The 229,226-nt window shown below is 63.5% G+C and carries 205 protein-coding genes, 2 tRNA genes, 2 pseudogenes and 1 riboswitch (2 of these 210 cut by a window edge); of the genes and pseudogenes, 96 read left to right on the forward strand and 113 right to left on the reverse strand.

What is annotated here, in order from left to right; genetic code table 11:
- From AB4Z38_RS03955 to AB4Z38_RS03990, 8 genes are all read right to left on the reverse strand, one after another.
- Positions 1-2,147, reverse strand: the 5' portion of a protein-coding gene (locus AB4Z38_RS03955) for a LuxR C-terminal-related transcriptional regulator (RefSeq protein ID WP_441428505.1). Its footprint begins 649 nt before the window's first position; only the first 2,147 of its 2,796 coding nucleotides appear in the window; its start codon is at positions 2,145-2,147; the stop codon falls past the left edge of the window.
- Positions 2,148-2,359: 212 nt separating this feature from the next.
- Complete coding sequence (locus AB4Z38_RS03960) at positions 2,360-5,119, reverse strand: LuxR C-terminal-related transcriptional regulator (protein WP_441428506.1); 2,760 nt, start codon at positions 5,117-5,119, stop codon at positions 2,360-2,362.
- Complete coding sequence (locus tag AB4Z38_RS03965; RefSeq protein ID WP_441428507.1) at positions 5,097-7,817, reverse strand: LuxR C-terminal-related transcriptional regulator; 2,721 nt, start codon at positions 7,815-7,817, stop codon at positions 5,097-5,099. The genes AB4Z38_RS03960 and AB4Z38_RS03965 overlap by 23 nt, the downstream gene beginning before the upstream one ends.
- A gap of 289 nt (positions 7,818-8,106) precedes the next feature.
- A complete protein-coding gene (gene pth, locus AB4Z38_RS03970; protein WP_441428508.1) occupies positions 8,107-8,691 on the reverse strand; it encodes an aminoacyl-tRNA hydrolase in 585 nt (194 codons plus the stop codon).
- Positions 8,692-8,827: 136 nt separating this feature from the next.
- The gene (locus AB4Z38_RS03975) at positions 8,828-9,400 is read right to left on the reverse strand and encodes a 50S ribosomal protein L25/general stress protein Ctc (RefSeq protein WP_441428509.1); all 573 of its coding nucleotides are present in this window, start codon (positions 9,398-9,400) and stop codon (positions 8,828-8,830) included.
- A 448-nt stretch (positions 9,401-9,848) separates the two neighbouring features.
- Positions 9,849-10,829 carry a ribose-phosphate diphosphokinase gene (locus AB4Z38_RS03980; RefSeq protein ID WP_028266439.1) on the reverse strand — a complete coding sequence of 327 codons (981 nt, stop codon included), beginning with the start codon at positions 10,827-10,829 and terminating at the stop codon, positions 9,849-9,851.
- Positions 10,826-12,334, reverse strand: coding sequence for a bifunctional UDP-N-acetylglucosamine diphosphorylase/glucosamine-1-phosphate N-acetyltransferase GlmU (gene glmU / locus AB4Z38_RS03985; RefSeq protein ID WP_441428510.1), 1,509 nt, complete (start codon positions 12,332-12,334; stop codon positions 10,826-10,828). Before glmU ends, AB4Z38_RS03980 begins: the two co-directional genes overlap by 4 nt.
- Before the next feature lie 154 nt (positions 12,335-12,488).
- A tRNA-Gln gene (locus tag AB4Z38_RS03990) sits at positions 12,489-12,560 on the reverse strand.
- A gap of 276 nt (positions 12,561-12,836) precedes the next feature.
- Between AB4Z38_RS03990 and AB4Z38_RS03995 the strand changes: the two genes are divergently transcribed.
- Positions 12,837-13,436 carry a TetR/AcrR family transcriptional regulator gene (locus tag AB4Z38_RS03995; RefSeq protein ID WP_441428703.1) on the forward strand — a complete coding sequence of 200 codons (600 nt, stop codon included), beginning with the start codon at positions 12,837-12,839 and terminating at the stop codon, positions 13,434-13,436.
- Between the two features lie 910 nt (positions 13,437-14,346).
- Here AB4Z38_RS03995 and AB4Z38_RS04000 read toward each other — a convergent pair.
- The 5 genes from AB4Z38_RS04000 to AB4Z38_RS04020 all read right to left on the reverse strand — a co-directional run bounded on the left by AB4Z38_RS04000 (position 14,347) and on the right by AB4Z38_RS04020 (position 20,495).
- Entirely contained in the window at positions 14,347-16,182 is a 1,836-nt protein-coding gene (locus AB4Z38_RS04000) for an ABC-F family ATP-binding cassette domain-containing protein (protein WP_441428511.1), read from the reverse strand.
- 52 nt (positions 16,183-16,234) lie between these two features.
- Positions 16,235-17,212 (reverse strand): 4-(cytidine 5'-diphospho)-2-C-methyl-D-erythritol kinase, encoded by a 978-nt coding sequence (locus AB4Z38_RS04005; protein WP_441428512.1) that lies wholly within the window; start codon positions 17,210-17,212, stop codon positions 16,235-16,237.
- Positions 17,209-18,090 carry a 16S rRNA (adenine(1518)-N(6)/adenine(1519)-N(6))-dimethyltransferase RsmA gene (gene rsmA / locus AB4Z38_RS04010; RefSeq protein ID WP_441428513.1) on the reverse strand — a complete coding sequence of 294 codons (882 nt, stop codon included), beginning with the start codon at positions 18,088-18,090 and terminating at the stop codon, positions 17,209-17,211. Before rsmA ends, AB4Z38_RS04005 begins: the two co-directional genes overlap by 4 nt.
- Positions 18,091-18,195: 105 nt before the next feature.
- The gene (locus AB4Z38_RS04015) at positions 18,196-19,344 is read right to left on the reverse strand and encodes a transglycosylase family protein (protein ID WP_441428514.1); all 1,149 of its coding nucleotides are present in this window, start codon (positions 19,342-19,344) and stop codon (positions 18,196-18,198) included.
- A 266-nt stretch (positions 19,345-19,610) separates the two neighbouring features.
- Positions 19,611-20,495, reverse strand: coding sequence for a TatD family hydrolase (locus AB4Z38_RS04020; protein WP_441428515.1), 885 nt, complete (start codon positions 20,493-20,495; stop codon positions 19,611-19,613).
- Positions 20,496-20,681: 186 nt separating this feature from the next.
- On the opposite strand from AB4Z38_RS04020, the gene AB4Z38_RS04025 reads away from it, so the two are divergent.
- The 3 genes from AB4Z38_RS04025 (at position 20,682) to AB4Z38_RS04035 (ending at position 25,799) form a co-directional block, all read left to right on the forward strand.
- Positions 20,682-21,758, forward strand: a complete 1,077-nt coding sequence (locus tag AB4Z38_RS04025; RefSeq protein ID WP_441428516.1) for an AAA family ATPase — start codon at positions 20,682-20,684, stop codon at positions 21,756-21,758.
- Between the two features lie 22 nt (positions 21,759-21,780).
- Positions 21,781-23,199 (forward strand): DUF58 domain-containing protein, encoded by a 1,419-nt coding sequence (locus AB4Z38_RS04030; RefSeq protein ID WP_441428517.1) that lies wholly within the window; start codon positions 21,781-21,783, stop codon positions 23,197-23,199.
- Between the two features lie 170 nt (positions 23,200-23,369).
- Positions 23,370-25,799: a transglutaminase TgpA family protein gene (locus AB4Z38_RS04035; RefSeq protein WP_441428518.1), complete on the forward strand. Its 2,430-nt coding sequence runs from the start codon at positions 23,370-23,372 to the stop codon at positions 25,797-25,799.
- 278 nt (positions 25,800-26,077) lie between these two features.
- Here AB4Z38_RS04035 and AB4Z38_RS04040 read toward each other — a convergent pair whose 3' ends face one another.
- Positions 26,078-27,559, reverse strand: coding sequence for an NAD-dependent succinate-semialdehyde dehydrogenase (locus tag AB4Z38_RS04040; protein WP_441428519.1), 1,482 nt, complete (start codon positions 27,557-27,559; stop codon positions 26,078-26,080).
- 210 nt (positions 27,560-27,769) lie between these two features.
- Positions 27,770-28,612, reverse strand: coding sequence for a 16S rRNA (cytidine(1402)-2'-O)-methyltransferase (rsmI, locus tag AB4Z38_RS04045; RefSeq protein ID WP_441428704.1), 843 nt, complete (start codon positions 28,610-28,612; stop codon positions 27,770-27,772).
- Between the two features lie 170 nt (positions 28,613-28,782).
- Here rsmI and AB4Z38_RS04050 point away from each other — a divergent pair, with 170 nt between their 5' ends.
- Positions 28,783-30,444, forward strand: a complete 1,662-nt coding sequence (locus AB4Z38_RS04050) for a dolichyl-phosphate-mannose--protein mannosyltransferase (protein WP_441428520.1) — start codon at positions 28,783-28,785, stop codon at positions 30,442-30,444.
- A gap of 99 nt (positions 30,445-30,543) precedes the next feature.
- Here AB4Z38_RS04050 and AB4Z38_RS04055 read toward each other — a convergent pair whose 3' ends face one another.
- A complete protein-coding gene (locus tag AB4Z38_RS04055) occupies positions 30,544-31,728 on the reverse strand; it encodes a TIGR01906 family membrane protein (protein ID WP_441428521.1) in 1,185 nt (394 codons plus the stop codon).
- A gap of 146 nt (positions 31,729-31,874) precedes the next feature.
- A complete protein-coding gene (locus AB4Z38_RS04060) occupies positions 31,875-32,867 on the reverse strand; it encodes a stage II sporulation protein M (RefSeq protein WP_441428522.1) in 993 nt (330 codons plus the stop codon).
- Between the two features lie 140 nt (positions 32,868-33,007).
- Here AB4Z38_RS04060 and AB4Z38_RS04065 point away from each other — a divergent pair, with 140 nt between their 5' ends.
- On the forward strand, positions 33,008-33,808 hold the full coding sequence (locus AB4Z38_RS04065) for an RDD family protein (RefSeq protein ID WP_441428523.1): 801 nt from the start codon (positions 33,008-33,010) through the stop codon (positions 33,806-33,808).
- 64 nt (positions 33,809-33,872) lie between these two features.
- On the opposite strand, the gene AB4Z38_RS04070 is transcribed toward AB4Z38_RS04065, so the two are convergent.
- The 5 genes from AB4Z38_RS04070 to AB4Z38_RS04090 form a co-directional block, all read right to left on the reverse strand.
- Positions 33,873-35,105 (reverse strand): Ig-like domain-containing protein, encoded by a 1,233-nt coding sequence (locus AB4Z38_RS04070; RefSeq protein ID WP_441428524.1) that lies wholly within the window; start codon positions 35,103-35,105, stop codon positions 33,873-33,875.
- Between the two features lie 105 nt (positions 35,106-35,210).
- A complete protein-coding gene (locus tag AB4Z38_RS04075) occupies positions 35,211-36,434 on the reverse strand; it encodes a L,D-transpeptidase (protein ID WP_441428705.1) in 1,224 nt (407 codons plus the stop codon).
- A 187-nt stretch (positions 36,435-36,621) separates the two neighbouring features.
- Positions 36,622-38,103 carry an adenosylhomocysteinase gene (ahcY, locus tag AB4Z38_RS04080; RefSeq protein WP_441428525.1) on the reverse strand — a complete coding sequence of 494 codons (1,482 nt, stop codon included), beginning with the start codon at positions 38,101-38,103 and terminating at the stop codon, positions 36,622-36,624.
- A 40-nt stretch (positions 38,104-38,143) separates the two neighbouring features.
- The gene (locus AB4Z38_RS04085; protein WP_441428526.1) at positions 38,144-38,368 is read right to left on the reverse strand and encodes a Trm112 family protein; all 225 of its coding nucleotides are present in this window, start codon (positions 38,366-38,368) and stop codon (positions 38,144-38,146) included.
- A 164-nt stretch (positions 38,369-38,532) separates the two neighbouring features.
- Positions 38,533-38,928 (reverse strand): DUF3499 domain-containing protein, encoded by a 396-nt coding sequence (locus AB4Z38_RS04090; protein WP_441428527.1) that lies wholly within the window; start codon positions 38,926-38,928, stop codon positions 38,533-38,535.
- A 76-nt stretch (positions 38,929-39,004) separates the two neighbouring features.
- Between AB4Z38_RS04090 and AB4Z38_RS04095 the strand changes: the two genes are divergently transcribed.
- Positions 39,005-39,523: a metallopeptidase family protein gene (locus AB4Z38_RS04095; protein ID WP_441428528.1), complete on the forward strand. Its 519-nt coding sequence runs from the start codon at positions 39,005-39,007 to the stop codon at positions 39,521-39,523.
- On the opposite strand, the gene AB4Z38_RS04100 is transcribed toward AB4Z38_RS04095, so the two are convergent.
- Genes AB4Z38_RS04100 through AB4Z38_RS04110 form a run of 3 tightly spaced genes read right to left on the reverse strand, consistent with a single transcriptional unit; the run spans position 39,517 to position 45,045 of the window.
- Complete coding sequence (locus AB4Z38_RS04100; RefSeq protein WP_441428529.1) at positions 39,517-41,160, reverse strand: DUF5719 family protein; 1,644 nt, start codon at positions 41,158-41,160, stop codon at positions 39,517-39,519. The two genes, AB4Z38_RS04095 and AB4Z38_RS04100, sit on opposite strands and share 7 nt — an antisense overlap.
- Positions 41,153-44,500 carry a glycosyltransferase gene (locus AB4Z38_RS04105; protein ID WP_441428706.1) on the reverse strand — a complete coding sequence of 1,116 codons (3,348 nt, stop codon included), beginning with the start codon at positions 44,498-44,500 and terminating at the stop codon, positions 41,153-41,155. The genes AB4Z38_RS04100 and AB4Z38_RS04105 overlap by 8 nt, the downstream gene beginning before the upstream one ends.
- On the reverse strand, positions 44,500-45,045 hold the full coding sequence (locus tag AB4Z38_RS04110; protein WP_441428707.1) for a WhiB family transcriptional regulator: 546 nt from the start codon (positions 45,043-45,045) through the stop codon (positions 44,500-44,502). Before AB4Z38_RS04110 ends, AB4Z38_RS04105 begins: the two co-directional genes overlap by 1 nt.
- A 365-nt stretch (positions 45,046-45,410) precedes the next feature.
- Here AB4Z38_RS04110 and AB4Z38_RS04115 point away from each other — a divergent pair, with 365 nt between their 5' ends.
- Entirely contained in the window at positions 45,411-46,109 is a 699-nt protein-coding gene (locus AB4Z38_RS04115) for a TIGR03089 family protein (protein WP_441428530.1), read from the forward strand.
- On the opposite strand, the gene AB4Z38_RS04120 is transcribed toward AB4Z38_RS04115, so the two are convergent.
- Positions 46,096-46,668, reverse strand: a complete 573-nt coding sequence (locus AB4Z38_RS04120) for a GtrA family protein (RefSeq protein ID WP_441428531.1) — start codon at positions 46,666-46,668, stop codon at positions 46,096-46,098. The two genes, AB4Z38_RS04115 and AB4Z38_RS04120, sit on opposite strands and share 14 nt — an antisense overlap.
- Positions 46,669-46,841: 173 nt before the next feature.
- Between AB4Z38_RS04120 and AB4Z38_RS04125 the strand changes: the two genes are divergently transcribed.
- The 4 genes from AB4Z38_RS04125 to AB4Z38_RS04140 all read left to right on the forward strand — a co-directional run bounded on the left by AB4Z38_RS04125 (position 46,842) and on the right by AB4Z38_RS04140 (position 50,876).
- Positions 46,842-48,029, forward strand: a complete 1,188-nt coding sequence (locus tag AB4Z38_RS04125; protein WP_441428532.1) for a 5-(carboxyamino)imidazole ribonucleotide synthase — start codon at positions 46,842-46,844, stop codon at positions 48,027-48,029.
- Positions 48,026-48,619 carry a 5-(carboxyamino)imidazole ribonucleotide mutase gene (gene purE / locus AB4Z38_RS04130; protein WP_441428533.1) on the forward strand — a complete coding sequence of 198 codons (594 nt, stop codon included), beginning with the start codon at positions 48,026-48,028 and terminating at the stop codon, positions 48,617-48,619. The genes AB4Z38_RS04125 and purE overlap by 4 nt, the downstream gene beginning before the upstream one ends.
- Before the next feature lie 67 nt (positions 48,620-48,686).
- The gene (manA, locus tag AB4Z38_RS04135; protein WP_441428534.1) at positions 48,687-49,937 is read left to right on the forward strand and encodes a mannose-6-phosphate isomerase, class I; all 1,251 of its coding nucleotides are present in this window, start codon (positions 48,687-48,689) and stop codon (positions 49,935-49,937) included.
- Between the two features lie 3 nt (positions 49,938-49,940).
- Positions 49,941-50,876: a lipid II:glycine glycyltransferase FemX gene (locus tag AB4Z38_RS04140; protein WP_441428535.1), complete on the forward strand. Its 936-nt coding sequence runs from the start codon at positions 49,941-49,943 to the stop codon at positions 50,874-50,876.
- Between the two features lie 24 nt (positions 50,877-50,900).
- Here AB4Z38_RS04140 and AB4Z38_RS04145 read toward each other — a convergent pair whose 3' ends face one another.
- Together AB4Z38_RS04145 and glpX are read right to left on the reverse strand one after the other, a co-directional pair.
- Positions 50,901-51,854: an endonuclease domain-containing protein gene (locus AB4Z38_RS04145; RefSeq protein ID WP_441428536.1), complete on the reverse strand. Its 954-nt coding sequence runs from the start codon at positions 51,852-51,854 to the stop codon at positions 50,901-50,903.
- Between the two features lie 140 nt (positions 51,855-51,994).
- Complete coding sequence (glpX, locus tag AB4Z38_RS04150) at positions 51,995-53,014, reverse strand: class II fructose-bisphosphatase (protein WP_171983398.1); 1,020 nt, start codon at positions 53,012-53,014, stop codon at positions 51,995-51,997.
- Between the two features lie 204 nt (positions 53,015-53,218).
- Here glpX and AB4Z38_RS04155 point away from each other — a divergent pair, with 204 nt between their 5' ends.
- The 6 genes from AB4Z38_RS04155 (at position 53,219) to AB4Z38_RS04180 (ending at position 58,907) form a co-directional block, all read left to right on the forward strand.
- Positions 53,219-53,938 (forward strand): DUF4245 domain-containing protein, encoded by a 720-nt coding sequence (locus tag AB4Z38_RS04155; protein WP_441428537.1) that lies wholly within the window; start codon positions 53,219-53,221, stop codon positions 53,936-53,938.
- Between the two features lie 9 nt (positions 53,939-53,947).
- Entirely contained in the window at positions 53,948-54,562 is a 615-nt protein-coding gene (locus AB4Z38_RS04160; protein ID WP_441428538.1) for a carbonic anhydrase, read from the forward strand.
- Positions 54,563-54,661: 99 nt separating this feature from the next.
- Entirely contained in the window at positions 54,662-56,098 is a 1,437-nt protein-coding gene (locus AB4Z38_RS04165; RefSeq protein WP_236816259.1) for a class II fumarate hydratase, read from the forward strand.
- A 131-nt stretch (positions 56,099-56,229) separates the two neighbouring features.
- Complete coding sequence (locus tag AB4Z38_RS04170; RefSeq protein WP_441428539.1) at positions 56,230-56,898, forward strand: TetR/AcrR family transcriptional regulator; 669 nt, start codon at positions 56,230-56,232, stop codon at positions 56,896-56,898.
- Positions 56,895-58,607 carry an MDR family MFS transporter gene (locus AB4Z38_RS04175; protein ID WP_441428540.1) on the forward strand — a complete coding sequence of 571 codons (1,713 nt, stop codon included), beginning with the start codon at positions 56,895-56,897 and terminating at the stop codon, positions 58,605-58,607. Before AB4Z38_RS04170 ends, AB4Z38_RS04175 begins: the two co-directional genes overlap by 4 nt.
- Before the next feature lie 99 nt (positions 58,608-58,706).
- Positions 58,707-58,907 (forward strand): hypothetical protein, encoded by a 201-nt coding sequence (locus tag AB4Z38_RS04180; protein ID WP_441428541.1) that lies wholly within the window; start codon positions 58,707-58,709, stop codon positions 58,905-58,907.
- Here AB4Z38_RS04180 and AB4Z38_RS04185 read toward each other — a convergent pair.
- The gene (locus AB4Z38_RS04185) at positions 58,895-59,368 is read right to left on the reverse strand and encodes an NUDIX hydrolase (RefSeq protein ID WP_441428542.1); all 474 of its coding nucleotides are present in this window, start codon (positions 59,366-59,368) and stop codon (positions 58,895-58,897) included. The genes AB4Z38_RS04180 and AB4Z38_RS04185 overlap by 13 nt on opposite strands.
- A 149-nt stretch (positions 59,369-59,517) precedes the next feature.
- On the reverse strand, positions 59,518-60,099 hold the full coding sequence (locus AB4Z38_RS04190; protein ID WP_441428543.1) for a prepilin peptidase: 582 nt from the start codon (positions 60,097-60,099) through the stop codon (positions 59,518-59,520).
- A gap of 59 nt (positions 60,100-60,158) precedes the next feature.
- Between AB4Z38_RS04190 and AB4Z38_RS04195 the strand changes: the two genes are divergently transcribed.
- Positions 60,159-60,929, forward strand: coding sequence for a hypothetical protein (locus AB4Z38_RS04195; protein WP_441428544.1), 771 nt, complete (start codon positions 60,159-60,161; stop codon positions 60,927-60,929).
- A 256-nt stretch (positions 60,930-61,185) separates the two neighbouring features.
- A pseudogene (locus AB4Z38_RS04200) lies at positions 61,186-61,365 on the forward strand (GNAT family N-acetyltransferase); the annotation flags it as partial.
- Positions 61,366-61,514: 149 nt separating this feature from the next.
- Here the strand turns inward: AB4Z38_RS04200 and AB4Z38_RS04205 are convergent.
- The gene (locus AB4Z38_RS04205) at positions 61,515-62,789 is read right to left on the reverse strand and encodes a PhoH family protein (RefSeq protein ID WP_269993222.1); all 1,275 of its coding nucleotides are present in this window, start codon (positions 62,787-62,789) and stop codon (positions 61,515-61,517) included.
- 372 nt (positions 62,790-63,161) lie between these two features.
- Entirely contained in the window at positions 63,162-63,923 is a 762-nt protein-coding gene (locus AB4Z38_RS04210; RefSeq protein WP_234751350.1) for an isoprenyl transferase, read from the reverse strand.
- Between the two features lie 244 nt (positions 63,924-64,167).
- Between AB4Z38_RS04210 and trhA the strand changes: the two genes are divergently transcribed.
- Entirely contained in the window at positions 64,168-64,809 is a 642-nt protein-coding gene (trhA, locus tag AB4Z38_RS04215; RefSeq protein WP_284981059.1) for a PAQR family membrane homeostasis protein TrhA, read from the forward strand.
- On the opposite strand, the gene AB4Z38_RS04220 is transcribed toward trhA, so the two are convergent.
- From AB4Z38_RS04220 to mca, 3 genes are all read right to left on the reverse strand, one after another.
- Positions 64,806-67,085, reverse strand: coding sequence for a thioredoxin domain-containing protein (locus AB4Z38_RS04220; protein WP_441428545.1), 2,280 nt, complete (start codon positions 67,083-67,085; stop codon positions 64,806-64,808). The genes trhA and AB4Z38_RS04220 overlap by 4 nt on opposite strands.
- Positions 67,063-67,383 (reverse strand): hypothetical protein, encoded by a 321-nt coding sequence (locus tag AB4Z38_RS04225; protein ID WP_441428546.1) that lies wholly within the window; start codon positions 67,381-67,383, stop codon positions 67,063-67,065. Before AB4Z38_RS04225 ends, AB4Z38_RS04220 begins: the two co-directional genes overlap by 23 nt.
- Positions 67,384-67,452: 69 nt before the next feature.
- Entirely contained in the window at positions 67,453-68,358 is a 906-nt protein-coding gene (gene mca, locus AB4Z38_RS04230; RefSeq protein WP_441428547.1) for a mycothiol conjugate amidase Mca, read from the reverse strand.
- Between the two features lie 129 nt (positions 68,359-68,487).
- Here mca and AB4Z38_RS04235 point away from each other — a divergent pair, with 129 nt between their 5' ends.
- Together AB4Z38_RS04235 and greA are read left to right on the forward strand one after the other, a co-directional pair.
- Positions 68,488-68,946, forward strand: coding sequence for a DUF4307 domain-containing protein (locus tag AB4Z38_RS04235; protein WP_441428548.1), 459 nt, complete (start codon positions 68,488-68,490; stop codon positions 68,944-68,946).
- 153 nt (positions 68,947-69,099) lie between these two features.
- The gene (gene greA / locus AB4Z38_RS04240) at positions 69,100-69,594 is read left to right on the forward strand and encodes a transcription elongation factor GreA (protein ID WP_441428549.1); all 495 of its coding nucleotides are present in this window, start codon (positions 69,100-69,102) and stop codon (positions 69,592-69,594) included.
- A 107-nt stretch (positions 69,595-69,701) separates the two neighbouring features.
- Here greA and ilvA read toward each other — a convergent pair.
- The 3 genes and pseudogenes from ilvA to AB4Z38_RS04255 all read right to left on the reverse strand — a co-directional run.
- A pseudogene (ilvA, locus tag AB4Z38_RS04245) lies at positions 69,702-70,865 on the reverse strand (threonine ammonia-lyase); the annotation flags it as partial.
- 3 nt (positions 70,866-70,868) lie between these two features.
- Positions 70,869-72,194 carry an AI-2E family transporter gene (locus AB4Z38_RS04250; protein WP_441428550.1) on the reverse strand — a complete coding sequence of 442 codons (1,326 nt, stop codon included), beginning with the start codon at positions 72,192-72,194 and terminating at the stop codon, positions 70,869-70,871.
- A gap of 41 nt (positions 72,195-72,235) precedes the next feature.
- Positions 72,236-73,186 carry an aldose 1-epimerase family protein gene (locus AB4Z38_RS04255; protein ID WP_441428551.1) on the reverse strand — a complete coding sequence of 317 codons (951 nt, stop codon included), beginning with the start codon at positions 73,184-73,186 and terminating at the stop codon, positions 72,236-72,238.
- Between the two features lie 104 nt (positions 73,187-73,290).
- Here AB4Z38_RS04255 and galT point away from each other — a divergent pair, with 104 nt between their 5' ends.
- The 3 genes from galT to AB4Z38_RS04270 are packed head-to-tail and all read left to right on the forward strand — an operon-like array spanning position 73,291 to position 76,881.
- Complete coding sequence (gene galT / locus AB4Z38_RS04260; RefSeq protein ID WP_441428552.1) at positions 73,291-74,424, forward strand: galactose-1-phosphate uridylyltransferase; 1,134 nt, start codon at positions 73,291-73,293, stop codon at positions 74,422-74,424.
- A complete protein-coding gene (gene galK / locus AB4Z38_RS04265) occupies positions 74,421-75,590 on the forward strand; it encodes a galactokinase (protein ID WP_441428553.1) in 1,170 nt (389 codons plus the stop codon). The genes galT and galK overlap by 4 nt, the downstream gene beginning before the upstream one ends.
- 52 nt (positions 75,591-75,642) lie before the next feature.
- Complete coding sequence (locus AB4Z38_RS04270; RefSeq protein WP_441428554.1) at positions 75,643-76,881, forward strand: acetyl-CoA C-acetyltransferase; 1,239 nt, start codon at positions 75,643-75,645, stop codon at positions 76,879-76,881.
- A 21-nt stretch (positions 76,882-76,902) separates the two neighbouring features.
- Here the strand turns inward: AB4Z38_RS04270 and AB4Z38_RS04275 are convergent, their stop codons facing one another.
- From AB4Z38_RS04275 to AB4Z38_RS04415, 29 genes are all read right to left on the reverse strand, one after another.
- Positions 76,903-77,775 (reverse strand): Bax inhibitor-1/YccA family protein, encoded by an 873-nt coding sequence (locus AB4Z38_RS04275; protein WP_441428555.1) that lies wholly within the window; start codon positions 77,773-77,775, stop codon positions 76,903-76,905.
- 132 nt (positions 77,776-77,907) lie between these two features.
- Complete coding sequence (locus AB4Z38_RS04280) at positions 77,908-78,621, reverse strand: ABC transporter ATP-binding protein (protein WP_441428556.1); 714 nt, start codon at positions 78,619-78,621, stop codon at positions 77,908-77,910.
- On the reverse strand, positions 78,608-79,495 hold the full coding sequence (locus tag AB4Z38_RS04285; protein WP_441428557.1) for an ABC transporter ATP-binding protein: 888 nt from the start codon (positions 79,493-79,495) through the stop codon (positions 78,608-78,610). The genes AB4Z38_RS04280 and AB4Z38_RS04285 overlap by 14 nt, the downstream gene beginning before the upstream one ends.
- A complete protein-coding gene (locus AB4Z38_RS04290) occupies positions 79,488-80,690 on the reverse strand; it encodes a branched-chain amino acid ABC transporter permease (protein WP_441412187.1) in 1,203 nt (400 codons plus the stop codon). Before AB4Z38_RS04290 ends, AB4Z38_RS04285 begins: the two co-directional genes overlap by 8 nt.
- Complete coding sequence (locus AB4Z38_RS04295; protein ID WP_234751305.1) at positions 80,687-81,706, reverse strand: branched-chain amino acid ABC transporter permease; 1,020 nt, start codon at positions 81,704-81,706, stop codon at positions 80,687-80,689. The genes AB4Z38_RS04290 and AB4Z38_RS04295 overlap by 4 nt, the downstream gene beginning before the upstream one ends.
- A 78-nt stretch (positions 81,707-81,784) precedes the next feature.
- Positions 81,785-83,014, reverse strand: a complete 1,230-nt coding sequence (locus AB4Z38_RS04300) for a branched-chain amino acid ABC transporter substrate-binding protein (protein WP_441428558.1) — start codon at positions 83,012-83,014, stop codon at positions 81,785-81,787.
- A 241-nt stretch (positions 83,015-83,255) separates the two neighbouring features.
- Positions 83,256-83,329 (reverse strand) — tRNA-Leu (locus tag AB4Z38_RS04305).
- A gap of 42 nt (positions 83,330-83,371) precedes the next feature.
- Positions 83,372-84,292, reverse strand: a complete 921-nt coding sequence (locus AB4Z38_RS04310; RefSeq protein ID WP_441428559.1) for an N-acetyltransferase — start codon at positions 84,290-84,292, stop codon at positions 83,372-83,374.
- 142 nt (positions 84,293-84,434) lie between these two features.
- Positions 84,435-85,874, reverse strand: coding sequence for an NAD(P)/FAD-dependent oxidoreductase (locus AB4Z38_RS04315; RefSeq protein ID WP_441428560.1), 1,440 nt, complete (start codon positions 85,872-85,874; stop codon positions 84,435-84,437).
- Positions 85,875-85,945: 71 nt separating this feature from the next.
- Positions 85,946-87,334 (reverse strand): S8 family serine peptidase, encoded by a 1,389-nt coding sequence (locus AB4Z38_RS04320; RefSeq protein ID WP_441428561.1) that lies wholly within the window; start codon positions 87,332-87,334, stop codon positions 85,946-85,948.
- Positions 87,335-87,350: 16 nt separating this feature from the next.
- Positions 87,351-88,316 (reverse strand): Ppx/GppA phosphatase family protein, encoded by a 966-nt coding sequence (locus tag AB4Z38_RS04325; RefSeq protein ID WP_441428562.1) that lies wholly within the window; start codon positions 88,314-88,316, stop codon positions 87,351-87,353.
- Positions 88,313-89,029, reverse strand: coding sequence for a DUF501 domain-containing protein (locus AB4Z38_RS04330; RefSeq protein ID WP_441428563.1), 717 nt, complete (start codon positions 89,027-89,029; stop codon positions 88,313-88,315). The genes AB4Z38_RS04325 and AB4Z38_RS04330 overlap by 4 nt, the downstream gene beginning before the upstream one ends.
- A 56-nt stretch (positions 89,030-89,085) precedes the next feature.
- Complete coding sequence (locus AB4Z38_RS04335; RefSeq protein ID WP_441428564.1) at positions 89,086-89,823, reverse strand: FtsB family cell division protein; 738 nt, start codon at positions 89,821-89,823, stop codon at positions 89,086-89,088.
- Positions 89,824-89,980: 157 nt separating this feature from the next.
- Entirely contained in the window at positions 89,981-91,261 is a 1,281-nt protein-coding gene (gene eno, locus AB4Z38_RS04340; protein ID WP_441412180.1) for a phosphopyruvate hydratase, read from the reverse strand.
- Between the two features lie 93 nt (positions 91,262-91,354).
- Entirely contained in the window at positions 91,355-91,993 is a 639-nt protein-coding gene (locus tag AB4Z38_RS04345) for a MazG nucleotide pyrophosphohydrolase domain-containing protein (protein ID WP_441428708.1), read from the reverse strand.
- 196 nt (positions 91,994-92,189) lie between these two features.
- Positions 92,190-93,344, reverse strand: a complete 1,155-nt coding sequence (locus AB4Z38_RS04350; protein WP_441428565.1) for an adenosine deaminase — start codon at positions 93,342-93,344, stop codon at positions 92,190-92,192.
- A 28-nt stretch (positions 93,345-93,372) separates the two neighbouring features.
- Complete coding sequence (locus AB4Z38_RS04355; RefSeq protein WP_441428709.1) at positions 93,373-94,077, reverse strand: DedA family protein; 705 nt, start codon at positions 94,075-94,077, stop codon at positions 93,373-93,375.
- A 235-nt stretch (positions 94,078-94,312) separates the two neighbouring features.
- Positions 94,313-94,963 carry a DedA family protein gene (locus tag AB4Z38_RS04360; protein ID WP_441428566.1) on the reverse strand — a complete coding sequence of 217 codons (651 nt, stop codon included), beginning with the start codon at positions 94,961-94,963 and terminating at the stop codon, positions 94,313-94,315.
- A 65-nt stretch (positions 94,964-95,028) separates the two neighbouring features.
- Complete coding sequence (locus AB4Z38_RS04365; protein WP_441428567.1) at positions 95,029-96,339, reverse strand: thymidine phosphorylase; 1,311 nt, start codon at positions 96,337-96,339, stop codon at positions 95,029-95,031.
- Positions 96,336-96,755, reverse strand: coding sequence for a cytidine deaminase (locus tag AB4Z38_RS04370; protein WP_441428568.1), 420 nt, complete (start codon positions 96,753-96,755; stop codon positions 96,336-96,338). Before AB4Z38_RS04370 ends, AB4Z38_RS04365 begins: the two co-directional genes overlap by 4 nt.
- A gap of 2 nt (positions 96,756-96,757) precedes the next feature.
- A complete protein-coding gene (locus AB4Z38_RS04375; protein ID WP_441428569.1) occupies positions 96,758-98,287 on the reverse strand; it encodes an ABC transporter permease in 1,530 nt (509 codons plus the stop codon).
- Entirely contained in the window at positions 98,284-99,657 is a 1,374-nt protein-coding gene (locus AB4Z38_RS04380; RefSeq protein WP_441428570.1) for an ABC transporter permease, read from the reverse strand. The genes AB4Z38_RS04375 and AB4Z38_RS04380 overlap by 4 nt, the downstream gene beginning before the upstream one ends.
- Positions 99,650-101,200 carry an ABC transporter ATP-binding protein gene (locus AB4Z38_RS04385; protein ID WP_441428571.1) on the reverse strand — a complete coding sequence of 517 codons (1,551 nt, stop codon included), beginning with the start codon at positions 101,198-101,200 and terminating at the stop codon, positions 99,650-99,652. Before AB4Z38_RS04385 ends, AB4Z38_RS04380 begins: the two co-directional genes overlap by 8 nt.
- Before the next feature lie 163 nt (positions 101,201-101,363).
- Positions 101,364-102,470: a BMP family lipoprotein gene (locus tag AB4Z38_RS04390; protein ID WP_236816176.1), complete on the reverse strand. Its 1,107-nt coding sequence runs from the start codon at positions 102,468-102,470 to the stop codon at positions 101,364-101,366.
- Between the two features lie 329 nt (positions 102,471-102,799).
- Positions 102,800-103,819: an NADP-dependent oxidoreductase gene (locus AB4Z38_RS04395; RefSeq protein ID WP_441428572.1), complete on the reverse strand. Its 1,020-nt coding sequence runs from the start codon at positions 103,817-103,819 to the stop codon at positions 102,800-102,802.
- Entirely contained in the window at positions 103,816-104,247 is a 432-nt protein-coding gene (locus AB4Z38_RS04400; protein ID WP_441428573.1) for an organic hydroperoxide resistance protein, read from the reverse strand. Before AB4Z38_RS04400 ends, AB4Z38_RS04395 begins: the two co-directional genes overlap by 4 nt.
- Positions 104,248-104,307: 60 nt before the next feature.
- Positions 104,308-104,742 carry a MarR family winged helix-turn-helix transcriptional regulator gene (locus tag AB4Z38_RS04405; RefSeq protein WP_441428574.1) on the reverse strand — a complete coding sequence of 145 codons (435 nt, stop codon included), beginning with the start codon at positions 104,740-104,742 and terminating at the stop codon, positions 104,308-104,310.
- Positions 104,743-104,869: 127 nt separating this feature from the next.
- The gene (locus tag AB4Z38_RS04410; RefSeq protein WP_441428575.1) at positions 104,870-106,069 is read right to left on the reverse strand and encodes an amidohydrolase; all 1,200 of its coding nucleotides are present in this window, start codon (positions 106,067-106,069) and stop codon (positions 104,870-104,872) included.
- Positions 106,070-106,145: 76 nt separating this feature from the next.
- Positions 106,146-107,279, reverse strand: coding sequence for a mannose-1-phosphate guanylyltransferase (locus tag AB4Z38_RS04415; RefSeq protein ID WP_234751275.1), 1,134 nt, complete (start codon positions 107,277-107,279; stop codon positions 106,146-106,148).
- A gap of 238 nt (positions 107,280-107,517) precedes the next feature.
- Between AB4Z38_RS04415 and sdhC the strand changes: the two genes are divergently transcribed.
- The 5 genes from sdhC to AB4Z38_RS04440 all read left to right on the forward strand — a co-directional run bounded on the left by sdhC (position 107,518) and on the right by AB4Z38_RS04440 (position 111,934).
- Positions 107,518-107,898, forward strand: a complete 381-nt coding sequence (sdhC, locus tag AB4Z38_RS04420; protein WP_084784381.1) for a succinate dehydrogenase, cytochrome b556 subunit — start codon at positions 107,518-107,520, stop codon at positions 107,896-107,898.
- A 3-nt stretch (positions 107,899-107,901) separates the two neighbouring features.
- On the forward strand, positions 107,902-108,381 hold the full coding sequence (locus AB4Z38_RS04425; RefSeq protein ID WP_441428576.1) for a succinate dehydrogenase hydrophobic membrane anchor subunit: 480 nt from the start codon (positions 107,902-107,904) through the stop codon (positions 108,379-108,381).
- A 91-nt stretch (positions 108,382-108,472) separates the two neighbouring features.
- Entirely contained in the window at positions 108,473-110,272 is a 1,800-nt protein-coding gene (sdhA, locus tag AB4Z38_RS04430) for a succinate dehydrogenase flavoprotein subunit (RefSeq protein WP_441428577.1), read from the forward strand.
- A 1-nt stretch (position 110,273) separates the two neighbouring features.
- Positions 110,274-111,056 (forward strand): succinate dehydrogenase iron-sulfur subunit, encoded by a 783-nt coding sequence (locus AB4Z38_RS04435; RefSeq protein ID WP_078105990.1) that lies wholly within the window; start codon positions 110,274-110,276, stop codon positions 111,054-111,056.
- A 113-nt stretch (positions 111,057-111,169) separates the two neighbouring features.
- Positions 111,170-111,934, forward strand: coding sequence for an alpha/beta hydrolase family protein (locus AB4Z38_RS04440; RefSeq protein ID WP_441428578.1), 765 nt, complete (start codon positions 111,170-111,172; stop codon positions 111,932-111,934).
- A gap of 3 nt (positions 111,935-111,937) precedes the next feature.
- On the opposite strand, the gene AB4Z38_RS04445 is transcribed toward AB4Z38_RS04440, so the two are convergent.
- The 13 genes from AB4Z38_RS04445 to glyA form a co-directional block, all read right to left on the reverse strand.
- Positions 111,938-112,843: a YihY/virulence factor BrkB family protein gene (locus AB4Z38_RS04445; RefSeq protein WP_441428579.1), complete on the reverse strand. Its 906-nt coding sequence runs from the start codon at positions 112,841-112,843 to the stop codon at positions 111,938-111,940.
- Between the two features lie 133 nt (positions 112,844-112,976).
- On the reverse strand, positions 112,977-113,669 hold the full coding sequence (locus tag AB4Z38_RS04450) for a 2'-5' RNA ligase family protein (protein ID WP_441428580.1): 693 nt from the start codon (positions 113,667-113,669) through the stop codon (positions 112,977-112,979).
- Positions 113,670-113,673: 4 nt separating this feature from the next.
- The gene (gene trpS / locus AB4Z38_RS04455) at positions 113,674-114,765 is read right to left on the reverse strand and encodes a tryptophan--tRNA ligase (protein WP_441428581.1); all 1,092 of its coding nucleotides are present in this window, start codon (positions 114,763-114,765) and stop codon (positions 113,674-113,676) included.
- 19 nt (positions 114,766-114,784) lie between these two features.
- A complete protein-coding gene (locus AB4Z38_RS04460) occupies positions 114,785-115,618 on the reverse strand; it encodes an exodeoxyribonuclease III (protein WP_441428582.1) in 834 nt (277 codons plus the stop codon).
- A 10-nt stretch (positions 115,619-115,628) separates the two neighbouring features.
- Positions 115,629-116,198, reverse strand: a complete 570-nt coding sequence (locus AB4Z38_RS04465) for a hypothetical protein (RefSeq protein WP_441428583.1) — start codon at positions 116,196-116,198, stop codon at positions 115,629-115,631.
- 67 nt (positions 116,199-116,265) lie between these two features.
- On the reverse strand, positions 116,266-117,111 hold the full coding sequence (locus AB4Z38_RS04470) for an ABC transporter permease (RefSeq protein ID WP_441428584.1): 846 nt from the start codon (positions 117,109-117,111) through the stop codon (positions 116,266-116,268).
- Positions 117,108-117,929: an ABC transporter permease gene (locus AB4Z38_RS04475; RefSeq protein WP_441428585.1), complete on the reverse strand. Its 822-nt coding sequence runs from the start codon at positions 117,927-117,929 to the stop codon at positions 117,108-117,110. Before AB4Z38_RS04475 ends, AB4Z38_RS04470 begins: the two co-directional genes overlap by 4 nt.
- On the reverse strand, positions 117,922-118,851 hold the full coding sequence (locus AB4Z38_RS04480) for an ABC transporter ATP-binding protein (RefSeq protein WP_441428586.1): 930 nt from the start codon (positions 118,849-118,851) through the stop codon (positions 117,922-117,924). The genes AB4Z38_RS04475 and AB4Z38_RS04480 overlap by 8 nt, the downstream gene beginning before the upstream one ends.
- Positions 118,852-119,080: 229 nt before the next feature.
- Positions 119,081-119,380: an SHOCT domain-containing protein gene (locus AB4Z38_RS04485; protein WP_441428587.1), complete on the reverse strand. Its 300-nt coding sequence runs from the start codon at positions 119,378-119,380 to the stop codon at positions 119,081-119,083.
- Positions 119,381-119,513: 133 nt separating this feature from the next.
- On the reverse strand, positions 119,514-120,179 hold the full coding sequence (locus AB4Z38_RS04490) for a response regulator transcription factor (protein ID WP_236816152.1): 666 nt from the start codon (positions 120,177-120,179) through the stop codon (positions 119,514-119,516).
- A 2-nt stretch (positions 120,180-120,181) separates the two neighbouring features.
- Positions 120,182-121,306: a sensor histidine kinase gene (locus tag AB4Z38_RS04495; RefSeq protein ID WP_441428588.1), complete on the reverse strand. Its 1,125-nt coding sequence runs from the start codon at positions 121,304-121,306 to the stop codon at positions 120,182-120,184.
- 102 nt (positions 121,307-121,408) lie between these two features.
- Complete coding sequence (locus AB4Z38_RS04500) at positions 121,409-122,320, reverse strand: bifunctional methylenetetrahydrofolate dehydrogenase/methenyltetrahydrofolate cyclohydrolase (RefSeq protein WP_441428710.1); 912 nt, start codon at positions 122,318-122,320, stop codon at positions 121,409-121,411.
- An 8-nt stretch (positions 122,321-122,328) separates the two neighbouring features.
- A complete protein-coding gene (glyA, locus tag AB4Z38_RS04505) occupies positions 122,329-123,627 on the reverse strand; it encodes a serine hydroxymethyltransferase (RefSeq protein ID WP_441428589.1) in 1,299 nt (432 codons plus the stop codon).
- A gap of 105 nt (positions 123,628-123,732) precedes the next feature.
- Positions 123,733-123,817: riboswitch (ZMP/ZTP riboswitch) on the reverse strand.
- A 35-nt stretch (positions 123,818-123,852) separates the two neighbouring features.
- Here glyA and purU point away from each other — a divergent pair.
- The 3 genes from purU (at position 123,853) to AB4Z38_RS04520 (ending at position 126,101) form a co-directional block, all read left to right on the forward strand.
- Positions 123,853-124,713, forward strand: a complete 861-nt coding sequence (gene purU, locus AB4Z38_RS04510; protein ID WP_441428590.1) for a formyltetrahydrofolate deformylase — start codon at positions 123,853-123,855, stop codon at positions 124,711-124,713.
- Positions 124,714-124,804: 91 nt separating this feature from the next.
- Positions 124,805-125,494, forward strand: coding sequence for a class I SAM-dependent methyltransferase (locus tag AB4Z38_RS04515; RefSeq protein WP_441428591.1), 690 nt, complete (start codon positions 124,805-124,807; stop codon positions 125,492-125,494).
- 82 nt (positions 125,495-125,576) lie between these two features.
- Positions 125,577-126,101 carry a gamma carbonic anhydrase family protein gene (locus AB4Z38_RS04520; RefSeq protein ID WP_441428592.1) on the forward strand — a complete coding sequence of 175 codons (525 nt, stop codon included), beginning with the start codon at positions 125,577-125,579 and terminating at the stop codon, positions 126,099-126,101.
- An 815-nt stretch (positions 126,102-126,916) separates the two neighbouring features.
- Here AB4Z38_RS04520 and AB4Z38_RS04525 read toward each other — a convergent pair.
- The 3 genes from AB4Z38_RS04525 to AB4Z38_RS04535 all read right to left on the reverse strand — a co-directional run bounded on the left by AB4Z38_RS04525 (position 126,917) and on the right by AB4Z38_RS04535 (position 131,420).
- Positions 126,917-127,285 carry a hypothetical protein gene (locus AB4Z38_RS04525; RefSeq protein ID WP_441428593.1) on the reverse strand — a complete coding sequence of 123 codons (369 nt, stop codon included), beginning with the start codon at positions 127,283-127,285 and terminating at the stop codon, positions 126,917-126,919.
- A 983-nt stretch (positions 127,286-128,268) separates the two neighbouring features.
- Positions 128,269-129,993: a flavin monoamine oxidase family protein gene (locus tag AB4Z38_RS04530; RefSeq protein WP_441428594.1), complete on the reverse strand. Its 1,725-nt coding sequence runs from the start codon at positions 129,991-129,993 to the stop codon at positions 128,269-128,271.
- The gene (locus AB4Z38_RS04535; protein WP_441428711.1) at positions 129,990-131,420 is read right to left on the reverse strand and encodes an amino acid permease; all 1,431 of its coding nucleotides are present in this window, start codon (positions 131,418-131,420) and stop codon (positions 129,990-129,992) included. The genes AB4Z38_RS04530 and AB4Z38_RS04535 overlap by 4 nt, the downstream gene beginning before the upstream one ends.
- A gap of 219 nt (positions 131,421-131,639) precedes the next feature.
- Between AB4Z38_RS04535 and alr the strand changes: the two genes are divergently transcribed.
- From alr to AB4Z38_RS04565, 6 genes are all read left to right on the forward strand, one after another.
- Entirely contained in the window at positions 131,640-132,860 is a 1,221-nt protein-coding gene (gene alr, locus AB4Z38_RS04540) for an alanine racemase (protein ID WP_441428595.1), read from the forward strand.
- On the forward strand, positions 132,850-134,457 hold the full coding sequence (locus tag AB4Z38_RS04545) for a PucR family transcriptional regulator (RefSeq protein WP_441428596.1): 1,608 nt from the start codon (positions 132,850-132,852) through the stop codon (positions 134,455-134,457). Before alr ends, AB4Z38_RS04545 begins: the two co-directional genes overlap by 11 nt.
- 424 nt (positions 134,458-134,881) lie before the next feature.
- On the forward strand, positions 134,882-135,598 hold the full coding sequence (locus AB4Z38_RS04550) for an ATP-binding cassette domain-containing protein (RefSeq protein WP_441428597.1): 717 nt from the start codon (positions 134,882-134,884) through the stop codon (positions 135,596-135,598).
- Positions 135,599-137,026, forward strand: coding sequence for a hypothetical protein (locus AB4Z38_RS04555; protein WP_441428598.1), 1,428 nt, complete (start codon positions 135,599-135,601; stop codon positions 137,024-137,026).
- Entirely contained in the window at positions 137,010-137,327 is a 318-nt protein-coding gene (locus tag AB4Z38_RS04560) for a hypothetical protein (RefSeq protein WP_441428599.1), read from the forward strand. Before AB4Z38_RS04555 ends, AB4Z38_RS04560 begins: the two co-directional genes overlap by 17 nt.
- Complete coding sequence (locus AB4Z38_RS04565) at positions 137,324-137,860, forward strand: hypothetical protein (RefSeq protein ID WP_441428600.1); 537 nt, start codon at positions 137,324-137,326, stop codon at positions 137,858-137,860. The genes AB4Z38_RS04560 and AB4Z38_RS04565 overlap by 4 nt, the downstream gene beginning before the upstream one ends.
- Before the next feature lie 32 nt (positions 137,861-137,892).
- Here the strand turns inward: AB4Z38_RS04565 and AB4Z38_RS04570 are convergent, their stop codons facing one another.
- Complete coding sequence (locus AB4Z38_RS04570) at positions 137,893-138,702, reverse strand: carbon-nitrogen hydrolase family protein (protein ID WP_441428601.1); 810 nt, start codon at positions 138,700-138,702, stop codon at positions 137,893-137,895.
- A gap of 241 nt (positions 138,703-138,943) precedes the next feature.
- Between AB4Z38_RS04570 and AB4Z38_RS04575 the strand changes: the two genes are divergently transcribed.
- From AB4Z38_RS04575 to AB4Z38_RS04600, 6 genes are all read left to right on the forward strand, one after another.
- On the forward strand, positions 138,944-140,134 hold the full coding sequence (locus AB4Z38_RS04575) for an ROK family transcriptional regulator (protein ID WP_441428602.1): 1,191 nt from the start codon (positions 138,944-138,946) through the stop codon (positions 140,132-140,134).
- A 138-nt stretch (positions 140,135-140,272) separates the two neighbouring features.
- Positions 140,273-141,829, forward strand: a complete 1,557-nt coding sequence (mmsA, locus tag AB4Z38_RS04580; protein ID WP_441428603.1) for a multiple monosaccharide ABC transporter ATP-binding protein — start codon at positions 140,273-140,275, stop codon at positions 141,827-141,829.
- A 44-nt stretch (positions 141,830-141,873) separates the two neighbouring features.
- Positions 141,874-143,142, forward strand: a complete 1,269-nt coding sequence (mmsB, locus tag AB4Z38_RS04585; RefSeq protein ID WP_441428604.1) for a multiple monosaccharide ABC transporter permease — start codon at positions 141,874-141,876, stop codon at positions 143,140-143,142.
- A 51-nt stretch (positions 143,143-143,193) separates the two neighbouring features.
- Positions 143,194-144,294, forward strand: coding sequence for a substrate-binding domain-containing protein (locus tag AB4Z38_RS04590; protein ID WP_441428605.1), 1,101 nt, complete (start codon positions 143,194-143,196; stop codon positions 144,292-144,294).
- Between the two features lie 199 nt (positions 144,295-144,493).
- Positions 144,494-145,930 (forward strand): ABC transporter permease, encoded by a 1,437-nt coding sequence (locus AB4Z38_RS04595; RefSeq protein ID WP_441428606.1) that lies wholly within the window; start codon positions 144,494-144,496, stop codon positions 145,928-145,930.
- A 2-nt stretch (positions 145,931-145,932) separates the two neighbouring features.
- The gene (locus tag AB4Z38_RS04600) at positions 145,933-146,634 is read left to right on the forward strand and encodes an ABC transporter ATP-binding protein (protein WP_269993131.1); all 702 of its coding nucleotides are present in this window, start codon (positions 145,933-145,935) and stop codon (positions 146,632-146,634) included.
- Between the two features lie 91 nt (positions 146,635-146,725).
- Here AB4Z38_RS04600 and AB4Z38_RS04605 read toward each other — a convergent pair whose 3' ends face one another.
- From AB4Z38_RS04605 to AB4Z38_RS04615, 3 genes are read right to left on the reverse strand one after another with little or no spacing between them, the layout of a single operon-like run.
- Positions 146,726-147,907: an ABC transporter permease gene (locus AB4Z38_RS04605; RefSeq protein WP_441428607.1), complete on the reverse strand. Its 1,182-nt coding sequence runs from the start codon at positions 147,905-147,907 to the stop codon at positions 146,726-146,728.
- Complete coding sequence (locus tag AB4Z38_RS04610; RefSeq protein ID WP_441428608.1) at positions 147,904-148,692, reverse strand: ABC transporter ATP-binding protein; 789 nt, start codon at positions 148,690-148,692, stop codon at positions 147,904-147,906. The genes AB4Z38_RS04605 and AB4Z38_RS04610 overlap by 4 nt, the downstream gene beginning before the upstream one ends.
- Positions 148,693-148,694: 2 nt before the next feature.
- Positions 148,695-149,795, reverse strand: coding sequence for a hypothetical protein (locus tag AB4Z38_RS04615; RefSeq protein ID WP_441428609.1), 1,101 nt, complete (start codon positions 149,793-149,795; stop codon positions 148,695-148,697).
- Positions 149,796-149,942: 147 nt separating this feature from the next.
- On the opposite strand from AB4Z38_RS04615, the gene AB4Z38_RS04620 reads away from it, so the two are divergent.
- The 3 genes from AB4Z38_RS04620 (at position 149,943) to AB4Z38_RS04630 (ending at position 153,369) form a co-directional block, all read left to right on the forward strand.
- On the forward strand, positions 149,943-151,013 hold the full coding sequence (locus AB4Z38_RS04620; protein WP_441428610.1) for a Gfo/Idh/MocA family protein: 1,071 nt from the start codon (positions 149,943-149,945) through the stop codon (positions 151,011-151,013).
- Positions 151,014-151,194: 181 nt separating this feature from the next.
- Complete coding sequence (locus AB4Z38_RS04625; protein WP_441428611.1) at positions 151,195-151,968, forward strand: hypothetical protein; 774 nt, start codon at positions 151,195-151,197, stop codon at positions 151,966-151,968.
- Between the two features lie 117 nt (positions 151,969-152,085).
- On the forward strand, positions 152,086-153,369 hold the full coding sequence (locus tag AB4Z38_RS04630; RefSeq protein WP_441428612.1) for a DUF320 domain-containing protein: 1,284 nt from the start codon (positions 152,086-152,088) through the stop codon (positions 153,367-153,369).
- A gap of 137 nt (positions 153,370-153,506) precedes the next feature.
- Here AB4Z38_RS04630 and AB4Z38_RS04635 read toward each other — a convergent pair whose 3' ends face one another.
- On the reverse strand, positions 153,507-154,982 hold the full coding sequence (locus AB4Z38_RS04635) for a chlorohydrolase family protein (protein WP_441428613.1): 1,476 nt from the start codon (positions 154,980-154,982) through the stop codon (positions 153,507-153,509).
- Positions 154,983-155,191: 209 nt separating this feature from the next.
- On the opposite strand from AB4Z38_RS04635, the gene AB4Z38_RS04640 reads away from it, so the two are divergent.
- Positions 155,192-156,601 (forward strand): DUF3100 domain-containing protein, encoded by a 1,410-nt coding sequence (locus AB4Z38_RS04640; protein WP_441428614.1) that lies wholly within the window; start codon positions 155,192-155,194, stop codon positions 156,599-156,601.
- 789 nt (positions 156,602-157,390) lie between these two features.
- Complete coding sequence (locus AB4Z38_RS04645) at positions 157,391-158,005, forward strand: uracil-DNA glycosylase (protein WP_441428712.1); 615 nt, start codon at positions 157,391-157,393, stop codon at positions 158,003-158,005.
- A 6-nt stretch (positions 158,006-158,011) separates the two neighbouring features.
- Here AB4Z38_RS04645 and AB4Z38_RS04650 read toward each other — a convergent pair whose 3' ends face one another.
- Complete coding sequence (locus tag AB4Z38_RS04650) at positions 158,012-158,458, reverse strand: DoxX family protein (RefSeq protein WP_441428615.1); 447 nt, start codon at positions 158,456-158,458, stop codon at positions 158,012-158,014.
- Positions 158,459-158,489: 31 nt separating this feature from the next.
- Positions 158,490-158,735, reverse strand: coding sequence for a hypothetical protein (locus AB4Z38_RS04655; RefSeq protein ID WP_441428616.1), 246 nt, complete (start codon positions 158,733-158,735; stop codon positions 158,490-158,492).
- A gap of 138 nt (positions 158,736-158,873) precedes the next feature.
- Here AB4Z38_RS04655 and AB4Z38_RS04660 point away from each other — a divergent pair, with 138 nt between their 5' ends.
- Positions 158,874-159,983 carry an FAD-dependent oxidoreductase gene (locus tag AB4Z38_RS04660; protein ID WP_441428713.1) on the forward strand — a complete coding sequence of 370 codons (1,110 nt, stop codon included), beginning with the start codon at positions 158,874-158,876 and terminating at the stop codon, positions 159,981-159,983.
- 72 nt (positions 159,984-160,055) lie between these two features.
- On the opposite strand, the gene AB4Z38_RS04665 is transcribed toward AB4Z38_RS04660, so the two are convergent.
- Positions 160,056-162,275 carry an NADP-dependent isocitrate dehydrogenase gene (locus tag AB4Z38_RS04665; protein ID WP_441428617.1) on the reverse strand — a complete coding sequence of 740 codons (2,220 nt, stop codon included), beginning with the start codon at positions 162,273-162,275 and terminating at the stop codon, positions 160,056-160,058.
- A 210-nt stretch (positions 162,276-162,485) separates the two neighbouring features.
- On the opposite strand from AB4Z38_RS04665, the gene AB4Z38_RS04670 reads away from it, so the two are divergent.
- Positions 162,486-163,478, forward strand: coding sequence for a trypsin-like serine peptidase (locus tag AB4Z38_RS04670; protein WP_441428618.1), 993 nt, complete (start codon positions 162,486-162,488; stop codon positions 163,476-163,478).
- 172 nt (positions 163,479-163,650) lie between these two features.
- A complete protein-coding gene (locus AB4Z38_RS04675; protein ID WP_441428619.1) occupies positions 163,651-164,679 on the forward strand; it encodes a trypsin-like serine peptidase in 1,029 nt (342 codons plus the stop codon).
- A 176-nt stretch (positions 164,680-164,855) separates the two neighbouring features.
- On the opposite strand, the gene purH is transcribed toward AB4Z38_RS04675, so the two are convergent.
- Complete coding sequence (gene purH, locus AB4Z38_RS04680; protein WP_441428620.1) at positions 164,856-166,538, reverse strand: bifunctional phosphoribosylaminoimidazolecarboxamide formyltransferase/IMP cyclohydrolase; 1,683 nt, start codon at positions 166,536-166,538, stop codon at positions 164,856-164,858.
- A 120-nt stretch (positions 166,539-166,658) separates the two neighbouring features.
- On the opposite strand from purH, the gene AB4Z38_RS04685 reads away from it, so the two are divergent.
- Genes AB4Z38_RS04685 through AB4Z38_RS04695 form a run of 3 tightly spaced genes read left to right on the forward strand, consistent with a single transcriptional unit; the run spans position 166,659 to position 169,922 of the window.
- Positions 166,659-167,597 (forward strand): N-acetylglucosamine kinase, encoded by a 939-nt coding sequence (locus AB4Z38_RS04685; RefSeq protein ID WP_441428621.1) that lies wholly within the window; start codon positions 166,659-166,661, stop codon positions 167,595-167,597.
- Positions 167,581-168,549 carry an N-acetylmuramic acid 6-phosphate etherase gene (murQ, locus tag AB4Z38_RS04690; protein WP_441428622.1) on the forward strand — a complete coding sequence of 323 codons (969 nt, stop codon included), beginning with the start codon at positions 167,581-167,583 and terminating at the stop codon, positions 168,547-168,549. Before AB4Z38_RS04685 ends, murQ begins: the two co-directional genes overlap by 17 nt.
- Before the next feature lie 20 nt (positions 168,550-168,569).
- Positions 168,570-169,922: an MFS transporter gene (locus tag AB4Z38_RS04695; RefSeq protein ID WP_441428623.1), complete on the forward strand. Its 1,353-nt coding sequence runs from the start codon at positions 168,570-168,572 to the stop codon at positions 169,920-169,922.
- 105 nt (positions 169,923-170,027) lie between these two features.
- On the opposite strand, the gene purN is transcribed toward AB4Z38_RS04695, so the two are convergent.
- The gene (gene purN / locus AB4Z38_RS04700) at positions 170,028-170,600 is read right to left on the reverse strand and encodes a phosphoribosylglycinamide formyltransferase (protein ID WP_441428624.1); all 573 of its coding nucleotides are present in this window, start codon (positions 170,598-170,600) and stop codon (positions 170,028-170,030) included.
- A gap of 38 nt (positions 170,601-170,638) precedes the next feature.
- Here purN and AB4Z38_RS04705 point away from each other — a divergent pair, with 38 nt between their 5' ends.
- On the forward strand, positions 170,639-171,061 hold the full coding sequence (locus AB4Z38_RS04705) for a hypothetical protein (RefSeq protein ID WP_441428625.1): 423 nt from the start codon (positions 170,639-170,641) through the stop codon (positions 171,059-171,061).
- A 30-nt stretch (positions 171,062-171,091) separates the two neighbouring features.
- Here the strand turns inward: AB4Z38_RS04705 and AB4Z38_RS04710 are convergent, their stop codons facing one another.
- Positions 171,092-172,423, reverse strand: coding sequence for a cell division protein PerM (locus AB4Z38_RS04710; RefSeq protein ID WP_441428626.1), 1,332 nt, complete (start codon positions 172,421-172,423; stop codon positions 171,092-171,094).
- 322 nt (positions 172,424-172,745) lie between these two features.
- On the opposite strand from AB4Z38_RS04710, the gene AB4Z38_RS04715 reads away from it, so the two are divergent.
- Positions 172,746-173,210 carry a DUF4383 domain-containing protein gene (locus tag AB4Z38_RS04715; RefSeq protein WP_441428627.1) on the forward strand — a complete coding sequence of 155 codons (465 nt, stop codon included), beginning with the start codon at positions 172,746-172,748 and terminating at the stop codon, positions 173,208-173,210.
- Between the two features lie 152 nt (positions 173,211-173,362).
- On the opposite strand, the gene AB4Z38_RS04720 is transcribed toward AB4Z38_RS04715, so the two are convergent.
- From AB4Z38_RS04720 to AB4Z38_RS04735, 4 genes are all read right to left on the reverse strand, one after another.
- Positions 173,363-174,115, reverse strand: a complete 753-nt coding sequence (locus AB4Z38_RS04720) for a maleylpyruvate isomerase family mycothiol-dependent enzyme (RefSeq protein WP_441428628.1) — start codon at positions 174,113-174,115, stop codon at positions 173,363-173,365.
- Positions 174,115-174,939, reverse strand: a complete 825-nt coding sequence (locus AB4Z38_RS04725; RefSeq protein ID WP_441428629.1) for a fumarylacetoacetate hydrolase family protein — start codon at positions 174,937-174,939, stop codon at positions 174,115-174,117. Before AB4Z38_RS04725 ends, AB4Z38_RS04720 begins: the two co-directional genes overlap by 1 nt.
- Positions 174,936-176,084: a cupin domain-containing protein gene (locus AB4Z38_RS04730; RefSeq protein WP_441428630.1), complete on the reverse strand. Its 1,149-nt coding sequence runs from the start codon at positions 176,082-176,084 to the stop codon at positions 174,936-174,938. Before AB4Z38_RS04730 ends, AB4Z38_RS04725 begins: the two co-directional genes overlap by 4 nt.
- Positions 176,085-176,309: 225 nt before the next feature.
- A complete protein-coding gene (locus tag AB4Z38_RS04735) occupies positions 176,310-177,110 on the reverse strand; it encodes an IclR family transcriptional regulator (RefSeq protein ID WP_441428631.1) in 801 nt (266 codons plus the stop codon).
- 47 nt (positions 177,111-177,157) lie between these two features.
- Here AB4Z38_RS04735 and AB4Z38_RS04740 point away from each other — a divergent pair, with 47 nt between their 5' ends.
- The 6 genes from AB4Z38_RS04740 (at position 177,158) to AB4Z38_RS04765 (ending at position 183,706) form a co-directional block, all read left to right on the forward strand.
- Positions 177,158-178,483 carry an MFS transporter gene (locus tag AB4Z38_RS04740; RefSeq protein WP_441428632.1) on the forward strand — a complete coding sequence of 442 codons (1,326 nt, stop codon included), beginning with the start codon at positions 177,158-177,160 and terminating at the stop codon, positions 178,481-178,483.
- Complete coding sequence (locus AB4Z38_RS04745; RefSeq protein WP_441428633.1) at positions 178,476-179,741, forward strand: FAD-dependent oxidoreductase; 1,266 nt, start codon at positions 178,476-178,478, stop codon at positions 179,739-179,741. Before AB4Z38_RS04740 ends, AB4Z38_RS04745 begins: the two co-directional genes overlap by 8 nt.
- Before the next feature lie 109 nt (positions 179,742-179,850).
- Entirely contained in the window at positions 179,851-181,287 is a 1,437-nt protein-coding gene (locus AB4Z38_RS04750; RefSeq protein WP_441428634.1) for a flotillin family protein, read from the forward strand.
- A gap of 8 nt (positions 181,288-181,295) precedes the next feature.
- Entirely contained in the window at positions 181,296-181,532 is a 237-nt protein-coding gene (locus tag AB4Z38_RS04755) for a hypothetical protein (RefSeq protein WP_441428635.1), read from the forward strand.
- Between the two features lie 123 nt (positions 181,533-181,655).
- Entirely contained in the window at positions 181,656-182,993 is a 1,338-nt protein-coding gene (locus tag AB4Z38_RS04760; protein ID WP_441428636.1) for an AAA family ATPase, read from the forward strand.
- A complete protein-coding gene (locus AB4Z38_RS04765; protein ID WP_441428637.1) occupies positions 182,990-183,706 on the forward strand; it encodes a retron system putative HNH endonuclease in 717 nt (238 codons plus the stop codon). The genes AB4Z38_RS04760 and AB4Z38_RS04765 overlap by 4 nt, the downstream gene beginning before the upstream one ends.
- Before the next feature lie 170 nt (positions 183,707-183,876).
- Here the strand turns inward: AB4Z38_RS04765 and AB4Z38_RS04770 are convergent, their stop codons facing one another.
- Positions 183,877-185,769: a polysaccharide deacetylase family protein gene (locus AB4Z38_RS04770; RefSeq protein ID WP_441428638.1), complete on the reverse strand. Its 1,893-nt coding sequence runs from the start codon at positions 185,767-185,769 to the stop codon at positions 183,877-183,879.
- Positions 185,770-186,112: 343 nt separating this feature from the next.
- Between AB4Z38_RS04770 and AB4Z38_RS04775 the strand changes: the two genes are divergently transcribed.
- The 8 genes from AB4Z38_RS04775 (at position 186,113) to AB4Z38_RS04810 (ending at position 193,106) form a co-directional block, all read left to right on the forward strand.
- Positions 186,113-187,366 carry a glycosyltransferase family 4 protein gene (locus AB4Z38_RS04775; protein WP_441428639.1) on the forward strand — a complete coding sequence of 418 codons (1,254 nt, stop codon included), beginning with the start codon at positions 186,113-186,115 and terminating at the stop codon, positions 187,364-187,366.
- The gene (locus AB4Z38_RS04780; RefSeq protein WP_441428640.1) at positions 187,363-188,802 is read left to right on the forward strand and encodes a UDP-glucose dehydrogenase family protein; all 1,440 of its coding nucleotides are present in this window, start codon (positions 187,363-187,365) and stop codon (positions 188,800-188,802) included. The genes AB4Z38_RS04775 and AB4Z38_RS04780 overlap by 4 nt, the downstream gene beginning before the upstream one ends.
- A 280-nt stretch (positions 188,803-189,082) precedes the next feature.
- On the forward strand, positions 189,083-189,349 hold the full coding sequence (locus tag AB4Z38_RS04785) for an uberolysin/carnocyclin family circular bacteriocin (RefSeq protein WP_236816065.1): 267 nt from the start codon (positions 189,083-189,085) through the stop codon (positions 189,347-189,349).
- 25 nt (positions 189,350-189,374) lie between these two features.
- Positions 189,375-189,914, forward strand: coding sequence for a hypothetical protein (locus tag AB4Z38_RS04790; RefSeq protein WP_441428641.1), 540 nt, complete (start codon positions 189,375-189,377; stop codon positions 189,912-189,914).
- Positions 189,915-189,924: 10 nt separating this feature from the next.
- On the forward strand, positions 189,925-190,533 hold the full coding sequence (locus AB4Z38_RS04795) for a hypothetical protein (protein WP_441428642.1): 609 nt from the start codon (positions 189,925-189,927) through the stop codon (positions 190,531-190,533).
- Between the two features lie 36 nt (positions 190,534-190,569).
- On the forward strand, positions 190,570-190,977 hold the full coding sequence (locus AB4Z38_RS04800; protein ID WP_441428643.1) for a hypothetical protein: 408 nt from the start codon (positions 190,570-190,572) through the stop codon (positions 190,975-190,977).
- Between the two features lie 6 nt (positions 190,978-190,983).
- Positions 190,984-192,513, forward strand: coding sequence for a hypothetical protein (locus AB4Z38_RS04805; RefSeq protein WP_441428644.1), 1,530 nt, complete (start codon positions 190,984-190,986; stop codon positions 192,511-192,513).
- Complete coding sequence (locus tag AB4Z38_RS04810; RefSeq protein WP_441428645.1) at positions 192,465-193,106, forward strand: ABC transporter ATP-binding protein; 642 nt, start codon at positions 192,465-192,467, stop codon at positions 193,104-193,106. The genes AB4Z38_RS04805 and AB4Z38_RS04810 overlap by 49 nt, the downstream gene beginning before the upstream one ends.
- A 22-nt stretch (positions 193,107-193,128) precedes the next feature.
- Here the strand turns inward: AB4Z38_RS04810 and AB4Z38_RS04815 are convergent, their stop codons facing one another.
- Entirely contained in the window at positions 193,129-195,471 is a 2,343-nt protein-coding gene (locus AB4Z38_RS04815; RefSeq protein ID WP_441428646.1) for a LuxR C-terminal-related transcriptional regulator, read from the reverse strand.
- Between the two features lie 847 nt (positions 195,472-196,318).
- On the opposite strand from AB4Z38_RS04815, the gene AB4Z38_RS04820 reads away from it, so the two are divergent.
- Positions 196,319-197,020 (forward strand): excalibur calcium-binding domain-containing protein, encoded by a 702-nt coding sequence (locus AB4Z38_RS04820; protein WP_441428647.1) that lies wholly within the window; start codon positions 196,319-196,321, stop codon positions 197,018-197,020.
- Between the two features lie 226 nt (positions 197,021-197,246).
- Here AB4Z38_RS04820 and cspE read toward each other — a convergent pair whose 3' ends face one another.
- Positions 197,247-197,450 (reverse strand): transcription antiterminator/RNA stability regulator CspE, encoded by a 204-nt coding sequence (gene cspE / locus AB4Z38_RS04825; RefSeq protein WP_028266315.1) that lies wholly within the window; start codon positions 197,448-197,450, stop codon positions 197,247-197,249.
- 340 nt (positions 197,451-197,790) lie between these two features.
- On the opposite strand from cspE, the gene AB4Z38_RS04830 reads away from it, so the two are divergent.
- The 7 genes from AB4Z38_RS04830 to AB4Z38_RS04860 are packed head-to-tail and all read left to right on the forward strand — an operon-like array spanning position 197,791 to position 206,065.
- Positions 197,791-199,233: a DUF3375 domain-containing protein gene (locus tag AB4Z38_RS04830; RefSeq protein ID WP_441428648.1), complete on the forward strand. Its 1,443-nt coding sequence runs from the start codon at positions 197,791-197,793 to the stop codon at positions 199,231-199,233.
- Positions 199,230-199,856, forward strand: coding sequence for a DUF4194 domain-containing protein (locus tag AB4Z38_RS04835; RefSeq protein WP_441428649.1), 627 nt, complete (start codon positions 199,230-199,232; stop codon positions 199,854-199,856). The genes AB4Z38_RS04830 and AB4Z38_RS04835 overlap by 4 nt, the downstream gene beginning before the upstream one ends.
- Positions 199,853-203,260, forward strand: a complete 3,408-nt coding sequence (locus AB4Z38_RS04840; RefSeq protein WP_441428650.1) for an ATP-binding protein — start codon at positions 199,853-199,855, stop codon at positions 203,258-203,260. The genes AB4Z38_RS04835 and AB4Z38_RS04840 overlap by 4 nt, the downstream gene beginning before the upstream one ends.
- Positions 203,250-204,527 carry a Wadjet anti-phage system protein JetD domain-containing protein gene (locus AB4Z38_RS04845; protein WP_441428651.1) on the forward strand — a complete coding sequence of 426 codons (1,278 nt, stop codon included), beginning with the start codon at positions 203,250-203,252 and terminating at the stop codon, positions 204,525-204,527. The genes AB4Z38_RS04840 and AB4Z38_RS04845 overlap by 11 nt, the downstream gene beginning before the upstream one ends.
- 52 nt (positions 204,528-204,579) lie before the next feature.
- Positions 204,580-204,849, forward strand: coding sequence for a type II toxin-antitoxin system Phd/YefM family antitoxin (locus AB4Z38_RS04850; protein ID WP_441428652.1), 270 nt, complete (start codon positions 204,580-204,582; stop codon positions 204,847-204,849).
- Positions 204,846-205,259 (forward strand): type II toxin-antitoxin system VapC family toxin, encoded by a 414-nt coding sequence (locus tag AB4Z38_RS04855; RefSeq protein WP_441428653.1) that lies wholly within the window; start codon positions 204,846-204,848, stop codon positions 205,257-205,259. The genes AB4Z38_RS04850 and AB4Z38_RS04855 overlap by 4 nt, the downstream gene beginning before the upstream one ends.
- 26 nt (positions 205,260-205,285) lie before the next feature.
- Positions 205,286-206,065, forward strand: coding sequence for an alpha/beta fold hydrolase (locus tag AB4Z38_RS04860; protein WP_441428654.1), 780 nt, complete (start codon positions 205,286-205,288; stop codon positions 206,063-206,065).
- A 29-nt stretch (positions 206,066-206,094) separates the two neighbouring features.
- Here the strand turns inward: AB4Z38_RS04860 and AB4Z38_RS04865 are convergent, their stop codons facing one another.
- Together AB4Z38_RS04865 and AB4Z38_RS04870 are read right to left on the reverse strand one after the other, a co-directional pair.
- On the reverse strand, positions 206,095-207,234 hold the full coding sequence (locus AB4Z38_RS04865; protein WP_441428655.1) for an adenosine deaminase: 1,140 nt from the start codon (positions 207,232-207,234) through the stop codon (positions 206,095-206,097).
- Between the two features lie 79 nt (positions 207,235-207,313).
- The gene (locus AB4Z38_RS04870) at positions 207,314-208,294 is read right to left on the reverse strand and encodes a LacI family DNA-binding transcriptional regulator (RefSeq protein WP_441428656.1); all 981 of its coding nucleotides are present in this window, start codon (positions 208,292-208,294) and stop codon (positions 207,314-207,316) included.
- Positions 208,295-208,464: 170 nt separating this feature from the next.
- Between AB4Z38_RS04870 and AB4Z38_RS04875 the strand changes: the two genes are divergently transcribed.
- The 7 genes from AB4Z38_RS04875 (at position 208,465) to AB4Z38_RS04905 (ending at position 215,270) form a co-directional block, all read left to right on the forward strand.
- Positions 208,465-209,766 carry a sugar ABC transporter substrate-binding protein gene (locus AB4Z38_RS04875; protein WP_441428657.1) on the forward strand — a complete coding sequence of 434 codons (1,302 nt, stop codon included), beginning with the start codon at positions 208,465-208,467 and terminating at the stop codon, positions 209,764-209,766.
- Positions 209,767-209,870: 104 nt separating this feature from the next.
- Positions 209,871-210,716 (forward strand): carbohydrate ABC transporter permease, encoded by an 846-nt coding sequence (locus AB4Z38_RS04880; RefSeq protein ID WP_441428658.1) that lies wholly within the window; start codon positions 209,871-209,873, stop codon positions 210,714-210,716.
- Positions 210,713-211,576, forward strand: a complete 864-nt coding sequence (locus AB4Z38_RS04885; RefSeq protein WP_441428659.1) for a carbohydrate ABC transporter permease — start codon at positions 210,713-210,715, stop codon at positions 211,574-211,576. The genes AB4Z38_RS04880 and AB4Z38_RS04885 overlap by 4 nt, the downstream gene beginning before the upstream one ends.
- Before the next feature lie 73 nt (positions 211,577-211,649).
- Positions 211,650-212,555 carry a nucleoside hydrolase gene (locus AB4Z38_RS04890; RefSeq protein ID WP_441428660.1) on the forward strand — a complete coding sequence of 302 codons (906 nt, stop codon included), beginning with the start codon at positions 211,650-211,652 and terminating at the stop codon, positions 212,553-212,555.
- An 18-nt stretch (positions 212,556-212,573) separates the two neighbouring features.
- A complete protein-coding gene (locus tag AB4Z38_RS04895; RefSeq protein WP_441428661.1) occupies positions 212,574-213,560 on the forward strand; it encodes a ribokinase in 987 nt (328 codons plus the stop codon).
- A gap of 155 nt (positions 213,561-213,715) precedes the next feature.
- Positions 213,716-214,504, forward strand: coding sequence for an ABC transporter ATP-binding protein (locus AB4Z38_RS04900; protein ID WP_441428662.1), 789 nt, complete (start codon positions 213,716-213,718; stop codon positions 214,502-214,504).
- On the forward strand, positions 214,497-215,270 hold the full coding sequence (locus AB4Z38_RS04905; protein WP_441428663.1) for an ABC transporter permease: 774 nt from the start codon (positions 214,497-214,499) through the stop codon (positions 215,268-215,270). The genes AB4Z38_RS04900 and AB4Z38_RS04905 overlap by 8 nt, the downstream gene beginning before the upstream one ends.
- A gap of 45 nt (positions 215,271-215,315) precedes the next feature.
- Here AB4Z38_RS04905 and AB4Z38_RS04910 read toward each other — a convergent pair whose 3' ends face one another.
- The 4 genes from AB4Z38_RS04910 to AB4Z38_RS04925 form a co-directional block, all read right to left on the reverse strand.
- Positions 215,316-215,564, reverse strand: a complete 249-nt coding sequence (locus tag AB4Z38_RS04910; protein WP_441428664.1) for a hypothetical protein — start codon at positions 215,562-215,564, stop codon at positions 215,316-215,318.
- 102 nt (positions 215,565-215,666) lie between these two features.
- Positions 215,667-216,278, reverse strand: coding sequence for a glyoxalase (locus tag AB4Z38_RS04915; RefSeq protein WP_441428665.1), 612 nt, complete (start codon positions 216,276-216,278; stop codon positions 215,667-215,669).
- A 90-nt stretch (positions 216,279-216,368) separates the two neighbouring features.
- Positions 216,369-216,728 (reverse strand): VOC family protein, encoded by a 360-nt coding sequence (locus AB4Z38_RS04920; protein WP_441428666.1) that lies wholly within the window; start codon positions 216,726-216,728, stop codon positions 216,369-216,371.
- A gap of 54 nt (positions 216,729-216,782) precedes the next feature.
- A complete protein-coding gene (locus tag AB4Z38_RS04925) occupies positions 216,783-217,556 on the reverse strand; it encodes an SDR family NAD(P)-dependent oxidoreductase (RefSeq protein ID WP_441428667.1) in 774 nt (257 codons plus the stop codon).
- 149 nt (positions 217,557-217,705) lie between these two features.
- Between AB4Z38_RS04925 and AB4Z38_RS04930 the strand changes: the two genes are divergently transcribed.
- Positions 217,706-218,998, forward strand: a complete 1,293-nt coding sequence (locus AB4Z38_RS04930) for a flavin-containing monooxygenase (protein WP_441428668.1) — start codon at positions 217,706-217,708, stop codon at positions 218,996-218,998.
- 284 nt (positions 218,999-219,282) lie between these two features.
- Here the strand turns inward: AB4Z38_RS04930 and AB4Z38_RS04935 are convergent, their stop codons facing one another.
- Entirely contained in the window at positions 219,283-219,882 is a 600-nt protein-coding gene (locus tag AB4Z38_RS04935; RefSeq protein ID WP_441428669.1) for a TetR/AcrR family transcriptional regulator, read from the reverse strand.
- Positions 219,883-220,007: 125 nt separating this feature from the next.
- Here AB4Z38_RS04935 and AB4Z38_RS04940 point away from each other — a divergent pair, with 125 nt between their 5' ends.
- Entirely contained in the window at positions 220,008-220,742 is a 735-nt protein-coding gene (locus tag AB4Z38_RS04940) for an SDR family NAD(P)-dependent oxidoreductase (protein ID WP_441428670.1), read from the forward strand.
- 121 nt (positions 220,743-220,863) lie between these two features.
- The gene (locus tag AB4Z38_RS04945) at positions 220,864-221,487 is read left to right on the forward strand and encodes an NADPH-dependent F420 reductase (protein WP_441428671.1); all 624 of its coding nucleotides are present in this window, start codon (positions 220,864-220,866) and stop codon (positions 221,485-221,487) included.
- Between the two features lie 275 nt (positions 221,488-221,762).
- On the opposite strand, the gene AB4Z38_RS04950 is transcribed toward AB4Z38_RS04945, so the two are convergent.
- From AB4Z38_RS04950 to AB4Z38_RS04960, 3 genes are all read right to left on the reverse strand, one after another.
- Positions 221,763-222,314 (reverse strand): TetR/AcrR family transcriptional regulator, encoded by a 552-nt coding sequence (locus tag AB4Z38_RS04950; RefSeq protein ID WP_441428672.1) that lies wholly within the window; start codon positions 222,312-222,314, stop codon positions 221,763-221,765.
- Positions 222,315-222,539: 225 nt separating this feature from the next.
- On the reverse strand, positions 222,540-223,481 hold the full coding sequence (locus tag AB4Z38_RS04955) for an SDR family oxidoreductase (protein ID WP_441428673.1): 942 nt from the start codon (positions 223,479-223,481) through the stop codon (positions 222,540-222,542).
- Positions 223,482-223,532: 51 nt separating this feature from the next.
- Entirely contained in the window at positions 223,533-224,228 is a 696-nt protein-coding gene (locus tag AB4Z38_RS04960) for an NADPH-dependent F420 reductase (RefSeq protein WP_441428674.1), read from the reverse strand.
- Between the two features lie 185 nt (positions 224,229-224,413).
- On the opposite strand from AB4Z38_RS04960, the gene AB4Z38_RS04965 reads away from it, so the two are divergent.
- The 3 genes from AB4Z38_RS04965 to AB4Z38_RS04975 all read left to right on the forward strand — a co-directional run bounded on the left by AB4Z38_RS04965 (position 224,414) and on the right by AB4Z38_RS04975 (position 226,452).
- The gene (locus AB4Z38_RS04965) at positions 224,414-225,550 is read left to right on the forward strand and encodes an FAD-dependent oxidoreductase (protein ID WP_441428675.1); all 1,137 of its coding nucleotides are present in this window, start codon (positions 224,414-224,416) and stop codon (positions 225,548-225,550) included.
- An 82-nt stretch (positions 225,551-225,632) separates the two neighbouring features.
- Positions 225,633-225,923, forward strand: coding sequence for an antibiotic biosynthesis monooxygenase family protein (locus AB4Z38_RS04970; RefSeq protein ID WP_441428676.1), 291 nt, complete (start codon positions 225,633-225,635; stop codon positions 225,921-225,923).
- Between the two features lie 46 nt (positions 225,924-225,969).
- The gene (locus tag AB4Z38_RS04975) at positions 225,970-226,452 is read left to right on the forward strand and encodes a MepB family protein (RefSeq protein ID WP_441428677.1); all 483 of its coding nucleotides are present in this window, start codon (positions 225,970-225,972) and stop codon (positions 226,450-226,452) included.
- A 344-nt stretch (positions 226,453-226,796) separates the two neighbouring features.
- Here AB4Z38_RS04975 and AB4Z38_RS04980 read toward each other — a convergent pair whose 3' ends face one another.
- Positions 226,797-227,069, reverse strand: coding sequence for a DNA gyrase subunit A (locus AB4Z38_RS04980; protein WP_441428678.1), 273 nt, complete (start codon positions 227,067-227,069; stop codon positions 226,797-226,799).
- A 143-nt stretch (positions 227,070-227,212) separates the two neighbouring features.
- Between AB4Z38_RS04980 and AB4Z38_RS04985 the strand changes: the two genes are divergently transcribed.
- The gene (locus tag AB4Z38_RS04985; protein WP_441428679.1) at positions 227,213-227,665 is read left to right on the forward strand and encodes an RNA polymerase sigma factor; all 453 of its coding nucleotides are present in this window, start codon (positions 227,213-227,215) and stop codon (positions 227,663-227,665) included.
- A gap of 92 nt (positions 227,666-227,757) precedes the next feature.
- Complete coding sequence (locus tag AB4Z38_RS04990; RefSeq protein WP_441428680.1) at positions 227,758-228,600, forward strand: LysM peptidoglycan-binding domain-containing protein; 843 nt, start codon at positions 227,758-227,760, stop codon at positions 228,598-228,600.
- A 44-nt stretch (positions 228,601-228,644) separates the two neighbouring features.
- On the opposite strand, the gene AB4Z38_RS04995 is transcribed toward AB4Z38_RS04990, so the two are convergent.
- A protein-coding gene (locus AB4Z38_RS04995; RefSeq protein ID WP_441428681.1) for a GAF and ANTAR domain-containing protein crosses the window boundary here: on the reverse strand, positions 228,645-229,226 show its 3' portion. Its footprint extends 171 nt past the window's final position; only the last 582 of its 753 coding nucleotides appear in the window; its start codon lies beyond the right edge, outside the window; the stop codon is at positions 228,645-228,647.

Here is a 229,226-nt window from a genome sequence, read left to right on the forward strand (position 1 = left end):
TTCCGCCACGTCGGCCGGCGCAGCTGGGTGGAAGCTTCCTTCAGGTAGCGCAAGGCCTGCTCATGGTCGCCTTGCAAGGCCGAGGCGTAGGCCGCTGCCGTGCAGGCGACATCCAGCATGCCTTCGTTGTCCTGGACCCGCAACTGGCTTATCACCGGAATGAGCGCTTCCAAACCGTCCTGGCCCCGTCCCTGGAGGCACCGGAAGATCGCTTTGGGAAGATCGATCGCTGTGGGCAGTGCCTCGGCCGCTGAGACCAAGAGGTCATCGCCGGGTTGGACCATCTCCCCCTCTTTGTCCCACCGCCCGGCAAGTACGAAGGCGAACCGCAGCCGCGATGTGGCGCGTCGGGCTGCGGCGACCGAAACAGCGGGATCATGGCAGTCAGCCGTCAGCTGTTCCGCCATGTCCGCCGCCTCGGATTGCCGTCCCGTCAGGGCCCATGCCTCGCACAGCCAGCTTCCGGCAAGGAGGCGGAACTCGGTGCCGTGCGATTCAAAGTCTTGAAGGACCTCTTCCAGTCTTGCTGCCATTTCAGCGTAGGAACCCGAATAGCTGGCTGCCTGCGATTCGGCCAGGACAAGCTCCTCCCGTAGGGTGGCCATGTCCTGCCCTTCGGCGGCCGTGGTCGTTTCGTCTTCGAGCCGCCGACGGACGTGTGCCAGCGTCTCGCAAGCTTGGGCCGTGGTTTCGGGAAGGGCCAGAAGGACCACGGCCTCGGCCAGCTTGAGCCGGACCCATTCCGCAAGTTCTGCAAGGGTGGCGCCATTCCCGGGTTCATCCAGCTGAAGACTCAGCAGGTCCCGGGCCCCGGCGACGTCACCGAGTGTCATCATCGCACGGGCCTCCTCGGCTACTGCTCCCGGCACCGTCGAGTGGCCCGGGATGGACCGGACCAAGCGCAGGGCGAGCCGCGCATCAAGTTGCCGGTTCGCCATCGCGGCAGCTTCAAGCGCTTCTTCCCTGCCGAGCTTGGCTCCGCAGTCCAATGCCCAGGCGGCCATGGATAGCAACATCGAGCGTTGGCCCAGGGCCGGATCCATCGACTTAAGGAGCAGGCCCCGGAGTTCGTTGCTGCGGCCGGGGGGAACGTTCGCCCGGACTACGTCACCCACAAGCTGGCTTTGGAGCCGAGCCATCCTGGGCAGCGAATCGTCGACCACGAGGACGCTCCTCTTCTCAAGGGAATCCACGTCGTCCGCCGATGCGAGTGCCAGCAGGGATTCCAGGGGCACGGCCCTGGCCAGTGAAAGGACCTCCAGGACTTTGCGCTCACCGTCGCCCATTCGCCCAAGCCGCGTGGTGATGAGGTCGGTGATTGCCCTGCCGTGCTGTTCGCTCCGGGATGTCAGGACCCAGACGCCGTCGCTTTTCAGGAGCGAACCCGATTCGGCGAGCTCCGCCGCGAGCATCTTGAGGTAGTGGGGGTTGCCCCCGCTGGCTGTCCACAGGGCATGGGCGCCGGACGGAGAGACCTGTGCTCCCAGCCCGGCCTCGAGCCAGGCGTGCGATTCGTGGAAAGTCAGTGGTTTGAGGTCTATCCGGCGCAAGAACCCATCGCCGCAAAGCCGCGTGATCTCGCCGCCGAGCCGCTGCGGGTCGGTGCAGGTGAGGACAAGCTGCGCTGTGCCGTTCCTCGCGAGCTGGGCCACTGTCATCGCCGCCAACTCATCAAGCTCGACCGCGTTTTCAATGACCAGGTACACCGGCTTTCCCTCGGAGCGCTCACGGAGCAAATTGGTGAGCGCCGACAACACCAGGACGGGATGGGCCAGGTATCCCGGGTCAAGATCGCTCAAAAGGATATTGAGGGCGCCGTACGGTGATCTCGCCAATGCTGCGCTTCCGCGGATGACGACGACGAACGAGCGCCCGCGTAGTTCGTTCACGGCACGAGTAGTCAAATAGCTCTTGCCGCTCCCCGACGGCCCCGTAACAAGGACGCCACCCTTGGAAGCTGCTAGCGCAAGCGCAATGTCCTCAACAGCGGCTCTAGGTCCAATCGGCGGCCAGGCCGTCGAAATTACCGATTTGCCTTCGGTTCCTTCAGGCGAGGACGGAGCCGAAGATGCGTCGAATGCGTGGTACCGGGACCCGGTCCCGGACCGAACGGCATGGACCGTAGATGCACTGCCTGCTGTCAACATGAGCGAGACCCCCAGTGATCGAGTGGTGACACCCCCCAATTAACCAGCTGGCCGTCAGGCCCACACCAGTAGTGAGTACTCGACTTTCTTACTGCCGCATACTCGTATGCGGGTGTGAGTACCTTTGCCCCGGGTGGCGGGTACTCGTCGCTGGCAGTGGCCCCCGTTCGAATCGAGAGTGCACTACTACTGCCCTGAGGCCATTCCGGACTTCAGCTTGTACTCGACGTTTCCTGAGCGACGGCAGCGGCCCCTGCAAGTTCGTCCCTGCCGGTGATCCCCAATTTCGAATAGCACCGGTACAGATGCCCTTCGACGGTCCGGACCGAGATAAGCAGCGTGTCCGCAATCTGCCGGTCGCTGAGGCCCTGGACCGCAAGATTGACAATGTCCCATTCCCTCTTGGTCAGCTTTGGAACCACGGACTCGTTCTGGGTTTCCTCGCTGCCCTGGCCCAGTTCTTCGTTGCAGCGCGCCAGGCCCGCGCGCGCAACGGCACTGAGCTCTTTGGTGCTGCCGCGATCCGGTGCTGCCAGCGCGAGACCATAGGCCTTCGCGGCTAAATGGTAGACGGTGGCCGCCTGTAGCTTTTCTCCTGCGGATAGATACCGGGCAGCACCCCCGGACTTAAGTGCCCGCCCGTATTCGGCGAGCGCTTGCGCCCATTCGCCCTCCGTTGCAGCCGCGGTTTCACAGAACCGGTCCAGCCTGCTGAGGTCTCCCAGGCCAAGTGCAAGCTCCAGGGCATGAAGTTCAAGGTATGTGGCGTTTTCCTTCGCCGCGTTGTCGGCGTTGCGGTGCAACGCCTCCAGGCCGGAGCCGTCAGCGTTGAGGAGTTCCAGTGCGGCGTCGAAAAAACCGTTTGCCTGTGACGCGAGAAGGTGGGTGCTGTGTTGTTCCCAGGCCTTGTAGTCCGCCCGGAACCGTTCGGCTTCAGTCAACCCGGCGCCGGCTGCGGCATAGAAAGCCATGGCAGCACACAGTCCGAAGAGATTCTGCGGATCGCTGTCCCTCAAGGCTTCGAGTCCCGCAGTCAGCAACGGCAAGGCGTCGCCGGATTTTCCCTGCCTGATGGCAATGTACCCGGCCACCACGTAGGCCGCCCCGCCGAAGGATGCCATCGAGACACCCGACGATTCGTAGTACCTGTCGAGGAGCTTTTGTGCGTCGGCCCAGTCACCTACAGCCAATGCGCAAATGACGAGGCGGGCGGAGATGAACTCGGGGATGAAGAAGACATCGTTCTCCTGCGGCTGCACAAGGGCGGCAGCCTCGAGAACCAACAGCCTTGCCTGACGCCCGCGGCCGAGGGCGCATAGCATTTCTGACTTCAGGGCCAGCGCCAGGGCCCTGAATAGTGGGGCCAAGGAGCCTTCCACTGTTCCCGACTGAAGAAGCACGCGCTCCAGTTCCGGGCCGATCCCCTCGTAGTCGCCGTCCACGGAGCCGGCAAGCAACCCGATCATGGTGACGGCGAGCGGCACCGCGGCTTTCGCGTCCGGCGTCCGCTGGCCCTCGAGGCCAGGCTGCTGTTTGCCCCATTCGCGGAGCCCCTCGGCCTCTGCCCGGATCAAGGAAGCGGACTGCCCGACGGCGGCACGCGTGACCGCGCGCAGGAGGCTGGCGGATACTACGTGGGAGGGCCCGGCGTCGCCATCCACTGTTTCGGGGGCCAAGACTGCCGCGGCCTCGTCCCGGCGGCCGAGATTGAAGTATGACCGGGCCATAACCGCCTGAGCAACCGATTGCCATTGCGTGTCCCGCACCGCAGCCGCCATGCGCAATGCCGTCTCGCTCTGCAGTAGCCTCGCCGAAAGGACCGCGGCCCGGATCAAAAGACGATCCGGTACGTCCGCCCCGCAGTCAAGTGACCACGTCACCATCCGCAACAAGGAATCCGGGTTGTCCTCCAATACATCCATCCGGGAGATCAGCTGCCGATGCAGTTGGAGGCTCTGCGCGGCCGGGACGATGCTCCTGAGCACCTCTCCGTAGACCGGATTGACGAGCCGGAGGGTTGGCAACCCATTGCCTGCCGGCTTGATCAAATGCTGGTCCACCAGTTCCTGGACGGCCGCTTCTCCGGCGACGACGTTAATCAACGTCTCGTCCGCCGGTTCTGCCAATGCAATCAAGCTCAAGGCTTCCCTGCCCGCGGCCGAAATGCGCATCAGCTGAAGTTTGACAACGGCCTCCAGCTTCACCGTGTGGACCGGTGTTGCGGCCGTCTTGAGCCAAACGCCGTGTCTCTGGACGAGGGTACCCGAGCTCTCGGCTTCGCGGACAAGGGTCTTCAGAAGAAGCGTGTTGCCCCCTGCCTCGGTCCAGAACCCATGGCTCGTGCTGTTCAGGACGATTCCCCCGAGCAATGCCTCGCACAGTTCGTGGCCTTGCTCAGCAGTCAATGGCTCCAGGTCAAACCACTCGGCAGTTCCCTCGTGCCACAAGCGCAAGAGCGGCCCTGGAACTCCCGGCCGTGGAACGCAAGCGGCCACGATTTTGGCCCATCCTGCCTGGACAAGCTCCGTCAGCATCGCGCACGTGGCATCGTCCAAGTAATGCGCGTCATCGACGAGCAGCAAGGCTGGTCCGGTACCCACGCGGATGGCCTCGAGGTGATCCCAGAGTGAGCGAAGCACAGCGACCCGGGAGGATATGTCAGCAAGTGAAAGATGGGAAAGAAAAGGCGCCAGCACCCCATACGGGACAGCGGTCAGTGACGGACTTCCGTGAATCGGAACGACCGCAAGTTCGCCACCAAAGACGCTGCCCAGCCGGGCCAGGAGAGATGACGCGCCGAGTCCGGAATCGCCCACGATGAAGACGGCCGAACAATCATCGGTCCGGATGGCGGCTGTAATTCCAGGAAGCAAATGCCCATAGTCGAGCCACGGTTCAGGCGGCCTTGTACCGCTTTCTCCGACATGACCGTGCACCACCGCAGCGTTGTCATGACTGCGCGGTTCCTTCAAGCTCGCTCCTCGATGAGATTCCCATTTTCGTGAAGATTTGGTAGAGGTGGCCTTCGACCGTGCGCACGGAAACTTGCAACTGGTTGGCTACCTCTTTGTTACTCAACCCTTGACTGGCCATCTTTGCAACTTGACGCTCCCTTTCCGTCAGTTCGGGTCCAAAAGTGTGCGGCGTCAAGGGCAGCACCGGCACGGTACCGACCAGGCGGTCCAGCCGTTGCTGGGCCAGCCGGGCAGACCCGGAATCGCCGGCTTCCCGGGCGATGTCCAAGGCCAGGACGGCACAGCGCGACTCCACCGCATCCAACTTGAGTTCCTGGGCGACCGAAGCGGCAAGAAGCAGCGTCTTCGGGTCCTTCTTTCGGGTTCCCTCCGCCACCATCCGGTTCACTGCCGCCATCTTGCCCTGGCGACGGGATGAGACCTGCTCCAAGAGCAACAGCTCCTCCTCGGTGCCGTGGACGGTCGCGCCGAATAGGCTGATGGATGCCGTAGTGATCCGTCCCTTCGCCAAATCCCGGTTGGCAGACTCGATGAGGCTCTGCTTCGCCCCGGGATCCTTCAGCCAACGCCTTGCCATCTTGACGCAGAATTCGGCCATCCAGGCGGGAAACCACGCTGTTTCCCCTTGTCCCTTCTCAGCCAATTCGAGAAAAGTCCGGGATTCCTTCACGTCGCCGGCCTGGGCGTAGGCAAAAGCGAGCGCGGAGTAGGCCAATGCTGGTCCGTAGTAGTTGCGTCTGATCTCCAGCTGCGCCTGGGCCCCCAGCAGGGTGTCGATCGCGACTGAAGCCCGTCCGGCATAGGTGTAGGAAACACCCAGGGCAAGTTCGGCGGCACCGCCAAGGTAGTGGATGTTCTTTGGTTGCTGATCGAGGGTCGCCGTCAGCATCCGGGCCAGTTCTTCCCACTGTCCGCTGCAAAGGAGTGCGGCAAACAAGCCTTCGGACAACCAGTTGTGCAACCGCGGCCGCGCCTTTGCCCGCTGTATCTTGTGCTTCAACTCGCGCGCGAGCTCGATGGCTTCCATTTCCCTGCCAAGTACTGCCCAGGCCATGGTCAGCAGGCTCCCGCAGCTCAACCTTTGTTGAAGATCATTGCCATCCCGGTACTCCTGCTCCAAGGTCTCTGCAACTTCGGCATACTCGCCCTGATGGACCTGGAGCTCGAAACTCGCGAGCCTGAGCATCCCGCATGCCCGGCCAATCTCCGTGGCATCCGCTCCGACTTCTTGCGACCGGCGGGAAAGATCCTCCCCGGCCTCAGCGATCAGGCCGGGTACCTGGAGGTGCCCACCCGGAATCCACAACAGCGCACTGCAGAGCTCCTGGACATAGTCCGCATAGTCATACGCCGGGAGGCGCCGAAGCTGCCCGGGCGTCACATCCTTCAAAGCTGCCACCGCAGCCGGGTGCTCGGCCAGAATGACGTGGGAAACGCAGCGTTGCTGGGCGGCAGCCACCCATTCCTTGTCCTCGCGCCCGATCTGCCGGGCGCATTCCAGGGCGAACCACGGATCGAATTGCCTGTTCGCTGCCGTCGCGGCCGCCAGGGCCACTCCGGGTTCAAGGGTTTCGCGGACATTCAGCGTCGAAGAGGCAAAGCCCAGGAGTGCCTCGGCATCCAGGTCCCAGGTAATGCTGCCGATCACCCCGGCGGCGAGCCGCCGCAGTTCATTCCGCCGTGGCAGGTCCATCCAGCCCCGAATGACCTCACCCATGTACTCGTCGCGCAGCGCCACCCGGCGGGCACCTGACGGTTCGATGCGGAGGTAACCGGACCACTCCATCTCCGCAACCACTTCGGGTTCCAGGACGTCCAACAACACGGCGAGTGGGGCCGTTCGAATGAGCGCAAGTAGCTCCAGCGCTTCCTGGACCGCAGGGCTCTCCCGGGCCAGGCGCGAGCGGACCAGGTCGGTCAGGACTTCCGCGGAAGAAAGGTGGATTTCGCCCTTCATTGCCCAGACCTGTCCGGCCAGATGCAGGTTGCCTGAGCGGAGCTGTTCAGTGACGATGGCCTGGAGTACCAGGGGATTTCCACCGCTGGACGCGTGCAAAGCGCTTGCAGCCGTAGCGGTCACTCGTTTTCCAAGGACGCCGCTGAGCAATTTGGCAACTTCCGCGCGGGAAAAAACCTGAAGTTGAACCTCGTCCAGGAGGCCGTCTTTCAATAGCCTGACCAGGTCTTCCGGCATGTCGGTGGCTTGGCGGACAGTGACAAGAACTTTTGCTGTCCCGCTGATTAACAAGTGCACCAAAAGGGCCGTGCTCATGCTGTCCAAAGCGGGAAGTTCCGAAAGGACCAAGAGCACTTCGCGTCCCGCGGCGTCCGAACTTATCAAATGCGAGATGCCATAGATGATTGCGCCAGGGGAATCTGCGGTATCGACGGGCAACCTGGCGAGCAGATGGGCCAGCGCCCCAAACGGAGTAGTGACGTCTGTGGAGCCGTGGAGGTGCAGTACATGGGTCCTTGGAGTGAGCCGGGCCTCTACCGAACGGGCAAAAGTCGCTTTGCCGACGCCCGGCGCGCCAACCACTACGACGCCGTACAACGACGGGTCCCCGAGCGCTTCAATAACCGTGTTCTGGAGATCCTGCCGGACCAGCGACGACCATTTTCGACGTTCTGCAGCGCCCAGGGCTTGCCGCTCCGTTGCGGGTCGCTCTGTTTCAGACTCCGGTGTTGCTCGCAATTCAGATCACGCTACCTTCGCAGCTCTGGCGGACGTGACGTTCAGCGGGTCGTTGGCTTTTGAATTTCCTCTTCACCCCAGCAGTGATTTGCAAAGTATCATAGCGATCGGCGCGAATCAATTAGTCAGCGGACGAACCATCAGGGCACTTGTTAACCACTGAAATGAGTGCACGAGTCAACTGCTTGGGCCCACGCTAGCGAGGGGCCCCAAACGAGCGAGCGAGTTTGGGGAGGTAGCGGGGAGGTTCCCTGGTCGAGCGAAGCGAGGCCGAGGGAGGAGACACACCCTAGGCCTTGACGGGGTGGAACTTCTGCTGGGCGGCAAGCAAACCTTCAGTCATCAATACCTCTACGGCATCCGCCGCTTCATCCAGGAGGAATGGAAGCTCTTTCTTCTCGGAGACTCCAAAATCCCTGAGGACATAATCCGCGGTGTCCATCCTCCCGGGTGGCCTGCCGACCCCCACGCGAACCCGCAAGTAGTCCTTTGTAGCCAAAGCCTTGGAAATATCCCGCAGGCCGTTGTGCCCGCCTTCCCCGCCGCCGATCTTTAATTTAACGGTGTTGAAGGGAATATCAATTTCGTCGTGGACGGCAATCACGTGATCCGGAGCGATGTCGAAGAACCTGGCGAGGCCGGAAACGGGTCCCCCGGAAACATTCATGTAGCTCATCGGTTTCGCTAGCACTACGCGTGGCCCCCCGATGCCGAGCCTGCCCTCGACCACCTGGGCCCGGGCCTTGTGGGCTTTGAAGCTTCCGCCCATGCGCGAGGCAAGTTCGTCCAGGACCATTTGGCCGACGTTGTGGCGGTTGTGGCTGTATTCGGCGCCGGGATTGCCAAGGCCTACGATCAGCCAAGTGTCTGTCATGGAGTCATCCTAGGGAATCAAGAGAGTGTAATGAAAAAGAAGTGGCCGGGCCCTTCCGGGACCCGGCCACTCGCAAAGGCAAATGCCTCGATTAGTCGGAACGGCTAACCAACCGAACGACTAATGAAGAGAAAGACTACTCAGCGGCAGGAGCTGCCTCTTCTTCGGCCTCCGAAGTGGCCTCCGAGATGTGGATGACGAGCGTCTCCGGATCGGTAAGCAGTTCCGAGCCGCTCGGCAGGACGATATCCGAAGCGTGGACGTGCTCGCCCGCCTTGCGGCCTTCGATGCTGATTTCGACGAAGGTCGGCAGGTGGGTGGCCTCGGCTTCGAGGGAAACCGTGGTGGCTTCCTGGTTGGCGACTGCACCAATTGCAGCTTCACCGATAATGTGGACGGCCACGTCAACGGTCACCTTTTCGCCCTTGCGGACGGTCAGGAGGTCGATGTGCTCGATGATCTGCTTGATCGGGTCGCGCTGGATGTCCTTCACCAAGGCCAGGTGCTCTTCGCCGTTGACGTCAAGGGCCAGCAGTGCGTTGGAGACGCGGACGGCCAGGGTGGTGGCACGGCCCGGCAAGTTGACGTGGAGGGGCTCCGCGCCGTGACCGTAGATGACGGCCGGAATCTGGCCGGCTGCACGGGCGCGGCGGGCGAAACCCTTGCCGAATTCGGTGCGCAGTTCTGCTGCGAGCTTCTGCTCAGACATGTGTACTCCTTGATTACTGTGGCGCCGGTAAATTGCCGGCAAGTCGATCAGCAAGGGCGGAGGTCTGTAGTGACCTTCCACGCCCGACGGAATGGGAGCCGCTGAGCAGCAGCTTCAGTCCGCCTTCGTTGAAGGAGATTCAGACCCAGTCGATAACGGAGACCCGCAATCCGGTTTTAACGCGGATGTGCTCTCCCTCGCCAAGGTATCCCCAAGAGTTTAGCAGCCGCGTCCCGCCAAAGGGAAAACGGCCCCGGCTCGACCCAAGTGATCCCCACCGCCACCCTCGCCTCGCAAGTCCCCACCGGCTCCCAGCCTTCGCAAGCTCAGGCAGGGACCCTCGCCGGTGGGGCCCCTCGGCCAGGGAACCCTGGCGGCGTGGGCCCACGCAGTTGATGCCGTTTTGAGGGCCGAAAACGACAACTACTGCCAGTCAGTTGGGTGGGGATCAGGCGTTGCCGTCGAAGAGGCTGGTGACGGAGCCGTCGTCGAACACTTCGCGGATGGCGCGCGCAATCAAGGGTGCGATCGACAGCACCGTGAGCTGCGGGAAGCGCTTGTCGGCCGGAATCGGCAGGGTGTTGGTGACGACGACCTCGCGGGCACCGGAATCGGCCAGGCGCTGTGCCGCCGGCTCGGAGAACACGGCATGGGTGCACGCGATGATGACGTCCTTGGCGCCGGCGTTCTTGAGGACCTGGACAGCGCCGGAGATCGTTCCACCGGTGTCGATCATGTCGTCGATCAGGACGCAGGTGCGGCCTTCGATCTGCCCGACGACGGTCTTGGAGACAGCCTGGTTCGGTACCGTGAGGTCGCGGCTCTTGTGGACGAACGCCAACGGCGCGCCGCCCAGGCGCTCGGCCCACTGTTCCGCAACGCGGACACGGCCGGTGTCCGGCGAGACAACAGTGATGTTGTCCGCTTCGACCCTGGTGCGGATGTAGTCGGCAAGCAACGGAATGGCCATCAGGTGATCCACGGGGCCGTCAAAGAACCCTTGGATCTGGGAAGTGTGCAGGTCCACGGACATGATGCGGTCCGCGCCGGCAGTCTTGTAGAGGTCAGCCACCAAACGGGCGGAGATCGGCTCGCGGCCGCGGCCCTTCTTGTCCTGCCGGGCGTACGGGTAGAACGGCGAAACAACCGTGATCCGCTTCGCAGAAGCGCGCTTCAGGGAATCGATCATGATCAACTGCTCCATGAGCCAGTTGTTCAGCGGGGCCGGGTGCGCCTGGATGACGAAGGCATCAGTGCCTCGGACGCTCTCCGCTGAGCGCACATAGATCTCGCCGTTCGCGAAGTCGTAAGCGTCGATAGGCAGGAGTTCGGTTTCCAACTCCTTGGCGATTTCCTGCGCCAGCTCGGGGTGCGCCCGTCCGGCGGCGAGAACTAGTTTCTTCTCGCCGTGTGCGGTAATTTCGCTCATGCCTGTGTGCCCTCTTCTGTGGTTGCCGGAGTACTTGAGGAATCGGGGGTGGCAGCGGAGCCATGCGCGGTTTGCGCAGCCTGCGCCAGCCGGGCCGAGTTGCTGCCCTGCCGGTTGGCGATGACCCAGCCCTCGGCGTTTCGCTGGGGAGCAACACTCAGGGTGAGGGCTCCGGCGGGGACGTCTTTGCGGATGATGGCGCCGGCGCCGCTATACGCGCCGTCGCCCATCGTCACGGGGGCCACGAAGACGGTGTTGGAACCGGTCCGCACGCCGGAGCCGATCACCGTGCGGTGCTTCTTCTCCCCGTCGTAGTTGGCCGTGATGTTGCCGCAGCCGATGTTGGTGTCTTCGCCGATCTCGGCGTCGCCGGCATAGCCGAGATGGGACAGCTTCGAACCGCGGCCGATCGTTACGTTCTTTGTTTCGTAGAAGGCGCCGATCTTGCCGGTCTCCCCAAGGACAGTGCCGGGGCGAAGGTAGGTGAACGGACCCACGCTGGCTCCGGCACCGATAGTGGATCCTGAGCCGTGGGTGCGGGTCACCTTCGCGCCTTCGCCCACCGAAACGTCGGTGAGGGTCGTGTCGGGGCCGACGACGGCGTCGCGCGCCACGGTGGTGGTGCCGTGGAGTTGTGTGTTGGGCAGGAGGCTGACGTCTTCGTCCAAGGTGACGGTGGAATCGATCCACGTGGTGGCCGGGTCAACGACCGTGACGCCGGCGCGCATCCAGGCCTCGATGATGCGGCGGTTGTGCTCGGCGCCGAGTGCGGCCAGTTGGACCCGGTCGTTTGCACCTTCTACTTGCCAACGGTCCTCGGTGACGACGGCGGAAACCCTGCCTCCGGCGTCGCGCGCCAATCCGAGCACGTCGGTGAGGTACTTTTCGCGCTGGATGTTTTCAGTTGTCACTTTGTGCAGCTGCTCGCGAAGCACTTTTGCGTCAAAAGCGTAGATGCCGGAGTTGACCTCGCGGATGGAGCGCTCAGCGTCGCTGGCGTCCTTGTGTTCGCGGATGCCCAGCACGGTGCCGTCCTCGGCACGAAGGATGCGGCCGTAACCATTGGCGTCATCGAGGACCGCGGTCAGGACCGTCACCGCGTTGCCCTCGGATTCATGCGTGGCGACAAGCTCGGAGAGAAGGGAACCGGTCAGCAAGGGCACATCGCCATATGTGACTACCACCGTGCCGTTGAGTTCGGCCTTCGCGTCCAAGGCGTCAAGCGCTACTTCCACTGCGCGTCCGGTTCCCGGAACATCGTCCTGGTCCACGATGACCGCGTCGGAATCGATCAGTCCGATGTGCGCGGCGACGAGGTCCCGTTCGTGGCGGACCACCAAGGCCAGCTGCTGGGGATCGATGGAGCGCGCCGCGAGGATGGCGTGCGCCACCATGGAGCGTCCGCCGATTTCGTGAAGGATTTTGGGAGTCCTCGACTTCATCCGCGTACCGGCTCCGGCAGCTAGGACAATGACAGCGGCGGGGCCAGTAGTATCGGGGCTCACGAAGTCGCTCTCCTTGCTCGGTTACGTCCGGGCGAACCCGGCTGCGGCATCTGCTCTATCCTACTCTTGCGGATTCACAGCCTTCCGCGCAGCCAGTGGACAGCTTCGGGAGAGACGGTGCCTTCAGAGGCGGTGCCGGCAGACCACCGACAAGTTCCGCCCATAGGATTCGAACCTATACTCCACGGCTCCAAAGGCCGGGGTGCTGCCATTACACCAGAGCGGACCGTGTGCACGTGGCCCTTGCGGACGCAGGGTCCAAGGGGTTCCCGATTGACCGGGTCGCACACACAAGAATCTAGTTTGCCATGACCATTGCGGTGTTCGCGACTTGGTGCATTCCTGAGTCCTTTTCAGCGGTACTGACAGGCCCTCCCGAGCCCGCTTCATGCTTGACATGAGGCATGATGGATGCGTGAGCAACAGCACAGGAATTCCCCGGCACTCGACGGGTTCCAGGGTGATCAACCACGCACCCGCAGGCCAGGTTGCCCGTGCCCGGATGACGGGCTCCCAGCGCCGGTCCCAGCTCATCGAAATTGGCCGGGGCCTCTTCGCCGCCCGCGGCCTGGACGCCACGACCATTGACGAAATCGCAGCCGCCGCTGGTGTGTCCAAGCCGGTGATTTACGAGCACTTCGGCTCGAAGGAAGGCCTCTACACGCAGGTTGTGGAGTTCGAATTCCGGATCCTGCTCGACGCAATCAACGAGTCCCTCGCCGCCGAAGCCAAACCACGCGTCCTCGTTGAACAGGCGGCCCTTGCCTTGCTTGGCTACATTGAAGAGCGGAGCGATGGCTTTCGGATCCTCATGCGGGACGCCCCGCCCTCCCAACCCGAAGGCGCCTTCTCCACCCTGCTCTCCCACGTGGCGGATCGCGTGGAAAACCTGCTCGCCGACGAATTCTCCCGGCGCGGATTCAGCGCAGCCGACGGAGCCGTGTACGCCCAGATGCTTGTAGGCATGGTGGCCATGACCGGCCAATGGTGGTTGGACCACCGCGAGCCCGACAAACGCGCAGTAGCGGCCCACTTGGTCAACTTGGCCTGGAACGGCCTGACGGGCCTGCAAAAAGAGCCGGAACTGCGGAGCGAGGGCTAGGGCGCCTGGTTGCCTTTTGCATCGGGTTCGTGGACACCTTTTCGCACTTGTCCGTGCTCGCTTCCGCGGCGCAACGGCCCTTTCGTACGCGTCCGCGCTCGCTTCCGCGGCGCAACGGCCCTTCGCCGTTTCCGTGCTCGCTTCCGCGGCGCAACGGCCCTTCGCCGTCGCTTAGCGCGGAGGTTCCTTCCCAAAGCTCGCAAGCTCGCTTCAGGGCCCTCGGAACGCCGCTTCAGCGCATGAGGGGTCTTCCGGTCGCTGAGCGACCTCCAGTGCCCGATGACTCGCGATGCGCTCCTACCCGAAGGCCCGCAACGCCGCTCTTGCCATTCTTCCGTTCGGATTCGCCCCACCGCACCCGGACTTCCGACGCCGATGTGTCTCGCCGACACGCAAAATCCCTCTCGACACCGGAATCCGCGCATCGAATTCCTCGATCCGCGTCATGGGCAAATTTGAGTGTCGAAACCCGTCCGCGATTCACCGAGCAACCGCCTCCGACCTGTGCCCCGATTTCCGACGCCGATGTGTCTCGCCGACACACAAAATCCCTATCGACACCGGAATCCGCGCATCGGTTTCCTCGATCTGTGTCGCTGGCAAATTGGGTGTCGGTTCGCCCCCCCTATCCATCCCACCTCTGGCGCACGACGCCGGAAGTCCGCCGCCTCGCGAGGTGACTTTCCCCGCCGGAGGCGGTTCTTCCGAAAGGAGCGCATCGCGACGCAACGGGCCGGGGAGCTCGCTCAGCGAGCGAGTAGCCCCTTTGCGCCGAAGCGGCGTTCCGAGGGCCCCGAAGCGAGCTTGCGAGCTTTGGGAAGGAACCTCCGCGCTAAGCGACGCGGAAGGGCCGGCTCCGGCACCCAAGGTGACCACGCAAAGGATGCGGGAATCCGGGTGTCCCAGCCCCTCACTCCCCCAGGATCTCGGCCGCCTCGAGCCATTCGAGCTCCAGGCCTTCCTTTTCTTCGAGGAGTTCCTGGAGTTTGGTGTTCAGTTCGCCGAGGTCGTCGAAGTCGCCGGATTGGGACTTGGCCGCCATTTGGACGTGGAGTTTCTCTTCTTGTTGTGCGATCTTGCCCAGCTGCCTGTCGATCCTGTTCAGGTCCTTGCGGGCTTCACGTTTCTCTGCTTCGCTCGGCCCGGAAGCGGCGGCACTCGAGCCGCTTGCCGCCGTCGGCCTGGCGCTACCGCTCGACGCGCCGCCGGTCACCGCGCCGCTCGCCAACGCGGCCTCGCGCAATTCCAGGTACTGATCCACGCCACCCGGAAGTCCACGCAGCTTGCCATCGCCCAGGAGTGCCATTTGGGAATCCGTGACGCGCTCCAGCAGGTAGCGGTCGTGGCTGACGACGACGAGCGTGCCCGGCCAGCCGTCGAGGACGTCTTCGACGGCGGCCAGGGTGTCGGTATCGAGGTCGTTGGTGGGTTCGTCGAGCATCAGGACGTTCGGTTCGCCCACCAACAAGCGCAAAAGTTGCAGGCGGCGCCGTTCGCCACCGGAAAGGTCGGTGACGGGCGTCCACTGCTTTTCCTTCGTGAACCCGAGCTGCTCCACGAGTTGGCCGGCCGTGAATTCCTTGCCTCCCACGCTGAAGGAGCGTTTCTCGCGTTCGATGACCTCGATCACGCGAAGGTCGGACACATCGTCGAGTTCCTTGACGTCCTGGCTGAGCACCGCCGTGACAACGGTCTTGCCGCGCTTGACCTTTCCGGAACTCGGCGTGATCTCGCCGTTGAGAAGCCTCAGCAGCGTGGACTTCCCGGCGCCGTTGACGCCCACCAGTCCGAGCCGCTGCCCTGGCGCCAAGCGCAAGGTGACGTCGTCGAAGAGCTTCCGGCCGGCGTCGTCGCCCTTGAAGTCGAGGGAGACGCCTTCAAGGTCCAGCACGTCCTTGCCGAGCCGTGCGGTTGCCATCTTGCTGAGGGCCACAGAGTCGCGCGGATCAGGAACATCGGCGATGAGCTCGTTGGCGGCTTCGATGCGGAACTTGGGCTTCGACGTGCGCGCCGGGGCGCCCCGGCGCAGCCACGCCAGTTCCTTCTTGACCAGCTGTTGCCGCTTGCTCTCGACGACGGATGCGCTCCGATCGCGCTCGGCGCGGGCCAACACGTAGGCCGCGTAGCCGCCGTCGAACGGGTCAACCATGGCGTCGTGCACTTCCCACGTCCGGTTGCAGACTTCGTCCAGGAACCAACGGTCGTGGGTTACCACAAGGAACGCGCCCTGGTTGGCCCTCCAGCGGGTCTTCAAGTGTCGGGAGAGCCAGGCGACCCCTTCCACATCGAGGTGGTTGGTGGGCTCGTCGAGCATGATCACGTCGTGGTCCTCGATGAGGAGCTTGGCCAGGGCGACCCTGCGCTTTTGGCCACCGGAAAGGGCATGCACGTTGGCGTGCCAATCGACGTCGGCCACGAGGCCGCCCATGATCTCCCGGATTTTGGGGTTCGCGGCCCATTCGTGGTCGGCTTGGTCGCCGACGATCGCGGCCCCCACCGTGAGGTCGCCGTCGAGCACGTCGGACTGGTCGAGGTAGCCGACATTGACGTCGCCGCGTTTGGTCACGCGGCCGGAGTCCGGCGTCGAACGCAATGCCAGCAAGCGCATCAGCGTGGATTTACCGTCACCGTTGCGCCCGACCATGCCGATCCTGTCGCCGTCCTCCAAACCAAGGGTTACGCCGTCGAGGATGGTGCGGGTTGCGAACGAAACGGTGAGGTTTTCACCGCCGAGCAGGTGGGCCACTGGGTACTACTTTCTGGTGGGAATAGTCAGGAAAGTCGCTACTGGCGACTTGTCATAGGAGGGTATCGGAGATGATCCGGGCACCGGGAACCGGGCCGTGCACAGCAAGGGCGTTATGACCCAGGTGCCGGAGGTCCTCAGCGAGCCCCTCGGCCGCCCGGGGGTTGTGGGCGAGCAAAGCCACGGTGGGGCCGGAACCGGAAACAATCCCGGCGAGGGCGCCGTTCGACTCCCCTATCCCGATGGTGTCCCGCAACTGTGGAGCCAGCTCGATCGAGGCGCGCTGGAGGTCGTTGATAAGGACCTTGCTCAGGGCGTCGGGATTCCCGTCGCGCAGCGCCTGCAGGATCTTGGCGTCCACCTCGAGCGGTTCAGGGATGTCGACTCCCTCGGTGTTCCGAAGCCTGTCCAAGGTGTGGAAAACCTCGGGCGTGGAGAGTCCGTAGTCGGCGCAGACCAGGACCCAGTCCATCTGCGCTTTCGCCAGGGCGGGTGAAAGTTCGTCGCCGACGCCAAGCCCGACGGCGGTGCCTCCGAGGAGCGAGAAAGGCACGTCCGCGCCCAACTCGGCTGCAAGGTGGGCCAGTTCCTCGCGCGACAAACCGCTGTTCCAGAGCGCATCACAGGCCAGGAGCGTCGCCGCGGCATCGGCCGAGCCGCCGCCCATGCCTCCGGCAACGGGGACGCGCTTGGTGATCTCCAAGTGCACGCCCGTGGCGTTCTCCGAGACATCCCTCATGATGGCGGCGGCCTTGTAGGCCAGGTTCCGCTCGTCCAGCGGGATGTCCACGCCGTCGAGGTCCAACGTGCTTGAGGGACCGACGCTGACCGTAATCCCGGGCCCCTCAGTGCTTGTGGCGGCTACTTCCTCGTACAGGGACACCGCGAGATACACGCTGGCCACTGAGTGGTAGCCGTCGGGCCGCAAGGGGCCGACGTTGAGGGACACGTTCACCTTGCCGGGTGCCCGGACGCGTACGGTCCGTGCGACGAAGCGCCCGCGGTTCACACCGCTGATTGCCGGATTCATGCGTCCAGGGGGTGGCGTGCCTCGGCGATCCGGACAAACGCGTTGATATCGAGCACTTCTCCGCGGGCCGTCGGATCAACGCCGGCAGCCACGATGAAACGTTCGGCCTCCGCCGCGCTCCCGGCCCACGTTGCCAGGGCCGCGCGGAGCGTCTTGCGGCGCTGGGCAAATGCGGCGTCGATGACCGCGAAGACCTGTTCGCGCGTGGCGTGCGTTGCCGGCGGTGCGCCGCGCGTGAAGGACACGAGCCCGGAGTGGATTTTCGGCGCCGGCCAGAAGACGTTCATGCCGATTACGCCGGCCTTGCGCATGTGGCCGTACCAGGCGGCCTTGACCGAGGGGACTCCGTAGATCTTGGAGCCCGGACCCGCGGCCAGCCGGTCCGCCACCTCGTCCTGGACCATGACCAGCCCGTGTTGCAGGCTCGGGAAATGTTGGAGCAGGTGCAGGACCACCGGGACCGCCACGTTGTACGGGAGGTTGGCCACGAGGGCGGTGGGCTGCACTGGAAGTTCGGTGACCTTCATGGCATCGGAGAGGACGAGATGGAAATCGTCCACGGCTCCGGGGCGCCAGGTGCGCACGGTGTCCGGCAACTTGCCGGCCAGTACGGGATCGATTTCTACGGCGACAACTGTTTTGGCGGCGTCGAGCAGGCCGAGCGTCAACGAACCCAGCCCCGGCCCGACCTCCAGTACGGTTTCCTCGGGATCGATACCGGCGGCAGAGACGATCCTGCGGATCGTGTTGCCGTCGATGACGAAGTTCTGGCCCAGGGTCTTTGTCGGGCGGACACCGATTTCCTCGGCGAGCCGTCGGATGTCCGCAGCTCCCAGAAGGGGTGCGACGGCGGCGGGTTCGGAATTCGGTTCAGTCACCTAGGTATCGTATCGTCTGAGCGACCGGCGGGGCCCCGCCCTCCATCGTCAGCACGCGAAAAGGCCGGGCCCGGAAGATTCCAGACCCGGCCAAATTCATTTCGCTTAGCTGGAAGCTGCCCATCCGCAGCCCCACGGCGACAGGCCGCGCTGCGCGTAGACGCGGTTGGCAATGTCGATTTGCTGGGCCTTGCTGGCGGCGGCGGCGTTGGGAGCGTAGGCGCCACCGCCGGAACCGATCCAAGTCTGGATGTCGAACTGCAGGCCACCGTAGTACCCGTTGCCGGTGTTGATGGCCCAGTTCCCGCCGGACTCACACTGTGCGACCTTGTCCCACATTGCCTCGTTCGGCGCGCCGGTGGGTCCGGAAGCAACAGCCGCGGGGGCAGGCTTGGGGCGTTCCTTGGTTCCGACCGTCACCTTCGCGGAGACCGGTTTGACGGTGACGTCAGAGGAGACAAAAGTCCGGGAAGCTTCACGACCATCCACCAGGACGAGCTTGAACGTCTTGCTCAGCAATCCGAGGACCCCTTCCTGGGTTACCGTCTTCTGGTCGCTGAACTGGGTGGCGTCTTCCGTGGTGACCGTGTCGAAGGGGACGTTCTCCGTCTCAGTGGCGGTCTTGCTGGTGTCCACCCGCGAAACCTTGATCACCATGTTCTGGACAACGGGAGCCGAGTTGGGCTGCGAAACCCGGTCGTTCGCGCCGAGCGAGACGCCGGCATCGCTGAGGACGGTTCCTACGTCGGCCGCCGTCGTGGTTTTTGAAGAGCTTTGCCCGTCCACGATCAGGCTGATCGTCTTGGGGGTGAGGATCGAGACGTAGGATCCGGAGACGGCCAGCTGCGTGTCTTTGGGCTGGGAGACAGCCGATGCGCTCGCGACTCCGAGTTCGGAGACGAGGCCTTCGACGTTCGGGGCCGTGGTGTTGACCGTCCGCTGGGCGCCGTCAAGGCTGACGGTGACGGCCTTGGCCAGGTTGACGTTGATGATGGAGCCGTTCTGCACCGAGGCGTCCAAGGCCGGGGAGACCCGGTCTTCAGCCTTCAGATCAACCTTGGCTGCCTTGACCACTTGGTCAACGGTGTTGCCGAAGGTCTGGACGGAACTCACTTTGCCGTCGACGTTGAGGGTGACTGATTTGTTGTTGCCGGTAAAAGCAACGACTCCCAGTACCAGTGCCAAAAGCACCAGCAGCTGCGCACCTACCTTGACGAAACTGAACTTGCCGCCCGTGGTGAAGAACTTGACCATGTTTGCCCGTAACTTTTGGACCATCCGGGCACGGGGAAAAGCGCACAGGGGCCTCCTGCCGCGGTCCCTGATACAGGCCGAAGCATGCATGAGGACTGCAGCGGAGTTGTGCGCCGCCACACTCAATTCAACTGAAAACACCAATTGCGAACGGAGTTAGTTGTCCGAAGGCCTTCCCCGACCCCGGCTACTGGTTACCCACTGTAACCGAAGCGTTATAAAGTGACCAAGATTTTTACATACTGGGTATGTAATGGGGATTCTGCTCAATCCCAGGATCCGTAGGTCGCGACGGTGTTTTGAGCCAATTGCGAACACAGCGTGGAAAGCTCTGTTCCGGTCACTTCAGCCATGGAACGAACGGTGTACGGCACCATGTAGCTCGCGTTCGGACGGCCCCTGTAGGGGTGCGGTGTGAGGAACGGGGAATCGGTTTCGACGAGCACCAGTTCCGGATCCGCGATGGCCAGCGCGTCCCTCAGGTTTGCGGCGTTCTTGAACGTCATGGTGCCCGCAAAGGACATGTACCAGCCGTTCGTATTACAGATCCGCGCCAGTTCTTCATCGCCCGAGAAGCAATGGAATACCACCCGCTCCGGGGCCCCCTCCTCCCGGAGAACCTGGACGACGTCGTCATGGGCGTCACGGTCATGGATTTGGAGGGTGAGGTCCAGCCTCTTCGCTATATCGATGTGGCGGCGGAACGATTGGCGCTGGTGCGCCAGGCCGTCGCCATGGGTGCGGAAGAAATCAAGTCCGGTTTCGCCGATCGCACGCACCCTCGGGTGGGCCGCCAGCTCTTCGATTTCCGCGAGCGCAGATTCCAGCTCTCCGCGGCCCGCGTAAACGGGGGCATCGTTGGGGTGGATGGCGACAGCTCCGAGGAGCCGCCGGTCCGCGTCAAGCGCCTGGACCGTGAACCGCGATGACTCAAGGTCGCAACCTACCTGCACCGCGCCCTGGACACCTACGGCCTCGGCCGCGTCCAGAGCATCCGCCACTGCGACTTCGAGCAGGCCGTGCCGGAAGTCCAGGTGCGTGTGGTTGTCCATCACGGGGACCGGCAGGGGCTCGGGAGCAGGCGGGTATTCCTTGCGGGAATCGCCGGTTTCGGGCGCGCGATAGGAAGCCGGTGGGAGGGAATTGCACATGAATCCACCCTATCTTTCTCTGCTGATGCCTTCCTGATCACTCCTGTATCCCTTCGCCGCCCCTCCTCCGGAAGCTGCCTCTGTCTGCGGCGGGCCCAGGCTGGGTAGTCTGGTACAAAAGGCGGTATATCCCGGCCAGGGCACCGCGGCCCGGCTGGGGTTCTGTCATGGCTGAGGGGATTGTCCATGGACTCAAAGCGACACGGCACAGTTGATGAACAGTTGCTGCCGGATGAGGCCGTGGTTGCCTTGCCACCTGAGCGCGAGTCCCTCAACGGGCACAAGCCGACGGTCTTGGATCCTGAGCAATTCCACGCTGCCAGCGAGAAGATCCTGACGGCCATCAACAAGGTCATCGACGGCAAAGCCGAGGCCGCCAAGCTTGCCCTCACCGTGCTCCTCGCCCAAGGCCACCTGCTGGTGGAGGATGTGCCGGGTGTCGGCAAGACCTTGCTCGCCAAGACCCTCGCCCGCACCATCGATTGCAAGGTCAGCCGTATCCAGTTCACCCCGGACCTGCTTCCTTCGGATGTCACCGGCGTCTCCATCTACAACCAGTCCTCGAGGCAATTCGAGTTCCGGATGGGTGCGGTGTTCGCCAACATCGTGATCGGAGACGAAATCAATCGCGCCTCCGCCAAGACGCAGTCCGCCCTCCTCGAATGCATGGAGGAACACCAGGTGACGGTGGACGGCCACTCATACCAGCTGGGCGAGCCGTTCATGGTTGTCGCGACGCAGAATCCCATCGAGATGGAAGGAACGTATCCGCTGCCGGAGGCGCAGCGGGACCGATTCATGGCCCGCATCTCGATGGGCTACCCGGACAAGCTCTCCGAGATCGAGATGCTCGAGACGCATCAGGCGGTCTCACCCCTCGCCAAAGTCACCCCGGTGGTCACTTCCGCGGACGTCGCCGCGATGATCGCCACGGTGCAGCAGGTCTACGTTTCCCAATCGGTCAAGGAATATACGGTTGCCTTGGGCCGGGCCACCCGGGACAGCGCCCGGCTGCGCCTCGGGGCCAGCCCGCGCTCCCTGCTGCAACTACTGCGCGCGGCCAAAGCGACCGCCGCCCTTGACGCAAGGGATTTCGTCCTTCCCGACGACGTCATTTCCGTAGCCGAGTCCGTCCTTGCGCACCGCATCATCCTTGACCGCAAGGCCGCGAGTTCCGGTGATACTCCGCAGAGCATCATCCGGGCCATCCTGGCCTCCCTCCCGGTAAGCCAAGACGCTGGCGCGGAACGCCGCGGCAGCTAGGAGAGCGAAAGAGGGGGCAGGCATGGCGCTGATCGATCTACTTCCGAAGCATCTGTTCACTACCCGTGGTTGGGGCTTGCTGGCCAGCGGTGTGGGTTCCTTGCTGCTTGCCCAGATCATGGGCAGGCGGGATCTGCTGGCCCTCGGGATCCTGCTGCTGGTGCTCCCGCTGGTATCGCTTGCGGGCGTCCGCATCCTCAAACCGCGCTTCCAGGTGTTCCGCGAATTCCACCCCTCTTCCGTGGAGACGTCCTCCACGGCCACGGTGCGCCTGGCGGTGGCACGGACCGGCGCGGCCGCCGGGCCGGTGATCATGGAGGAGCAGTTGCCGCCGCGCTTCGGCGAACCTCCGGCTTTTCGCTTTCCTGCCCGCGCCGCATCCGGCGGCACCAGCCGCTATGAATACCATTTGCGGTCCGGCAAGCGCGGCCAGTTCAGGATCGGTCCGGTCACGGCCGAGTTCTGCGATCCCTTCGGCTTGTCGCTGCACCGGCACCAGATCGACGACGGCGACATCCTCACCGTGACGCCTGCCGCCGTCGAACTCCCCGCCACAGGCCTCGCCGGCGCACGCGGAAACGACGGCGTGACGGCCACCCGGATCCGCGCCAATCCCAGCGACGACGACGTGATGACCCGCGAATACCGGCATGGCGACCCCATGCGACGCGTCCACTGGGCCGCGACGGCGCGGCACGGCGAACTCATGGTGCGGCAGGAGGAATCCGTCACCACGCCGGAGGCGACCATCATCATGGACCAGCGCTATTCCGCTTTCGTATCGGGCTCGGCCGCGGTCTTCGGCCCGGCCCACGAGGACGCTTTTGAGCTGGTGAGCAGCGAGAACTTCGAATGGGTCGTGACGGCAGCGATGTCGATCAGTGCCCACCTTGCCGATCGCAACTATTCGCTGCGTTTCCTCGACACTGCCGGACACCCCGCATTTCTCGGATCCCGCTCCGCGCCGTATCCCGAAACCGAGGAATTCAGCGGTTTGGGAGGCCTGCAATCCATTTCCGAAAGCCTCGCCGCCATCCAGCTCAGCGGCCCGCGGCACGTCCACGGCGAGCGCGGCCGTAAAGAAGCCGCCGTCGTCGAGGGCGCCGTGGCGCCCTTCGACGACCATCTGATGGACAAGCTGGCGGCACACCGCCTGCGCGGCCCCGTTCTCGCACTGCTCGGCAACATGCCGCTCTCCGAGGCGCGCGCGTTGGCGCCGGCCGCCGGCTACGGGGCCAACGCTTTTGCCCTCGTGGTCACCGACCACCCGCACCATGTCCAACCCGTCATTGAAGCTCTGAAGCTGGGCGGCTGGCGTGCCGTTGCCGTGAGTTCGAGAACGGACCTTCCCGCTGCATGGGCCGGTTTCGACCAAGGAGAGATCCTCGCAGCTGCTGCCGCAGCGATGGACGTCCGCCGTGGCGCGGCGGTGCCACGATGACCACTACCTCCAGGAACGCCCCTCCGGGACGGCCCCCTGGCCCGGAGCCGGCAGGGACAGGTGACCCCTCGGCCCGTGGTCCGGGGAGAGACCGCGGTCCAGGCGGCGCCCCTGGCCCGGGAAGGGCGCCCCGTCCGCGAACGCCAGGACCCGGAGCCTACCCTTGGGCAATGTCGGCGGCCATCGCTTTCGCCGTACTCGGAGCCTCGCTTTCGCTCAACGGGGTTTTCAGGGGCTGGGCTTGGCTGGTTCCCGCCATCACCACGGTGTTTGTCGTCGGATTGACCCTGGCTGTGCTTCGTGCCTTGAGGGTCCATCCGGTTCTCACCACTTTGGGCGGATTGCTCGCATTGGTGTTCATCCTCGGCTTCACGTTCTTCCGGCCGGAAAGCATCGCCGGCTTCATTCCTTCCGGCGCGACCGTTGACACGCTGGGCCAATTTCTCAAACGGGCCGGCGAGACGGTGGTATCGGAGACTGCACCCGTCTCTCCGAATGCCGGAATAGTGTTCGTCGCCTGCGCGGCCCTGGGCTTGGTGGCTGTCCTCATCGATGCGCTGGCGGTCCCGCTCGGCATGCCTGCGACGAGTGGCTTGGGCCTGCTGGTTGTCCTTGTGTTCCCGGCGACCATCAAGCCGCAAGGCGGTGGGCTGCCGGGATTCCTCGCCGCCGCCGTCGGCTTCGTCCTGATCCTGGGTTGCAGCCAGTGGTTCGCACCGGACTCGCGGCTGCAGACCGACAACGCCCATGGCACGGGGCAGCTCAAACGGTCCATGGTGATCGGTGGCGTCGCCTTGGCGCTGGGGCTCGTGTTGCCGTTGGCGGTTCCGGGCTTCGAACGCGGGACGTTTCCGGTCGGTTCGCGGCTGAATCCCTGGGGAGTCTCAAACGGCCTGAACCCCATGATCACGCTCGGCAACAGCCTGCGGAATCCAAGCGGCGACGGCAGCATCACCTATGCCACGAGTTCCACGGCCCCGGTGTACTTGCGCTCTGTCACCATCGACAAGTTCGACGGCGATACCTGGGCACCGGACGACCGCGAAGCCGCCCGGCGCATTGGACCGGGCCGCATGGCGCCGGACTACCCCCTCCCCTCCGAACTGGTGCGCCAAGTGACTGTGGTCGACACCGGACAATTCACCAGTCCGTATCTGCCGGTCCCCTATGCCCCGACAGCCGTCAACGGTCTGAGCGGCCGCTGGTCGTGGGATCCGGCAACGCTCAGCATCCGAGGCGAGGACGGCACGACGAGGAACCAGCAGTACACGGTGTATTCGGCGCTGCCGGCCCTGACGTCAGCAACGTTGAACCAGGACAACGCCAAGCCCACCTCCATCTCGCAGGATTTCATCCAGCTTCCGAGCAATGTCCCGGACATTGTGAAGAACACAGCCAAGACAGTGACGGCCGGCGCCAACGGCAACTATGCCAAGGCGATGGCGATCCAGGACTATCTGCGCTCGTCCCAGTTCAGCTACTCCCTGCAGGCTCCGGTCCAGGGCGGTTATGACGGTAACGGCATGTCCGTGCTGGCTGATTTCCTGCAGCAGAAGAGCGGCTATTGCGTGCACTTCGCCTCGGCGATGGCCGTCATGGCAAGGCTGGAAGGAATCCCGAGCCGCATCGCCGTGGGCTACGCGCCGGGCCACGCTACAGGGGCCACAGTTGCCGTGGCGGGACAGGAACCCCTGCCGGAGTACCAGGTGGATGCCCGTGATGCCCACGCCTGGCCCGAGCTCTATTTCGAGGGCGTCGGTTGGGTCGCCTTCGAGCCAACTCCTTCCCGCGGCGTCGTCCCGCCCTACGCGAGCGAGCCTGTGGCACCGGGCGGCCCGAGCACCAACCTTCACGACGAGAACCTGCCCCCGGGTTCCCCGACTCCCCCGCCGAGCACAGCTGCCGTACCGCCGCTTGCGGGTCCGGGGGGTGGATCGGGCACAGCCTCCGGCTCCGCGACCGTTCTTTATGTCACCGCCGCCGCGCTCCTTTTGGCGGCGTTGGCGGCGTCTCCGCGGCTGGTCCGCTCCGGCATCCGGGCTCGGCGCCTCAGGCCGGCACCGGCCAAGCAGCTCGGTTCGGGAGGCGCGGGCGGCCCGGCCCCGCCCCGGGATGGTCCGGTCCTGGCATGGGCTGAGCTCCAGGACCTCGCCACGGACTACGGTGTACCGCCCGTGCCCAGCGAAACGCCACGGCACTTCGCGGCCCGATTGAGCAACTCGGCCGCACTCGGAGCGCCGACGGCGGCAGCGTCGCCGTCGGGAACCGCCGAAGTCGCCGGGCAGCATGCGGTCGCATCGCTCACCGGCGACTTCGAACGGCAGCGTTACGGTCCCCCGGCGGCCCCGGCGAATACCGCAGCAGCGGAACAAGCGAACGCGGCCGCGGTCCGGATCGCGGCAGTCCGTGCCGCATTCCGGCGCAATGCCTCCTGGTTCGCGGTCTTCCGCGCGGACTGGTTCCCGCCGTCCTTGACGTCCAGGTGGTTCCAGCTCCTGTCGTCGCCCTTCGGCTGGCTGGGTGGCATTTCCGCGGCGGCAGCACGGCGGGCCGCAGCATCCTGGCAAAGCCTGTTCGAAGCCATCCGCTGGCGGCGCTGACCCAACTGACTGGCAGTAGGTGTCGTTCTGGGCCCCGAAAACGACAACAACTGTGTGGGCCCACGCCGCCAGGGTTCCCTGGTCGTGGGGCCCCACCGGCGAGGGTCCCTGCCTGAGCTTGCGAAGGCTGGGAGCCGGTGGGGACTTGCGAGGCGAGGGTGGCGGTGGGGATCAGTTGGGTTTGGAACGGCAAAGGCAGGGCACCGGAACCCAATGGTTCAGTGCCCTGCCTTCACTCAACGGCAGTTCCCCGTTGCGAGAGGTCCGCCGAAGTCCTACTAGTCGGCGTAAGGATCCGCGATGCCGACGTACTGCGTGGTGAGGTATTCCTCGATGCCTTCGAAGCCGCCTTCACGGCCCAGGCCGGACTGCTTCACGCCTCCGAACGGTGCTGCGGCGTTGGAGATGACGCCGGCGTTGAGGCCGAGCATGCCGGTCTCGATCTTTTCGCTGACGCGCAGGCCCCGGTTGAGGTCCCTCGTGTAGACGTAGGCGACCAGGCCGTATTCGGTGTTGTTGGCCAGCTTGATGGCTTCGTCTTCGCTCTTGAAGGTGATGATCGGGGCCACCGGTCCGAAGATTTCTTCCTTCAGGATGCGGGCGTCCGCGGACACGTTCTTGAGCACGGTGGGCTGGTAGAAGTAACCCGGGCCGTCCACCGGGGCACCGCCGGTGACGGCGATCGCGCCGTTGGCAACGGCGTCGGACACGAGGGCATGCACGCCGTTACGGGCCTTGCCGTCGATCAACGGGCCGACCGTGGAATCCGGTTCGGTACCGCGAGCAGTGTTAAGTGCCGAGATCTTGGCAGCGAACTTGTCGGCGAAGGCGTCAGCGATGGAGTCGTGCACAATGAAGCGGTTGGCTGCGGTGCAGGCCTCGCCCATGTTGCGCATCTTGGCCGCGACGGCGCCTTCGACGGCCTTGTCCAGGTCGGCGTCCTCGAAGACCACGAAGGGTGCGTTGCCGCCGAGTTCCATGGAGCTGCGCAGGACCTTGTCCGCGGCTTCGCGCATGAGGGACTGCCCGACGGCGGTGGAACCTGTGAAGGAGATCTTGCGCAGGCGGTCGTCCTTGATGAGGGGCCCTGTGACTGCGCCTGCCGTGGAGGTCTGGATGACGTTGAGCACGCCTGCGGGGAGGCCGGCTTCCTGCATGACCTGGGCGAAGAGCAGGCTGGTCAGCGGGGTCAGGTTGGCGGGCTTGAGCACCATGGTGCAGCCCGCGGCAACCGCGGGGGCAATCTTGCGGGTAGCCATGGCCAGCGGGAAGTTCCACGGGGTGATCAGCAGGCACGGACCGACCGGCTTCTTCTGGACCAGGATGCGGTTCTTGCCGTCCGGGGCCGCGGAGTAGCGGCCGCTGACGCGGACGGCCTCCTCGGAGAACCAACGCAGGAACTCGGCTCCATAAGCTACTTCGCCGCGGGCTTCGGCCAACGGCTTGCCCATTTCCAGGGTCATGAGCAGGGCGAAGTCTTCGGCGCGTGCCGTGACCAGCTCGAATGCCCGGCGCAGGATTTCGCCACGCTCGCGGGGAGCAGTACGGGCCCAGGAGGCTTGGGCGGCGGCGGCAGCGTCCAGCGCCGCAGCGCCGTCCTCTGCTCCGGCGTCGGAGATGCTCACGAGCACCTTGCCCGTGGCGGGATCCTCGACGTCGAACGTCTTGCCGGATGCCGCAGGCAGCCACTGGCCGTTGATGAGCAGCCCCGTGGGAACGGAGGCGAGAAGTTCGCTTTCGCGATCGGCGGTAACAGTCACAGTGACTCCTTCGTCAGTCAGTACAGCTTGTAGGGATGCACCAACACTTGATTTTTGTGGAATTACTGTCACGGTACTGCCCGCCGCGAAGCAGTGTCTACGCCTTCGCGCACTGCCGCAGGAGCAAGAGTTTGTGCAGTTGCACAGCCCCAGGTTGAGCCAGAAGCTAACGCGCCGCGAGCACGGCACTACCGCGCGGAGAGCACGGCCCTAACGCGCCGCGAGCACAGCAGAGTACAGCTCGCGCTTGCTGATGCGGGCGTCCTCGGCCACCGCAGCCACCGCCTCCTTGAGCCGGACGCCCTTGGCAATGAGTTCGTTGACCGCGGCAACGTGGTCCTCAGGCTTGCCCGGCGCTTGTTCGGGGGCGCCGGCCACGACGACGGCAATCTCGCCGCGAACGTCGTTGTTTTCAGCCCACTCGAGCAGTTCCCGGACGGTTCCCCGGATGACTTCCTCGTAGGTCTTCGTCAATTCGCGGCACACCGCGATGCGGCGGTCCGAACCGAACCGCTCGTGAAGGGCACGGAGCATTGGCTCGAGCCTGTGCGGTGCCTCGAAGAACACCATCGTCCGGCGTTCGTTGACGAGGTCCGCAAGCCGGGAGCTGCGTTCGCCGGCCTTGCGGGGCAGGAATCCCTCGAAGCAGAACCGGTCCGTGGGCAGCCCTGATAGCGCCAGGGCCGTCAACACTGCGGACGGGCCGGGGAAGGCGGTGACGAAGAGCCCTGCTGCCACGGCTCCCTCCACGAGGCGGAAGCCGGGGTCGGACACTGCGGGCATGCCGGCGTCGCTCACCATAATGATGGTTTTGCCCGCCCGGACGTGGTCCAGCAGTTCCTCGGTCTTGGCGGCCTCGTTGTGCTCGTGGTAGCTGATGACCCGGCCGGACACAGTGATGCCGAGCGACTGGACCAAGCGATGCAGGCGCCGGGTGTCCTCTGCGGCGACGATGTCGGCCGTCTGCAACAACTCGATGAGCCGGCTGGAGGCATCGCCGACGTTGCCGATGGGAGTGGCAGCCAGCACGATCCGGCCTACCCCGTCGGGCAGGGCGGGAAGCGCCTGTGCTTCAAGAGGCTCCCCCTCCGCCTCGAGGGACTCCGCCGAGTCAGGAACGGTGGTTTCATCCGGGGAGCTCAGCTGTTCAGTCACCCAACAAGCCTAATGCCCCGGCTGCCGCTTTCAGGGAGCTATCGGAGGCAAAAGGTAGCATGGGCTGAGTGACCGATACCTCCGTGCGCCCCGCCCCGCAAACCTGGTTGATACGGCGCTGGTTGACCCGGCCAGAGGACGCCTTCACAGCCGAGGCCCTGCGGACGCGGCTCATTGGCAGTATCCAAAGCTGGCGGGATTATCCGCCGTCCTTGAGGCTGTGGTTCTGGCTGATCCCCACCATCACTGCCGTGATCGGCGGGATCCTGCGTTTTGTCCGCCTGGATGCCCCGCATAGCCTAGTGTTCGACGAGACCTACTATGTCAAGGACGCCTACTCGCTCCTGGTCAGCGGATACGAGCGGGCCTGGCCGGATAAGGCCAATGATGCCTTCAACGCGGGCAACCCCAACGTCCTGCTCAACTCCCCCGAGTACGTGGTGCATCCCCCCGTAGGGAAATGGATGATCGCCTTCGGGATGTGGCTCTTTGGTTCGGACAATTCCTTCGGCTGGAGGTTTTCCGCGGCCCTGACGGGCACCCTCTCCATCGCCTTGATTGCCCTGATCGCCCTGAAGCTGTTCCGTTCCCACATCCTGGGCGCGGCCGCCGGGCTGCTGCTCGCCGTCGACGGCCACCACCTGGTCATGTCGCGGACGTCCCTGCTGGACATCTTCCTGATGTTTTGGCTGCTCGCCGCCTTTGGCGCCCTGCTGATGGATCGCGACGACGGACGGCGCCGGCTGGCGGCACGGCTTGCCGCGCTGGCAGCCGCTTCCAAGGACGGCCGGCCGACGGCGTTGCACCTCGCCTCAGGGCCGTGGCTCGGATTCCGGTGGTGGCGGGTGGCAGCCGGTGTCTGCCTCGGCCTGGCGGTCGGCACCAAGTGGTCGGCACTGTTCTTCGTCGTTGCTTTCGGCCTGTTGACCGTGTTCTGGGACATGAGCGCGCGGCGCATTGCAGGCATCCGGAGCTGGCCCAGCGCCGGGATCATCAAGGACGGCATTCCGGCGTTTTTCACCATGATCCCCCTGGCCGGAGCCGTGTACCTGTCGACGTGGACCGGCTGGTTCCTTTCCAAGGACGCCTACTACCGGCACTGGGCGGACACGAATCCCTCCGACACCTGGGGATGGATTCCCGGGCCGCTGCGCTCCCTGGCGTACTACCACATGGAGGCTTACAACTTCCATCAGGGGCTCAGCGCACCGCATCCGTATTCGGCGAGTCCGTGGACCTGGCTCGTCATGGGGCGGCCCACGTCGTTCTACTATGAGTCTCCCAAGCAGGGAACCCCTGGCTGCGATCTGCCCAACTGCACTTCGGCGATCCTGTCCGTCGGCAACCCGGTGATCTGGTGGGGTGCCACGATTGCCCTCTTCGTCGTGCTGTTCTGGTGGGCGGGTCGGCGCGACTGGAGGGCGGGGGCCATCCTGGCCAGCGTCGCCGCAGGGTATTTGCCGTGGTTCATGTATCCGGAACGCACCATGTTCTATTTCTACGCGCTTTCCTTCGAGCCCTTCCTTGTGCTGGCTCTCGTCTATGGATTGGGACTGGTGCTAGGCAGGAGCGGGGCACCTCCGTGGCGTCGCCGCTCCGGCCTGTACGTGGTTGGCCTTGTGGTGGTCCTTGCCGTGCTTTTGTCGGCGTTCTTCTATCCGGTGTGGACGGCAGAAGTGATCAGCTACCAGGACTGGCGCATGCGTATGTGGATGCCGTCCTGGATCTAAGGGCCTGTCCGGAAGGTCGGGACAGCACGCATACAAAGAAGCGGCCCGCTCGGGACTGGATGTTCCGAGGCGGGCCGCTTTTTCGTTGTTGCGGTGGCGCTACTTCTCCGGCGCTCCGGCCTCCGTGAGGGCCTCCGGGTCGGTATGTACGCTGTCTCCCGCAGCGGCTTCGTTCTTGGGAGGCAGTCCGCGACGACGGCGGGTAGGCCAGGTGAAGATGAGGGTCAGCAGGGCCGTGATGAAGACCAGGGCACCGATCGCGATTCCGGAGTCCATCCAGTACTGGCCCGGGAACAGGCGGATCAATGTGTCGTCGAGCGCAAATGTCCAGGTGCCATTGGCGAAGAAGATGTGGTGGAAGTCCGTGAAGAACTGCTGCCAGCCGAGTGCGGCAAGCGTGCCCAGTCCCAGGATGAGCACCAAGGTGACGATCGAACCGGCAAACAGTCCGCGGCGGATTCCGCCCCTGCTTCGCTTGCGCAGATAAATCATAGCGATGATGCCAATGATGATCATGAGGGCGCCGGCACCGAATGCGGAGAGCATCACGGTCTTGACGTCGGCCATGTGGGCAACTTCGCCCTCCTTGAACAGCTTCTCGCCGTTCTGGTTGACAAGTTCGCCCAAGTAGCGTGGTCCGGACCAGTTGCTGAGATAGTCCAGGGCATAGGAACCATAGGTCATCCGGTCATCGGCGTTGAAGCCATAGCCGTCACCGGGGAATCCCGGCCGGTAGTACTCCACCCACAAGAACAGCGGACTTGCCACCGCGCGGATTGCCAGCACCAGGAGGACCACCGGGTAGAAGACGGCCAGCAGGACCTGGAAGATGCGCGGCGCCAGCGGCTTGGCGTTGGCAGCCTGCTCCCGCTGGTGGTTGCGACGTTCCACCTCCGCCTCCGGCGGGCGGACCTGAAGGGCCGACGTCGGCAGAGGCTCTGCGAAGAGGGCCGGTTCCGGCCCGGCCTCCGCAGCCTCGGCGGCTTTGCGGTCTGCCCGGCTCTCCGGCTGTTGTCCTGCCACCGCTTGTCCAGCCACGGGCCGTTCGGCGAGAGGCAGGGCAACTTCGCCTGCAGCTGCCCCTGCCGCGGACCCGGCTCCCGGTTTGCCCTCTTCAGGCACCCGCTTCGTCGAAGAGTCCCGGGCTCCGTCAGCGGCCCTTGCCGGGCGTGCGTCAGCGGCCGCGGACTTGGGGGCGGGCTTCATCCATTCGAAGGCCGGCTCATCGCCGTCGTCGTGGATATCCGCGTCCGGGTCTTTGGGGATCGGGCTCTTCTCGGTCACTTCGATTTCACTTCCGTAGGATTCACATGCCGGAGCAGGAACGGTCTGCCGGCAATCTTCTCTGCCTTCGAGCCTACCGTCAGCCTTCGCGGAGAGACGATGAGCCACCCCGGCGAACGTCGGATTGCGGCCGGACCCGCTGGCCGTCAGGCGGCTATCTCCCGGTAACCGGCATCGTTTGCGTCCAGGTCGCCCGTGGCGCCGGCACGGAATGCCCGCCCGCCCAGCACCAAGGCATAGACCCAGTATGCCGCGAGAACGAGCGAACCGATAAGGATCTTGGCCCACACGGGAAGCGGACTGGGCGTCACAAACGCCTCGACGAGTCCGGAAACGAACAAGACAAAAACGAGGCCCAGGGCCACCGTGATCAGGGAACGCCCCTCTTCCGCCACTGCCTGCATCCTGCGCCGCGGGCCCGGGGAAACCATGGCCCAGAAAATGCGGAGACCGCCCGCGGAGGCGATAAACACGGCCGTCATCTCCATGAGGCCGTGCGGGAGGATATAGCTGAAAAACACGTCCATCCTGCCGGTGGCTGCAAACACGCCCGCGGCAACTCCCAGGCCCTGTGCATTCGAGAACAGCATGTAGGGCACCCAGAAACCGGTAATGCCCAAGGCCACCGCCTGTGCCCCGATCCAGGCATTGTTGGTCCAGACGGCGCCGGCGAAGGATGCCGCAGGGTTCTCGGAGTAGTAGTCAACGAAGTCATGGTCGACGTATTGCTTCACGGCATTGCTGCTTCCGAGGGCCCTCAAGGCGTCCGGAGACGTTCCGATCCAGAGCGTGTAGGCCGCAGCCACAAGGCAGAAGAACACCCCGCAACAAACCGTGAGCCACCGCAAGCGGTAGAACGCGGCGGGCAGGGACACCACGAAAAAGCGGGCGAGGTCTTCCATGAAATTCGATCGCGCCCCGGTGAAGCGGGTACGGGCCTGGGCGAGGGCCGCCGACAAGGAGGCGGAGAGTGCGCTCTCCGGGGCCACGGAGCGGATGAGGGAAAGGTGCGATGACACCACTTGGTACAAACGCAGAAGTTCATCGGCTTCACCGCCGTCGAGGCGTCGTTTGTGCGCGAGCTCGTGCAAGCGGGACCATTTTGTCCCGTTCACGACGGAGAAGGCATCCATGTCCACGGCTCTACCCTAATCCCAACCCTCCCCAAACAGTCCCACATCCAAGCAAACCCCTCCTCCGCATCTATGGCCGCGGTTAGACTCGATCCAGCGGGATCCGTCCGGTCCTGCAGACATCGTGGCAATGCTTGGGGGCGGGCTTGAGTTCGATCATTACCGGCGAGGCCGTAGTCCTTGAACTGCGGCCGGCATCGTTCGGGGCGAGAGCCCTGGGGCTCATGCTCGACGTCGTGGCTCACGTTGTGTTGCTGTTGGGTCTTTTGTTCCTGCTCAGTATGGCTGCACCGGATGTGGACGCGGCCGCGGGCCGCGCGATGGCCTTGTCCAGCGTGGTGCTGTGCCTCGTGGTCGTCCCCGTGGCGGTGGAAACGCTGAGCCGCGGCCGCTCGCTGGGCAAGCTGGCTACCGGGCTCAGGATTGTGCGCGACGACGGCGGATCCATCCGCTTCCGGCACGCGGTGATCCGCGGGTTGATTGGCTTCCTGGAGATCTACGCTACATTCGGCGGATTGGCCATTGCCGTGGCACTGTTCAACGACAAATCGAAGAGGCTCGGAGACGTCGTGGCCGGAACTTATTCGCTCAGGCAGCGCGTTCCCGCTGAACCCAAAATCCTCCCCTATGCCCCTCCGTACCTGCAGGCTTGGGTAGGACTCGCGGACATCGGCAGGGTTCCGGACGGCACGGCGCGGCGGGCATCACAGTTCATCCAGCAGGCCTCGCGGATGGCGCCGGATTCACGCGCCCGCCTGGCCGCGGCCCTCGCAAGCGAACTGGCGGCTTACGTCGCTCCACCGCCGCCGCCCGGAACGACGCCGGAAGGCTACCTGCACGCCGTGTTGGGCGAGCGGCGGAACCGGGACCTGGAACGGCTGCGCCGCGCCGAACAACGCAATGCCGTTGTCGGGGATCGACTCAACAGGCTGCCTTTCGCGCGCTAGCCAAGCGCGGCACGCAAGGCGCGCCCCCGCCGTCGGGCATTACTGCGGCAAGTCCCGGCAACGCTCAGCGCTTCGCGTAGGCGGCCCAGGCGATGTTCCAGTCGCCGAAGCCTTCAAGCGGTTCCACGGCGGGGGCGCCGGTGTTCAGGACCTGCACCACGTCCCCCGTCCGCATGTTGTTGAAGAACCACGCTGCGTCGGCCGGGAGCAGGCCAACGCAGCCGTGCGAGACGTTGTAGGCGCCAACGGCCCCGTAGGCCGACGGGAGCGCTTGGTGCACATAGACCCCGGAGTTCGTGAGCCGGTTGGCGTGCTCGACGACGAGCGGTGCGTAGTAGCCCTTGTCACCGGGTTTGAGGCCGATGCTGCCGGCGTTGAACTTGGAGTGGCGTTCCTGCTCCATGATCACGGCGTAACCGGTGGGCGAGAGCCAGTCCGGGCTGCCGAGGGTGACGGGAGCTGTCTTGACGAGTGCGCCGTCGAAATATACCTTCATGGTCTTGGTGACGTCGTCCACGACCGCTGTCCGCTGCGGACCGGTCTTGAACGTGGCCTTGACGTTGGAGTTGCCGATCATTCCGTTACCGAAATCCCTGCCGAACAAGGGCATGTCCATTGTGACGCTCGTGTTGGCTGCCCAGAATGTCTCCGGGCGGATCCGCACTTTCCGGTCCGAGTACCAGCGCCATGCCACTTCCTGGCCGGAGGAAACACTGATCTTCACGGCCTGTTCCATGGCGGCTTTATCCGCCACGGGCTCGCTGAAGTTGATTTCGATGGGCTGTCCCGAACCCATGACGGAACCGTCGTTGGGGAACACCACTGCATTGGCCTCGTTGGGCGTGGATACCGTGGTGAAGGATTGCGTCTTCCGGGTTTCCCGGCCCGCGCCGTCAACAACGGTAAAGCCATAGCGGTACTCGGTGTTGAACGCCAAGGGATCCAGCGTGGACCAGGTGCTGCCGTCAGCGCTGATGGTTCCCTTGGCGGCCTTGCCGCCCGTGGCCGGGACGAGCGCTACGTCCTTCAGCGTGCCGTGCACGGCCTTGACGGAAGGCCCGACGGCGGGATTCACTTCGCGGGCACCGTCAAGGGGCGTGATTCCCAGTTCCACTGCCTTGACGACGGCGGACCCCAGCCCGGCAACCGTACGTTGCGGCGATCCCGCTTCCGACTCAACCGCCGTTTGCAGCCAATTCGGGGCGGTTGCAACTCCGATTCCTCCGGCCGCAACGCCGGCACACATCCCCATGGTTCCGAGAATCTTCCCGGTCTTGCGTTTCCTTTGCGACGCCACAGTGCAACTCCACATCCCCCGGCAGAAAGCCAGCCCCCAAGACTGACCCGCCAAGTCTACCGGGGGTGCCGATGCGTCCCGGACAGTGCCGCTAGGCGCGCCCTGTCAATTGGCGTATTGCGCCCAGGGGATGTTCCAGTCGCCGAAACCGTCATCGTAGTTGGCGTAGTCACCCTGGGTATTGACCACCTGGACGACGTCTCCGGTTGTCATGTTGTCGTACACCCATTTCGCCCCGTCCGGTCCCAATCCGATGCAACCGTGGGAGAGGTTCGTGACGCCGATGTACGGCAAGGCCGAGTCCGTGGCTTGGTGGATGAACTCGCCGCTGGGTGTCAGGCGCGTGGCGTAGTTGACGTCAAGCTGTCCGTAGTATGCCGGATCCCCCGGCTTGAGGCCGATGGTAGAGGCGTCCATGTGTTCTACCCGGTACTTTTCCATGAGCACCAAGTACCCGCGCGCGGACGGGAATCTTGTGTCGCCCATGGTGTCCGGCCATTGGCCCACCTGCTGGTCGTTGACACTGACAGTGAACGTGTGGGCTACCGCGTCGGCAACGGCCACCTTCTTATCGCCGATCTTGAAGGTATTCGTCTTGTTGAAGTTGCCGATCTGGCCGTTGCCGAAGTCCACCCCGAACAGCTTGAGGTCCACCGTGACGGTGCTGTTCGCTGCCCAGAAGTTCTCCGGACGGTAGCGCACCATGGTGTCGCTGAACCAGTGGAAGGCCCCGACCTGGCCCGACGTGGAGGTGACCTTGATGGCCTTCTCGACGGCGGCTTTGTTGACCACGGGTTCACTGAACGTGAGCTGGAGAGGCTGCGCCACGCCTACCTTCGCGCCGTCCAGGGGGTACATGGCGGCGTCTGCCTCGTTCTGCGTGGAAACCGTCGTGAAGGATCCGGTTTTCGACGTTGCGCGGCCGGCAGCATCCGCAACGGTGTAGTTGAAAGTGTAGGAGGAGTTGAATTCGAGGGGCGTGGATGCGATCCAGCTCAGTCCATCCGGGGTCAACGCACCGTCAACGGTCTTTCCCTGGGAACTCGTCAAGGAGACCCTGTCCAGGGTTCCGTCCTTGACGCTGATCGTGACGGGCGCAGCCGGGTTCACTTGCTTTGCGCCGCTCGCAGGCGAGGCAACCACCGTGGCAGGCTTCACGACGGGCAGCACTGCCGCCGCCTCGCTGCGTTCACCTGAAGATCCCTCCGACTCGATTGCCGCACTGGCCGCATGCGGGGCCACTGCGGCAAAAGTGCCACTGAGCGCGGCAATGAGGCAGACAACCACGATCCAGGCCACCTTGCGGAACCTGCTTCGCTTCGTCGGCATAGTGTCCGCCTGCTCGAAAGTGTCCGCTTGCTCGCCGTCGGGATTAAGACCCATTCCTGTTTTCTCCAAAACTCACGCCCCCAAAAAACTCACGCCCCACATCCGCATCCTAAAGGGCGCGGCTTGATATTGGCTGGGAGCGCGCCTGTCGGCGTGCTCCCAGCCGGTGTTCTCAGTACCGGTGTTCTTAGTACCGGTAGTGTTCCGGCTTGTATGGCCCGGCAACGTCAAGGTCCAGGTACTCCGCCTGCTCCTTGCTGAGCTCGGTCAATTCCACGCCCAAAGCATCCAGGTGCAGGCGGGCGACCTTCTCATCGAGGATCTTGGGCAGCACGTAGACCTGGTTCGAGTATTCGCGCTCGGACTCGGGCTGGTCCTTCTTGGTCCACAGCTCGATCTGGGCGATCGTCTGGTTTGCGAAGGAGTTGCTCATGACGAACGAGGGGTGGCCGGTGGCGTTGCCCAGGTTCAGGAGGCGGCCTTCTGAAAGCACGATGATCGATCGCTCTTCGCGGCCGTCGGCTACGGGGAACACCCACTCGTGCACCTGCGGCTTGATTTCCACCTTCTGGACGCCGGGGACCTTTGCCAGTCCGGCCATGTCGATCTCGTTGTCGAAGTGACCAATGTTGCCTACGATCGCCTTGTTCTTCATGCGGAGCATGTCGGAGGCCATGATGACGTCCTTGTTGCCGGTAGTCGTGATGAAGATGTCGCCCTGTTCCAACACCGAATCCAGCTTGGCCACCTGGTAGCCGTCCATGGCTGCCTGGAGCGCGCAGATGGGGTCGATCTCCGTCACGATCACGCGCGAACCCTGGCCGCGAAGAGCCTCCGCGGCACCCTTGCCGACGTCGCCATAGCCGCAGACGACGGCGACCTTGCCGCCCATGAGGACATCCGTGGCGCGGTTGAGGCCGTCCGGCAGGGAGTGGCGGATGCCATATTTGTTGTCGAATTTGCTCTTTGTCACCGAGTCGTTGACGTTGATGGCCGGGAAAAGAAGCTTGCCCTGTTCGGCGAGCTGGTAGAGACGGTGCACCCCCGTGGTGGTTTCCTCGCTCACTCCGCGGATCCCGGCAGCGATGCGGGTCCACTTCTTCGGGTCGGCGGCAAGGCTCTTCCGCAGCACATCAAGGACGAGTGCATACTCTTCGGGATCGCTTTCCATGGGAGTCGGCACCGCACCCGCGGCTTCGAATTCGACGCCCTTGTGGACCAGCAACGTGGCGTCGCCGCCGTCGTCGAGGATCATATTGGGGCCCAACGCCGGGTTGGCGTCCGCGCCCGGCCAGCTGAGGATCTGCTCCGCGGTCCACCAGTATTCGTCGAGGGTCTCGCCCTTCCAGGCGAACACGGGAACACCCTGGGGATCCTCGACGGTTCCCTTGCCGACCACGACGGCGGCAGCGGCCTCGTCCTGCGTGGAGAAGATGTTGCACGAGGCCCATCTGACCTCGGCGCCGAGGGCCGTCAGCGTCTCGATGAGCACCGCGGTCTGCACGGTCATGTGCAGGGATCCCGCAATGCGTGCGCCCTTGAGCGGCTGGCTCGGACCGAATTCGGCGCGCAGCGACATGAGGCCCGGCATTTCGTGCTCGGCCAGGCGGATCTGGTGGCGGCCGGCTTCAGCCAGGGAGATGTCTGCAACCTTGTAGTCGAAAGTCATGGAAGTCCTTTGGAAGTACCGAATGGTCAAGTCAGGGGGCTCAGGCGTCGCGGGGACCGTCGTGCTGGTCCGAGGCCGCGGCATTGGCGGCGGCCAGCAGCTCCGGGGGCAGCAGCAAGGGGATTCCGTCCTGGATGGCATAGCGGAGCTTCTCACCCGAGGCGGCCGCCGTCGTCGAGACAAGTTCCTCGCCGTCCTGCTCCAGCGGGGACCCGGTGACTGGGCACCGCAGGATGGACAACAAATCAGGACTGACCTTTGGCATGGTTGAAGCTCCCTGGATGGCATCTCGCGGACGCCGCTTTGGACAGATATGGCAGCTTCCAGAGTACAACCCGGGGCGCAGCGCACGGTGTCACAAAGCTTGTCACACAGGGAGCGGCGACACATAGGGCCACACGAGGTGCGGTTCCTGTTGCCCGGGGTGTTTCAGGAAGGATCGCGCAGGATGCGCAGGTGGCGCCTGGTTCCCTCTGCAGGGACCGGTCCGTCAAAGGGGGCGCGGATTGTGCGCTGTTCCGACGCGGCCGGCGCCGATGCGGCTTCGCGCACGGCGTTCGCCAAGGCAAGGAGATCGTCCGGCCCTGGCTGGGGCGGGGAGGACGGCATCGCGAGCCGCATGACTTCCCAACCCCTCGGCACGGTCAGTGACTCGGCATGCTGCGCGCACAGATCGTAGGAATGCGGCTCGGCATACGTGGCCAACGGACCCAGCACCGCCGTGGACTCGGCGTAGACGTACGTCAAAGTAGCCACCGCGGATTGGCGGCAGGCTGATCTGGAACACTGACGAATTGCACCCGCAACATCCCAGATTAGCCGCACTTCGCCGCGGCGCGGTGCATTGCCTCTTTGCGGGCATTATGTCGCGTTGGCGGAATCACGGGTCTAGAGTCGATATATGCAGTCACAGCACCACGTTCCGGGCTTCACAGTCCATTTGTCCGACACCGGGGACAGCCAGGAAACGACGACGGCGGGCACGTCCGCACGCGGCTTCAGGGAGCGCCGAAGGAACCGCCACGGGCGGGGATTGCGGGGGGAAATCATCCTTCCCAACCTTCCCGGCTACCGGACGCGTGCCGAAAGGTTCGACGACCTCGTGCTCGATTCCGCCGAGCGACTGCAGGACATGTGGGGCAAACGGCTCGACGGCGTCGCGTTCGCCGTCGACGAGATCCCGCCGAACCTTGAGCAACTGGTGGCCGAGGGAACCGCGGCACCGCTGGGTTCATACTCCCCGGCAGCCCACGGCGCAGGACCCGTCATCACTATCTATCGCCGCGTCGTCGAGCACACCACCGGCGGCCGCGAGGACCTCCAGGACCTGGTGCACGACGTCGTCGTCGAGTACACCGCCGAGATGCTCGGAGTGCCGCCGGAGACCCTGGACCCCGTTTACCGCCGTCGTTATCAGTAACCCAGCGTGACCTGTACTTTTTCGTGGCCCGCAGCGCCATCCTGGATGGTCAGGACCGAAACGCCGGGTTGCTCGCCCTGGCCAAGCACGAGTGCGCCGTAGGCCGCGTCACCTGCTGCCGACACGATGTAGCCCGAAACCGCGGCGCCGTCGGACTTATCCGGAATGCCGATGACCGCGGTGGTCCCTCCGGCGATATCGACCGTTTGCGCCTTGTGTACCTTGCCGTCCGAGGTGACCGGCGTGTAGCTGACCGTGGCCCTGCCCGTCGGCACGCCGAAACTTAGGAAGCGGGTTCCGCCTTGGGGCACCGCCATCACATGCTGGCTACCCAAACGGACCGCGGCCGGAGACCAGGCGAAATCAACGGGATCCTCGGCCTTGAGCCCCCGCGTTACGCGGGAGGACGCTGCGAAGGAAACATCCGAAGCAGCACTCACGGTATACATGCCGGCCGGAACACCCGTGAGCGGCACTTCGGTGACCGAACCTGCTTTGGCGGTCACCGCTCCCCCGCCGGACAAAGCGCGCTGGCCGTTCGGCCCGAACAAACGCACGTCCACCACGGCGTCCACCGGGCCGGGGACCGCGATCTGCAAGGCGGGAACGACGTCGGCAAAGCCCGGCTTGTCCGCGAGTGACTTCACGGCGGCCGGGTCCTGGATGTCCACCCCGGTCATGACCTGGGAATCGGCAGCGGCGGCACCGGGAGTAATGAGCTCGACACCACCGGCGGTAAGGCCCCGGAGAACGCTCTGCTGGATGGTTGCCGCGACCGGACCGCCACTGCTGCGCAGATGCACCGAGAGCTGGCCCTCGTTCGGTGCCAGTCCGGCCAAGTTGATGGACCGGGTAGCTCCCGGCGAAACCAGCAAGCCTCGGCTGTCCGGGGCTTGGATCTGTCCATGGGCACCGAACAGCTCGAGATTGACGGTAGCCGGCGTGCCCGAGGCATTGCTGATGTTCAAAACCGCCGTTCGTCCCAGGGCGGTGTTTGCTCCCAGGAGCCATGAATCGTTGACCGGCTGCTGGCAGGGTGCCGCAGCCAGTCCGCGGAGGTCGCCGTCGCTCGCGGTGTAGCTCATCAAGCCCGCTACGGCGGCCTTCTGGCCGCTGATGGGATCGGCGCCCACCACGGTGACGTCGCCCGCGGGCCTCTGGGCCACGACGCCGGCGTTCAGCACGGGAGGCCCCGACGCCGGGGGTTGGGCGGCGGCGGGGGGCTTGGCAATGTCGGCGATTGCTGAGCCACCGAGCGAGGCGACGTTGCTCCCGGGAACGGATCCGGAGGCGTCACTGAGCACCACCGCATCCAGGAAGCTCTTTGCCGAACGCGAAACAGGGCTGAACTGGCTGTCGGTGCCGCTGGCGGTTCCCTCGGGGAGACGGGGAGGCGCCGGACATACTGCGGTTGTGCCGCCCGCCGGGACATCCGCGAGGGACATGTCCAGCGTTTTGCTTCCCGACGGGGAGGGCAGGATGGATGCTGCCGACACCATCCCGCTCCCTGCGGCAAGGAGCAACGTCGCGGAAAGCGCTCCCAACACAACGGCGTTGTTCTTCTTCCCGGCTTTGCGCTGGCCGCGCTTTCCCGACCCCGCTCTGAGCTCGGGTGCCGGGCCTTGGTTGTCAGACACTGCTGTACTCCTTACGGAGGGAGTTTTGTTCCTTCAGGAGGCCGGCCTTCGGCCTGCGGGCAGGCATGGGGATGGCCAGCAGGACGGTCAATCCAATCACTACGGCCTGAAGAATGCTGAGCCAAGGCTCCCAAACGGTGGTGTAGCGGATCTCGATCTGGCCGCCTGTAGACGGCAAGGTAAATGCTTGGGCCCATCCGGACGTCGTCGGGCTTAGTTGGCGGCCATCCAACCAAGCGCTCCAACCGGCGTCTGCCCGCTCAGCGAGCACTAGCAGGCGTCCGTCCCCGCCTGCCGGGATATTGCCGGCGGCAGAGGTTCCGAAGGAGGGCAAGAGCGCAACAACGGCACCCTTGGCATCCACCACCCTGACGCGGTGCGCCGTCTCGGCGTCGGCTGCGGCGGCTTGGTTGAGCGGCGTGACCCGCCACAGCCACCCCGAATCGGTTTTGCCCACAGCCACCAGGCCCGGAACGGAATCGATCCGGTTGGCCGTCAGCTGGGCAGCGGTGTCGGCTGACTTCAGAACCACGAATCCGGCACCGAGCTGCTCAAGGCCGGGCCGGGGGTCTACGCCTGTTCCCGCGACAATCGTGGCAACGGCGTTCCGGATGGACGCGGTAGCGTCGTCGTCGGCCACGAGGCGTTCCTGTCCGGGTGATCCCGCAATGGAACGTCCCGCAGCAATAGTCGAGAGCGAGTCCAATGTGGTGCCGGCTCCGCGCATGAGGGATGACGTGTAGCCACCGTTCTCACCGGCGGTGATGACCAGCGTACGGGTCTGTTCCGGCCCTTGGCCGTGGTCGACGGCGGTGGCCGGCAAGGTGCCCTGCCCTGAGGGCTGGACCAGGCGCGGCGTGCCAAGCGCCCCGCTGGCCGAAGCCGAGGTGTCTGAGCCGGCCAGGACATTCTGGGTTGCCCACAGGCCCATGCTGGCCAGGGGGCCGGCAATAAGGAGAAGCGTTGCTACAGCCGAGACGATTCGCACTGCCGCGCGCTGGACCGGGCGGCCCTGCTCTGCCTTGGCTTTCAGCTGGAGGAGGTTATCGGCGCCGATCAGCGCCGCTCCCAGGAACGCGAACCCGGCGGCGGAAACGGCCGGCCCCGTGAAGGGTGCGACGAGCAGGTTGCCGTCGACACCAGTTGCCACGTGTCCGGCGAGCCATGCCCAGGCGAGGAACAAAAGGGCCCCGGCCCAGAGGAAACGCGTGACGCGCGACCGCCGCCCGGGCACAAAGAGAGCGGCAATTGACAGGAGCAGGAGCGGAGCACCAAGCAGCAGGGCAAGCGCCAGCGCCCACGGAATACCCGACGGGCCGAATAATCCCAGGCCGGCCAAACCGCCGTTGACGTCGAATTTCAACGGTTGGCCAAGCAATTGCTGCCATAACGGTGCGGCTTCGAACCCCAGCGGGAGGCCTGGATCGGCCAGCATGGTGCGGGGTCGTTCAAGGACCGAGAGGACGTACGGTGCAAAGAGCGCGGCGCTCGGAAGGAGTGACCACCAAATGGTCCGCCCGCGGCGTCCCAAGGCGATGCCGCAAAAAACAACGAGGACGGCAAAGGGAGGCAGCAGGGACGGCGCAGAGGCCGTCACCACGGCCAGCGCCAGGCCGGCCGCGGCGGCAGCCGTCCACGACGGAGTGCCGTTGACGCCCGGCTTGCCCGTCAACGGCTTGGCTGCGGCGTTGCCGGATGGCTGGATCCGATGGTGATTCTGTTGCTGGTCCAATGTAGTGCCCCGCCCCAGGGCCGATCCGGTGGCCCGGAGGAGGGCGAGCACCAGCAGGGGCATCGCGACGTGGGCCACGAGGGCGCCGGCCCTTCCCTGGTTCAATGCGACTTGGAGGGCCGGCGCTCCGGCCCAGATCAGCGCCGCAATGAAACGGTAGCGGCGCAGCGTGGTCATCGCGCCCGCGGCGAACCAGGCGCCCAGGCCTGACAGCGGCATGGCCAGCAACAACAGCCACACGATGGCTGTGCTGGAGTCGCCTCCCCCGAGCAATGACGCAAGCCACAGGATGTAGGCGAAAGGATCCCCATGTCCGGCCAAGCCGGCACCCAGGCTGATCCACCAAGTGGACGCGGACCGCCAGATGTCGCCAGCGGTGGACAACGGCAAGAGGCCTCCGCCTGTCACCCCGTTTGCCCCCACCAGCCCCAGCAGCCCCACGATGGAAGCGGCCAGCGCAACAAATCCGGCGGTCACTGCGCCCGTTCCGATCCAACCTCGCTCATTCGTCGCGAGGGCTACGAAATCGTCACCGGCGTCGCCGCTCGGTTCCGGAGCCAGGGAATCCGTCTCCTGGAATTCGTCTGCGCCTATCGCCTCGACGAGGGAGCGGCGGTGGGCCCAGACCTCGCGTCGCGGAGTCTGCAGGCCCTTGACCATTGACCGTGGCACGCGTCGCGTCCGGGCCGCGTTCCGCCTTGAACGCCAAACCGCCCCGGGACGGCCGAGCGCAGCAACGGTCGCGCCAAGCTGGGAAATTCCGTGACCGGGCTCTTTGACCAGGATGCTCACGACGAGCCTGACCATGCTCCCGAGCAACGCACCGAGCGCGTGCAGCGGAACTTTCCACGGCGAAGCGTGGGTGAGCCTCAAATGGACTTCGCTCTTTCGTGCGGCCGCGGGTGTCGCCAGGCTGTGCGGACGGTGCTCCACATGGAACATGCGCGCCGCCGGAACCACCACAACCCTGTTGCCGCCAAGCCAGTTGCGCCAGCAGAAATCAATGTCGTCTCCTATGCCCGGAAGCGCGGGGTCGAAGCCGCCCAGCTGCTCCCAGGCATCGCGACGGATCAGCATGCCTGCGGAATTCACCGCGAAAGTGTCCGTGCGCCCGTCGTACTGGCCCTGGTCGAGTTCGTCGGCTTCAATGAGCGTCAGCCGTTCGGCCCAACGGCTCGTGGACAGGCCGGCGTCGATAAGCCTGCGTTCCGCGTTCCAGGCCAACTGCTTGCAGCCGGCCACGGTGACCGAAGGAGCGCGTTCGACTGCCTGAAGCAGCTCGGCGAGCGCGTCCGGGGCGGGAGCGGCGTCGTCGTGCAACAACCAGATCCACTCCACGGTGCCCTGCTCCTGCGAAGGAGCGGAACGGGCCAGGCCGGCCATGACGGCCGCACCGAAACCTACTCTGTGCTCGCCAGTGCTGGTGACATGGGCCTTGCCGAGGGCCCGCTGCAGCAACGCGGCGGACTTGTCGCGGGAGCCCGTATCAATGCCAATGGCGGCATCTGCCGGACGCGTCTGGTCCAGCAGAGCCGCCAGGGTTCTGGGGAGATAGTTACCGCCGTCATGCGAGACGACGACGGCGGTAACGTGTACTGCTTTGAGAATCAGACCGCTCGCTTCCTCAGCCTGCGGCGTTCACGCTCGGAGAGCCCGCCCCAGATTCCAAAACGTTCATCGTTGGCGAGTGCGTATTCAAGGCACTGCGAACGGACATTGCACGCACCGCAAACCTTTTTGGCATCCCGCGTGGAGCCGCCCTTCTCGGGGAAGAACGCCTCCGGGTCCGTCTGGGCGCACAAGGCGTCCGTCTGCCAGCCGAGTTCGCCTTCATCGTCGAAGTCCCTCTGGCCCGGAAGCCCGATCCACGCCGGCTGGGCCGGGTTGTCGAGCGGACGGCGCAGCTCCATGGGAGGATCGTCGAGATCGTCCTCCGGATCTGCCGGCGCCCCTCCCACAAGAGCCTCGTGGGCAGCCAGAAGAGCTGTTGCTTCGTCTTCCAACGACTCCCGAGTGCTCTCGATATAGCGGTCCGCCGCCTGCGGATCTGCCGGATCAACATACCAATCCCCCGGAACTTCGCGCGACCGGTACTTCACCGACGCATATTCCGCGACGACTGCATCTTCCTGGATACGCAACGCTTGCCCCATGGCGTCCCTCCTGATGTGTGCAGCTGCTGCCGTGCTCATTCGGTACTCGGTTATGTACCCGATACTCCCGCAGCGGCGTTCGATATCTAATTACACGCGTGTAACTACCGTGCCGTCAAGCCGCGCCGGGATAATAATCAACTTTCCGTACTAACTACCGCCACGCCACGCCCGCGACTTTTTCACCCCATCCGCGCGCCCCCGGCGAAAAACGGAAGCTTCACATCACTTAAGATGCATTTTCATTGAATTTCAGGGAAATCACCCGACCCCTCGAGCGCCGCGCTGTCACCGCCCCCTGGCCCCATGTGTTGCAATTCACACGTCCCGGCGCCGGGCCTGGCGCCCCGTGGCAAGATGTAGCCATGAGCACCCCCGCGATGAACCTGATGGCAGCCCTGCGTTCCGGACACGCCACATCCCCACGCCTGACCTGGTACGGACCGGACGCCGAACGCGTGGAGCTCTCAGGGCGCGTCTTGGACAATTGGGTGGCCAAGACCAGCAACCTGCTCCAGGACGAGTTCGACGCCGAACCAGGCATGAGCCTTCGCCTGGACCTGCCGGCCCATTGGAAGTCCCTCGTGTGGGCGCTTGCCGGGTGGCAGCTGGGGATGGAGCTGGTGCTCGACGGCGGCAGCGCCGACCTGCTTGTGACGGACACCCCCGACGTCGGTGCCGGAGCCGGCTTTGACGCCGTCGTCGCCGTGCCGCTCGCGGCACTCGCGATGCGCTGGCCCGGAGAGCTGCCGGTCGGCGTCGTGGACTACGCGGCTGAAGTCCGCTCCCACGGCGACGTGTTCATGGCGCACGCCGAACCGGACGCGGCAATGCCTGCCCTGCGCCGCCCTGAAACCGGACACTCGCACAGTGAATTGCTGGACGGCTTCGCCAAGGAACATGACGCCGGCGTTCGCCTGCTGGTCCGCGCGGCCGACGGTTTGGAGTCGGCCCTCGCGGACGCACTGGGTGCGTGGAACAAAGATGGTTCAGTAGTCCTGGTGCACCCCGACGTTGACGTCACCCAGCACCTGCTGGACAACGAGCGCGTCAGCGGCGCTTGACCGCGTCTTCGCCTTCATCGGAACCGGCCGCGGCGCCAGCGGCATGGATGGCCTTGGCCTTGGCCCTGTGGTGGGCTTCGATGATCTCGTGGTCATGCGAGAAGGCCGGCTCTTCGTCGAGCTCCTTGTTGAACACCAGGAAGCGGTAGGCGAAGAAGCGCACAACGGTCGCCACGAGGATGCCGACGACTCCGGCAGCGAACAGGACATTCTTGTCCTGGATGTTCATGCCGTATTTGGCAATGGCGGTCAGGCCGGTGGAGATACCGATGCCAATGCCGTTGATGATGATGAACATCACGAACTCGCGCACCACGTTCGCCTGGCGGCGGTGGCGGAAGGTCCAGAAGCGGTTGGCGATCCAGGAGAACACCGTGGCCACGGTGGCACCGACGAAACGGGCCTTCGCCTCACTGTCCGACATCGGGCCGTGCATGAGATAGTAGGTCAAGCCGTTATCTATGACGAACGCAACACCGCCGACAGCGCCGAACTTCGCTACTTCGCGCCAAAAGAGCGAGGCGAGCCCGCGCATGCGATCTGCAAGTGTGTTGATCATGACCCTCCGTGGCCGTTGTTCTAGGGGGCCGATGGGCCGAAGGTCCCATTTTAGCTCCGATTCCTTGGAGCTTGCCGAATTATTCGGCGCCACCAGCCTCGCACCGACCCTGCACGGGACCCGGCGGCGGGCAGAATCAAGGAACCAGCCGCTGGTTCGGTAGGCTGAACCTTGTGACTTTTCCTGTAATTGGCGTGGTGGGCGGCGGCCAGCTCGCACGAATGATGGCCCCGGCCGCAACCGCCCTTGGCTTTGAACTCCGGGTCCTTGCCGAAGGTGAGGACGTTTCCGCGGTCCAGGCCGTGGCAACGGCTCCTATTGGCGACTACAAGGACCTCGCTGCCCTCCTTGAGTTCTCGGAGGGCTTGGACGTCATGACGTTCGACCACGAGCACGTCCCCACCGAGCACCTGAGGGCGCTGATCGAGGCCGGAGTCAACGTCCAGCCCGGCCCCGATGCCCTCGTGCACGCGCAGGACAAACTCGTGATGCGCGCCGCGATCGACCGCTTGGGACTCCCCAATCCGGCGTGGGCTGCCGTCCACGGCGTCGAAGACCTCGTGGCTTTCGGCGAGCAGACCGGCTGGCCAATCGTCTTGAAGACCCCCCGCGGGGGCTATGACGGCAAGGGCGTGCGCATCGTCCATTCCGCCGACGACGCCCGGACTACCACGGACTGGTTCGAAGCCATGAGCCCGCTATTGGCCGAAGAGAAGGTCGACTTCAGCCGCGAGCTGTCCGCGCTCGTTGCGAGGACCCCCGACGGCGAATCCCGCGCCTGGCCGGTAGTCCACACCGTCCAGGTCGACGGCGTCTGCGACGAAGTGATTGCACCGGCCCAGGACATTCCCGTGGAGGTCGCTGCGGCAGCCGAAGAAGCAGCGCTGCGAATCGCCAATGAACTCGGAGTCACGGGCGTCATGGCGGCGGAACTCTTCGAAACGCCCGGCGTCGGAGTCGGGTTCCTGGTCAACGAACTCGCCATGCGGCCGCACAACACCGGCCACTGGACGCAGGACGGCTCGGTCACCAGCCAGTTTGAACAGCATTTGCGCGCAGTGCTCAACCTCCCGCTCGGTGCCACCGACGCCTTGGGCGCCTTGGTTGTCATGAAGAACTTCCTGGGCGGCGACAATCAGGATCTCTACAGCGCCTACCCCAAGGCCCTCGCCTACGAACCGGCGGCAAAGGTCCACTGCTACGGCAAGTCCGTGCGCGCAGGCCGAAAGATCGGGCACGTGAACCTCGTCGGCAACTCAACGGCAGACGTCGACTCCATCCGACACCGCGCCACCGTAGTGGCCGACATCATCCGCAACGGCCGCATGCCGGCCGAGACCACCTCCGGAGAAACCGCATGAGCGCAGAAAACATGGATGCCGAAAACGCGGGTGCCGCGAACGCAACCCCTATCGTAGGACTCGTCATGGGCTCCGACTCCGACTGGCCCGTCATGGAAGCTGCGGCGGACGCCCTGGCCGAATTCGGCATCCCCTTCGAGGCCGACGTCGTCTCCGCCCACCGCATGCCCACGGAGATGATCCGCTACGGCCAGACCGCCCATGAGCGCGGCATCCGCGTCATCATCGCCGGAGCGGGCGGCGCAGCCCACCTGCCGGGCATGCTCGCTTCCGTCACCCCGCTGCCCGTCATCGGCGTCCCGGTCCCGCTCAAGACCCTGGATGGCATGGATTCCCTGCTGTCCATCGTTCAGATGCCCGCCGGCGTTCCCGTGGCCACCGTCTCCATCGGCGGCGCCCGCAACGCCGGCCTCCTGGCAGTGCGCATGCTGGCGTCCGGAACCGATGAGCTGGCCGTCCGGCTTCGCGGCAAGCTGCTCGAATTCGCCCAGGAGCTCAACAACACCGCCACCGAAAAAGGGGCCCGGCTCCGCGACAAGGTCGCCGAAGTCTTCTCCACCGCGAACGTCTCCGCCCGGAGCAACCGCTAAGCGACCGGGCAGCCGCTAAGAGGTCATCCCCGAAAGAACCCTCCCGCAATGACAAGGATCCCCTGCCGTGTACAAGCTTGAGAATGTTCTCCGCCCCTACGCATGGGGATCGACGACGGCGATCGCCGCTCTGCTGGGAAGGCCTGCCTCGGGCGGTCCGGAGGCGGAGTTGTGGATCGGAGCGCACCCCGGCTCGCCCTCGGTGGCAAGCCGTCCGGACGGGTCTTCGGTCGCCTTGGACGCCCTGATCAGCGTGGATCCCGTGCACTTCCTTGGTGAAACGAGCGTGGCCGAATTCGGTCCCCGCTTGCCGTTCCTCACCAAGCTCCTTGCGGCGGACAAGCCCCTGTCCTTGCAGGTCCACCCCCGCCTGCAGCAGGCCAGGGACGGCTTTGCGAAGGAAAATGCCGCAGGCATGGCGGCGGACGCACCCGGGCGCAACTACCGCGACGACAACCACAAGCCGGAGATGATCTTCGCGCTGACCCCGTTTCACGCCCTTTGCGGTTTCCGTCCGGCCGCCGACTCCCAGCGCGTCTTCGAGCACCTCGCGACCCTCCTGGACCTTGCCGCCGTCGACGTTCCCGACGTCATCACGGGAGTCATCGCGGACCTCTCCGGGTCTGATGAGGCCTCGGCACTGAAAGCTGCGTTCACCCGGCTGATTACCGGCGGGGATGCCGTCTCCGCGGCCACCGATCAGGTGGTTTCCATCCTGAACTCGGGCGCGCCGATGGGTCAGCACGCCGGGGAACTCTCCACATTGGTGGAGATCAACAGTGAGTTCCCGGGCGATCCTGGTGTCCTGATTTCCTTGCTCTTGAATCTTGTTTTCCTGTCCCCGGGCGAATCGGTGTACCTTCCGGGCGGAAATGTCCACGCCTACCTGAAAGGCCTCGGCGTGGAGGTGATGGCGGCTTCGGACAACGTGCTCCGTGGCGGCCTCACCCCCAAGCACATCGATGTTCCCGAACTCCTGAAGACCATCGAATTCGCTTCCCTCGGCGTACCGCGCATCGAGCCCAGGACCTCGGGATTCGGCCAGGATCTGTATGTGCCGCCTTTCCGGGAATTCCAGCTCCAGCGCATCGAGTTGGCTCCCGGAGCGGAACCGGTGCCGATGGCGCAGTCCGGTCCCGCCGTCGTCGTCGTGGTTTCCGGTTCCGTCGTGCTCGACTCCCCCAAGAGCGAGCTCGCGGTGGAGCGCGGCGGGAGTGCGTTCATCCCGGCATCCGAAGAGCCTGTCATGGTGCACCCGGTTGCCGGCGCAACGGGAACCAGCGTCGCCTTTGCCGTCACAACAGGCCTCGGGAACTAAACGGTGGAGTACTTCCTGCAGACGCCCGCATGGGCGTCCTTCCAGCGTTCCCTCGGCCGCACCGTGCACGAGGAGTCCGGCCCGGGTTGGCGTTTCCTCGCTGTGGAGGAAAAGAACCCCGCAGGCAAGGTTATCTACACGCCTTACGGACCCGTGGCCGATTCGTTGGAGGCCTTTGACGAAGCCGTAGCCGCACTTGTGGAGATCGCGCGCCGTAGCCGGGCGGTGTTTGTCCGGATGGAACCCGTCACCGCCGGGTTCGGAGCCGACGACGCCGGTGCGGTACTGCGGGAACGCGGCCTGCAGCCGGCGCCGTCCAACCAGCAGCCGGAATTGAGCTGGATTGTGGATCTGGACGGCGATTTCAAGGACGTCCTCGCGGGCATGAAACCCACCAACAGGAACCTGTACCGCAACATCCACAAGAAGGGTGTCACCTTCCGGTCCTCGCAGGATCCTGAAGAGATCTCGGTGCTTCTCGACTTCCTGCACATGACTGCTGCACGCAACGGTTTCAAACCCCAGAGCGACGACTATCTGAGCTCGGTGGCCCGCTCCCTCATGCCAGCCGGTGCCGGCACCCTGTTCATCGCCGAACTCGAGGGCGAGCCCATTGCGGCCGCCCTGGCGTACGACTCCGCCGACACGCGCACCTACGCCCACGCCGCGCTCGATGACACCCACCGCAAGCTGAGCGCGGGCATTCCGTTGCTCGTGACGCTCATGGCGGATGCCAAGGACAAGGGACTCAAGCACGTGGACCTGTGGGGCGTGGCCCCGGAGGACGAGCCCGACCACAAGTGGGCCGGATTCACTGCCTTCAAGAAGTCCTTCGGCGGCCGCGAAATCGCCTACCCGGGCACGTGGGACCTTCCCGTCAACAAGTTCCGCTACGGGGCCTACCAAGTGGCCCGGAAGCTGCGCGAAAAGCTCCGCTGACGCGCGAACTGGCAGCAGATGCCCTCAAAATCCGATTTTGCGGGCATCTGCTGCCAACTCGCGGCCAGCCCACAGCGCCCGGCGGACTTTCTCCACCACTTCCGGCCGGGGCCCGAGCAAATCCTCATGGTGGACCCGGACTTCGCGCCAACCGAGTCGTTCGGTCAGCGCCTGGCGCCTGATGTCCCTCTGGTACTGCTCAGCTTCCCCGTGATGCCGCCCGTCGTACTGGAGGGAGACCCGCTCCTTGAGGTAAGCGGCATCGGGCCACACAGCGGGAGCGCCCCACTCGTTGAAGATGACGTGGTTCAGCGTGGGTTCAGGCAACCCTGCATGCAGCAACATGAGGCGCATTTGCGTTTCCTGCGGCGAATCCGCACCGACTCGAACCAGATCCAGGGCCAGCCGGGCCTTGCGGACGCCTCGCATACCGGGATGGGCTGAGACCATCGCCTTTAAATCCCCAATGGTCGCCAAGGCCTCGCGCGGCCTGGGATGTTTTTCCCCGTGCTCGACGACGATCGAGTCGCCCGCCGCGACAATGTCGTCGATCCTCATCACTTGGGCCAAGTCGAGCCACGTCCGGGCAGGCGAAGTGAGCCGGACGCCGTCGAGCACTATCACTTCACCCGGTTTGAACGTGAGTTGATGCCCAACAACATTCCGCCTCCGTGGTTTCCACCTCTCGCCCGGGCGAGCCAAGTGGATCCGCCAGTCCTCTTCAAGCGCTTTGGACAAACTGATGCCATGGATCCGAGCCGCGGATCCATGGCTCAGGCAACATTCGGGGTCGAGCTCGATATAACCCCGCAAGTGCTCCGCGACCGTTCCCGTGCAGTGCAACGGCAGGCGCAGTCCCCGGGACAACGTGACAATGCCGTCGCGCCGCAATTGCTTCTGGCTCAATCCGAGGGCCTCAGCTGCCGACGCCGGAAAGGAACCGTTTGGAAGCTGCGGGGGCATCGGAGTCCGGGACATACTCAATTCTTGCCCGGCTTCGAGCCCTAAATTGAGTTATCCACAGGAGGAATTCCACGGCTTAACGCGAACTGGCAGCAGATGCCTCCAAAATTCGATTCAGAGGGCATTTGCTGCCAGTTCGCGCGGGACGGTAGATCCTACTTGCGGGCGTAGCCTTCCCACTTGCTGGCCTGGTGCTCGCCATCTACAAAGCGGATGGTGCCGGACTTGGAGCGCATGACGATGGACTGGGTCAGGACCTTGTCCTTGGAGTAGCGCACACCCTTGAGGAGGTCGCCGTCGGTGATGCCGGTCGCTGCGAAGTAGCAGTTATCGCTCGTGACGAGGTCGTTCGTGGAGAGGACGCGCTCGAGGTCGTGTCCGGCGTCGATGGCCTTCTGCTTCTCGTCGTCGCTCGTGGGCCACAGACGGCCCTGGATGACACCGCCGAGGGACTTGATGGCACATGCTGCAACGATGCCTTCGGGGGTGCCGCCGATGCCCATCAGGGCGTCGACGCCGGTGCCGGAACGTGCGGCGGCGATGGCGCCTGCAACGTCGCCGTCCATGATGAACTTGGTGCGGGCGCCGGCCTCGCGGATTTCCTCCACCAACGGGCGGTGGCGGTCGCGGTCGAGGATCATGACGTTGAGCTGGTTGACCTTGACGCCCTTGGCCTTGGCGATCAGGTGCAGGTTCTGCTTCACCGGCAGGCGAAGGTCCACCATGTCAGCGGCTTCGGGGCCCGTGACGAGCTTCTCCATGTAGAACACGGCTGAGGGATCGAACATGGTGCCGCGTTCGGCAACTGCCAGTACGGCGAGGGCGTTGTTGATGCCCAGGGCAGTCAGGCGCGTTCCATCGATGGGGTCGACGGCGACGTCGCACTCCGGTCCGGTGCCGTCACCGACGTGCTCGCCATTGAAGAGCATGGGGGCTTCGTCCTTTTCACCCTCGCCAATGACAACGACGCCGTTGAAATGGACGGTGTGGAGGAAGGAGCGCATGGCGTCAACGGCGGCGCCGTCTGCCTTGTTCTTGTCGCCGAATCCAACCCAGTGGCCGCCGGCAATGGCGGCAGCTTCGGTAACCCGGACAAGTTCGAGGGCCAGGTTGCGGTCCGGCTCATCGGTCCCGACGGCGAGCGCCGGCGAAATCGTGGAATACTTCTGGGACATTGGCGCTGGAGACACGTGAACCTCTTCTTCGATGACGCGATTCGTGGGACCAGGAATGGCTGCGCTTGGCGGCCTGAATGATTCCTCTACAAGAGATCATAGTCGGGGCGGGGCGCCACGGTCATGGGATGACCAACTCCCGGAACGCCCCTTGCGCGGACCGGCCGATGTGTATTAGCCGCTTGGATAGGAGACTATTGGAGCGTGAGTGAAACGCAAGACAAAGCAATTGCCGCCGCCCCGTCCAACAACGGAGGCACCGGGGCAGCTGGCACCGACGACGCCGGTCAGCCTGCCGTTAAGCCCGTTATCGCGGCGAAAGCAGCCAAAAGGGCCAACGCGTCGGTCATTGGCATGCTCATCGCGTTGCTCCTCTGCGTTTTGGCGTTCCTGCCGATCGTGCTCATGAATCCGGCGCCGAAGAGCAACGGTTACAAGCCCGACGTGGATGTGGCCGCAACCGCTGCCAACGCGAAAGATGTGGCGGGTTTCACACCCGTGGCGCCTAATACCGGCGACACATTTAGTCCGAACTACGCCCGCTGGGTATCCGGGACCGGCGACGGCGTACCCACGTGGGAGGTCGGATACGTCACTCCCAAGCAGGCGTTCATCGGAATCGTCCAGACCCGGAAGGCCAATCCAACGTGGATTTTCCAGCAGGCCGGCAGCGCTCCGGTGACCGGCACGCGCAGCGCCGGCGGCCACGACTGGGAGCTCCATGACACGGCCAAGGGCAACCGCAGCATGGTCCTCAACTACCGCGGCACCACCATCATCCTGAGCGGCAGCGCAGGACTGGACGAGTTCTCCACCTTGGCCGCAGCCGTGGTCAAGGCAATGGACGCAGCTCCTTTCGCTTCCGCCGACGCGAGCACGAAGCCGGGCGACACAGTTTCGCAGCCTGCCACCGCAAAGCCGTAAAGTAGCGCCGTGGCTACCTATCTGACTCCTGCCCTTGCCTGGCGCCGTCTGCGCGAAGGAAACGAACGCTTTGTCGCCGGGGAATCCTTGCACCCCAACCAGGACGCCTCCCGCCGGAACTCCCTTGTTGAGGACCAGCATCCATTTGCCGTGATCTTCGGCTGCTCGGATTCCCGCCTGGCTGCCGAGATCATCTTCGACCTCGGCCTGGGCGATGCCTTCGTGGTCCGCACGGCCGGGCAAGTGATCGACGACGCCGTCCTTGGTTCGCTGGAATACAGCATCTCCCAGCTGCATGTTCCGCTCATCGTGATTCTTGGCCACGACAGCTGCGGCGCCGTGACCGCGACCAAGACTGCCGTCGAGACCGGTGAGATGCCCGCAGGTTTCATCCGTTCCCTCGTGGAGCGCATCACGCCTTCCGTCCTCACCGCAATGCGCAACGAGCAGACGGACGTCAACGAGATGGTGGTGGAGCACGTCAAGCAGACAGCCCGCCGCCTGGCCGACAGTTCCCGTGTGATTTCCGACGCGATCGACGACGGCCGGGCCGCCGTCGTCGGGCTTTCCTACAAACTGGACGAAGGCCGCGCTGCGCTTGTTTCCGGGATCGGCAAGCTCTAAGCGGGATGCCGGGCCGCCCCCCGAAGGGGCGGCAAGCGGCGGCCGTAGCTTTGCTCCACCGGTTTTCGGTCAAGCGGCTGCTCGCCATAAGCTAGCCCCATGACTTCCACTCAAGAATCCAACACGGCCGAGTTCCGTATTGAACATGACACGATGGGCGAAGTTCGCGTTCCCGTGAACGCCCTGTACCGCGCCCAGACGCAGCGCGCCGTGGAGAACTTCCCGATCTCCGGCAAAACGCTCGAGCGCGCACACATCGAGGCCCTGGCCCGCGTCAAGAAGGCCGCGGCCCTGGCGAACGCTGAACTGGGAGTGCTCGACGGCGAGCTCGCCGAGGCGATTGCCGGCGCTGCCGACGAGGTCGCCGCCGGAAAGTACGACGGCGATTTCCCCATTGACGTCTTCCAGACCGGCTCTGGTACGTCGTCCAACATGAACACGAACGAGGTCATTGCCGAGCTGGCGACGCGTGCCCTCGCGGCCGCCGGGAGCGACAAAGTTGTCCACCCGAACGACCACGTCAACGCTTCCCAGTCCTCCAACGATGTCTTCCCGACGTCCGTCCACGTCGCCGCGACGTCGGCCCTGATCAACGACCTGATCCCGGCCCTCGACTACCTTGCAGCTTCCCTGGACCGCAAGGCCGTGGAGTTCAAGGACGTCGTCAAGTCCGGCCGCACCCACCTCATGGATGCCACTCCCGTGACCTTGGGCCAGGAGTTCGGCGGCTACGCCGCCCAGGTCCGCTACGGCATCGAGCGCATCAACGCAGCCCTCCCCCGCGTCGCCGAGGTCCCCCTGGGCGGCACCGCGGTCGGTACCGGCATCAACACCCCGGAAGGCTTCCCGGAGCGCGTCATCGAGCTCCTCGCAGCCGACACCGGCTTGCCGCTGACCGAGGCACGCGACCACTTCGAAGCGCAGGCCAACCGCGACGGCCTCATCGAGGGTTCCAGCCAGCTGCGCAACATCGCGATCTCCTTCATGAAGATCAACAACGATCTCCGCTGGATGGGTTCCGGCCCCAACACGGGACTTGGCGAAATCTCCATCCCGGACCTCCAGCCCGGCTCGTCGATCATGCCGGGCAAGGTCAACCCGGTCATCTGCGAAGCATCGATCATGGTCTGCGCCCAGGTCATCGGCAACGACACCGCCATCGCCTGGTCCGGTACCAACGGCGCGTTCGAGCTCAACGTCGGGATCCCCGTCATGGCTGCCAACCTGCTCGAATCCATCCGCCTCCTGGCCAACACCAGCCGCGTCATGGCCGACAAGATGATCGATGGCATCACGGCCAACGTGGAGCGCGCCCGCTTCCTGGCCGAGGCTTCCCCGTCGATTGTGACCCCGTTGAACAAGTTCATCGGATACGAAGCAGCGGCAAAGATCGCCAAGAAGGCCGTCGCCGAGGGTTTGACCATCCGCGAAGCCGTGATCTCCCTCGGTTACCTCGAGCGCGGTGAACTGAGCGAAGAGCAGCTCGACAAGGCTCTCGACGTCACCACCATGACCCGCCCGGCCCACAAGGCCTAGCTTCCGCCCAGCCCGACAGGCCAGCCCGACGGCGGCCGGCACCTTTCCCGCGAAGGTGCCGGCCGCCGTCGTCGTTTCCGCCCATAGAAACCTTCTTGCACTTCTATTAGAAAAGTGCAAAACTTCACTTTGTGGAAAATAGTGCAACTAACGACGGCGGACTCCGGGAGCGCAAGCGCGCACAGACCCGCTCGGCGATCACCGCCGTCGCACGGTCTTTGACGGCCCAGCGCGGACTCAGCGGCTTCACCGTCGAGGAAGCCTGCGAAGAGGCCGGAATATCGCGGCGGACGTTCTTCAACTACTTCCACACCAAGGAAGACGCGGTGATCGGCTCGTTCTCCGACGAGCTTCCCGAAGAGGCGCTGGAGGCCTTCAGCCGAAACCCCGCCCGTGCCACCGGCACGATCTCCGACTCGCTGCTGTCCGCACTGCGCCACTTCACCCTGGCCGTCCTCGAGCGGTCCACCGTCAGCCCTTCGGAGATCCGCCAGCTCATCGCAGCAGTCACGGCCGAGCCCCAGCTCCTGGGCCGGTTGACCCGCGAAGGCGAAGTCCGCGAGCGCCAGTTCGCCGAACTCATCGCCGCCCGGGAAGGCCTCACCGCAGACCACCCCGGGATCATCATGGCCGCCGCGGTCTTCGGCGCGGTCACCAAGAAGACGAGCCAACAGTTCTTTTCCGAAGAGAACACCCGGCCGTACCGCGAATTGCTGGATCAGAACCTGAACGCAGCGCGCGCGCTCTTCGCCCAACCGCTGGACACCAACCCCGTCGAAACCCAGAAGGACCAACCGTGAGTACCACTCTCAAGACCATAGCGGCCGCACCGCTGCTCTTGACCCAGAGAAGGATCTGGATCATTTTCTCGGCGCTCATCGCCGGAATGCTGCTTTCCAGCCTGGACCAGACCATCGTGTCCACAGCCATGCCCACTATCGTCGGCAAGCTCGGCGGCGTGGAGAACCAGGCCTGGATCACCACGGCCTACTTGCTCGCCACCACCATCGTCATGCCGATCTACGGCAAGTTCGGTGACATCCTCGGCCGCCGGAACCTCTTCCTGATTGCCATCGGTTTGTTCACCGCAGCCTCCATCGGTTGTGCCTTCGCCACCGATTTCTGGGGCTTCGTGATTTTCCGCGCCGTCCAGGGCCTGGGCGGCGGCGGACTGATGATCCTGTCGCAGGCCATCATCGCGGACATCGTGCCCGCCAAGGAACGCGGCAAGTACATGGGCCCCCTCGGTGCCATCTTCGGCCTCTCCGCAGTGGCCGGTCCGCTCCTGGGCGGCTTCTTCGTCGATCACCTGACCTGGGAATGGGCCTTCTACATCAACATCCCCGTCGGCATTGCGGCGTTCACGATCGCCTGGTTCACGCTCACCCTGCCGAACAAGAAGGCCGAAAAGCGCATCGACATCATTGGAGTCTTGTTGCTGTCCGCTGCCACGGCCTGCCTGATCTTCTTCACTGATTTCGGCGGCAAGAAGGATCAGGGCTGGGACTCCCCGCTCACTTGGGCCTTCGGCGCCGGCATGGTGCTTGCTGCTTTCCTCTTCGTCCTCGTGGAGCGAAAGGCCAAAGACCCCATCATTCCGCTGAGCCTGTTCAAGAACCGGATTTTCATCAACGCAACGGCCATCGGCTTCACCCTGGGCTTGGGCATGTTCGCAGCGATCGCCTTCGTGCCGACGTTCCTGCAGATGTCCTCGGGCACCTCAGCCGCCGTCTCCGGCCTGCTCATGCTGCCGATGATGGTGGGACTCATGGGTACCTCGATCTATTCCGGTATCCGCATCTCGAAGACCGGCAAGTACAAGATGTTCCCGATCCTCGGAGCGAGCCTCACGATCGTTGCGATGTTGTGGCTCACTACGCTCACCGCGGCGACTCCGATCTGGGTCATCTGCATCCAGCTGTTCATCTTCGGCGCAGGCCTGGGCTTGATCATGCAGGTCATCGTCCTGGTGGTCCAGAACGCGGTCCCGGCCGAGCAGATCGGCACTGCAACGAGCACCAACAACTACTTCCGCGAGGTCGGGGCTTCGTTGGGCGTTGCCGTCTTTGGCTCGATCTTCACCACGCGGCTGGCCGAGTCCCTCACCAAGGCATTCACAGGCGCAGGGGCTTCCGCTGCACAGGCTGCACAGTCCACCAGCAAGCTTGATCCGCAGACCTTGGCCCAACTGCCGGTCCAGGTCAAGGACGCCATCATCAATGCCTATGCCGATTCGCTGGCACCGGTGTTCTGGTACCTGATCCCGTTCATCGCGGCCGCCCTCCTGCTCGCCATCACCCTCAAGCAGATCCCGCTCTCCGACACCGCCGGAATGGTGGCCCGGGGCGAGGCTGTGGGGGGCGAGGAGGCGGAACGCCTTGAAGCCGAACGCATCGGAGGATCCTCTGAGGGGTTCGTCGAGGGGACGGTCGACGGGTCCTTCGACGCAGACGCTGAGCCGGAGCCCGGCCCGGTGGGCGACAACGACGGTGAGCTCGCCCGGCGCTGAAGCCAGGACATGCCCGGCCGACAGGGGCGCCGCAATCTTTGGGGGTTGCGGCGCCCCTGTGGAGTCTGGCATAGGGTCGTCTGGCCTAGGCTGGAACCCATGAGCTCAGAGCCCGAAGAGTCCGCGAACATCAGCCCGGCCGTTCGATGGGGATTAGGGGCAGTCCTTTTCGGCCTTCTGGCCGTCTCCCTAGCCTCGGCCGAGGGCGAATGGTGGACCATCGTCGGCGGTGTTGCCTGCGGTGCCGCCGCGTGCCTCTTCGCTGCCCGCGCGATCGCCGCGGCCCGTCAATCGCGCTGATACGCGACGGCGGAGCCCGGCTCCAGGGCAAGCCGGATGGTTTCGCGGTGGCCGGCACTGATGTCAGGCAACTCGTCCAGGGCAAACCAGCCGACGGCGATTGACTCGTCGTCGTTGACGCGGGCCTCCCCTGAGACATAGCGGCATTTGAAGGCAATATCCAGGAAGTCGCACACGTCACCGTTGGGATACGTGACCGGGCCGATCACGCCGACCGCCAGGATGCGCTCGGTTTCGGCCACTACGGCAGTCTCCTCGAAGATCTCGCGGAGCAAACCCGGGGCCGGGTGTTCCCCTGGTTCCAGCATTCCGGTGATCAGGGTCCAACGGCCGTTGTCGGCCCGTTGGCACAGCAGGACCCGGTTCTCGGCGTCCAGGACCACACCCCGAACGCCGGGTAGCCACAGCGGGTCGTTGCCGATCTTCTCACGGATTTGCAGGATGAATTCCGGGACCGCCACGGCCTAGCCCGCTTTCGTTGAATCAGTCATCACCAACAAGAGCTCTGCCTCCGCTTCCGGATCGGATCCGCCAGTAGGGCGAGTATCCCACCGGCGATGCCCGAATGACAGCCGGCAAGGCTGCTCAAACCGCCGTCTCCGCTTTGCTCTCACGCGGGCAGGGCAAACATCGCCGCAGCGGCACCGGCCAGCATGAACGGCCCGAAGGGTATTGATGATTTCAGGGTTCCCCGCCGGGCAGCGAGGACTCCCAGGCTCCACAGCCCGCCGAAGAGAAACGCCGCAAACGTTCCGGCGAAAACATGCGGCCAACCCAGATAGCCAAGGTAAAGGCCGAGGACACCGGCCAATTTGACGTCGCCGAACCCCATCCCGGGCGGGTACACCAATCGCAGGATGAAGTAGAACACCCACAGCACCGCTCCCCCGGCCACGATTCCCAAGGCGGGCACCCCAAGGAAGGAGGCACCGCCGTCGGGCGCGGACCCTGCCGCTCCGGTGCTGAGGTTCCCTGCCGCTCCGCCGGCGAGGGTGACAGCTATCGCCGCGCCGAGCAGCAACACACCGGCGATGGCATAGGACGGGAACACGATCCGGTTGGGCAACAGGTGGTGACGGACGTCGATGACCGTGAGGCGGGCAGCCATGATTGCAAAGTACACACAAGCTGCGAGCAGCAGCCAGAAGGCCGGGAAGCTGGTCCCCCATAATTCGCCGAGTCGTCGGATCACCCTCGGATGCTATCGGTTTTCTCAAAGCTGCGCCGGTCACGCACCCTTAGACTGTGGATATGGGGCGCTACAGTGCAGAAATCAAGGGCAATGCCGACGCCGACATGTCCTCCACCTTCCGAAACCTCTGCCGTTCCTCCCCGTGGAAATGGACCAGCCTGAGGTTCGAATACGTGGACCTGCCGGGCAACACAGGAGCCACCGTGCGGGCCTGGCTGCGCCGGCCGGGAGCGCTTCGGCTCGAAACCCTCGACGGCGCGTTGCTGCATAGCACCACGGGCATCAACGACTCCCGCGACGGGCTTTACCTCGGTTCCAAGCGCAAGTCCTGGCTGTTGCCTGCCCATTTGGTGACCCCTGTGTACGACTCCGCCGGCTTGGTCCGCCGGCGCCCCGAGGCTGCGTACGGTGAACCGTCCTTCGGAAACGGTCGGCTCGCAGGAGCCCTCGATCCTGTGGAGCTCGCCGGGAATGCGCCAGTGCCGATGGAGTTTCCCGAGTCCAACCGGGTGTCATTCGGCCCCATTCGGGAAGTGGATCACGAGGGGCGCCCGGCCCTTGAAACCATCGCGACGCCGGGATCCAGCTACGTGGCATCTGATGCGGCAACGCCACTCTGTTTCCCGGGACGCACGCTCCTTCGGGTGGACTCGGGAACGGGCGTGTGCGTTTCCAGCCAATCGCTCGACGGCGATACCACCGGCCAGGGGCACTGGATGCGGATCCTGGGGGTGGACGAATACATGCTGGACGATCTGTTCCTCGCCGAATCGATGAACCTCACCGATGTCCGGAAGCACATCAGTTGGGACATCGGCCCCCATTCGTAAGAGCGGTCCCCCACAGGAACGCCCGCTCACATATACCCCCCTTTCGCCCAACGCCCGCTCACCAATACACCCCTCCCGCCCAACGCCCGCTCACCTATACGCCCCTTCCGCCCAACGCCCGCTCACATATACGCCCCTTCCGCCCAACGCCGGCTCACCTATACGCCCCTTCCGCCCAACGCCCGCTCACTTGTCCGGTGGACCTGGTCGACAGATGACAAGCTTTCCCGGCCTTTCCGCTAGGCTTCCCCGATAGCAATCCCTGGGCGTTTCCGCCAGCCTCGGCTATGAACCCAACGGCGTCTATCGCGACACCTGGGGCAACAACGTCCAGGACGTCCAGAGAGTCCGACTCACCCCCGAAGCGTTCATCCGACCCGATTGGAAACTAAAGGTAGACGGCCATGAGGCTACGGCAAAGTTCCTGGGTATGTGAGCGAGCGCCGGGGAAAAACCCGACATACGTGAGCGAGCGTCGACAGGAAACCCGACATATGTGAGCGAGCGTCGTTAGGAAAGGCACAAGGATCGACGGAGGGCCGTGGCCCGGCGAACCCGGCCACGGCCCTCCGCGCAAATGGAGCCTTAGATTTCCGCCCCTTCAAGCAGTTCCGTCACGAGGGCCGCGATCGGCGAGCGTTCGGAGCGGGTCAGGGTGATGTGGCCGAACAGCGGGTGCCCCTTGAGGGTCTCGACGACGGCGGCAACGCCGTCGTGCCGGCCGACGCGGAGGTTGTCGCGCTGGGCGACGTCGTGGGTCAGGACGATCTTGGAGTTCTGGCCGATACGGCTCATGACCGTGAGGAGCACGTTCTTTTCGAGCGACTGCGCCTCGTCCACGATCACGAAGGCGTCATGGAGGGAACGTCCGCGGATGTGGGTCAGCGGCATGACTTCGAGCATCCCCCGGTCCATGACTTCTTCGACGACTTCCTGGCTGACGAGTGCACCGAGGGTGTCGAAGACCGCCTGCGCCCAGGGGTTCATCTTCTCTGCCTCGGAACCGGGCAGATAGCCAAGTTCCTGTCCACCCACCGCGTACAGGGGGCGGAAGACGATCACCTTGCGGTGCTCCCGGCGCTCCAGGACTGCCTCGAGTCCCGCACACAAGGCGAGGGCCGACTTTCCAGTGCCCGCCCGTCCGCCGATCGAGACGATTCCAACGCTGGGATCCATGAGCAGGTCGATCGCAAGCCGTTGTTCGGCTGAGCGGCCGTGCAGTCCGAAGACATCACGGTCGCCCTTGACCAGCCGCACTTGCTTGTCCGCGCCCACGCGGCCCAGGGCGGAGCCCCGGTTCGAGAGCAGCACCAGGCCAGTGTTCACGGGCAACTCGGCCGCTGCCGGGATGAACACCGGTTCGTGCCCGTACAGGGTGGTGATTTCGTCCTCGCTGGCTTCGATCTCTGCCATCCCGGTCCAGCCGGAGTCTTTGACGAGTTCGTTGCGGTATTCGTCCGCGAACAGCCCCATCGCGGAGGCTTTGACGCGCATGGGGAGGTCTTTGGAGACGACCGTGACGTTGTGGCCTTCGTTGGCGAGGTTCTTGGCGACTGCCAGGATGCGGCTGTCGTTGTCTGCGCCGCGGAATCCCGCCGGCAGCACTTCGGTGGACACATGGTTCATCTCGACACGCAGCGTGCCGCCGTCGGATCCGATCGGGATGGGTTGATTCAACCCGCCATGCTCAATGCGCAAGTCATCCAGGAGCCTGAGGGCCTTGCGTGCGAAGTAGCCCAACTCGGGGTCGTGGCGTTTGCCTTCCAATTCGGTGATGACCACGATCGGGACAATGACTTCGTGCTCCGCGAAGCGCAACAGGGCGTGCGGATCGGAAAGCAATACGGAAGTGTCAATCACATAGCTTCGGCCTGTCGGGGTCCCGGACTTTGCAGTCCGCCCACCGTTGGCCCGCTTGGTGCGAGAGGTAGCTGAACTTTCCCCGTCGGAAACGACTACGGGCAGTTGCTCAGAAATAGCCACATCGACTCCAGCCCCGGGCGAACCCGGCTTATTCGTGAGGCGGCTCGGCCGGAAGGCCGGGCGCGGCCCCCCACGTAACTGGTGCGATGATTCGCTCCATCTACTGGCCTCCCCGATCAGCAGGCGGTTTACCTACTGATGGGATTAACGTATTCCCGTGCGATTACATTTCCGGTTAGCCCAAGCGGCGATTCGTGTAGACAACATGTGAACTTCCCGTAAACGGGAGCGCACGCCGAAGGCTCCGTGTCAGGAACCGAAGCGGCGCTGGCGGCCGGCATAGTCCCGCAGGGCCCGCAGGAAGTCGACCTTGCGGAACGCGGGCCAGAGTGCCTCGCAAAAGTAGAACTCGCTGTAAGCGCTTTGCCACATGAGGAAACCGGACAAGCGCTGTTCACCTGATGTGCGGATCACCAGATCGGGGTCCGGTTGGCCGCGTGTGTAGAGAAAACGCGAGATGTCGTCCACGGAAAGCTCATCGGCCAGCTCGGTGATGTTGCGGCCGTGCGCGACGGCGTCGTGCAGCAGTTCCCGCACGGCGTCAACGATCTCGCGCCGCCCGCCGTAGCCGACGGCGACGTTCACATGGAGCCGCTCGCGGATCGGAGTGCGGGCCGTGAGCTTGTTGAGCCGCTCGGCGAGATAGTCCGGAAGCAGCTCGGGCGCACCCATGGCGTGGACCGAGATATCGGCGTCGTCATCCAGGCGATCGAGGGTGTTGGCGATGATTCCCATGAGCAGTTCGAGTTCTTCGCCGGAGCGGTTCATGTTGTCCGTCGAGAGCATGTACAACGTGACGACTTTGACTCCAAGTTCCTGGCACCAGCCGAGGAATTCGTGGATCTTGTCCGCGCCTGCTTGATGGCCCTCGCTGGTTGGAGCGTTGAATTGCCGCGCCCAGCGGCGGTTGCCATCAACCATGACGCCGATATGCCGGGGTATCTTCTCCTGCTCGAGCGAACGAAGCAGTTTGCGCTCGTAGAAGCCGTAGAGGAAGCCGGGCCACTCCATCCGGACACTCACCTGACTTCCTTTGAACAGCACGTGAAAAGCGAAACAAACGACGACGGCGGCTGGCCTGGTTGGCAGCCGGCCCTTCAGCCAAACAACAATCGGCACCTCCGGACTGCTGCCGTAGGCGCACCACCAAGGCTACCTTCCCAAGCTAGGCAGTCGGCACACCTGGGCGAGCGAAAACTAGTCGAAAGCGCGTTACTCCGCAGTAACTTATCCCTACCCGGGTTACGCTTTAACGATGTCGGAGCTGCTCACAACCAAACCAAGGTGGCGCGGCTGGATACATGCTGTGGCCACGCCTTTCGCCATCGCGGCAGGGATCGTCCTGGTGACGCTCGCGCCGACGACAGATCGCAAAATCGCCTCCGCCATCTACGCTTTGACGGGTGTGCTGCTCTTCGGCGTGTCCGCGGTCTACCACCGCGGCAATTGGGAGCCGAAGACCAGGATGGTCCTCAAGCGCCTGGACCACACCAACATCATGTTGGTGATCGCGGGCAGCTACACACCCCTCGCGTGGTCGCTGCTGGAGCGCCCCAAGGCCGTGCTCCTGCTGTGGGTGATCTGGTCCGGAGCGCTGCTGGGAGTGCTATTCCGGGTTCTTTGGACCGGCGCTCCACGTTGGCTTTACGTGCCCATCTACGTCGCACTGGGCTGCGGGGCGTTGTTCTACCTGCCGGAGTTCTTCGCGGCGAACGTCCCGGCCGCAATCCTGATCTGTGTGGGCGGGGCCCTCTACATCGCTGGCGCGGTTTTCTACGGGATCAAGAAGCCCAACTTCAGTCCGTTGAACTTCGGCTTCCATGAACTCTTCCACGCCCTCACGGTGCTGGCCTTCGCCGCACATTTCGCCGCAATCATGATTGCCGTGCTGAGCTAGCCAGCGGCCTCCGTCATCGCGTCAAGGCGCTCCACGAGTTCCTCGACGGAGCGAAGCGGCAGGTCACACACCGTCCCCCGGCACAAATACACCTGTGGTGAGCCGTCCGCGGCAGCAGTCCGGGACTCAAGCAGCGGCACCTCCGGTTCCGTGGCGCGGGACCCGGGCGGCGCGCCGTCGTCGGCCGCTTTTTCGCCAGCCACACCGAGCTGCACCGCCACCACCATGCCCGGGCTCGGCGAGGCCATCAGGGCCCGATGGAGTTCCCGCTGCTTCCGGCCAGGAGGGCCGGATACGGCGGCCTCTATGGGGCCAGCGACGGCCGCCTGTGCAGTCGCAAGCAACCATCCCGCCACCCTAGGCGCCCGCCCGGCTATCAGCGGCAGGAGCGACAGGATGCTGCTTGCCATGGCCCTGTGCTCGTGCGAACCGGAATAAGCCGCATAGCTCAGCAACGCTCCGGCAAAGGCCGCCGCCCCGCTCGGCGCCGCATTGTCGAAGGGGTCCAGGCCCGCGTGCTGGCCCTGCGCGTTGAAAACCTGGGCCGATTCCCCCACAGAATCCGACAGCCTGCCGTCCACGACGAAGCGCGCGCAGGCTCCGCTGATCAGCGCCTCCGCGAACCCGTACCAGCGCCGCTGGCCAGTCACGGCGTAGAGGGCCAGGAGTCCTTCCGCGCAAAACGCGTAGTCTTCCAACAGACCGCTGATCCCTCTTGCAACGCCATCGTGCGAGACTCTGATCAGCACGCCCGTGCCGGTTTTTGAGGTGCCGAGATTTGAGGTGCCCAGTTGAGACGCACCGGGCTTGGATGTTTCGGGGCCGCTCGCCGGACGCCAATGCACGCGCATCAGGTACTCGGCTACGCTTTCCGCGGCAGTCACGAGTTCCGGCCTGTCCAGGACAGCACCGGCTTCGGCAAGGGCCGCGATGGCAAGGCCGTTCCAGCCCGCCACTACTTTGTCGTCCCGCGCCGGCTGGGGGCGGGCCGAGCGTGCGGCGCGCAAGGCGGGCATGACACGGTTCCACAACCGCGATTCCGCGCCGGACAGCCGGCGCCCGGGATGGAGCGGAGATCCCAGCTCCGAGACCGTTCCCGACGGCCCCACGTTCATCAGCCGGGCCACGGCCGCGCCGTCCCCGGGGCCAAGCACGGCCTCGAGGCTCGCGGGAGTCCACAGATAGGACGCCCCCTCGTGATGCACTCCGTCCACCACGGTATCGGCGTCAAGGGAGGAAGCGAGTCCGCCCGGGATTGCGGGATCGCCCACGCCGAGCGAATCCAGCATCCAGTCCGCCACCCGCGACGCCACACTCGCGGCCTCGCCCGCCGGTAGGACCCAGTCGCCCTGGAGCCGGACCCAGTGGACGTAGGCGCGGAGGAGCTGGGCATTGTCGTAAAGCATCTTCTCGAAATGCGGTACGGACCAATCCGCCGTCACGGAATACCGGGCGAAGCCACCGTCGAGCTGGTCGCACAGCGCGGAACGGGCCATCGCGGCGAGAGTGCGGCCCGCCATGTCGCGGGCGGCGTCCGAGGTATCCGAGGGCACGGCAGCGTGCCGAATCAGGAACTCAAGAACGGCCGACGGCGGGAACTTGGGAGCGCCGCCGAAGCCGCCGCCGTCGGGGTCTTCCGAGCGGGCGAGAAGACGCACGGCCTCCGACAGCAGGCTTGTGTCCAGGGTTTCGGACGGCCTGTCGAGGAACACCGCCGAGGCGAGCTGGGCATTAGCCATGCCGGCGGCGAGCCCCCGCGCGTTCTGCTCGACGGCGTCCCGGCGTTCCAGCCATGCCTCGCGGACCGCCTCAAGCACCTGGCGGAAGGACGGCCTTCCGGGCTGTGGCGTTGGCGGGAAATAGGTGCCTGCGTGGAAGGCCAATCCATCGGGCGTCAGGAAGACGGACATCGGCCAGCCACCCTCGCCGCTGATCGCCTGCGTGGCTGCCATGTAGATCGAGTCGACGTCGGGGCGTTCTTCGCGGTCCACCTTGATGGCCACGAAGTGGGCGTTCAGGTAATCGGCGGTGTCCTGGTCCTCGAAGGACTCGTGGGCCATGACGTGGCACCAGTGGCAGGCAGCGTAGCCGATAGAGAGAAAAACGGGAACATCGCGGGCCGCCGCGAACGCGAAGGCCTCATCGCCGAACGGCCGCCAGTGCACCGGATTGTTCGCATGCTGGCGGAGATAGGCGGACGGTTCCGAGCCGAGGGCGTTGGACGCCCCCGGCCATTCCCGGGTGGTGCCCGGGTCAGCGGGCTCCGGAGCCGGCATCGCCGTCGGACTCTTCAACGCCCGGCTTGCCCGGGACGACGCCGCCGGCCACCTCGCCGTCAGTCTCAGCGCCGTCTGTCTCGCCCACGAGGGCCTCTTCAACCTGGGCGCGGTAGCGGACCCGCCGGATCCGGCGGACCATGTCAACGATCAGTAAGGTCGTGAGCACCACGATGAAGGCAGTCAGGACGAAACCCCAGGTCCCCGGGGTCACCTGGTCTTCCGACAAGCCGGGGCGCAGCGACGGGGTCGGGGTAGGCGACGGGGTCGTGGCCAGGGCGATGAGAAAGTGGTGCACGGTTCAAACCTTCTATGGGAGTTTCAGCCGGATGGCGACTTCTACGCTTGATAGAAATCGCCGGCGATCCTATCTTAGCCCTGCGAACAGGTCCTTTTCCGGCAGTTCAGCCGGGATGCGGGAGTGGACCAAGGTGTAGTCCTCCCACGGCCAGGCCCTGCGCTGCATCTCCGGCGACACCGCGAAGAAGAAGCCGAGCGGATCAATCTGCGTCCGATGCGCCCTGAGCGCGTCGTCACGGGCCTCAAAGTAGTCACCGCAATCCACTTGCGTGGTGGTTTGGTGCATCGGCCTCGGCGGAGTGTGGCCTTCCGCGTCGGCTTCAAGCCAGGAGGCCAGGCGTTCGGCATAAGGCGATTGCAGGCCGGCCTCTTCGAGTGCGAAATGCAAGGCACGGAACCGGTCGGGGCTGAAGGCGCGGTCGTAGTACAGCTTGCTGGGCTCCCAGCTTTCGCCTGTCCCCGGGTAGCGGTCCGGGTCACCGGCAGCGTGGAAAGCTTCAACGGCAACCTTGTGGGCCATGATGTGGTCCGGATGCGGGTAGCCGCCGTTTTCGTCGTAGCTCACTATGACGTGCGGCTTGAAGTCGCGGACCAGGCGGACCAGCGGTGCCGCCGCCCGCTCAAGGGGCTGAAGCGCAAAGCAACCGCTGGGCAGGGGTGGCAACGGATCGCCGTCGGGCAGTCCGGAATCCACGAAACCCAACCACCGCTGCTTGATGCCCAGGACCGAGGCAGCTTGCTTCATTTCCAAGCGGCGCGCGCCTGCCATGTCCCGCTTCGGGTGCGGAGCAGACTCCATGGCGGGGTTCTGGATGTCCCCTCGGGAACCGTCGGTGCACGTAGCCACCATGACTTCCACGCCGGAAGCCGCATACATCGCCATGGTTGCCGCACCCTTGCTTGACTCGTCGTCCGGATGTGCGTGGACGGCGAGCAGCCGGAGCTGCGTGTCGGGGCTGGTGGATGTGCTCATCCGGTACGGTTCCTCTTTCCGGGTAATGCTGTTCTGGGTTTGCTGATGGCTGTGTACTGATCCGGCATTCCTAACGCGTGCGACTCCGCTGTGTGCGAGGAGGCGCCGGAAGCCCACTAAACTGGGTGGGTGACTTCGGAAGACCCATCGGGCACGGCGCTGCCGGCAACTACCAGCCTAGCCAATCGCTACGGCAGCCAAAAGCGCGCCTTCGGAGGGAAAACCAAACGGATCATCGTCATTGCCGTCCTCCTCGTGGCGATCGGGCTCTTGTTTTGGGTCACCACGTCGTCCTCGCAGTCGTCTGTGTCCTTCAAGGACATCGGCTACAGCACCACCGACGCCACCCAGCTGTCGGTCGATTTCCAGGTCACCAAGAACCCCGATGCCACCGCAAAATGCGCGGTCAAGGCGATGGACTCCAAATTCGCGGTGGTCGGCTGGAAAGTCGTCGAGATCGGCCCGAACGCCCCCAAGGCAGGCGCCGACGGCGGCCAGACAACCGCCCAAAGGACCACCCTTCGCACCGAGTCCGAGGCCGTGTCCGCCGTCGTGGACAACTGCTGGATTGTTGACAGCAGCAAATAGCAAAGGTGTGACCCGCGACTCAGTGAGCTTGGGTTTGTCCACAGGATTGACTACACTGGATCAATACCTTAACCCCGCTGAGTTGGTTGCTGAGTTCCACGAGTGGCCTGCACCGGCGGGGTCTTTGCTTGTCAGATCCATAAGGAGAAGTCCGTGTCGACCACCAACAGCGCGCCTGCAGCTTGGCTTACCCAGGACGCATTTGACCGCCTGAAGGCAGAGCTGGACCGCCTTTCCGGCCCTGGCCGTGCGGAGATCGTACAGAAGATCGAAGCCGCCCGTCAGGAAGGCGACCTCAAGGAAAACGGCGGTTACCACGCCGCGAAGGAAGAGCAGGGCAAGATCGAGGCCCGCATCCGCCAGCTGACCGCGCTGCTGCGCGACGCCCAGGTGGGCGAGGCTCCGGCCGATGACGGAATCGTCGAGCAGGGCATGGTCGTCGTCGCCCGCATCGCCGGTGACGAAGAGACTTTCCTGCTCGGATCCCGCGAAATCGCCGGCGATTCCGATCTCAACGTCTTCAGCGAGAAGTCCCCGCTGGGCGTGGCGATCATGGGCCACAAGGAAGGCGACAAGATCAGCTACGTCGCCCCCAACGGCAAGGAAATTCCGGTGGAGATTGTTTCCGCCAAGCCGTTCGCCGGCTGATAGTTCCGCGAAACAACGACGGCGGCCCTCCCTTCGCGGGGAGGGCCGCCGTTGTTGTTTCCCCCAAGTAGCTCGCAGTTGTTGTCGTTAAGAGGCCTCTTAACGACGGTTTCCAGGTTGACGGTGATGGAGACGTCGCCCATGCTGATCGCGCCGCCCACGCGGGTGTGGTCCAGTCCGGTCACATTGGCATCGTTTTCGGCGATGATGCGGGCGATGGTGGCCAAGGAACCGGGCCGGTCATCCAGCATCATGCGCACGGTCATGTAGCGTCCCGCCGCCGAGAGGCCGCGCTGGATCACCTTGAGCATCAGCATGGGATCGATGTTGCCGCCTGACAGGATGACGGCCGTGGTTCCGGGGTTTTCGATCTTGCCGTCCATGAGGGCCGCGACGCCGACGGCACCGGCCGGCTCGACCACCATCTTGGCGCGCTCCAGCAGGAAGATGAGCGCCCGGGCCAAGGAGTCTTCGCTCACGGTCACGACGTCGTCCACGAGTTCGCGGATGATGCTGAACGGCAGCTGGCCGGGGCGACCGACGGCGATGCCGTCCGCCATGGTGGAAACCTTCTTGAGGGGCACCAAGGCATCAGCGGCGAGCGACGGCGGGTAGGCGGCCGCGTTCTCGGCCTGCACGCCGATGATCCGGATCTCGCGTCCCAGTTCCCTGGCCCTTGCTTTGACGGCCACTGCGACGCCGGCGAGCAGGCCGCCGCCGCCAACTCCCATGAGGATGGTGTCGACGTTGGGGACCTGATCCAGGATTTCGAGACCGACGGTGCCCTGGCCCGCCACGACGTCGACGTTGTCGAAGGGGTGGACGAAGACGGCGCCTGTTTCGTTCGCGTAGCGCTGCGCTTCAGCCAGGGCCTCATCGACGTTGTGTCCGTGCAGGACAACTTCGGCGCCGTGGCTGCGGGTCGCAGCAAGCTTCGGAAGCGCAACGCCAAGCGGCATGTAGATCCGTGCCTTGATTCCCAGGCTTTTCGCCGCCACAGCAACGCCTTGCGCGTGGTTGCCTGCCGAAGCCGCGACCACACCGCGCTTCTTTTCCTCAGGAGACAGGCGCGCCATCCGCACGTAGGCACCACGGACCTTGAAGGAACCTGCCCGCTGGAGGTTCTCGCATTTGAAGAAGACCTCTCCGCCTACCATGGCTCCCAGGGCCCGCGAGGACTCGATGGGGGTCTTGGTAATAATGCCCTCGAGCAGCTCCCGCGCCTTAAGGACATCGTCCAGGGTGACGGGCAGGGTATCGAGGGTATTCACGGGTTATTCTCCTTTGTTGGTGTGCTCTGCGGCATCCTTGGGGAATGTCCGTTCCGCAGCCGCGTGCTGACCTGCGGCACCTTCGCCGCTGTTGGACCGTGCGCCCGCGTTGGCGCCGGGACGGTGGATTTCCTTGATACTGGGGTCCTCAACGGAATCCCGTAGTGCAATCCCTGCGCCGGCGTACGCCGTCATCAGTCCTTCATCATGTTCCCACGTCCGGGCGGCAATATAGCGAACCGCCGTATTTGCTACGGCGAGGAGCGGGACGGCAAAGAGCGCTCCCGGGATTCCGGCGAGATAGGAACCGGCTGCGACGGACAAGATCACGGCGACAGGGTGCAGCGATACGGCTTTGCCCATGATGAGCGGCTGGAGGATATGGCTTTCGAGCTGCTGCACGAACAACACGATGGCCAGCATGACAAGCGCGTTGACGGGACCATTGGCCACCAAAGCCAGGAGCACGGCGATGGCTCCCGTCACGAGGGCACCGACCACCGGGATAAATGAACCGATGAACACCAGGACACCCAGCGGCAGGGCAAGGGGAACCTGGATAATCGCTGCGCCGACGCCGATCCCCACAGCGTCCACGAACGCCACGAACATCTGGATGCGCACGTAGCTGACCATGGACGACCAACCGCGTCGGCCGGCGCCGTCGGCCGCCGCGCGTGCCGTCCTGGGCAGGAGCCCGACGATGAACCGCCAGATCCTGGATCCTTCCAGAAGGAAGAAGATCAGGATGAAAAGGGCCAGGACCATCCCCGCGGCGAAATGTCCGGCGGTACTACCGAACGACAGGGCACCACTGAGGATGCTGCTGCTGTTGTTCTGCAGGGCCGAGGCGGCGCTCTGGATGTAGGTGTCGATCTGGTCCGCCGTGAGATGCAGCGGCCCGTCAGCGAGCCACACCTGGATTTGCTGGACGCCGGTGAGCGCTTCCTGCCACAACTCGCCGAATCCCACAGCGAGCTGCCGGCCCACCAACGCCAGGGCTCCCGCAATAACACCGAGGAATCCCACCACCGTGATGGCAACAGCCGCTCCATGCGGCATCCTGAACTTCCGGAGCCACCCCGTGACCGGATAGAGCAAGCCGGCAAGAAGGGAGGCGACCATGAGCGGGATGATCAGGAAGCTGACCTTCCCCAACAGCCAAATAAGCGCTCCAACCACCACCAATATGAGGCCCACCCGCCAGGCCCAGGCGGCAGCGATCCGCACTCCGTACGGGATGTCCTGCGCAATGTGATGCTCGGACACCGGCCTTGGCACGGTCGAAACGGGGTCACTTGATGGCGTGGCGTCCTGCACTGGCGTCATTCCCCCATAATTCCGCAGGGAGTGCCGGATAGGAAACCCAACTACAGCGCGCCCACGATTCCCCACCTCATGGTGAAGGTCTCCCCTGGTTCAAGCCACCGGAGGCCCTCCCCCGAGTTGAAGGCGTTCGCCGGACCGGTCATGGGCTCGATCGCAACGGCTTTCGAGCGGCCCGGAAAAGTATCCGTGACGAAAACATGGACGTAGGCGCAGTTTTCGTCCTGCTCCAAGGAGACGCTGCGGCCATCCGGCGCCGACAGCGTTTGGCGTGCGATGCCGCCGTCGAACTCCAGATCCGTGAACGCCACATCGATATCCAGGCCGCCCACACTCCGGCCGCCGCCGAGATCAAAATCGCCGTCGACAGGCACCGAGCTCCGCGGGATCAGCCGCTCGTCGGCCACGAGCCGTGTGCCGGCGTGGACAGTCAGGGCCATCTCTTCCGGCGGAACGTCCCCCAAGCGCAAGTACGGGTGTGCCCCGAGCACGAAGGGCGCGGGGGCCGCCGAATCGTTGATGAAACTCTGGGAGACCCGCATCGCGAGTCCGGCGTCGATCTCGTAACGTACCTGGTGCCGGGCCAGGAAGGGGTAGCCATGCTGCGGGAAGATCACGGCTTCGAGGGTCACGGAGAATTGGTCTTCCGCCACGAGGGCGTAGGACGAGTTGCGCAGGAGCCCGTGGCTCGCGTTGTTGCGGGACACCTCCGTGATGTCCAGTTGCTGCTTCTTGCCGTCGAGGTACCAGATCCCGTCCTCGATGCGGTTGGCCCAGGGGGCCAGGGTAATTCCGGTGGCGCCGGGAGGTAGTTGCCCGTCGCCGTAGCTCTCGGTGAGCTGGACGCCGCCGCGGCTGAACAACCGCAAGCCTGCAGCGAGCTCGGTGACGACGGCGAGTGCGTCACCGCGGCGGATCTCGAATTGGCGTCCGCTGGCAAAGCGGCGGGATATGGTCTCTTCGCCCGGCGCGGAAAACGGTGTGGTGGGAGGCATGGCACCACCGTACTGCATCCTGCGTGTTGCTTGGCTCGAACCCCTCAATGTTCAATTTTGTTAGTTATTTTGCCTTTTTGAGCACTCTGTGGCACCATAAATCCATGACTCGCCTTACCAGCACACGCCTCGCCGATGGCCGGGAGCTGATCTATTTCGACGACGCCGGCTCACCGGAGCGCGACCCCGGCTCGCTGACGGATCACCGTGAGCTGCCGCCGCGAGCCGATCCGGGCGAGTTGCGCTACGACGCGCTCAGCGGTGAATGGGTTGCCGTCGCCGCACACCGACAAAGCCGCACCCATCTGCCGCCCGCGGACCAATGCCCGATCTGCCCCACTACTCCCGCGAACCCTTCGGAAATTCCCGCGCCGGACTACGACGTCGTGGTTTTCGAGAACCGCTTCCCGTCATTGGGCCCGGCGGTCGGGACGATTCCAGGCACCCCTGTTTGGGGAACTACAGGCCCCGCCTACGGCCGCTGCGAAGTTGTCTCGTTCACGCCCAGCCACACCGGATCTTTTGCCGAGCTTGGCGAAACCAGGGCTCGCACGGTCATTGAGGCTTGGGCGCACAGGACCGAGGCGCTCAGCGCGCTCCCTGGAATCCAGCAGGTGTTTCCTTTCGAAAACCGGGGTGCGGACATTGGCGTAACGCTCCACCACCCGCACGGACAGATCTATGCCTACCCCTACGTCACGCCGCGGGCGGCAAGCCTTGGCGCCGCTGCCCGCCGGCATTTCGACAACTCCAAGGGCCGGGAATCGCTGACGTCCTCGATCCTCCAGGCCGAACGGCAGGACGGGAGCCGCATGGTGCTCGAAGGCGAGCACTTCAGTGCCTACGTGCCGTTCGCCGCCCGCTGGCCGCTGGAGGTGCACCTCGTCCCGCATCGTCAGGTTCCGGACCTCGCAGCCTTGAGCGGCGAAGAACGCGACGAACTGGCCCACGTCTACCTTGAGTTGCTCAAGCGCATGGACTCCCTGTATCCAACTCCCACGCCGTACATTTCCGCGTGGCACCAGGCACCCCTCGATGCTGCCTTGAGGTCGTCCGGCCACCTGCACCTGCAACTCACCTCCCCGCGCCGTGCCGCCGACAAGCTCAAGTACCTTGCCGGTTCCGAAGCGGCCATGGGAGCCTTCATCAACGACACCACGCCCGAATCCGTGGCAGAACGGCTGCGCGCCGTCGCCAGCGATTCGCAGCGCGCTATTCCCGAAGGGGCACCAGCATGACCTCCACTCCCGACGCCCCGGTCTTGAGCGAGCTGTCCGGGCTTTTCGAGTCCACTTTCGGTTCAGCCCCCGACGGCGTATGGCAGGCACCGGGACGCGTGAACCTGATCGGCGAGCACACCGATTACAACGAGGGTTTCGTGTTGCCTTTCGCAATCGACAAGACCGCGAAGGTTGCAGTCCGGATCCGCCGTGACTCACGCGTCCGGCTGCTGTCCACTTTCGGCGGCCAGGGCCTGGTCGAAGCCGACGTCGACATGTTGGTTCCGGAAGCGGCCAAGGGCTGGACGAAGTATCCGCTCGGTGTGGCCTGGGCCTTGCAACAGCGCGGCATCCTTGTCCCGGGCTTCGATCTCCTCATGGATTCGGATGTCCCCCTTGGCGCGGGACTGTCCTCCTCGCACGCCATCGAATGCGCAGTCATCTCGGCCCTCAATGAGCTGACTGGTGCGGGACTTGGCGCCGAAGACATGGTCCTGGCAACGCAGAAGGCCGAAAACGACTTCGTGGGCGCCCCCACCGGAATCATGGACCAGTCGGCGTCACTTCGCGGGTCAAAGGGCCATGCGGTCTTCCTGGACTGCCGCGACCAAAGCGTACAACTGGTCCCCTTTGACGCCGAGGAAGCCGGGCTCGTGCTGCTGGTCATCGACACCAAGGTTTCCCATTCGCATGCGGACGGCGGCTATGCCTCGCGTCGGGCTTCCTGCGAATTGGGCGCCCAGGTACTGGGGGTCCCGGCCCTTCGAGACGTTGGCATCGGCGATCTGGAGGAAGCCAGCGGCCTCCTGGACGGCACGACTTTCCGACGTGTGCGGCACATCGTCACGGAGAACGACCGCGTGTTGCAGACCGTGGAACGACTCACCACGGACGGACCCGCCCATATCGGCAGGCTCCTGGATGCGAGCCATGCGTCCATGCGGGACGACTTCGAGATCTCGTGCCCGGAACTGGATCTCGCAGTGGAAACTTCCCGTGCCCATGGCGCCATCGGTGCCCGGATGACGGGAGGCGGTTTCGGCGGCTCGGCTATCGCCCTCACCCCGGTGGGCCACGAGCAAGAGGTACGCGACGCCGTCGTACGCGCCTTCGCGGCGGCCGGTTTCACGACGCCGGACATCTTCACCGTGACCCCGGCCGCCGGGGCCAAACGCCTCGCCTGACTGCAGTGCATTCGCCGCCTTCGGCGAGCAGGCCCCGGCGTAAGCTGGGGGCATGACTGAGGCCGTCATCGTTTCCACCGCCAGAAGCCCCATTGGACGGGCCTTCAAAGGGTCCCTCAAGGACGAACGTCCCGATGACCTCGCGGCGGCGATGGTGACTGCTGCGCTGGCAAAGATTCCGGCATTCGATCCGGGAGCACTCGACGGCCGTGGCCTCGATGACCTCTACCTTGGCTGCGCCGAGCCCAGTGGCGAAGCGGGTTCGAACATGGCCCGGGTGGTGACCGTCCTGGCAGGCCTGGACACTGTCCCCGCGGCCACGATCAACCGCTTCTGCGCCTCGAGCCTGCAGACCCTGCGGATGGCCTTCCACGCGATCAGCTCCGGGGAAGGCCATGCCTTCGTCTCGGCGGGGGTCGAGTCGGTGTCCCGTTACCAGAACTGGGTCGGCGCAGGGGAAACGGACACCAGCCTGCATAACCCCCTGTTTGAAGCGGCGCGTGCCCGCACGGCGGCCCGGGCCGCGTCCAACACCCCGTGGACGGATCCCCGCATGGGCGGACGGATGCCGGATGTCTACATCGCGATGGGACAGACTGCCGAAAACGTCGCCACGAGCCACGGAATCAGCCGGGCGGAACAGGATCTGTGGGCGGTCCAGAGCCAGAACCGGGCTGAGGCGGCGATTGCCTCCGGTTTCTACGCCCGGGAGATCACGCCGTACACCCTCAAAGACGGCACAGTGGTGGAGCGCGACGATTCACCCCGCGCCGGCGTCACCCTTGAAGCTGTCGGCGCCTTGGAGCCGGTCTTCCGCAAGGAAGGGACCGTGACCGCGGGGAATGCATGCCCGCTCAACGATGGCGCCGCCGCCGTGGTGGTCATGAGCGATTTCAGGGCCCGGGAGCTGGGCCTCGAACCGCTGGCACGCATCGTCTCGACAGGCGTCAGCGCACTTTCCCCGGAGCTCATGGGCATGGGACCCGTGGAATCGTCCCGCCGGGCCCTGGCGTTCGCGGGGCTAAGCATGGCAGACATTGACCTCGTGGAGCTCAACGAAGCCTTCGCCGTCCAGGTGGTGGCGAGCGCCCGCGAACTAGGCATCGATCCCGGGAAGCTCAACGTCCATGGGGGCGCCATCGCCCTTGGCCACCCCTTTGGCATGACAGGTGCCCGAATGACCACCACCTTGCTCAATGGCCTCCGCGAACGGGATGGCACCTTGGGACTGGCGACCCTGTGCGTCGGTGGCGGACAGGGCATGGCGGTGGTCTTCGAGCGGCTGTCGTAGCCGCTCGAAGACCACCCAGCGTTAGTCGTCGCCGCGCAGGATCGCCAGCAGGCGGATGATCTCCACGTAGAGCCACACGAGCGTGACGGTCAGGCCGAAAGCGGCCGTCCAGGAGTATCTCTCCGGAGCGCCCTGCCGGACACCCTGCTCGATGCTCGTGAAGTCCATGACCAGGGAGAACGCGGCCAGGCCGATAGCCAGGATGCCGATGAAGACGCCCAACGGGATGCCGAAGATGTGCACGCTGCTGCTCAGGCCGAACGGCGACTGGACGGCGCCGGTCCACACCAGGACCATGTTGATGACAGCGAAGACGAGGTAGCCGAGCGTGGCGATCATGAAGAAGCGAATTGCCTTGGGGGTGGCGCGCACCTTGCCGCTCTTGAAGAGAGCCAACGTCACTCCGAACACAGCAAGGGTACCGATGACTGCCTGCAGGCCGACTCCCGGGAACATGCCATCCAGGAGGCGGGTCAGGCCTCCGAGGAACAAGCCCTCAAGGCCGGCGTAAGTCAGGATCAGCGCCGGGGACGGCTGCTTCTTGAAGGAGTTGACCATGGCCAGGGCGAAGCCGCCCAGCGCGCCGACAATCATGAGGAGACTTGCCGTGCCCGGAGCCACGAACAACGTGACGGCTGCGCCAAGCAACAGCACTGCAAGGCAGGCCGCGGTCTTGACGATGACGTCGTCGAAAGTCATACGGCCGGTCTCAACCGGACCGGCTGCGGGCTGGTTGTACATCTGCTGCAGCTGATCGCTGGTCATCTGCGGCTGTGCCGCCCAGGCGGGCTGGCCGTACTGGTTCTGGCCGTGGGAGTAGCTGGGAACAGGCGGAGCCTGTGTGGCTCCACGGAAATTCTTTCCGTTGAAGATCGGGTTGCCGCCGAGTGCCATGGTGGGTGTCCTTCTTGCTGTGGGTGCGAAGTGATAGTTCACGCTACCAATTCCCACGCTTGGTCCGCACCGAAAGTTCCACCGCCGCTGATGCCGGCACCCTGTTTGTTGTGAGGGTGCCGGCACATTCGGCTATCCGACGCCGAGGTACGCTTCCTTGACCGCCGGGTTGGCGAGCAGTTCCTTGCCGGTTCCCCTGTGCGTAATTGACCCGGTTTCCAGGACAAAAGCACGGTGGGCACGGGCGAGGGCCTGGTTGGCGTTTTGCTCCACCAGAAGCACCGTGGTGCCTTGATTGTTGATCTCGGTGACGATCTTGAAGATCTGGCGGATGAACTGCGGAGCGAGCCCCATGGAAGGTTCATCCAGCAGCAAGAGCTTCGGATTGGACATCAGCGCCCGGCCAATCGCGAGCATTTGTTGTTCGCCACCGCTCATGGTGCCGCCTAACTGCTTGATGCGCTCCTTCAACCGTGGAAACAGGTCGAAGACGCGCTCCAAATCGTCTGCCACCTTGGTCCGGTCCTTGCGGCCGTAGGAACCCATGTCAAGGTTCTCCTCCACCGTCATGCCAGGGAAGATTCCGCGTCCCTCAGGGGCTTGCGAAATTCCTTGGACGACGCGGATGTGCGCTTTCATCCTGGTGATGTCCTGGCCGGCGAAGGTGATGGAGCCGGCCGAGGGAGCCAGCAATCCGGAGATGGTCCTCATCGTGGTGGTTTTGCCGGCACCATTGGCACCGATGAGCGAGACGATTTCGCCCTCATCCACGCTGAATGACATGTCCGAAATGGCTTGGATCCGGCCGTAGTGGACGGAAACGTTCTTCAGCTCAAGCAAGGTCATCTTCAGGCTCCCCGAGATAGGCGGAAATAACTTTCGGGTCGTCGCGGATAATCTTGGGCAAGTCATCCGCGATCTTTTTCCCGAACTCCAGGACCACGATCCGGTCAGTCACCCCCATGACCAACTTCATGTCGTGCTCAATGAGCAGGACCGTGTAGCCGTCGTCACGGATGGTCCGGATCAGGGCCATGAGTTCTTCTTTTTCCGCGGGATTGAACCCGGCCGCAGGCTCATCCAGGCACAGGACCTTCGGGTCTGTGGCGAGTGCCCGCGCGATTTCCAGGCGACGCTGGTACCCATAAGGAAGGTGCCGCGACAAGAAATGGGCATGATCAGCGATGCCCACGAACTCAAGCAATGCCATGCCGCGTTCAATCGCGGTTTTCTCTTCCCGGACATGGGTGGGCAGACGCAGGAGTGCCCCGCCGACACTCGTGCGGTGGCGTGCATCGAGGCCGACAACCACGTTTTCCAACGCTGTCATCTCACCAAAAAGACGGATGTTCTGGAAGGTCCTCGCCAAGCCCCGCCTGGTGATCCGGTGCTGCGGCAGTCCGTTGAGCAATTGGCCTTCCAGCAAGACCTTTCCGGACGTCGGCTTGTACACGCCTGTCATGGCGTTGAAACACGTGGTTTTACCGGCACCGTTAGGACCGATCAAGCCGAGGATTTCGCCTCGGTTGATATCGAAAGTGACATTGTCCAAGGCCGTCAGGCCACCGAACTTAATCGTCAGGTTTTGGACCTGGACCAAGGCTTCGCCCACCTTGGTGACAATGTCCCTCTCAGGGGCCACCTTCACGGCGACCTCAAGGTCCACACCTTGTTCCTTGAGTGCTTCCACATCAATGTCCGGTTCAATTGCTTCACTCATTGTCAGCCCCCTTTCCCGGTTCCAAAACGACTTTGCCCGAAGCAGGGATGTCGCCTACGGCGCCCTTGAGCTTGTTGTAAGCCAAGCGTCCGTAGGCGAGGAGGCTCTGGCGTGCCGGCAGGAGGCCGCCGGGGCGGAAAATCATGATGACCACCAGCGCTGCACCAAAGATCAAATACTTGAACTCCGCAATCGCAGTAAAGCGGAGCGGAATATATGCCACCAACGCACCGCCAAGAATCGCACCAACCTTGTTCCCCGTGCCCCCCATGACAACAGCAGCAACGAACAGGATCGAGGTGGCGATGTCGAATTTCTGGTTGTTCACAAAACCCACCTGGCCGGCGAACAAAGCACCCGAGAGTCCGCCCACGGAAGCACCAATCGCGAAGGCCCACACCTTGTACTTGAACGTCGGGACGCCCATGATTTCCGCGGCGTCTTCATCTTCACGGATGGCAATCCACGCGCGTCCCACGCGGCTGCGCTCCAGGTTTCCGGCGGCCAACAGCACCAGAATGATGATGGTCAGCGTCAACCAATACCACGGAGTTCCGCTCGAGTTCAGGAAGATCGGTTGGCCGCTTGAATCCGTTCCCGGGGGATGGCCGACATTCTGGAAACCAACCTGGCCCTTCATCGCCGGGATGATAGTGGCCAGAATGCGCACGATCTCGCCGAAGCCGAGCGTGACGATAGCCAGATAGTCGCCGCGGAGGCGAAGAGTAGGCACACCCAGGACCACGCCGAAGAACATGGCGACCGCCATCGCCAGCGGAAGCGTCCACAAGTAGGGAATGTGCACATAGGGAGAATCCGGGCTGGTAAACATTGCTGCCGTGTAGGAACCCAGGGCAAAGAATGCCACGTAGCCCAAGTCAAGGAGGCCCGCATAGCCCACCACTACGTTCAAGCCCACAGCCACCAGGGCATAGACGGACATTTGCGCGAGTGCAATTTGCCAATTGTTGCCCGGTTCCGTCGTGATCAGCGGCGGATTGAGTATGGGAAGCAAGTACGCAATGACCACGACGACGATCAGGATCAGCCATTGGGTTTGGCGCGGGAGCGCATTCCATTTGTCGCTTAGTCCGGGGAACCAGCCTTTGCGCTGCCGCATCTTGGCTTCGCGGTCGGCAATCTCCTGTGCTGAAGCATCATCGGGAATAAGCGTGGGGCCGTCTGTTGTGCTCATGCCTTACTCTTTCCTAGCGAGCTACCCAAGACACCTTCGGGTCGCACAATCAATACCAACACCAGGACCACGAACGCGACAACGTCCGTCCATTGGGAGCTGCCCAGCAGCACCTGGCCGTAGTTGCCAATCAAACCGATCAGCAGGCCGCCCAGCAAAGCACCGCGCACATTGCCGATGCCTCCGAGGACAGCGGCCGCGAAAGCCTTGACGCCGAGGATGAATCCGCCGTTGTATTGCACGCCGGACGGGATTTTCATGACGTAGAACAAGGCAGCTGCTCCGGCCAGGATCCCGCCGATGATAAAGGTGGTCACGATGATCTTTTCCTTGTTGACACCCATCAAGGTTGCGGTGTCAGGGTCCTGCGCCACGGCACGGATGCCTCGGCCGGTACGGGACCGCCTAATGAACTGATCAGTGGCGATCATGAGGATAATCGCAGCGACGACAATAACCACCTGCTGCGAATCGACGATGGTCCCGAAGACGTCGAAAATTGCGAGCGGCCGGAACATCGTCAGCGCAGCCTCCGGGCTCGGTCCGCGCCACCAGTAGATGGTGTACTGAATGGCGAAGGAAACACCGATGGCGGTAATCAAGAATGCCAGGCGGGGCGCCTTGCGCTGTCGCAAGGGTTTATACGCCACCCGTTCCACGATCACTGCCATCAACGCAGAGGCGATAATGGCGACGACGAGGGCGAGGACAAGGTTTCCCACGATGGCCCAAAAACCCAGCCTCGGAGCAGAGGGGCCGAAATTCAGGGCGCTGAGGGTAAAGAACACTCCGTAACAGCCCGTGATGAACACTTCGGAGTGGGCAAAGTTGATGAGGTTGAGAACGCCGTAGACGAGGGTGTAACCGAGGGCAACCAACGCGTAAATTGCCCCGAAGGTCAACCCGTCAAAGGTTGAACTCCAGAAGTTTTGGGTGAACGAGTTTACGTCGAAGGTGATCCACGTGTCGTCCACGGGAACCGAGTGGAGCAGGTTGGGAATTACTTCACTAATCATGGCACTTCCTGATGTAATCAAAAGAAATGCTGGGGGTCGGCATGGATGCTAACCCCCAGCATTCATCTGGGCTCGGTGCTATTTTCCGATGACGCCGATGGGAACGATCTTGCCGTTCTCAACTTTGTAGCCGTAAACATCAGGCGTTGCCAGTTCGCCGGTTGCATCCCACTTGTAGTGCTTCGACAGGCCGTCTGCATCGTAGGACTTGACCCACGAAAGAAGGTCCGCGCGGGACTGCTTGCCCTTGTCGATACCTGAGAGCAGGACCGTGGCTGCGTCGTAACCTTCAATGGAGTAGGTTCCGGGCTCAGCGTTGGCCAGCTTCTTGTACTCGGACTCGAAGCTCGGGATCAGCTCGCCGGGGATGCAAGGGCAGGTGAAGTACGAGTTCGACGACGCGTCGCCCGCCTGCTTGATGAACTGGTCATCCTTGACGCCATCCGGACCCACGAAGGAGCCGGTGAATCCCTTTCCAACCAGCTGCTGGTCGAAGGGAGCACCTTCTGCGTAGTAGCCGGCGTAGTAGACGGTGTCTGCCTTGGCGTTCATGATCTTGGAAATCACGGCCGAGAAGTCCTTCTGGCCGGTGACGACCTTGTCGGACCCCACCATCGCGGAGCCAAGGGCCGCGGACGTTGTGGTTCCCAAACCGATGCCATAGTCAGAGTCGTCCTGGACGAGGTAGACCTTCTTTGCCTGCAGCTTGTCCGTGAGGAACTTCGCCGCCGCCGGACCCTGGACGGCGTCATTGCCGAGGGCGCGGAAGAAAGTGGTCCAGCCGTTCTTCGTCAGGCTCGGGTTGGTTGCGGAGGGCGTGATGTGCACCAAGCCCTTCTGCTCGAAGATGTTGCCGGTGGCCTTTGATTCTCCCGAGAAGGGCAAGCCCACCACTCCGATGATGTCCGCCTCGGACACGATCTGCGTCACCGGGCCAGTGGCCTTGTTCGGATCGCCTTCAGTATCGAATTTCTTGAACTGGACCTGGCAACCGGGGTTCGCGGTGTTGTGCTGGTTGATGGCCAGCTGGATGCCGTTGAAGATGTTGATACCCAGCTGGGCGTTGGGTCCTGTCTCGGCACCGGCATAGGCAAGGGTGGTGGTTGACGGGCAATTCGCTTTGCCATCGCCTGCAGGCAAAACAGCTCCGCCAGGAACGTCGACTTTGGAAATTGCAGGGATATTGATCCTGCCGCCGCCACCTGAGGTTTCAGTGCCGCTAGGAGCGGTCTGATTCGCACAGCCCGCCACTAGCATGCCAAGGGTGGCTGCCGCTGCAATCGCCGAAATGACTTTCTTCCTGTACATAAATAGCCTCCGCGGTGCGTCTGATTCGTGGTCATTCGCCCGAAGTCACTTTCACTTCGAACATGTTCCATGAGAGTACTACCAAATATGTGTCCTAGAACACATATATGCAGGTCAGGATCTAATAACGGTGGATCGCCACCCTGCACGGACAGACCTTCGCATGAACGCGGGGTTAAATTCCTGTCACGGCACAGGCTGGCGCAACAAGGGAGGCGGCACGGTTCGCATCCCGCGTGCGTGCCCCAGGTGGGACTCGAACCCACAACACGCGGATTTTAAGTCCGCTGCCTCTGCCAATTGGGCTACTGGGGCGCCCGGACAATGGTAACCCAGTGCACTCCCCTCTTTGGTCTCCTAGAGCCCTCCGAATGGCGTGGCATAACGAAAGGTTCCGCTGACGCCGTCGGGCCATGCTTTGAGGGGAACCAGCTGGAAATGGTCTCCCCACCCGGCGTCGGGGGCCATCACCCCCAACTTTCGGGCGGGCAGAAATCCGAAGCGCGGATAGTACGCGGTACTGCCCAGCAGGGCTATGCCCGGTTCGCCCGCATCGTCGGCCCGTCGCGCGGTTTCCCGCAAGAGCGCAGATCCGATGCCGCGCCGCTGCAGGTGCGGCTGGACGCTGATCGGCCCCAGCCCCAAGAGCCGGAGCTCCCCGATCCAGCCGCGGGTACTGATGACGTGGCCTACGATCTCACCGGCTATCTCGGCCACGATGCTGAACTCCGGCAGGTACTCGTCGCAGTCGAAGAGTTCACGCAGCAGCGTCACTTCGGCCGGGACTCCTTCGACGGGCAGCCCGGTGACCGGGCTGGTGGAAAAGGCGGCAGCCGTGAGCGCCAGCACGGACTCGCGGTCGGCCGGCCTCTCAGTTCGAAGCACCACGCCTTGGCCCAGCAGTCCAAGCACTTCCATGGCGTGCCCGCGTTCGGCGGATGGAACCAAAAGGTGGTCGTGATGGAACCCGGCCAGGACGTTGCAGCTGATACCGGCTGCCGTGAGGGCGGAACTGACTGCCGCGGTGAGCCCCACGGCTTCCAGCGCAGAGTGGATTTGAAGGGTGATCCACGCCGCGACGAAATCGTAGGACAGTCCCAGGCGCCCGGCTTCCTCCCGGCGCAGCACCACGGTGAGGCCTTCAGCTTCGCGGACAGCGGCTTCGATATTGCCTTCAAGCGGTTTACCGTGCGGCCACAATGCGTACACGTAGTCGCCGTCCCGGAGCACGGGCTGCATGGATGTCAGGAGAGTCGTCAGATCGCTTTCGCCAGCCATGCTGCAAGTCTAGGACCCGCCGTCGCGGACCATGCCCACACCCGCCGCGGCAGACAGGACCAGGCGCCAACGAGTAAACGACGACGGCGGCCGCCTCCCGGGTGGGGAGACGGCCGCCGTCGGCGGTACTACTTGGCGTTCGCTACTTGGCGTCAGCCGTGACCGGAGCCTTGGCGGGCTCGGCCGCCGGTGCGGGTGCGGCGGCCGGCTTGGGGGCCGGGGTGGCCGCGGCCACGAAGGCTCCGCGCGGGTTGTCGAGGTCCAGCAGCTGGGTGGTGTCGCGGCCCATGGTCATGCCCAGGAGCCAGTTGAAGATCACGCGGACCTTGCGCTCACCGGTGGGGATGGCCAAGCCGTGATAGCCGCGGTGGGCCAGCCAGGCGAGTCCGCCCTTGAGACCGATACGGCCCAGGATATTGATGTTGGCAACGCCCTTCCATTCGCCGAAGCCGGCAACCGCACCGAGGTTCTTGTGCTTGTAGTCGGCCATGGGCTTGTCCCAGCGGGAGGCCCACAGGTTCTTGGCGAGGCGCTTGGCCTGCCGCAGTGCGTGCTGGGCGTTGGGAACGCAGGTGCCGTCCGGCAGGCCGCTGCCCGTGAGGTCCGGAACGGCAGCGATATCGCCGGCCGCCCAGGCGTTGTCGATGATGCCTTCGTCGCCTGCAATGCGCAGGTCCGGGAGGACACGGACACGTCCGCGCGGCTCGAGCGGGAAGTCGGTGGAGCGGATCATCGGGTTGGCCTGCACGCCTGCAGTCCACACGAGGGTGTCGGCTTCGAACTCCTGGGCAGGAGACTTGTCCGGCAGGTTGATGAGCTTGAGGCTACCCTCTGCGTTGTCGAGGGAGGTGTTGAGCAGGACCTCGATGCCGCGGCTGCGCAAGTGTTCAACAACCCACTCGGCCTGGGCTGCAGTGACCTCGGGCATGATGCGGCCCATGGCTTCGACAAGGACGAAGCGGACTTCTTCCTGGCGGATGCGCGAGTTGTTCTTGACGGCAGCGCGGGCGAGGTCTTCCATCTCGGTGATGCACTCGATACCGGCGAAACCGCCACCCACGACCACGAAGGTCAGGGCCTTGGCGCGCTCCGCGGCGTTCGTCATCGTGGAGGCGACCTCGATGCGCTCTAGGACCTTGTTTCGCAGGGCGACCGCTTCTTCGATGGTCTTCAGGCCAATGCCTTCGTCAGCGAGGCCCTTGATGGGGAAGGTGCGGGTAATGGCGCCGGCGGCAACCACGACGTCGAAGTAAGGGATCTCGAAAGGCTCTCCACCGTCGGCCGGAGCAACAACAGCGGTGCGGTTCTGGTGGTCGATGCTGGTGACGCGGCCCTGGACGAGTTCCGTCTGCTTGAGGTGCTGGCGGTGCGAGACGACGGCGTGGCGTGCCTCGATGTTGCCGCCGGCCACTTCGGGGAGGAAGGGCTGGTAGGTCATGTAGGGAAGCGGATCAACGACGGTGACGATGCCGCCGGCATTCGCGATCTTCTTCTGCAGCTTGAGTGCTACGTACAGGCCGACGTATCCGCCGCCGACAACGAGAACACGGGGACGGTCAATGAGCTCAGGGGAGGTTGCCATAAGAATAGAGTACAGCACCTTGTGAAAATCTTCACTAACTCTTTCCCGACGCTAAGCACCAGCCCCGGAGGCTATTTCGGGCCGCTCGGATCCATGACGTCCACCACGCCGGTCGCGGGCTCGTCGGGCAGTTCCGCGGAGCTCCGGTAGGCGCGTCTCAAGTGGACGGAGGCGCCCGCAACGATCGCCACGAAAAGCGAACCAAAGCCGATGACCACCGCGGCCGGAACCGCAGTGTCGGCTTGCGAGGGCGCCTTCGCCACGGGAACTGTGGGATCCGCCAAGGTGGCTGCGGGGATGCTCGGTTTCGACGTTGGCTGAGGCGTGGGGCTGCTGAGGTCCCCGCGCCGATGGACCCGGATCCATTCCGCAATGGATCCCACCGGATTGCTCGCCACTTCGGGCACATCGGCTTTCAGGGCCGCCCCGGCATTGAGGATGCCGTAGCCGTAGATGGGGTCCTTGCCGGGCGCCCCTGCATCCTCGGCCGTGGACACAATCCTGTTGATGACTTGCTTGGCGCTCATATCCGGCCATTTCGAGCGGATAAGCGCCGCGACGCCGGAGACAATCGGTGCGGAGCCGGACGTTCCGGCCCAATCTTCATAGCTCCCCCCGGGCAGGCCACCCACCAGCTTTTCCGCCGGTGCCGAGACGCCGATGCTGATTCCCTGCGAAGAAGCATCGACGCTGGCCGTACGGTTCCGGTCGAGTCCTGCCACGGTCAGGACGCCCGGAATCGTGGCGGGCGCGCCCACCTGGACGTTTCCGCCGATCCGGTTGCCCGCCGCGGCCACGATCACCACGTCCTTTTGTTCGGCATAGAGGAACGCCGCGTCCCAGCTTTGGGGCCAATCGGGCGAGGTGCTGCCGAGGGAAATATTGATGACCTTGGCGCCGTTGTCCACCGCCCATCGAACAGCTTCGGGAATCTGTTCCTGGTCCGTCTTGCCTGCCGGATTCGGAGAACCGAGCCAAGCGGAGACGGATAGGATCTCGGCCTCGGGGGCGACGCCGACGATTCCGTCCGGGCCAACACTGGAATCGGGCGAAGAAGATGAAATCGGCGACGGAGACCCCGATGGGCTGGCCGAAGCGTGTCCGCGCCCTGCAAGGAGAGTTGCAACGAGAGTCCCGTGCTCGGGTTTGGCCCCGATGCTCTTCTGTCCGTTCGGATCGCCCGCACCGGAAGCGTCGGTTCCGCCGACCACCGCGCCCTTGAGGTCGGGGTGTTGCCCGTCCACTCCGCTGTCGATGATGGCGACTTTCACCCCCGCGCCCTTTGACACCTGCCAGGCTGCGGAAATGCCGTACTCGTTGAGCCAGTATTCCTTGTCCCGCCAGGAGTCGGCGAACGCCGAAGGGGCAGTAAGCAGGGCCCCTGCAAGGGTTCCTCCGGCCAGCATGGCGGCCAGCGCGGCCGATGCTGTCCGGCGGCGCCAACCGTGTGGCAACGTCATCAGCGAATACCCACTCTTACCGATTACCCGGCATACTCAGAATACTCAGCGCGATGCCGTCGAGGATGTCGTGCTCGCTGGAGGTGGCCGCAGTGATGGAGCCCCCTCCCAGCTCAGCCAGGCGCTGGAGGATACGGCGCCATACGAGGGCTCCGGCTCCGATGACGTCGACGCGTCCGGGGTGCATGTAGGGCAGCCGGGCACGTTCCTCGCGACTCATTTCCAGCAGGCTGGTGGCGGCGTCGCTGATTGTCGCGAGGTCCAGGCTGGCACCATGGATGAGTGCGGGATCGTACTCGCTCAGGCCCAAGGCGTGCGCCGTGATGGTGGTGACGGAGCCGGCAACGCCCACGACGGCGGTTGCCCGGCCCAGCGGGACCGTGCGGGCGACGAGATCAATGGCTGCGTCGACGTCGGCTTCCGCGGCGGCGATCTGCTCCGGCGTCGGCGGGTCGTTGCGGAGGTGCCGTTCGGTCAGCCGCACGCAGCCGATGTCGACGGACTTGGCGGCAATGACGCCGTCGCAGTCTCCGAGGACGAACTCGGTGCTTCCGCCGCCAAGGTCCACTACAAGGACGGGGTCCTTGCCGCGCGAAGGCAGTACGCTGCTTGCACCGGCGAAGGACAGGGCCGCTTCTTCGTCGCCGGAGATGACCTCGGGTTCGACGCCCAGCAGGTCCCGGATCCCTTCAACAAAGACGTCCCGGTTGCGGGCGTCCCGGCTGGCAGAGGTCGCCACGAAACGGACGCCCCCGGCGCCATGATGGCGGATCAGCTCGGCGTAGTCGGCGGTTGCCGCAAAGGTGCGTTCGAGCGCCTCGGGGGCAAGTTCGCCCGTGGCGTCAACCCCTTGGCCGAGCCGCACCACGCGCATCTCGCGGACAACGTCCCGCAAGGGAGAGCCTGGGTCCACACCGTTTGAATCCGCGATCAGGAGCCGAATCGAATTGGTGCCGCAATCGATGGCAGCTACCCGGTTCATACGTTGAGCTCCCCTGCGGCTGGTTCCCCTGATGGCTCTGTTGCGTGGGAGGACTTGGATTTGCGGACCGGGGCGGGACGGCCCACGATGTCCGGCAGGCCCTGCGGTCCGTGGCGGCTGAGGTCCCGGGACGGGGCCTCCCCCGCACTGTCCCACGCGCCGTCGCAATAGCAGCGGTCCGTGGTCCACCATTCGCTGATCGCCCCGAGGGCCTCGTCGCCGAGCGGATTGACGCCGGGACCGGCGGCCAGGGAGTGGCCGACAAGTACGTGCAGGCACTTGACGCGGGTGGGCATGCCGCCGGCCGAGACGCCTGCGATCTCGGGGACGTCCCCGGTGCCGGCCCGTCCGGCAATCTCGTCACGCGCCTTGAGATAGGCTTCGTGGGCGCTCCTGTAGGCCGCTGCCAAAGGCTCGTCAGCCGCGAGCCGTTCGTTCATCTCATTCATGAGCCCCGCGGCTTCCAGCCGCGACACGGCGGCGGTGATGACGGGGTGCGTCAAGTAGAACGTCGTGGGAAACGGGGTGCCATTGCTCAAGCGCGGAGCGGTCGCGGCGACCAGCGGGTTGCCGCACACGCAACGCGCCGGGATTTCGACGACGTCGCGCACAGGCCGTCCGAGCTGGCGGCTGAGGATTTCGAGATCGTGTGCTGATGGCTTGCGGGACTCCTGCGATGCAGGTGCCGAGTTGTCTTCCACTGGCGCTGCCATCCTTCCTGCCCTGTTTGGCCGCGTCCGTCAGGGCGCGACGGCGGCGGGCACCGCGTCTAGTCTGTTGCCGAGCGCCTGATGGATTCCCACAGGCCATCCACCCATGGCAGATTGGACGGGCTTCCGGAAGCTCCTGAGCTGGTGCTTCCGCCCGGTGTTCCGGCGGGAACGTCCCCACCAAACACCCAGTAGCCTGCTTCACCCGGCATAACCATGTTAATGCGGTCTCGGGCTTGTTGTTTCACATAGTTGGGGTCCTGCCACCGCGTGATCTGCTTCTGGAGGCTGGCCTGCTCGGCCTGTTTGCTGGCAATGTCGGCTTCCAGGCCGGAGATTTCCGCCTTTTTCTCCAACCAGATCTTGACTGTGGGCGCGAGCATGATGGTGATCGCTATCATCACCACGGCGAGGGCAAGCATGCGGCCGGAGAAAGCCTTCGCGGGCACGGGACGCGCGCTGTGGTCCTTGTCGGGGTGAGCGGAGCCGGCACCGGACGCTTTGTTGGATGCCTTGCCGACAACCGGAGTGTTTCCCGGCCTGCCCGGAAGCGAAGGTCCCGGTTTCGCCGCAGAACCAGCCTTGGATCCGGGCTGGCCCTTGCTTTGGGTGCCGCCTTCGGTCCTGGCATTGGACGACGTCCTGGACCCGGCGTGAACCTGGCTCTCTTGCTGGCCCGCGCTTGCCTTGCGGGACTCGCCGAAGTCGGCACGGATAACGTGGCCGCCGTCGGGGCTCTTTTGTGGCGAGCGGCCGAGGGCATCTGCCCGGGGGACCTTGGGGCGGCGGGTGGCCATGACACTCCTGTAATGCCTGGTGCTTGCCTGGCGGGTTGCTGCGCTTTGCGTGCCTCACGGAGCCTGCGGTTTGCCGAAGTGCTCGCACATTTCGTTAAACAGAACCGGTGGCTATGGTCTTTCCACCATAGCCACCGGTCAGCTGTTTCAGCGGATACTAGCCCTTGAAACGCGGGAAGGCGCTGCGGCCGGCGTAGCGTGCGGCGTCGTCGAGCTCTTCTTCGATGCGCAGCAGCTGGTTGTACTTGGCGACGCGCTCGGAGCGGGCCGGGGCACCGGTCTTGATCTGGCCCGCGTTGGTGGCAACGGCGATGTCAGCAATGGTGGTGTCCTCGGTTTCACCGGAGCGGTGCGAGGTGATGGTGGTGTAACCGGAGCGCTGGGCCAGGGAAACGGCGTCCAGGGTTTCGGTCAGTGAACCGATCTGGTTGACCTTGACGAGCAGGGAGTTGGCCGTGCCGGAGTCGATGCCCTGCTGCAGGCGGATCGGGTTGGTGACGAAGAGATCGTCGCCAACCAGCTGGACCTTGTCACCGATGGTGTCGGTGAGGGTCTTCCAGCCTTCCCAGTCGTTTTCGTCCAGCGGGTCTTCGATGGAGACCAGCGGGTAGTCGGCAACGAGTTCGGCGTAGTAGGCGCTCATCTCGGTGGCCGAGAGTGCCTTGCCTTCGAACTGGTAGGCGCCGTCCTTGTAGAACTCGGAGGAGGCGACGTCCAGCGCGAGGGCGATGTCCTTGCCCGGGGTGTAGCCGGCGTTCCTGATGGCTTCCTGGATGAGGTCCAGCGCGGCGCGGTTGGACGGCAGGTTCGGCGCGAAGCCGCCTTCGTCGCCGAGGCCGGTGGAGAGGCCCTTGGCCTGCAGGACCGACTTGAGGTTGTGGTAGACCTCAACGCCCCAGCGCAGGCCTTCGGAGAAGGTCTCGGCGCCGATCGGGGCGATCATGAATTCCTGGATGTCGACGTCGGAGTCGGCGTGGGAGCCACCGTTGAGGATGTTCATCAGCGGGACGGGCAGGACGTGGGCGTTAGGGCCACCGAGGTACTTGTACAGCGGCAGGTCCGCGGAAGCGGCAGCTGCGTTGGCCACGGCGAGGGAAACGCCGAGGATGGCGTTGGCGCCGAGCTTGCCCTTGTTCGGGGTGCCGTCGAGGTCGATCATGGCCTGGTCGATGCTGCGCTGGTCCGTGGCGTCGAAGCCGATAAGGGCCGGGGCGATTTCGTCGATGACCGCGTCAACGGCCTTCTGGACGCCCTTGCCGAGGTAACGGCCCTTGTCGCCGTCGCGCAGTTCAACGGCTTCGTGCTCGCCGGTGGAAGCACCGGAGGGAACTGCCGCGCGGCCGATCTGGCCATCGGAAAGCAGAACTTCAACTTCTACTGTCGGGTTTCCGCGGGAATCAAGGATCTCGCGGGCGTGGATGGCATCGATAAGCGCCATGGACTGCTCCTTATGGTGAAGCGATTTACTGGGAATCTTGAGGGAAATTCTCGACGTCCTCGTCGCCACTAGCCTAGTCGAGACCGGCCAAGGTTACGGAACAGCGTCGAACCCCTCACGTTTTGTGGCTTCGCCGTCGCGGCCCTGGTAGCGGCGGACGGCGCCGCGCAAGGCCCGTTCGGCGTCGAACCCCTTCTCCCGCGAGCCCGCGACGACGGCAAGCAGCAAGTCTCCAAGCGCAGCTTCGGAATCGGGAACCTCCACCGCCCCAACTGGACGTCCACCGGGTTCCCCGCCGCCCGCACGTTCCGCACGCTCGGCACGGTCAAGGGACTTTTGCGCCAGGGCGAGGGCGGGAAGGTGGGGTGGAATGCCTTCGAAGGGATCCGAACGCCCGGGCTTTTCGGCCTTCTTCACGGCGTCCCACTTTTCGACGATCTCCTCCACGGTGGCCGGAAAGGATTCTTGCAAGGATCCGTCCGGCTTGAAGACGTGCGGGTTGCGCCGCACCATCTTCTCCGTGATGGTGCGCGCGACGTCGTCGAAGGTGAACTGTCCTTGCTCCTCGGCGAGCCGGGCGTGCAGCACCACTTGGAGCAGCACGTCTCCCAGCTCGCCGCGGAGTTCGTCGGCAGTGTCGGAACCGGAAGCGCCGGCCTCGATCGAGTCGACCACCTCGTACGCTTCCTCGATCAGGTACTCGACGAGGGACTCGTGGGTCAGCGCCCCCATCCACGGACAGTGCTCGCGCAAAGAGGCAATCTTCCCCAGCAGCTCCCCAACCTCGCAAGCTCGGCCGGGGACCCCCGCTGCCGTGGGCCCACCAAGCAGCTCCCCAACCTCGCAAGCTCGGCCGGGGACCCCCGCTGCCGTGGGCCCACCCAGCACTTCAGCGGGTCGTTCAGAGGCTGCGCCGCCAGGGGCCTGCTTAGCCAAGGTTGGCGTAGGCGTCGTTGATGTACTCCACCAACGCTTCTTTTTCATCCAGCGGCAGGAACGACGACTCGGCGGCGTTGAGGGTCAGTTCGAGGAGGTCGTCGAGATCGTAGTCGAAGGTCTCCACGAGAAGCTCGAACTCGTCCGTGAGCGTCACGCCGCTCATGAGCCGGTTGTCCGTATTGATGGTGACGTTGAAGCCCAATTGGTAGAGCATGTCCAGCGGGTGGTTCTCGATGCCTTCGCCGAAGTTCGCGATTGCCCCGGTCTGCAGGTTGGACGAGGGGCAGATTTCCAGCGCGATTCCGCGATCGCGGACCCAGCCGGCCACCTCACCCAAGGTGACCATACCGACGGTGTCCTCGGCGTCGTCGTCGGCTTCTTCGCCCTCGGCATCTTCGAATTCAACGGTGATGTCCTCCGCGATACGTACGCCGTGGCCCAAGCGCAGGGCGCGTCCGTCCACAAGGGCCGACTGGATGCTTTCCAGGCCCGCGGCTTCGCCGGCGTGCACCGTAGCCGGGAAGTTGTGCTCGGCCAGGTAGGTGAAAGCGTCCCTGAAGCGGGAAGGCAGGAAGCCGTCCTCGGCTCCGGCGATGTCGAAGCCGACAGCTCCGTTGTAGCGGTGGCGTACGGCGAGCTCGGCAATTTCCTGGCCGCGGTCCGCGTGGCGCATCGCCGTGATGAGCTGGCCCACCTGGATCTGGCGGCCGGACTCCTCAACGGCGTCCACGCCGGCGTCGAGGCCTTCCTGGACCGCGTCCACAACCTCATCCAGGGTGAGGCCCTTCTGCAGGTGCTGTTCGGGTGCCCAACGGATCTCACCGTACACGACGCCGTCGTCAGCCAGGTCCTCGACGAATTCCTTGGCGACGCGCGCCAGGCCTTCCTTGGTCTGCATGACAGCGATCGTGTGGTCAAAGGTTTCGAGGTAACGGACCAAAGAACCGGAGTCGGCGGACTCACGGAACCACTGGCCCAGCGCTACGGGATCCGTGGAAGGCAGGGTGTGGCCGGCAGCCTCAGCCAGCTCAATAATGGTGGCCGGGCGCAGTCCCCCGTCCAGATGGTCGTGAAGGGAAACTTTCGGCAGGCTCTTCAGGTCGAAGTCAAGGGCAGGGGCAGCGTCAACAATAGGCTCAGTCACGTCTCAACTCTAGGGGGACGGAAGAAGCTTAGCCAGCAGGGTTTGAGCGCTCGACGCCGGCCGCCGCGTTAACCGCGGTACCCGCGTCTGCTGCGGCTGCTTCCGCGGAAGCTGCTTCCTTCTTCTCGCCGTCCTTCTTTTCCCCGTCCTTCTTTTCAAGGTGCTTGTGCCACCAACGCAAGGAGTGGTCCACAATGACGCCGAGCACTACAGCGAATGCCACGGCAATCCCCACGCCGAGGAGCGGGTTGTTGTGCACCCAGTGGCCGGCCAGGGATCCAATGCCGATCGAATAACCTACCCACGTGAAGCACGCGAAGGCATCCAGGAAGAAGAAGGTCTTGTGGCGGAAGCCGGTCTGTCCAGCGACGTAGTTCACCGCTACCCGGCCCCAGGGGATGTACCGGGCCGTGAAGATAAGCACTGCGCCGCGCTTGTCCAGCTCGTAGTGTGCCCAGGCGAACATCTTCTGGACCTTCGGCTTGCGCATCCATTTCCAGCGGTCCAGGCCGATCTTGCGGCCCAGCATGTACGCCATGTTGTCGCCCGCCATGGCCCCGACGAGCGCAGTAGCGCCGAGGAGCCACAGGTTCGGCTCGCCCCGGTGCATGGCAAGGGCCGAGAGCCCTACGATCGCGGTCTCACTGGGAAGGATCGTGGCAAAGCCGTCGATGAAAAAGAAAACCAGGAGCACCGGGTAGATCCACGGTTGCCCGGCGGCATGCTCGAGCATGTGGTTCATGAAGTCCACGCAGGCATTGCTCCTCAAGGAAAGTCACACGGTCGCGTGACATAGATCGCTATCCAGTGTCCCATGGCCCGGGCGTCGTTCGCTACGCCCCGGCCGGGGTAGAACACAATTTAAGGCTAGCTCGAAAGCTGGAATGGAAGCATCCCCCCGTGGAGCGATCTTCCGGCGCCGGGGGCTAATACCAAGGGAGGAGACGGCGCCACCCTGACTACGCAAGCTACACGACGGATTCCTCTTCGGGCTCCCCGGTTTCTTCGTCCTCTTCGGTGGAAGGCGTGGCCCCGCGGACTTTGCTGATGATCCGGTCCACGATGATTCCCAGGATGACGGCCGCGCCGATCGCGATGATCGCTCCGAGCAGGTGGTTGTGCTCGAACCATTGGCCGAAGAAGACACCGATGGCCACCGAATAGCTGGCCCACAGGACGGCAGACATGGCCGTGAGCGCCACAAACATGCCGTGCGGGAAGTGGGTTGCCCCGGCCGTCAGGTTGACCGCCACCCGGCCGATGGGGATGAACCGGGCCACCATGATCAGCGACGCGGCCCGGCGTCGAAGTTCCCTCCCGGCCCAGCGGAAGGCACCCTGCATCCGTTGGGAACGCATCCACCGCCAGCGGCGAACACCTACTTTGCGGCCGATCAAGTAGGCGATGTTGTCGCCTGGGAAAGCCCCCAGGGCCCCCACCAGGATCAGCAGCCACGTGTTGGGCATCCCTGCGGTCACGGAGACTGCGGCGAGTCCCACCACCATCGACTCGCTGGGAACGGGCGGGAAGAAACCGTCGATTACGCAGCAGGCAAAAACCAGGAGCAAGACCCAAGGCTGCCCGGCCGCGGCGAGGATGAAGTCGTTGATGGCTTGCACGGTCTTCCTAACGAATGGCCGCAGGGATTATCTCCCGGGCATCCTGGAATGCCCGGGAGATCAGCCTAGGAGATCCGGTCGATGATGAGCCTTTGCGCCGGCCGTGAGCCTTCCGGCGCAATGAGCACGGCGTCTTCCAAGGCTTCCTTGGCCCTTGCGAACTTTTCCGGGGTGTCGGTCAAAAGGGTCATGAGTGGCTCCCCCGCCCGAACCAGGGCGCCCGGTTTGGCGTGCATCCGCACCCCTGCACCGGCCTGGACGACGTCTTCCTTCCGGGCACGTCCGGCGCCGAGGCGCCACGCAGCCACACCCACGGCCAGAGCGTCGAGCTCCACCAGGACGCCGTCGGCCGGAGCCGGAATAACCTCGGATTCCTTGGCCACAGGCAGGGCGGCACGCGGATCGCCGCCCTGGGCCTCGATCATGCGGTTCCAGACGTCCATCGCGCGGCCATCCTTGAGGGCGGCGGCGGGGTCGGCGTCGTGCACTCCGGCGCAGGCGAGCATCTCTTCGGCGAGCCTGACGGTCAGCTCGACGACGTCTTCCGGACCGCCGCCCGCAAGCACCTCCACCGATTCCTCCACCTCGATGGCATTGCCCGCAGTCAAGCCCAGCGGCGTGCTCATGTTCGTCAGGAGGGCCACCGTGTTGACGCCCGCATCCTTGCCCAGGGCCACCATGGTTTCGGCCAGCTCGCGGGCACGGACTTCGTCCTTCATGAACGCCCCGGAGCCCACCTTCACGTCGAGCACCAGGGAGCCCGTTCCTTCGGCGATCTTCTTGCTCATGATGGACGAGGCAATCAAGGGAATGGCTTCCACGGTGCCCGTGACGTCGCGCAGGGCATAGAGTTTCTTGTCCGCCGGAGCCAAACCCGTGCCGGCGGCGCAGATGACTGCACCCACGTCCTGCAGCTGGGCCAGGATTTCCTCGTTGCTCAGGTTCGCCCGCCAACCGGGAATTGCTTCGAGCTTGTCGAGCGTGCCGCCCGTGTGGCCCAGTCCCCTGCCGGAAAGCTGGGGAACCGCCACCCCGAAGACCGCCACCAACGGCGCCAGCGGAAGGGTGATTTTGTCCCCGACGCCCCCGGTGGAGTGCTTGTCGCTGGTGGCTTTCACGCCGCCGTCGGGACGCCGAAGGCTGGAGAAGTCCATCCGCTCGCCCGAGGCGATCATCGCCTCGGTCCAGCGCGAGATCTCGGCACGGTCCATCCCGTTGAGCAGGATCGCCATGTTCAAGGCCGCCATCTGCTCGTCGGCAATGACGCCGCGGGTATAGGCATCGATGGTCCAGTCGATCTGCTCCGGGCTCAAGGTGCCCTTATCCCGCTTGATGCTGATGATCTGTACGGCATCAAACGCTTCAGTCTGTGTCACCGGTTCTCCTCGAGGTTGTCCAGGTTGTCGGGACCGAAGGCATCTGGCAGCACTTGGTCCATGGTCTTGATGCCCTGCGTTGTCATGAGTTGCATGCCGGGTGCCCGGAATTCATACAGCAATTGCCTGCACCGGCCACAAGGCATGAGGACATTGCCCTTCGAGTCGACGCAATAGAACGCCAGCAACCTGCCGCCGCCACCCATATGAAGGTCTCCCACCAGGGCGCACTCGGCGCAGAGGGTGAGTCCATAGCTGGCGTTCTCGACATTGCATCCACTGACGATCCGTCCGTCCTCGGTGAGGGCAGCGGCCCCCACCGGGAACTTCGAATACGGAGCGTAGGCCTTCCCCATGGCGGCCACCGCGGCAGCCTCGAGGGCCGCCCAGTCCACTTCGGTACCCGTGACCGCCACGGTCAGCCCTTGACGTACGGTATGCCGCTTGCCGCCGGCGGCCGGGACCTGCCCACCAATCCAGCGACGGCGAAGACCGTCAAGGCGTAAGGCAGCATGGCCATGAACTGGCTCGGCACGGGCGATCCGATGATGGTGATGACGCTCTGGAGGTTGTCCGCGAAACCGAACAGCAACGCGGCGAGGAAAGCGCCGATCGGGTTCCAGCGCCCGAAGATCAGCGCCGCCAAGGCGATGTACCCGCGGCCACCGGACATGTCCTTGCTGAACGCATCCACGGATACCAGTGTGAAGAACGAGCCGCCAATGCCAGCAATCGCACCGCCCATGAGCACGTTCCAGAAACGGGTCCGGTTGACGTTGATGCCCACGGTGTCGGCCGCCTGCGGGTGCTCGCCGACGGCCCGCACGCGCAGTCCCCACTTCGTGTGGAAAAGGCCGAGGTAAACGACGATCACGGCGATGTACATCAAATAGCCCACGAGGGACTGGTGGAACAGGATGGGGCCGATGATGGGGATATCGGACAGGAATGGAATGTCCACCGGAGGCAAGCGCCCCGGCTTGTTGAGTCCATCCGGGTCAGCCGTCAGCAGCGTCGAGAAGAGGAAGCTCGTCAGTCCACTGATAAGGACGTTGAGCACCACGCCGACAATGATCTGGTTGACGAGGTACTTGATGCTGACTACCGCCAGGACCAAGGAAACCAGAGCTCCAGCTACGGCCGCCGCGACCAGCCCGGCGTAGACGTTGTGCGTCACCGTGGCAACGACCGCGGCGGAGAATGCTCCCAGGAGGAGCTGCCCTTCAATGGCAATATTGACCACACCGACGCGTTCACACAGGACGCCGGAAAGGGATCCGAAGACCAGCGGCACGGCCAGGGTCACGGATCCTGCGATCAGTCCGGCGAGGGAGATCGACGGCTCATCGCCATTTCCACCGGCCACGATCCAGACCATGAACCCGATGAGGAACACAGCGGCAAAGGTACCGCCCACCCAGCGGGGTGCGGCCTTCTTCGCCTGGGTGAGATACACCGCGTAGCCGGCCAGGCCGAGGAGAATCACCGCGGCGGTCCAGCCGATGGCCGCCGATGGAAGCGTGATTTTGGAAACCTTCGCCACGCCGAGCGCGGCAAGGCCGAGGACCACCACGGCGGCGACAGTGGATGCGGGCAACCAACCCGGTACCGTGCCTGAACCCGACGCGGGGTTTGAACCCGAAGCGAGGCCTGAACGACGGCGGACGAACCACAGGTATCCGAGACCAACGGAAAGCAGAAGGGCCAGGACGAACGTGACCAACGCAGCAACGCTGGAGGCCGCTTCATTGGCTGCCTCGGCAATTCCGAAGCCAGCCGACTTCGAATTGGACATGAAACCGAACAGCACGGTTCCCAGGATTGCGAGCAGGGACAGTCCGATTCCGGCCTTCCAGCTCACCAGCTCGGTGGAACCCGTTTTTCCGGGGCTCGCCTGGGGTTTACCGGCGGGTGTGCCACCGCCGGGCTGAGTTGTTGTGGTGCTCATGCTGTTGCAGCTCCGCTCTCGAGTTTTCCGGAGGGGATGCTTCCGGAGCCGGGGCCGCCAGTGGCCTTCTTCTTTTTCCGCGGGTTCAGCCCGAAGATCGCGCGCACCAGGGGCGGTGCCGCAATGAACAGGACGATCAAGGACTGGATGACCAAGACGATGTCGATGGGGGTCTGGGTTTCAGCCTGCATCGCGACGCCGCCCGCACGGAACGCTCCGAACAGAAGCCCGGCGAAGAAGGTTCCCCAAGGCGTCGAACGGCCCAGCAGCGCGACCGTGATGGCATCGAATCCGATGGAAGCCGCGACGCCTCCAGAGAGGTATTTCTCCGTTCCGGATACCTGGGCAATGCCGGCCAGGCCCGCAAGCGCACCCGCGATCGCCATCACCAGGATCACGGCGCGGGGAACGTTGATTCCAGCGGTGCGTGCTGCGCTCTGGTTGGCGCCCACGGCCCGGAATTCAAAGCCGAGCGTGGAGCGCTTCAGGAGCCACCAGACGAAAACCGTTGCCAGCACGGCAAGGAGGAAGCCCGCGTGGAGCCTGAACTGGGGGCCGAGCAACTCCGGGAACAGTGCCGACTGGTCCAGGAAGGGCGAGATCGGGTTGGTCGAGCCCTTGCGCTGGAAAGCCGGAGTGGTCAGGAGGAACAGGAGCAGGAAGTTGGCGATGTAGTTCAGCATGATGGTCACGATGACCTCATGGGCACCGGTCCGGGCCTTGAGGAGGCCGACGACGCCGCCCCACACCGCGCCGCCGACGAATCCGGCAACGATGACGAGCAGCAGGTGAACCAGGAAGGGCAAGTGCCATGTGAAGCCCACGTAGGCACCGAACAGCGCGCCAAAGATGATTTGCCCTTGCGCACCGATGTTGAAAAGACCCGCACGGAAGGCCAAGGCCACGCCGAGACCGGCCAGGATCAGTGGCGTTGACACCGTCAGGGTTTCAGTGATCGGGTACAGCTGGGCGGCGGCGTCGGCCCCGGCCCAGTTGAATATCGAACCCTGGACCAGTGCCACGTAGGGCCTGAAGACCTCGGTGAGCATGTCCCCCGGTTGCGCGAAGAAATAGCCTGCTGTTTCGGCCACTTTGGGGTTGGTCACCGCCATCAGGATTCCGCCGAGCACAATCGCGAGCAGCACTGACAACACCGAGACCATGGCGTTTCCGGTCACGATCTGCCGGAAGACCGTACCACCGGCAGCGTGCGGGATCTGTCCGCCCTGGCTGGTAGCCGGAATCACTGACGGGGCCATTGCGCCGTCCGCCGTGTCCAGTGCGACGTCCAGGACGACCTCGTCGTCCAATGTTTCCGGGCGCTCCGGCTCGACATCGTTTTCCTGTCGAGGGGTGTTGGACTCAGACATGTGTTCCTCCCTCGAGGGTCTTGTGCGCAGTCAGTTCTGCCTCATGTTCCGGAACGCCGGCCATCATCAAGCCCAGCACATCGCGGGAGGTACCGGCGGGAACGATCCCGACCAGCCTTCCCCGGTAGAGAACGGCGATCCTGTCAGCGAGCTCAAGCACTTCATCGAGCTCCGTGGACACGATCATCACCGGAGTTCCGTTGTCCCGTTCGGCAATGACCCGCTTGTGCACGAATTCGATGGAGCCGACGTCGAGGCCCCTGGTGGGCTGCGATGCGATGAAGAGCCTCAATGGCCTGGACAGCTCCCTGGCAAGGACCACCTTTTGCTGGTTGCCTCCGGAGAGCGTACCCACGGCGACATCGATCGACGGCGTCCGCACATCGAACTCCTCGACCTTCTTCTCCGCGTGGGAAGCAATCAAGGCAGGTTTCATGCCGATGCCTTGGGCAAAAGGCGGCTTGTCGTACAAATCCAGGATCATGTTCTCGGAAATGGAGAACGTGCCTACCAGGCCGTCGATCTTGCGGTCCTCAGGGACGAACCCGACGCCGGCGGACAGGACCTGCTTGACGCTCTTGCCGAGCAGTTCGACGTCGTCGAGGACGATGGACCCGGTGACGTGCTGCTGGACGCCGAGGATGGCTTCCGTGAGTTCCGTCTGGCCGTTGCCTTGGACACCGGCGATGGCGAGCACTTCACCCTTGGCGATGTCGAAGCTCAGCCCGTCCACGACGTGCTGGCCATTGTGGTCCACAACGGTCAGGTCCCGGACCTTGAAGGTAGCCTCACCCGGTTGGGCGGGTTTCTTTTCCAGGGTCAGGCTGACCGCCCGGCCCACCATCGCCGAGGCGAGTTCCGTCGGGGACGCCGAGGGATCGGCCGAGCCCACTACTTTCCCGCGCCGGATCACCGTAATGATGTCCGAAATTTCCTTGACCTCACGCAGCTTGTGCGAAATGAAGACAATTGATTTTCCGGCGGCCTTGAGCTGCCGGATGATATCCAGAAGCTCATCGGTTTCCTGCGGAGTGAGAACCGCGGTCGGTTCATCGAGAATCAGGACTTCGGCGTCGCGAACGAGTGCCTTGATGATCTCGACCCGTTGCTGCACGCCCACGGGCAGGTCTTCCACGAGGGCATCGGGGTCGACGTGGAATCCGTATTGTTTGGAAATTTCGGAGATCCTGCGGCGGGTTTCATCCAGGTTCAGGAAACCGGCCGCCTTGGTGGATTCGTTTCCCAACGCGACATTTTCGGCGACGGTGAATACCGGAATCAGCATGAAGTGCTGGTGGACCATTCCGATCCCCGCCGCCATGGCATCGCCGGGACCCTTGAAAACAACCGGCTTGCCGTCGACTAGGATTTCGCCGTCACTGGGGTCGTAGAGTCCGTAAAGGACATTCATCAGGGTGGATTTGCCGGCACCGTTTTCGCCTAGGAGGCAATGGACTTGGCCGGGTTCAACCACGAGATCGATGTGGTCATTGGCTACGAGGGATCCGAAGCGCTTCGTGATCCCTTTCAGTTCGAGTTTCAAAACTCCAACCCATCTATAAAGGATGGCTCCTCGTCATCACCGTGCTCCCAGCATAGTGCTCGGCCTAGGAGTGTCGAAGAGCAAATTGAAGGCAACGCAGAACGCGCCGCCCTTCTGCCAAAACTCGGCTGAAGGGCAGCGCGACGCGGTTTAGCCCGGATTATTACTTGGGGCTGGACTTCGATTCGACCTTGACTGCGCCGGAGATGATGTCCTTCTTCAACTGGTCAAGATCGCTCTTCATGTCAGCCGGCACTGCGGAGTCGAGATCGTGGAACGGGGCAAGCGCCACGCCCCCGTTGTCGAGCGTGCCAACGTAGGGGCTGGGGTCGAACTTGCCGTCCTTGTCGGCTTTGATGACCGTTTCGACGGCGGTCGCCATGGTCTTCTGGACCGAAGTCAGGATGACCGACTTGTAGGCGGGTGCGGTCAGGTAGCCATCCGAGTCGACCCAGATCAGCTTTGCGTCCGTGCCCTTTGCCTTGGCGTCAAGGATCGCACTTCCGGCGCCCGCTCCAACCGGTCCAGCGACGGGAAGGACGACGTCGGCCCCTTGGTCCAGGAATCCCTGGGTGAGGACCTTGCCCTTGTCGACCTGCTTGAAGTCGCCGACGAACGTTCCGTCCTGCTTGTCCTTGTCCCAGCCAAGCAGCTGGACGGACTTCCCCTTCTTCTGGTTGTAGTACTTCACGCCGTCAGAGAAGCCGTCCATGAAGATGCTCACGGTGGGGATGTTGAGACCACCGAAGGTCGCAACCTTGCCCGTCTTGGAAGTGCCGGCGGCGAGGTACCCGGCCAGGAACGCGGCCTGTGCAGTGTTATAGACAATCGGCTTGACGTTCTTCGGGAAGGTGGGGTCCGAGTAGTCGATGATGGCGAAGTGGCTGTTCGGGTTCGCCGTCGCAATGTTCTTCGTGGCGTCCCCCAGCAGGAAGCCGACCGTAACTGTCAGCTTGCAGCCTTGCTGGACCATGGAGCGAAGGTTGGGGTCGTAGTCCGTGTCGGCCTTTGACTGGACGTGCTTCTCCTGGATGCTCAGGTCCTTGGCTGCCGCCTGAAGGCCCTCGTAGCCTGACTGGTTGAACGACTTGTCATCGAAGCCGCCGGAGTCGGACACCATGCATGCGGTGTAGTCCGACTTGGTGGCGCTGCCCGAGCTCGACGCAGACGGTGCGCTACCGCAGCCTGCCAGCAAAAGTGCAGCGGCGCCCGCAGTTGCGACGCCTGCAAATGAACCGCGCTTTAGTGTGGCACGCAGTGATTGCTTCAATTTTCCTCCAGGAAGAAAGTGATTGATGCTACGACAGTTGGTCAATGAGTGTCCGTTTCGAAAACTCGAGTCTGAAATTCTGTTTTCACTGATGCTTCGCAGCACTGCGCCAGGGGCGCACTGATGGCACAACTTTAGTGGGATTGAACACACCCGGGTAACACAAAAGCCCAACAGCCAGAAGATTGTTGAGCTTTTGTTACCAAGCAGTAGAGGAACTCCCAGCCAACGGCCCTAGGATGCCGGGCCTCCCCCGGCGCGAACTGGCAGCAGATGCCCCCAAAATTCGCTTTTGCGGGCATCTGCTGCCAGTTCAGCAGGGGGTTGCGTCAGCTCAGGCGGACGAGCATCTTGCCTGTGTTGGCTCCGTCCAGGAGGTCGATGAAGGCCTTCGGCGCGTTTTCGAGCCCGTCGACGATCGTCTCGTCGTAGCGGACCGTTCCGTCCGCCAGCCATCCGGCCATCTTCCCGGCGAACTCCGCAGCGTGCTGGCGCTGGCCGCCTACCAGGAAGCCACGGATGGTCAGTTGTTTTCCGATCACCACGGCCAGGTTCCGCGGGCCGGGAGTGGGCTCCGTGGAGTTGTACTGCGAAATGGCACCGCACATTGCCACGCGGCCACCCACAGTGAGGACTGCGAGGGCGGCCTCGAGGTGTTCGCCGCCCACATTGTCAAAGTAGACGTCGATGCCGCGTTCCCCTGCCGCCTCACGGAGTTGCTTGGCCACCGGACCGTCATGGTAGTCGAAGGCCGCGTCGAACCCGAGTTCCAGCAAGCGCGCCACTTTCTCCGGGGAGCCGGCGCTGCCGATCACCTTGGAGGCGCCCATGGCCTTGGCGACCTGGCCGACAATCGAACCTACTGCGCCTGCGGCACCGGAAACGAAGACGACGTCCCCGGCTTTGAACTCGGCCACCTTGAGCAGCCCGGCATACGCCGTCAGGCCCGTCATGCCAAGCGCACCGAGGAACGCCGACGTCGGCGCCAGGCCGGCGGGAACCGGCGTCGCGATTGCCGCATCCACCACGGAATATTCGCGCCAGCCGAGCTGGTGCACGACGACGTCACCCACCTTGAGAGCCTCGGAACGGGACGCGATCACCTCACCCACCGCACCGCCGTCGAGCGCTGCGTCGAGTCGGAAGGGCGCCGAATAGGACTTCGCATCGTTCATGCGGCCGCGCATGTAGGGATCGACCGACATGAACTCGTTGCGGACCAGGACCTGGCCGTCCTGGAGCTCCGGAAGATCGGTCTCGGCCAAGCGAAAGTTCTCCGGGACGGGGCGTCCTTGCGGGCGGGATGCCAGCTGTATTTCGCGGGTGCTCTTGGGAACAGCGGCGCTCATGCGGCCACCTCCACAAGCTTGATGTCGACGGCGATGTTCCCGCGGGTTGCGTTGGAGTAGGGGCAGATCTGGTGGGCCTTGGCTACGAGCTCCTCAGCGGTTTCCCGGTCGAGGGCAGGCAGCGCGATTTCAAGCTCCGCGGCGAGCCCGTATCCTTCGCTGCCCTCCAAGGCACCGAAATGGATCTTGGCTGCCACGGCGGAATCACTCAGATCCACCCGGGCTTTGCGTCCGACCAGCCTGAGTGCCGAGTGGAAGCATGCCGCATACCCGGCGGCGAAGAGTTGCTCAGGGTTGGTGCCCTGGCCGTTTCCGCCCAGTTCCACCGGGCTGGCCAGTGCTACGTCCAGCTTGCCGTCATTGGTGCGTGCGTTGCCTTCGCGGCCTTCACCGGAGGCAAGTGCCTCGGCTGTGTACAAAGTCTTCACTGTGGTTCCTTTTCCTTTGATGGGATGGACGTGTTGGGATGGGCGTGTTGGGATGGGCGATCAGATGGCTGAATGGAGGGCGGCGGTGAGCCGGCCCAGGGTGTCGTGAAGCTGCGCAAGCTCGGCTGCGCTCAAGCCGGCGGCGTCGGCAAGCCGTTGCGGAACGGCCCCCGCCCGGGCGCTGAGGGCCCGTCCGGCGTCGCTCAGGTGGATCTCGACGCGACGCTCGTCTTCGGCTGAACGCCGGCGCTCCACGAAGCCCAAGGCTTCAAGCCTCTTGAGCAGCGGCGACAAGGTGCCCGAATCGAGTCCCAGCTCGGCGCCCAGTTCCCGGACGCTTCGCGGCTCGTTTTCCCAGAGCACCAGCATCACGAGGTATTGCGGATACGTCAGTCCAAGCTCGTCGAGCACCGGCCGGTAGACCGCCGTGGCCGCCTTGGAGGCGGAATAGAGCGCGAAACAGACCTGGCGGTCGAGGCGTGGGGCTTCACTCATAATCATAACGATAGCTCACAATTAAATTGCGCACAACTCACTTTCCCAAAAAACAAGCGCGAACTGGCAGCAGATGACCCCAAAAGCGGGTTTAAGGGGCATCTGCTGCCAGTTCGCGCGGAGTTTTTTAGAGATCCCGGATGGTTCGCAGCGCGGCGGCGGCCAAGACTTGGATCGCGAAGCCGAGGGCTCGCTCGTCGACAATGAAGTCGCCGCGGTGGAGATCGTATTCCTCACCGCCGGGCGTGTGGGTACCGAGCCGCATCATGGCACCCGGCAGGTCGGCCAGGAACCAGGCAAAGTCCTCGCCCCCCATGGACTGGGGCGTCAGGACGACGGCGTGCTCGCCGAGTTCCGCGCGGGCCGCGGCCTCGATGATGGCAGTCTCGTGTTCCGAGTTGACCACGGGAGGGACACCGCGGGTGTGTTCGAGGTGCACGTCCACACCGTACGGCGCGGCAACTTGCTGGACGACGTCGTCGAGCAACTCCCCGGCGCTATGCCAAGCGTCCCTGTCGAGGCAACGCATGGTGCCGGCCATGTAGCCGTTGGCCGGGATGGCGTTGGGTGCGGAACCTGCCGCGATCTGGCCCCACACCACCGAAACGCCGCTGCGCACATCCACCCGACGGGACAGAACGGCCGGGACGTTGACGGCGATTTGGGCCAGCGCAAAGACCAGGTCTTCGGTCAAATGCGGACGGGAAGTATGGCCGCCACGTCCGGTCAGTTCGATTTTGATGGTGTCCGAGGCCGACGTGATGGCGCCGATGCGCGTGCCGATCTTGCCGACGTTGATCCGAGGATCGCAGTGCAGCGCCAGAATCCGCGGGACACCCTGGAGCACGCCCTGCTCGATGCAGGACAGGGCACCGCCGGGCATGGTTTCCTCTGCAGGCTGGAAGATGATGCGCACCGTGCCGCCCAAAGGGGATTCCTGGTGCATGGCGTGCAGCACCAAGGCAATGCCAAGCATGCTCGTGGTGTGGACGTCATGCCCGCACGCGTGGGTGACACCGTGGTTCTTCGACGCGAACGGAAGCCCGGTCTCTTCGATGATGGGGAGGGCATCGATATCGCCGCGCAGGGCCGTGGCGATGGGCCCCTCGCCGACGTCGACCGACAGCCCCGACCCTTCCAGCCGGCGTGGTTCAAGTCCCGCCGCTTCGAGCCGTTCAACCAGCTTGTCCGTAGTGCGAAATTCCTTGAAGGAAAGTTCGGGGTGCGCATGCAGGTCCCTCCGGAATTCAATGAGTTCCGGCAAGAGATCGTCAAGCCACGGCTTCACCACAGGGGTCGGCTCGGTTTCGGTAGTGAAATTGCGCACCTCACAACTCTAGCCATCCACGCCCTCCGAATAGCGAAAGGGGTCTCTTGGTTACGGACAGTGCCGCAAGAGGGCGTTAGAGAACGTCGGTGTCCCCGCTGGCCTTGAGTGCATCCACCGCACCCTTGACCCGCTGGGCGTGCTCCTTCGTAGTGACAAGCAGCGCGTCCGGCGTATCGACGATCACGACGTCCTTGATCCCGATAAGGGCGATCACGCGCTTGGTGTCGGAAACAACCACGCCGCTGGCGTTCTCGGTGAAGACACGGGCGCCTTCGCCGAGGACCGTCACCTCATCGACGTCGCCGGCGTTGTTGAGGCGACCGATCGCGGCGAAGTCTCCGACGTCGTCCCAGCGGAAGGTACCGGGCACGACGGCGACATCCCCCGCCGCTGCGGCGGGTTCTGCCACGGCATAGTCAATGGCAATCTTCGGCAGCGTGGGCCACACACGAGCGGTCACTTCATCGCGCTCCGGGGTGTCCCAGGCGTCGGCGATTTCCTGCAGCCCGGCAAACAAGACCGGCTGGTTTGCCTCCAGGTGCTTGAGCATGAGTGCAACGGGGGCGACGAACATGCCGGCATTCCAGACGTAGTCGCCCGTCTCGAGGTACTTCTTGGCGATGTCCTCGCTCGGCTTCTCGACGAATTCGACCACAGCGTGTGCGTTCGGTGCGTCGTCAATATTGAGCAAGTCGCCGGTACGGATGTAACCGAACCCGGTCGAAGGGTGCGTGGGCTTGATCCCGATGGTGACGATTTTTCCGGCAGCCGCAGTGTGGATGGCCTCGCGGACCGTTTCCTGGAAGAGGTTGTCCGGGCTGATGACATGGTCGGCGGCGAAGGAACCCATGATGGTGTCCGGGTCGCGACGGTAAAGGATGGCGGCGGCGAGGCCGATCGCGGCTCCCGAGTCCTTCGGTTCGCTTTCGAGGACCAATTCGTCGTCGCCCACTTCGGGAAGCTGGCGGCAGACAGCAACCCTGTGCGCCACACCCGTAACCACCAGCACGCGGTTGCCGGCCAACGGTTCGAGACGGTCGTAGGTAGCCCGTAGAAGGGTGCTTCCCGACCCCGTGAGGTCATGCAGGAATTTGGGCGCAGCTGCACGCGAAAGCGGCCACAGGCGAGTGCCCACTCCGCCGGCCGGAATAACCGCATGGAAGTGACGCAATGGCGATTCGAGGCTTGCAGCGTTTTCTATACTCACCGCAACACCTTATCCGACACCCGCGCAAGTCCCACTTTGTGGTCTTCGTCTCACCCCCGCGGCGAAAAGACCGGAATTCAGGCGAACACCCGCACTCTCGTTACAAGAAGGGGTGCCTAAATTGAATAAGCTGTGAGCGAAGCCTAGATTTAGGCTGAGCTACGAGTGCTCTCGCAGCTGGCGTTTCCCCCGCATGGATCCCGTGCCAGCGCCGCTGTGTTGCAGGAAGGTTTATTCAGTGCCGACAAAACCAGCTGGCACCTTGTACCGCGGCCGTGAAGGCATGTGGTCCTGGGTTGGACACCGCATTACCGGTGTTGTGATCTTTTTCTTCTTGTTGGTCCATGTGCTGGACACCTCACTGGTGCGTGTGTCCCCGGAGGCCTACACGGCCGTTATCGGCGCCTACAAGAACCCCCTCATGGCCCTGGGCGAGACGGGCCTCGTCGCAGCGATCGTTTTCCACGCCTTCAATGGCCTGCGCGTTATCGCCATTGACTTCTGGAAGAAGGGCGCGAAATACCAGCGCCAGATGCTCTGGACCGTCCTGGTATTGTGGCTGGTCACCTTCGGGGCCTTCGCCATCCGCCACCTGTCCCTCGCATTGGGAGGCCACTAAGCCATGAGTACCGACATTCAGAACCCACGCAGTGGAAAAATCAGCAGCGGGAAGATTGCTCCGCAGTACCGCCGCGGCACCGGTTCCAAGGGGAACTTCGAGATGTTCGCGTGGCTGTTCATGCGGCTCTCCGGCGTCGTACTCGTGGTCCTGATCTTCGGCCACCTCTTCGTGAACCTCATGGTGGGCGAAGGCATCCACGGCATCGACTTCGGCTTCGTGGCCGGCAAGTGGGCCGACCCGTTCTGGCAGTTCTGGGACCTGGCCATGCTGTGGCTCGCCATGCTGCACGGCACCAACGGCGTTCGCACCATCATCAACGACTACGCCGAAAAGGACGCGACCCGACTCTGGCTCAAGGTGGTCCTTTACGCGGCTACGGTCGTCATCGTCGTTCTGGGCACACTGGTGATCTTCACGTTCAACCCGTGCCCCGTCGCCAACGGCGTTCAGCTGCCGGGCGGGTTCTGCCCGGCGCCGTAGCGCTCCGCTGCACCACCGGCCAGTCCGGCTGTGCACAACTCGCGGAGCAGGCTCCGCCGACCATCTGACTTAGAGAGAAAGAGCATCTGGTATGCAGGTCCATAAGTACGACGTCGTTATTGTCGGTGCCGGCGGCGCCGGCATGCGCGCCGCGATCGAATCCGGTCAGCGCGCACGCACCGCAGTACTGACCAAGCTCTACCCCACCCGTTCCCACACTGGCGCGGCCCAGGGCGGCATGTGTGCAGCCCTGGCCAACGTCGAAGAGGACAACTGGGAGTGGCACACATTCGACACCATCAAGGGTGGCGACTACCTGGTTGACCAGGATGCAGCCGAGGTCATGGCGAAGGAAGCCATCGACGCCGTGCTGGACCTGGAGAAGATGGGCTTGCCGTTCAACCGCACGCCCGAAGGCCGCATTGACCAGCGCCGTTTCGGTGGCCACACCCGTGACCACGGCAAGGCTCCGGTCCGCCGCGCCTGCTACGCAGCAGACCGCACCGGCCACATGATCCTGCAGACGCTGTACCAAAACTGCGTCAAGCACAACGTTGAGTTCTACAACGAGTACTACGTCCTGGACCTGCTGACCGTCGAGGAAGACGCCGTCCGCGAAGACGGAACGCCGTACAAGCAGAAGCGCGTTGCCGGCGTCGTTTCCTACGACCTCGCCTCCGGCGAATTGCACGTCTTCCAGGCCAAGTCCGTGGTGTTCGCCTCGGGCGGCGCGGGCAAGGTCTTCAAGACCACCTCCAACGCCCACACCCTGACCGGTGACGGCATGGGGATCGCCTTCCGCCGCGGAATCCCGCTGGAGGACATGGAGTTCTTCCAATTCCACCCGACCGGTCTCGCAGGCTTGGGCATCCTCCTCTCGGAAGCTGCCCGCGGCGAGGGCGCGATCCTTCGTAACTCCGAGGGTGAGCGTTTCATGGAACGCTACGCCCCCACCATCAAGGACCTCGCTCCCCGCGACATCGTGGCCCGTTCCATGGCAAACGAAGTCCGCGAAGGACGCGGCTGCGGCCCGAACAAGGACTATGTCCTCCTCGACCTCACGCACCTTGAACCCGCCCACATTGACGCGAAGCTCCCGGACATCACCGAATTCGCGCGCACTTACCTCGGTGTCGAGCCGTACACGGAACCGGTTCCGGTGTTCCCGACGGCGCACTACGCCATGGGCGGCATCCCCACCAACATCACCACCGAGGTCCTGCAAGACAACGACACCGTCGTGCCGGGCCTGTACGCAGCCGGCGAAGTTGCTTGTGTCTCCGTCCACGGTTCCAACCGTTTGGGTACCAACTCGCTGCTGGACATCAACGTCTTTGGCAAGCGTGCGGGCATTGCCGCCGCCGAATACGCCAAGACGGCTGACTTCGTGGAGCTCCCGGAAGACCCGGAGGCATACACGCTGGATCTGCTGAACCACGTCCGCACTTCCGATGGCGGCGAAAGGGTTGCCGCCATCCGCAAGGAACTGCAGGACACCATGGATGCCAACATGCAGGTATTCCGTACCGCGGACACCCTGAACCAGGTGCTCAAGGACATCGCGTCCCTCGAAGAGCGCTACCAGCGCATCAGCGTCCAGGACAAGGGAAAGCGCTTCAACCTTGATCTGCTCGAAGCGGTGGAACTGGGCTTCCTGCTGGAACTGGCCAAGGTCATGACAGTTGCTGCCCTGCACCGCGAGGAGTCCCGTGGAGGCCACTTCCGGGAGGACTTCCCGGAGCGCGACGACGAAAAATTCATGAAGCACTCCATGGCGTATAAGGATGAGCACGCCCCAGCGGACGGATCTGCGGAAGCAATCGCGGGCATCCGACTCGGCACCAAGCCTGTTGTCTTTACGCGCTACGAGCCGATGGTGAGGAAGTACTAAGATGTCTGCTGAACTTGCTGAGCCAGCATCCAAGATCGAGCTGCCCGCGCACATTGGTGGAGGTGGGGAAATTCCCACCTTCAACATCACTTTGCGAGTGCGACGCTACAACCCTGAGGTCTCGGAAGAGCCTGTATGGGAAGACCACCAGCTGACGATGTACGGCACCGACCGCGTGCTGGACGCCCTGCACAAGATCAAGTGGGAAATCGATGGCTCGCTGTCCTTCCGCCGTTCCTGTGCACACGGCGTTTGTGGCTCCGACGCCATGCGCATCAACGGCCGTAACCGCCTCGCATGCAAGACCTTGCTGAAGGACCTGGACACTTCCAAGCCCATTACCGTTGAACCGATCAAGGGCCTCCCGGTGGAGAAGGACCTGATCGTGGACATGGAGCCGTTCTTCCAGTCCTTCCGCGAGGTCATGCCGTTCCTGATCAACAAGGGCCACGAGCCCACCAAGGAACGCCTGCAGTCGGTCGAGGACCGTGAACGGTTCGACGACACCACCAAGTGCATCCTGTGCGCTGCCTGCACCTCGTCCTGCCCCGTGTTCTGGACGGACGGTCAGTACTTCGGCCCCGCTGCCATCGTGAACGCGCACCGCTTCATCTTCGACTCCCGCGACGATGCCGGTGACATGCGCTTGGAGATCCTGAACGACAAGGAAGGCGTGTGGCGCTGCCGCACCACCTTCAACTGCTCCGAGGCGTGCCCGCGTGGCATCCAGGTGACCCAGGCTATCGCCGAGGTCAAGCAGGCCATCCTGGCCCGCAAGATCTAGTCCAGAATTTAGAATACGACGACGACGGCGTCCCCTTGGCGGGGTACGCCGTCGTCGTTGTTTAAGAGTCGTTCGGGAAAGCCGGGCAACTCGCAAAACGAAAGGCGGACAGGGTGTCCAAATCCATGAAGATCAGGTTCGAAGGCAGCACCGGGGATCTCCTGGCAGGGATCGTGGATGTTCCTGAGGGTCCGGTCCGGGGCTGGGGTGTGTTCTCCCACGGTTTGACCCTCGGCAAGGACAGCCCGTCAGCCTCGCGTATCTGCAAGGGCTTGGCGGACCTCGGAGTCGGCATGCTTCGCTTCGACAACCTTGGACTGGGCGACTCCGCCGGCGAATGGTCCGCAGGATCGTTCAGCGTGAAGGTGGCCGACACCATCCGCGCCGCCGGCTTCATGCGTGCCGATGACAAGGAAATATCCCTGCTCGTGGGCCACTCCTTCGGCGGGGCGGCCGTGTTGGCTGCCGCCCTCAGCCTCCCCGAGGTACGGGCAGTGGCGACTGTCGGCGCCCCGTTCCAGCCCAGGCACGTGGAGCACATGTTCGACGCCGAAGTCAGCACGATCCTCAGCGAAGGCAGCGCTGAGGTCAACCTGGGCGGCAGGCGCATGGAGGTTCGCCGGCACTTTGTGGAAGACGTGCAGCGGGCCGACCTCAGGGACTGCATCCGGGGTCTGCACAGACCCCTCATGGTGCTGCACTCCCCCACAGACAACACCGTGGGCATCGACAATGCCAGCGAGATCTTCCAAACGGCACGGCACCCGCGGAGCTTCATTTCGCTCGAAGGCAGTGACCACCTGTTGACGGGCAAAGGACAAGCCGCCCGGGTAGCAGGGATCATCTCGGCCTGGGCCGCGCAGTACCTCGGTGACTAGGCCTTACTTGGCTTTCTCGGGGAATGCTTTCGCCGGGAAGGAGTGCGGCGAAGGGTGCCGTGATCCGAGGGCAGGCTTTGGGTGCTCGTGCGCGCCGGTATCCGCTTCCCTGATGGCAGCCCACGCGGCGGAGACCAAGTAGACCTGGCTGACCAGGTTGAACCAGATGAGAAGCCCGATGATGATGGCAAATGAGGCCAGGATGGGGTTCCGTCCGGCATTCGCCAGCAACTCCGTGCTGAAGATCTGGAGGATAGTGGTCCCGATACCGGCCAGCATTGTTCCTTCCAGGAACGCCTGGCGGCGAAGTTTCAGGCGGCCTGCGAAGCGGAACATGATGACCGCCGTCGCCCAGTTGAGGACCAGTGGAACGGCCGTGCGAACGAGCCAGGTGACGGGGCCGGCAACAGCGTCGGCCAACCCGAGCCGTTCGATGATCCATCCGGCCGCCGTCCCGAACACCAGCGAAACACCGGCGCTGACCACCAAGGCTGCGCCGAGCAGCAGGAGGGTACCGGCGTCGCGGGCCTTCATCAGCAGCGGGTTCTCCTGCACGGGCTCCAGCCCGCAGACTCCGCGAAGACCCTCCCGAATCCCCGCGATCCAGCCGAGCGCGGTAAATACCGTCACGACGGCGGCTATGGCCGCCGTCCAGCCGAGGCCTGTGGGATTCAGGAGATCATGCGGATCCACCAGGCCGTTGCCTCCGTTGGTTTTCAGGAGTCCCGGGGCCGCCGTGGCGACGCTCGAGACGATTGAATCAACCAGTTGGGGCTGCCCGTTGAGGACCAGGCCGGTCACGGCGAATCCCGTGGCCAGCAGGCCCGTGATGGAGAAGAACATGGTGAAGCCTATGCCGGCGCTCAACAGCGGACCATGGCGCAGGCTGTACAGGTTAAAGGCGCGCATGGGCCGGAAGTTACCCAGCCGGGCGAGGGCGAGGTTGATGAATGCCGGTATTGTGGCGCTTCTATTGCCTGAGCGCCGGGCTTTACCCCATTCGACCTGACGGTGAATAAGCTGCAGCTTCAGCTGCGCGCCTTCAGTCGGCAGTGGTGGCTTTTCCGCCTGCTGCCGGTCCTTGTGCTGTGCTTTTCCGTGATTGGTCTGCGTCGCCGCCAAAGTCGAGCTCTTCCCGTAGCTGCCAAATGCCATTGTCGTCGTGCTCGTAAAGTCCCATGCTAACCACAGGGAAAGTGGCGGTGTAGTTCTTGAGCACCGTTTCGGCCTCGTCCAAGCTTTCGGGAGCGACGTCGTGGGCTACCGTCACGTGCGGGTGGTAGGGGAAAGGAAGATCGCGTTCCAGGGGGCCGGTCTGCAGTTGTTCGTGCAGGCCCACGCACTCCTCGAAACCGTCTTCGACCTTCAGGAACACCACCGGGGATACCGGCCTGAAGGAGCCCGTGCCGGAAATCGTGATCTTGAAGGGTGCCTGGCGACGGGCAATGTCGCGAACATGCTCGAGGGTGGCTTCCCAGTCCTGGGCAGGCGTGGTGGTCACGAGGGTGATGTGGGCCGGGATCACGTCCGCCATGGGATCACCGAATGAAGCGCGCCATTGCTTCAGTTCCTGAGCGACTTCCCGGGGGAAACCCAGGATGACCCCCACGCACAGGTTGTCCCCGCACGCGCTGGCAGACTCGTGTGCGCCCGCGTCCAGGCGGGCACCAGAGGCCTGGCCGGCTCCCCTTGAAAGGGAGCCGACCTGGACGCTGAGCTTGCCAGCTGCGCACATGGCTTTAGCGGATTCCTTGTACTCCGCCGTAAGGCAGGAAGCCCACCTTGGCGTAGACGTCGGCGAGCGTGGCCGAGGCGATCTCCCGGGCTTTGTCCGCACCGTGGGCGAGGAGCCGGTCGAGCTCGGCCGGATCGGCCAGAAGCTCGTTTGCACGGTCCCGGATCGGCCCGAGATGGGTCGCAACGAGTTCAGCAAGGTCGACCTTCAGGTGGCCGTACATCTTGCCTTCGTAGTCCGCTACGATCTTCTCCACCGGCTGGCCGCTGATGGACGAGTAGATGCTCAGCAGGTTGGACACCCCGGGCTTGGCTTCGCGGTCGAAGCGGATTTCCGTCTCGGTGTCCGTGACTGCCGACTTGATGCGTTTGGCCGTGATCTTCGGGTCGTCGAGCAGGTTGATCAGCCCGGCCGGCGACTCCGCGGACTTGGACATCTTGGCCGTGGGGTTCTGGAGATCGTAGATCTTGGCCGTTTCCTTCTGGATGAAGGCCTGCGGCACCTGGAACGTCTCGCCGTAGCGGCTGTTGAAACGCTGGGCGAGGTCGCGGCTGAGTTCGATGTGCTGCCGCTGGTCTTCGCCCACGGGTACCCCGTGTGGCTGGTACAGCAGGATGTCGGCTGCCTGCAGGATCGGGTACGTGAAGAGCCCGACGCTCGCGTGGTCGGAACCGTGTTGCAGCGACTTGTCCTTGAACTGGATCATGCGCGAGGCCTCGCCAAAGCCGGTGATGCAGCCGAGGACCCACGCCAGTTGGGCGTGCTCAGGAACCTGGGATTGGACGAACAGGGTGCACTTGTTCACGTCTACGCCGCCGGCGATGTACTGCGCAGCGGTGACACGTGTCCGGCGGGCCAGCTCGGCGGGATCCTGCGGCACCGTAATGGCATGCAGGTCCGGGATGAAGAAGATGGCGTCATATTCGTCCTGCATGCGGACCCAGTTGACCAAGGCACCGAGGTAGTTACCCAGGTGGAGGGAGTCAGCAGAGGGCTGCATGCCGGACAGCACGCGGTGCTTTGCTCCGGCGGCCAGTTTGGTGGATGTTGCCTTGGCTGCTGCTGCAGCGGGTTCAGTCGTGGTGGAACTGGTCATGAGGAAAACTTTCGAAAGCCTAGAGCTGGTAGTCGACTACCAGCGGTGCGTGGTCGGAGAAACGGGTGTCCCACGACGGCGCCCGGTCAACGACGGCCGAAAGTGCGGCTGCCGCGAGTCCAGGAGTGGCCATGTGGTAGTCGATGCGCCAGCCTGTGTCAGTGTCAAAGGCCTTACCGCGCTGGGACCACCAGGTATAGGGGCCATCGACATTTCCTGCCAGGCCCCTGTGGACATCCCTCCATCCGATCTCGTCGCCGAAGAAGCGGTCGAAGTACGCGCGCTCCTCAGGAAGGAAACCGGCACGCTTGGTGTTGCCCTTCCAATTCTTGATGTCGAGCTCGGTGTGGCCCACGTTGAGGTCGCCGACAACCAGTGCATGCTCACTGTGCTTGGCAAGTTCCGGAAGCCTCGTGGTCATGACATCCAGGAAGCGGTACTTGTCCACCTGCTTGGGCGTGTCCGCTTCGCCGGAGTGCACATAAGCGCTGACGACCGTCAGGGTGGTGTCCTTGCCGCCGCCGTCCCGAAGGACGTAGTCGGCCTCGACCCAGCGTCCAGTGGTGGCGAAGTAGTCGTCGCCGATACCTACGCGGGTGGCAACCGGTTCCTGCCGGGAGGCAATCGCAACGCCGGCGCGGCCCTTTGCCTCGGCTTCGGCGTGCAGGATGTACCAGCCTTCGCCGATGAGTTGGTGAACCACATCATCGGGCGCGCGGACTTCCTGCAGACACAGGATGTCGACGTCGCGCGGTTCCAGCCACTCCGCCATGCCCTTCTTGTAGGCGGCGCGAATGCCGTTGACGTTGACCGTTGCGATGCGAAGGAAGTCCTTCTTCAATGCCGAGCTCACCCCGCCTACTCTAGTCGATGATGGTGCCCGAGACGGGCTCGTCGCCGCCGGAGGACTTGATCATGTCCCGGGCATTGCTCGACGTGATGGCGATGGTCTCCAAGGCGCGATCTATGGTGTCTTGATCGGCGGCGTCGCCCTTGGCGCGTTCGTCCTCCACTACGCGCACTTGCACCTGGACAATCTTGAAAGAGTGGTCCAGTTTGAGGTCCCGGATTTCATCCGCTTCGTTCCGTTCCGAGACCACCCGTGTGCCACCGTGGTCGGCGCTCGACGACGACGGCGCCCGGCCGGTTGCCGCGTTGAACGCGTTCTGTGCCTCGGTGAGTTTTTCACCGGCCCGTCTGGCGGCCTTCTGGATGCTGAAGACCACGAAAGCGGCGAGCGCGAGCCAGCCGAAGGAGACAACAGCAACGATCCAGCCGACGACGTCGTTATGGTTGGCAGCGAAGATCACGGCCACCAGGAAAGCGATGAGCACCACCGTCATGCCCAGTCCACCGATGCGGAAGCCTTTGAACGGGCTCTTGGCGGAAGCGGACTGGGGAACAGATGACGGGGAGTCGCCGAGGGATCGCATGCACCCATTGTCGCAAACTCCGCGCGACGAACCGCCCGCTTCCACCCCCGGCGAACAGCCTGTGCGGCTATTTCAGGAAGAGCTTGCGCAACCTTCCGGTAGTGAGCGCGATCCCGAGGACGATCATCACGAGGTAGTAGGCGATATGGACTGCCGTGGCCGGGCTGAAGGAACCAATGCTGATCTGCCGCAGGAGCTCCACGCCGTGCCACAGCGGCATCGCTTGGATGAGCCACTGGATATATTGCGGATAGACGCTGAGCGGGTAGAAGGTGGCGCTGAAAAGGAACATCGGCAGCATGAAGAAGTTGATCCAGTCCATCTGTTGGAAGGTCTTCATGAAGCTGGTGATGCCCATGCCGAAACTCGCAAAGCCAAAAGCGATCAGTACCGCGGCCGGGATGACAAGGATGGCCCATGGCGTGGTGATGAGTCCCATGACGGCCATGACGGCGGTGAACCCTGTGGCGTACAGGAGTCCGCGCAGCAGGGCCAGGAAGATCTCCCCGATGGCTACGTCCAATGGTCCAAGGGAGGTATAGAGCATTCCCTGGTACAGCTTGGCGAAGTTCATCTTGAAGAAGACGTTCCAGGTGGAGTCATAGACGGCGCCGTTCATTGCGGATACGGCCAGGAGCGCGGGCGCGATGTAGGCCGCATAACTGATTTCCTGGCCGCCCGGTCCTGCCACGGTACCCACTATGGGCCCTAGTCCGACGCCCATGGAAATGAGGTACAGCACCGGCTCGAAGAATCCGGATACAAGGATCAACCAGGTGCTGCTTTTCGCTGCCATGAGGCCCCGGGATACAACAGCAAGCGCGTTGCGGGAGTACAGCGGGCCGAAGGTACGTTCACGGGCAGCGTCAGTGGCGCTATGCGGTCCTGTCTGGCCTTCGGCCAGGGCGCTCATGCCCCCATCCTCCTGACAAACTGGCGCCGCGTCAGCGCCCAACCCGCAGCGGCGGCGCCCACAAGGAACAAGACGTGGGTCAAGGTCAACAAGGGATTCTCCTCGAGTCCATAGGTGAAGACGCGGCCCAACTGCGTTCCGTGCCATACCGGGGAGACCCAACCGATCCAGCGCACTCCAAGCGGCAGCGAATCCAGCGGGAAGAAGGTGCCCGAAAACAGGAACAGCGGCACCACGATGAATCGCTGCACCAACGCGAACTGGCCGGAGTCTTTGGTGATGCTCGAGGCATAGGCCATGAGCGGCAGCCCGAAGGACAAACCGGCCACTGTGGCAACTATCGCCGACACCCAGCCCCACGGACTCGGCGAGGCCCCGAACATGGCCACAATGGCGAAGTACACCGCTGATTGAACGAGGAACTTCAAGGCGCTTGCCATGATGTGGCCCGCTGCGATCTGCTGCGGTACCAGCGGTGAGGCGTGCGGGCCATAGAACACGCGGCGCCATTTGAAGCCGTCCATGATCGGGTAGGAAAAGTCCCCCGACGCCGTCATGACCGCGGATGAGACCAACAGTGCCGGCGCGATGAAGGTCAAGTAGTTCACCCCGCCGAACACCGCCGCGCTGTTCGCATCCACCAGGCTCGCCAGCCCGATACCCATGGCGAACAGATAGGCCACCGGCTGCCCCACGCTGTACAGGAACACCGACCAGCCGTAGCCACGCATCACCCGCAGGACTTGCTCGGCGTAGAAGAAGGATCCCCAGCGCTTCGCCCTGCTGGCTGAAACGGCCGGCGAATGGGCGCTAATCAACGAGGCTCCGTCCGGTCAGCCGGAGGAAGACGTCCTCCAGCGAAGAACGCCGAACCAGTGAGGTCAGGGGACGGAGCCGGCGTGCGGAGACTTGCTCCAGGACCGATTCGCCGTCGTTCGCGTAGATGAGCACCCGGTCCGGAAGCGTCTCGACGCGTTCGCCGATGCCCGCCAGTTCGACGCCAATGGTGGCGTTGCGTTCCGAACCGAAGCGGAGTTCCAGCACCTCGCGCGTCGAATATTCGCGAATCAGGCTCGCCGGCGAGCCTTCGGCCATGATCCGGCCTTTGTCCACCACGATCAGCCGGTCGCAAAGCTGTTCGGCCTCGTCCATGTAGTGGGTAGTGAGGATCAGGGTGACGCCTTGTTCCTTGAGCCGGAACAGCCGGTCCCAGAGGATGTGGCGGGCTTGCGGGTCCAGTCCCGTAGTGGGTTCGTCCAGGAGCAGGATCTTGGGCTCGTTGATGAGCGAGCGGGCAATTGTGAGACGCCGTTTCATGCCGCCCGAGAGCGCATCGACCCTGGACTTGGCCTTGTCTGTCAGCTGGGCGAACTCGAGCAGCTCATCGGCCTTGGGGCGCAAGTAGCTCAAGGGCAGGCCGAAGTAGCGGCCATAGACAATCAGGTTTTCGCGGACCTTCAGTTCCTCGTCCAGGTTGTCCTGCTGCGGCACTACTCCGAGGTGCGCACGGACTTCCGGACCATGGGTCTCCGGGTCCAGGCCCATGATGCTGAGCTTCCCGGACGTGCGCTGGGAGACTCCGCCGATCATTTTCATGGTGGTCGATTTGCCGGCACCGTTGGGGCCAAGCAGGCCGAAGGACTCCCCTGCCTGGACCTCGAACGAGATACCGTCGACGGCGGTGAGCTCGCCGTAGCTCTTGGTGAGGTTTTCGGCTGTGATGACTGCGGGTGGGTTCATCTGGAAGCTGGCTGACGTGGAGAAAGAGCGGGTGGCTTCATTGTGCACCCCAGCAGACTAGTAGAGCCAAGGAATACGTGAAAGAGGAATTCCGCAATTTTCTGGAGTAACGTGCGGGGCCCTGCGCAACATTCTGCTGGATCATTCCGCACCTCAGGCCTTGGAACCGCGTGATTCCAAGGCCTGATGGTTTATCCAGACGAATGATCCAGCAGAATCCGCCGGTTCCTCACTTTGTCGGATGTGCCCGCAGTACTTCCAAGCGCTGGCGGTACTCGGTCTCGTCGATTTCGCCTCGTGCGTAGCGCTCCCTCAGGACGCTTTCGGCGCCCTGGGTTGCTGCCCAGTAGTGGTTCCGGCGCCACATCCGGCGGCCGAAGAAGATGAAGAATCCGATAACGAGGATCCAAAACAACGGGATCAGGAGGAAAAACGGCCAGAAGACGAATCCGTCCCCCGGTCCATGGACGACGTCGGCGGGAAGCTGCGCAGCCGCGGCGCCGATGGTGGTGCTCAGTGATGTCAACATGTCCAGTCCAAACTCTCAACAGGCCGTATCTCGGCTCTGGTTCCAGTCTGGTTTTTGGCCCATCGAATCGCGTCGGCCACCGGGAGTCACTTGCGCCCTGCCACCTACTCCCCCGGGAGACTGTGGGCCGGGGCTAGCTGCTCCAGCCCGGCCGGACCAAGCCGGATTCGTACGCCAGCACCACTAATTGGGCACGGTCCCGGACCAGCAGTTTGGTCATGATCCGTGAAACGTGCGTCTTCGCCGTCAGCGGGGTGATGAACAGCCGCTCGGCGATCTCTGCGTTGTTCAGGCCCTCGCCTACCAGCGCCAGGACTTCCCGTTCGCGATCGGTGATTTGGTCCAGGGGCACTGTCTTTGACGCCGCCTTGCTGTGCAGGGCGAGCTGGGCCATGATGCGGCGAGTCACGGACGGCGAAAGGAGCGCGTCGCCGTCGTGAACTACCCGCACGGCGCGGATCAGTTCCTCCGGTTCGGTGTCCTTGACGAGGAAGCCCGCGGCGCCCGCGCGCACGGCCTCGGCGATGTATTCGTCGAGCTCAAACGTGGTGAGGATGATGATCCGGGTATGGGCGAGGCGGGGGTTGGCCAGGATTTGCCGGGTTGCGGCCAGCCCGTCGCCATCAGGCATGCGGATGTCCATGAGCACGACGTCGGGCGCCTCACGCTCAGCCAGCCTGACGGCATCCCGGCCGGTACCAGCTTCCGCTACCACTTCCATGTCTGGTTCAGCGTCCAAGAGAGCCCGGAATCCCGCCCGGATAAGGTTCTGGTCGTCGGCGAGCAGCAAGCGGATCATCGCTAGTGTCTTTCTTGCCCGGGGATCAGCGGGAGGTTCGCTTCCACGCGCAGCCCCGGCTCCAGCGGCGTCAGGCCAAGCGTGCCTCCGAGGGCCTCCACGCGCTCCCGCATGCCCCTCAGCCCGTTCCCAGCCGGCGCTCCCCGCAGGCCCCCGCCGTCGTCGTCGATCCTCACCCTCAGCGAGTTCCCCGCCAGTTCCAGAAGTACGACGGCGGACGCCGCGCCTGAGTGCCTGCGGACGTTGCTCAGCCCTTCCTGGACGATCCGGTACGCGGCTTCCTGCTGGGCTGTGCCAACTCGTTCCGTGTCTACGGAGTTTTCGAACCGCAACTGGAGGCCGCCGCGCCGCGCGTCCTCCACGAGTTCCGGGATCCGCCCCAGGCTTGGCGGCGCCGCGGGACTCAGCGGGGCGTCGTCGCGCAGCACCCCGAGGAGCTGACGGACTTCGGCCAGGGATTCCTTGCTCGCGGCCTTGATGGCTTCCAGCGCCGGGCGGAGCTTCTCGGGATCGTTCGTTCCCAGATGGAGCGCCACGGAAGCCTGGACGTTGATCATCGAGAGTGAGTGGGCCACCACATCGTGGATGTCCCGGGCGAGCGTGAGACGGTATTCGTCCCGTTCGGCCAGTTTCGCGGCCTCCCGCCGTCGCCTGTATTCGGCCATCCGTTCGCCCCGCCGTCGGAAGCCTTCACCGATCAGGACAAGGATGGCGGCCCAGGCAACACCGGCAGAGGCCCGGACAAGGCCCGTCTCATCCCCGGCGAGGACGGCCATCAGAACGACGGCGGCGGCGCAAATTCCCGCCCCGAGCCATGCCTGCCAGCGCAGCCCCGCAGCGGCGGTCAGGATGATCGAGAGGGCCAGGGACAGCACAATCGGACCCCAGGCGTAACCGAGGAGCAGGTAGATGGACGTGGCCGCGACGGTGATCGGCAGCATGACGGCGGGCCTGCGGGTCCGGAAGGCCAAGGCCGCGGGGCCAGCCAACAGCAGCATGAAGGCGAGCGGATCCAAGGGGCGCAGGGCTGCTTGATGGCTCGCCGAAAAGACGGTCCCCAAGACCTGGATCAGGGCCACAGCGATCACGATGAAACTCGTGGGAGGACCCTGGAAACGCCGCTGCATGCTCCGAGCCTAGCCGCGGAGGGCGCCGGCGTCGTCGGGTTAACGGTGTAGGGCGCCTACTCCCGCGGGAGTAGGCGCCCTACACGGCAGTGGGGAGCAAAATCAGGCGACGCCGGAGACGCTTCCCGCTGCCAATTGGCGTTCCGCGGCTTCGACCACGTTGGTCATGAGCAGCGCCACGGTCATGGGACCCACGCCGCCGGGGTTCGGCGAGATCCAGCCGGCCACATCGGCAACGGCGGGATCGATGTCGCCGTGGACCTTGCTCTTCCCCGTCTCGGGGTCGGTTTCACGGGTGACACCGACGTCGAGCACGGCCGCGCCCGGCTTCACGTCCGCAGCCTTGACGATGTGCTTGGCACCCGCCGCGCCCACAATCACGTCCGCCTGCCGCAGCAGCTCCGAGAGGTTCTTGGTGCCCGTGTGCGTCAGCGTCACGGTGGCGTTCACGGCCCGCCTGGTGAGCAGCAGGCCGATCGAGCGGCCGATCGTGACGCCGCGGCCGACCACCACGACGTGCTTGCCGGCGAGGCTGTAGCCGTTGCGCTCGAGGAGCTCGATGACGCCGCGGGGTGTGCACGGCAGCGGCGAGGTGATCTCTCCGTTGACGTTGAGCACCAGCCGGCCCAGGTTGGTCGGGTGCAGGCCGTCGGCATCCTTGGCGGGGTCGATCCGCTCGAGGATGGCGTCGGTGTCCAGGTGCTTGGGCAGCGGCAGCTGCACGATGTATCCGTGGCAGGCGGGGTCCGCATTGAGTTCGTCGATGAGGGCCTCAACCTCGGCCTGGGTGGCATCCGCCGGAAGCTCACGCTGGATCGAGTTCATCCCGATCTCCACAGACTGCTTGTGCTTCATCGATACGTAGAGCTGCGAGGCAGGGTCCGCACCTACGAGCACAGTGGCAATGCCCGGAGTTACGCCGCGGGCCTTCAGGGCAGCGACACGCTCAGTCAGCTCAGATTTGATGGCGGCGGCGGCGGCCTTGCCGTCAAGGATCTTCGCGGTCTGCGCCATGGACGGGTTCACCACTGCTCGTGCTGCGGGTACAGCGGGAAGTCAGCGGCGAGCTTGTCGACCCGGGCCTGCAAGGCTTCAACGTCGGTAGCTGAGCCGGACTTCAACGCCGAAGCGATGATCTCGGCAACCTCGGTGAACTCGGTGGCACCGAAGCCGCGGGTAGCCAGGGCCGGGGTACCGATGCGCAGGCCGGAGGTGACCATCGGCGGGCGGGGGTCGAACGGAACGGCGTTGCGGTTGACGGTGATGCCCACCGAGTGCAGCAGGTCCTCGGCCTGCTGGCCGTCCAGCTGCGAATTGCGCAGGTCCACGAGGACCAGATGGACGTCGGTGCCCCCGGTCAGCACGGAAACGCCGGCTTGAGCGACATCGGCCTGGTTGAGGCGATCGGCGATGATCTTGGCACCTTCGAGGACGCGCTCCTGGCGCTCCTTGAATTCCTCGCCGGCAGCGATCTTGAAAGCAACGGCCTTGGCGGCGATCACGTGCATGAGCGGGCCGCCCTGCTGTCCCGGGAAGACGTTGGAGTTGAGCTTCTTCGCCCATTCCTGCTTGGCAAGGATCACGCCGGAACGGGGGCCGGACAGCGTCTTGTGCACCGTGGAGGTGACGACGTCGGAGTGCGGCACCGGGCTCGGGTGCAGGCCTGCTGCGACGAGGCCGGCGAAGTGGGCCATATCCGTCCAGAGGAGCGCACCGACCTCGTCGGCGATGGAGCGGAAGGCTGCAAAGTCGAGGTGGCGCGGGTATGCGGACCAGCCGGCGATGATGACCTGCGGCTTCTCGGCAATGGCCTGTTCGCGGAGCTTGTCCATGTCGATCCGGAAGTTGTCCTGCTCCACCTGGTAGGCAGCTACGTTGTAGAGCTTGCCGGAGAAGTTGAGCTTCATGCCGTGGGTCAGGTGACCACCGTGGGCGAGGGAAAGGCCCAGGATCTTGTCGCCCGGGGTGATCATGGCAGAGAGGGCTGCGGCATTGGCCTGTGCACCTGAGTGCGGCTGTACGTTGGCGTACTCGGCGCCGAAGAGTGCCTTCACGCGGTCGATGGCCAGTTGTTCGGCGATGTCCACGTATTCGCAGCCACCGTAGTAGCGGCGGCCCGGGTAGCCTTCGGCGTACTTGTTGGTCAGGACAGAGCCCTGGGCCTCCATGACGGCGCGGGGCGCAAAGTTCTCGGAAGCGATCATTTCCAGGGTGCCGCGCTGGCGGCCGAGTTCCTGTTCCAATACCGCGGCGATCTCGGGGTCGAGTTCGGACAACGGCTGGTTGCTGATGGTCGCGGAGGTGATGGTGGTGGTGGTCACGAAGATCTCCTGGATAGGCAACGGGTATTTCTACAGGTCAGGCTACCGGCTGGGTTTTTTCCATGCCTTTGATTACGGGGCATGGCGCAGCGACAGTAAAACGTGACCCTCGGCCCAGGCGTACGATCCGTGGTCTTCAAAATGCCGCTCCCTGGTGGTACACCACCCAACGCCAGTCACGACGAGTTAAACAGTACAACACGTGCGCAACGGTAGGCTTTACGTGTGACTGACTCCACCCTGCCTACGTCTTTTGTTGTAACCCTGTCCTGCCCGGACCGGCCAGGAATTGTGCACGCCGTTGCAGGCGCTTTGTTGGAGGCAGGCTGCAACATCGCCGATTCCCAGCAATACGGCAGCCCCAGCACGGGAAACTTCTTCATGCGGGTGGAAGCCACGACGTCCTCGACCCAGGCTGAACTGAGTTCGGCGTTGGCCCCGGTGGCCGAAGAATTCGGCATGAAGTGGCAGATCAACCCGGTGGGCCAGAAGGTCCGTACCCTGATCCTGGGTTCAAAGGACGCACATTGCCTCAACGATCTGCTCTTCCAGCAACGCTCCGGAACCCTCCCGATCGAGGTGCCGGCTATCGTATCCAACCACCGGGACCTCGAAGGCCTGGCGGAGTTCTACGGGATCCCCTTCCACCACATCCCGGTCACTCCGGACACCAAGGCCCAGGCCGAGGCGAAGCTGCTCGGGCTCATCCACGAGCACGGCATCGAGCTGACCGTCCTGGCGCGCTACATGCAGGTCCTCTCCAACGAGCTCTGCAACGAGCTCAATGGCAAGGCCATCAACATCCATCACTCCTTCCTGCCCTCCTTCAAAGGCGCCAAGCCCTACCACCAGGCGCATGCCCGGGGCGTGAAGATCATCGGCGCCACCGCCCATTACGTCACGGCCGACCTCGACGAGGGCCCGATCATCGAGCAGGAAGTGATCCGGGTGGACCACGCGCGCACCGCCGAGCAATTCGTGCAAATGGGCCGCGACGTCGAGGGCCGCACGCTGGCGCAGGCGGTGCAGTGGCACGCCGAGCACCGCGTCCTGCTCGACGGCACCCGAACGGTGGTGTTCAACTAGCACGCCCACCCAACTGACTCGCATTTAATGTCGTTTTGACGCCTCATAACGACACCTACTGCTAGTTACTTGGGTGTTCTACGCTGGGTGCATGGATGGCACCCGCAAGGCATTCAGCAACGAAAGCGCCGACCACGAAGCGGACCTCGCCGTCTACTACGACCGGCAGGCCCCTTTCGGGAACGCCCGGGCCCTGACGCCGCATCGGACGGCATGCCGCGAGTGGTTTATTCGCCTGCTCAAGGAGGAACACAGGCACTCGATGTTCGAACTCGGCTGCGGCACCGGTGTGGAAGGACTGGAATTCGTTCGAGCAGGCCTGCACTACACCGGAGTAGACCTCTCCGAAGAGAGCATCCACGTCGCGCGTGCCAAGGGCTTGGACGCGAGCGTGGCCAGCGGCCGGTCCCTCCCATTCGCCGACGCCGCGTTCCCCGCCGTGTGGACCATGAGCACCCTCCTGCACGTCCCCAACGCGGGAATCCACGACGTCGTCCGTGAACTCGTGCGGGTCAGCGCGGCCGGTGCGCCAATCGCCGTCGGGCTCTGGTCCGGTGACGATGAAGAAGTCCTCAACCCCGAGGACCAAGACGAGCCGCGGCGGTTCTTCAGCCGGCGGAGCGACCACACCCTGCGCCGCATCTTCGGTGCCTACGGCACGGTGGAACACTTTGAAACCTGGCCCGAGGGAACGGGCGTCGAGTCCGGACCCGGTGCGGGCAATTGGACCCAGCACTACCAGTTCCTGGTCCTCCGGACGCCACCTCGCCCAACTGGCTAGCAGCAGGTGTCGTTATCAGGCTTCAAAACGACACCTGCTGCTAGTCAGTTGGGTTAGGGCTGGCGTGTTCTAGGCTTGCCCCATGGCTCCCATTTATACGTTTGCCGGGGATACCCCGGCCATCCATGACAGCGCCTTCGTGGCACCCACGGCTTCCATCATCGGCAAGGCCACCCTCGGCGAAGACTCCAGCGCCTTCTACGGTGTATCCGTCCGTGCCGACACCGCCGCAATCAGCGTCGGTGCCGGCTCGAACCTGCAGGACAATGTGGTCCTGCACGCCGACCCCGGCTTCCCCTGCACCGTCGGCGAGCGCGTCAGCGTCGGGCACAGCGCCGTCGTCCACGGATGCACCGTGGAGGACGACTGCCTCATCGGCATGAGCGCCACCATCCTGAACGGCGCCGTGATCGGTACCGGTTCGCTGGTGGCCGCGGGCGCCGTCGTGCTTGAGGCAACTGTCATCCCGCCGCGATCCTTGGTTGCCGGTGTGCCTGCCAAAGTGCGCCGCGAGCTGAGCGAGGAAGAGCTCGACGGCGTGAAGCGCAACGCGGCCCACTACCGGGAGCTAGCGGCGGCGCACCGCGAGATGCACGCACAGGGTTAGTCCAGGCTGATCGGACCCAACTCGTCCACGGGCGATTTCAAAGGGACGCACGTCAGTTATAGAAAGGACACTGCGGACGGACAGCTGTCAAAGCTTTCAGGGCAGACTATGCCCCGATCATCACTGTCCCTGCGCCCTGCCCGGATTCATCGTTCCACTGCCGAATTCTGGTCCCAAGAGCTGCAAGGTCTTTGTCACGGGGGCCCTTGACGAGCTCGAATAGAGATTCATCGGGGTTATCTGAGTCTCCACCCCACGCCACGACCCCAGCACACTCCGCTAACAGGCTTCTGATGGTTCGAAGCTCCGAGCCGAATAGATTGCCTCGGCTTCCGAACGGGAAAGAACCCGGCAAGATCTGAATAGCCGTGCCTGATGCCAAGTTCGTAGAAACACCCGCCGCGATCTCTGACAACGGTCGGAAGCCAACCACGTCCCCTTTACCTAGCGGCCGGACCTCATAGTTGAAGCGGCGAGCGACGTAAATCAGGATCGTTTCGGGATCTCCGGCACGGACTGACACTGATGCGGCACTTCCGGGCACAGGACGCGCCCAAACTCCTTCGTCCGTATCGGATGATTGTGCCGTTCGCCAGCCGTTGTTGCTTCGTTTCGGTTGCTTCCCTGAAGGTGCCCGAACAACATGCGTGGCTTGGGCGACGGCTGGGGATGCCGTGACGATTGCACCGCCCGCGACGACTATTGCTCCCCCCAATACAGCGCCGAGAAGGGAGCGGCGGCCGACTTTTCGACTTGGAGTCTTCACGGGATTGGACCTTTCACGACGCGAATTGGTTGACCGACGGCTTGGAAAGTCAACCGAGATTGGTCTCGGTGAGGACAAGAAAGACAAACAGGGCAATTGCTGGCAGAAGGAGTGTTCCCAACCCCGCTGACCATGACTTAAGGTTCTTGAGTTGCCTTAGCTTCAGCAGCACTACAGCATCGGCGAGAAGAAACACCACAGTGATGAGAACGAAGAAGAAAATGCAAATGCTGAGATTCGTGTCGTCCTGACCGTAGCGTGGATCCGGGTATCCGCCATTTTCCAGGATCAAGTGCGCGGCGTTCAGTGAAGCTAGTGCCAACCATGGGAAGCCCAGCAGATTCAGGAAAACGACGGCCGCAAGCGAACCGGGCTCCCCCGCGCCGGGCGATGCGGGCTGGGCTTTTGTCATGCTCACCTATTCCTCATGAGGCCGTTGTACTTCTCAAACACCCGGTAGAGGCCTATGAGTTCTCCCCCATAGCGCTGGGCGTCTGGACCTGTTCCGTTGTAGCGGGCCAGAGTCGTCTGATATTCGCTTTCGGGGTTTCCCCTGCCCAGAAGCACGTCCTGATCGACGGCTCCATGGATCAGGACCTGGGCGGCGGTTTGCACATTGGGCAGAACGGACAGCGCTGTCTCCTCCTGGCAGCAGAACGTATGGATCCATGGTCAGAAGAGCCTTGAACACTTTCGGTGTGACGCCATCGCCAGGGAAGGCCAGTTGGACTCCCATGTCCAGTTTTAGCTTTCGGACGGCGTCCTTGACCCGCTGATTGTAGATTCCGTCGATTTCTCCGCCATCGTAACCCTTGCAATACAGAGCCGATTGGATGATCTTATTAATGCGCCCAGCGCCAGGAGTGGCCCCGTCGATATTTGGCATTTTGGATTGAAGAGTCGCCAACGTCGTTGGGCCAAAGCTGTCCGACAGCGCGGTGATACCAAGCTCGAATTGCAACGCCCGGGTCAGGGCGAACATAACCGTCCAGCTCGTTCGACCGTTCTCTTCCACTTTTGGAATACCTGCGTAGTTGTAGGTGTTGATGAACTTCTGGGCACGGATCACCATTACGTCTGCCATTATTCCCCCGAATTGGCTTCATTTTCGTAATGAGTCGTCGCTAATCGCCCGCCCTCATACATTGCTGGAGCCGGTCCCAGAACTGCCCGTCGACAGCAAGTCGGCACCATGATGAGTCCACCCCTCGCCTACGTTCACAAAAGGATTAGACGGGCAATTTTGATGATTTTGTAAATGATAGCTCACTATCTTTACCCGGTCAAACCGACTCTTGAAGGATGCCTGCAGGCGTGGAGGTCCGGGATACGAGGCCCGCTCTCCGTCCTTGCATCAGGTTTAGGAACGCAGAGTGGACCTCGCAAACGCGACAGCGGCAATCAGTCCAGGCTGATCGGACCCAACTCGTCCAACACGTCACCGGGACCGGGGTTGCCTGCCACGGAGGAACCGCCGAGGTGGTTCACCACGCCCCACACAGCGTTCAGCCCTGTGGTGACGGCGCCTTCGGCCCAGCCTGCGGTGAACGAGACGTCGTCGCCGGCCAGGAAGATGCCCCGCTGGCTCTCCGGCAGCCTGTCCTGCTTGAAGTGCGTGAACAAGCGCTGCTGGTAGCGGTAGTGCCCGGGCAGGTTGGCCTTGAAGGCGCCCATGAAGTTGGGGTCGGCCTCCCAGGAAACCGTGATGGGCTGGCCCACGATGTGGCTCGCGATATCCACGCCCGGGTAAATCTGCTCGAGCGAGTGCAGCATGAGTTTGACGCGTTCCTCGGCGCTGAGCGAGAGCCACTTCAGGGCGTCGTCATTCCACGTGTAGGAAAGCAGGATGACGGCGGGCTTATCCGGGCCGTCGTCGAGCAGGTACGTTGCCCGGTTGAGCCGGTCGGTCAGCGTCATGGACAACACTTCGCGGCCCGTTTCGGGGTCGATGTCCTTCCAAAACGGCCGGTCCACCATCACGAAGGTCTTGGACGACTGCATGTAGTGCGAGCGCTCGATCGCGGTCCACAGTTCCGAGGGGAACAACGATTCCTGGGTGTGGATGCGCGTGGACAGGAGCCAGGACTGGCACGTGGTCACGACGGCGGGGTATCCGGTTTCGCGGCCCCAACGTTCGCGCACCATGAGATCGCCGTTCCCTCGCCGCTCGATGCGGTCCACGGCTCCGCGCGGGGAACCGGAATGCAAGGACGCGAGCGAGGTGCCCTCGGGCCAGTGGGCCATGCCCGACGGCGCGTGGTGCCAGAGTGCCTCGGGGAGCCGTTGCGCTCCCCCGGCGATGAGCCGGTGCTGATCGTCGGCGTCGGTGTAGACGACGCGCAGGATTTCGAGGATGGAGTTGGGGAAGTCGGTGTCCCAACCGCCGGTGCCGAAGCCTACCTGCCCGAAGGCTTCGCGGTGCGCGAATCCGGCTTCCTTGAAGGACTTGCTCGCGGCGATGAAGCCGTAGAAGGTCTGTTCATCCAGGAGCGGGAGCAGTTCGTTCCAGAGCTCCTTGATGCGCTTGGTGTCGCGGGCCCGGATCGCCTCCTGCATTTCCTGGAAGGCGGCGCCGTCATTCACTGCGGCCTTCCAGGCTGCGGCAACCTCGTGGAAGAACTCCGGCAGATCGGCAGAGGTGGCGGCGTAGTGCTTCTGACCGGCCAGCTCGATCACGGTGCTCGATGTTGCCGGCGCAAGGGGGTTGGGGAATTCCTGGGTGTCCAGGCCGAGGAGATCCACGTAGTGGTAGAACGCCTTACCGGACACCGGGAAGCGCATGCCGCCGAGGTCTGCCACGACTCCGGGAGCGGAAGGGAAGCTCGCGGTGCGCAGCCGCCCGCCGATCTGGTCGGCCTCGTAGACCACGGGACGCAGCCCGAGCTTCATGAGCTCGTAGGCTGTGACGAGTCCCGACAGGCCAGCACCGATCACGGCGACCTCCGTGCCGTACAGTTCCGGCGGAACAACCGCCAGTCCGTCCGGGTGTGCCAGGTAGTGGTCGTAGCTGAACGGGAAGTCCGGGTTCAGCATAGTGATGGGAGCGTCGGCCGGCGTCGCTTGGGAAATCCCGGTGTCACCTGTGCGGGGTGTGGGTTCCGTGGGCAATTCGGTGGCGATGGTCATGAAAGTTCTGCCTTCACAATTTCCGGGTCAGCGACCCTTGCGGATAGTTCACGGTATTCCTGTTCACTCAGGGCCGCTACCTTGGAGTTCCGGCGTCCGTATCCGAAGTAGAGGGCGATCCCCACGAGCATCCAGCCACCGAATACCACCCACGTGTCGGCACCCAGGTTGGCCATGAGGTAGGCGCACATCAGCGTGCCCAAGACGGGGGTGATCGGGTAGAGCGGTACGCGGAAGCTGCGCTTGAGCTCCGGGCGGTTGCGCCGCAGGTAGATGACGGCGACGTTCACCAGCGCGAACGCGAAGAGGGTGCCGATGCTGGTGGCGTCGGCCAGCGCGCCGAGCGGGACGAGCCCCGCAGTGAGTGCGACGGCGGTGCCCACGATGAGCGTTCCGGCCACAGGGGTGCCGGTTCGTGGAGAGATACGGCCGAAGACCTCCGGGACCAGTCCGTCGCGGGACATTGAGAGCAGGATGCGGGTCTGGCCATAGAGGACCGTCAGCACGATGCTGGCGATGGCCAGCACGGCTCCGATGGAGAAGACGAGCGCGATCCAGGGCTGGTGGGTGGTTTCCTCGAGGATCTGGACGAGGGCTGCTTCGGTGCCGCCGAACCATTCCCAGGGGCGGGCGCCAATGGCGGCCACAGCAACCAGCACATAGATGCTGGTCACGATCACCATGGAGAGCAGGATGGCGCGGGGCAGGTCGCGCTTGGGGTTGCGGGCCTCTTCGCCGGCAGTGGAAGCGGCATCGAAGCCGATGTAGGAGAAGAACACCCTGGATGCGGCTGCCGAGACGCCCGCAGCCCCCATGGGCATGAGCGGTTCGAAGTTGCCGGCGTTGAACGCGGTGAACGCAACAGCGCAGAAGAAGAGCAGGATGACGATCTTGATGGTCACGATCACGGTGTTGATCCAGGCGCTTTCCTTGGCACCTCGCACTAGCAACACCATTGCGAGGACCACAATCAGCATGGCCGGGATGTTGACCACGCCGCCGCTGCCCGGCGGCTGGGACATCGAGTCCGGCAGGAACTGCCCGAATGCGGCGAGGGTTTCGTTCACGTATTGCCCTGCGCCGACGGCCACGGCAGCCACGGAGACCGCGTATTCGAGGACGAGGCACCAACCACAGATCCAGGCCATGCCCTCGCCCATCGTGGCGTAGGAGTAGGAGTAGCTCGACCCGGCAACGGGCACGAGGCCCGCCATTTCGGCGTAGGACACGGCCGAGAACAGGGCGGCAAGGCCCGCCACCACGAAGGAAATCCAGACCGCGGGTCCGGCCAGCGGCACGGATTCACCCAGGATCACCAGGATGCCGGTGCCGAGGGTGGCGCCGACACTGATCATGGTCAGTTGGAGGACGCCGAAGCTGCGGACGAGCGGCGTACCGCTTTCGCTGCTTCCGGCTTCGCTGACCATCTGCCCGATCGGCTTGCGGCGCAGCAGCTGCGAACCGAGCCCCGGGCGGCGGGCGGCGTTGCCGGGATCTGTATTCGTGGCGTGCGTTGGCTTGGTCTGGGTGGAGGTAGGCACAGTCACCGTTGACGTCCCTTCAGAGTAGTTGGCGGTTTCCCCTGACCACCGTAAGCCTGTGAGCCAGCTCTCAAGGTGGTGCAAAATGACCTATAGTGATCAACCATGAGACGTATTGCACAATCAGAACCGGCGCCCGAAGCGGCGCTTTCCGGGCAGGTCAGCGTTGACCTATCTGCGATTTCAGACAACATCAAAGCCCTCAAGAAGCGCACCACCGCTCCGCATTTCATGGCCGTCGTCAAAGGGAACGGCTACGGTCACGGCCTCGTGGATGTTGCCCGCACTGCGGTGGCGGCAGGAGCCGATTGGCTGGGAACCGCCCAGTTGAGCGAAGCCATCACCTTGCGCCAGTCGGGCATCACCGTGCCGGTCCTTTCGTGGCTGTACCTGGCATCCCAGACCAGCGCGACCATCCGTGAGGCACTCGAGTACGACGTCGACGTTTCGCTTGGGAGCGTCGGTCAACTTGAGGTCCTGGCCGGGATCGCCAGGCAATTGGGCCGCCCCGCCGTCGTGCACCTGGAGCTGGACAGCGGCCTCAGCCGCGGCGGTGCGCGCAAGGAAGATTGGCCCGAACTCGTGGCCCAGGCTCGCAAGGCCGAACAGGACGGCACGGTTCTGGTCCGCGGCATCTGGACCCACCTGGCCTGGGCCGATGTTCCCGCCCACCCTGGCAACGCCGCAGCCGTGGCGGAATTCGAGGATGCCGTTCGCGAAGCCCTCGCTGCCGGCCTGGACCCGCAGCTGCGGCACGTGTCGAGCTCGGCCAACATCCTGGACCGGCCCGAATTCCACTTCGACATGGTCCGCGCCGGACTGGCCATCTACGGCCTGGCCCCTGCGGACCACTTGGATCCTGCCGACTTCGGACTGCGCCCCGCCTTGAGCGTCACCGCGCCGCTCGTCATGGTCAAGAAAGTCCCGGCGGGGACTGGCGTCAGTTACGAACACCAGGCCATCACGCACGAGCCGCGCTATCTCGGCCTCATCCCCCTGGGTTACGCCGACGGGATCCCCAAGGGCATCAGCGGCCGGAGCCTGGTCCAGATCGCCGGACGGAAAGTCCCTGTGATCGGCAAGGTGTGCATGGACCAGTTCATGGTGGACCTGGGTCCGGATGCTTCCGGGATCGAGGTCGGAGACACGGCGGTCCTGTTCGGCGATCCGGCCGGAGGGGCTGCGAGCGCCGACGATTGGGGCGCCGCCATCGGAAGCCATGGTGACGAGATCATCAACCGGATCGCACCGCGGCTCCCCCGCGTATATGAGTCCGGTGCCTACGAGTGCCCCGATTACCAGGAGGGTGCGAGCGATGTCGCCTGAGCCGACCCCCGGCCGCCTGAGTTTCGTCACGCTTGAGCAGTTCCTGAAGCAGCTGCCGCCCGAGTTGGAGATACTCCACGACGGCGGCAGCGGCGGGGAACTGCTGCGCTGGGTTGAACCCAGCGAGCTGGACGATCCCACGCCCTATCTGCCGGACGGCGAGTTCCTGTTGACCGCGGGGCTCCCGTTCCTGGGTGACGGCGGGTCGAGGGAGAACGTTGATGCATACGTAAAGCGGCTGGTGGGGGCCAAGGTGGCGGCGCTGGGGTTCGGAATCAGGCCGTATTTCGACGCCGTCCCGGCCGAGCTGCTCAAGGCGTGCCGCCGGCATAAGCTCACCTTGATCGAGATTCCGGAATCCATCCCGTTCGCCGCGATCGGGCTTGAGTTCTCCCAGCTCCTGGAATCGGATAACGCGAAGGTGTTCCGGCAACTCGCGGACACCAACAGGCAACTCATGCGGGCAGTCCTCTCCCCTCGTCCGGAACACGAGCTGCTCGCCGCTTTGGTCCAGAAGGTGCCCGTCTGGGCACTCCTCGTCGGAGCGGACGGGCGGGTACGTGCGCGCGCCCACGCTGCCGGCGGCAGCACCGGCGTCGAGCATTCACTGCTGGAGCCCATGCTGGAACGGCTCCTTTCGGGAAGCGGGCCGCGCGTTGAGGTGGACGGCTTTGAGCAGCCGGGATCGGAAATGGTTTTCGGCCACCCGCTGCGGAGCACCAAGGACGCCAACCTGGGCGCCCTGATCCTGGGCTCGGATGCCGCGCTGACTCCGGCCCAGAACAGCGTGGTGCAGTCAGTGGTGGGGTTGCTGGAGTTGCTCGTCCGCCAACGGACCAGCGGATCGCTCGCGCCAAGCCAATTGGCGACGGCGTTGTTGCTGCACCCTGAAAGCCTTGCCACCGGCGGGACCCGGCACGTCAACGGGCTCAAGGATCTCCTCGCCCAGAGCTTGTCCTCTACGCGATCCGCTACCCTGCGCGTGGTCCAGGGCATCAAGGTGGACTCGCCTGAGTGGCCCGCGGGCGACAGCCCGGTGCGCGAGCTATTGCAGTGGCGGCGCCTTTTCGACACCAAACTGGTGGAAATCACTGATTACGGATTCGCTGCGATCACTCGTTTGAAGGTGGACGACGCGCTCCTGGCTGACGTCGAAAAGCTGGGCTGGCGGCTCGTCATCGGAGACCCGACGGAACTGACCGGGCTCGGCGCGGCACACCAGCGCGTGACGTCGCTCCGTTCACGTGTCCAGTCCAGCGGGCGGAGCGCCAGAGTTGACGAGGTGACCTGGTCCGTTACCGGGCTCCTGGGACGCGAGGCCGGGTCCATGCTGGCCGCGAGGCTTCTTGAACCGGTGCTTGCCTTGGAAGCCGATCGGCGCGATCCGCTCTTGGCAGTGCTCAGGGGCTGGCTGAGCGAAAACGGCAGCTGGGACGCCTCCGCCAAACTGCTGGGGTTGCACCGCAACAGCGTTCGCCGCCAGATCGGACTGCTCGCCGAACTGCTCGACACCGACTTTAACCAAGCCCAAGTGCGCGCGGAGCTTTGGATCGCGCTGCAGTACACGGACGGTTTGGTGGGCGGAGGGGACGCCTAGTTCTGGGCCGTGCCTAGCTGTCGTCCCGGCATTTGCTGGCGGCGGCACTGTCTACGTGTTGTGCTGCTTAAAACACGTAGACGGGGCCGCAGGCACACTGAGAAACGTCGATTTTGCACGTATTTTGGCCGGTTCCACCACTTAATTTCGCCGTTTGACCACTGAGACGGGGTTTTCCGGGCCTAGCATTCGACTGCCGGCTACACGGCGTCCGCCAGTAGCTCAAATCGAAGTGGAGGAACGAAATGCTCGCAGCGATGGCCATCTGGTGCTTGACGCAGGGACGAGGCCGGTTCACTGGCAACTGGAGTTGGAGCCAATGGGGCGTCTCTGTGTTCGTTGAATGCAGGTAACCAGCTGCAAGCCAACCGTCGTGGTGGCACTGACAAGCTGCCACCACGACCAGAGCATCGGAATTCGCCTCATGACTCTCAGCGTTGCCAACGTCAACTACGCCTACAACTCCAGAACACAAGTGCTTCATGATGTCTCGTTCACGATCGCCGAGGACCAGGTCATGGGCCTCATTGGTCCCAACGGGTCCGGGAAGTCCACCCTGATAAAGGTCATCCTGGATCTGCTCCAACTTCAAAGCGGCCGCGTCCGCATCGGGTCTGAAAGCAGTCAGAGCCGCAGCGCCACGATGTCTTCGATCTACCTGTCCAGCAACGATTACCTCCCCGAGTTCCTCACAGGCGAGGAATACCTGCGCTTTATGCACGGCCTCTACCTAGAACCCATGGATCACGCGGCACTGAGGACTCAATTCGTCAGGTACTCCATGCGCGACAGGCACCGAGACTTGATCGAAGACTACTCGCACGGCATGAGGAAGAAATTGCAACTCATCGCTGCGTTCATGCTCCGACGAAGGTTTACCGTAATCGATGAAACCCTCAATGGCGTCGACATCGACGCCATCAACCTCTTTGAACGCGACATCCGGAAACTTGCCACAGAAGGCCGGTCAGTTCTGCTGTGCAGTCATGACTTCACCATGTTGGAACACGTCGCTGACGAGCTGGCGCTTCTCATCCAAGGGGCCCTGGTGGTTCAGGCTCCGGTCCGGAAAATTATCCAAGATCACGGCACGATAGCTGACCTTGCCAACGAATTCATTCAAGCAATGGAACCATCATAAATGCGCCTCAAGAGCGTTGTCCTGCTGTTTCGACTGTTCTGGCTCTTCATCGTGAGACGCGTCCTGGGACGAGGACTGCTGGCCAGCCCGGCTGCTCGGCTTTCTGCCATTTTCCTACTCGTTGTCGCGTTCGCCGGATTCAACGCGTTGAGCTATGTGGTCATCCGCCAGTATCTCGGTGGAACCGGCCTACTTGAGCCTGTTCTTCAAGTAGCCAACGCATCCGTCGGATTCTGGGTACTTATTGCGTACACACTAATCCGGGTGCTGTTTATGAAGGCCGATGAGCTTCTAAGGCTCTCCTTCAATCTGCCGGTGACCAACAAGGAAAGGACCATGGCATTTGCGCTCTTTGAGTCGTCCCTCGTCCTTCTCGTGACCGTGTTCATTTTCGGTGCTTTCTCAATTTCAACCGTGCTGATCGAGGGGACGGATTACATTCCGAAGGTTCTGGCGTCCATCTGGTTCCCCGCTATTTCAACGTACCTGCTTCTGAGCCTCGGCTACTATCTGCTTGAACGTGCTCTACAGGCCCTCAGGATAGCTCGACTTCGTGGCCTGATAGTCCCGATGGTGCTTGCTTTCGGGCTGGCGGTCGCCTTTCCTCAAACCAACGAACAGGGCAGCCAGATCACCGAAAGCTACGTAAACGGGCGGGACTACTTCGCGCCTGCTTTGCTCTACGCAAAGCTGCAGGAAGACGTCGGGCTCTGGTTTTCCACTTTAGTGCTGCTTGCGACATCAGCAGCACTAATTCCAGCAATAGTGGCGGTCGCACCCAGGAACTACGTCCCAATGCCTCGCTTCTTCGTCTTCCTGCCCTCATGGTTGGCAGGGCGGAAGTTCGGCGTTTACATTCTGGTCTTGTTTCGGAGTTTCGAAACAATGGTGGCCGTCTCTTTTGTCATCGTCTATTCAGTCTTTACCTGGATCGAGCACTTGGTGTTGCCGCCCTACGCGCTTGCCCTCATAACGTTTCAGGGAGTCTATGCATTTTCAAACTCGGAGCCCCTGCGACGCATGGTGACCTATCCGGGCAGCACCGCCGCGAACCACTTACGCCTCATAGGCTCGCAAGGCGTCCTCCTGATAACTGTGGGCATTCCAGTCATCGCAATTTCCTTGGCACAGGGAGTTGCCATCGAAGCGTGCCTGCCCGTGGCGGGATTCTGCTTGAGCAACGTTCTCATATCAACCTTGGTTGGCATCGCTTTCCCTCCCGAGAAAGGAAACCCATTCACGGTCATCATCGGGGCCCTGCTCACGGTGATAGTCGTCATGATTGTGTCACTCGGCTTGAACGTCTTTAACTTTGATCCAATGATCAGTGCGGGAATTTTCACCGCGCTTAACATGCTGGTCGTCTTTTACAGCATCCTGGGTATGCGAAGAATGGAAAGGATTGCACGCCATGAAGTGGCTGCTTAGATTCATCGTCGGGCTGACAGTCTCTTTTGTTGTCACCATGATCGTCGTTGTCGCAAGTTTCATCACCACGATGTTCTCTGCGTCAGAAATAGGAGTCAGGAAATTTGGCCTGTTCGGCGCGCTCTTCTTCGAGCCCCATGCACAGCCCGACGGGGCGACCGCATTGGAAATCGGGGTGTCGAACGGCGCGCCCATCGCTTTTGTCTTCGCGGCATCGCTGGTCTTTTATGTTGTCGTTGCATCAGTCCTGGATCGCCTAAAGCTCCACAAGAAGCGACTCCTGCAAGCGGACCAGGGTTGACCGTTCGAAAGTTCGCCCTCCGGGATGTGACTGCCGGGCTGATAGCCAAGCAACTCATATGGTCGTGCAGATTGTCTTTTGCCGCCGCGGCTCTCGGCTTCACGGCGTGCACCTTCCTGGCCGCCATGACCACTGACCCGATACTTTTCCAGGCTGGCCTGTGGCTTCTTGTGCATGTGCTTTGCCTGCTGTGCGGTTTTCTGGTGCATGAGTGGTCTCACGTTGCGGGCATGAGGCTGTTTCACGGGGTTTCCGACGTCGTGGTATCTGCCGGCGTCCTTCGCTTCTCCGTCATTCCCGTCGGGCGTCTCTACGGGTGGCAGATCGCGATCGTGGCGATATTTGGCCCGAGTGCATCATGCGTGGCCGGGGCGCTGGTTGCCCTACTCGCACCCGGTTCATTCCTGCAGTACTGGTTCCTGTTGCATGCAGTCTTCCTCTTGCCATTCTTTGGCGACGGACGCAGCCTCATTCTCGGAATCCGTGAGTGGGCTCGGCCGGTTGGCTTACGCGCGCCCGGGATCAACTGCTGAGCTACCCTTCCGCCCGCACGGCACACCAACCCTCAACCTTGTGGAGCAGGGTCTTCCCACTCGCGGTACAGCTCCGGGCGGCGTTCCTTCAGGTACGGCACCTGTTCACGGGCTGCCTTGACGCTTTCCGTGGAGATCTCGGCGAAAAGCAATGCCGCACCATCCCCGGCGGCAGCGAGCAATGAACCGTCCGGACCGGCGACCACACTCCCGCCGAGGAAGTCACACCCGTCCTCGTGGCCGCTGTGGTTCGCGTAGGCCACGTGGAGTTGGCTCTCCATCGCCCGGGCCCGGATCAGGACCTGCGGTACGGCGTCGAAGCCCGCGGACAGTGCGGTGGGAACCAGCAGGAGTTCAGCACCTCGCATGGCCGAAGCGCGGACAGCTTCGGGAAACTCCACGTCGTAGCAAATCAGCAGCGACGTTTTGACCCCGTTGAAGTCCACGACGCCGGGAGCTGCTTGGGCGGCGGAGAACGCCTTTCGCTCCTCCTCGCCGAAGAGGTGCACTTTGTCGTAGTCCAGGAGCACGGTTCCGTGCGCATCCAGAAGAGTGGCGGAGATATGCCAGCCGCCGTCGGCAGCCGGCGCGGGAAGACTGTAGACCAGTCCGATTCCGCGCGTGCGGGCGATGTCCGCAAGGCGGCCCCGAATACCTGGAAGAACTGCAGGGTCCAGCTCCGAGTGGAGCCTCAGCGGCGCGTAGCCCACCGGGAAGAGTTCGGGGGTCAACAGCAAGCCGGACCCGGCCGCGGCAGCGCGCTGTGCCGCCGCATCGACCGTCTTTAGATTGGCGTCGATGTCCAGGACAACAGCGTTGGCCTGCAGAACGGACAGCAGCATCATTACCCCCTCGATAGCACCTTGCATCCCCCGTCGGGCGCTTCTTGGCAGACACGCGCGGGATTACTCGTGATTCCAGCCTAGCCAGCCGCAGGCCGGTCCCACAGGACAAATGGACCTGTGGACGGCCCCCCGGGGATGGATCGTACAAATCGGCGGCACAGTTCATGACGGAGATGCAAGTTTGCTCCGTTGCGTTAACTTCTTGACTGCAACTGTGATTTGAGGCACGCTTCATGTCATGCCCGCAACATCCAGCTCGACGAAGAGCCACCGCAAGAACCCCGGCTCGCAATCAGCGCTGCGCCACCTGAACCAGCAGCGGCTCATCGAATGCCTGCTGAGCGGCCCCTCCACCCAGGCCGAACTCGCCAGGCAGACCGGTCTTTCCACGGCAACGGTGTCCAACATCGTCAAGATCATGCAGGACGCGGGGCTCGTCTCCACCGAACCGATCACCAGCTCCGGACGCCGGGCACTGAACGTCAGGCTCAACAGCAACGGCGCGGTGGCCGTCGGTATCGATTTTGGCCGGCGCCACCTGCGGGTGGTCCTGGCCTCGCTGGGCTATCACGTCATCGTCGAGGAGACGGTCACGCTACCCCTTGGCCACCACGCCGAACAGGGCATCAGCGCCGCGGTCGTCCTCCTCGACAAACTCCTGCTCGAAAGCGGGGTTGACCGAAGCGCGGTAGTTGGCGCGGGCGCCGGCATAGCCGGCCCCATCGACCGCCGTTCCGGCACCGTGGCCCAAGGTGCCATCCTGCCCGAATGGGTGGGCATCCAGATTCTCGAACGACTGGAGGAAGCCCTCGATCTTCCCGTGTACGTTGACAACGACGCCAATCTGGGCGCCCTCTCCGAGGTCACATGGGGGCCCCACAGCGGGATCAGCAACCTCATGTTCCTCAAGATCGGTTCCGGCATCGGAGCGGGCCTGATCATCAATGGTGCGCCCTACTACGGGGCGGTGGGAATCACGGGAGAAATCGGCCATGCAACCATCCACGAATACGGCGCTATCTGCCGCTGCGGCAACCGGGGCTGCCTGGAAACGATGGCTTCCACCACCACCATGATCGAGCTGCTCGGGAAGGGCTCGGGGCTTCACCTCGAGCCCGAGGACATTGTCCGCAACGCCCTGGCCAGGGACCCGGCGACCCTTCGCGTGGTGGACGATGCGGGGCTCGCGGTGGGGCGCGCGTTGGGCAATGTGGCGAATCTCATAAACCCGGAAGTCATCGTGGTGGGCGGCCCCTTGGCTGGCCTCGGCGATATCCTCCTGGACCCGATCCGGCGCGGCCTCGTCCGCCATGCAGTGCCCGTGATCGGCGAGACAACGCACTTGGCGATGTCTTCGCTCGGCGCCCGGGCGGAGGCCCTCGGGGCGGCCGCTTTGGTGTTCCAGCACGCCGGAATCAAGCAGGGCTGAACATTTCGTTACCACGCTGTTATCGCCGTCTTGCGTTAAAGTCTTGACGACAAGCGGTGTGATCCAGTTTACTTTCTCATCAGATAGGCTCGCCATCCCCGAGCCGACAACGACGTCAAACATTGGAGGCGCAAGGGTATGTCGACCCCCGTAACGCACCAGGATCCGATTCTCCTTGAGATGCGGTCCATCACCAAGGAATTCCCCGGCGTGAAGGCGCTCTCGGACGTTAGCCTCCGGGTCAAGGTGGGCGAAATCCACGCGATCTGCGGCGAAAACGGTGCAGGAAAGTCCACGTTGATGAAGGTGCTCTCCGGGGTTTACCCCTACGGCAGCTACGACGGAGACATCGTGTACCAGGCGGAAGTCCAGCAGTTCAAGGACATCCGGGCCAGCGAGCATGCGGGAATCGTGATCATCCACCAGGAACTGGCGCTGATCCCCGAGCTGTCCATCATGGAAAACATCTTCCTCGGCAACGAACCCGTCCGTCGCGGCATCATCGACTGGGCCGAGGCACGCAAGCGGTCCATCGAACTGCTCGCACGGGTTGGCCTGCGCGAAGACCCGGATACCCCCATCAAGGAAATCGGCGTCGGAAAGCAGCAGCTGGTGGAAATCGCCAAGGCCCTGAACAAGTCCGTCAAGCTGCTTATTCTCGACGAGCCCACAGCCGCCCTCAACGAATCGGACTCCCAGCACTTGCTGGATCTGATACTTGGCCTCAAGGGCCGGGGCATCACGTCCATCATCATTTCCCACAAGCTCAATGAGATCGAGCAGATCGCGGACGAGATCACCATCATCCGCGATGGCAAGTCCATCGAGACGCTCAACGTCGTGGAAGACGGCGTCGACGAGGACCGGATCATCAAGGGCATGGTCGGGCGGACGCTCGAGTCCCGCTTCCCGGACCACACGCCGAAGATCGGCGAGGTGTTCTTCGAAGTCAAGGATTGGAACGTTGGTCATCCCCAGATCCAGGACCGCCTGGTCTGCAAGAACTCCAGCTTCCATGTGCGCCGCGGTGAAATCGTCGGTTTTGCGGGCCTCATGGGCGCCGGCCGCACCGAGCTTGCCCGCTCCGTCTTCGGCCACTCCTACGGCCGGTTCATCTCAGGACAGGTGTACAAGGACGGCAAGCCGATCACGATGCGCAGCGTCCGCCAGGCGATCGACGCCGGTCTCGGCTACGTCACGGAGGACCGCAAGAGCCTGGGACTGAACCTCCTGGACGACATCAAGACCACCACGGTGTCTGCCAACTTGAAGAAGATCAGCCGGGGAATCGTTGTGGACACCAACAAGGAATTCATGGTGGCCGAGCAATACCGCAAGTCGTTGCGAACCAAAACACCGTCGGTAGAGGAAGGCGTCTCTAAGCTCTCCGGCGGAAACCAGCAAAAGGTGGTTCTCGCCAAATGGATGTTCACGGATCCGGACCTTCTCATCCTGGATGAACCCACCCGCGGAATCGACGTCGGGGCCAAGTACGAGATCTACGGAATCATCCAGCAGCTGGCCAACCAAGGGAAGGGCGTGATTGTGATTTCGTCCGAGCTTCCCGAGCTGCTGGGCCTCTCCGACCGTATCTACACCATCTTCGAGGGCTCCATCACTGGCGTACTCAACAAGGACGAAGCCAGCCAGGAAAGCCTCATGAAGCTCATGACATCCAGCCGCAAAGCTGCCTGACCCCGGTCATCTCCAGAACCACACGGACACAAGGACCCAAAACAATGAACGCGCTCAAGAAGCTATTCGGTGGCAACACCCGCCAATTCGGCATGATCTTCGCCCTGGTTGCACTCGTCATCTTCTTCCAGATCTTCACCTCGGGCCGCACCCTCACCCCGGGCAACGTCATCAACCTCTTCAACGGCAACTCCTACATCCTGATCCTGGCGATTGGCATGGTCCTGGTCATCATCGCCGGCCACATCGACCTTTCCGTAGGTTCGGTAGCGGCCTTCGTCGGTATCTCGGTGGCCTTGGCCATCAGGGACTGGCACTTGCCCTGGTACGTAGCAGTCCTGTTCGGGCTCCTCCTCGGCGCCCTGATCGGGGCCTGGCAAGGATTCTGGACGGCATACGTCGGCATTCCGGCATTCATCGTGACCCTTGCGGGCATGCTGCTGTTCCGCGGTTTCAACCAGTTCGTCGGCAAGTCCAACACCGTTCCGGTCCCCGAAGACTTCCAGTACCTGGGCTCCGGGTACCTGCCTGAGATAGGGCCGAAAACGGGGTATAACAACCTGACGATCCTGCTGGGCCTTATCGCCGTCGCATTCGTGATTTTCAGTGCGATTCGTTCCCGCCGCACCGCCCAGGCATTGGGCGCCGAAGTACAAGAAGGCTGGGTGATGGTCACCAAGCTTGTGCTTGTCAACGGAGCCATCCTCTACGCCACCTACCTGTTCGCGACTGGCCGCCCCGGCACCTCGTTCCCCATCCCGGGCCTCATCCTGGCCGTGCTGGTCCTGATCTACGGTTTCATTTCCGCCAAGACCGTCATCGGCCGCCACATCTACGCAGTCGGCGGCAACCGCCACGCGGCTGAGCTCTCCGGAGTTCAGTCCAAGAAGGTCAATTTCATGGTCATGATGAACATGTCCATCCTTGCCGGCCTCGCCGGCATGATCTTCGTGGGCCGCTCCACCGCTTCGGGTCCGTTCGACGGCGTCGGCTGGGAACTGGATGCGATCGCTGCAGTCTTCATCGGTGGCGCAGCGGTCACCGGCGGCGTGGGCACCGTGATCGGCTCGATCGTCGGTGGCCTGGTCATGGCTGTCCTCAACAACGGCCTCCAGCTGCTCGGCGTCGGCGCAGACCTCACCCAGATCATCAAGGGCCTCGTGCTGCTGGCAGCTGTCGCCTTCGACGTCTACAACAAGACGCAAGGCAAGAAATCGATCATCGGAATGATGATGAAGAACTTCGGCCGGAGCAGCGAAAACGCTCCTGACGAGACGTCCTCAACCAAGGAAGTCATTTCCAAGGAAGCCTGATCGGCTTCACGACGATTTGTTCCATCCACAACAAAGAAAGCGAACCAAGATATGCGAATGTTTGGTAAAGCAGGAAAGGCAGCAGCAGTAGCTGCGATCGCGGCACTGGCGCTGACGGCCTGCGGCCGTACGGACAGCGGCAGCTCCGGTGGCTCGTCAAGCGGCAGCGAGGCATTCCCCAAGGGTTCCTCGATCGGCGTCGCGCTCCCCCAGAAGACCAGTGAGAACTGGGTCCTGGCGGAGAAGCTCTTCAACGACGGGCTCACGAGCGCAGGTTTCAAGCCGGATGTGCAGTTCGCCAACGGTGGCGTTTCGGAGCAGCAGAACCAGATCAGCGCGATGATCACCAAGGGCGACAAGCTCATCATTGTCGGTGCCATTGACGGCGCTCAGCTGGGCACGCAGCTCAAGCAGGCCAAGGACGCCGGCGCTACGGTCATTGCATACGACCGCCTGCTCCTGAACACCTCCAACGTGGACTACTACGTGGCCTACGACAACTTCAAGGTCGGCGTGCTGCAGGGCCAGGCCCTGCTGGACGGACTCAAGGCCAAGAAGCCGAGCGGCCCGTACAACATTGAGCTGTTTGCAGGTTCGCCCGATGACGCCAACGCGAAGGTCTTCTTCGACGGCGCCATGAGCATCCTGCAGCCGAAGATCGATGACGGAACCCTCAAGGTGGTTTCCGGCCAGAAGTCCTTCGAGCAGGCCGTCACCCAGGGCTGGAAGGCAGAGAACGCCCAGAAGCGCATGGACACCCTGCTCGCAGGTACCTACACCAGCGCTTCGCTGGACGGCGTGCTGTCCCCGAACGACACCTTGGCCCGCGCCATCCTGACCTCGGTCAAGGCGGCCGGCAAGCCGCTTCCGGTCGTGACTGGCCAGGACTCCGAAGTTGAGTCGGTCAAGTCCATCCTTGCCGGTGAGCAGTACTCCACCATCAACAAGGACACCCGCAAGCTCGTTGAGCACGCCATCACCATGGTCCAGGACGTCCAGTCCGGCAAGACCCCGGAAATCAACGACACCAAGTCCTACAACAACGGCGTCAAGACCGTGCCGGCATACCTGCTGCCTCCGGTCATCGTGACCCTCGCCAACGTGAAGACGGCCTACGTGGACGATCCGGTCCTCGGCCCGATCACCAAGTAGTAGTTCTCATCTAGGCACCAACGACGGCGGCCATCCCCACTCAAGGGGGTGGCCGCCGTCGCTGTGTCCGGTTCCATCCGCCGTCGCGCAACTCTTCACAGGCCCCGCATAGCAACAGCAGCACAGTCGCACAGCCGCGGTGAGCACTCTTAGGTGAGTAGGCGCGCCGCTGGGGCGGGCCAGGTCCAGAAGGAGAATCGTGAGCGTCCTCGCCCGGAGTGTAGGCAATGCCTTCCGCAACAAGATAAGAACCGCGGCTGTAGTGGCAGTGCTGGCCGTCGCGATCGGGCTGGCGCTGGCCATGCTCGTGGCCAACCAAGCCGTTGGCGGCAAAGTCCAGGAGCTCAATGCCTCCGTGGGCACGGTCCTGACCGTAAACCCCGCCGGGGCACAGGGCTTCGACGGCGGCGGCGAGCCGCTCACTACCGCCCAGACCGCGACGGCGGCCGCCGTACCGAACGTCGTTTCCGTGGTGGGCACCAAGGCGCTGCGGCTGGAGACCGCAACAGCGGCCTCGACCACCGGCACGACGACGCAGCAAACGGGACCGGGCGGCGGTCCCGGGGGCGGTACGAGCGTCACCACGAACCTCCAGGCAGCCATCGACGCCGGCACGCTCGGTAACCGCAACAACACCAGCGGCAATACCGGCTCGGGAAGCACGGGAACGGGCAGCACCGGCTCGGGAACCACCGGAACCGCGCCGACGTTCTCACTGCCCATCACGGCTACGGGTATCGGCGCCGAGGTGGACACTGCCGGAAAGGCTTTGAACATCACCAGCGGGACGGGCCTGGGCGATTACACCGTGGCCAGTACCAAGGCCCTCGTCGGAACCACCCTCGCGACAAAGAACAACCTCAAGGCCGGCTCAACGTTCACCATTGCCGGCACGACCTTCACGGTGGCGGGCATCTTCGACGCCGGCACCACTTTCGGCAACAACGCCGTGTACACGACACTCGCCGAGGCCCAGGCCCTCGCCGCAACCCCGGACGAGCTCTCCAGCATGGTGGTGACGGTCAACAGCATGGAAAACGTGGACGCCGCCAAGACGGCACTGCAGACTGCCCTCGGCTCCAGCAAGGCCGACGTGACGCAGGGCCAGCGGAGCCTCGAAACCGCTGTCAGTTCCCTGGACAGCGTCAAGAACATCTCACTCGTGGCCTTCATCGCAGCCCTTGGCACGGCCGGCCTGATCATTCTGCTCATCATGGTCATGCTGGTCCGCGAGCGCCGCCGTGAGATCGGAGTCCTGAAGGCCATAGGCGCCCGCAACCGGACCATCGGCTTGCAGTTCGTGCTCGAAGCCCTCGTCCTCGTGGCGCTCGGCAGCGTCGTTGGTGCCGCCATTGCCTCCTTCGCCAGCGGCGGCATCGCCTCGGCACTGATCAGTTCCAACAGCTCGACGGCGGCCACGACCCAGCGCGGCCCCGGCGGCGGAGGCTTCGGCGGACCCGGTGGAAACCCCTTCGGCGGAGCCTCCCAGCTGCTCACCTCGGTCACGGCGAGCGCCTCCCCCGGCGTCATTGCCGCAGGCGTCGCCGCGGTCTTCGGCGTCGCCGTCGTGGGCGCCCTGGTACCAGCGCTGCTCACAGCCCGCATCCGCCCCATCGAAGTCCTCCGAGGAGAATAGCCATGATTGAAGTCAAAGACCTTGTCCGCCAATTCAAGTCCGGCGACCGCACCATCAAGCCCGTCAACGGCGTGAGCTTCGAGCTCGAAAAAGGTACCCTCGCCTCGATCGTGGGGAAGAGCGGCAGCGGAAAGAGCACCTTGCTCTCCCTGCTCGGCGCCCTGGACAAGCCCACCAGCGGGGACGTCGTAGTGGATGGGGTCAGCCTGGCCGGCCTTCCAGCGGGCAAACTCACCGAATACCGACGCCGGGACATCGGCTTCGTTTTCCAGCAGTTCAACCTCATCCCCAACCTCTCGGCAGTAGACAACGTGATGCTGCCCATGGAGTTCGCAGGAATGCGGAAGGCTGCCCGCTTGGAGCGGGCGCGGTCCCTCCTGGAGCAGGTGCAGCTGGATCCCGAAAAACAGTCGCGCCGCATCAACAAGCTCTCGGGAGGCGAGCAGCAGCGCGTTGCGATCGCCCGGGCACTGGCCAACGAGCCCAAGCTCATCCTTGCGGACGAGCCCACCGGCAACCTGGATGAGCAGACCGGTGAGCACATCATCGAATTGCTCAGTTCCTTGAGCCGGGACCACAACACCACCATTCTGGTGGTAACGCACGACCGGAGCCTGGCGCAGAAAACCGAACGGCGCTTCAGGCTGCAGCAGGGCAAACTGAGCGAAGAAACGGTGCGTCCGAGGGTAGCTGCCGGGGCCTGATCACGTTTTCCAAACAACGGAAAGAGGGCCGGGAACCGCAAGGTTCCCGGCCCTCTTTCCGGGCTTTCTCCGGGCGTCCGAGGTCGGCTCTTTAGAAGCGAATCGCGTCGATAACCTTGACGCGTACCGCCACAAGTGCCGGGATTGCTCCGGCCAATGCTCCCACCAGCACAGCTGCTCCGAAACCGAGCATGGCCGCTTCGATGGGAAACGGAGGGTACTGGCTGAGGGCCGGGGCAACCTTTGACTGGATCCAGGGGTGTTTGACCACCGCCACTGCCACCATGACACCGGCCAGCCCGGCCACTGCGGTGGCCACGACGGACTCCATCATCACGCCCAGGAAGATCCGCCCCGAGGTCGCTCCGAAGCTCCTTCTAATACCGATTTCCCGCACCCGGTAGCGGATCGTGACCATCGAGATATTCAACATCCCCACCGCGCCCAGCAAGAGGACCAGGCCTGCAATACCGCCCACCACCAGCTGCACCGGGGCCAGGGGATCTCCGTGTGCGGCAAAGTCCATCCGCTGCGCCATGATGTTTGTGTCCGGGAACTGTTGCGCCAAATCGGCCTGGATGGCTGCCGAGAGCATTTCTGCTTGCCCGTCCTGCACCCATACCTTGAACTGCCCACCGAGCTGGTTGACTCCTATTTGCTTGGCGGCGCCCGACAGTATGTACGCCGCCGGAGGCGCATCCGGCCAAGTATCCGGCACGACGCCGATGATCACGGTATTGGATTCCTGCTCGCCTGCGGTCTTGATGCCGGGTTGCATGGCAAGGTCGGGCCTGCCAGCCGCGTTGTAAAACGCTTCAGTCACGACGACGGCGGGCGCCAGCCGCTCTTCGTCGTCGCTGGCAAACCAGGACCCTTGCCGTAACTCCAATCGGTGAATGACCCCATATCCGGGGTCCACCACCATCAATTGAACAGACTGGACACCGCGAGGGAACTGGAAAGGCTGCTCGGCGTGGCCCTCGTGCGAGGAGAAGGCAATACCGTAACGGTCAACGATTGACTGATACGCGGCATCCAGACGCGCCGGATCCGGCTGGGTTGGACCATTGACCCCTAACGCGAGCGTCGCTGAGCGTCCCCCCGTGCGCTCGGATGAGGCTTTGAATCCTTCGCGTGCAAGATTGCCGACGCCTACCACGGACGTAAGCGCCGCGACGGACAAGGCCACGCCCAGCAAAGCCAGCAGGATCCGGACTTTGTTGATCCGCAGTTCCTGCCAGGCTTCCACCATGGCTGACATGAATCCGATCATCGCCCAACCTCCGGCGATGTGGGCCCGAACGGCGCTGGACCCGACGAAGCCAGCGCAGCCAAGGCCGGTTCCGACAAAGCGATCCCCGGGTTCGACTCGCCGTCAAGGGGATGCAGAACGCCTGAGTCCAGACGGAAGCGGGAGCGTGCCAGCGCAGCCACATTGCTGTCGTGGGTGATGGTCACGAGTACCGCGGCGGACTCCGTGGCTACCTGGTCCAGAAGTGCCATGACCGATCGTCCGGTCTCTACATCGAGCGCGCCTGTGGGTTCGTCGGCAAGGATCAGGCGGGGGCGCCGGACCAAGGCCCGCGCGATGGCAACCCTCTGCTGCTCACCACCCGAGAGCATGTTCGGCATGGTCTGGGCACGGCCGGCAAGTCCCACACGGTCCAGCATGTCCATGGCCAGTTCACGGCGTCGCAGGAAATCGCGGCCGCGGGCGTAGAGGAGGGGCGTGATGACATTGTCCAGCGCGCTACGGCCGGGGAGCAGGTTGAATTGCTGGAACACGAAGCCCACCGTAGAGCCTCGAAGCCGAGCACGCGCGTTGCCACCAAGTTGTAGCACAGGCGTGCCAAGAAAATGGATTTCGCCGGACGTGGGCACGTCCAGCAGACCCAGGAGGTTCAGCAACGTTGACTTCCCGCAGCCCGAGCGGCCGATGATCGCGGTGTGGTCACCGGCGGAAATCTCAAGGTCGATCCCGCGGAGGATATGAAGCTTCTGATCGTCAGGCAGCACCACCGTGCGCGTGACACCGCGCAAACTCACAAGGCTCTCCATGCCTAGCCTCCCGCCGGACGGTACGCCGCCGGGCCCGGCCCGTAACCTTGCTCGGAAGGAGCGGCCGGGGCGCCGGGAACGAATTCAAGAACCCGTTCCCCTTCCGCGAGGCCGGACAGCACCTCCACCTTGTCACCGTCGTTGAGACCCAGCTTCACAGGCCGTTGTTCCGGTGCCTTGCCCTCGGCAGCCACACCGGCCATCCAGACAATACCTTCTTTGACGCTGCCCTTCACCGAGGTCAGGGGAACTGTCACCACGTCCTTGGCTTCGCCCGCACTCACCGTCATGGTTGCTCCCAGGCCGGCGAAGACTTCCGTTCCGGCCGGCACAGGACAACTGATCGTCCCGGTGCTAGCGCTCTCACTTTGCGTTGCCCCACCCGGTCCAGCCGCGGCTAACGACAGTCCGCCAGCTGGCACCGCCATCCCCACGCCGCCGGTTCCGTTACCACCGGCAGCGGCTCCGGCGTCGTTGGCGTTGTTCTTCAGCGTCACTGCAGGACAGGCGAACGGAGCCGGCCCGCCCACCAGGGAGATCTGCGCTGAGCCCGGCTTGGCGAGAAGCCGATACTGTTGGGCGGCATTGACCGGGCCGGACACCGTGAAGGTCCCTGGATCGACCTTGCCCACAACTTCGCCCACGCTTAACTGCTGATCAAGGAGGGCAGTCAGTTCATTGAGCTTCCCGGCGGCAGGGGCGAGCACGTCGGTGTACACGTACACAGGTTCTGAGGTGGTCTTCTCCCCGGGCGTTGCGGCAGTGCTGGCGGGCTTGGTCCGCTCGGATTTGACTTGGAAGAGCTGGTCTCCCTTGGCCACGGCCACGCCCGGCTCCACATAGAGGTGGACAACCGTTCCCGCCGCCGTGCTGCGGACGCCGACAACGGGGTCGCTCTGAACGGTGGCTTTGATCTGCACCGTATTGGTGACCGTTGCGCGCGCGGCGGGCACAACAGGCGTCTCCACCCTGGCCATCGGGGCAGGCTCGGCACCCTGGGGCTTCAGCCCATCCACAAAGGCGATCTTCACCAAGGCCACAGCGATCACTGCAAAAACCAGCAGCCATGCCACCGGCAAAATGACGCGTCGAAAAACACCCATCCCTGCTCCATTCGGTAACTCCCCACAGAACCTCTCTGCGAGGGATGATGACCATCAGCCTAGGCGATGGCTCCGACGAAATTCAGATGGCTCGTGACTTGGGCGTGTGCTGTATAACGCCTGCGGCGGAATGAGAGGATAGGCCGCATGAGTCTCCATATCGCCAAACCGTGGTTGTTCAGCCAACCGAACCAGGATCCCCGCGCAGCCACCGGCAAGGCTCTGAACTGGGGCATTATCGCCACAGGAGGGATCGCTAATACCGTGAGCGGCGACCTCGCCCAGCTTGAGGACGCAAACCTCTACGCAGTGAGTTCCCGGCGCCAGGAATCCGCGGATGCCTTTGCTGCCGCGCATGGGGTCACGAAGTCCTACGGGGACGACGGCGGTGTGCCCGGCTACCAGCGGCTGCTCGCCGATGACGCCGTCGACGTTGTCTATGTGGCCACCCCGCACGCCCAGCACTTCGAGATCGTCAGGGACGTCCTCAACGCGGGCAAGCACGTCCTGTGCGAGAAATCCTTGACCATCAACGGCCGTGAAGCGGCAGAGCTCGTCGCTTTGGCCCGGGAACGGAAATTGTTCCTCATGGAAGCCGTATGGAGTCGATTCCTGCCCAGCATGCAGAGGGCATTCGCCATTGCCGCGTCGGGCGAACTGGGCGACATCAAGTGGGTCAGCGCCGACCTTGGTTTCCCCGCCCCCTATGACCCATCGGCCCGGATCTGGGCCCCGGCGGACGGCGGCGGGGCACTTTTGGACCTCACGGTGTACGCGCTGCTCTGGCCTTTGGGCACCCTCGGCTTCCCGCAGTCGGTCAGCGCGATCGGCACTTTGACGGACGACGGCGTCGACTCGCAGAATGCGCTCACGCTGGCCTACGACGGCGGTGCCATCGCCCAGCTGACCTCTTCGTTGCTGGCCCATGGGCCGCGCTCGGCGTCCGTTGCAGGCTCCAAGGGCTTCCTCCAGACACAAGGGTCCATCAACAATCCCCGCGAGCTGCTGATTCGAACCGGCTGGGACGAACCACGAATCGAACGCTTTGACGCGGTAGGGATCGGCTACACCTACGAACTGCGTGAGGTTACACGATGTGTCCAACAAGGACTCACCGAAAGTCCCGTGATGCCCTTGGACGATTCACTGAACACGATGCGTCTCTTCGACGGGGTGCGATCCCAGCTCGGAGTCCGGTACGCCAACGACGCCCGCTGAACTGAATGACGAATCCGTCCTCCAACATCTGGACTAGTTAACTAGTGAGGCCTAGGATGGGAGCGATCGTCGATCCAGGCTGACGCTGGGGGGTGTCGAGATGGAAGCTGAGCGAAGTAGGTCGCGCGTTCTTCATGTTCTCCGCTCCGTCATGCTCGCTGGCGCCGGAGCTGTCGTTTGGATGGCCCTCTCTTCCACGGCAGCAACCGCTGATTCCGGAAGCACGAACAACCACACGCTTCTGGGCGGCGCCGGTTCCGCAGTGTCAAACGTCGTGCACAACGAGGTCCATCTACCAGCGGTACAGGTGCCGGCTGTCGTGGTGCACGAACTTCCCCAGCTGACTCGGAGCGCCGACCAACTTGTAGCCAGCACGCCCGTTGTCAGCGCAGTCCTCCCTGAGGGGACTGTTGGTGCCGTGACTACCAGCGTTGTATTGCCGGCAGCGAGCGCGGTTGACGGGGTCGGGTCAAGCGTCGGTTCCTTGGTTGCAAGCCTTCCGGTCACCATCCCGGAGATAACTGTCCCTTCCATCCAAATCCCCGATGCCGTCGGAATGGGCGAAGCTCCTGCAGGGGGACCCGCTGCTGTTGAGCCCGTTGCTGGAGTCCCCTCGACGCCGGCTCAGGATGTCGCGGCCCCGCTGCTCAGCCTCGCTGGGCCCAGTGGCCCGCCGGGACTGAATGGGACACCTTCGAAGTCGACAGTCCGGGCTAGCGGTTCCGAGCTAACTTCAGCCCCCGCGTCCGGCGGGACATTCCCGCCCGGTACACCAGGCGGCAGCGACGCCGGAAATAGCTCTGCAGTCCTTTCCAGCAATCCTTCGGGGGCTGCTACTGCCTGGCTCCAAGGCACGAACCTGTTTTACCCCTTGACTGGGACCCTCGTGGCCACAGCTGCTGCCGGCAGAGTTCCGGCTCCGGTGTCGTTTGACCCGGGTTCTTCCCCTGACTAGTTCCGAGCCCCGCCGCTTTCCGGAAGCCAATCCTGGACGGCGGCAGATGGCCAATCGGGGCGTACACGCAGGCTCCTGCGGACGCCTTTGGGAACTACTCGTTCAGGAGAAAACACAATGCACAGCATGATTCGCAAGGGGCTGCTTGGCACCCTCTTTGCCGGTGGGTTGATAGCCCTCGGCGCAACTGCCGCGAACGCGGCAGACTCCACTACAAGTGCGTTAGGCACTGCCTCAGGCACTCAAGTCGTTGCACCGGTGACCATTCCGGTGACCCTCGGGTCGACGTCGCTCTCAATACTTGGAAATTCGGGCGCCGCGACCACCACCCCTGCACCCGCCCCGGCTCCGGCCCCGGCGACCAATTCCGGCGGAGCAGCCGTCCCGTCCGGAACCCAGGTGGTGGCTCCGATATCGGTCCCTGTTAATATCGGAGCCACCTCACTGGCAGTTCTGAACAATTCCGCCCCTGGAACAGCATCTGGCACCCAGGCGACGGCTCCCGTCAGCGCGCCTATCACTGTGGGTGACACCTCCGTCAACGTCCTCAGCACGACGCCGACAGGTACCGCACCGACAGGCACCGGCGTCACGGCACCGGTAACCGCTCCTGTCACCGTCGGTGACACCTCAGTCGACGTCCTCAGCACGACGCCGACAGGCACCAGCGGAGGCACCGGCGCCACGGCCCCGGTAACCGCTCCTGTCACCGTCGGTGACACCTCAGTCGACGTCCTCAACACGACGCCGACAGGCACCAGCGGAGGCACCGGCGTCACGGCACCGGTTACCGCTCCCGTCACCGTCGGCGACACCTCGGTCAACCTGCTCGGGGCTGCGCCGACGGCAGCTACCGGCATCCTCTCAGGCACGGGACTCACCGCACCCCTGAGCCTGCTCGGCACCACGCCAACGGCAGCTACCGGCATCCTCTCAGGCACGGGACTCACCGCACCCCTGAGCCTGCTCGGCACCACGCCAACGGCAGCTACCGGCAACCTCTTGGGCACGGGACTCACCGCACCGTTGAACCTCTCAGGCACGGGACTCACCGCAGCGTTGAATCTCCCACTGACGATCGGCACCGCATCGGTAGGTTTGGGTCTGCCTTCCGGCGTCGTGAACCCGTCGACAGTCACCCCGCCCGTCGTGAACCAGCCGGTCGGTCCTCAGGGTGTTGTCGATCCGGCTGCAGCCGCTCCTTCGGTTGAGTCGCCGTCGGCAATCGCATCCGGAACTGCAGCACAAGCCAATGCGGCCTCATTTGTTGGGGCTGGAACGGCCGTCCTCGCAAGCACTGGCTTCAATGGCCTGTGGCTGCTGTTCGCGGCGGCTCTGCTGCTGCTTGGACTCATCGTGATGGTGGGCAGCCGGAAGATCCGGGCAACAATTCCCGCATAATCACTGGCTCGGGCTGCTCCACCGCGCTGGATTGCAGCCCGTTTCCCGGCTCCTCCGCAGGGCAAGCAGCCCCGCGGAGGAGCTCATGCGTGGATCCATCGGGGAATTCCGACTCCTACGGTGCGTACGCCCTCGGGTCACTGGATCTGGACCGCCGCCGGGGCGTACACCGGGGGAAACAGCTCGGGGGCATCGCGCCGCCGATAGTCACGTTCGCCGTAGGCGTCCACCATCTGCCCAAAAAACTGCTGACCCTCAGCGCGCAGTTCATCCAGTTCGATGCCTGGGAGTGAGCCGCCAACAACCACGGGGCGGCCCGCAACGTACGTGTCCGTGACATTGCGTGCCGAGCCGTTGAGGATCAGCGTGCGCAATGGATCTTCTACGACCCCGTCACGGAAATCACCCAGTGAGGCGACCATGATGTCCGCTTGCGCGCCCGGACACAGGCGTCCCAGGTCGTCGCGGCCCAATGCCCTGGCACCACCCAAGGTGGCGGCGTCAAAGAATGCCGACACCGTGCCGGCGTCCCGGCGGCCCTCTGCGATGCGGGCAAGGTGCGTGCCGACGTCGATGCCTTTGATCAGGTCCGGCGGGAAAGAATCCGTTCCCAAGCACATGTTGACCCCGGCGGCTGCGAAGGCATCAAAGGACTTGAGCATGCCTGAGTAGTGGAACGACGTCAGTGGGCAGTGGATGATGCTGACGTCATGGCGGGCCAGCACATCCAACGGCCCGCCCTCTGCGCTGGAGGACGGATCGGTGCCGTCGATGACAATCCCATGCGGGATAAGGAGCCGCGCGTCCAGCATGCCGGAATCGGCAAGCTGCTCGAGGACAGTGCGCCCCGTGAGCTTGACGAGGAACCCGTCTTCATTGGGTTGTTGGAGGCAATGGAGGCGGACGAGTGCGTCGCGTTCGGTGGCCAGCTCCGCAGTCCGGCGCATCAGTTCGTCCGAAAGTGTCTCGATTCGGCACGGCAGCAGGACGCCCGTAAGCAAGGGATGTCCTAGCTCGTCGGCGAAGTCCAGGAACCGTGCGGCGTCGGCGAATCCTTTGCGTCCCTCCTCCTCGTCGAAGAGGATCACGCGTCGGCCGTCGTCGTCGGTGACATTGATCCCCGAGCGGTACGCGGGGCCCAGGAAGCCGCGCAGGCCGAGCTCAATGCTGGCCTGCGCCATTCCTTTGAGTTCTTCGAAGGTTTCAGCCCATGAACTGTGGATCTCCGAGGCAATCGGCATGTAGGTGGTCACACCGTGCAAAGCCAGCTGCGCCAGGGCGAACTTTCGCACGCTCTTGCGCTGCGCCGCGGTGAAGACATCGCGCCGGCGGTGGTGGAAGTAGTCCTCAGACCATTGCAAGCCCGCAGCGATCTCCTCTGTGGGCCAGGAATCGAAGATCATGTGATCAATGTCCGTCAAGGCATCGAGATCGATGAGGCCAGGTGCGATGAGGCTCTGTCCAAAGTCCCGGCGTTCATCCACGCGGCCCGAGTAATCAGTCCCGACATAGATGATCCCGTCATCCTGCATCACGACCTGCCCATCCGTGTGCATCACGTGCCCGGTCCCGTCATAGCCAAGGACGTACCGGGCAGAAAGCTGAGTGATCATAAACCCTCCAAGTTTGGTATCCCAGATCAAATAGCCGCAGATCAAGTTCGAAGTTGGCCGGGCGCATGGACGCCTTAATTTCTGAGACTTCTAGCAGCTTTTGTGACATGTCTTGCATTGCGATGTGATCCACCTTACCATCTTTGGTATACCAAATGGCATGGACATGCCCGTCCTTCGCCACTGCAGCACACGAAGGGTGCACAACAATGAAGAACCAATCCGCAACCACTCCGGAGGTGGATACGCCCGTAGTCAATGTCGATCACGGACCGGCCCGCCTCTTCACCCCGACCGCACGGCAATGGGGATCGATGATCCTGCTGTCCACAGCCGTCTGCGCTGTCGCCATCCTGGCCGGAACGCACAAGATTCCCCTGGGCAACGCCGCTATCGTGCTCATGCCCGTCTTGTGGGCCGTACTGATTGGCGCTGTCATCGGCGTGCAGAAGGTCCGCCCCATGTCCGGCCAAAGCCGCGCCGTGGCCTCGGTATTGCTCAACGTCAGCATCGTCATGTTCCTAGCGGCCCTCGGCACCCAGGTGGGGCCCTCCTTCGCCAAACTAACCACCCTCGGCCCGGCCATCCTGCTCCAGGAAGTAGGCCACATCTTCGGAACGGTCATCATCGCCCTGCCGGTCGGCGTCGCACTGGGCATGGGCCGAACGGCCATCGGTGCCACCTGGGCAATCGACCGTGAATCCTACTTGGCCTACGCATTGCAGCGCTTCGGCGTGAAATCCCCGGTCTACCGCGGCGTGTTCTCCGTGTGGCTTCTGGGCAGCGTCTTCGGCGCAGTCTTCATCTCCCTGCTTGCAGGCCTGCTCGGCGGGATGGGCATCTTCGACCCCCGTGCCCTTGCGCTGGGCCTGGGCCTCGGCTCGGGATCCATGATGCTTGGCGGCGTAGCCGCCCTGTCCATCATCCATCCGGAGCAGGCGCCGGAGATCATGGCGCTGGCGGCCTTGTCGAACCTGGTGACGAACCTTGTGGGCTTCTACGCCGGGGCCTTCCTTTCGCTGCCGATGTCCTTGCGGCTATACAAGTTCTGGTCGCGCATCTTCCGCCGCGATGACGAGGGGAAGCGTCTTGACCGCAACGGAAACGCCATTGTCGCGAAACTGCGCCGACCACAGGACCGAACCACGGTGGACGTTTCGGCCGTGCTCCAGGACCCGGAGGTGCGCACGAAGCCTTCAACATGGATCATCGCTTTCGCTGCAAGCATCGCCGCGGGCGTGGTCCTCAACGCCTTGGGCACCAAGTCCATCAGTGTCAACGATGTCATTGGCGTGGTGATCCTTGGGCTCCTTACCGCACTGGCATTCGTGCTCGCCAAGTACGTGCCCGCCGTGCCGTCAAGCGTATGGGTCCTTGCACTCGCCACCTTGGCAACGGCTCCGATCCTGCCTTTCAGTGGCACGATCGTCTCCTTCACCCACAACCTTGACCCGCTCTACGTGGGCCTTGGCTCGATCGCCCTGCTCGGTATGAACGTTGGGCGCGACATCAACGCGCTGAGGACCCTGAACTGGCGCACCGTGATTGTGGCGACAATCACGTTCTCCGCGAGTTTCATAGCTGCCGCAGCACTAGCGCAATTCGTCATCCATGTCTGAACTGTGGCACTGAACAACTTTGCCGGACAAGGGCGGGTGGAATGGACGTCTTTCGTCCATTCCACCCGCCTTTTCGCGTCTCTGCTGCCACCCTCCGCGACGCATACAGGTGATGTTCGACGCATCGCGGCTCCTTCATGCCCCGGGGCTGAGCGACATACCGTGTCAGGTGAACAGGGGAAGGACGCCAGACCGCTTGTGGCTTGCTAAGATCTAAAGGCTCAACCGGCCCCCCGGAGAGCCCCCATCAACTGGCCCGGAACGGACGTGCCCCCACGCGCCCCGGTACCGGCCCCTGCCCGACCCCAGGAGACCCCTGCTCTCATGACCGCATTGGCCGAACCGGACTATTTCGAGGTACACGACGAGGATTACCGCAGCGCACTGGACTCGCGGTACGAGGAAGGTTTCGGGCGCGGCCCCGAGCTCGACGACGACTACGGCAGCGGCTACGACGAACTCGACAAGCTCTTCGATGGTTTGTTCGACGACGAGGACGACCTGGACGCCCCGGCCAAGGCCGAAAAGAAGGTGCCGGCCAGGAAAGACGCTCCGAAGGCCGCCGCCGTAAAGACGGCCACGCCGAAGAAGGCTTCCTCAATTTCGATGCCCAAGGCCAGCCCGGTCATCACCCGCAAGGTGGAACCTGCGGCCGCTCCCGCCATCGAAAAGATGCCGACCATAACCGTCGTCGAACCGACCGCCGTCGAACCGGCCGCCGTGGAAGAAACGCCGAGTGTAACCGCCGTCGAACCGGCGAGCTCCGCAGAGGCTTCCGCCGAAGAAGCCATGACTCCAGCGGTACCGGACAGCCCCTTCTTCGCCCCGCACATCGCACCGGTGAACCAGCATGTGGAGTTCCTCCGCAAGCTCCGCCCCGGCTTCGAAGTCCCCTATGTGGATCCGATGCACTCGGTGGAGGACTGCCGGATTGTCACCCTGTTTTCCAACAACAGCGAGGCCTCCTCGCGGGGCGTTGTCTGGGCCGGCGACGACGCCGCTGCCACCCGGCTACTGGGCCTGCAGTTCCAGCTCGGCCTGCGCCCGGAATGGATGATGCCGTGGAACACCCACCCGTGGTTCACTCCGGGCGAGGCGAACGGAAAGCTGACTCCCGAGCAGATCGCCGCCGGCCTCAAGCCGCTCCTCGCTTTCCTCAAACTCGTTCCACGCGCCTCGGCGATCGTCGCCCACGGAACGGAAGCCAACCGACTGGCGCAGATGCTCCTCAAGACTGACAACCAGCTGATCTGGCGCCGCGGCTTGAAGGTCTACAAGGCCCGTTCGCTGCACGGGCGCGCCTTCGCCGGGTCCAAGGAACGCCAGACCGAATGGCTGATCGAAATGGGCCGCTCCTACGCGGACGCCATGGCCCGCGCGGGTCTCCAGGCCGGTCGGCGCTAGGGGCGGCTAGCGCCGCGACTTCCGGGCAGGCTTCCCGGCAAACAGTTTCCGATCCAGCGAAACCGCCCCCGAACCGATGAAGGCAAACCCCAACGCCAACGCGATATACAGAATGAGCAGCTCAGCGTTGATTCCGGGACTATCGCTCAACAGGGGCTTGCCGGATTCGGTGACAAACCAGATCCCGGCGTACATAAGGGCTGCCAGGAAACCAGCCACCCTGGTCAGGGCGCCGAGCACCAAAAGTGCGCCCAGTCCGGTTTCGCCCCAGATGACGAGCCAGGACATCAGCTCCGCTTTTTGAACACCCATGGCAGCGATGGTTGCCTCGAACGCGGGCTGCCCTGCGAGCAGCTTCTGGACTCCATGCAGCAGCAAAAGGCCGCCGAACACGATCCTCAGAAAGGCGATGCCACGCGAGGATGAGGTCTGCGAGGGAATGAGGAATTTCACCCGGTCCAATCTTCCATGCCGACGGCAGAGCTCAAAACGGACGCATTGTAATCCGGCCGTTGTGAATCAAGCCAGCAGGGCCGGAATATCCTTGACCCCCGCCAGGATGTGATCGTGCGGGTGTGCGGCGAGTTCCCCCGTCCCAGTTTTCCTGTGAGGACACCGACCGCCGTACTCCCGCGTTCCTGGCCGCTTTGCGGTCGTTCCTGGTGTCGCCGGCAGCCAGCACTTCGCGGACGTCGATCACTCCCGTCAACTCCATGGCGCGGTGGATCATATGCGGCGCCGGGCGGCCTGCAGCCACATCGTCAGAGCACAGTTCTCGGCCTGGGTCCGCAGGAAGCTGGCCGCTTAGGCAGAATGGAGACTGCAGTGGGCCTCGCTGGGAGGCCCGGACAGGATGGGTGAATCCGGGATGGATGTTGACGTCGTCGTGGTCGGCGGAGGCGCAATGGGATCAGCTGCGGCGTGGCAGCTCGCTCTCCGGGGACGATCGGTGGTCCTCCTCGAACAGTTCGAAGAGGGGCACCATGTGGGCGCTTCGCACGGCGCAACGCGCAACTTCAACACGGCATATGCGGAGGACGACTATCTCGCCCTGGTCAGCGAAGCGAGGGACCTCTGGGATGGGCTCGCAGAAGAGACCGAAACGCAATTGTTGGATCTTGTCGGTCTGGCCAACCACGGAAATGTTGCCCGGCTCCGGGAAGTCCGCTCCGCGCACGTGGAGCGGGGCATCGCAAGCCATTTCATCTCCGCCAAGGAGGCGTCAGAGCGTTGGCCGGGCATGGCGTTCCGAAGCGATGTTCTCTTCGTGCCGGAATCGGGCCGGGTCCGGGCGGCCGAGGCTCTCAGAGCGTTGCGCGCATCGGCCGAGGCACACGGTGCCCGCTTCTCGTATTCCACCCCGGTTCGCGACATCCGCGTCCTCGGCGACGATCGCGCCGTCGTCGTTACCGACTCACAAGAGATCACCGCGCGCCGGGTAGTCATCACGGCGGGCGCCTGGACCAGCAAGCTTGTCGGGGCGCAGGTGCCACTCCCCCGTTTGGTGGTCACCCAGGAGCAACCTGCCCATTTCACGCCCATCGATGATTCCCAGCTCTGGCCGAGCTTCAACCACGCACCGGACCCCGGCGATCCCCGTGACGACTATTGGTACAGCCCTGTCTATGGGATGCTCACGCCGGGCGAAGGGGTCAAGGCGGGCTGGCACGGCGTAGGACCGGTCACCGATCCTGATGCCCGCACATTCCAACCCGAACCGGTCCAGCTGGAGGCCCTCCGCCGCTACGCCCGTGAATGGCTGCCAGGGGTCGACGTCGAATCGGCGGTTCCCATCAGCTGCACCTATACAAGCACGGCCAACGAAGACTTCGTGCTCGACCGTTTTGGACCGCTCGTGGTCGGGGCCGGGTTCTCCGGGCACGGATTCAAGTTCACCCCGGCTATCGGCCGCGTGCTTGCCGATCTTGTCGACGGGATCGACGCGCCGCGTCGCTATTCCGCCCTTAAACGCAACTGACTCGCAGTTGTTGTCGTTCTGACCTCTCAAAACGACAACAACTGCGGGTCAGTTGGCTGGGGCGGGGTGCCCCTAGTTCAGCGTGGCGACAACCTCGTTGAGCTTTGCGGAGGGACGCATCACGGCCTCTGCCTTTGCGGCGTCGGGGCGGTAGTAGCCGCCGATGTCGGCAGGCGAACCCTGGACTGCGAGCAGCTCGGCGATGATGGTTTCCTCGTTGGACGTCAGGGCCTCGGCAACGGCGGAGAACGCCGCGGCGAGCTCGGCGTCGTCTGTCTGCTGAGCCAGTTCCTGGGCCCAGTACTTGGCGAGGTAGTAGTGGCTGCCTCGGTTGTCGAGTTCGCCCACCTTGCGCTTCGGGGACTTGTTATCCAGCAGGAACGTGCCCGTGGCGCGGTCGAGCGTGTCGGCGAGGACATGCGCCCGGGCGTTACCGGTGGTCGTGGCAAGGTGCTCGAAGCTAACGGCTAGGGCGAGGAATTCGCCCAGGCTGTCCCAGCGCAAGTGGTTCTCCTGCAGGAGCTGTTGGACGTGCTTCGGGGCGGATCCACCGGCACCGGTCTCGAAGAGGCCGCCACCGTTAATCAACGGAACCACGGAGAGCATCTTGGCGCTGGTGCCAAGTTCGAGGATCGGGAACAGGTCGGTGAGGTAGTCGCGCAGCACGTTGCCGGTCACCGAGATGGTGTCCTCGCCCTTGCGGATCCTTTCCAGCGTGAACGCGGTGGCCTTCTCCGGGGACATGATTTCGATCTGCAGGCCCTCGGTATCGTGATCCTTCAGGTACTCCCTCACCTTGGCGATCAGCTGGGCGTCGTGGGCGCGGGTTTCGTCGAGCCAGAAGACGGCCGGCATCTTGGAGGCGCGGGCACGGGTGACAGCCAGCTTGACCCAGTCGCGGATCGGCAGGTCCTTGGCCTGGCAGGCGCGCCAGATGTCGCCCGGGGAGACCTGGTGTTCGATCAGCACGGCTCCTGAGGAGTCCACAACCTGGATCGCGCCGGCGTACTCGACTTCGAAGGTCTTGTTGTGGCTGCCGTATTCTTCGGCTGCCTGTGCCATTAGGCCGACGTTCGGAACGGTTCCCATGGTGGTGGGATCGAAGGCGCCATGGGCACGGCAGTCATCGATGACCACCTGGTAGACATCTGCATAGCAGCTGTCCGGGATGACGGCTAGGGTGTCGTGTTCCTTGCCGTCCGGGCCCCACATGTGGCCCGAGTTGCGGATCATTGCCGGCATCGAAGCGTCAACGATGATGTCGCTGGGTACATGCAGGTTGGTGATGCCCTTGTCGGAATCGACCATGGCAAGTGCCGGGCCGTCTTCCAAGCCCTTCTTGATGGTCGCGCGGATCCCTTCGCGGACGTCTTCCGGGAGTTCGTCAAGGCCGTTGAGGATAGAGGCCAGGCCGTTGTTGGCGCTCAGGCCCGCAGCAGCGATCTGCTTGCCATAGGTGTCGAAAAGCTCGGAGAAGTACGCCTTGACGACGTGGCCGAAGATGATGGGGTCGGAGACCTTCATCATGGTGGCCTTCAGGTGTGCGGAGAACAGCACCCCTTCTTCCTTGGCCCGGATCACCTGGGCAGCCAGGAACTCGTCCAGGGCTGAGGCGCGCAGCACGGTGCCGTCCACAACTTCGCCAGCGAGGACGGGGAAGGCCGGCTTGAGGACCTTGACGGTTCCGTCTTCGCGGACAATCTGGATCTTGATGGTGTCGTCGGCCGGGATGACCACGGACTTCTCGTTGGAACGGAAATCGTCCACCGTCATGTGGGCAACGTTGGTCTTGGAGTCGGCGCTCCAGGCACCCATGGAGTGCGGGTTCTGGCGGGCGTAGTTCTTCACCGACAGAGGAGCTCGGCGGTCCGAGTTGCCTTCGCGCAGGACCGGGTTGACGGCCGAACCCTTGATCTTGTCGTAACGCGACCGGATGTCCGTCTCTTCGTCGGAGGAGGGGTTGTCCGGGTAGTCCGGAAGCGCGTAGCCCTGAGCCTGGAGTTCGGCAATGGCCGCCTTGAGCTGCGGGACGGATGCGCTGATGTTGGGGAGCTTGATGATGTTCGCTTCGGGTTTCTTTGCCAGTTCACCCAGTTCGGCGAGTGCGTCGCTGATCCGCTGCTCTTCAGTCAGGTAGTCACCGAAGACGGCGATGATTCGGCCGGCCAGCGAAATGTCGCGGGTCTCGACCTCCACGCCCGCCGTCGAGGCGAAAGCTTCCACAATCGGCAGGAAAGAGTACGTCGCCAGCATCGGCGCTTCGTCAGTGTGGGTATAGATAATCTTTGCCATTGGTGGGGCATCTCCCTGAAAGTCTGCAGATTTCAACATCTCTAACTTACCTGAGGGGGCCGGATTGGCGCGTACTGGGACGGCTCCGAACGAGCTGTGCAACGTCATACCCCGCCGGACCTTATGTACCTCCGCGCCAAATCGGAGTAGGTTCATTGGGTCAAACTGTGGCCGACGACACGTGGCCGCCAAACGATTGGCAGGACAATCATGACAAAGAAATCACTCCCCATCACTGGTCTCCTGAGCCTCCTTACCTCCGCCGTTTTGACCCTCTGTGCCGCTGGAGGGGCGGCAGCCGCAACGCCTTTCACTGCGGTTTCGAGCTTTGCGGCGCCTGGGACGCAGCAACTCGTCAGCCTGGCGACAACAAACACCGACCCCACGGGGTATTGGACTCCCGAACGGATGCAAGCAGCAATCCCTGGCGATGTCCTCGCTGGTATTGCCCTCGCACGAGGTGGCGCCTCCAGCACCGCCGGCGGCACGGTCGAAACCGGCCCGCCAGTGAAAATCGCCAGCGCCAAGGGCAGCAGCGCGAGCCTGCATCAAGACGAAGACCCGATTGACCACGTCGGCAAGGTCTTCTTCACCATGGGCGCCTTCGCCTACGTCTGCTCCGGCAACGTCGTCGTGTCGGACAACGACAGCACCGTGGCGACAGCGGGCCACTGCGTCAATGAGGGTCCCGGGGCATTCGTCCGGAACTTCGTTTTCGTTCCGGCCTATCTCAACGGCAAGGCTCCTTACGGCATCTGGCCTGCCAAAGCCCTTTACACGACACCCGAGTGGCGCACCGCGGGCGACATTCGCTATGACACAGGCTTCGCAGTCACCGCCACGGTGAACGGCAAGCACTTGGCCGACGTCGTCGGCGCGTCCGGCGTAGAGTTCAACCAGGATCGGGGGCTCAGTTACCAAGCGTTCGGCTACCCTGCCGCCCCGCCGTTCGACGGACAATCGCTGAAGAGCTGTTCGGGTGACGCCACCAAGGATCCCATCAATCCACAGTTCAAGGCGCAGGGCATTCCCTGCGATATGACCGGTGGATCATCGGGCGGACCGTGGATGGTCGACTCCGGCCGGGATTCCTACCAAAACTCCATTACGAGCTACGGATACCCCGGCGGTCCGGCCGTGATCTACGGGCCGTATTGGGGCTCCGTCATCCGGGAAGCCTACGAGTCGGCGTCCACTTCCTAGGTCCTCCGGCCACTCGGAAATATGGCAGAATTCGCATCTTGTCAAAGCGAAGGTCAAATCTCACAAAATTTGAACAATTTCTTTACATACTTGTCACGGCTTGGGTAGTTTCGGTTCCGTCAGTCGGCGGCCACCACCAACCGGCCGCCGTCCCCCGATATCTAGGACAACTGTGACGAGAACCAAAACCCTGTCTACAAGCCTGTTCAGCCTGACTGCGGCCGCCTTACTCGCGCTGGGCTCCGGCGGCGGGGCCACCGCCGCTCCGTCCATGAGCAACGGCACCGACGCGTCGAGCGTCAGCAGCAATTCGGCGTCGGACAGCAACACCGCTGACTATTGGACTCCTGAACGGATGAAAACCGCTGTCTCCGGCGACGTTCTGGCGACCAAGGCGCTCACGCGGGCACAGGCCGCAGTAGGCCTCGCCGATCTCCCGGTTTCTCCCGAGCAGGTTTTTCCCGCGCTTGGCCGCGCAGTGACTATCGAAGGCCAGAAAGCCACTAGCACCACAGCGCCGTCCGCGGTAGATCGCAAAGCCAACCCAGGTGAGTCTCCTGTTTCGCGCATCGGGAAGGTGTTCTTTACGCTGGGCGGGGTGAACTATGTCTGCTCGGGCAACTCCGTCACCTCGGCCAATCAAAGCACCGTGTCCACCGCGGGCCACTGCCTGAACGAAGGCCCCGGAGCGTTCGCAAGCAACTTCACGTTTGTTCCTGCCTACCTTAATGGCGCCGCGCCCTACGGCAAGTGGACGGCCAAGGCGCTATACACCACCAGCCAGTGGTCCTCGAGTGGAAATATGCAATACGACACCGGTTTCGCCGTCATGAACACCCTCAATGGTCAAAAGCTCTCAGACGTGGTGGGTGCGTCGGGGGTTCAGTTCAATGCCGCCCGAGGACTGGCATACAAATCGTTCGGATACCCTGCAGCATCTCCCTTCACCGGAGAATCACCCAAGAGCTGCTCCGGCACGGCCGCCAACGATCCCTACAACCCCCAGTACAACACCCAAGGGATCCCTTGCAACATGACGGGTGGCTCCTCCGGCGGCCCGTGGTTCATTGGAACCGGCTCCAGCGGGTACCAGAACTCGGTGAACAGCTACGGCTACGGCAGCAACTCCACCAAGATGTACGGCCCGTACTGGGGCACGGTCATCCAAGGCACATACCAGACCGCGTCCACGGCCCCGTAGCCTCCCCTCCCTCCCCGGACATGCCCCCTGCTCGCTCCCAGGACTGGACATATTGCGAATATGCCCAGTCCTGACCACCAAAAATGGACATGTCCTCCCGGGAAGGGGGGACATGTCCATTTTTTGGTGGAGCGGGTGGAGCGAGTGGAGCGGGTGGACTTAGCGGAAGCCCGGACCTAGTGGAAGAAGTGCCTTGCTCCCGTGAAGTACATCGTGATGCCGGCGGCGTTGGCCGCGGCAATGACTTCCTCGTCGCGCACTGAACCGCCAGGCTGCACGACGGCGCGGACACCGGCGTCGATCAGGATCTGCAGGCCATCGGCGAACGGGAAGAACGCGTCGGAAGCGGCCACGGCACCGCGGGCGCGCTCGGGTGCGCTACTGGAATCGGTGTTTGAGGCACCGCCGGGGGCATCGCCCCCGACAGCACCGTCGGACTCCACCTGAACGCCCAAGGTGTTGGCGCGCTCAACGGCCAGTTTGCACGAGTCCAGGCGGTTGACCTGGCCCATGCCGATGCCGACTGCGGCTCCGTTGTTGGCGAGGAGGATCGCATTGGACTTGGCGGCGCGGCAAGCGGTCCAGGCGAACGCGAGGTCGGCCAGCGTGGCGTCGTCGGCTGCTTCCCCGGCGGCGAGGGTCCAGTTGGCGGGGTTGTCGCCGTCGGCGTCCACCTTGTCGGCTTGCTGGACGAGGACGCCGCCCGAGACCTGGCGGATCTCCGTCGGGTAGCGGCCATAACCGTCCGGCAGCGCCAGCAGGCGGATGTTCTTCTTCTTGGACAGGATTTCAACGGCCTCCGGCTCGAAGCCCGGGGCGATGACGACCTCGGTGAAGATCCCGGCCACGGTCTGCGCCATACCCGCCGTGACAATGCTGTTTGCCGCGATGACCCCGCCGAAAGCGGACACCGGATCGCAAGCGTGGGCCTTGGCGTGGGCGTCGGCGATGGGGTCGGCGGCATCGGCGGAACCGACGGCCACACCGCAGGGGTTGGCGTGCTTGATGATGGCGACCGCGGGCTCGGAGAAGTCGAACGCGGCGCGGAGTGCAGCGTCGGCGTCGACGAAGTTGTTGTAGCTCATGGCCTTGCCGTGCAGCTGGTCTGCCTGGGCGATGCCGGCGGGCGCAGCCTTGTCCACGTAAAGGGCGGCCTGCTGGTGCGGGTTTTCCCCGTAACGCAGGACCTCGGAGCGCTCCAGGGCAAGACCGGCGTAGGCGGGCCAGTCGATGATGCCGTCTCCGTCTTCGTCGAGGAACTGGCTGGCGGTCCAGGTGGCAACGGCCGTATCGTACGTTGCGGTGTGGGCGAAGGCTTTCGCGGCAAGGCGGCGGCGGGTCTTCAGGTCGAAGCCCCCCGCGGCGGCGGCTTCCACCACGGCGCCGTAGAAGTTCGGGTCTACAACGATCGCGACGGCGGCATGGTTCTTGGCGGCCGAACGCACCATGGCGGGGCCTCCGATGTCGATCTGCTCGACGACGTCGTCCTGCTCCGCGCCGGAGCGGACGGTCTCCACGAACGGATAGAGGTTGACCACCACGAGGTCGAAGGGCTCGATCTCCATCTTGGCCAGCGTTTCCATGTGGGCAGGAACGCGGCGGTCGGCCAGGATGCCGCCGTGCACGCGCGGGTGCAGGGTCTTGACCCGACCGTCGAGCATCTCCGGGGAACCGGTGACTTCTTCGACTTCCTTGACCGGAATACCGGCTGCGGCAATCCTCTTCGCGGTGGAGCCGGTGGAGACGATGGCGACTCCTGCTGCGTGCAGGCCCTTCGCGAGCTCCTCCAGCCCCGTCTTGTCGTAAACCGAGATCAGTGCACGGCGGATGGGAACACGGTCAAGCTGCGTCAAGCTCACAAAAGTCTCCGTCTTATATCGCGGGATTCCGCGGTTGCTGGGGATACGGGCCAGTTTATCGTGTTGTGGCTCCTCTTCGTTTTTCGAGACGTGGCGGCGCCCGCAACATATGGTTGGGCCATGGATTCCGCGGATGTGATTTTGGTAGCCGACGTCGGCAAGAGCCGATGCAGGGTAGAACTCAGGCAAGGCGATGAGGTGTTGGGCTCGGCGGACCAGCAGGGCTTCCCCGGCCTGGGCATGGACGACGGCGCCCGGCTCGCCTTCGAGCTCCTTGCGGACACTGCATCGATGTTGCCGCGAGGGCTTCCGGCAGCGTTCCCGGAAGGTTCGTTGCGGGGAATCGGCGCCGCCGTGGCCGGAGTTGAAGCCTCCGCGGGGAACTCCCACGGGCTCGCCGTCCTGCTTTCCGAACGCTTCAAGGTCCCGGCCGCGGTTCTCTCGGACGCCACCGCGGCCCAGCTCGGCGCCCTGGACGGCGCGCCGGGAACAGTGCTGATTGTGGGCACAGGGGCCGTTGCCTTCCGCTTCGACGACGCCGGGGCCCTCCACCGTGCCGACGGCTGGGGACCGCTCTTGGGCGATCGCGGAAGCGGCCGGTGGATCGGCCAGCAGGGTCTTCAGGCCGCACTGCAAGCGCACGACGGCGGAGCCGCGACGTCGTTGCTGGGCGCGGCTGCCGCACTCGTTGGCTCGCCCGCGCAGCTTCCGGCGTGGCTTGCCGAATCCGATAACCCGGCCCGGACGATGGCGCGTTTCGCCCCCGCGGTACTGAAAGAGGCGGAGGCGGGAGACGCCGTCGCACGCGGCATTGTGGGCGAAGCGTGCAGGCTCCTCGTGAACACTGTGTCGCTTGCCTCCGGCGACACGAAGCAAGTGGCGCTCCTTGGCGGCGTAGTGAAATCGGAGTTCTTCGGCGGGCTCTTGCACAACGCTCTCGCTTCGGCTGGGATTGAGGTGGTTGCGGCACTCGGCGATGGCATGGACGGGGCCGCCCTCGCAGCGAACCGCCGCGGGCTCCTCCAGGAAAGGTACATTCACCGTGACGGAACAGCCTGACGCTTCTTCCCCCGGTACCCCGGACTCCCCCGACGGGCTCGAGGAACTCCGTTCGGAGCTCGCGGGCCTGCAAACCGAAGCCGCGTTGCCCGCGCTCAGTGAGTTGGACACCATGGGCACGGCCGAACTCGTCGCGGCCATGAATGAGCAGAACCGCGGCGTCCCGGCCGCCGTCGAACAAGCCAGCGGGGAGATTGCCGCAGTGGTCGACGCCGTTGCGGAACGCCTCGCCCGCGGCGGCCGGCTGCTCTACGTCGGCGCCGGAACGGCAGGGCGGCTCGGGGTATTGGACGCGAGCGAATGCCCGCCCACCTTCGGCACTCCCCCGGGTCTCGTCGTCGGGATCATCGCGGGCGGCACCCAGGCCATCCAGAAACCGGTGGAATACGCCGAGGACAACGCCACCGCCGGAGCCCGGGACCTGCACGACATCAGCGTGACCGAGGCGGACGCCGTCGTCGGAATCTCGGCTTCAGGACGCACGCCATACGTGATCGGCGCCCTTGAGGAGGCCCGCAGCCGAGGGGCCTTCACCGCATCGCTTGCCTGCAACCACGGCTCACCCATCAGCAAGCTGGCGGACGTGGCGATCGACGTCGTTGTCGGGCCGGAATTCGTCGCCGGTTCAACGCGGCTGAAGGCGGGCACCGCGCAGAAACTCGTCCTCAACATGATCAGCACGCTCGCCATGGTCAAGCTCGGGAAGACCTACGGAAACCTGATGGTCGATCTGCGGGCCACCAACAACAAGCTCCTTGCAAGGTCCCAGCGGACCATCCAACACGCCACCGGAGTGGACGCGGAGACGGCGATTCGCGCGCTGGATTCCGTGGGTGGATCGGTCAAGGCCGCCATCCTGGTGGTGTTGACGGGCATCGATCCGGGGCACGCCAAGACCGCCTTGGATGAGGCCGGGGGCTTCCTGCGAAAGGCGGTCCAGAAGCACGGATAGAGTTTTCCCCAGGAGGGGAAATGAATACTTACACAACCGTGCCGAGCGGCGAGCAGGTTGTCCAGGGGCTGCCGTGGCGGTGGAAGGTCCAGGGCCGGATCTTCCTGATCGGCGGCCTCGGCTTCATGTTCGATGCCTGGGACGTTACCCTCAACGGCATCCTCATTCCGCTGCTTTCCAAGCATTGGTCCCTCCAGCCCGCCGACGCCGGGTGGATCGGCACTGCCAACCTGATCGGCATGGCCTTGGGCGCCTTCGCCTGGGGCACCATCGCGGACACCATCGGCCGGAAGCGGGCATTCACCGTCACCCTGCTGATCTTCTCCATCTTCACGGTGCTGGGAGCTTTCGCCCCGGACTTCGTCTGGTTCTGCATCTTCCGGTTCATGGCCGGCTTCGGCCTGGGCGGCTGCATTCCAGTGGATTACGCCCTGGTAGGTGAATTCACTCCACGGAAGCAGCGCGGCAAGGTGCTTACCGCCATGGATGGTTGGTGGCCCGTGGGCGCAGCCCTGTGCGGCTTCATTTCGGCCGGACTTGTCGCGGCGTTTGCCGATTGGCGGCTGACCATGCTCGTCATGGTGTTGCCTGCCCTGCTGGTGTTCTGGGTCAGGCGGAGCGTGCCCGAATCCCCGCTCTTCCTCATCCGCAAGGGCCGGCGCCAAGAGGCCGCCGACGTCATCGACAGTCTCGTCCTGGCCACAGGAGCCGAGCTCCGCGCCTACAGTCTTCCCGCACCAGAAGACGCGCCGCGCCTCTCTGCTGGCAGCGCGTGGCAGCAGCTGCGACGCGTCTGGCAGTTCAACTGGAAGATCACGACGGCGGCATGGGCCCTGTTTTTCAGCATCCTCCTGGTCTACTACTTGAGCTTGACGTGGATGCCGCGGATTTTGATCGGTGCCGGATTCGAGGAGTACAAGGCCTTCGTGACGACAGCCGGAATGGCCGGCGTCGGGCTCCTGGGCGTGGCGGTCGCAGCGGCGCTGGTTGAGCGGGTGGGCCGCAAGTGGATCCTGGCCATCACCGGACCGCTGTCCGCGTTGACCCTGGTGATTGTGTCATTGGTGGTGGACATTCCTGACGCGGCTGTGTTCTGGCTGCTCGCGTTCGGCTTCGTCGTCCAAGTGGCCATCCCGGTGCTTTATACCTACGTGTCGGAGCTCTACCCCACCGAGCTCCGTGGCTCCGGCTTCGGTTGGGCCTCCACGTTCTCACGGGTTGGTGCCGGGATCGGACCGCTCGTGTTCGCCTCGTATTTCTGGCCCGAGCTTGGATTGGCAACGTCCTTCGCCTTGGCTGGCGGGCTCATTGTGCTGTCCGTGCTGTGGATGGCGATGTTTGCCCCGGAGACGAAGCAGCTCGACCTCCACTGAGCATGCCCCCTGCATCCCCCCGCATCCCCAACTAGCTCGCATTAGATGTCGTTTTGAGCCGTCATAACGACAACAAATGCGAGTCAGTTGGGGCCGAAGGAGGACTCAGGCGTGCTTTCCCGCCGCGAGCTCTGCGAGGGTCCGGACCAGGAGCCTGCGCTCCACCACCTTGATGCGTTCGTGCAGGGTGTCTTCGGTGTCGTCCGGGGCGATTTCGACGGCTTCCTGGGCGATGATGGGCCCGGTGTCCACGCCGGCATCGGCCCAGTGGACGGTGCAGCCGGTCACTTTCACGCCATAGGCCATGGCATCGCGGACTCCGTGGGCTCCCGGGAAAGCGGGCAGCAGTGCGGGGTGGGTGTTAAGGTACTTGCCGCCGAACGCGTCGATGAATTCCGGGCTGACAATCCGCATGAAACCCGAGGAAACCACGACGTCCGGATCGTACGAGGCAACGGCTTTGGTAAGCGCGGCGTTCCAATCGGCCCGGTCTGCGTAGTCCTTGAAGTCCACAACGAAGGTGTCCAGTCCGGCCTCGGCGGAGCGTTCCACGCCGTAGGTACCCCGCCGGTCGGCTCCCACGGCTGCGATCTCAACGTCCAGCTCTCCCGCCTTCACGGCGTCGATTACTGCTTGGAGGTTGGAACCGGTGCCGGAGACGAGGACAACAATGCGCATTGCACTAGCTTATGGCTGGCTCGCGTAGGCTGGAAAACATGAATTCCGGCGTTGGACCCACCCCGCAGCATCAGCCACAGAGCGAGGCTGCCAAATCAGCGCTTGCCGTTACCCAAACGCTGTTCAGGACATTCCTGCTGACCGTGCTTGGCGCCATCTTCGTCTACATCCTGAACATCAGCTACGTCTGGCTCAGTGCCATCCTCACCGCCATCGCGGGGGTGCTTGGAGTGGTGGTCCTCGTGCGGGCCATCCGGTTCAAGCAACCGCGCATCGTTCTGTTTGGCACCATTTCCGGGCTCGTGGTCACGGCCATCATGTGCTTGCTGGTGATCACCGCCGTCGTCTTCTTCCAACAGATCACCACCTTGCAGAACTGCGCACGAGGTGCCCTGACGCTCCACGCCCAAAACTCGTGCCAGGTGGATTTCCAGAACTCCATCCCCTCCGGATTGCGCTAAGCGGGGCGCAAGCCAGGTGAGGCGGGCACCTTAGCGGCGGTCGCCGTCGTACACGGAATCGTCGAGATCCGCTTCGCGGAGCTTCTGCCGCCTTTCGAGCCACGGCCCCACCCAGTAACCGATCACGACGCCGATCCCCACCTCCGCGGCGATCCAGGCTGCCGTCCACCGCGGGTCCGGGCCGATCTCGGTGAGGCGACCGATTCCGGCTGAACCACGCGCCAGCCAGGCGAGGCCTCCGGCCAAAGCCCCGGCCACAGCCCCGATGAGCGCGCCAAGGATCAGTGTGGAAACAGGAGCCGTGAACCAGCGCGCGTTGATCTTGATGGAGAGCCATTCGTCGAAATGGTTCTCCCCCGCGCGCAGGAACCACCAGCCCGCCAACAGACCGGCGATCACCGGAAGGGCAAGGGCCGCGGCGCCAAAGCCGAGCTGCCCGGTGGGCAGCGCACCGAAAACAGGAATCGCAGGCAGGGGCCCGACGGCGGTGCCCAGCGGCCCGACGTGTGAGCCGACACCGAGGGAGAACCCGGCGCCGGAGGACCAAGCCAAAGTGAAAACCGCCAGATTGGGCAGGTAGCCGAGCTGGGCGATGGTCAGGACGCCGCCGCCGAGGGCCCCGGCTTTCAGGCCTTCGTAGACGGCGATGATGTCCGTCCAGTGCATGACAAGGTCGACGGCGAGCAGCATCGCCGAGAGTGTCATGGCGGCCATGATCGCCACGAATCCGGCCTTCATGGCGGAGCCGAAGTAGGAACCCGCCCAACGGGAATGTTGGCTTGTGCGTGCGAGCCAGTCGACGGCGTCGACGCCAATGAGCCTGCTCCAGGAGCCGGACTCACGCCGGGCACCCACCACCATGCCAAGGCCGAACGGGATGAGCGGCAGTAATGCAGCGAACCAGATGTTGATCACGACGTCCTGCGTGCGGCACACGAATCCGGTGGCCGCGCCGAACGCCCCGTAGACAAGCAACGCTCCGAAGAAGGCCTGCCACAGCTGGTCCGTGTAGGAAGCCCTGGCCAGTCGGCGGCCCGCGCGCCACGCCAGGAGGAAGGGAACCAGAGTCAGTCCGAGTGGGATAAGGGACAGCACCCCGGAACCCGGTAGGCCTGCGGTTCCCATGTTGACGGTGGCAAGCTGCAGCGGCACGCCGTGGACGAGGAGCCAGGTTTGGCCAGCCAAGCGTGCCAGGAAATCGATGGTGTGGTTCTGGAATCCGTCGGTTGCCCATACGCCGATCAGCGGCAGGACCACCACGAGTGCCGAGATGATGGCGGCCTGGGCCGACTCAAGGGCACCCTGCAGCCACAAAGGCATGGGCAGGCCATGGTTACCGGTCTGATCAGCGCGCAGTTTCATCGTGTTCTATCGTGCCACGGCGTGCCCCGCTCCCCCGGCAGGCGCCCGCACGGCCCGCAAATCCACCAACGCCCGCTCACTTATGGTGCGCGAATGCCAAACGCTCCTGCACGACCGCCGCGCCGCCGTCGTTTATGTGAGCGGGCGTCGGCAGGAAACCCGACATATGTGAGCGGGCGTCGGCAGGAAACCCGACATATGTGAGCGAGCGTCGGGGCCCGTCGGGCCCGCCTAGCCGCCGGGGCGCTGCCGATCCCCAGCGCTTTTTGCATATGTCAGACGTAAAATTGGATTGTTCGCAAGAGGTGGATGGAGGGCATAAATGACTACCGCAACCCCACATGCACATGGTGTTCACTTTGGACGGACGGACATCCAGAACATCGGCATGGGTGTAGGTACTCTGATGGCGCTGGTGGGTCTTCTCGGATTCATTCCGGGCATCACCATGCGGTACGGGGAATTGCAGTTCTTCGGGCCAAATTCGCACGCAATGCTCCTGGGCGTGTTCCAAGTGTCGCTGCTGCTTAACATTGTGCAGCTGCTCATCGGCGGAACCAGCTGGGCGATGTCCCGCTCGGGCGGCCATAGCGCACGCAATATCCTGATGAGCTTCGGTGCCTTGTACATCGTGTTCAGTGTGTACGGACTGAGTGTCGGGGTTGATTCGGCGGCCAACTTCCTGTCGCTGAACACGCTCGACAACTGGACGTTCATGGTCTTGGGCATCCTGATGGCCGCCGCAGGCTGGATGTTTTCACGGCATCTGGCTGACGACGCAAAATAGCCCATTCAAGCCCGGATTAAGTTAGCCCGGGATTACAGGAGCCGCCGATGGTAGGGTCTACAGCCAAATCTGAATAGTCATACAAGCGGTTGGTGCAGTTCCTGCGGTGAAGAAGCCGGGGGCTGTGCCAACCTTCTTTGTGCCCGACGCCGTCAGATCCACTTGGGTGCCGCCGGCACCGGCCCAGCGATATCAAGTCCCTCGGGGTCCGTCCCAGCGACCCCGCCGGTCCCGCGCCCGGTAGCCCATTGGACGACGCCGGCGAGCGGCCCGGCGACCACGACGGCCGCGTCCGGATCGCCGAACGTAAGGTCCGTACCCGCGACCCTGACCAACAACCCGGTATCGGTGCCGCGGACGGACCAAGCGGACGTGATGTCGCGCAGCAGCCGTTCCAGTACAGACGCCGGGATGTCACCAAACGATGCTCCGTTGTCGAGGTCCACGGCATGCACCCAGACTTCGCGGGTGCGCATCCAGACCGTCTCGGTTGCGGGGACTTCCCTGCCCTGGATGGTCCGGACCGTGTGGTGCCACGCGTCCTCGGGCAGGTCCCGCCATTCCACGCTCAAGTGCACGGCGGAGTGGTCGAAGAGGTTCCGCAACGCGATGGGAGACAGGGTGGCGCCGAAGTTGATCTCCTCATCCCGCACCGCGGCAGAGGGATACATCGGGTTCTCGACGCCGGTCGAGGCCCATTCAACCAGCCGGGCGATGGCCCGGGCGTTGTAGCCGATGTGTGCTACAACGTGGCGGCGGCTCCAGCCGGGAAGCAGCGAACCGCCGTCGAGCTCGGCATCGGAGAGTTCATTGAGCTTGCGGGCGAAAAACGCGGTCCCCCGCCGGGCCTGCAGCAGCTGTTCCTGCAGGCCCGGATCGCTAGTCAGGTCGTGGCGGGCGACCATCAGGCTTCCTTGACCACACGGTTGTTCAGCTGCCCCAGGCCTTCGATGGTCGTGACCAGGAGCTGGCCTTCCTGGAGGTAGCGCTTCGGGTTCTGGGCGTGGCCCACACCACCCGGCGTGCCGGTCGCGATGACGTCGCCAGGGTTCAGCGTGATGATGGTCGAAATGTAGGACACCAGGAATTCGGGGGTGAACACAAGATCCCCGGTGGGGGTCTGCTGCTGGATCTCGCCGTCCACCGCGGAGGTCATCAGCGGCCCGGCAGCGAACTCGTCCTTGGTGACCAGGGCCGGCCCGAACGGCGTCGATTTCTCCCAGGTCTTGCCCTGCAGCCACTGGACGGTGCGGAACTGGTAGTCACGCATGCTGATGTCGTTCAGCACCGAGTAACCGGCGATGTGATCGGCCGCGTCGGCTTCTTTGATCCGGCGCCCCTTCTTGCCGATCACGACGGCGAGCTCGGCCTCCCAGTCCACGGTGTCCGATTCCTGCGGCAACGCCAGATCGTCGTTCGGACCGATCAGCGATTCCTGGTACTTCGCGAACAAGGTGGGGTATTCCGGGATTTCCCGGCCCATCTCCTTGATGTGGTTGCGGTAGTTGTGCCCGACGCAGATGATCTTGCCTGGTGAGGGCACGACGGCGGCGAGGTCGGCGCCGTCGTACGCGTGCGTTGCGCCGTTGGCCGCCTCCGCGATGGCCGCCCAGGCGGGTTCCTGCAGGAGGGCGCCCACGTCGGAGAAGCCGTCGATCTCGGTCAGGGTGCCGCCATCCTGGCGGACAGCCGCGGTACCTGCAGCGGTACGGAGGGTGAGGAGTCTCATTTGTTGCGTCCTTCGATGTACGTGCGGTTGAAATTCAGTCGTTCGAAAATAGGGGCATCGCTGAAGCGGAAGAGGTCGAACTCGCTCTCTGCCTGCAGGGACCATTCCTGCCAGGACGGGACCACGAACAGGTCGCCCTTCTCCAGGACCTTGGACTCCCCGTTCAGTATTACGGTGCCGGTGCCGTCGAAGACCTGCCAGACGCTCGAGCCGACCTCACGCAAAGCCTCCGCGGAAGCGCCAGCCCGCAGGCGGTGGAACTCCGCGCGGATGGTCGGCATGACGTCCCCGCCGGTGGTCGGATTCGAGTACCGGATGGCGGCGTGGCCTTGGGACACCGTGGCGGGGTGGCCCTCGTCCTCGAGAAGCAATTGTTCTCGCAGGGCGGCGTCGGTGTGTTCCCAACGGTAGGCCGCGATCGGGGAATTCACCGTGTCCTGCAGCCCGGACAGCGGACGCAGGCCCGGGTGGGCCCAGAGCCGCTCCGAGCGCGAGACGTCCGGTGTGGCCTCATCCGTAACCCGTTCGGTGCCGAATTCGAAGAACCCGGCGTCGGCGTAGTGCACGAACGGAATGTCCAGTCCGTCGATCCAGGCCATCGGCTGGTCTGTGTCGTTGTGGTGGCCGTGGAAGTTCCAGCCGGGCGTGAGCAGGAAATCGCCGCGGCGCATTGCCACCGGGTCCCCGTTCACTACGGTCCAGACGCCTTCGCCCTCGACGACGAAACGGAACGCGTTCTGCGAGTGGCGGTGCTCCGGGGCTGTTTCGTGCGCGCCCAGATACTGGATGGCCGCCCACAGCGTGGGCGTGGCGTACGGCGTACCGGCCAGGCCAGGGTTGGCCAAAGCGATGGCACGGCGTTCCCCGCCACGGCCCACCGGCACCAGGTCACCGGCACGGGCAGCCAGCGGGTACAGATCATTCCAGCGCCACACGTGCGGCACGGCCTTCGGGGACGGCACCATCGGCATCAGGTCCGCGATCTCGGTCCAGAGCGGGATCAGGTTCCCGGCTTCGAAGTCGCGGTACAACTGCGCAAGCTGCCTGGCTTCCTCGGGCGTCGGCTCCGGAACCGCGTGCGCTGTGCCAACGGATTGATCAGTGGCAACTGATTCATGTGTTGTGCTATCGGCGCTGATGGACACAGGGGCCTCCTTGAGGGGTACGGGACAGTTTTGGCGTACTCCAGACCCTAAGGAAGCCCTCGAGTGATCTCCAGCATATTCTGCTAGCCAGAATCCGCTGGCCCAACTGGTCCCCACCGCCACCCTCGCCTCGCAAGCTCGGCCAGGGAACCCTGGCGGCGTGGGCCCAAGCAGATGTCGTTATAGGCCTTCAAGACGACATCTATTGCGAGTCAGTTGAGTGGGTTACAGCTCGGGTTCGGCCGGATTCGCCGCAATGTCGAGCTCCAATTGGCGCTGGGTTTCGCGCAGGATGCCCACGAGTCCGCTGTCGAAGAGCCTGCGGAACCTTGCCACGGGAGTCGCGACGCTCAGGGCACCCACCGCAACGCCGTGCTTGTTGTGGAGGGCCACCCCAAGGGCACTGATCCCTTCCTCGGTGCCCTCGAAATTCGCGGCGAATCCGTTGCTCCGGATCGTCTCGAGCTCGCGCAGGAAAGCCGGATATTCGGCGTCGGGAATGCTGTCACCGCCGATCTCCGCATTGTGGCTACGGAACAATTGCTCGATCATGGCGGGCTCCAGCTCGGCCAATAGTGCCTTGCCGCCCGAGGCCTTGTTCGCGGGCAGTACGGTTCCTTGCCGGTCGCCTACCCGCAGGGCGTTGGTCCCCTCCACCGTGGCAAGGAACCTCACCTTGGTACCCACGCGAACCATGAGGTTGACCGTCTCGTTGATCCGGCCGCTCAGGAGTTCCATGTGCGGCTGGGCGACCGTGCGCAGCAACCGGGTCCAACTGAGTCCTGCAGGGCCAACCCCCATGGCCGGCCCGGGCACGTAGCGGCGGGTCTCGTCCTGGACCGCGAACCCCCGGTAGACCAGCATGGCCAACAGCCGGTGGGCAGTGGACGGGGCAACCCCCAACTCCGCGGCGGCATCCTTGAGCCGCAGGCTGCCGCCGTCGCGCAAGAGCTGGAGGAGTTGCAGGGCGTTGTCCACGGCCTCAATGGAATAGGCCGGTTTCTTGCGGGATGGAAGATTCTGCACGACAGAATTCTATTGGTGACAACGAGAGGCTGCCACACAGTGGTGGGATGAATCACACACCATCCGCGGCAGCGCCGGAGCGGACCCAACACGGCGTTCCCCACCTCCCCAAGGCCTCCACACGGTTCTCCAAGCGTTCCGCCGCCGCTGTGCTGGTCTGCTGGTTGCTCGTGGTTTTCGACGGCTATGACCTCATCGTCTACGGCACGGTGCAATCGTCCCTCATCACCGACACCGGCTGGGGCCTCACCAAAGGCACGGCCGGAACGGTCGGTTCGATGGCGTTCCTGGGCATGATGATCGGAGCCATCTTCGCCGGCCGGATGTCGGACAGTTGGGGCCGCCGACGAACGATCATCGCGTGCGCCGCGCTGTTTTCGCTCTTCACCATCCTGTGCGCCTCCGCACCGAACGCCTTCGTCTTCGGGGGCTTGCGCTTGCTGGCCGGCATCGGCCTGGGCGGGCTTGTCCCCTCGGCAAATGCCTTGGTCGCGGAACTGGTCCCCGCCAAATGGCGGTCCACCATCGCCACGCTGATGATGTCCGGAGTGCCGATCGGCGGCTCGATTGCCGCGTTGGCAGGCATTCCGCTGATTCCCGCATTCGGCTGGCCGGTCATGTTCCTGGTGGCCGCAGTGGCCCTGCTCGTGGTGGTTCCCCTGGGCATGCGCTTCCTCCCTGAAACCCTCCCGGAGACACTCCCGGAAACCCTCCCGGCCGCAGAGAATCCGAAACAAACAGTGGGCTTCAAGTCCCTGCTCAGGGCCCCGTACCTCGGCATGAGTCTGCTGTTCGCGATCTCCACCCTCGTGACGCTCTTTGCCTGGTACGGCCTGGGCACGTGGCTCCCGAACCTGATGCAACTGGCCGGTTACAACCTCGGATCGGCCCTGACCTTTGCGCTGGCACTCAACCTCGGTGCCGTCGTCGGCTCGGTGGCCACCGCTTGGGCGGGAACCCGCTTCGGTCCCATCCCGACGGCGATCGCGGCAGCCGCCGTCGCCGCCGTCGCGCTGGCCGTACTGGTGGCGGGTCCGCCCGTGGGGCTTGTCTACGTCATGTTGGTGCTGGCAGGGGTCGGAACCCACGGAACCCAGTGCCTCATCATCGCGGCGGTGGCCAGCCATTACCCGGCGCATTTGCGGGGCACGGCGCTCGGCTGGGCGCTCGGCGTCGGCCGCATTGGCGCGGTCGCCGCTCCCCAGGTAGGCGGCCTGCTGCTGGCGGCCGGGCTGGGCGTCAACTCGAACTTCCTGGCATTTGCCGGGGCGGCCGCCGTCGCGGCCATCCTGCTCGGCATCATCGGCACGAAGATCAAAACCGCGAAAATCCAATCCAAAAGCACCACCTCTATAGGAGCAAGCAATGTCTGACCGCAAACCGTCCACTGAAGTCCTCGTCGTCGGCGGAGGGATGGCTGGCCTTGCCGGCGCCCTGGCCCTCCGCGCAAACGGCGCCGGGGTGACGTTGGTTGAGCGGGCCCCGGAATTCGGCGAGGTCGGCGCGGGACTGCAGATGGCCCCCAACGCCTCCCGAGTCCTGAAGCGTTGGGGCCTCCTCGAGAAGGCGCTCGAGATCGGCGTCCGGCCCAAGCACTTGGTGTTCCGCGACGCCCTGACCGGTGCGGAACTCACGCGTCAGACCCTCGGGGGCGAGTTCGAAGAGCGCTACGGCGCCCCGTACGTAGTCATCCACCGGAGCGATCTGCACCGGATCCTCCTGGAGGCCTGCCAGGACGCCGGCGTCCGGCTGGTCAACAACGTCGTCGTCGAGAAAGTCGAGACCGTGAACGGCCGCGGCACGGCGCACACGTCGAGCGGCGACGTCTACGAGGCCGACGTCGTGATCGGCGCCGACGGCCTCAAGTCCACGCTCCGCGCCGCCGTCGCGCAGGACGGGCCGGTGTCGTCGTCGTACGTCGCCTATCGCGGAACTGTGCCCATCACGCCTGTGACCCCCGCAGCCGATCTCGAAGACGTCGTCGTCTACCTCGGGCCGGACTGCCACCTCGTGCAATACCCGCTGCGCAAGGGCGAACTGCTGAACACGGTGGCTGTTTTCAAGTCGCCCTCGTTCGAGCGCGGGGAGGAGCAGTACGGTGGCGTCGACGAACTCGAGGCCGCTTACAAGGACTGCGTTCCGGCAGTCCAGCTCGCGTTGCGGAACCTTGCGACCGGCATCCGCTGGCCCATGTACGATCGCGATCCCATTGAGAACTGGATCGACGGCCGCCTGGTTCTGATCGGCGATGCCGCCCACCCGATGCTCCAGTACTTGGCCCAGGGAGCCTGCCAGGCGCTTGAAGACGCCGCGGTCCTCCAGGACTCCACCGTCGGCTCCGTGTTCACCGGCGACGGCGTGGACACCGGTGCTTGGGACCGCGCGATCAGCGATTTCAACTCAGCCCGCGCAGCGCGCACGGCCCGCGTCCAGCGCACCGCGCGCGTCTGGGGAGAGTCCTGGCACGTGTCCGGCGTCGCGCGCATCTTGCGGAACCTGCTGTTCACGAGCCGCAAGGACGGCGACTTCCAGTACAACGACTGGCTGTACGGCCAGTCGGGCGACGGCGTCCCCGCGGTTCCAGCGGACGACCCGGCGAGGACTGCGTCGTTGGCGGGAACGCACGCCTAGCAGCATCCGTTGTGTCAATTGTAGGTAAACAAATTGCTGGACTCCTGGAGCAGACCACCGCAGACTGACTACACGAGCCGCTTGGGTGCTTGCCGTTGAAAGGACAGTCATGTTCGACCTCGTTGCTTATCTCCCCCTTCTTGTCACCGTATTGGGGGTAGTTGTCGCCGTTGCCGTCATTAGGCTTCTCATCAAATTGATGTGGAAGGTGGCTGAACCAAACGAGGCACTCATCATTTCCGGCTTGACCCGCGGAAGTGTGGACACCAGGGACGGAATGGATTTCAAAATCGTCACCGGCAAGGGTGCTTTGGTGGTCCCCGGGCTCCAAACCGTGCGGACTTTGTCCTTGACCCTCAATGAAACTGAGCTTCAAGTCAACTGCGTGACCTCGCAAGGTATCCAGGTGATTGTGGAGGGCGTGGTCATATACAAAATCGGTGACGCTGCGCCCTTCATTGCGAACGCCGCGAGGAGGTTTCTCGGCCAGCAACCCAAAATGCAAAGCCAGGTCTACAACGTCTTTGAGGGGCATTTGCGCTCGATCATCGGCAGCATGACCATGGAAGAGATCATCCGCGAGCGCGACAAACTCGCTTCGCTGGTCCGCAGCGCGAGCGGTATTGAAATGGAAAAGCTTGGCCTGGTGGTTGATTCCTTGCAGATCAAGGATCTCCAGGACCCCACGGGCTACATCCAGAACCTGGCCAAGCCGCACATCGCACAGGTCAAAATGGAGGCCCGCATCGCCGAAGCCACAAGGAACCGCGAGGCCGCGGAGAGGGAAGCCGAGGCAGCTGCCCAGATCGCTGATGCCCAGAGCCTTTCGGCGATCAAGCAATCAGCGGCCCAAGCCAATGCCGAGACCGCCAGGGCCAATGCCGCGCAGGCAGGTCCGTTGGCTGATGCCACGGCACGCCAGCAAGTGGTGGTCCAGGAAACCGAAGTGGCAAAGCTGGAGGCCGACCGCGAGGAGCAGAAGCTCCAGACGTCCATCCGCAAGCCTGCCGATGCCAAGGCGTACGCCCAGCGGACCGAGGCGGAAGCCCAAAAGGCAGCAGACATCAGCGGGTCCGAGGCGCGGGCACGGCGAACGGAGCTCGAGGCCCAGGCAAACGCCCGCAAAGTGGAAGTCGAAGCGCAGGCCAACGCCACGGCCGCGGCCGCCATCGCGGGAGCTACAAGGATCACCGGTGAAGCCGAAGCGGCAGCCACCAAGGCCCGGGGTGACGCTGCAGCCTCCGCCATCAAGGCCAAATCCTTGGCGGAAGCGGACGGCATCAAAGCCCGTGCCGAGGCGCTCGGAACCAACCAAGAGGCCGTTATCTCCCAGCAGCTTGCCGAGAACATGCCTGCGATCGTGGCAGCCGCGGCTGAACCGTTTGCCCACGTCGGTAACCTGACGGTCCTCAACGGTGGCGAGGGCCTCAACAGCATGGTGGGTGGGATCCTGTCCCAGGTGGGCAACTACCTGCCGTCGATCACAGCTGCGCTCAAGAACGGCAAGGAACCGGCCAAGCGGCCCACCAAAGCCCCTGACGCATAGGGAAACCGATGCACAAAGAGGTTGATAAGAGCCTGACGGGCAAAATCGGCAGGGTTACGGGTCGCATCGGGCCGGGCACTGTGGGGGAAGTGATGCTGCCGTTCCACGGCGGCACAAGCGCCTTCCACGCGCATCCATTCGACAAAAGCAGTGTTTTCAACGTGGGTGACGAGGTGCTTGTCATCTATTACGAGCCGCCCGGGACAGTATTCGTTGACGAGCTGCCGGACGTTCTGAGGGCATGAGCTCGCTGATCCATCCCCCGACAAGCTTTCAATACCCACAACCAACACCCTGTTCCCAGCCCTGTGTTCTGAGGACTTCTTGACCGGTTTGACCCTTGGGGCCACTTCGTGGAGACTACGGCTATGGCAGCAGCTGCAGGTGGTTATCAGCCCAGATACAGTGATCCAACGTCGTTCAAGCGACTACAGATTGAACCATGGCGGCAGTTCAATGCACTGGAACTCGACCTGAGCCGACCGCTCACTATCATTACCGGCGCCAATGGCACCGGTAAAACAACGCTGCTGGCAGTGATCGGAGTGCACTTCAATTGGCCTATGCAACTTATCGGAACCCCGGTTCTCGACGATGAGGGGCACCTTCGCTTCAAGCTGGGCACTGACATTCCGGCGGAAGTTGTACCGCCGGAATATCTTGCAGGGCCAGTGGCATTTCCCGCTCCTCACGGCTATGTTTCACCCCCGGCGTCAATAGTCGGCGCCCTCGGCTATGAGAACGGTGTTCAAGCCGAGCTCCGCGTACCCGAAGGCCCAAACGCACAATTCAGTGTCCTCTATCAGAACCAGCAGACCGTCGAAGGCGTCTTCCTAAATTCACATCGCAGCATTAGTGCGTATCAGGCTGTGGTTTCGATACCCGCTAAATTCTCGCCGGCGAGAGAACTTCTTGAGAACTTCATCAACGAGATTAGATCTCGCTATTTCGGGACCAACTCACAAAAATCCAGCATGCTAATCATGAAAGAATCGCTATTAGCCGCAGCAATATACGGCGAAGGAAACTCTTCCGTCATTGCCGATGGCGACGCTCGAGCCGTATGGGAGGGTTTTCAAGAAACGCTTCGACTGCTACTGCCATCAGAACTCGGTTTTCAACGGCTAAGAGCAACACCACCCGAAGTTCTTCTAATCACAAAGACGGGCGACTTTACCGTTGATTCGTTGTCTGGCGGTCTCAGGGCGGTATTCGAGCTAGCATGGCAAATCTTCCTTCGCTCGCACAACATGGACCAATTTACCGTTTGCATTGATGAACCTGAAAACCATCTGCACCCTGCGCTCCAGCGATCTTTGATGCCTAACTTGATGAAGGCTTTTCCGAAAGTCAAATTCATCATTGCTACACATAGTCCGTTTATTGTCAGATCAACTGATGATGCGAATATTTATGCCCTTGATTACGACGAGTCGAATCGAGTGACAGCCAATCTTCTGAATTTGTCCAACTCCGGTCTTACTCCCGAGGACACGCTGCGAGATGTCCTCGGTCTTGAGAGCACGCTCCCCATTTGGGCGGAATCAAAATTCAATACCATTCTGGCGACATTCACTTCCGCCGCACCAACAAGCGAGACGATCAGTAGTCTGCGAGATGCCCTGATGGAAGCTGGCCTGTCTACCGAGATGCCGCTTGCGGTAGATAAGATCGTAGGTCTTGGCGGGAGTCGACAGAAGAGTTGAGGTCACTTCAGAAACTGCCCGAACCTGATATTCTAACCAGAAATAAAGACGCATGGACAAGAAGCTATGCTGAGGCAATTTCTAGCAATTCCAAGGCCCCGAATCATTGGACCCACTCCGAGATTCGCAAACAGCTTAACGCCGAGACCGACCGAAGATGCGCGTACTGCGACAGTCATATCGCTAATGTTGCCCAGGCGCACATTGAACACTTTCGACCGCGTGCAAAGTATCCCGAACTCGTCGTTGCATGGGATAATTTGACCATCGCTTGCCCTAGGTGCAACAATCAAAAGCGCGATAAATTCGACGAAGATCTCCCTTTTATAAATCCGCTCCACGACGACCCGACAGCTCACTTCATCTTTTTTGGCGATGTTATCTTCCCGGCGGGAAGCAATAGGGCAATTCATACGATTAATGAAATCGGACTTAATAACGATGATTTGGTCGCCGCCAGGAAACGGCGCATTATAGGCATCACCCGCTTGGTTGACGCGTGGCGCAAGGCTGAGAGCGTACTCAAGGAGGGAATCCTTGAGGAGATATACAGGGAACTCCATGCGGGTGAGCACCAAGCCACCGTAAAAGCGCTTTTGCTAACGTCAGGGATATCTTTATCAAATACCCGGAAAACGATCACGGTTCGCACATCGACGCCGATAGTTTCGACTTTGAAGCCGGCCGGTGAGTTTCCGGTCGCGACCTCTTAAGCGTCCTGCGTGCGTCCAAACGTTTTCTGGTCTTGGCCTCTCTTCAGTTGGACCTGATAATCATGTTGACGAGCTGCCGGACGTTCTGAGGGCTACCAAATAGAGCCGCCCGACAAAACCTGAGGGCGGCTAGTTAGCCGCCCTCAGCCCGGTAGTCACTGATGGATTACTCAGCCCAGCGGCGGGGCTCCCACGGTGTCAAACATGGCGTAGTCGTCCGTGGTGACTGTGCCGTTGTTGAACAGGCTCAAGCCGAAGCTAACTGCAGTGGCCCCGGCGGGGAGTGCCGGCGTCGTGAAGTTTGCCTGTGTGTAGGTGCTCGCGGCAGCCAGCCACGGACCGGAGGTCCAATACACCCAGTTGTTTGAGGCGTCACGATAATACAAGGCAAACTGTGTGACGGCCGTGGAGGTGTACCAGACACGCACCGAGTAGGTGTGTCCTGCCACGCCCGCAGGTGGGCAGGTACTGGTGTCCATTGTGGGAAGCAGTTTCGCGTCACCGCTGGAGTATCCCGTGATGGTGAGTTTCTCCGCTTTGGTACCAGTGTGTGCGGTAGCAACCGTGCTGAACGTAGCCGTGTTGGTGCCATATCCACCGGCCTGCCAGCACTGCGGGAACGAGCCCGTACCGGCCGTTTCAAGGCTGGGGTTTTGTACCAGGTTGCCGCCGGCTGGTGGTGGCGGCGGAGGCGGTGGCGGCGTGCCGACGTCGAACATCTCGTAGTCATCCGTGGTCAGCGTGCCGTTGCTGAACAGGTTCAAACCGAAGCTGATGCCGCTCGCGCCAGTAGGCAGTGGAGGCGTTGTCCACGCGGCCTTTTGAAAGGTCGTGGCCGCTGAGAACCAAGGGCTTGACGTCCAATACTTCCAAGAGCCCACGCCGATCCGGTAGTAGAGCTCGAACTGGGTGCTTGTGGTCGATTTATACCAGGCACCTATGGAATAGGAGTTCCCAGGTGTGGCTGTAGGTGAGCACCCTCCTAGGTCAAGGGTAGGCAGTAACTTCGCATCGCCGTCGACATAGTTTGTGACCACCAGCTTTTCTGCCACGTTCCCGGTGTGTCCCGGCCTGACGGTGGAGAAGGTCGCCGTGTTGGTGCCGTAGCCTGCTGCGGCCCAGCACTGCGGAGCCCCGCCGACCAAAGTTTCAAGGCTTGGGTTCTTGACCAAGTTTCCAGTACCCTCCGGCGGTGCCGGCGGTCCCGAGACGAGCGGCTTGACGGTTCCGCCGATGACTTGCCTCACCGTCTTGACGGTTGTGGTTGCAGGGCGGGCCTTGAGCCACGTGGCGAATTGGTTGAAAAGAGTCGGTGTGATGTTCAGCGGGTCCGTACTGGTGGAGGAAATGTGGTGGAAGGTGAGTTGCACCCATCCGCCTGCGGGCTCGGCCTGGGTGACAGACTTTTGCAGGTCTGCCAGGGTCCAGGTGTTGTCCACTTCATCCGGGGCAGCCGTGTTGTACGGGTTCGCCGGTGGGATGGTTTCCGCGAGAGGGCAACCAGCACAACTGAACCGCGTCTTGATGTCACCAAGATTGCGGGCGCTGTTGAGCCCGCAGTTCTTCACGATGGTCTCGATAGAGGCGTTCTCGGCAGCGAAGGGATACGCGAAGTCAGTGATCGTGAATCCAAGGTTGCTCAGGTTCACCCTGTCGTTGCAAATCTGGCGAGTTGCCTCATCCGCCGTCACGGTGGTCAGATCGGGGTGGGTAACGGTGTGGCCGGCAATCTCATTGCCCTTCGCCACAAGGCCCTGCATGTCGCTTGTCGTCAGGTAATTCGGGTTGTTAATGAATCCGGACGGCGTGAAGAAAGTACCTACCAGGCCCAGGCTCTGCAGGGTCTGCGCGGCGTTGAGTTGGTCGGCATTTGCGTCGTCAAAAGTCAGTGTCACGACGGTGGGATTGGCAGCTTGGGCTGCCGGTGCGGTGATGCCGGCCGTGACACCGGCGAAAGCAAGTACCACCACAACGGTGGAGAACCACGTAAACCATTTACCGGGGATCGTCCTTTTGAACGTCCGGTGCTGGTCAACCCGGTCAGTAAGGTTGAAGAGTTTCATAGGGTCTGGCTCGGTTCTAGACAACGGCCTGGTCGGGACATGCGGGCGGCGCGGGGTGATTCACCCAGCGCTGTTCAGCACGTGAGGGCGCGCCGCCCAGTCAGTGCCCTCTTGCCGAAATACCCCGGTGCCCGGGACAAGCCCCAGTCATGGCCACGAGGTTCATTACACAGTTGTCACCCTAAATCGGGTGCATAGTGGCGAATAAGAGTAAGTTCTACCCGTTTTTCCATCGCTTAGGACCCTCCACTCGGAGCACCAACATCAATTTGTTAACCAAACCTTCCCCCTACCGTCACGCCCATTCCCCCGCTTCGCCAACCTCCGCGCACACCGTGGAGGGGTGAGGATCGCTATCGTTGCCGAATCATTCCTGCCGCTCATGAACGGGGTAACCCACTCCATCCTGCGGGTGCTGGAGCATCTGCAAGAGCGCGGCGACGAAGTGATGGTGATTGCGCCGTCGACGTCGGACACTGCTGTCTCGGACGTCGTGAACGGCGCTTTTGTCCACCGCCTTCCTTCCGTGCCCCTGGCCGGATACACAAATGTGCGGGTGGCGTTGGGCGGTGTGAGCCGGGTCAAGAGAATCCTTGCCGACTACGCACCGGACGTCGTCCACCTCGCATCCCCTTTCGTCCTTGGATGGCGGGCTGTGCAGGCTGCGCACCAGCTCGGCATCCCCACGGTTGCCATCTATCAAACCGAGGTCCCCAGCTACGCCGCCCGGTATGGCCTCCCCATGCTGGAGAACTGGGCATGGAACCGGGTGGACAACATCCATCTCCGTGCAGACCGGACACTGGTCCCGTCCACGTTCGCGCTCAACCAGTTGCGCGGCCGCGGGATCTTGAGGGTGGGCATGTGGCGGCGCGGTGTGGATACCGCGCGGTTCTCCCCCACCAAGCGCTCGACGGCGTGGCGCGCCTCCGCGGCGCCCCACGGCGAGCGCATCATCGGCTATGTCGGCCGCCTCGCGGTGGAGAAGCAGGTGGAGGACCTTGCCGTGCTGGCGGACCTGCCGGGAACCAGGCTTGTCATTGTGGGCGACGGTCCGCAACGCGCTGCCCTCGAAGCAGCCCTGCCGAACGCCTTCTTCACCGGGTTCCTGGGCGGCGACGAATTGGCCCAAGTCGTGGCGGGCCTTGACCTCTTCGTTCATCCTGGCGAGTTCGAAACGTTTTGCCAGACCATCCAGGAGGCTATGGCCTCGGGTGTTCCCGTCGTGGCCACCGGCCGCGGCGGTCCCCTCGATCTCGTGGAAAACTCGCGCACCGGCTGGCTTTACGAGCCGGGAGACCTCGAGCAGTTACGCGGCTACGTGCAGGACCTGGTGGGCGACGACGCCAAGCGCCGTGCATTCGGAACGGCGGCACTCGCTTCGGTCCAAGGACGGACGTGGCCGGTTCTGAGTGCCCAACTCGTCGAGCATTACGAGGCAGTGATCGCCGGTGAGGAGCTTGTGGAGCCTGCGCCTGCACCCAGCCACCCGGTTCAGGCGGCCGGGTTTCAGGCGGCCGAGTTTCAGGCGGCCGAGTTTCAGGCGGCCGAGCCCGCCATCATTTCCGTGACTTCCAGCAAAGGACTTCCCGCATGAAAATCTCCGTTGTCGGCTGCGGCTACCTTGGCGCGGTACATGCCGCCACGCTCGCGTCGATGGGCCACACCGTGGTGGGCATCGACGTCGATGCACAGAAGGTGGCCCACCTGAACAAGGGCTTCGCTCCCTTCCACGAACCCGGCCTTGATGAACTTCTGCGGGACGGCTTCGCCACCAAACGGCTCACCTTCTCCGCCGATTTCGCCGATGCCGCCGACGCCCGGACGCACTTCCTCTGCGTGGGCACCCCGCAGTCCAAGACCTCGGATACCGCGGACCTCTCCTACGTGATCGCAGCCACGAAGAGCCTCCTCCCGCACCTGGCGAGGGGCGCCGCCGTCGTCGGCAAATCCACCGTTCCCGTGGGAACAGTGGACATGCTCCGCGGCATCCTCGCCCGCAGGCCGGATGTCCTGCTCGGTTGGAACCCCGAATTCCTGCGCCAGGGCACGGCCGTGAAGGATTCATTGGTACCGGATCGTTTGGTGTACGGCGTGCCGGGCGGCAAGGACTCTGCCGCCGGCGCTCCGGTCACGGCTGCGCTCGACGCCGTCTACGAACCGCTGATTTCCGCCGGGATCCCTCGGCTGGTCTGCAACTTCGCGACCGCCGAGCTCATCAAGTCCGCCTCCAATGCGTACCTCGCCACGAAACTCAGCTTCATCAACGCGATCGCCGAGCTTTGCGACGCCTCAGGGGCCGACGTTACCGAGCTCAGTGAGGCGATGGGCCTGGATCCGCGCATCGGCAACCGGTACCTGCACGCAGGACTGGGTTTCGGCGGCGGCTGCTTGCCGAAGGACATCCGCTCGTTCCGCGCGCAGGCACAAGCGCTGTCCGTGCCTTCCCTTGATGAGTGGATGGGCGTGGTCGATTCCATCAACCTGGGCCAGCGCGCCCGCACCGTGGACGTGGCCCGTGAAATGTGCAAAGGTTTCCTGTCCGGCCGCACCGTCACCGTCCTGGGCGCAGCCTTCAAGCCGGACACCGACGACATCCGTGACTCCCCCGCCCTCGACGTCGCCCTCCAACTGGCCGCGGCCGGCGCCCACGTTACCGTGACCGATCCCAAGGCCATCAACAATGCTTGGATGCGCTACCCCCAACTCCGTTTCGAAGCGTCCACCACCCGCGCGCTCGAAGGCGCTGAATTGGTGCTGCTGCTCACCGAATGGGACGAATACCGCGCGCTGTCACCTGCCGCTGTCGGCTCGCTCGTACGACGCCGGATGGTGCTGGACGCGCGGAACGTCCTGGACGCTCGGGTATGGCAGGCGCAAGGCTGGACGATTCGCGGGCTCGGAACCGGCTCCCGGTCCGAGCCTTCGGAGCCGGTTACTGAAGTCAAACCTCCTGTCGTTCCCGTCGAACCGGTCAACACTCGGCCGTTCATTGTCGGTTCTCCGGCCAAGGCACCGTCGACGCGACGGTAGCTTTGCTTGGGCGCGGCCGTGATGAGCGGCCGCGGGAGGCCCTCCGTGTTTTCCCCGAAATACACGTAGACGGGCCTCCGGGCACACGGAGATCCGGCTAGTTCACACTGAGAAACGGCCTTTGGCACACGGATTTTTCCGTTTTTTACACGTAGACGCCAATTTCACGGAGAGAATCTGAATCGTGGATGGCCTTCCTTTTGGAGGGGCACCACTATTCAAGGCCAGCGATACCCGTTGGCCGTTCTACTCGAGAAATGGGGTTGTAGTGGAATCAACAATGACGAAAAGGACCGGGCTTCAGGCTGCGGCAGCGGCGGCGCTGGCGGTGGTTGGCATCTTCGGTGCGAGCCTGGCCGTTTCATGGATCGCGGGGTCCCTTGGCATCTCTGCCGCGGCGGCGTCCCAGATCATGCACGCCATCGAGGTCGGAGGCTGGGCTCTCGTTGTCATCGGCACAATATTCGGGGCGGGAATCACGGGTGCCCTGATCGCAACGGCTCGAAGCATCCTCTTCCGGATCGGCCGGGCGCAAGCGGTCGCCTAACTCGATGCTTGCTAAGACAGCACGCGTGCTTGGGAGCATCCCTGGATGGTTGCTCCCAAGCACGGGCTTGGCCATGGCGGCCATAGCCGTCTTCGGCTACTCGGCCGTGGACTTGTCCTGGATTCGGGACGCGAGGGACATGGGTGGGAGCCCCCTCTACAGCAAAGATTTCCTCCAGATCCTCGGGCGGAACGTCGGCGCGGCCTTGGTGCTGTATTCCGGAGTCGCGACCCTTGGGCTCACTACGCTCATCGGAGCCGGAATCCTGGCGCTGTATGTCGGGGCGACGGTATCCCTCGGAGTGCATTCCGTCGGCGGTGCCGGCCTGGTTGCCGACGTCATTTGGTATGTCCCGTTCGAATTCTTCGGCCTGGTGATGGCGGCGACCGCTGGATTCCAGCCCGCCGCCGGCCTGGCTCGCAGGCTGCTGATGAAGAACGAGCCCGCAACCCTGAGGTCGTTCATCGACGACATGGCCCGTTCCCTCGGCACTTTGCTCATTGCCGTCGCCCTGATAGTCCTCGGTGCCGCCATTGAGGCCATCGTGATTCAGCTAAAGACCTGAGGAGGATTTCATGACCAGCACGGAAGACGGCCGGGAGTCCGAGACTGTCATCAGCGTCGCGAAGGTCGGAAAGTTGCGGCCCGAGCCAACTGCAGCCAAGGAATGGGTTTCCACGTCCCGCGGTCTGTGGATCGCGGGCTACATTCTGCTGATGGCTTTGGTAGCCCTGCGGCTTCCCCTGACCAGAAAGTATCTCAACGCAAACGTTCCGGCGGACGTGCGGTCGGAAATCGGGGACGATCGCCTGCTAAGTCTCTCCATGACCGTCGGCACCGTTTTGTTCTTCCTTGTCTACGCGGTGATCATCGCTTTGTACTTCTCCCTCGCCGCGTTCCTGGACAAACGGGTGATCCCGGGAAAATCGGTACTCGCCGGCAACGTCAATATCGGGGCATTCTTTGTGATCGCGATTCTCGCCACGATCCCCGTGAATCTATTCAGCGTGGTGTTCGGAGTCATCCAACCGCGGGAAGTCCCCGGATATTGGGCCTATTTCCCGTCGATGGCCGTACTTGCCCTGGCGATCTTCTACCGACATTGGCGCGGGTTTTCCACAGGCAGGAAGATCCTCGTTGTGCTTTCGGCCATGGCTCTGTCAACAATAGTCGCCATCGGCTGACCTCCATCAACCACCACCCACGGACAGAAATTCTCAATGACTACTCAGCTCTACAGCATTCTTCTACGAATCGTGGGCCTTATGGTCGCTGCGTTCTCCGGCATTTCCCTCGGCCTCATGTGGGCCTCTCCTGCCCCGGAGGGCCTCAACAATATCGATCCACTCGCCCTGAAGAACACGACCGTCACCTTGCTTCTCGTCTTCGGCGTGTCCACACCCCTGATTGCGGCCTTCAGCCCGGCCGGGAAATGGCTACCGCTCAAAGCGGCCGTTTTCGCCGTCGCCGGTTTCGCCAACGCGGCTGCCCTCAGTCCTGTAATAGTCGTCCCGTTCCAGGGAACGACGTCGGCCGTTGCCGCCGTCTGTGCGCTCGGGCTTGCGGTCCTCACCATTGTGGCCTTCATGGACTCGGTCCAGAAGAAGAGTCCGCGGAGCAGGTTCTAGGCGCTGATGGGGACCAAAGTCTCTCCCGTCGACGTCACAGGCCAGGTGTCGAACACCAGGGTCACTGCCGCATCGGTCCGGCGGTCCGATTACCGGATCCTGCGGGACTTCCGGGCGTTCGAAATCGTCAATGCGATGCGTTTGCCGCTCACGCTGGATGGCTTCAGGGCCCTCGCGATCTTCGGATCGATAGCCTTGGTCCTGCTCGGAACAATGGTGTTCGCGTCCACGATGTCTGTTCTCCGCGACGGTCCGCTCCGCCATGACACGGCCGCTGTGCTCAATTGGGGATTCCTGGCGATCCTCTACTCCGCTGTCGCGACAGTGCTCACCGAGGTAGTTTCAAGCAGACGGCTGGCAGTCTCCGGCACTCCGCACTTGGAGCTCTTCCGGGCGATGGAACTTCCCCTCCCGCAGGTTGTCGTGAGATATGGTCTGGTTCCGGCACTCCGCCGTACAGGCATCCTTTGGTATTCGGCCGCGGTATTCCTCGTGGTCTTCTTCGAGGAATCGTCGAGCTACCTCAGCGTCGTGGCGGCATCGGTCTCCGTCCTCACTCTCGCCTCCAGTGCGTGCGCCTATTGTGTTCTCCATTTCGCTTCAACACCTGCACAACGGATGGGCCTCCGTTGGTTGTACTGCCTCCTGGCTCTCATCCTCGGATTGTTGCTCGGGGCTGCCACCGGCTTTCTCCTGCCTCAGCTCTCCCGGATCGACAACCTCGCCGGGGACCCCTCGCGCTTCCTTCCGGCGTTGTGCTTGCTAGCGGCCGTCACGTGCGGGATATTGATCCTCCTGAGCATCCGCGCGTGGCGCAGCCTCAGCTACCGCAAGATTTCCCTCGCCACCGAACGCGGCGGCAGTCAACGAGCGGTGACAAACTTCGGGCTTTTCGTTGTTACCGATCTGTTGAGCAGTAAACAGGGCTCGGTGATCACCACCATCGTCCTCGCCTGGATCGCCGTCGTTGGCGTCCTCTTGGGAGCCAGGGGCATCCTCCCCCTGCACTCGGCTCTCGGCATAGGGGAACTGCACAAATCCTTGGTTGGTATTGCCGTGCTCCTGAGCTTGGGTGTCACGGAACCGATGCTCTATCGGATCGGGCCCACAGCGAAGCTTTACCACTACCGCTTTGCGTGGGAGAACGGCGTCTCCGCCACTGCGATCATTGTCCGGCTCGTCGGGATCTACGTTATGGCGGGGGCGGCCATCGCTGGGCTTGTTTTCTTGGCGGCACTTCTCGCCTTGGACATTCCGGCTCTCGGTGCTGTACTCGCGGGCATGATCGTCGCAGCGTCCGGAGTCGTCGCGGAATCGCTCTCCCGTCCACCAACCACCACTGACGGCACCAAATCCAATGACGTGATGGACGGCCTCTTCACGCTCCTCCTGATTTCGCCTTGCTCGCTCGTCCTTGTTGTCAGCCCTGAGTTCAGCACCCTGCTGTTGTTGGGCTATTCCATTCTTCTGATCCTGGGAGCCGCCTTATGCCTGCACCAACGTCTTTCGAGGCTTCGCTCGAAATTGATTCTGTAACCGCCGGCTACCGGCAAGGCTCACCCGTCCTGGACGGACTCAGTCTTAGCATGAACGAGCCGGGGCTCTACCGGGTGGCCGGCAGCAATGGCAGCGGGAAATCGACGCTCCTGGAGCTCATCAGCGGATTCCTCGAACCGTGGGCCGGAAGCGTTCGTCTTTGCGGCATCGACGCCGGCTCTCCCGACGCGCGCCACGTGCGGAGCGTCTGCCGTACGACGCCGGCGCTCTACCCCTCCATGACCGTTCACGACCATCTGGCTCTTGCGGCCCGCAGCCGTCAGGTCGGCCCGGAGGCCGGGCTCGCCCGACTGGCCAGATACGGATTGGAGGACTGGGTGGAGCAGCCCGTCTCCATGCTGTCGACGGGCAATATCCGCAAGCTCTGGCTGCTCATGTGCACTGTCGCCGATACCCCTGTGGTCGCCATCGATGAACCTTTCAACGGTATGGACGTTCGAGGCATCGAGGCGCTGATCGACGAGCTCGGCGAGTGGGCACAGCACAAAGTAGTGGTCCTTATCTCCCACACCGTTCCGGAGCAATTAGCCGTTAGGCATTCCTTCGTCTTCAAGGAGGAAAGTGGAACGTGATAGATCGAAGCCCACACGCTGCTCACTCGGAAAGCCGCTTCTCGCGGAACGGAGACGAATCCCGGACAAGGTCAAAGAGGGCGGTGCGGGAGGGGCTTCCTGTCTTGCGCAGCGCGTTGGAGATGTGGCTTTCCACGGTCCTGATACTGATTCCCAGATGCTCGGCGATCTCGGGGTTCGAGCGATGACCGGCGAGGGCCGCTATCTCGATTTCCCGGACCGTCAGGGGCGAGTAGCTTCCGGAGCTAAACGCGACGGGTTCATCCTCCGACGGAAATCGTGTCGCGAACATCGAGTACGCCCGGTCCATCGCTGCCGCGCCGATCGTATCGTCCACGAATGCATACCGCTTGAAAGCACCGCGGAGCAGCATCCGTACCTGGTAGAAATCGACGTCGGGCTCGTAATGCTCGAGCAGCACGCCTAGCATCTGGTGGTCGTCCCCCACCACCGCCGTGGCAATTGCCAAAAGCTGATCATGCGAAATGGAGGGATACTCCTTCAAGGTCTGCCGAAGGAGTTCGAGAACCTTCCGGCCCGGGAGAAGGCACGTGAAGAAAAGCGCGGAATAGGTCGCCTCGAGGACATAGCCGCGTTCGAGCTGCCGTTGAATGAGTTTCGCGGCCTTGCCGTCGAATACAGCAGGGATGAGGGGACGCGCGGCGACGAGTTCGTACACTCCTCTCGCGGTTCCGGGGAGTGGGCCGATGTCTTCAGCTTCGCGCCTCGCCTGGGTGGCAAGGGTCGACGCAGGCAAGATCGCGGACGTCGCCGTCCTTAGCCCTGCGAGCCTAAGCATGGCATCGTGGAGGGAAGCCACCAGGAAGCCTGGCCGCCCCATGGCAAAGACACTGCCCATGAGGTACTCGGCATCGTCGAAATAGCCGCGGTAGATCAGGGCTTGGGCAGCCACATACGTGTTGGAAACCATCCCGAATTGGTCCAGGTTGCGGCGGGCTTCTGCGCGCTGGTCAAGCGCAAAGACAATTGACTCCTCGATCCGTCCCGAGCTGAACAAAGCCATTCCACGGATGAACGGTTCGATTCCCGGGATGCCTCTTAAGCCGCCTGAGGTGTCGATGGCTCTGAGCGCGGCGGAAGGGTTGAATCGGTAGAGTTCCAGGATGCCTCGGATGCTGGATATGACGCCGCTTTCAGGGTGACGATCGTGCAGCCGAGCGAAGGTTTCGTCGAGATTCTCCGGCATTCGGTCGTAGGACGCCACGAGGAAAAGCTCCGCCGCTTCGGCTTCAGCGGACCATTTGGGACGTTCCTCCCCGAAGCTCCTGAGGGCGCCGGCTGCAGAATCCAGTCCTTTGCCTTTATGGATCGCCCAAAGCGCTTTGGTAAATGCCAGGAACAGGAGATCGCACGATTCTCCCTCCGAGGTCAACGTCTGCGCGATCACGCGCTCAATTCTCGATGCGTCAATGGGCGAACCCCAGTAGACGCTCAGGAGTGCGACCGCATTCGATACCGATCTGTCGGCATCCCACAGCTCGTAGCGCTGGCGCTCCAGGACGGAGATTTGCTCATGAAAATGTCGCGCCGCGGCGGCATCGTCGGAGCTCCGTTCAAGGCGCAGCGCGGCCAGGACCCTCATCAACGAATCCGCTGAGTTGAGGTCAATGCGGGGTTCCTGCGGCAAACCACTGAGGGCTCGTGTTATTCGACTCTTCAGGACCCGCCTGCTCGTGAACACCCTTTGACCGCGGAAATAGTCGGCGAGGACCGGCGGGGTGATCGAAGCGCAGACAGTGTTGTGGAGATCTTCCGTGACGGAAATGAGGCCGCGCTGTTCGAGCCTGTCGAGAACGTCGGAATGTACTACCTGTTGCAGTACATCGAGGGGCGTCGTCCCGGCGATGGCCATGGCATGAAGGCCAGTGAGTTCGTCGGGTTCAAGTCCTTCGAGGAGAGATTCCACCGTGCCATGGAGGTGCTCGTTCCACAGGGTGTCGCCTGTCATGTGCCATTGACGATGTCGAAGGACAATCAAGCCACTGAGGGAAGCAGTTTCCGCGATGCGAACCACAAGCCGGGGGTTCCCCGCCGATTTCGTCAGGATCCGCGCAGTGGTGTCGGCGTCCGCAGGAGCTCCCAGGATCTCGGTGAGCAGCTCGTTCACCTGCTCGTAGCGAAGCGGACTCAGGTGAACCCTGGCTTCCGGGCCGGGGCTGAGCACCGCAGGCTGTGCCATCGAGTAGATGGAAGACTCGCTCATGGTGACGATCATGGGCCGTTTCGTCCGGCGCCGGACGGCGTCCAGAACCGCTACAGTCTCCGTGTCGACGAACTCGAGGTCATCGACTACAAGCACGCGCTCCCCTGGCCTCGAGAGTCGGCTTGCCAGGGTGTCAGCCACACCTAGAACTCCCAATTGTCCTATTCGAATATCCAGGCTCAGGCTATGTATTCCACCAAATGGAATTCCGCGATGTGAGCGGAGTCCCGAAATGGAGTAAACCGTTGCTCCAGTGTTTTCCAGATCGGCGATAGCCTTTTGCGCGACACTCGTCCGGCCGCTGCCAGGCGCACCGACAATTCGAACCATCATTCCGCGAGCAACGTAGTCCAGCGTTCGCCGAACTTCCTGATCGAACACTCGCGATCCAACTTTCTCTGACGCGCTGATCCAGCACTCTCCGGGCCCTAGGTGGTGCGAGGTCCAGACGATTCAACTGTCTCCTGCCCAAAGCCGGGCGTTGGCAGGCGGACTCCCAAAAACTCCCACGGAATCCCCCCGGGTGCGCTGACGAACCTCGTTCCAAGGGAAACCGTAGAGTCCGAAACCGCCATCTAAGTGTGGTTTTGGCGAAACTCAGTGTGCGAAGGCGGGCGTCTCCGTGTGCCGACGTGGGGTTTTGTTCCGCGTCTCCGTGTGCGCCGGCGAAATCTCAGTGTTCCCCCGGCGTCCAAAGAGGCGAGGTTTGGCAGTGGTTTCTCCATGGCTCTCCTGGTGGTGGTCTCTTGCTTTCGACGCTACGGGGGTTTCGTGGCCGCCTCTAGATCGAACCTCGCATATGTGGATATTTATTCGAATCTTCTTTTTTACGATCGAACATACTTTCTATCAGGAGCGCGACGCTGCGCCTTTGAGGGGCCCGTCAAGAGGCCTTCTCATCTATGTGGACAACTTCTTCTTTTCTCGCATTTCAGATGCTAGGATCTGCTGACATTCGCATCGAAAACTGAATCATTGGGGGCAATAAATGAATACTCGCGCGCCTAAAAACAACGGGGAATTGAAGCACGCGCCGCACGACTTCTTGAAATCTCGCAAAGCCGGCTTCAAGGTCTTTGCCATCGTCACATCAACAGCCGCTGCGCTCTCCCTTGCCGCGTGCGGCGGAGCTAGCCCAACACTCTCGCATGCTGGCGCCACGCAATCAGCGTCAGCATCCGCCTCGGCGACGCCCACTCCCACTCCCACACCGACACCTACCGCGCCGAAATCCGTGTCCTGCGTGACGGAGAACGCAACGGAGAGCTACTCGCCGAAGGAATACGTCTGCACAAAATCCGACGCCGGCACTCTAGTTTGGATGGAACGCTCAGAGTCCAAGAGAGTGACGGATGCACGTGCGGCAGCAGCCGCAGCGGCGGCGAAGGCGGCGGCAGACAAGGCCGCAGCTGACAAAGCGGCTGCCGACAAAGCTGCGGCAGACAAGGCGGCAGCCGACGCGGCTGCGGCGCAAGCGGCGGCGCAGGCGAAGGCGGAGGCCGATGCTGCCGCAGTGAAGGCACAACAAGACCAAGCCCAAGCTAGGCAGGTACAGCCGGTGGCGCCGTCGTCCGTCTACTACGCGAACTGCACGGCCGCCCGGGCCGCCGGCGCTGCACCGATCTATCGGGGCCAGCCAGGTTACCGGCCCGCGCTCGACAGGGATGGCGACGGCATAGCCTGCGAATAGGGTGGGCCCACCGCTGCACTGTTTGCGCTTGGCAGTGGATTTGGCGTCGGGCTCCTCAAAGAGTCGAGCGACACGGAAAATCCCTGGCGACACCCGTATTCCGGTGTCGCCAGGGATTTAGCGCATCCCCGGGTAAGTTGCGCATCGCAAGGTCGCCACTCAGCCCGAATAGGCATAAAAAAGCAGGGCCGGTCAATGACCGGCCCTGCTTTTTGAAATCCGAAGCTTAGAGAGCCTGGATGTTTACTGCCTGGGGACCCTTGGGGCCCTGCTCGACATCGAAGGAAACCTTCTGGTTCTCTTCGAGGGAGCGGTAGCCGCCCGAGTTAATTGCGGAGTAGTGAGCGAAAACGTCCTGGCTGCCATCTTCCGGGGAGATGAAGCCGAAGCCCTTTTCGGAGTTGAACCACTTGACGATACCTGTAGCCATTTTTTCAGTTTCCTTACTGAAGGTGGAGGTTGTCCCGACTGTCGGGCCTCCGGTGTGGGGTGTTCTCCACCGTTACTTCAGAAGGTCGCGGTTGATGAACCGCGGGAACTGCCTGAACTACCAAATGCCAAACACAACAACAGCTACAAGCATACAGGGCTTTGGGCGGATGGCTACTATTTGTCAAAAACCTTCATCTGCCGCGCGCCGCGAACTGGCGGCTACACACGGGCCGACCCCAATAATGTCCGGGACCTCGCTTAGCCTAGAGTCACGGGATGCAGCCGCTGAAGTGCTCCCTGGCATGAACGCGGCCGGCACGGCTGAACCTGAGGATCATATGGATTACTACGCAATAAACTCACTGCGTGAAAACCATGCAGGATGGGCCTTGCTTCGCGCCCAGAACGCTCCGCTGGCAGTGCACTTCTTCATGGCCGCGTTTACCGGTCCCAACCAGCGGAACATCGGCCGGCAGCAACTCGTCGACATTCTGGAGGATGTGCTGTTCGGCGTCCGCGAGTCTTTCGGTGAAGGCAAATTTCCCCGTCCGGCGTCGGAATACCTCGACGATTGGGCCGATCCTGAGAGGGCATGGCTGCGGAAGTACTACGTGCCTGGGGAGGACGAACCCCACTACGATCTCACCGCAGCCGCGGAAGACGTGGTGCGGTGGGTCGAGAACCTGCGCGGGAGGGAGTTCGTGGCCACCCAGTCCCGCCTCACCAGCATTTTCGCCGTACTCAAGACGCTCGTTCAGCAATCCGAGACAGACCCGGAAGTGCGCTTAGCCGAGCTCCAGCGCCAGCGCGACGGGATCGACGCCGAAATGCAGCGCCTCCGCGAGGGCAACATCAAGGTCATGAGCGCTCCGGAAGCGTTGGACCACTTCCAACAGTTGACCACTTTGGCCAAAGACTTGCTCTCCGACTTCCGTGAAGTCGAACAGAACTTCCGGCGGCTGGACCGCCAGGTGCGCGAGCAGATCGCCACGTGGGATGGCAGTCAAGGCGAACTCCTTGACTCCATTTTTGCCAACCAACAGGACATTGGCAGCTCCCTGCAGGGGCGCACGTTCCAGGGGTTCTGGGACTACCTGATGTCGCCACAACTCCGGACGGAGCTGCGGGACCTTCTGCAGCGCGCGACGCAGATCGAGGCGCTGTCCCGCATGGACAACCTCCATGCCGTAGCCAATCTCCACCAGGACTGGTTGCCCGCCGTCGAGCAAACACAGGCCACTGTCCGCCAACTGTCCCAGCAAATGCGCAGGCTCTTGGATGACAAGGTCTTCCTGGAGAACAAGCGGATCATGCAATTGATCCGAAGCGTCGAGTCGACCGCCCTCGCCACCCGCGCCCAACCGCCGTCGGGCATTTTCATGGAGATCGACGCGCCGTCGGTGGATGTCGCGCTGCCGTTCGAGCGTCCCCTCTATGAGCCGGGCAGCAGAGTCCTGGTGATGGACGACGTCGTCACGGCCGACGACGCCGATGTTGACGCCGGCGCCCTGTTCAGCCAGTTCTATGTGGACAAAGAGCACCTCAAGGCCCACATCGATGCGGTCCTGGAGGACTCGGATCAGGCCACATTGGCTGACATCACCGCCGCCTATACCCTGTCGCAGGGCCTCGCCGAGCTGGTTGCCTATTACCAATTGGCTGCCGACTCGGAATGGGCGAACATCAACCCGGAGGCGACCCAGAAACTGTCCTGGTCCCTGCCGGACGGAAGCATCCGCGAAGCGACAATCGATCAGATCATCTTTGTGAGGCCTGCATGAACACCATCATGGAACCGGACACCCGCACTCCGGAGGAACTGCCCGGCGTCGTCACGAGGCTCTTCAAAGGCGTGGTCTATTCCGAAACCGACGAGAAGATCTGGCAGTCGCTTCTGGCCTTGGCCTCCCAGGTCCGCGACTATGTTGCGGTCCTCGGACTGGACCTGATCCTGGACGAATCCGAAGGGTACGCCTTCCTCAAATCGCGGGAAGACCCGGATGTCACGCTCCCCCGGCTTATCCCCCGACGCCAATTGACCTTCGATGTCAGCCTGCTCCTGGCCCTTCTGCGTGCCCGGATGCTCGAGTTCGACACGAACAGCAGCGAGACCCGCCTTATCATGACGGAGCAGGAAATTGCCGAGATGGTTTCGGTGTTCCTGCCCGAATCCAGCAATGAAGCCCGGATCCTGGACAAGCTGGGTGCCAACATCAAGAAGGTCGTAGAGCTCGGTTTCCTGCGGAAATTGCGCGGAGAGACCGGCACCTACGAGGTGGCCCGCATCCTCAAGGCGTATGTCGATGCCCAGTGGCTGGAAGAGTTCGATGCCCGGCTGGCGGACTACCGCCGCTCACTCACCGGGCAAAAGCCCGCAGCTCCAACGGAAACGGAAGACGCATGACCACCGAGCTGCAGGACGGCCTCTTCAGCTTGGACGAGCTCCCGGCGGGGCAAAAGGACGACGACGGCGCCCTCCCGGGCTTCCGGCTGCACCGCTTGGAGCTGCTCAACTGGGGAACATTCCACGGCGGGGTCCGCACGTTCCGTTTGGATGGTGCCAATAGCCTTCTGACCGGGGACATCGGTTCGGGGAAGTCCACCGTGGTTGATGCGATCACCACGCTCCTGCTCCCTGCCTATAGGATCGACTACAACAAAGCCGCGGGCGCCCAGAAACGCGAACGCACGCTCATGTCGTACGTTCGAGGCTTCCACAAGAGCACGCGCAGTACCGGCGGCGAGTACTCCAAACCCGTGGCACTCCGGGCGCCCGGAGCCCTGACGGTAGTCCTCGGCGTCTTCCATAACGCGATCCTAAATAAGTCAGTCACGCTGGCCATCACCCTCTGGACCATGCAAGAAGCAGGCCAGCCCAGCCGTTTCTACTCGCTGGCCGAAACTGAGCAGTCCATCGCGGAAGACTTCGCCAACTTCGGACAGGATCCGGCCAAGTTGAAAAAGAAGCTCCGCGCCGCGGGTGCGGCTGTCCATGACACCTTCGACCCCTACGCCGCGGCCTTCAAGCGTCATTTTGGCATCACCGGCAACCAGGCCATGGATCTGTTCCACCGCACGGTCTCCATGAAACAGGTGGAGAACATCACCCACTTCGTGCGGACCAACATGCTCGAGGACGATGACGTGAAGTCGCGCATCGACAACCTCATCCATCACTTCGACGACCTCAAGAAGGCCCACGAGGCCGTGTTGAAGGCGAAGGACCAGATCGGCTTGCTGAAACCAATCCGGGACGGTGCCGCAGTGCATGAGCAGCTGAGTGGCGAAGACGCCCTTGCCCGACAGCAGCGCGACCAGTTGCATCCGTGGTTCACGGATCAGCAGCTAACACTGAGCCTTGAACACCAGCGGGAGCTGGAAAACACCGGGGTCAAGCTACTGGAAGACAGCACCCAGCTCGCTGCGGACATTTCGCGGCTGCGTCATGAGCTTTCAGTGGTCCAGGAGGACATCCGCACCAATGGTGGAGGCCGGCTGGCCGCGATCGACGCCGACATCGCACGGCTGGAGGAAGAGTCCCGCTCCCAACGCAAGCGCTTCGAGCAATACTCCGCTGCCGCCGTCGAACTGGGTTTGAGGATGCCGGAAGACCGTGTGCTCTTCGACGCGAACCGGGCGCGTTTGGGCGAGGTGGAACAGGAGCTTGTTGCCGAGTCCAGTGCGCTGCAGGAACGCCGCACCGGATTGACTTTGGAGCGGTCCGAACTCAGCAGCCGCAAGGTAGACATCGACGCCGAACTGGCTAGCCTGCAGTCCCGCCAAACTCTGCTGCCGCTCGCCCAACTCGAGCTCCGCCGTCGTTTGTGTGAGGGAATCGGGGTCGCGGAAACCGCACTGCCATATGCCGGCGAACTGCTGCGGGTGCGCGACGGCGAGTCGGAATGGGAGGGCGCGGCGGAAAGAACATTGCGTGGTTTCGCTTTGTCCCTACTGGTCTCCGCAGAGCACTACCCGGCGGTCAGCAGTTGGGTGGATTCCAATAACCTCCGGGCCAGGTTGGTCTACCTGAAGGTCGGGGATTCGAACCCGGCGCGGCCTCCCGCAGCAGGGACACTGGCGGCGAAAATCACGATCAAGCAAGGCACTCTCTTCCGCACTTTCCTTCTGGACGAACTCAGCACCCGGTTCGACTATGTCTGCTGCGAGACCATGGAGGACTTCCGCCGCTACCCCAAATCCCTGACGGTCAACGGCCAGCTCAAGGGCGGCCGGGGCAGGCATGAGAAGGACGATCGCCGGGATCTCGCGGACCGGCGCAATTACGTCCTGGGCTGGGACAACCACGACAAAATCACCCGTTTCCTCGCCGAGCGGGACGAGATCGTGGGCAAGGTGAGCGTGGTCGAAACCCAGCTGGGCAAAGTGGACGTGTCCCTCGGCTCTCTCGGGCTCCGGAACCAGCAGCTCGGAACGATCCGTTCTGTGGCCGATTTCGCCGAGATCGGCTGGCAACTGACCGCGCGACGGGTCGAGGATCTCAAGGCGGAAAGGAACGAACTCCGGTCGGCCAGCAGCGTGCTTCAGCAGCTGACGGCCAAAGAAAACGAGGTGAGCGGGAAGCTCGGACGCTTCGAGGAGAAGTCGAACAAGATCCAACAGCGACTCGGCGCCAACGAGAAGGATGCCAAAGATATCGCTGCAGCGATCGAGGAATGCCGCTTTGCGCTGCTGGAGCATCCGTTGACCGACGACGACGGCGTGCTGGCCGCCGTCACGCGGCTCGCCGCCGAGGTGCTCGGCGAGAAAACACTCACGTACAAAAACACAGGCACCGCCGAGAGCACCGTCCGCTCCGGGCTGACCGCATCGATCGATGCACTCACGAAACGCATCGCCACGGCGGCAGCATCCACCGTTCGCTTGATGACGGAGTTCCGCGGCAAGTACCCCAACGAAACCACCGACATCGACGCTTCGCTGGAAGCAGCCCAAGAGTTCAGCCGTCTGCTTGAGCAGCTGGAGAAGGACGATCTGCCGCGTTTCGAGGCGCGATTCAAGGAGTCACTGACCCAGAACACCATCCACGAGGTGGTGGCATTCAACGCCTTCCTGGACAGCCGGCGCCAGGACATCGTGAATCGGATCGGTGAAATCAATGTGTCCTTGGCGGGGATCGAATACAACCCGGGCAGGCATATCCAGTTGGAGCACCAGGGCTCAACCGACTTGGACGTGCGCCAGTTCGGGATCGACCTGCGGGCTTGCTCGGAGGGGACCATCGGCGACGAAGACCAGTACTCGGAGCAGAAGTACCTGCAGGTGGAGAGGCTGATCGAACGCTTCCGCGGACGGGAGGGCTACACGGCTCTCGACGAGCGTTGGACAGCCAAAGTAACGGACGTTCGGAACTGGTTCACTTTTTCAGCCTCGGAAAAGTGGACCGAGACCGGTGAAGAATTCGAGCATTTCACCGACTCAGGCGGAAAGTCAGGCGGCCAGAAGGAAAAACTGGCGTACACAATCCTCGCGGCGGCGTTGGCTTTCCAGTTCGGGCTGGCATCCGGAAAAGGCGTGGGGAAGGGTGCGGCGAAGGGACGCAGCTTCCGCTTTGTGGTGATTGACGAGGCGTTTGGCCGTGGCTCGGACGAGTCCGCGCGGTACGGCCTGGAACTCTTCCAGCGCATGAAACTGCAGCTGTTGATCGTTACGCCGCTGCAGAAGATCCACGTGATCGAGCCTTTTGTAGCACATGTGGGCTTCGTAGCGAACACCAACGGCAACGACTCCCAGCTCCGCAACATGACGATCAAGGAATACCGCGAGGAACGGGATCGCCGTGCCGGCTAAAAACACCGGCGCATCTAAATCCGCGGGGGCACCCCGAAACTGGACCACGCTGGCTGGGCTGCGTTCCCTCTCCGCTGCCGCGTGGGAGCGTGGGCAACTGCTGCGCGAGGCGCTGGAACCAACGGAAGCGTACCCCCGCCGTCGCGCGCTGAAGCGGCCCTCGGCCGCCGAGCTGCGCGACGATTATGCGGCCGCGCGGGAGTGGGCAACTGAGTTGTTCGCCTCGGTGGGGGCCTACACTGTGGAAACGGTCGACGTCGGGCGCACCACGATCGGTTCCAACCAACTCCCCGCCGTGGCAGTGTTCGCGAGGGTGGAAGACGAGGTTGCCTTCGTGGGCAAGACCCGGGAGCTGGGGCGGTTCCGTTCGCTGGCTGAGGGGCTCACCCGGCTGGATCCGGCACTAAGTGCCTGGGCAATGAAACGCCCGCTTCAACTGTTGTCTCTGGGCGATGCGGCCCTGACTGCTGCCCGGGTGGCGCTGTGGCTGAGGGTGAATCCCGGGCCGGGGATCTATCTAAGGCAATTGAGCCTCCCCGGAGTCCACACGAAGTTCATCGAGACTCATCGGCGGATCATTGATGAAATGCTGGCCGTCCTGCAGAACCGGCCGCCGGAGGATGATCTGCCAGGTCAAGATTCTGCTTTGGACAAGGAAGAATCCGTGCTGGAGAGTCCGATAGCGCGCACGCCGGCAGCCCGTTTCGCCGGACGTCATGGCTTCCTGCATCCACCTGAGCTCGTCCGTTTCCGAGTGCTGGACCCCGCGATCCCGCTGTTGGGTGATGCCCGCGATGTCATGGTCACCGCAGAAGCATTCAGCACCCTCCGCCTTCCCATTACATCCGTGCTCGTCACCGAGAACCTGGTGAACTTCCTAGCCCTCCCACATCGGCCACGGTCCTTGGCGTTGTTTGGCGCCGGATATGGCTTTTCAGCGCTGAGGGACGCCGAGTGGCTACGGGACTGTGAGGTCTTTTACTGGGGCGACCTGGACACGCACGGCTTCCGGATCCTGGATCAGCTCCGCTCTGTTCACCCACACGTGTCCAGCGTTCTCATGGATGAGGCGACGCTGCTCGCCCATCGGGAGGCGTGGAGTGTGGAAGTGTCACCGTCACGGGCCCAATTGACGAGGCTCACTGCAGAGGAAGCGGAGGTCTACGAGTCGCTGGGAAACAACCGCTACGGAAACGGCGTGCGCCTGGAACAGGAGCTGATCCGTTGGGACTGGGCGCTGGAACGAATTGCTGCGGGTCCGGTCTAAACCGAAACCAAACCTCAGAGGCCGGACGATGCTACGATTGCTACGGAGGCAAATGATGACCACCATCCCGCACCGCGAGCTCCGGAACAATAGCAGCAAGATTCTGGAGCGCGTCAAAAACGGCGAAATAATCGACGTGACCAACAATGGGGAAATTGCGGCCACGCTCATTCCGCCTTCCGCCTCGCCGTTCGAACGGCTGCTGCGATCAGGCGGCGTCCGCCCTGCCGCTGGGAGTCCCGTGGATTTCAGGCTTGTGCCCCGCATCAAGAGTGAGATGCGCACCTCGGACATGCTGGCAGATCTGCGTGGCGATCGGTGATCACTTATCTGGACACCTCGGCGATCCTCAAGCTTCTGGTCGACGAACCGGAATCTGTTGCCCTCGCTGAGTATCTTTCGACTGCGGCCGCAGGCGGAAACCGCCTCGTCGCGTCGATGCTGCTCTACACCGAACTTCATTGCGCGGCGCGGCGGCGGGGACTGGGCGCAGAGCCAGTCAACACTGTCCTGAGCGGTATCAATCTGGTGGACGTCGCCCGTTCCGATCTGATGTATGCCGCCGCGCTTCCCGGCCGACTGCGGAGTGCGGATGCGATCCATCTGGCAACTGCTATCAGGCTTCAAACTGATTTGCTGGTGGCTTACGACGGCGAACTTCTCGCCACTGCTGTTGACGCCGGCGTCAGTGTCGTCTCGCCCGGAAGATCGCCCCTCATCCCCCTCCCTTGACGCCCCAACCGGCGTAGAGTTCCGCCATGGAGCCGATTCGGGTCGTCCTTCTTCCGGGGAGCGTGCTTCCTGCCCAACCCGCCTACGGTGCGCTGATCGAAGCTCTGGGTCCCGACGTCGACGCCGTGGCGAAGGACCTGGAACTGTACAACGGCGATGAGCCGCCGCCCGGCTGGAGCTTGGACACCGAGATCGAGGGTGTCCTCCGCGAGGCCGACGCCCGCGGCTGGGAGACGTTCCACTTACTAGGTTATTCGGGAGGCGGAGCCGCCTCTTTGGCGTTCACCGCCAAGCATCCCCGGCGACTGCTCAGTCTCACGCTCCTGGAGCCCGCCTGGGCCGGCAGTTGGGACTGGAGTCCGGTGCACGCCCAACTCTGGAAGGAATATGAAGCGCTGGAAACCCTGCCGCCTGATCAGTTCATGGCCGCGTTCATGAGGCTGGGAGTGAAGCCCGACGTCGTCCTTCCGCCACCGCCCGAAGGTGGACCGCCGCCGTGGATGGCCAAGCGGCCGGCGGGGATCAGGGCGTTTCTCCGGGACTTCAAGATTTACGATCTGGATAGGGCGCGACTTGCTGCGTTCGATCGGCCGGTGTTCTTCGTACTCGGTGGCCTGAGCAACCCGGACGACTACGGCGAGGTTGCCGAGCGGCTGTCCACGGTATTCCCGGACTTCCGCCTCGAAGTGTTCCCGGATCGCCACCACTTCGATCCCCCGCACCGTATCGAACCCGAGCGGCTTGGAGCGTTGCTGCGGGAGCATTGGGAGCGTGCGGCGGTGCCATCGGCGCAGCGGCAGCCCTAGCCAGTGCTGATCACGTTCATCCAGGTCGGCTACGAAGATTCAGGGAGAAGATGTAGGTCGGCGAAGCCAGCTCGGATGACATCTTTGAGGTCTTCGCGTTCGTCTACCGGGAGAAAGGCCGCCGTTGCGGCGTTGATCTGGAAAGCTTTGATGTCTTCGAGTCCGTAGTTGAATGCGCTGGCAAGGAGCGACAGTTCCTTGGTGAGTGTGGTGTTGCTCATGAGTCGGTTGTCGGTGTTAACAGTGACGCGGAAGCCGAGGCGGTAGAGCAAGTCGAAGGGATGATCCGTTAGCCGGGTGCCCCATAGCGCGATCGCACCGGTCTGGACGTTCGACGATGGGCTCATTTCGAGCGCAATTTCGCGGTCCCTCACCCACTGGGCGAGGTCCCCGAGGGCAAAAGCTGTTCCGGCATGTTTCGGTTGGGGGGTTATGTCTTCAGCCAGCCGGACGCCGTGGCCCAAGCGCAAGGCCCTGCCATCGAGTAGCGCGGAGCGAATGCTTTCCAGTCCGGCGCCTTCTCCTGCGTGTATCGTAACGGGCAGGAGGCCTGCGGCAAGGTGGTTGAATGCCTCGGCGTGTCTGGAGGCGGGGAATCCGGCTTCGGCGCCGGCGATGTCGAATCCGACGACGCCGTGGTTCTTGTGTCGTATTGCAAGCTTGGCAATCTCTTGGGACCTGGAATCGTGACGCATAGCGGCGATGAGTTGGCCTATTCTAAGCCGCCTTCCGGTGGCTTCGACGTCGGCTGTTCCGGCCTGAATCCCTTCCTGGACGGCGTCGACGGCTTGGTCGAGAGAAAGTCCGCGTCGTTGGTGGTTTTCGGGCGCCCATCGGATTTCGCCGTAGATCACGCCGTCCGCAGCAAGGTCCTGGACGAATTCCCGGGCAACGCGAACGAGGCTGTCTCGGGTTTGTGTGACGGCTCCGGTGATGTGGAACGGCTTGAGGTAGGCGGAAAGGGAGCCCGAGTCTGACTGGTCGGCAATCCATGCGCCCAGCTTCGCTCCGTCCTTAAAAGGCAGTGAGAGGTTTGCCTCCTCGGCGAGTTCGATGATGGTTTCCGGTCGCAGTCCGCCGTCGAGGTGGTCATGGAGTGACACCTTCGGCAGGAACTTGAGAGTCTTCTCTGTGGGAGCAAGCCGTGATGTGACCGGGGGATATTCCATACGTTCTGGCGCTCCTGGTAGTTCTGTTTTCACCGACAAATGGCTGCACCCGAGGTCCAAGGCCAGTGCGGCACGTGGCTCAGGCTTTGGATGACTTGCGGACGATCAGTTCGAAGTCGAAGATTTCGTTCACGATTGGATCGTCGGTAGTTCTGTCCACCAAAAGCTCGACTGCCCTCCGGGCGATGGCTTGAGTGGGCTGGCGGATGGATGACAGAGGGGGCACGGAATAGGCCGACGCCTCGGTGCCGTCGACGCTGACCACCGCGATTTCGCCCGGGACGCCAAGTCCGAGGGAATAGGCGGCGAAGAGCACCCCGTGGGCCTGTTCGTCGGTGGTGGCGTAAATGGCGCGTGGGGCATCCGAGGAGCGAAGCCACTCGGCGGTCACTTCGGAGGCTCCTGCCCTGGAAATGGCGGAAGTCCGTTCCGTCACACGAACCGCCGTTCCGGAAACTGCGCGGGCGAATCCTGCGGCATGTTGCCTGGTTCCCACGGAGTCGACCGGCCCGTTGAGCAGGCCAATACTGTCGTAGCCCTGCTCAAGCAGATGGCATGTCGCCACATAGGCGGCCTCCTCGTAATCGATGGTCAACGATGACGCTCGCTGCTCTTCGGAGAGCGGGTGGAGGGCGACGACCGGCAATCGGGCCGCATGGGCGGGCTTGAGGTCGGGTTCGTCCAGAAGGGAGATGAGGATCAGGGAGTCAATCTGGCGTTCGATGAATGTTTCGATGAGGCGGTGCTCCTGGCCCTCATCTGTCGCGGAGTCACCAATCAAAAGCAAATGGTCCCTGCCGGCTGCGGCGACCTCTACCGCGCGGGCAAGTTCCGCGAAGAACGGGTTGGCAATGTCCGGAACAATCAGCCCTATCGATCTGGTTTTGCCCGCGCTCAACGCCCGCGCCAGTGCGTTGGGTTTGTAGTCGAGCTCTCGCGCAGCCCGCAAAACCCGTTCCCGTGCATCGGCCGACACGGCCCTGGGACCGTTATTGAATACGTAGCTGACGACCGCGTTGGACGTTCCGGCCAGTTTTGCAACGTCTCGGGCTGTTGGCATGGGCGTCTCCTCTACTAGACATCAGACTCTAACCGCATAGATGCTTTGATCATACCGGCCGTATCCCACAAAGCGGATCACAAAAAAGCCTTGTCAACCCATTCGGTTGCGAGTAGTCTAACCGGTTAGATGCTTCGTGGCATCGCCTCCTCACATCAGAAAGGCTTCCTGTGAAGCGCAAACTTCTCGCGGCGACGTCGCTGCTTGCGGCCGGAACTCTTTTCCTTGCGGGCTGTTCGACGGGCCCCGCGAATTCCGCGGCCGCGATCGGCGGCGAAGGCTCCGGAACCGGGACCGTCAACCTGCTTGGTCCCGAAGATCCCGCGACCTTCGCCCCCGTTATCGCGGCATTCAAGGCAAAGAACCCGGACATTACCGTCAAGTACTCCCAAGTTCCCTTTGACCAGCTCAACCCCACGCTGCAGCAACGCCTCGGCGCTAAAGACGACACGATCGACGTTTACACCGTGGACCAGCCGCGTTTGTCGCAGCTCGCCGCCCAGGGTTACCTCGAAGACCTCAGCAGCCTGAAAGGCCAGACCAAAGCCGCCGTCCCTGACGCGCAATACAGTGTGAACCTGTACCAGGACAAGCTGTGGGCCTTGCCCGTGTGGAATTCAACGCAGATGCTGTTCTACAACAAGAAGGCCCTCGACGCGGCCGGGGTCAAGTACCCCTCCATTGACCCGGCACAGCGCATGACCTGGGAGCAGATCGTCAAGGACGGCAAAGCCGCGCAGGCCGCGGGAACCCAGTACGGGCTCCTGCTTGAACAGGTCGAGTCTTACTACCAGTTGCAGCCGCTGGCCGAATCCCTCGGTGGGGGCTCAGGCATCAGCGGCGACAAGATGCTCACGACCGACATCACGAACCCGGGCTGGGAGAAGGCCATGCAGTGGTACTCGGACACGTTCTCCTCAGGACTCTCCCCTCGCGGCGTTGGCGGATTCCAGACCAGCCCTGTCTTCACTTCGGGTAAGGTGGCCTATTTCGTCGGAGGTCCCTGGGACATCGGCAACTTCGCCAAGTCCAACATTGACTGGGGTGTAGCCCCGATGCCGTACTTCGCCGGCGGAAGCCAAGTCACCCCCACTGGTTCCTGGTCCTGGGGCATCAACCCTGCGTCGAAAAACAAGGCAGCGGCCAAGAAGTTCCTCGAGTTCGCTTCCCTTGACCCGGCCGGTAACCTCTCCACCACTGACGCGACCACCATCATCCCGTCAAGCACGGCTGCAACGGCCCAGTACCTCCCCAAGCTTGAGGCTCTCGGTGGAGACAAAACCAAGGGACTGGCCAGCCTGATCGCCCACGAGAATACCGTGACGGCAAAACCCCGCCCGGTGAGCGTTGGCTACATCCAGTTCGAAGAACTCATGGGCAAGGCCTTCGCGGACATCCGCAACGGATCCCCCGTGAGTGACCGGCTCAAGCAGGCCGCTCAACAGATCACTGATGCTTGGAAGCAGCTGTAGCAATGTCCTCTTCACAAACAACTACTCATCGACCTGCAATGGACGGGCGGCCCGCGTCAGCGCGGCGGCCCGCCCGCCGCAGGCGGCCGGCACCTCTGGCGGCCGTGGCAATTGCCTTCCTGGCACCGGCATTGATCAGCCTCATCGTGTTGCGGATCGCACCAGCTGCCGTCGCCTTGTGGGAGAGCCTCTTCCGGGCAAGCTTCCTCAAGGGCGGTACGGTTTTCGTCGGCGTTGAAAATTATGCTGATCTCTTCGGCAACACGGACTTCAACAACGCCCTGATCGTCACGCTCGTCTTCTCTCTCATTGTCAATCCGCTCCAGATCGGTTCCTCCTTCCTCCTCGCGGTGCTCTATACCAGGAAGGCCGCGGGCGCGAAGATCTGGCGTTCCCTTGTGGTCTTGCCGATCGCCGTGCCTCCCGCGGTCTCGGCAGTCGTGTGGAGTGTCATCTACCGGCCCGACGGATTGGGCAACTCGTTCCTCACCCTCCTGGGCCTGCCCGCCCAGCCGTTCCTGACCTCGCCCCAGCAATCACTGGCCTCCATCATGGTGCTGCTGAGCTGGATCGGCGTCGGCTACTGGATGCTCTTCCTAATCGCCGGCATCAACGACGTCCCGACCGAGCTCTACGAGGCCGCTTCCATCGACGGCGCCTCGGCGTGGCGCAAGCTGTGGTCAGTGACCCTGCCCCTGGTCCGCCGCCCGCTCGCCTTCGTCCTTGTCGCCGACACCGTCTCCAACTTCCTGATCTTTGCCCCCGTCCAGATCCTCACCAAAGGCGGACCGTCAGGATCCAGCAACCTGCTCATGTACGACATTTACACCCGGGCCTACACGCTCGGGGACCTCAGCAAAGCCCAAGCAGAAGTGATTGTTCTCGTGCTCCTCACACTCGTCATCGTCGCCGTGCAGTTCCGGCTACTCCGCAGCTCTGATGCCGCATGAGTGCCGCAACAGCCCCCGCCGGTACTTCCAGACAGCGCCGGCTCGCCTACCTCGGATTGAGCGTCTTGGGAGCATGCATCGGCATCCTCTTCCTGCTCCCGCTCTGGTGGGCATTCGTGAACTCCCTGCGCCCCGGCGGCGATACATTCCGTTATCTGAATCCCTTGCAGTGGGAGACGTTCTTCACCGCAACACCCACGCTGGACAACTACGCCACCCTGCTGCACAGCGATCTCGGTCTCGCCACGTTGAATTCGATCATCGTCAGCGGAATCACCGTGGTTGTGGGGCTGGCGATATGCGCCATGGCGGCATTTGCCCTCGCGGCCATTCCCTTCCGTGGAAGCGGCATTGTGTTCGTTGTCGTCGTGGTGAGTTTCCTTATCCCGTTCGATGCGATCGCCATCCCCCTGGCAAATCTGTTCCGTAACTGGAACCTCCAGAACACCTACGCGGGGTTGATCCTTCCCGGTCTCGGGAACGGGATGGCCATCTTCCTGCTGCGGACGTTTTTCCTGGCCATCCCCAAGGATCTGGTCGAAGCCGGGCGGTTGGACGGTCTGGGGTGGTGGGGTATCTTCCGGCGCATCTACCTGCCGTTGTCGGTACCGTCTCTCATCGGCGCGGGCCTGACGCTTTTCCTGTTCCAATGGCAGTCATATGTCTGGCCGCTCCTGAACGGCACCGATGCCCAGCACATCCTGGGACCAATCGCTTTGTCGAACATGCAGGGGCAGTTCAACGTCGACTACGGGGTGATGTTTGCCGGCTCCATGGTCCTGACCATGATCCCGCTGGCCATCATCATCGCGTTCCAGCGCTACTTCATCCAGTCGGTGTCCACCACCGGCCTCAAATAGCTCGTCGCTCCGCCTGTGCCGCACCGGCCAGGCACCGGCACAGGCATGCCCAATACCATCCTAAGGAAAACCCATGGGTGCACAGCACCGCATCATTCTTGACACGGACATCGGATCCGATGTCGACGACGCCCTCGCACTCTCCCTTATACTCGGCTCCCCGGAAGCCGAGCTCCTCGGAGTAACCACCGTCTACGGGGACACGCTCCTCCGGGCACGGCTCGCCAAACGATTCGGAAAACTTGCGGGACGAGAGCTCGCTGTCCATCAAGGAATCGGGAGCCCCAGATCAGGCCGCGAAGTCTGGTGGCCGGGCCACGAAGGCTCCCTACACGACGTCTTGGAGTCCGAAAACATCCAGGCCGAAGGCGCCGTCGAGTTTCTCGTACGACAGGTCTCCGAACATCCCGGTGAAATCGACGTAATTGCCATTGGACCGCTGACAAACATCGCAGCAGCACTCCAAGCAGACCCGGGCTTCGAACGGACCGTGCGGCGCCTGTGGATCATGGGCGGAGCCTTCAGCGCCAGCGAACCCGAACACAACTTCCGAAGCGACGATCAGGCAGCATCCGTCGTCTTCGCGTCGAAACTCGATATCGTCGTCACCGGCCTCGAAGTCACCCGCAAAGTTGAAATGCGCCGCGAGCAACTGGAACTCATCGCCGCGGCAGGCCCCCTTGGAGCGGCACTGGACGCAGACATCCGCCAATGGTGGGCCTACTGGAACGAGGAATGGAACGTTCCCCACGACCCGATCACCGTCCTGACCCTTCTCCGGCCCGAACTGTTCGACCTCTCCCCCCGCGGTACCGTCACCATCGCCCTCGGAGGAGAAACCGCCGGGCTGAGCACCTTTATCCCGGATGCCGGCGGCAACGTCCGCCGCGTAGAAACCATCGATGCGGAAGCCGTGGCAACCGAAATCACGTCAAGAATCGTGAAAGCCAGCACCCTCGAGCTCCACCAAATCGACTAACCAAGAACCAGGTACACCATGACAACACCAATCATTCTCGATGTGGACACAGGCATCGACGCACTCGGGTCCATCATCGTCGTCGGATCAATGAATGCAGACCTGACCGTCCGCACAAGCAGGCTCCCCCTGGCGGGCGAAACCGTTATCGGCCAGGGTCTGAGCCGCCGGGCAGGGGGCAAAGGATCCAACCAGGCAGTAGCCGCCGCACTCCTCGGCGCGGAGGTCCACTTGATCGCATCCGTAGGGGAAGACGAAGACGGCGCATACCTGAGGCAGGCCGCAGCACAGTCTGGAGTTGCCACGGACATGATCGGCACCGAATCAGGATGCGGCACCGGAACCGCATTGATTACGGTGGATGATTCCGCGGAGAACTTCATCGTCGTTTCGCCCGGAGCCAATGCCCGTCTTCGGCCTGACTTCGTAGAGCAATCTCTTCTGGCCCTCAAGAAGGCAGCGGTCCTTTGCCTAAGCCTTGAAGTTCCCTTGGCAACAATCCACACAGCTGCGCGGGCGGCCACTTCCCTAGGCGCTATAACGATCCTCAATCTCTCGCCGTACACAGCAGCCGCAGAGACCCTGCTGCCGCTGATCGATGTCCTGGTTCTGAACGAGCTGGAAGCCATCGCCGCTCTCAACTTGCCCGAGATCCCGCGGGAGCGCCCATGGCAAGTGGTCGGTGCCTTGCTCGGAGAAACAGGGACGAAAAACGCCGTAGTCACGCTCGGAGCCGATGGCGCCGTCGTCATGGAAAACCTTCAGACCTGGCCCATCACGCCCGTTCACATTGAGCCCACAAAAATCAGCCCTGTGGATACCACCGGGTGCGGCGATGCCTTTGCCGGCGCCCTTGCCGTTGGGCTCGCCAAAGGCGAAGGGCTGATAGCCGCTGCGTCGTTCGCGGGGAAGGTCGCCGCATATGCGGCAACCGGCCACGGTGCACAGAACTCCTACCCCAGCCACACCCGTCTTCACGAATGGATGTCCAGGATTCCGTTCTAACCCGTCGTTTGGCCGCCCAACGGCTAAGAAGCCTTGAGTTTCCGCGTTCGGACGCTGCCGGCTCTCACGAAAACATCAGGTTCCCGGATATAGACTCGCTACAACGGTGCCCTGCGACGTGGCGGGCTTGGCCACCCTGAGAGGGATGCGGCTCGATGAGTGAAGTGAATGTGCCGGCACAACCGCCGGTTTTGGACGTCAGCGCCTTGCGCGTCGCGTATGGCGCGCGGACCGTCGTCGACGGCGTCAGTTTTCAGATTCATCGCGGCGAGATCTTCGGCTTGCTGGGGCCGAACGGTGCAGGGAAGACGAGCACACTCAGTGCCATCGAAGGGTTGGTTACGCCGAAATCCGGGCGGCTGCTGGTGGACGGAATCGATGTTCAGCAGGAACCGCTCGATGCGAAAGCGCGCCTCGGGGTGCAACTGCAGTCCTCCAGTTTCCAGGCCGAGCTGACCATTCAGCAGATCGCCAGGCTCTACGGCGGCCTTTACGGAGTGAAACTCTCACGGGAGCAGATCGGTACGAGCATGCGGGCCATCGGGCTCGAACAAGAACTGGGCAAAAGGTTCAAACAGTTGTCGGGTGGGCAACAGCAGCGGCTCGCACTGTTCATTGCCACGATTCATAACCCCCTCCTGCTCTTACTGGACGAGCCGACCGCAGGGCTGGACCCGCAGTCGCGCCGCGGGCTATGGCGTCGCATCGAGGAACTCCGTGGCGAAGGCAACAGCATTCTTCTGACCACGCACTCGATGGAGGAGGCTCAGGCCGTGTGCGACCGGGTCGCGATCATCGACCATGGCATACTGCTCACCATCGGCAAGCCGTCGGAGTTGATCGACAAACACAGGGACGATCCGCGGGTGCTTTCGGTCTCCCACGGGGCACCGACCTTGGAAGACGTGTTCATCGGACTGACAGGAAGTGAGATCCGTGACTAACACCAGCGTCGCCACTGTCCGCCCACCGCGCGGCCTCGCCATGGGCTCTTTACTTCGCGCGGACTCCATTGTGATGCTCAACAGTAAGACTTCACTTGTCTTGAGCGCCCTGCTGCCGGTCGTCATCCTTGTGGTCACAAGCTTTGGCAAAGCACAATCGCGGCTCGGCGGGTCAAACCTCCTCATCGGCTTGGCGTTGACCCTTGGACTACTCACCTCGTGCCTGCTCGGATTCACCTTGGCCCTGGCCCACGACCGGGAGATCGGTGTGCTGCAAAGGCTTCGTGTCACCCCGGCGCCCAACTGGATGATCATGACCAGCCGCCTTGTCGTCCAAATAGCCACGAACCTGCTCGCGTCCGTCATTGTCGTCATCGTCGGCTCTATCGTTCACGGGCTGACGCTCAACATCGGCCAGTACCTCTTGGTCCTCACCATTGCGGTCCTCGGAGCAGCCATGTTCCTGGCCATCGGGCAAGCCCTGGTCGGCTTGGTTCAGTCCACCAACGCCGTCAGTGCGATCGGCCGGTTGCTCATGATCTTCCTGCTGCTCCTCGGCCTCCTCGGCGGCAGCGGCATCCTTGGGGATTCGATGCAAACCATCGCGGACTGGTCCCCCGTCGGAGCCCTCCTGGCACTCTTCTCGGATGCCTTGAACCAGTCTGTCTGGAGCGGTCAGGACACCTATTCGCTCTTGGCCTGCGTGGGATACGTCGTGGTGTTCGCCTTCATCGGAATCCGCTGGTTCCGATGGAACTCGCGGTAGGGCCAACATAATGCCAGGGAATGCCGAACAGTCCCTGGCATTAACTTAGGAAATCGAAGGTCGCTTCCTATGCTTCACGCTGGTTGCGATCCAAGCCACCGGGCCCATGAGCGGAATGAACAGGACCAACAAGAGCCAGAGGACCAGTTCCCGCTGAGTCAGACTCCTGGCCCTGCGCGCGAGCACAGTCAAGGCCCAGACAAAGACGACAACTGCGGCCAAAGCCAGCACCGTCGCTATGACTTCATACGCGGTTGGAGCGAGAACGTCGTGACCAGTTGAGATAAAAAGCACGGCTTCTCCTTCGCGGTCTAGGTGTTGACAAAGGTATCACTCACCAATCCCCAAGGGCCTTGGACTACTTTCCGTGGGAGGCGCCGCGATGTCGCGCCCTCCTCACGCAGATGCGGGCTCCCACGCGAACCCGTCCGGGTCGGTGAACGGGCCGGCTTCGCTGCTGATCGCGAGCCGGTGCGATCCGGCGCCCTCGGGAGGGACGCCGGCGTCTTTGGCGAGGGCGCGGCGCGCGTAGAGGCCGAGCTGGACCGGACTCGACGGCATGGCGAACTCGACATACTTACCGAAGCTCTTCCCAACGGAGAGGCCCCGGTCGGCGTAGAACCGCTTGCTCGCGGAAACGTCCGCGACCGCCATCAGGAGCACGATCTTGTCGACCTCCCGGGTGGCCGGACCGCTGTCCTTCTTCGCCGACGTCGCGACCTTCCAGATCGCGCCATCCGGAGCCTGCACGACGCCGCCGTAGCCCCACAGTGACTTTGCCACCGGCTTCAGTGTCGTGGCGCCGGCTTCCACAGCGGAGTCGATCAGGCTGCTAACGGTGGACGGCTGCGACACTACGAGCGACAGCGTGAACCCGCGGAAGCCGTCAGTAGGAGCATCGGAGGCCCGCACGCGCACACGCGGGCCCAATCCGAAGGCTGCGTCATAGAAAGCGGTTGCGGCCGCGGGGTCAGGAACTTCGAGGGTGACTGATTCGATGGCGGTCATGACAGGTCCTTTAGTGAGTGGGTTGCTTCGTGATTTCGACTTTATGCCGAGGCCCCACTGACCGCTTCTCCGATCCTGACCGATCTGTAATCAGTCCAGGCAGAGGCACAAAGGATGACCGGCCGGATCAAGGAACACACGGAACGTCGTTCCCGGCTGGTTTTCGTGCTTGGTCGCGCCGAGCTCGAGCACAGCTGCCTCAGCCGTGTCGAGGTCATCGACCACGACGTCGAGGTGCATCTGCTGCGCAACCTCCTGGCCGGGCCATTGTGGCGCCCTGTAGGAGTCGACTTTCTGGAAGGCCAGCGAATCACCGTACTCGGCGCGGACGGACCACCAGTCGTCGTCGTTCCGCTCGATTTTCCACTCAAGAAGGGCGCTGTAAAACTCAGCCAGGGTCTTGGGGTCGGGACAATCGAGTACGACGACGGGGAAGCGTGCGATAGCCATGGCCAACACTCTAGGACCGTTTCAGGAGGATCGCATTAGGTTCGTTCGCCGGAATTAGCGGTAGCGCGTGGCGAGCTCGGGGCTCTGCGCTCGGAAAGCAGCGAGGTCTGCTTGGAAGACTGCGTCGAGGAGCCCGCCGTTCTCGACGCCCGGGGCGCAGACGGTTTCGCCCAGTTCCAGGCCGCGCAAACTTGCCGTGACGACGTCGGCGGCGCTCATCCGCGGCATCATGCTCAAGTCCATGCCTTGGCGCTCATGGAACTCGGTGGCCACCACGCCCGGGCACACGACTTGCACCGTGATTCCGGTGCCCTCCAGCTCCGCGCTGAGAGTCTGGGACATCGCGACGAGATACGCCAGGCCGCCGCCGTAAACTGCGCGGCGGGGCATCTGGGCGTGCGGGGCGGGGCCGCCGAAGGCGATCATGCCGGCCACGTTGATGATGGTGCCTTCGCCGCGTTCCTGCATGCCCGCAATCGCTGCACGGCTGAGCATGGTGGGGGCGAGGACCTTGACGTTGACGAGTTCCGTGGCCTTGTCGGCGGGAAGCTCGGCGAGGGGCATGTAGTGCGCGACGCCGGCGTTGTTCACGAGCATAGTCACCGACTCGGTAGCGCAGATCCCGGCGACCGAGTCGATACCCGCCGTCGTAGAGAGGTCGGCGACGACGGTGCGGACCGTGGTTTTAGGATGCGAAGCGGCGAACTGCTCCAAGCGGTCCTCCCGTCGGCCCACGATCACCAGATCGAAACCGTCAGCGGCCAGGCGTTCGGCGAATGCCCAGCCGATTCCGGAGCTGGCGCCCGTGATAAGTGCTAGCTTGCTCACTGTTGTTCCTCCCGTTGGCGGCCATGGAGACAGTTCCACGCAACCACGGGGCTGACGGTGCTGTCCACTGTACTTCCGACTTTGGCCATCTCCTCCCGCACCCGAATCTCCGGGCGTAAAGTTCTGCCAAGGGACCGGAAGGATCGCTCATGGAGACTGACCCGCCCAGAGCAGTACAACAGAACAGAGCTGCACAACAGAACCGCCCCCTCGATATCGACACGCTTGTCGTCGGTGGAGGCCAAGCGGGACTGGCCACGAGCTACTTCCTCAGCCGAGCCGGCGTCGAGCACTTGGTCCTTGAACGGCGAGCCGCGCTGGGTGGCGCGTGGCAGGATCGCTGGGATGCGTTCGTGCTGAACACGCCGAACTTCTCGCTGGACTTGCCGGGAATGCCGTACACGGGGCCGGAGCCGGAGGCGTTCATGGCGCGTGACGACGCCGTGGACTATTTCCGCGACTACGCGCGGAGGATCGATGCCCCGGTCCGGACCGGCACGGACGTCACGCGGATCTCGACGTCGGATGGCAGCTTCAGCGTCGAAACGCCCGACGGCGGCTGGCGGGCACGCAACGTGGTGTTGGCGACCGGCGCGTATCAAATACCGAAGATCCCGGCCCTGGCCGCCGGACTCCCCGGGAACGTCCTGCAGCTCCACACGCACGACTATCGCAATCCGGAGCAGCTTCCCGACGGCGCCGTGCTGATTGTCGGGACCGGGCAGTCGGGCGGGCAGATCGCGGAAGACCTCCTCGCGGCCGGGCGTGAGGTGCATCTGGCGGTGTCGGCCTGTCCGGAGGCGCCGCGCCGGTATCGCGGGCACGACATCATTTATTGGATCCTCCAAGCCGGAATACACGGTCCCGAGTGCGGGGTCAACGCCCTGACGGTCGGGCAGCTGCCCTCCCCCGCGGCACGGTTCGCTTGCAACCCCCTGCTTTCCGGCACCGACGGCGGCCACGACATCCACCTCCGCGAACTCGGCCGTAAGGGCATCCGGCTGCACGGGCATCTGGAAGCAGCCGACGACGGCGAACTCACCTTCACGGACGACCTCCCCGAACGCCTCGCAACAGTCGAGGCCGGATTCGGCCAACGCATGGGGCGGGCGCTCGACGCCTACATCGCCGCCGCAGGGATCGATGCACCTGAACACCAGCCGGCGCCGGCGGACGACTGGCTTCCTCCTTCGTCGCCTGCTCTGCTGAACCTGGCCGCCGAGAACATCACCGCGGTGCTCTGGGCCACCGGTTACAAACTGGACCTCGGCTTCGTGGACATTCCCGTCCTGGACGCGTGGAGCTATCCGAGACAGGTCCGCGGGGTCACTGAGCATCCGGGACTGTATGTGGTCGGGCTCCCGTGGTTGACGGGGCACTACTCGTCGATCGTCGGCGGGGTGGGCGTGGATGCGGAGTATGTTGCTGCGAGCATCAAGTAATGAGGAAATGATCGCAGTAATCCCCCGGTCACCGTGCATTTGATCGTGCGGGACTTGCCCACATGGCCGTGATCAGAAGTTCCGCGAGCCAGACCGGCAGTGTGATTCGCAGCGATAAATGGCGGCCTTTTGCAGCCCTACATGTCACCCCAATGCACACGTAAGCCGATCCTTGGGTTCTTGCGGTGGTCGCAACACTTAGCGAGTGAAGAGTGTCGTGTGGAGTTGTCGTCGGCGTATCGGCCTGGGTTGGCGCAGCGGTTCCGGGCGGCGTTGCAGGCTGGTCAGTTCCTAAGCGAAGCCGCGGCCGGTGCCGATGCTGCGGGGATGGCGTTGTCGACGAGGACGGCGGCGATGGCGGCGGCGGTGGCGAAGGTGTCGGTGTTGAGGACCCGGCTGCGGGCCGAGGCGCCGTCCAGCAGAAGCGCCAGTTGCTCGCCGAGCTGTTCGGGGTCGTTGGCGCCGGCATCGCGGGCGGCATCAGTGAGCCGCGCCGCAAACGCCGTCTTGTAGTCACTGGCGAGTTCGCGTGCCGGGTGGCCAGGGTCGGGGATCTCGACGGCCGCCGCGATGAACGGGCACAAGGGCGCGTGGATGTCGAAGATGGCGAGGAGTCGTTCGCGGGGTGTGAGGTCGGTGCTGTCGAAGACCTCGGGCAGGATGTCGGGATCGAATCGGCGTAGGTACTCGGCGATCAACTCGTCCTTGCCCGCGAAGTGCTGGTAGAGCGTCCGCTTGGACACCTGAGCCACCGCGCAGAGCTGGTCCACACCGGTGCAGTTGATGCCTTGGTCACGGAACAGTTGTTGTGAGGCGCTAAGGATGCGCTCTCGTGCGCCCCTGCCGCTGCGCAGGCCTCGCGGCCCCTTCTCAAACTCTGTCACACACCCAGCTTAGCCCAATGGGTACCGATCGGTGTGCATAGCTTGACGCCCCGCACACCCGCCCGATACGTTAAGTACGCAGATCGGTGTACTTAACATCGGCACGGCATATGAATGGAGTAATCATGGGAAAGCTCGATGGCAAGGTTGCGGTGATCACAGGTGCGACTAGTGGGATGGCGCTGGCCGGTGCGAAGTTGTTCGTTGATGAAGGAGCTCACGTCTTCATTTCGGGCCGGCGGAAGGACGCGCTGGACGAAGCCATCGAGCTGATCGGCCGGAACGTGACCGGCGTGCAGGGCGATTCGGCCGACCTCGATGATCTGGACCGCTTGTTCGAGACGGTCAAGCAGGAAAAGGGCACGATCGACGTGCTGTGGGCAAGTGCTGGGACGGGCGAGCAGGGCAGGCTCGGCGAGATCACAGAGGAGCAGTTCGATGCCGCCTTCTCGCTGAACGCGCGCGGCACGCTGTTCACGGTCCAGAAGGCGCTGCCGCTGTTCAACGACGGAGGCTCGATCTTCATGACCGGGTCAAACGCGTCGCTCCGGGGCTACCCCGATTGGAGTGTGTACGCAGCGAGCAAGGCCGTGCTGCCCGCCTACGCACGGGTGTGGGTTTCCGAGCTGAGGGACAGGAAGATCCGGGTGAACGTGCTGACCCCCGGCCAGGTCGCCACGCCGATGATGCTGGAAGTGATGGACGAGCAGATGAAGGCGCAGTTCGAATCCGTGATCCCGCGGCGAGAGATGGGCAACCCTGAAGAGATCGCGTCGGTCGCGTTGTTCCTCGCCTCGGATGACTCGAGCTACGTCAATGGCATGGAGCTGGTTGTCGACGGCGGCACCACAGTGATCTGAACCACGCGCCAGGAGTGCCGCGGGCACACCCCACAAGAACGCCGTCGCCACAACGAACTGATCTCGAACGCGCACGAATGAGACAGGGCGACACCTCGAGAACAAGAAAAGAGCACACCTCATGAGCAGCATCACCCTTATCGGTACGGGGAACATGGCCCGTACCATCGGCACGCTCGCGGTGGCAGGCGGCAATACCGTCGAGGTCATGGGACGCGATCAGTCCAAGGCCGATGGCCTGGCCAAGGCTCTGGGCGGCGGTGCGACGACAGGCAAGTGGGGCGCCACCCCCGCCGGGGACATTGTCATCACGGCCCTGTTGTACGCCGGAGTCGTTCCGGTCGTCGCCGAGTACGGAGACGCCCTCGCGGGCAAGGTCATCGTGGACATCAGCAACCCCTTCAACGCCGCGTTCGACGGACTGGCCCACAGCGAGGAGACCTCGATAGCGCAGGAAGTCGCCAAGGTGGCCCCGGCCAGCGCCAGCGTGGTGAAGGCCTTCAACACCATCTTCCGTAATGTCCTGGAGAAGGGCCGGCCCGACGTCTTCATCGCGGGCGACAATGCGCACGCCAAGGCGGATGTGGCGGTATTCATCGGGAGCCTCGGGCTGCGCCCGCTGGACGTCGGCGGCCTGAAAATGGCGCACTGGCTGGAAGGAATGGGTGTGGTCACGGTAGGCCTCGCCGGCAACGGGGTCGGCCACTGGGACTTCGCCCTCGGCGCCAACGAATTCACCGGCTGAGGCCCGGGCCCCTCGGGGCCGAGCAGCCCGCGGACAGTGCGCCGTGCGCGGCTGATATAGGTCCCTTGATACAGCCGCAGGCGGTCATCGCGGGCTTGCCCGTGCACGGGCGGCTGCGCGGTCGGCCGGTCCACCGTTCTCTCCACCCGGGATGGGCGTGAGCTGGGCCGCCAGCTCACGCCCATCGCAGCCCGGGCATCCATGGCCCGAAGAGATCAGCGAGACCTCACTGAACGGATTCAGCGAGGACAAAGGCCCCATCCATCTGACCCTGGTCAGCGTGGGGACCCAGGGCGTTCCTGAGTGACGACATGGCTTGCTTCGTTGGGCAGGACTGCGCTCGACATCACGCTGAAGAGATGGTCCGCGCGTGGCGCTAGCGAGGGCTGATCGTAGACCCACGCAGCCGCTGCGACTAGCGCGAACAAGTCAGTGCCGTCAATGTCGGCCCGCGCCACGCCCGCGTCCTGAGCGCGGTAGAGAAGCCGGGTGCCCGCATCGTGCAACGCAACGCACGAGACATTGAGTGCGGATTCGGCGTCCTCGAGCGCGGCCACCAGCAGTCCCGAGAGACCCCGGTATTCGTGTGTGATCGCAACGCTGCCGCGGAACCATGTCAGTAGCGCATCCTCCGGGGTGCCTGACAACTCGAGGTCGGCCGCCTGAGCCGTCAGTTCGTCGACGTCTGTACGAAGCAAGGCCTCAATCAGCGCCTCTCGCGTAGGAAAGTGACGGTAGAGGGTGCCGAGCCCGACGTCCGCTTTGCGGGCGACGTCACGCAGTGATGCATCAGCTCCGTGCTCGGTCACGACTTCGCGCGCCACCACGAGCAGGCGATCGTAGTTCTTTCTGGCGTCGGCCCGCATATGTCTCCCTGGCTAGCAAGTCGGGCGGTGCGTTGCATAATCGGTGCACCGATCCACTTAGACTAACCTGCCTACGGCGCAACCGGAAAGAGACCGGCCCCGCGGCTATCGAGTTGCCATGGCCAGCGCCGCGCGGATGGCGTCCTCACCGGCGGGCTGGCCCGACTCGACCGCGTACGGCAGTTGTCATGAGCGCCCCTCGGGGAGGTAGTGGCCGTTGTCCAAGTCGGCGATCAGGCCGGGTTGTGTGGGTTCCCAGCCGAGGTCCTCCCGGGTGATGACGTTGGACAACGGGTAACTCTGCGTGACGATGTTCGCGATGAATCCGAAGTACCCCGGCAGCATCAGTTCGTCCAGGGGAATGCTCACGGCGGGCAAACTCAGGCGGCTGCCGATGGCCTCAGCGATCTCGCGGAAGGGAATTCCTTCGTCTTCGACCGCGTGCCAGTATCGGCCGGCCTCACCTTTTTCCAGCGCCAGTCGGAACAATGGAGCGATATCGCGGATGTGCACGGCGTTCCAGACGTTCGAGCCGTCTCCGGGGTAGCCGGCGAAGCCCCGCTCCTTTGCCAGCGCGATCAACATGGGCAGGAAGCCGGCACGGTCGCTCGTGCCATGCGCGATATTGGCGATCCTCACGACCGAAGACCGCACCCCCTGCTCGGCCAAGCCGATAACGGTGGTTTCGACCACATTGCGCACCCGCAGGGTGCCCCTGTGCTCATCATCGACGAAGAGAGCCGGGTCCTCCTCGGTGGCCGGACGGCCTAGCTGTCCGGGCGAGCCGACGCTCCCCGCCACGACCAGCGGCTTTCCCGTTCCCGCGAGTGCCTCACCGTAGGCGAGCATGACCGGGATTTCCGCCGCAGCCACAGCGTCCATCCCGCCCGTCGGGAGCAAGTCTTGCCGGTGAGCGACGTGGACGACTCCGTCGGAGTCAGCCGCTGCCTCTTTGAGCCCCTCAAGGTCCTGAAGGTCGCCACGGCGGACGGTCGCGCCGAGCGCCGACAGCGCCGCCGCGGAAGCATCCGATCGGGCAAGGCCTGTCACCTCGTGCCCGGCGGAGATGAGTTCGGGGATGATGTGCGAACCGGAATGGCCGGTCCCGCCAGTGACGAGAACGCGCATGCTAATGCTCCTTGCGAGTGATGCGGTGGATAAAAAGGGGCGCGGTTGCGCTCAGTTGAGAGTGTTGATGCCGAGGGCGATGTTGAAGCCCGCGCCGTTCTGGGCCAGGCCCATCAGCAGCGGTCCCACCCCTTCCAGCCAGCGGGCCATCTCGAGGCCGCCGGCATCGAGCGGACGGAGTCCGAGGGACGAGACGAATGCCGACACAGTGGCCTTGGCTTCCGCGTCGTCTCCGGCGAAGAGCACGTCCCACGAGCCGTCCTGAGCCAGGACGTGACCAAAAACGGTGTTGAACGCCTTCACGACGTGCGCGTCCTCGGGGACGACCTTGGCGATCTCCTGCGCCCCCGAAGTACCCTCGGGAGTGACTACTCCGGTCGCGTCGGCGTTGAACGTATTTGAGATGTCGATGAGGACCTTGCCGGCTAGTGCAGTCCCGTACTGGGCAGCGACCTGAACGGCGCTGGTGTATGGCACCGCGAGGACGACGATGTCGCCCGTAGGGACAGCGCCGAACGTCCCGACCGTGGTCCCGCCGCCGAGAGTGGCTGCCAGGCTCTTGGCCTTGGCCGCGTCACGCCCGATGAGCTCAACAGTGTTGCCGCCCTTGACCGCGCGAGCGGCTATTGCGTTGGTCATGCCGCCGAGGCCGATGAAACTGATGCTGCTCATAGGTGTGTACTCGCTTTCGCTGATCTGGACCCAGCTTTCTGCAATCAACCGCGAAGCGGCGATCGGGCGACGCATGTGCGCTCATCCCAGGACAGGAAGCCGAACTGCCCTAATCGGAGCAGTAGTCCGAATATACGGTGCAGTGCTCCGTTAAGCAAGGGAGAGAAGTAGGAGCGCCATTTTCAAGCCGGACAGGTATCGAATTTTGAAATCCCCAGCGATGCGGACTTACCTCTGGTGTTGAGTGCTTGAATGGGGGCATGGTGGATCGAAGCGTACTGGTCTCCGGCGCCGGCATTGCCGGCTCGACCGCCGCGTACTGGCTGGCGAAGGCCGGTTGGTCGGTCACGATTGTGGAACGAGCGGCCGACACACGATCCAGTGGCAACCCTATCGACGTACGCGGAGGAGCAGTCGCTATTGCCCGGCAAATGGGCATCTGGCCGCGCCTGGAGGAGGCTGCCACCGGTGTCGAACGCCTCGTCTTCGTCGATGCCGACGGGCGGCCGCAGGCCACCATCCGCACCCGCCAACGCGCCGACCGCCACGAGGAGGTCGAGGTCGCACGCACTGACCTCGTCGGCCTGTTGCTCGAGAAGGCCCAGGAGACAAGCCTCATCATCCGGGACGACTCGATCACCGCCTTGCACCAGGACGGCGGCGGAATCGACGTCGAGTTTCAGCGGACCCCTTCCCGTCGCTTCGACCTGGTCGTCGGGTCCGACGGACTCCACTCCACCGTTCGGCGCTTGGCATTCGGCCCCGAAGAGCGCTTTTCCCGCCCATTCGGCATGTTCGTGGGCACCGTGCGCGCCCCTGCACCGATCCACGATCCGCGCACCGTGCTGTTGTACAACGAACCGGGAACCTCCTTGACCATCCATCCGGCGGGTGGGAAGCCCGGGTTCGCATTCATCTTCCGGGGGCAGCACGATTTCGACTACCGCGACGCGGACCAAGGCAGACGCCTCGTCGAGTCCACCTACGCCGACGGCGGATGGCTCACCCCGCTCGCGCTCGAGGAATGGGGCGCGTCCGACGAAAGGTACTTCGACGCCGTCACCCGCGTGGACGTACCGCAGTGGGCTGCCGGCCGCGTGGTCCTGCTCGGTGACGCGGCGAGTTGCATCTCGCTGTTCGGTGAAGGATCCAGCAGCGCGATCGTTGGAGCCAAGACCCTCGCCGACTCGATTGCTGCCCACCCGGACGACCACACCACCGCTTTCGCCGGCTATGAACACAGGCACCGCAAACACGTGCGGCCGCTACAACGGGGCGCCGGCATCGCATCGCGCCTCCTCGTACCCAAGACCCGATCGGGCATCACGATCCGCAATGCCGTATTGAACGCGCTCCCCTTTCGGAACAAGCGACAAACCCCAGATTCGCGGCGATAAGTGGCGAACTTTTCGCAGCGCTAAATGTCACCGAGTGACCGTTAGCCGATCCTCAACCGGACGACCGTGAGAAGCTGAGGGAATGATTCTGGAGCACGCGATCCTCCCCGTCCGTCCCGGCAGCGAGTCCGATTTCGAAGAGGCATTCCGGATGGCGCGACCTCTGATCAGCCAGCAGCAGGGCTTCCGGAGTCTTTCGATTTCACGCTCAATCGAGTCCCCAAACCTGTACCTTCTACTCGTTGAGTGGGACTCGGTCGAAGCCCATACCGACGGCTTCCGTGGGTCCGCCGACTATGAGCGGTGGAAGGAACTGCTGCACCATTTCTACGACCCGTTCCCGGTCGTTGAGCACTTCACAACGGTGCGGTAGCCACCTTGGTTGCGAGACCGGCCTCGCGGAATTGAGCGAAAACAGTTTGAGAGCGAATTTCCACGCGTTCAAGCGTTTCTTCAATCTTGCGCCTGCTCTTGCCGATGCACAGCCGGTCATAGAGGTTGAAGAACAGAACAGCGACTACGAATCTGGGATCGCCCGCATCGGGAAGGAGCAGTGGCGAATCCGCACCGCCAGGATCACACCGACGAAACCGGGCGCCTTCGTCGCGGTCTGGAAGCGCGGCGAAGGCGGATCGACCCGGCCCTTCACAGCTGACGAGTCGATGTCTGGACTGCTCGTCTTCGTAGAGGAACAGGAACGGTTCGGCGTCTTCCAATTCACCAAGGCACACCTGATCTCGCTCGGATACGTCAGTTCCGACCTTCATCCCGGCAAGCGCGGTTTCCGCGTCTACCCCGAATGGTGCACCGACCTGAATCCCCAAGCGTCCCGCACTCAGCGCGCGCAGGGGCCTGCGTTCGTCGAGCTTCCTCCGAGTAACTCGTCCCCGGACCCTAACTAAGGTTCCAGTCATCTGAGGACGGCCTGCAACTGGACAGTATCGCCCCTAACGTGCACGGAGGGCGGCCCTGCCGATGTCCGCCGTCGAGGGGCATTCATAGTGTTTACGACCACAGACGTACAGGTACAGGCATTGCAGTGCCTCGGGTTTGGCCGTGCCAGCGAGAATTCCGGGCTGATGTACCACACGGTCACAGCAGCCCAGCAGGCCTAGCTCGGCGAGGCAGATCTAGGGGTCGGCCAAGCGTCAGGGCTGCCCTGGCCCGTGGCCCAACGGTGATAGGACTTGGCAGCGTCGCTCAAGCCGGGGAGCGAGGCCAGGACGATCAACCGCACGCGAGCAGTTCAGCGCCCATCGGGCAACCTTGATCTGAGTTCTTCGGCATAGGAAGCGATGGCCTGGCGCTGGTCGCGGGTGAATCTTCTGGCCTGCAGGTCGAGGACTGCACGGCTGCCCAGCTCTCCCACGCCCAACAGCTGACCCACCCGACGGATTGCTTCGTCCACGTCCTCTGAATCCTCAATCATCTGGAAGACCTCTTCCCGCCGATCAATCGCATTCACCAGGGCCTCGTGGAGCATCAATTGTTGCCTCAGCTGCCGCTCATCCTCATCCATGCCGCGATTCTTGCACGAATGGTTGTGTCAACTGACCGGCAATCGCTGGCCCCCACTTCGTGACTCGCCGGGCACCTTCTGAATGGCCCAGATTCTTTCAAGATTCTCGTTACAGTTTGTTGGCTGCCGGACATTAACTGGGCATGAGCTTGCAAACTATGGGGGAACGGGTGGATCTGGAGAGGGAAAAACGGTTCGTTGCCGCCCACACGGGGTCCCACGACCGCATCTACCGCTATTTTCGGCGCAGGACGGACGGCGCCGCCACCGCTGAGGATCTGTGCGCGGAGGTTTTCAGGATTGCCTGGGAGAAGTCCGGACAGGACGCTGAGCTCCCAGTGCTCGTCATTTTCGGAATAGCCAAGAACGTGCTCCGAAACCATGACAGATCCGTGTCCCGGTCCTCCGGGCTCATCGGAGCCTTGCAGATGGAGCGCATCCCCGGAGCACCCGAAGAAGGGTCTGCTGTCCGGGATGCCATCGACCACTTGGCCCCGAAGGAAGCGCGCCGGCCAAACGTCATTGGAAGCGTTTCGCAGCTGCCGGGCTTGCGGCAGCTGCGGTCGCGGCCGGCGTACTCGTCACCTCGAGTTTAGTAACTGATCCGGTCAACACGGCTGCCGTTCCGATCGTCACCGCTATGGCGACACCGTCCGACGCCGGGAAGTCTTCCCTGACGGGGCCTACGGTGACCGATTCGTTTGGCAACGTGGATTACTACACCACCGTCTCCAGTGACACGTCTGCCGGAGTGGCCGCAGCCTTCCGTATCTCCGAGGAGAAACTCGCTGAATTCAATGGGCTTCAGCCCGGGAGCGCATTAGCACCGAATACGAAGCTTCGGCTGATCCCGGCTCCGGGCCCGATCAAGGGCGCGAAGGGGACGGCCACCGTCGACGATAACGGTATCCCCACGAGTTACGTCATCGAACCCGAGGACACTCTTGGCGGCATAACCTACCGGTTCGGAATCACGGAGGAGCAGTTGGCGGAAGCGAACAAGGTTCCATACGCGTACGAGAAGGGCAACACCTATTTTGTCCGCGCCGGGAACCGTATCCAACTGCAGAAAAATCCCGTCGACGGCAGATCCGGTACGGGAACAACCATCAACAATTCATTCGGCCAGACCATCTTCTACACCACCGTGGATGGCGACTCCTTCGACAGCCTCGGCTACAAATTCCGATCCACCACGGCCCAACTGCTGCAATACAACCCGTCCCTCACCGCTGACAAGCCCATCCCCGCGGGCACCAGGGTGAGGCTCATGCCCGGGGAACTCAAGATCGACGGAGCGCAGGGCACCTTCACCGCCGACGCCGACGGGATCCCGCTCACGTACACAACCGCCCCCGGGGACACCGAGCGCCAGATCTCGTTCCGTTTCAACGTGACGGACCTGAGATGGGCCAACCGCCCGCTTACCGGCACCGAAGCGGTCTGGTACGCCTTCACCGACCTACCCACCGGGGAGCTCGCCCCCGGCCAGACAATCAGCCTCGCCCTGAACAAACCTATCCACAAGTAGGCGTCCTACCGGGTCCAAACTGCCGCGTCGCTCCGCGCCTGTTCCTACCCCTCGAAATGGGTTTCGATCCCGCTCCCCGAAACCTGTTCGATCAGTTCGGTGGCTATGTCCCGTAGTTTGCGGTTGCGGTGGCTGGAGACCCTGGTGAGGATTTCCATCGCTTCTGCCTGCGAGCATCGGTTTTGTGCCATGATCACACCGCAGGCAACGTCGATGGCAGTCCTGCTTTGCATGGCTGACTCCAGGTCCTCTGCCCGGTGATGGGCGGAGTCGATGCGCACGGACAGGTGGAGTATGTTGCGGGCGGCGGCGGCAAAGCCCACGGCCTTGTCGAAGACATCCGGGGTGAACGCGCCGGGCTTGGATGCGAAGAAGTTCAGTGCGGCGCTGGCGTCCTCGCTGATTTCCATGGGAATACCCAAGGAGCTATGAATGCCGATCTCTGCGAATTTCTTGGTGAGCGCCGGCCAGCGCAGATCTGTCGAACCATCGTCGATGATCACCGGAGACATCTCCCGGAGTGCCGCGATGCAGGGGCCATCACCGATAGCCTGCTCGAACCGGTCAATCTCCACGGCGCGTGAGCTGCTGCCCGCAGCAGTAAGGGGCCGGCGCCTGACTTTGAC

The sequence above is a fragment of the Arthrobacter sp. 2RAF6 genome, assembly GCF_052115205.1.
Classification (GTDB): Bacteria; Actinomycetota; Actinomycetes; order Actinomycetales; family Micrococcaceae; genus Arthrobacter.

Excerpts from the sequence above, each read along its gene's own strand:
- pth (WP_441428508.1), bottom strand. The coding sequence starts at position 8,691 with ATGACAGACACTTGGCTGATCGTAGGCCTTGGCAATCCCGGCGCCGAA.
- AB4Z38_RS03975 (WP_441428509.1), bottom strand. The coding sequence starts at position 9,400 with ATGTCTGAGCAGAAGCTCGCAGCAGAACTGCGCACCGAATTCGGCAAG.
- AB4Z38_RS03980 (WP_028266439.1), bottom strand. The coding sequence starts at position 10,829 with ATGAGCGAAATTACCGCACACGGCGAGAAGAAACTAGTTCTCGCCGCC.
- AB4Z38_RS03995 (WP_441428703.1), top strand. The coding sequence starts at position 12,837 with ATGACGGGCTCCCAGCGCCGGTCCCAGCTCATCGAAATTGGCCGGGGC.
- AB4Z38_RS04005 (WP_441428512.1), bottom strand. The coding sequence starts at position 17,212 with ATGAATCCGGCAATCAGCGGTGTGAACCGCGGGCGCTTCGTCGCACGG.
- AB4Z38_RS04015 (WP_441428514.1), bottom strand. The coding sequence starts at position 19,344 with ATGGTCAAGTTCTTCACCACGGGCGGCAAGTTCAGTTTCGTCAAGGTA.
- AB4Z38_RS04020 (WP_441428515.1), bottom strand. The coding sequence starts at position 20,495 with ATGTGCAATTCCCTCCCACCGGCTTCCTATCGCGCGCCCGAAACCGGC.
- AB4Z38_RS04025 (WP_441428516.1), top strand. The coding sequence starts at position 20,682 with ATGGACTCAAAGCGACACGGCACAGTTGATGAACAGTTGCTGCCGGAT.
- AB4Z38_RS04030 (WP_441428517.1), top strand. The coding sequence starts at position 21,781 with ATGGCGCTGATCGATCTACTTCCGAAGCATCTGTTCACTACCCGTGGT.
- AB4Z38_RS04035 (WP_441428518.1), top strand. The coding sequence starts at position 23,370 with ATGTCGGCGGCCATCGCTTTCGCCGTACTCGGAGCCTCGCTTTCGCTC.
- AB4Z38_RS04075 (WP_441428705.1), bottom strand. The coding sequence starts at position 36,434 with ATGCCGACGAAGCGAAGCAGGTTCCGCAAGGTGGCCTGGATCGTGGTT.
- ahcY (WP_441428525.1), bottom strand. The coding sequence starts at position 38,103 with ATGACTTTCGACTACAAGGTTGCAGACATCTCCCTGGCTGAAGCCGGC.
- AB4Z38_RS04085 (WP_441428526.1), bottom strand. The coding sequence starts at position 38,368 with ATGCCAAAGGTCAGTCCTGATTTGTTGTCCATCCTGCGGTGCCCAGTC.
- AB4Z38_RS04095 (WP_441428528.1), top strand. The coding sequence starts at position 39,005 with ATGCAGTCACAGCACCACGTTCCGGGCTTCACAGTCCATTTGTCCGAC.
- AB4Z38_RS04110 (WP_441428707.1), bottom strand. The coding sequence starts at position 45,045 with ATGGGGCAAGCGTTGCGTATCCAGGAAGATGCAGTCGTCGCGGAATAT.
- AB4Z38_RS04115 (WP_441428530.1), top strand. The coding sequence starts at position 45,411 with ATGAGCACCCCCGCGATGAACCTGATGGCAGCCCTGCGTTCCGGACAC.
- AB4Z38_RS04120 (WP_441428531.1), bottom strand. The coding sequence starts at position 46,668 with ATGATCAACACACTTGCAGATCGCATGCGCGGGCTCGCCTCGCTCTTT.
- purE (WP_441428533.1), top strand. The coding sequence starts at position 48,026 with ATGAGCGCAGAAAACATGGATGCCGAAAACGCGGGTGCCGCGAACGCA.
- AB4Z38_RS04145 (WP_441428536.1), bottom strand. The coding sequence starts at position 51,854 with ATGTCCCGGACTCCGATGCCCCCGCAGCTTCCAAACGGTTCCTTTCCG.
- glpX (WP_171983398.1), bottom strand. The coding sequence starts at position 53,014 with ATGTCCCAGAAGTATTCCACGATTTCGCCGGCGCTCGCCGTCGGGACC.
- AB4Z38_RS04165 (WP_236816259.1), top strand. The coding sequence starts at position 54,662 with ATGACTTCCACTCAAGAATCCAACACGGCCGAGTTCCGTATTGAACAT.
- AB4Z38_RS04180 (WP_441428541.1), top strand. The coding sequence starts at position 58,707 with ATGAGCTCAGAGCCCGAAGAGTCCGCGAACATCAGCCCGGCCGTTCGA.
- AB4Z38_RS04195 (WP_441428544.1), top strand. The coding sequence starts at position 60,159 with ATGGGGCGCTACAGTGCAGAAATCAAGGGCAATGCCGACGCCGACATG.
- AB4Z38_RS04210 (WP_234751350.1), bottom strand. The coding sequence starts at position 63,923 with ATGGAGTGGCCCGGCTTCCTCTACGGCTTCTACGAGCGCAAACTGCTT.
- trhA (WP_284981059.1), top strand. The coding sequence starts at position 64,168 with ATGTCGGAGCTGCTCACAACCAAACCAAGGTGGCGCGGCTGGATACAT.
- AB4Z38_RS04220 (WP_441428545.1), bottom strand. The coding sequence starts at position 67,085 with ATGCCGGCTCCGGAGCCCGCTGACCCGGGCACCACCCGGGAATGGCCG.
- mca (WP_441428547.1), bottom strand. The coding sequence starts at position 68,358 with ATGAGCACATCCACCAGCCCCGACACGCAGCTCCGGCTGCTCGCCGTC.
- AB4Z38_RS04250 (WP_441428550.1), bottom strand. The coding sequence starts at position 72,194 with ATGACGCCAGTGCAGGACGCCACGCCATCAAGTGACCCCGTTTCGACC.
- AB4Z38_RS04255 (WP_441428551.1), bottom strand. The coding sequence starts at position 73,186 with ATGCCTCCCACCACACCGTTTTCCGCGCCGGGCGAAGAGACCATATCC.
- galT (WP_441428552.1), top strand. The coding sequence starts at position 73,291 with ATGACTCGCCTTACCAGCACACGCCTCGCCGATGGCCGGGAGCTGATC.
- galK (WP_441428553.1), top strand. The coding sequence starts at position 74,421 with ATGACCTCCACTCCCGACGCCCCGGTCTTGAGCGAGCTGTCCGGGCTT.
- AB4Z38_RS04270 (WP_441428554.1), top strand. The coding sequence starts at position 75,643 with ATGACTGAGGCCGTCATCGTTTCCACCGCCAGAAGCCCCATTGGACGG.
- AB4Z38_RS04275 (WP_441428555.1), bottom strand. The coding sequence starts at position 77,775 with ATGGCACTCGGCGGCAACCCGATCTTCAACGGAAAGAATTTCCGTGGA.
- AB4Z38_RS04280 (WP_441428556.1), bottom strand. The coding sequence starts at position 78,621 with ATGACCTTGCTTGAGCTGAAGAACGTTTCCGTCCACTACGGCCGGATC.
- AB4Z38_RS04285 (WP_441428557.1), bottom strand. The coding sequence starts at position 79,495 with ATGAGTGAAGCAATTGAACCGGACATTGATGTGGAAGCACTCAAGGAA.
- AB4Z38_RS04290 (WP_441412187.1), bottom strand. The coding sequence starts at position 80,690 with ATGAGCACAACAGACGGCCCCACGCTTATTCCCGATGATGCTTCAGCA.
- AB4Z38_RS04295 (WP_234751305.1), bottom strand. The coding sequence starts at position 81,706 with ATGATTAGTGAAGTAATTCCCAACCTGCTCCACTCGGTTCCCGTGGAC.
- AB4Z38_RS04300 (WP_441428558.1), bottom strand. The coding sequence starts at position 83,014 with ATGTACAGGAAGAAAGTCATTTCGGCGATTGCAGCGGCAGCCACCCTT.
- AB4Z38_RS04310 (WP_441428559.1), bottom strand. The coding sequence starts at position 84,292 with ATGGCTGGCGAAAGCGATCTGACGACTCTCCTGACATCCATGCAGCCC.
- AB4Z38_RS04315 (WP_441428560.1), bottom strand. The coding sequence starts at position 85,874 with ATGGCAACCTCCCCTGAGCTCATTGACCGTCCCCGTGTTCTCGTTGTC.
- AB4Z38_RS04320 (WP_441428561.1), bottom strand. The coding sequence starts at position 87,334 with ATGACGTTGCCACACGGTTGGCGCCGCCGGACAGCATCGGCCGCGCTG.
- AB4Z38_RS04325 (WP_441428562.1), bottom strand. The coding sequence starts at position 88,316 with ATGAACCGGGTAGCTGCCATCGATTGCGGCACCAATTCGATTCGGCTC.
- AB4Z38_RS04330 (WP_441428563.1), bottom strand. The coding sequence starts at position 89,029 with ATGGCAGCGCCAGTGGAAGACAACTCGGCACCTGCATCGCAGGAGTCC.
- AB4Z38_RS04335 (WP_441428564.1), bottom strand. The coding sequence starts at position 89,823 with ATGGCCACCCGCCGCCCCAAGGTCCCCCGGGCAGATGCCCTCGGCCGC.
- eno (WP_441412180.1), bottom strand. The coding sequence starts at position 91,261 with ATGGCGCTTATCGATGCCATCCACGCCCGCGAGATCCTTGATTCCCGC.
- AB4Z38_RS04345 (WP_441428708.1), bottom strand. The coding sequence starts at position 91,993 with ATGGGGGCGCTGACCCACGAGTCCCTCGTCGAGTACCTGATCGAGGAA.
- AB4Z38_RS04355 (WP_441428709.1), bottom strand. The coding sequence starts at position 94,077 with ATGCTCGAGCATGCCGCCGGGCAACCGTGGATCTACCCGGTGCTCCTG.
- AB4Z38_RS04375 (WP_441428569.1), bottom strand. The coding sequence starts at position 98,287 with ATGAGCACCACAACAACTCAGCCCGGCGGTGGCACACCCGCCGGTAAA.
- AB4Z38_RS04380 (WP_441428570.1), bottom strand. The coding sequence starts at position 99,657 with ATGTCTGAGTCCAACACCCCTCGACAGGAAAACGATGTCGAGCCGGAG.
- AB4Z38_RS04395 (WP_441428572.1), bottom strand. The coding sequence starts at position 103,819 with ATGAGCGCCGCTGTTCCCAAGAGCACCCGCGAAATACAGCTGGCATCC.
- AB4Z38_RS04405 (WP_441428574.1), bottom strand. The coding sequence starts at position 104,742 with ATGAGTGAAGCCCCACGCCTCGACCGCCAGGTCTGTTTCGCGCTCTAT.
- AB4Z38_RS04425 (WP_441428576.1), top strand. The coding sequence starts at position 107,902 with ATGAGTACCGACATTCAGAACCCACGCAGTGGAAAAATCAGCAGCGGG.
- sdhA (WP_441428577.1), top strand. The coding sequence starts at position 108,473 with ATGCAGGTCCATAAGTACGACGTCGTTATTGTCGGTGCCGGCGGCGCC.
- AB4Z38_RS04435 (WP_078105990.1), top strand. The coding sequence starts at position 110,274 with ATGTCTGCTGAACTTGCTGAGCCAGCATCCAAGATCGAGCTGCCCGCG.
- AB4Z38_RS04445 (WP_441428579.1), bottom strand. The coding sequence starts at position 112,843 with ATGCGCGCCTTTAACCTGTACAGCCTGCGCCATGGTCCGCTGTTGAGC.
- AB4Z38_RS04450 (WP_441428580.1), bottom strand. The coding sequence starts at position 113,669 with ATGTGCGCAGCTGGCAAGCTCAGCGTCCAGGTCGGCTCCCTTTCAAGG.
- trpS (WP_441428581.1), bottom strand. The coding sequence starts at position 114,765 with ATGACCAGTTCCACCACGACTGAACCCGCTGCAGCAGCAGCCAAGGCA.
- AB4Z38_RS04465 (WP_441428583.1), bottom strand. The coding sequence starts at position 116,198 with ATGCGATCCCTCGGCGACTCCCCGTCATCTGTTCCCCAGTCCGCTTCC.
- AB4Z38_RS04470 (WP_441428584.1), bottom strand. The coding sequence starts at position 117,111 with ATGAGCGCCCTGGCCGAAGGCCAGACAGGACCGCATAGCGCCACTGAC.
- AB4Z38_RS04480 (WP_441428586.1), bottom strand. The coding sequence starts at position 118,851 with ATGAACCCACCCGCAGTCATCACAGCCGAAAACCTCACCAAGAGCTAC.
- AB4Z38_RS04485 (WP_441428587.1), bottom strand. The coding sequence starts at position 119,380 with ATGTTGACATCACTGAGCACCACCATCGGCGCCGCGGCTGCGCAGCTT.
- AB4Z38_RS04490 (WP_236816152.1), bottom strand. The coding sequence starts at position 120,179 with ATGATCCGCTTGCTGCTCGCCGACGACCAGAACCTTATCCGGGCGGGA.
- AB4Z38_RS04495 (WP_441428588.1), bottom strand. The coding sequence starts at position 121,306 with ATGCAGCGGCGTTTCCAGGGTCCTCCCACGAGTTTCATCGTGATCGCT.
- AB4Z38_RS04500 (WP_441428710.1), bottom strand. The coding sequence starts at position 122,320 with ATGGCGCAGACCGCGAAGATCCTTGACGGCAAGGCCGCCGCCGCCGCC.
- AB4Z38_RS04515 (WP_441428591.1), top strand. The coding sequence starts at position 124,805 with ATGGATGGCACCCGCAAGGCATTCAGCAACGAAAGCGCCGACCACGAA.
- AB4Z38_RS04520 (WP_441428592.1), top strand. The coding sequence starts at position 125,577 with ATGGCTCCCATTTATACGTTTGCCGGGGATACCCCGGCCATCCATGAC.
- AB4Z38_RS04530 (WP_441428594.1), bottom strand. The coding sequence starts at position 129,993 with ATGACCATCGCCACCGAATTGCCCACGGAACCCACACCCCGCACAGGT.
- AB4Z38_RS04535 (WP_441428711.1), bottom strand. The coding sequence starts at position 131,420 with ATGGTCAGCGAAGCCGGAAGCAGCGAAAGCGGTACGCCGCTCGTCCGC.
- alr (WP_441428595.1), top strand. The coding sequence starts at position 131,640 with ATGAGACGTATTGCACAATCAGAACCGGCGCCCGAAGCGGCGCTTTCC.
- AB4Z38_RS04545 (WP_441428596.1), top strand. The coding sequence starts at position 132,850 with ATGTCGCCTGAGCCGACCCCCGGCCGCCTGAGTTTCGTCACGCTTGAG.
- AB4Z38_RS04550 (WP_441428597.1), top strand. The coding sequence starts at position 134,882 with ATGACTCTCAGCGTTGCCAACGTCAACTACGCCTACAACTCCAGAACA.
- AB4Z38_RS04555 (WP_441428598.1), top strand. The coding sequence starts at position 135,599 with ATGCGCCTCAAGAGCGTTGTCCTGCTGTTTCGACTGTTCTGGCTCTTC.
- AB4Z38_RS04560 (WP_441428599.1), top strand. The coding sequence starts at position 137,010 with ATGAAGTGGCTGCTTAGATTCATCGTCGGGCTGACAGTCTCTTTTGTT.
- AB4Z38_RS04570 (WP_441428601.1), bottom strand. The coding sequence starts at position 138,702 with ATGCTGCTGTCCGTTCTGCAGGCCAACGCTGTTGTCCTGGACATCGAC.
- AB4Z38_RS04575 (WP_441428602.1), top strand. The coding sequence starts at position 138,944 with ATGCCCGCAACATCCAGCTCGACGAAGAGCCACCGCAAGAACCCCGGC.
- mmsA (WP_441428603.1), top strand. The coding sequence starts at position 140,273 with ATGTCGACCCCCGTAACGCACCAGGATCCGATTCTCCTTGAGATGCGG.
- mmsB (WP_441428604.1), top strand. The coding sequence starts at position 141,874 with ATGAACGCGCTCAAGAAGCTATTCGGTGGCAACACCCGCCAATTCGGC.
- AB4Z38_RS04590 (WP_441428605.1), top strand. The coding sequence starts at position 143,194 with ATGCGAATGTTTGGTAAAGCAGGAAAGGCAGCAGCAGTAGCTGCGATC.
- AB4Z38_RS04600 (WP_269993131.1), top strand. The coding sequence starts at position 145,933 with ATGATTGAAGTCAAAGACCTTGTCCGCCAATTCAAGTCCGGCGACCGC.
- AB4Z38_RS04605 (WP_441428607.1), bottom strand. The coding sequence starts at position 147,907 with ATGATCGGATTCATGTCAGCCATGGTGGAAGCCTGGCAGGAACTGCGG.
- AB4Z38_RS04610 (WP_441428608.1), bottom strand. The coding sequence starts at position 148,692 with ATGGAGAGCCTTGTGAGTTTGCGCGGTGTCACGCGCACGGTGGTGCTG.
- AB4Z38_RS04615 (WP_441428609.1), bottom strand. The coding sequence starts at position 149,795 with ATGGGTGTTTTTCGACGCGTCATTTTGCCGGTGGCATGGCTGCTGGTT.
- AB4Z38_RS04620 (WP_441428610.1), top strand. The coding sequence starts at position 149,943 with ATGAGTCTCCATATCGCCAAACCGTGGTTGTTCAGCCAACCGAACCAG.
- AB4Z38_RS04625 (WP_441428611.1), top strand. The coding sequence starts at position 151,195 with ATGGCCCTCTCTTCCACGGCAGCAACCGCTGATTCCGGAAGCACGAAC.
- AB4Z38_RS04630 (WP_441428612.1), top strand. The coding sequence starts at position 152,086 with ATGCACAGCATGATTCGCAAGGGGCTGCTTGGCACCCTCTTTGCCGGT.
- AB4Z38_RS04635 (WP_441428613.1), bottom strand. The coding sequence starts at position 154,982 with ATGATCACTCAGCTTTCTGCCCGGTACGTCCTTGGCTATGACGGGACC.
- AB4Z38_RS04640 (WP_441428614.1), top strand. The coding sequence starts at position 155,192 with ATGAAGAACCAATCCGCAACCACTCCGGAGGTGGATACGCCCGTAGTC.
- AB4Z38_RS04645 (WP_441428712.1), top strand. The coding sequence starts at position 157,391 with ATGACTCCAGCGGTACCGGACAGCCCCTTCTTCGCCCCGCACATCGCA.
- AB4Z38_RS04655 (WP_441428616.1), bottom strand. The coding sequence starts at position 158,735 with ATGATCCACCGCGCCATGGAGTTGACGGGAGTGATCGACGTCCGCGAA.
- AB4Z38_RS04660 (WP_441428713.1), top strand. The coding sequence starts at position 158,874 with ATGGATGTTGACGTCGTCGTGGTCGGCGGAGGCGCAATGGGATCAGCT.
- AB4Z38_RS04665 (WP_441428617.1), bottom strand. The coding sequence starts at position 162,275 with ATGGCAAAGATTATCTATACCCACACTGACGAAGCGCCGATGCTGGCG.
- AB4Z38_RS04670 (WP_441428618.1), top strand. The coding sequence starts at position 162,486 with ATGACAAAGAAATCACTCCCCATCACTGGTCTCCTGAGCCTCCTTACC.
- AB4Z38_RS04685 (WP_441428621.1), top strand. The coding sequence starts at position 166,659 with ATGGATTCCGCGGATGTGATTTTGGTAGCCGACGTCGGCAAGAGCCGA.
- AB4Z38_RS04695 (WP_441428623.1), top strand. The coding sequence starts at position 168,570 with ATGAATACTTACACAACCGTGCCGAGCGGCGAGCAGGTTGTCCAGGGG.
- purN (WP_441428624.1), bottom strand. The coding sequence starts at position 170,600 with ATGCGCATTGTTGTCCTCGTCTCCGGCACCGGTTCCAACCTCCAAGCA.
- AB4Z38_RS04705 (WP_441428625.1), top strand. The coding sequence starts at position 170,639 with ATGAATTCCGGCGTTGGACCCACCCCGCAGCATCAGCCACAGAGCGAG.
- AB4Z38_RS04710 (WP_441428626.1), bottom strand. The coding sequence starts at position 172,423 with ATGAAACTGCGCGCTGATCAGACCGGTAACCATGGCCTGCCCATGCCT.
- AB4Z38_RS04715 (WP_441428627.1), top strand. The coding sequence starts at position 172,746 with ATGACTACCGCAACCCCACATGCACATGGTGTTCACTTTGGACGGACG.
- AB4Z38_RS04720 (WP_441428628.1), bottom strand. The coding sequence starts at position 174,115 with ATGGTCGCCCGCCACGACCTGACTAGCGATCCGGGCCTGCAGGAACAG.
- AB4Z38_RS04725 (WP_441428629.1), bottom strand. The coding sequence starts at position 174,939 with ATGAGACTCCTCACCCTCCGTACCGCTGCAGGTACCGCGGCTGTCCGC.
- AB4Z38_RS04740 (WP_441428632.1), top strand. The coding sequence starts at position 177,158 with ATGAATCACACACCATCCGCGGCAGCGCCGGAGCGGACCCAACACGGC.
- AB4Z38_RS04745 (WP_441428633.1), top strand. The coding sequence starts at position 178,476 with ATGTCTGACCGCAAACCGTCCACTGAAGTCCTCGTCGTCGGCGGAGGG.
- AB4Z38_RS04750 (WP_441428634.1), top strand. The coding sequence starts at position 179,851 with ATGTTCGACCTCGTTGCTTATCTCCCCCTTCTTGTCACCGTATTGGGG.
- AB4Z38_RS04755 (WP_441428635.1), top strand. The coding sequence starts at position 181,296 with ATGCACAAAGAGGTTGATAAGAGCCTGACGGGCAAAATCGGCAGGGTT.
- AB4Z38_RS04760 (WP_441428636.1), top strand. The coding sequence starts at position 181,656 with ATGGCAGCAGCTGCAGGTGGTTATCAGCCCAGATACAGTGATCCAACG.
- AB4Z38_RS04770 (WP_441428638.1), bottom strand. The coding sequence starts at position 185,769 with ATGAAACTCTTCAACCTTACTGACCGGGTTGACCAGCACCGGACGTTC.
- AB4Z38_RS04780 (WP_441428640.1), top strand. The coding sequence starts at position 187,363 with ATGAAAATCTCCGTTGTCGGCTGCGGCTACCTTGGCGCGGTACATGCC.
- AB4Z38_RS04785 (WP_236816065.1), top strand. The coding sequence starts at position 189,083 with ATGACGAAAAGGACCGGGCTTCAGGCTGCGGCAGCGGCGGCGCTGGCG.
- AB4Z38_RS04795 (WP_441428642.1), top strand. The coding sequence starts at position 189,925 with ATGACCAGCACGGAAGACGGCCGGGAGTCCGAGACTGTCATCAGCGTC.
- AB4Z38_RS04800 (WP_441428643.1), top strand. The coding sequence starts at position 190,570 with ATGACTACTCAGCTCTACAGCATTCTTCTACGAATCGTGGGCCTTATG.
- AB4Z38_RS04805 (WP_441428644.1), top strand. The coding sequence starts at position 190,984 with ATGGGGACCAAAGTCTCTCCCGTCGACGTCACAGGCCAGGTGTCGAAC.
- AB4Z38_RS04810 (WP_441428645.1), top strand. The coding sequence starts at position 192,465 with ATGCCTGCACCAACGTCTTTCGAGGCTTCGCTCGAAATTGATTCTGTA.
- AB4Z38_RS04820 (WP_441428647.1), top strand. The coding sequence starts at position 196,319 with ATGAATACTCGCGCGCCTAAAAACAACGGGGAATTGAAGCACGCGCCG.
- cspE (WP_028266315.1), bottom strand. The coding sequence starts at position 197,450 with ATGGCTACAGGTATCGTCAAGTGGTTCAACTCCGAAAAGGGCTTCGGC.
- AB4Z38_RS04830 (WP_441428648.1), top strand. The coding sequence starts at position 197,791 with ATGGATTACTACGCAATAAACTCACTGCGTGAAAACCATGCAGGATGG.
- AB4Z38_RS04835 (WP_441428649.1), top strand. The coding sequence starts at position 199,230 with ATGAACACCATCATGGAACCGGACACCCGCACTCCGGAGGAACTGCCC.
- AB4Z38_RS04840 (WP_441428650.1), top strand. The coding sequence starts at position 199,853 with ATGACCACCGAGCTGCAGGACGGCCTCTTCAGCTTGGACGAGCTCCCG.
- AB4Z38_RS04850 (WP_441428652.1), top strand. The coding sequence starts at position 204,580 with ATGATGACCACCATCCCGCACCGCGAGCTCCGGAACAATAGCAGCAAG.
- AB4Z38_RS04860 (WP_441428654.1), top strand. The coding sequence starts at position 205,286 with ATGGAGCCGATTCGGGTCGTCCTTCTTCCGGGGAGCGTGCTTCCTGCC.
- AB4Z38_RS04865 (WP_441428655.1), bottom strand. The coding sequence starts at position 207,234 with ATGGAATATCCCCCGGTCACATCACGGCTTGCTCCCACAGAGAAGACT.
- AB4Z38_RS04870 (WP_441428656.1), bottom strand. The coding sequence starts at position 208,294 with ATGCCAACAGCCCGAGACGTTGCAAAACTGGCCGGAACGTCCAACGCG.
- AB4Z38_RS04885 (WP_441428659.1), top strand. The coding sequence starts at position 210,713 with ATGAGTGCCGCAACAGCCCCCGCCGGTACTTCCAGACAGCGCCGGCTC.
- AB4Z38_RS04890 (WP_441428660.1), top strand. The coding sequence starts at position 211,650 with ATGGGTGCACAGCACCGCATCATTCTTGACACGGACATCGGATCCGAT.
- AB4Z38_RS04895 (WP_441428661.1), top strand. The coding sequence starts at position 212,574 with ATGACAACACCAATCATTCTCGATGTGGACACAGGCATCGACGCACTC.
- AB4Z38_RS04900 (WP_441428662.1), top strand. The coding sequence starts at position 213,716 with ATGAGTGAAGTGAATGTGCCGGCACAACCGCCGGTTTTGGACGTCAGC.
- AB4Z38_RS04915 (WP_441428665.1), bottom strand. The coding sequence starts at position 216,278 with ATGACCGCCATCGAATCAGTCACCCTCGAAGTTCCTGACCCCGCGGCC.
- AB4Z38_RS04920 (WP_441428666.1), bottom strand. The coding sequence starts at position 216,728 with ATGGCTATCGCACGCTTCCCCGTCGTCGTACTCGATTGTCCCGACCCC.
- AB4Z38_RS04930 (WP_441428668.1), top strand. The coding sequence starts at position 217,706 with ATGGAGACTGACCCGCCCAGAGCAGTACAACAGAACAGAGCTGCACAA.
- AB4Z38_RS04940 (WP_441428670.1), top strand. The coding sequence starts at position 220,008 with ATGGGAAAGCTCGATGGCAAGGTTGCGGTGATCACAGGTGCGACTAGT.
- AB4Z38_RS04945 (WP_441428671.1), top strand. The coding sequence starts at position 220,864 with ATGAGCAGCATCACCCTTATCGGTACGGGGAACATGGCCCGTACCATC.
- AB4Z38_RS04955 (WP_441428673.1), bottom strand. The coding sequence starts at position 223,481 with ATGCGCGTTCTCGTCACTGGCGGGACCGGCCATTCCGGTTCGCACATC.
- AB4Z38_RS04960 (WP_441428674.1), bottom strand. The coding sequence starts at position 224,228 with ATGCGTCGCCCGATCGCCGCTTCGCGGTTGATTGCAGAAAGCTGGGTC.
- AB4Z38_RS04965 (WP_441428675.1), top strand. The coding sequence starts at position 224,414 with ATGGTGGATCGAAGCGTACTGGTCTCCGGCGCCGGCATTGCCGGCTCG.
- AB4Z38_RS04970 (WP_441428676.1), top strand. The coding sequence starts at position 225,633 with ATGATTCTGGAGCACGCGATCCTCCCCGTCCGTCCCGGCAGCGAGTCC.
- AB4Z38_RS04980 (WP_441428678.1), bottom strand. The coding sequence starts at position 227,069 with ATGGATGAGGATGAGCGGCAGCTGAGGCAACAATTGATGCTCCACGAG.
- AB4Z38_RS04985 (WP_441428679.1), top strand. The coding sequence starts at position 227,213 with ATGAGCTTGCAAACTATGGGGGAACGGGTGGATCTGGAGAGGGAAAAA.